Annotated in this window: 221 protein-coding genes, 1 tRNA gene, 1 other RNA gene and 1 pseudogene (2 of these 224 cut by a window edge); 143 read left to right on the top strand and 81 right to left on the bottom strand. The window is 36.4% G+C overall.

The window, feature by feature from the left end:
• The 4 genes from PQ459_10435 to PQ459_10450 all read left to right on the top strand — a co-directional run.
• Window positions 1-1,887, top strand: the 3' portion of a protein-coding gene (locus PQ459_10435; protein WDF45313.1) for a YfhO family protein. The gene continues 387 nt to the left of window position 1, outside the view; 1,887 of the gene's 2,274 nt are visible here — the last part of the coding sequence; its start codon lies off the left edge, out of view; it ends in the stop codon at window positions 1,885-1,887.
• The gene (locus PQ459_10440) at window positions 1,884-4,154 is read left to right on the top strand and encodes a hypothetical protein (protein ID WDF45314.1); all 2,271 of its coding nucleotides are present in this window, start codon (window positions 1,884-1,886) and stop codon (window positions 4,152-4,154) included. Before PQ459_10435 ends, PQ459_10440 begins: the two co-directional genes overlap by 4 nt.
• 47 nt (window positions 4,155-4,201) lie before the next feature.
• A complete protein-coding gene (locus PQ459_10445) occupies window positions 4,202-4,885 on the top strand; it encodes a glycosyltransferase family 2 protein (protein ID WDF45315.1) in 684 nt (227 codons plus the stop codon).
• Window positions 4,886-5,812: 927 nt separating this feature from the next.
• On the top strand, window positions 5,813-7,618 hold the full coding sequence (locus PQ459_10450; GenBank protein WDF45316.1) for a tail fiber domain-containing protein: 1,806 nt from the start codon (window positions 5,813-5,815) through the stop codon (window positions 7,616-7,618).
• Window positions 7,619-8,152: 534 nt separating this feature from the next.
• On the opposite strand, the gene PQ459_10455 is transcribed toward PQ459_10450, so the two are convergent.
• The 3 genes from PQ459_10455 to PQ459_10465 form a co-directional block, all read right to left on the bottom strand.
• A complete protein-coding gene (locus tag PQ459_10455; GenBank protein WDF45317.1) occupies window positions 8,153-8,518 on the bottom strand; it encodes a response regulator in 366 nt (121 codons plus the stop codon).
• Between the two features lie 82 nt (window positions 8,519-8,600).
• Window positions 8,601-11,327, bottom strand: a complete 2,727-nt coding sequence (locus tag PQ459_10460; GenBank protein WDF45318.1) for a PAS domain-containing protein — start codon at window positions 11,325-11,327, stop codon at window positions 8,601-8,603.
• Window positions 11,328-11,474: 147 nt separating this feature from the next.
• Window positions 11,475-11,837: a response regulator gene (locus tag PQ459_10465; GenBank protein ID WDF45319.1), complete on the bottom strand. Its 363-nt coding sequence runs from the start codon at window positions 11,835-11,837 to the stop codon at window positions 11,475-11,477.
• A 1,128-nt stretch (window positions 11,838-12,965) separates the two neighbouring features.
• Here PQ459_10465 and PQ459_10470 point away from each other — a divergent pair.
• Entirely contained in the window at window positions 12,966-13,175 is a 210-nt protein-coding gene (locus PQ459_10470; GenBank protein ID WDF45320.1) for a hypothetical protein, read from the top strand.
• Window positions 13,176-13,582: 407 nt separating this feature from the next.
• Here the strand turns inward: PQ459_10470 and PQ459_10475 are convergent, their stop codons facing one another.
• The 4 genes from PQ459_10475 to nhaA all read right to left on the bottom strand — a co-directional run bounded on the left by PQ459_10475 (window position 13,583) and on the right by nhaA (window position 18,502).
• Window positions 13,583-13,717, bottom strand: coding sequence for a hypothetical protein (locus PQ459_10475; protein WDF45321.1), 135 nt, complete (start codon window positions 13,715-13,717; stop codon window positions 13,583-13,585).
• A gap of 75 nt (window positions 13,718-13,792) precedes the next feature.
• Window positions 13,793-15,682, bottom strand: coding sequence for a chloride channel protein (locus tag PQ459_10480; protein WDF45322.1), 1,890 nt, complete (start codon window positions 15,680-15,682; stop codon window positions 13,793-13,795).
• Between the two features lie 191 nt (window positions 15,683-15,873).
• Window positions 15,874-17,166, bottom strand: coding sequence for a DUF389 domain-containing protein (locus PQ459_10485; GenBank protein WDF45323.1), 1,293 nt, complete (start codon window positions 17,164-17,166; stop codon window positions 15,874-15,876).
• Window positions 17,159-18,502 (bottom strand): Na+/H+ antiporter NhaA, encoded by a 1,344-nt coding sequence (nhaA, locus tag PQ459_10490; GenBank protein ID WDF45324.1) that lies wholly within the window; start codon window positions 18,500-18,502, stop codon window positions 17,159-17,161. Before nhaA ends, PQ459_10485 begins: the two co-directional genes overlap by 8 nt.
• A 243-nt stretch (window positions 18,503-18,745) precedes the next feature.
• Here nhaA and PQ459_10495 point away from each other — a divergent pair, with 243 nt between their 5' ends.
• From PQ459_10495 to PQ459_10505, 3 genes are all read left to right on the top strand, one after another.
• On the top strand, window positions 18,746-20,482 hold the full coding sequence (locus PQ459_10495; protein WDF45325.1) for an APC family permease: 1,737 nt from the start codon (window positions 18,746-18,748) through the stop codon (window positions 20,480-20,482).
• 85 nt (window positions 20,483-20,567) lie between these two features.
• Complete coding sequence (locus tag PQ459_10500) at window positions 20,568-21,026, top strand: DUF305 domain-containing protein (protein WDF45326.1); 459 nt, start codon at window positions 20,568-20,570, stop codon at window positions 21,024-21,026.
• Between the two features lie 537 nt (window positions 21,027-21,563).
• Window positions 21,564-21,866: a sigma factor gene (locus PQ459_10505; protein WDF45327.1), complete on the top strand. Its 303-nt coding sequence runs from the start codon at window positions 21,564-21,566 to the stop codon at window positions 21,864-21,866.
• 287 nt (window positions 21,867-22,153) lie between these two features.
• Here PQ459_10505 and PQ459_10510 read toward each other — a convergent pair whose 3' ends face one another.
• The 4 genes from PQ459_10510 to PQ459_10525 all read right to left on the bottom strand — a co-directional run bounded on the left by PQ459_10510 (window position 22,154) and on the right by PQ459_10525 (window position 25,519).
• The gene (locus tag PQ459_10510; GenBank protein ID WDF45328.1) at window positions 22,154-22,645 is read right to left on the bottom strand and encodes a photosystem reaction center subunit H; all 492 of its coding nucleotides are present in this window, start codon (window positions 22,643-22,645) and stop codon (window positions 22,154-22,156) included.
• Window positions 22,646-23,046: 401 nt separating this feature from the next.
• The gene (locus PQ459_10515; protein ID WDF45329.1) at window positions 23,047-23,943 is read right to left on the bottom strand and encodes an NmrA family NAD(P)-binding protein; all 897 of its coding nucleotides are present in this window, start codon (window positions 23,941-23,943) and stop codon (window positions 23,047-23,049) included.
• 12 nt (window positions 23,944-23,955) lie between these two features.
• Entirely contained in the window at window positions 23,956-24,885 is a 930-nt protein-coding gene (locus tag PQ459_10520; GenBank protein WDF45330.1) for an alpha/beta hydrolase, read from the bottom strand.
• Window positions 24,886-24,955: 70 nt separating this feature from the next.
• Entirely contained in the window at window positions 24,956-25,519 is a 564-nt protein-coding gene (locus PQ459_10525) for a Crp/Fnr family transcriptional regulator (protein ID WDF45331.1), read from the bottom strand.
• 520 nt (window positions 25,520-26,039) lie between these two features.
• Here PQ459_10525 and PQ459_10530 point away from each other — a divergent pair.
• The 8 genes from PQ459_10530 to PQ459_10565 all read left to right on the top strand — a co-directional run bounded on the left by PQ459_10530 (window position 26,040) and on the right by PQ459_10565 (window position 33,078).
• Window positions 26,040-26,501 (top strand): PA2169 family four-helix-bundle protein, encoded by a 462-nt coding sequence (locus PQ459_10530; protein WDF45332.1) that lies wholly within the window; start codon window positions 26,040-26,042, stop codon window positions 26,499-26,501.
• A gap of 315 nt (window positions 26,502-26,816) precedes the next feature.
• Window positions 26,817-27,722, top strand: a complete 906-nt coding sequence (locus tag PQ459_10535; protein ID WDF45333.1) for an NAD(P)H-binding protein — start codon at window positions 26,817-26,819, stop codon at window positions 27,720-27,722.
• Between the two features lie 4 nt (window positions 27,723-27,726).
• Window positions 27,727-28,464, top strand: a complete 738-nt coding sequence (locus PQ459_10540; GenBank protein WDF45334.1) for an SDR family oxidoreductase — start codon at window positions 27,727-27,729, stop codon at window positions 28,462-28,464.
• 68 nt (window positions 28,465-28,532) lie between these two features.
• Window positions 28,533-29,444, top strand: coding sequence for a helix-turn-helix transcriptional regulator (locus tag PQ459_10545; GenBank protein WDF45335.1), 912 nt, complete (start codon window positions 28,533-28,535; stop codon window positions 29,442-29,444).
• 20 nt (window positions 29,445-29,464) lie between these two features.
• Entirely contained in the window at window positions 29,465-30,187 is a 723-nt protein-coding gene (locus tag PQ459_10550; GenBank protein ID WDF45336.1) for an AraC family transcriptional regulator, read from the top strand.
• Between the two features lie 171 nt (window positions 30,188-30,358).
• Complete coding sequence (locus PQ459_10555) at window positions 30,359-31,312, top strand: NADP-dependent oxidoreductase (GenBank protein ID WDF45337.1); 954 nt, start codon at window positions 30,359-30,361, stop codon at window positions 31,310-31,312.
• A gap of 100 nt (window positions 31,313-31,412) precedes the next feature.
• The gene (locus PQ459_10560; GenBank protein ID WDF45338.1) at window positions 31,413-32,306 is read left to right on the top strand and encodes an NAD(P)H-binding protein; all 894 of its coding nucleotides are present in this window, start codon (window positions 31,413-31,415) and stop codon (window positions 32,304-32,306) included.
• 355 nt (window positions 32,307-32,661) lie between these two features.
• Window positions 32,662-33,078, top strand: a complete 417-nt coding sequence (locus PQ459_10565) for a pyridoxamine 5'-phosphate oxidase family protein (protein ID WDF45339.1) — start codon at window positions 32,662-32,664, stop codon at window positions 33,076-33,078.
• 362 nt (window positions 33,079-33,440) lie between these two features.
• Here PQ459_10565 and PQ459_10570 read toward each other — a convergent pair whose 3' ends face one another.
• A complete protein-coding gene (locus PQ459_10570; protein WDF45340.1) occupies window positions 33,441-33,626 on the bottom strand; it encodes a hypothetical protein in 186 nt (61 codons plus the stop codon).
• Between the two features lie 845 nt (window positions 33,627-34,471).
• Here PQ459_10570 and PQ459_10575 point away from each other — a divergent pair.
• From PQ459_10575 to PQ459_10585, 3 genes are read left to right on the top strand one after another with little or no spacing between them, the layout of a single operon-like run.
• Complete coding sequence (locus PQ459_10575; GenBank protein WDF45341.1) at window positions 34,472-35,215, top strand: SDR family oxidoreductase; 744 nt, start codon at window positions 34,472-34,474, stop codon at window positions 35,213-35,215.
• A 25-nt stretch (window positions 35,216-35,240) separates the two neighbouring features.
• Window positions 35,241-35,510 carry an Atu4866 domain-containing protein gene (locus PQ459_10580; GenBank protein WDF45342.1) on the top strand — a complete coding sequence of 90 codons (270 nt, stop codon included), beginning with the start codon at window positions 35,241-35,243 and terminating at the stop codon, window positions 35,508-35,510.
• Complete coding sequence (locus tag PQ459_10585) at window positions 35,510-36,424, top strand: helix-turn-helix transcriptional regulator (protein WDF45343.1); 915 nt, start codon at window positions 35,510-35,512, stop codon at window positions 36,422-36,424. Before PQ459_10580 ends, PQ459_10585 begins: the two co-directional genes overlap by 1 nt.
• A gap of 72 nt (window positions 36,425-36,496) precedes the next feature.
• Here the strand turns inward: PQ459_10585 and PQ459_10590 are convergent.
• Window positions 36,497-36,664 (bottom strand): annotated as a pseudogene (locus tag PQ459_10590) (Crp/Fnr family transcriptional regulator).
• A gap of 219 nt (window positions 36,665-36,883) precedes the next feature.
• Here PQ459_10590 and PQ459_10595 point away from each other — a divergent pair.
• Window positions 36,884-37,780 carry a helix-turn-helix domain-containing protein gene (locus PQ459_10595; protein WDF45344.1) on the top strand — a complete coding sequence of 299 codons (897 nt, stop codon included), beginning with the start codon at window positions 36,884-36,886 and terminating at the stop codon, window positions 37,778-37,780.
• A gap of 80 nt (window positions 37,781-37,860) precedes the next feature.
• Window positions 37,861-38,673, top strand: coding sequence for an SDR family oxidoreductase (locus PQ459_10600; GenBank protein WDF45345.1), 813 nt, complete (start codon window positions 37,861-37,863; stop codon window positions 38,671-38,673).
• A 138-nt stretch (window positions 38,674-38,811) separates the two neighbouring features.
• Here PQ459_10600 and dnaE read toward each other — a convergent pair whose 3' ends face one another.
• Both dnaE and dinB read right to left on the bottom strand, forming a co-directional pair.
• Complete coding sequence (dnaE, locus tag PQ459_10605; GenBank protein ID WDF45346.1) at window positions 38,812-41,868, bottom strand: DNA polymerase III subunit alpha; 3,057 nt, start codon at window positions 41,866-41,868, stop codon at window positions 38,812-38,814.
• A gap of 16 nt (window positions 41,869-41,884) precedes the next feature.
• Window positions 41,885-43,027 carry a DNA polymerase IV gene (gene dinB, locus PQ459_10610; GenBank protein WDF45347.1) on the bottom strand — a complete coding sequence of 381 codons (1,143 nt, stop codon included), beginning with the start codon at window positions 43,025-43,027 and terminating at the stop codon, window positions 41,885-41,887.
• Between the two features lie 61 nt (window positions 43,028-43,088).
• Here dinB and PQ459_10615 point away from each other — a divergent pair, with 61 nt between their 5' ends.
• The 5 genes from PQ459_10615 (at window position 43,089) to PQ459_10635 (ending at window position 47,403) form a co-directional block, all read left to right on the top strand.
• Entirely contained in the window at window positions 43,089-43,868 is a 780-nt protein-coding gene (locus PQ459_10615) for a LexA family transcriptional regulator (GenBank protein ID WDF45348.1), read from the top strand.
• 40 nt (window positions 43,869-43,908) lie between these two features.
• Window positions 43,909-44,586 carry an alpha-ketoglutarate-dependent dioxygenase AlkB gene (locus PQ459_10620; protein ID WDF45349.1) on the top strand — a complete coding sequence of 226 codons (678 nt, stop codon included), beginning with the start codon at window positions 43,909-43,911 and terminating at the stop codon, window positions 44,584-44,586.
• A 32-nt stretch (window positions 44,587-44,618) separates the two neighbouring features.
• Window positions 44,619-44,831, top strand: a complete 213-nt coding sequence (locus tag PQ459_10625) for a hypothetical protein (protein ID WDF45350.1) — start codon at window positions 44,619-44,621, stop codon at window positions 44,829-44,831.
• Between the two features lie 129 nt (window positions 44,832-44,960).
• Complete coding sequence (locus PQ459_10630) at window positions 44,961-45,638, top strand: type 1 glutamine amidotransferase domain-containing protein (protein WDF45351.1); 678 nt, start codon at window positions 44,961-44,963, stop codon at window positions 45,636-45,638.
• 421 nt (window positions 45,639-46,059) lie between these two features.
• Window positions 46,060-47,403 carry an exodeoxyribonuclease VII large subunit gene (locus tag PQ459_10635; GenBank protein ID WDF45352.1) on the top strand — a complete coding sequence of 448 codons (1,344 nt, stop codon included), beginning with the start codon at window positions 46,060-46,062 and terminating at the stop codon, window positions 47,401-47,403.
• A gap of 48 nt (window positions 47,404-47,451) precedes the next feature.
• On the opposite strand, the gene PQ459_10640 is transcribed toward PQ459_10635, so the two are convergent.
• The 8 genes from PQ459_10640 to PQ459_10675 all read right to left on the bottom strand — a co-directional run bounded on the left by PQ459_10640 (window position 47,452) and on the right by PQ459_10675 (window position 53,804).
• Window positions 47,452-47,928: a DUF6265 family protein gene (locus tag PQ459_10640; protein ID WDF45353.1), complete on the bottom strand. Its 477-nt coding sequence runs from the start codon at window positions 47,926-47,928 to the stop codon at window positions 47,452-47,454.
• Between the two features lie 110 nt (window positions 47,929-48,038).
• Window positions 48,039-48,812, bottom strand: coding sequence for a helix-turn-helix domain-containing protein (locus PQ459_10645; protein WDF45354.1), 774 nt, complete (start codon window positions 48,810-48,812; stop codon window positions 48,039-48,041).
• Window positions 48,813-49,229: 417 nt separating this feature from the next.
• A complete protein-coding gene (locus PQ459_10650; protein ID WDF45355.1) occupies window positions 49,230-49,571 on the bottom strand; it encodes a DUF2511 domain-containing protein in 342 nt (113 codons plus the stop codon).
• Window positions 49,572-49,666: 95 nt separating this feature from the next.
• A complete protein-coding gene (locus tag PQ459_10655; protein ID WDF45356.1) occupies window positions 49,667-50,044 on the bottom strand; it encodes a hypothetical protein in 378 nt (125 codons plus the stop codon).
• Window positions 50,045-51,364: 1,320 nt separating this feature from the next.
• The gene (locus PQ459_10660) at window positions 51,365-51,493 is read right to left on the bottom strand and encodes a hypothetical protein (GenBank protein WDF45357.1); all 129 of its coding nucleotides are present in this window, start codon (window positions 51,491-51,493) and stop codon (window positions 51,365-51,367) included.
• A 704-nt stretch (window positions 51,494-52,197) separates the two neighbouring features.
• Window positions 52,198-52,356 carry a hypothetical protein gene (locus PQ459_10665; GenBank protein ID WDF45358.1) on the bottom strand — a complete coding sequence of 53 codons (159 nt, stop codon included), beginning with the start codon at window positions 52,354-52,356 and terminating at the stop codon, window positions 52,198-52,200.
• A 48-nt stretch (window positions 52,357-52,404) separates the two neighbouring features.
• On the bottom strand, window positions 52,405-52,692 hold the full coding sequence (locus PQ459_10670) for a hypothetical protein (protein WDF45359.1): 288 nt from the start codon (window positions 52,690-52,692) through the stop codon (window positions 52,405-52,407).
• Window positions 52,693-52,697: 5 nt separating this feature from the next.
• On the bottom strand, window positions 52,698-53,804 hold the full coding sequence (locus PQ459_10675; protein ID WDF45360.1) for an acyltransferase: 1,107 nt from the start codon (window positions 53,802-53,804) through the stop codon (window positions 52,698-52,700).
• Between the two features lie 187 nt (window positions 53,805-53,991).
• Here PQ459_10675 and PQ459_10680 point away from each other — a divergent pair, with 187 nt between their 5' ends.
• A complete protein-coding gene (locus PQ459_10680) occupies window positions 53,992-55,044 on the top strand; it encodes a sensor histidine kinase (protein ID WDF45361.1) in 1,053 nt (350 codons plus the stop codon).
• Window positions 55,041-55,739, top strand: a complete 699-nt coding sequence (locus PQ459_10685) for a LytTR family DNA-binding domain-containing protein (protein ID WDF45362.1) — start codon at window positions 55,041-55,043, stop codon at window positions 55,737-55,739. Before PQ459_10680 ends, PQ459_10685 begins: the two co-directional genes overlap by 4 nt.
• Before the next feature lie 480 nt (window positions 55,740-56,219).
• On the opposite strand, the gene PQ459_10690 is transcribed toward PQ459_10685, so the two are convergent.
• The 3 genes from PQ459_10690 to ccoN are packed head-to-tail and all read right to left on the bottom strand — an operon-like array spanning window position 56,220 to window position 61,229.
• Window positions 56,220-58,004, bottom strand: a complete 1,785-nt coding sequence (locus PQ459_10690; protein WDF45363.1) for a hypothetical protein — start codon at window positions 58,002-58,004, stop codon at window positions 56,220-56,222.
• 46 nt (window positions 58,005-58,050) lie between these two features.
• A complete protein-coding gene (locus PQ459_10695; GenBank protein ID WDF45364.1) occupies window positions 58,051-58,926 on the bottom strand; it encodes a cbb3-type cytochrome c oxidase N-terminal domain-containing protein in 876 nt (291 codons plus the stop codon).
• Between the two features lie 23 nt (window positions 58,927-58,949).
• Window positions 58,950-61,229: a cytochrome-c oxidase, cbb3-type subunit I gene (ccoN, locus tag PQ459_10700; protein WDF45365.1), complete on the bottom strand. Its 2,280-nt coding sequence runs from the start codon at window positions 61,227-61,229 to the stop codon at window positions 58,950-58,952.
• Window positions 61,230-61,409: 180 nt separating this feature from the next.
• Here ccoN and PQ459_10705 point away from each other — a divergent pair, with 180 nt between their 5' ends.
• The 10 genes from PQ459_10705 to PQ459_10750 all read left to right on the top strand — a co-directional run bounded on the left by PQ459_10705 (window position 61,410) and on the right by PQ459_10750 (window position 68,923).
• Entirely contained in the window at window positions 61,410-61,703 is a 294-nt protein-coding gene (locus PQ459_10705) for a helix-turn-helix transcriptional regulator (protein WDF45366.1), read from the top strand.
• 725 nt (window positions 61,704-62,428) lie between these two features.
• Window positions 62,429-62,872: a JAB domain-containing protein gene (locus tag PQ459_10710; GenBank protein WDF45367.1), complete on the top strand. Its 444-nt coding sequence runs from the start codon at window positions 62,429-62,431 to the stop codon at window positions 62,870-62,872.
• A 60-nt stretch (window positions 62,873-62,932) separates the two neighbouring features.
• Window positions 62,933-63,307: a hypothetical protein gene (locus PQ459_10715; GenBank protein WDF45368.1), complete on the top strand. Its 375-nt coding sequence runs from the start codon at window positions 62,933-62,935 to the stop codon at window positions 63,305-63,307.
• Entirely contained in the window at window positions 63,294-64,211 is a 918-nt protein-coding gene (locus PQ459_10720; protein ID WDF45369.1) for a DUF3945 domain-containing protein, read from the top strand. Before PQ459_10715 ends, PQ459_10720 begins: the two co-directional genes overlap by 14 nt.
• Before the next feature lie 446 nt (window positions 64,212-64,657).
• Window positions 64,658-65,278 carry a hypothetical protein gene (locus tag PQ459_10725; GenBank protein WDF45370.1) on the top strand — a complete coding sequence of 207 codons (621 nt, stop codon included), beginning with the start codon at window positions 64,658-64,660 and terminating at the stop codon, window positions 65,276-65,278.
• Window positions 65,279-65,300: 22 nt separating this feature from the next.
• Complete coding sequence (locus PQ459_10730) at window positions 65,301-65,726, top strand: hypothetical protein (GenBank protein WDF45371.1); 426 nt, start codon at window positions 65,301-65,303, stop codon at window positions 65,724-65,726.
• On the top strand, window positions 65,723-66,127 hold the full coding sequence (locus PQ459_10735) for a hypothetical protein (protein ID WDF45372.1): 405 nt from the start codon (window positions 65,723-65,725) through the stop codon (window positions 66,125-66,127). Before PQ459_10730 ends, PQ459_10735 begins: the two co-directional genes overlap by 4 nt.
• Window positions 66,128-66,151: 24 nt before the next feature.
• Window positions 66,152-66,871: a nucleotide-binding protein gene (locus tag PQ459_10740; GenBank protein WDF45373.1), complete on the top strand. Its 720-nt coding sequence runs from the start codon at window positions 66,152-66,154 to the stop codon at window positions 66,869-66,871.
• On the top strand, window positions 66,868-67,497 hold the full coding sequence (locus PQ459_10745; GenBank protein WDF45374.1) for a ribonuclease H family protein: 630 nt from the start codon (window positions 66,868-66,870) through the stop codon (window positions 67,495-67,497). Before PQ459_10740 ends, PQ459_10745 begins: the two co-directional genes overlap by 4 nt.
• Before the next feature lie 118 nt (window positions 67,498-67,615).
• The gene (locus PQ459_10750; protein ID WDF45375.1) at window positions 67,616-68,923 is read left to right on the top strand and encodes a PIN domain-containing protein; all 1,308 of its coding nucleotides are present in this window, start codon (window positions 67,616-67,618) and stop codon (window positions 68,921-68,923) included.
• Window positions 68,924-69,146: 223 nt separating this feature from the next.
• Here PQ459_10750 and PQ459_10755 read toward each other — a convergent pair whose 3' ends face one another.
• Complete coding sequence (locus tag PQ459_10755; protein ID WDF45376.1) at window positions 69,147-70,289, bottom strand: DUF3800 domain-containing protein; 1,143 nt, start codon at window positions 70,287-70,289, stop codon at window positions 69,147-69,149.
• 191 nt (window positions 70,290-70,480) lie between these two features.
• Between PQ459_10755 and PQ459_10760 the strand changes: the two genes are divergently transcribed.
• Genes PQ459_10760 through PQ459_10775 form a run of 4 tightly spaced genes read left to right on the top strand, consistent with a single transcriptional unit; the run spans window position 70,481 to window position 75,877 of the window.
• A complete protein-coding gene (locus PQ459_10760; GenBank protein WDF45377.1) occupies window positions 70,481-71,902 on the top strand; it encodes an N-6 DNA methylase in 1,422 nt (473 codons plus the stop codon).
• On the top strand, window positions 71,899-73,443 hold the full coding sequence (locus PQ459_10765) for a restriction endonuclease subunit S (GenBank protein WDF45378.1): 1,545 nt from the start codon (window positions 71,899-71,901) through the stop codon (window positions 73,441-73,443). Before PQ459_10760 ends, PQ459_10765 begins: the two co-directional genes overlap by 4 nt.
• A complete protein-coding gene (locus PQ459_10770) occupies window positions 73,440-75,038 on the top strand; it encodes an AAA family ATPase (protein WDF45379.1) in 1,599 nt (532 codons plus the stop codon). The genes PQ459_10765 and PQ459_10770 overlap by 4 nt, the downstream gene beginning before the upstream one ends.
• Window positions 75,035-75,877, top strand: coding sequence for a hypothetical protein (locus tag PQ459_10775; GenBank protein WDF45380.1), 843 nt, complete (start codon window positions 75,035-75,037; stop codon window positions 75,875-75,877). The genes PQ459_10770 and PQ459_10775 overlap by 4 nt, the downstream gene beginning before the upstream one ends.
• A 156-nt stretch (window positions 75,878-76,033) precedes the next feature.
• Here the strand turns inward: PQ459_10775 and PQ459_10780 are convergent, their stop codons facing one another.
• Window positions 76,034-76,363 carry a hypothetical protein gene (locus tag PQ459_10780; protein WDF45381.1) on the bottom strand — a complete coding sequence of 110 codons (330 nt, stop codon included), beginning with the start codon at window positions 76,361-76,363 and terminating at the stop codon, window positions 76,034-76,036.
• A gap of 658 nt (window positions 76,364-77,021) precedes the next feature.
• Between PQ459_10780 and PQ459_10785 the strand changes: the two genes are divergently transcribed.
• The 3 genes from PQ459_10785 to PQ459_10795 are packed head-to-tail and all read left to right on the top strand — an operon-like array spanning window position 77,022 to window position 83,987.
• A complete protein-coding gene (locus PQ459_10785) occupies window positions 77,022-80,042 on the top strand; it encodes a SusC/RagA family TonB-linked outer membrane protein (GenBank protein ID WDF45382.1) in 3,021 nt (1,006 codons plus the stop codon).
• A gap of 43 nt (window positions 80,043-80,085) precedes the next feature.
• Window positions 80,086-81,471, top strand: a complete 1,386-nt coding sequence (locus PQ459_10790; protein WDF45383.1) for a RagB/SusD family nutrient uptake outer membrane protein — start codon at window positions 80,086-80,088, stop codon at window positions 81,469-81,471.
• 11 nt (window positions 81,472-81,482) lie between these two features.
• Window positions 81,483-83,987, top strand: coding sequence for a prolyl oligopeptidase family serine peptidase (locus PQ459_10795; GenBank protein ID WDF45384.1), 2,505 nt, complete (start codon window positions 81,483-81,485; stop codon window positions 83,985-83,987).
• Between the two features lie 20 nt (window positions 83,988-84,007).
• Here PQ459_10795 and PQ459_10800 read toward each other — a convergent pair whose 3' ends face one another.
• From PQ459_10800 to PQ459_10815, 4 genes are read right to left on the bottom strand one after another with little or no spacing between them, the layout of a single operon-like run.
• Complete coding sequence (locus tag PQ459_10800; GenBank protein ID WDF45385.1) at window positions 84,008-84,289, bottom strand: DUF6520 family protein; 282 nt, start codon at window positions 84,287-84,289, stop codon at window positions 84,008-84,010.
• Between the two features lie 35 nt (window positions 84,290-84,324).
• Window positions 84,325-85,830 (bottom strand): tellurium resistance protein TerC, encoded by a 1,506-nt coding sequence (locus PQ459_10805; protein WDF45386.1) that lies wholly within the window; start codon window positions 85,828-85,830, stop codon window positions 84,325-84,327.
• An 11-nt stretch (window positions 85,831-85,841) separates the two neighbouring features.
• Window positions 85,842-86,006, bottom strand: a complete 165-nt coding sequence (locus tag PQ459_10810) for a hypothetical protein (GenBank protein ID WDF45387.1) — start codon at window positions 86,004-86,006, stop codon at window positions 85,842-85,844.
• A gap of 40 nt (window positions 86,007-86,046) precedes the next feature.
• Window positions 86,047-86,295: a hypothetical protein gene (locus PQ459_10815; protein WDF45388.1), complete on the bottom strand. Its 249-nt coding sequence runs from the start codon at window positions 86,293-86,295 to the stop codon at window positions 86,047-86,049.
• Window positions 86,296-86,565: 270 nt separating this feature from the next.
• Between PQ459_10815 and PQ459_10820 the strand changes: the two genes are divergently transcribed.
• The 6 genes from PQ459_10820 to PQ459_10845 all read left to right on the top strand — a co-directional run bounded on the left by PQ459_10820 (window position 86,566) and on the right by PQ459_10845 (window position 93,041).
• Entirely contained in the window at window positions 86,566-88,266 is a 1,701-nt protein-coding gene (locus PQ459_10820) for a helix-turn-helix domain-containing protein (GenBank protein WDF45389.1), read from the top strand.
• 39 nt (window positions 88,267-88,305) lie between these two features.
• Window positions 88,306-89,160, top strand: a complete 855-nt coding sequence (locus tag PQ459_10825) for an RteC domain-containing protein (GenBank protein ID WDF45390.1) — start codon at window positions 88,306-88,308, stop codon at window positions 89,158-89,160.
• Between the two features lie 480 nt (window positions 89,161-89,640).
• Window positions 89,641-89,892: a DUF3853 family protein gene (locus PQ459_10830; GenBank protein ID WDF45391.1), complete on the top strand. Its 252-nt coding sequence runs from the start codon at window positions 89,641-89,643 to the stop codon at window positions 89,890-89,892.
• 3 nt (window positions 89,893-89,895) lie between these two features.
• Complete coding sequence (locus PQ459_10835) at window positions 89,896-90,609, top strand: hypothetical protein (GenBank protein ID WDF45392.1); 714 nt, start codon at window positions 89,896-89,898, stop codon at window positions 90,607-90,609.
• A 45-nt stretch (window positions 90,610-90,654) separates the two neighbouring features.
• Window positions 90,655-91,758 carry a hypothetical protein gene (locus PQ459_10840; protein WDF45393.1) on the top strand — a complete coding sequence of 368 codons (1,104 nt, stop codon included), beginning with the start codon at window positions 90,655-90,657 and terminating at the stop codon, window positions 91,756-91,758.
• Window positions 91,759-92,189: 431 nt separating this feature from the next.
• On the top strand, window positions 92,190-93,041 hold the full coding sequence (locus PQ459_10845) for a toprim domain-containing protein (GenBank protein WDF45394.1): 852 nt from the start codon (window positions 92,190-92,192) through the stop codon (window positions 93,039-93,041).
• Here the strand turns inward: PQ459_10845 and PQ459_10850 are convergent.
• The 4 genes from PQ459_10850 to PQ459_10865 form a co-directional block, all read right to left on the bottom strand.
• A complete protein-coding gene (locus PQ459_10850) occupies window positions 93,036-93,560 on the bottom strand; it encodes a nucleotidyl transferase AbiEii/AbiGii toxin family protein (protein ID WDF45395.1) in 525 nt (174 codons plus the stop codon). The two genes, PQ459_10845 and PQ459_10850, sit on opposite strands and share 6 nt — an antisense overlap.
• Before the next feature lie 9 nt (window positions 93,561-93,569).
• Window positions 93,570-93,692 carry a hypothetical protein gene (locus tag PQ459_10855; GenBank protein WDF45396.1) on the bottom strand — a complete coding sequence of 41 codons (123 nt, stop codon included), beginning with the start codon at window positions 93,690-93,692 and terminating at the stop codon, window positions 93,570-93,572.
• Window positions 93,692-94,174 carry a helix-turn-helix domain-containing protein gene (locus PQ459_10860; protein WDF45397.1) on the bottom strand — a complete coding sequence of 161 codons (483 nt, stop codon included), beginning with the start codon at window positions 94,172-94,174 and terminating at the stop codon, window positions 93,692-93,694. Before PQ459_10860 ends, PQ459_10855 begins: the two co-directional genes overlap by 1 nt.
• A 143-nt stretch (window positions 94,175-94,317) precedes the next feature.
• On the bottom strand, window positions 94,318-94,548 hold the full coding sequence (locus PQ459_10865; GenBank protein ID WDF45398.1) for a hypothetical protein: 231 nt from the start codon (window positions 94,546-94,548) through the stop codon (window positions 94,318-94,320).
• A gap of 176 nt (window positions 94,549-94,724) precedes the next feature.
• Between PQ459_10865 and PQ459_10870 the strand changes: the two genes are divergently transcribed.
• The 9 genes from PQ459_10870 (at window position 94,725) to PQ459_10910 (ending at window position 100,329) form a co-directional block, all read left to right on the top strand.
• Window positions 94,725-95,120 (top strand): single-stranded DNA-binding protein, encoded by a 396-nt coding sequence (locus PQ459_10870; GenBank protein ID WDF45399.1) that lies wholly within the window; start codon window positions 94,725-94,727, stop codon window positions 95,118-95,120.
• A gap of 25 nt (window positions 95,121-95,145) precedes the next feature.
• Window positions 95,146-95,577, top strand: coding sequence for a hypothetical protein (locus tag PQ459_10875; GenBank protein WDF45400.1), 432 nt, complete (start codon window positions 95,146-95,148; stop codon window positions 95,575-95,577).
• Window positions 95,578-95,586: 9 nt separating this feature from the next.
• Complete coding sequence (locus tag PQ459_10880; GenBank protein ID WDF45401.1) at window positions 95,587-96,117, top strand: PRTRC system protein E; 531 nt, start codon at window positions 95,587-95,589, stop codon at window positions 96,115-96,117.
• A 17-nt stretch (window positions 96,118-96,134) separates the two neighbouring features.
• Window positions 96,135-96,353, top strand: coding sequence for a PRTRC system protein C (locus tag PQ459_10885; GenBank protein WDF45402.1), 219 nt, complete (start codon window positions 96,135-96,137; stop codon window positions 96,351-96,353).
• 89 nt (window positions 96,354-96,442) lie between these two features.
• Window positions 96,443-97,006: a hypothetical protein gene (locus PQ459_10890; protein ID WDF45403.1), complete on the top strand. Its 564-nt coding sequence runs from the start codon at window positions 96,443-96,445 to the stop codon at window positions 97,004-97,006.
• Window positions 97,007-97,084: 78 nt separating this feature from the next.
• Complete coding sequence (locus PQ459_10895) at window positions 97,085-97,639, top strand: hypothetical protein (protein ID WDF45404.1); 555 nt, start codon at window positions 97,085-97,087, stop codon at window positions 97,637-97,639.
• Between the two features lie 17 nt (window positions 97,640-97,656).
• Window positions 97,657-98,400: a PRTRC system protein B gene (locus PQ459_10900; protein WDF45405.1), complete on the top strand. Its 744-nt coding sequence runs from the start codon at window positions 97,657-97,659 to the stop codon at window positions 98,398-98,400.
• Window positions 98,397-99,203: a PRTRC system ThiF family protein gene (locus tag PQ459_10905; protein WDF45406.1), complete on the top strand. Its 807-nt coding sequence runs from the start codon at window positions 98,397-98,399 to the stop codon at window positions 99,201-99,203. The genes PQ459_10900 and PQ459_10905 overlap by 4 nt, the downstream gene beginning before the upstream one ends.
• 388 nt (window positions 99,204-99,591) lie before the next feature.
• Window positions 99,592-100,329, top strand: coding sequence for a YoaK family protein (locus PQ459_10910; protein WDF45407.1), 738 nt, complete (start codon window positions 99,592-99,594; stop codon window positions 100,327-100,329).
• A gap of 545 nt (window positions 100,330-100,874) precedes the next feature.
• Here the strand turns inward: PQ459_10910 and arsB are convergent.
• From arsB to PQ459_10935, 5 genes are read right to left on the bottom strand one after another with little or no spacing between them, the layout of a single operon-like run.
• Window positions 100,875-101,906: an ACR3 family arsenite efflux transporter gene (gene arsB, locus PQ459_10915; protein ID WDF45408.1), complete on the bottom strand. Its 1,032-nt coding sequence runs from the start codon at window positions 101,904-101,906 to the stop codon at window positions 100,875-100,877.
• Between the two features lie 3 nt (window positions 101,907-101,909).
• Window positions 101,910-102,287 (bottom strand): glycine cleavage system protein GcvH, encoded by a 378-nt coding sequence (gcvH, locus tag PQ459_10920; GenBank protein WDF45409.1) that lies wholly within the window; start codon window positions 102,285-102,287, stop codon window positions 101,910-101,912.
• Between the two features lie 17 nt (window positions 102,288-102,304).
• Window positions 102,305-103,078: a metallophosphoesterase family protein gene (locus PQ459_10925; protein ID WDF45410.1), complete on the bottom strand. Its 774-nt coding sequence runs from the start codon at window positions 103,076-103,078 to the stop codon at window positions 102,305-102,307.
• A 29-nt stretch (window positions 103,079-103,107) separates the two neighbouring features.
• Entirely contained in the window at window positions 103,108-103,581 is a 474-nt protein-coding gene (locus PQ459_10930; protein WDF45411.1) for a DUF6428 family protein, read from the bottom strand.
• Window positions 103,582-103,639: 58 nt separating this feature from the next.
• Window positions 103,640-103,966 (bottom strand): metalloregulator ArsR/SmtB family transcription factor, encoded by a 327-nt coding sequence (locus PQ459_10935; protein ID WDF45412.1) that lies wholly within the window; start codon window positions 103,964-103,966, stop codon window positions 103,640-103,642.
• Window positions 103,967-104,162: 196 nt separating this feature from the next.
• Here PQ459_10935 and PQ459_10940 point away from each other — a divergent pair, with 196 nt between their 5' ends.
• The 27 genes from PQ459_10940 (at window position 104,163) to PQ459_11070 (ending at window position 135,203) form a co-directional block, all read left to right on the top strand.
• Window positions 104,163-104,639, top strand: a complete 477-nt coding sequence (locus tag PQ459_10940) for a hypothetical protein (GenBank protein ID WDF45413.1) — start codon at window positions 104,163-104,165, stop codon at window positions 104,637-104,639.
• Window positions 104,640-105,039: 400 nt separating this feature from the next.
• Complete coding sequence (locus PQ459_10945) at window positions 105,040-106,131, top strand: hypothetical protein (protein WDF45414.1); 1,092 nt, start codon at window positions 105,040-105,042, stop codon at window positions 106,129-106,131.
• A gap of 71 nt (window positions 106,132-106,202) precedes the next feature.
• Window positions 106,203-106,526 carry a bacteriophage spanin2 family protein gene (locus PQ459_10950; protein ID WDF45415.1) on the top strand — a complete coding sequence of 108 codons (324 nt, stop codon included), beginning with the start codon at window positions 106,203-106,205 and terminating at the stop codon, window positions 106,524-106,526.
• Window positions 106,527-106,587: 61 nt separating this feature from the next.
• Window positions 106,588-106,947, top strand: a complete 360-nt coding sequence (gene mobC, locus PQ459_10955) for a plasmid mobilization relaxosome protein MobC (protein WDF45416.1) — start codon at window positions 106,588-106,590, stop codon at window positions 106,945-106,947.
• Window positions 106,944-108,437, top strand: a complete 1,494-nt coding sequence (locus PQ459_10960; GenBank protein WDF45417.1) for a relaxase/mobilization nuclease domain-containing protein — start codon at window positions 106,944-106,946, stop codon at window positions 108,435-108,437. The genes mobC and PQ459_10960 overlap by 4 nt, the downstream gene beginning before the upstream one ends.
• Before the next feature lie 69 nt (window positions 108,438-108,506).
• The gene (locus tag PQ459_10965; protein WDF45418.1) at window positions 108,507-109,190 is read left to right on the top strand and encodes a ParA family protein; all 684 of its coding nucleotides are present in this window, start codon (window positions 108,507-108,509) and stop codon (window positions 109,188-109,190) included.
• Window positions 109,191-109,225: 35 nt separating this feature from the next.
• Complete coding sequence (locus PQ459_10970; protein WDF45419.1) at window positions 109,226-109,819, top strand: hypothetical protein; 594 nt, start codon at window positions 109,226-109,228, stop codon at window positions 109,817-109,819.
• Between the two features lie 147 nt (window positions 109,820-109,966).
• Window positions 109,967-110,260 carry a DUF4134 domain-containing protein gene (locus PQ459_10975; GenBank protein ID WDF45420.1) on the top strand — a complete coding sequence of 98 codons (294 nt, stop codon included), beginning with the start codon at window positions 109,967-109,969 and terminating at the stop codon, window positions 110,258-110,260.
• Window position 110,261: 1 nt separating this feature from the next.
• Window positions 110,262-110,588: a DUF4133 domain-containing protein gene (locus tag PQ459_10980; GenBank protein WDF45421.1), complete on the top strand. Its 327-nt coding sequence runs from the start codon at window positions 110,262-110,264 to the stop codon at window positions 110,586-110,588.
• Between the two features lie 11 nt (window positions 110,589-110,599).
• Complete coding sequence (locus PQ459_10985) at window positions 110,600-113,665, top strand: TraG family conjugative transposon ATPase (protein ID WDF45422.1); 3,066 nt, start codon at window positions 110,600-110,602, stop codon at window positions 113,663-113,665.
• The gene (locus PQ459_10990) at window positions 113,652-114,305 is read left to right on the top strand and encodes a hypothetical protein (protein WDF45423.1); all 654 of its coding nucleotides are present in this window, start codon (window positions 113,652-113,654) and stop codon (window positions 114,303-114,305) included. Before PQ459_10985 ends, PQ459_10990 begins: the two co-directional genes overlap by 14 nt.
• A 10-nt stretch (window positions 114,306-114,315) precedes the next feature.
• Entirely contained in the window at window positions 114,316-115,038 is a 723-nt protein-coding gene (locus PQ459_10995; GenBank protein ID WDF45424.1) for a hypothetical protein, read from the top strand.
• Between the two features lie 68 nt (window positions 115,039-115,106).
• Window positions 115,107-115,775: a hypothetical protein gene (locus tag PQ459_11000; protein WDF45425.1), complete on the top strand. Its 669-nt coding sequence runs from the start codon at window positions 115,107-115,109 to the stop codon at window positions 115,773-115,775.
• Window positions 115,776-115,779: 4 nt separating this feature from the next.
• A complete protein-coding gene (locus PQ459_11005; GenBank protein ID WDF45426.1) occupies window positions 115,780-116,610 on the top strand; it encodes a hypothetical protein in 831 nt (276 codons plus the stop codon).
• 2 nt (window positions 116,611-116,612) lie between these two features.
• Window positions 116,613-117,848: a hypothetical protein gene (locus tag PQ459_11010; protein WDF45427.1), complete on the top strand. Its 1,236-nt coding sequence runs from the start codon at window positions 116,613-116,615 to the stop codon at window positions 117,846-117,848.
• A gap of 18 nt (window positions 117,849-117,866) precedes the next feature.
• A complete protein-coding gene (traK, locus tag PQ459_11015) occupies window positions 117,867-118,481 on the top strand; it encodes a conjugative transposon protein TraK (GenBank protein WDF45428.1) in 615 nt (204 codons plus the stop codon).
• Between the two features lies 1 nt (window position 118,482).
• Window positions 118,483-118,836, top strand: coding sequence for a hypothetical protein (locus PQ459_11020; protein WDF45429.1), 354 nt, complete (start codon window positions 118,483-118,485; stop codon window positions 118,834-118,836).
• Window positions 118,832-120,040, top strand: coding sequence for a conjugative transposon protein TraM (gene traM, locus PQ459_11025; GenBank protein WDF48717.1), 1,209 nt, complete (start codon window positions 118,832-118,834; stop codon window positions 120,038-120,040). The genes PQ459_11020 and traM overlap by 5 nt, the downstream gene beginning before the upstream one ends.
• 4 nt (window positions 120,041-120,044) lie before the next feature.
• Window positions 120,045-120,914, top strand: a complete 870-nt coding sequence (locus PQ459_11030; GenBank protein WDF45430.1) for a DUF4138 domain-containing protein — start codon at window positions 120,045-120,047, stop codon at window positions 120,912-120,914.
• Between the two features lie 357 nt (window positions 120,915-121,271).
• Complete coding sequence (locus PQ459_11035; protein ID WDF45431.1) at window positions 121,272-123,263, top strand: type IV secretion system DNA-binding domain-containing protein; 1,992 nt, start codon at window positions 121,272-121,274, stop codon at window positions 123,261-123,263.
• A gap of 1 nt (window position 123,264) precedes the next feature.
• Entirely contained in the window at window positions 123,265-124,107 is an 843-nt protein-coding gene (locus tag PQ459_11040; GenBank protein WDF45432.1) for a M23 family metallopeptidase, read from the top strand.
• A complete protein-coding gene (locus tag PQ459_11045; GenBank protein WDF45433.1) occupies window positions 124,097-124,801 on the top strand; it encodes a hypothetical protein in 705 nt (234 codons plus the stop codon). Before PQ459_11040 ends, PQ459_11045 begins: the two co-directional genes overlap by 11 nt.
• Window positions 124,802-124,816: 15 nt before the next feature.
• Window positions 124,817-126,841, top strand: a complete 2,025-nt coding sequence (locus tag PQ459_11050) for a hypothetical protein (GenBank protein WDF45434.1) — start codon at window positions 124,817-124,819, stop codon at window positions 126,839-126,841.
• A gap of 79 nt (window positions 126,842-126,920) precedes the next feature.
• Window positions 126,921-127,601: a hypothetical protein gene (locus PQ459_11055; GenBank protein ID WDF45435.1), complete on the top strand. Its 681-nt coding sequence runs from the start codon at window positions 126,921-126,923 to the stop codon at window positions 127,599-127,601.
• Window positions 127,598-132,799, top strand: coding sequence for an SNF2-related protein (locus tag PQ459_11060; protein ID WDF45436.1), 5,202 nt, complete (start codon window positions 127,598-127,600; stop codon window positions 132,797-132,799). Before PQ459_11055 ends, PQ459_11060 begins: the two co-directional genes overlap by 4 nt.
• A gap of 519 nt (window positions 132,800-133,318) precedes the next feature.
• Window positions 133,319-133,540 carry a hypothetical protein gene (locus tag PQ459_11065; GenBank protein WDF45437.1) on the top strand — a complete coding sequence of 74 codons (222 nt, stop codon included), beginning with the start codon at window positions 133,319-133,321 and terminating at the stop codon, window positions 133,538-133,540.
• A gap of 88 nt (window positions 133,541-133,628) precedes the next feature.
• Window positions 133,629-135,203: a recombinase family protein gene (locus PQ459_11070; protein WDF45438.1), complete on the top strand. Its 1,575-nt coding sequence runs from the start codon at window positions 133,629-133,631 to the stop codon at window positions 135,201-135,203.
• Here the strand turns inward: PQ459_11070 and PQ459_11075 are convergent.
• Window positions 135,169-135,242 (bottom strand) — tRNA-Arg (locus tag PQ459_11075). The two genes, PQ459_11070 and PQ459_11075, sit on opposite strands and share 35 nt — an antisense overlap.
• 47 nt (window positions 135,243-135,289) lie before the next feature.
• Here PQ459_11075 and PQ459_11080 point away from each other — a divergent pair.
• The 4 genes from PQ459_11080 to PQ459_11095 all read left to right on the top strand — a co-directional run bounded on the left by PQ459_11080 (window position 135,290) and on the right by PQ459_11095 (window position 138,984).
• Window positions 135,290-136,342: an ABC transporter substrate-binding protein gene (locus PQ459_11080; protein WDF45439.1), complete on the top strand. Its 1,053-nt coding sequence runs from the start codon at window positions 135,290-135,292 to the stop codon at window positions 136,340-136,342.
• On the top strand, window positions 136,343-137,158 hold the full coding sequence (locus tag PQ459_11085) for a type II CAAX endopeptidase family protein (GenBank protein ID WDF45440.1): 816 nt from the start codon (window positions 136,343-136,345) through the stop codon (window positions 137,156-137,158).
• A 268-nt stretch (window positions 137,159-137,426) separates the two neighbouring features.
• Window positions 137,427-138,011 carry an RdgB/HAM1 family non-canonical purine NTP pyrophosphatase gene (gene rdgB / locus PQ459_11090; GenBank protein ID WDF45441.1) on the top strand — a complete coding sequence of 195 codons (585 nt, stop codon included), beginning with the start codon at window positions 137,427-137,429 and terminating at the stop codon, window positions 138,009-138,011.
• Window positions 138,012-138,066: 55 nt separating this feature from the next.
• The gene (locus PQ459_11095; GenBank protein WDF45442.1) at window positions 138,067-138,984 is read left to right on the top strand and encodes a ribonuclease Z; all 918 of its coding nucleotides are present in this window, start codon (window positions 138,067-138,069) and stop codon (window positions 138,982-138,984) included.
• 4 nt (window positions 138,985-138,988) lie between these two features.
• Here PQ459_11095 and PQ459_11100 read toward each other — a convergent pair whose 3' ends face one another.
• Window positions 138,989-139,612: a hypothetical protein gene (locus PQ459_11100; GenBank protein WDF45443.1), complete on the bottom strand. Its 624-nt coding sequence runs from the start codon at window positions 139,610-139,612 to the stop codon at window positions 138,989-138,991.
• A gap of 39 nt (window positions 139,613-139,651) precedes the next feature.
• Window positions 139,652-139,945 (bottom strand): hypothetical protein, encoded by a 294-nt coding sequence (locus PQ459_11105; GenBank protein WDF45444.1) that lies wholly within the window; start codon window positions 139,943-139,945, stop codon window positions 139,652-139,654.
• Window positions 139,946-140,099: 154 nt separating this feature from the next.
• Here PQ459_11105 and PQ459_11110 point away from each other — a divergent pair, with 154 nt between their 5' ends.
• Entirely contained in the window at window positions 140,100-142,532 is a 2,433-nt protein-coding gene (locus PQ459_11110; GenBank protein ID WDF45445.1) for a thiamine pyrophosphate-dependent enzyme, read from the top strand.
• 10 nt (window positions 142,533-142,542) lie between these two features.
• On the opposite strand, the gene PQ459_11115 is transcribed toward PQ459_11110, so the two are convergent.
• Window positions 142,543-142,797 carry a hypothetical protein gene (locus tag PQ459_11115; protein WDF45446.1) on the bottom strand — a complete coding sequence of 85 codons (255 nt, stop codon included), beginning with the start codon at window positions 142,795-142,797 and terminating at the stop codon, window positions 142,543-142,545.
• A gap of 126 nt (window positions 142,798-142,923) precedes the next feature.
• On the opposite strand from PQ459_11115, the gene PQ459_11120 reads away from it, so the two are divergent.
• The 7 genes from PQ459_11120 to PQ459_11150 all read left to right on the top strand — a co-directional run bounded on the left by PQ459_11120 (window position 142,924) and on the right by PQ459_11150 (window position 151,235).
• A complete protein-coding gene (locus tag PQ459_11120; protein WDF45447.1) occupies window positions 142,924-143,424 on the top strand; it encodes a transcriptional regulator in 501 nt (166 codons plus the stop codon).
• A 528-nt stretch (window positions 143,425-143,952) separates the two neighbouring features.
• The gene (locus tag PQ459_11125) at window positions 143,953-144,768 is read left to right on the top strand and encodes a DCC1-like thiol-disulfide oxidoreductase family protein (GenBank protein ID WDF45448.1); all 816 of its coding nucleotides are present in this window, start codon (window positions 143,953-143,955) and stop codon (window positions 144,766-144,768) included.
• Between the two features lie 22 nt (window positions 144,769-144,790).
• Window positions 144,791-145,681: a TIGR01777 family oxidoreductase gene (locus PQ459_11130; protein WDF45449.1), complete on the top strand. Its 891-nt coding sequence runs from the start codon at window positions 144,791-144,793 to the stop codon at window positions 145,679-145,681.
• Window positions 145,682-145,889: 208 nt separating this feature from the next.
• Window positions 145,890-146,414, top strand: a complete 525-nt coding sequence (locus PQ459_11135; protein WDF45450.1) for a sigma-70 family RNA polymerase sigma factor — start codon at window positions 145,890-145,892, stop codon at window positions 146,412-146,414.
• A gap of 11 nt (window positions 146,415-146,425) precedes the next feature.
• The gene (locus PQ459_11140) at window positions 146,426-148,870 is read left to right on the top strand and encodes a von Willebrand factor type A domain-containing protein (protein ID WDF45451.1); all 2,445 of its coding nucleotides are present in this window, start codon (window positions 146,426-146,428) and stop codon (window positions 148,868-148,870) included.
• 103 nt (window positions 148,871-148,973) lie between these two features.
• Window positions 148,974-150,365 carry a dihydrolipoyl dehydrogenase gene (lpdA, locus tag PQ459_11145; GenBank protein ID WDF45452.1) on the top strand — a complete coding sequence of 464 codons (1,392 nt, stop codon included), beginning with the start codon at window positions 148,974-148,976 and terminating at the stop codon, window positions 150,363-150,365.
• 66 nt (window positions 150,366-150,431) lie between these two features.
• Window positions 150,432-151,235 carry a patatin-like phospholipase family protein gene (locus PQ459_11150; GenBank protein ID WDF45453.1) on the top strand — a complete coding sequence of 268 codons (804 nt, stop codon included), beginning with the start codon at window positions 150,432-150,434 and terminating at the stop codon, window positions 151,233-151,235.
• On the opposite strand, the gene PQ459_11155 is transcribed toward PQ459_11150, so the two are convergent.
• Both PQ459_11155 and PQ459_11160 read right to left on the bottom strand, forming a co-directional pair.
• On the bottom strand, window positions 151,207-152,001 hold the full coding sequence (locus PQ459_11155; GenBank protein WDF45454.1) for a dienelactone hydrolase family protein: 795 nt from the start codon (window positions 151,999-152,001) through the stop codon (window positions 151,207-151,209). The two genes, PQ459_11150 and PQ459_11155, sit on opposite strands and share 29 nt — an antisense overlap.
• A 137-nt stretch (window positions 152,002-152,138) precedes the next feature.
• Window positions 152,139-152,966, bottom strand: coding sequence for an ion transporter (locus PQ459_11160; protein ID WDF45455.1), 828 nt, complete (start codon window positions 152,964-152,966; stop codon window positions 152,139-152,141).
• A 121-nt stretch (window positions 152,967-153,087) separates the two neighbouring features.
• Between PQ459_11160 and PQ459_11165 the strand changes: the two genes are divergently transcribed.
• Genes PQ459_11165 through PQ459_11180 form a run of 4 tightly spaced genes read left to right on the top strand, consistent with a single transcriptional unit; the run spans window position 153,088 to window position 155,899 of the window.
• The gene (locus tag PQ459_11165; GenBank protein WDF45456.1) at window positions 153,088-153,543 is read left to right on the top strand and encodes a DUF2384 domain-containing protein; all 456 of its coding nucleotides are present in this window, start codon (window positions 153,088-153,090) and stop codon (window positions 153,541-153,543) included.
• A gap of 6 nt (window positions 153,544-153,549) precedes the next feature.
• Window positions 153,550-154,002 carry an RES family NAD+ phosphorylase gene (locus tag PQ459_11170; protein WDF45457.1) on the top strand — a complete coding sequence of 151 codons (453 nt, stop codon included), beginning with the start codon at window positions 153,550-153,552 and terminating at the stop codon, window positions 154,000-154,002.
• Window positions 154,003-154,013: 11 nt separating this feature from the next.
• Window positions 154,014-155,111, top strand: coding sequence for a Nif3-like dinuclear metal center hexameric protein (locus PQ459_11175; GenBank protein WDF45458.1), 1,098 nt, complete (start codon window positions 154,014-154,016; stop codon window positions 155,109-155,111).
• Between the two features lie 2 nt (window positions 155,112-155,113).
• Window positions 155,114-155,899 carry a hypothetical protein gene (locus PQ459_11180; protein ID WDF45459.1) on the top strand — a complete coding sequence of 262 codons (786 nt, stop codon included), beginning with the start codon at window positions 155,114-155,116 and terminating at the stop codon, window positions 155,897-155,899.
• A 72-nt stretch (window positions 155,900-155,971) separates the two neighbouring features.
• On the opposite strand, the gene PQ459_11185 is transcribed toward PQ459_11180, so the two are convergent.
• Window positions 155,972-156,796, bottom strand: a complete 825-nt coding sequence (locus PQ459_11185; GenBank protein WDF45460.1) for a DUF2807 domain-containing protein — start codon at window positions 156,794-156,796, stop codon at window positions 155,972-155,974.
• 137 nt (window positions 156,797-156,933) lie between these two features.
• Here PQ459_11185 and PQ459_11190 point away from each other — a divergent pair, with 137 nt between their 5' ends.
• The 4 genes from PQ459_11190 to PQ459_11205 all read left to right on the top strand — a co-directional run bounded on the left by PQ459_11190 (window position 156,934) and on the right by PQ459_11205 (window position 160,349).
• On the top strand, window positions 156,934-157,425 hold the full coding sequence (locus tag PQ459_11190) for a DUF4920 domain-containing protein (protein WDF45461.1): 492 nt from the start codon (window positions 156,934-156,936) through the stop codon (window positions 157,423-157,425).
• A 362-nt stretch (window positions 157,426-157,787) separates the two neighbouring features.
• On the top strand, window positions 157,788-158,624 hold the full coding sequence (locus PQ459_11195) for a 1,4-dihydroxy-2-naphthoyl-CoA synthase (protein ID WDF45462.1): 837 nt from the start codon (window positions 157,788-157,790) through the stop codon (window positions 158,622-158,624).
• Between the two features lie 97 nt (window positions 158,625-158,721).
• Complete coding sequence (gene menA, locus PQ459_11200) at window positions 158,722-159,651, top strand: 1,4-dihydroxy-2-naphthoate octaprenyltransferase (protein WDF45463.1); 930 nt, start codon at window positions 158,722-158,724, stop codon at window positions 159,649-159,651.
• 14 nt (window positions 159,652-159,665) lie between these two features.
• Window positions 159,666-160,349 carry a metal-dependent hydrolase gene (locus PQ459_11205; GenBank protein ID WDF45464.1) on the top strand — a complete coding sequence of 228 codons (684 nt, stop codon included), beginning with the start codon at window positions 159,666-159,668 and terminating at the stop codon, window positions 160,347-160,349.
• A gap of 70 nt (window positions 160,350-160,419) precedes the next feature.
• Here PQ459_11205 and ffs read toward each other — a convergent pair.
• Window positions 160,420-160,517: signal recognition particle sRNA small type (ffs, locus tag PQ459_11210), an RNA gene on the bottom strand.
• Window positions 160,518-160,639: 122 nt separating this feature from the next.
• Between ffs and PQ459_11215 the strand changes: the two genes are divergently transcribed.
• From PQ459_11215 to PQ459_11280, 14 genes are all read left to right on the top strand, one after another.
• Window positions 160,640-161,227 (top strand): DUF4199 family protein, encoded by a 588-nt coding sequence (locus tag PQ459_11215; GenBank protein WDF45465.1) that lies wholly within the window; start codon window positions 160,640-160,642, stop codon window positions 161,225-161,227.
• Window positions 161,228-161,312: 85 nt separating this feature from the next.
• Window positions 161,313-161,561, top strand: a complete 249-nt coding sequence (locus tag PQ459_11220) for a DUF6364 family protein (GenBank protein ID WDF45466.1) — start codon at window positions 161,313-161,315, stop codon at window positions 161,559-161,561.
• A complete protein-coding gene (locus PQ459_11225; protein ID WDF45467.1) occupies window positions 161,561-161,986 on the top strand; it encodes a PIN domain-containing protein in 426 nt (141 codons plus the stop codon). The genes PQ459_11220 and PQ459_11225 overlap by 1 nt, the downstream gene beginning before the upstream one ends.
• 26 nt (window positions 161,987-162,012) lie before the next feature.
• The gene (locus tag PQ459_11230; protein WDF45468.1) at window positions 162,013-162,966 is read left to right on the top strand and encodes a glycosyltransferase family 2 protein; all 954 of its coding nucleotides are present in this window, start codon (window positions 162,013-162,015) and stop codon (window positions 162,964-162,966) included.
• A gap of 37 nt (window positions 162,967-163,003) precedes the next feature.
• Window positions 163,004-164,488, top strand: coding sequence for a restriction endonuclease subunit R (locus tag PQ459_11235; GenBank protein WDF45469.1), 1,485 nt, complete (start codon window positions 163,004-163,006; stop codon window positions 164,486-164,488).
• The gene (locus PQ459_11240; protein ID WDF45470.1) at window positions 164,485-165,186 is read left to right on the top strand and encodes a DUF2807 domain-containing protein; all 702 of its coding nucleotides are present in this window, start codon (window positions 164,485-164,487) and stop codon (window positions 165,184-165,186) included. The genes PQ459_11235 and PQ459_11240 overlap by 4 nt, the downstream gene beginning before the upstream one ends.
• A gap of 23 nt (window positions 165,187-165,209) precedes the next feature.
• The gene (locus PQ459_11245) at window positions 165,210-166,934 is read left to right on the top strand and encodes a phospho-sugar mutase (protein ID WDF45471.1); all 1,725 of its coding nucleotides are present in this window, start codon (window positions 165,210-165,212) and stop codon (window positions 166,932-166,934) included.
• 196 nt (window positions 166,935-167,130) lie between these two features.
• Window positions 167,131-168,384, top strand: coding sequence for an aminotransferase class I/II-fold pyridoxal phosphate-dependent enzyme (locus tag PQ459_11250; GenBank protein WDF45472.1), 1,254 nt, complete (start codon window positions 167,131-167,133; stop codon window positions 168,382-168,384).
• Window positions 168,385-168,443: 59 nt separating this feature from the next.
• Window positions 168,444-168,917, top strand: a complete 474-nt coding sequence (locus tag PQ459_11255) for a DUF2384 domain-containing protein (GenBank protein ID WDF45473.1) — start codon at window positions 168,444-168,446, stop codon at window positions 168,915-168,917.
• Window positions 168,917-169,384, top strand: a complete 468-nt coding sequence (locus PQ459_11260; protein WDF45474.1) for an RES family NAD+ phosphorylase — start codon at window positions 168,917-168,919, stop codon at window positions 169,382-169,384. The genes PQ459_11255 and PQ459_11260 overlap by 1 nt, the downstream gene beginning before the upstream one ends.
• Complete coding sequence (gene kdsB, locus PQ459_11265; GenBank protein ID WDF45475.1) at window positions 169,384-170,106, top strand: 3-deoxy-manno-octulosonate cytidylyltransferase; 723 nt, start codon at window positions 169,384-169,386, stop codon at window positions 170,104-170,106. Before PQ459_11260 ends, kdsB begins: the two co-directional genes overlap by 1 nt.
• Before the next feature lie 90 nt (window positions 170,107-170,196).
• Window positions 170,197-170,859: a histidine kinase gene (locus PQ459_11270; protein WDF45476.1), complete on the top strand. Its 663-nt coding sequence runs from the start codon at window positions 170,197-170,199 to the stop codon at window positions 170,857-170,859.
• A gap of 6 nt (window positions 170,860-170,865) precedes the next feature.
• Complete coding sequence (locus PQ459_11275) at window positions 170,866-171,225, top strand: MmcQ/YjbR family DNA-binding protein (protein ID WDF45477.1); 360 nt, start codon at window positions 170,866-170,868, stop codon at window positions 171,223-171,225.
• Window positions 171,226-171,259: 34 nt separating this feature from the next.
• A complete protein-coding gene (locus PQ459_11280; GenBank protein WDF45478.1) occupies window positions 171,260-172,459 on the top strand; it encodes a hypothetical protein in 1,200 nt (399 codons plus the stop codon).
• 7 nt (window positions 172,460-172,466) lie between these two features.
• On the opposite strand, the gene PQ459_11285 is transcribed toward PQ459_11280, so the two are convergent.
• Window positions 172,467-173,393: a bifunctional riboflavin kinase/FAD synthetase gene (locus tag PQ459_11285; protein WDF48718.1), complete on the bottom strand. Its 927-nt coding sequence runs from the start codon at window positions 173,391-173,393 to the stop codon at window positions 172,467-172,469.
• Between the two features lie 161 nt (window positions 173,394-173,554).
• On the opposite strand from PQ459_11285, the gene atpD reads away from it, so the two are divergent.
• Together atpD and PQ459_11295 are read left to right on the top strand one after the other, a co-directional pair.
• On the top strand, window positions 173,555-175,063 hold the full coding sequence (atpD, locus tag PQ459_11290; protein WDF45479.1) for a F0F1 ATP synthase subunit beta: 1,509 nt from the start codon (window positions 173,555-173,557) through the stop codon (window positions 175,061-175,063).
• A 90-nt stretch (window positions 175,064-175,153) separates the two neighbouring features.
• Complete coding sequence (locus PQ459_11295; protein WDF45480.1) at window positions 175,154-175,435, top strand: F0F1 ATP synthase subunit epsilon; 282 nt, start codon at window positions 175,154-175,156, stop codon at window positions 175,433-175,435.
• 351 nt (window positions 175,436-175,786) lie between these two features.
• On the opposite strand, the gene PQ459_11300 is transcribed toward PQ459_11295, so the two are convergent.
• From PQ459_11300 to PQ459_11310, 3 genes are all read right to left on the bottom strand, one after another.
• Window positions 175,787-177,979, bottom strand: coding sequence for a B12-binding domain-containing radical SAM protein (locus PQ459_11300; GenBank protein ID WDF45481.1), 2,193 nt, complete (start codon window positions 177,977-177,979; stop codon window positions 175,787-175,789).
• Between the two features lie 192 nt (window positions 177,980-178,171).
• Window positions 178,172-178,693, bottom strand: coding sequence for a helix-turn-helix transcriptional regulator (locus PQ459_11305; GenBank protein ID WDF45482.1), 522 nt, complete (start codon window positions 178,691-178,693; stop codon window positions 178,172-178,174).
• Window positions 178,694-179,499: 806 nt separating this feature from the next.
• Window positions 179,500-180,561, bottom strand: a complete 1,062-nt coding sequence (locus PQ459_11310) for a TerC/Alx family metal homeostasis membrane protein (protein ID WDF45483.1) — start codon at window positions 180,559-180,561, stop codon at window positions 179,500-179,502.
• A gap of 341 nt (window positions 180,562-180,902) precedes the next feature.
• Here PQ459_11310 and PQ459_11315 point away from each other — a divergent pair, with 341 nt between their 5' ends.
• Together PQ459_11315 and PQ459_11320 are read left to right on the top strand one after the other, a co-directional pair.
• Window positions 180,903-182,006: a M14 family zinc carboxypeptidase gene (locus tag PQ459_11315; protein WDF45484.1), complete on the top strand. Its 1,104-nt coding sequence runs from the start codon at window positions 180,903-180,905 to the stop codon at window positions 182,004-182,006.
• A 195-nt stretch (window positions 182,007-182,201) separates the two neighbouring features.
• Entirely contained in the window at window positions 182,202-182,720 is a 519-nt protein-coding gene (locus PQ459_11320; GenBank protein ID WDF45485.1) for a hypothetical protein, read from the top strand.
• A 79-nt stretch (window positions 182,721-182,799) separates the two neighbouring features.
• On the opposite strand, the gene PQ459_11325 is transcribed toward PQ459_11320, so the two are convergent.
• From PQ459_11325 to PQ459_11350, 6 genes are all read right to left on the bottom strand, one after another.
• Window positions 182,800-184,239 (bottom strand): glycoside hydrolase family 30 protein, encoded by a 1,440-nt coding sequence (locus tag PQ459_11325; protein WDF45486.1) that lies wholly within the window; start codon window positions 184,237-184,239, stop codon window positions 182,800-182,802.
• Window positions 184,240-184,284: 45 nt separating this feature from the next.
• Window positions 184,285-185,085 carry a glycoside hydrolase family 16 protein gene (locus PQ459_11330; GenBank protein WDF45487.1) on the bottom strand — a complete coding sequence of 267 codons (801 nt, stop codon included), beginning with the start codon at window positions 185,083-185,085 and terminating at the stop codon, window positions 184,285-184,287.
• A gap of 25 nt (window positions 185,086-185,110) precedes the next feature.
• Entirely contained in the window at window positions 185,111-186,577 is a 1,467-nt protein-coding gene (locus PQ459_11335) for a glycoside hydrolase family 30 beta sandwich domain-containing protein (protein ID WDF45488.1), read from the bottom strand.
• Between the two features lie 170 nt (window positions 186,578-186,747).
• Window positions 186,748-187,629, bottom strand: a complete 882-nt coding sequence (locus PQ459_11340; protein ID WDF45489.1) for a hypothetical protein — start codon at window positions 187,627-187,629, stop codon at window positions 186,748-186,750.
• An 18-nt stretch (window positions 187,630-187,647) separates the two neighbouring features.
• Window positions 187,648-189,174 carry a RagB/SusD family nutrient uptake outer membrane protein gene (locus PQ459_11345; GenBank protein WDF45490.1) on the bottom strand — a complete coding sequence of 509 codons (1,527 nt, stop codon included), beginning with the start codon at window positions 189,172-189,174 and terminating at the stop codon, window positions 187,648-187,650.
• Window positions 189,175-189,185: 11 nt separating this feature from the next.
• Window positions 189,186-192,083: a TonB-dependent receptor gene (locus tag PQ459_11350; protein WDF45491.1), complete on the bottom strand. Its 2,898-nt coding sequence runs from the start codon at window positions 192,081-192,083 to the stop codon at window positions 189,186-189,188.
• Between the two features lie 206 nt (window positions 192,084-192,289).
• Here PQ459_11350 and PQ459_11355 point away from each other — a divergent pair, with 206 nt between their 5' ends.
• Window positions 192,290-193,489 (top strand): MFS transporter, encoded by a 1,200-nt coding sequence (locus PQ459_11355; GenBank protein ID WDF45492.1) that lies wholly within the window; start codon window positions 192,290-192,292, stop codon window positions 193,487-193,489.
• Window positions 193,467-194,234 (top strand): NUDIX domain-containing protein, encoded by a 768-nt coding sequence (locus tag PQ459_11360; GenBank protein WDF45493.1) that lies wholly within the window; start codon window positions 193,467-193,469, stop codon window positions 194,232-194,234. Before PQ459_11355 ends, PQ459_11360 begins: the two co-directional genes overlap by 23 nt.
• 101 nt (window positions 194,235-194,335) lie before the next feature.
• Here PQ459_11360 and PQ459_11365 read toward each other — a convergent pair whose 3' ends face one another.
• From PQ459_11365 to polA, 6 genes are all read right to left on the bottom strand, one after another.
• Window positions 194,336-195,361, bottom strand: coding sequence for a M28 family metallopeptidase (locus PQ459_11365; protein WDF45494.1), 1,026 nt, complete (start codon window positions 195,359-195,361; stop codon window positions 194,336-194,338).
• 40 nt (window positions 195,362-195,401) lie between these two features.
• Complete coding sequence (locus PQ459_11370) at window positions 195,402-195,752, bottom strand: SdpI family protein (GenBank protein ID WDF45495.1); 351 nt, start codon at window positions 195,750-195,752, stop codon at window positions 195,402-195,404.
• A gap of 16 nt (window positions 195,753-195,768) precedes the next feature.
• Window positions 195,769-196,119: a VOC family protein gene (locus PQ459_11375; GenBank protein WDF45496.1), complete on the bottom strand. Its 351-nt coding sequence runs from the start codon at window positions 196,117-196,119 to the stop codon at window positions 195,769-195,771.
• A gap of 12 nt (window positions 196,120-196,131) precedes the next feature.
• A complete protein-coding gene (locus PQ459_11380) occupies window positions 196,132-196,401 on the bottom strand; it encodes a YciI family protein (GenBank protein WDF45497.1) in 270 nt (89 codons plus the stop codon).
• Window positions 196,402-196,430: 29 nt separating this feature from the next.
• Entirely contained in the window at window positions 196,431-196,916 is a 486-nt protein-coding gene (locus tag PQ459_11385) for a hypothetical protein (protein WDF45498.1), read from the bottom strand.
• A 79-nt stretch (window positions 196,917-196,995) separates the two neighbouring features.
• The gene (polA, locus tag PQ459_11390; protein ID WDF45499.1) at window positions 196,996-199,830 is read right to left on the bottom strand and encodes a DNA polymerase I; all 2,835 of its coding nucleotides are present in this window, start codon (window positions 199,828-199,830) and stop codon (window positions 196,996-196,998) included.
• Window positions 199,831-199,962: 132 nt separating this feature from the next.
• Between polA and PQ459_11395 the strand changes: the two genes are divergently transcribed.
• Both PQ459_11395 and mgtE read left to right on the top strand, forming a co-directional pair.
• Window positions 199,963-200,517 carry a pyruvate decarboxylase gene (locus PQ459_11395; protein ID WDF45500.1) on the top strand — a complete coding sequence of 185 codons (555 nt, stop codon included), beginning with the start codon at window positions 199,963-199,965 and terminating at the stop codon, window positions 200,515-200,517.
• Window positions 200,518-200,638: 121 nt separating this feature from the next.
• The gene (gene mgtE / locus PQ459_11400; protein WDF45501.1) at window positions 200,639-201,937 is read left to right on the top strand and encodes a magnesium transporter; all 1,299 of its coding nucleotides are present in this window, start codon (window positions 200,639-200,641) and stop codon (window positions 201,935-201,937) included.
• 239 nt (window positions 201,938-202,176) lie between these two features.
• Here the strand turns inward: mgtE and PQ459_11405 are convergent, their stop codons facing one another.
• The 8 genes from PQ459_11405 to PQ459_11440 all read right to left on the bottom strand — a co-directional run bounded on the left by PQ459_11405 (window position 202,177) and on the right by PQ459_11440 (window position 209,477).
• The gene (locus tag PQ459_11405) at window positions 202,177-202,797 is read right to left on the bottom strand and encodes an inorganic pyrophosphatase (GenBank protein WDF45502.1); all 621 of its coding nucleotides are present in this window, start codon (window positions 202,795-202,797) and stop codon (window positions 202,177-202,179) included.
• Window positions 202,798-202,811: 14 nt separating this feature from the next.
• Window positions 202,812-203,321, bottom strand: coding sequence for a hypothetical protein (locus PQ459_11410; protein ID WDF45503.1), 510 nt, complete (start codon window positions 203,319-203,321; stop codon window positions 202,812-202,814).
• Between the two features lie 86 nt (window positions 203,322-203,407).
• Entirely contained in the window at window positions 203,408-204,313 is a 906-nt protein-coding gene (locus PQ459_11415; GenBank protein WDF45504.1) for a hypothetical protein, read from the bottom strand.
• The gene (gene radC / locus PQ459_11420) at window positions 204,313-204,990 is read right to left on the bottom strand and encodes a DNA repair protein RadC (protein WDF45505.1); all 678 of its coding nucleotides are present in this window, start codon (window positions 204,988-204,990) and stop codon (window positions 204,313-204,315) included. Before radC ends, PQ459_11415 begins: the two co-directional genes overlap by 1 nt.
• Before the next feature lie 24 nt (window positions 204,991-205,014).
• A complete protein-coding gene (locus PQ459_11425) occupies window positions 205,015-205,614 on the bottom strand; it encodes a murein L,D-transpeptidase catalytic domain family protein (GenBank protein WDF45506.1) in 600 nt (199 codons plus the stop codon).
• A gap of 51 nt (window positions 205,615-205,665) precedes the next feature.
• Window positions 205,666-206,226 (bottom strand): hypothetical protein, encoded by a 561-nt coding sequence (locus PQ459_11430; protein ID WDF45507.1) that lies wholly within the window; start codon window positions 206,224-206,226, stop codon window positions 205,666-205,668.
• A gap of 18 nt (window positions 206,227-206,244) precedes the next feature.
• Window positions 206,245-206,913, bottom strand: a complete 669-nt coding sequence (locus tag PQ459_11435; protein WDF45508.1) for an ABC transporter ATP-binding protein — start codon at window positions 206,911-206,913, stop codon at window positions 206,245-206,247.
• A 236-nt stretch (window positions 206,914-207,149) separates the two neighbouring features.
• Entirely contained in the window at window positions 207,150-209,477 is a 2,328-nt protein-coding gene (locus PQ459_11440) for a 3'-5' exonuclease (GenBank protein WDF45509.1), read from the bottom strand.
• Window positions 209,478-209,611: 134 nt separating this feature from the next.
• Between PQ459_11440 and PQ459_11445 the strand changes: the two genes are divergently transcribed.
• Complete coding sequence (locus PQ459_11445; GenBank protein WDF45510.1) at window positions 209,612-210,427, top strand: hypothetical protein; 816 nt, start codon at window positions 209,612-209,614, stop codon at window positions 210,425-210,427.
• 9 nt (window positions 210,428-210,436) lie between these two features.
• Entirely contained in the window at window positions 210,437-211,522 is a 1,086-nt protein-coding gene (locus tag PQ459_11450) for an FUSC family protein (GenBank protein ID WDF45511.1), read from the top strand.
• Between the two features lie 3 nt (window positions 211,523-211,525).
• Here PQ459_11450 and PQ459_11455 read toward each other — a convergent pair whose 3' ends face one another.
• From PQ459_11455 to PQ459_11475, 5 genes are all read right to left on the bottom strand, one after another.
• Window positions 211,526-211,879: a hypothetical protein gene (locus PQ459_11455; protein ID WDF45512.1), complete on the bottom strand. Its 354-nt coding sequence runs from the start codon at window positions 211,877-211,879 to the stop codon at window positions 211,526-211,528.
• A 1-nt stretch (window position 211,880) separates the two neighbouring features.
• Window positions 211,881-212,063, bottom strand: a complete 183-nt coding sequence (locus PQ459_11460) for a hypothetical protein (protein ID WDF45513.1) — start codon at window positions 212,061-212,063, stop codon at window positions 211,881-211,883.
• A 14-nt stretch (window positions 212,064-212,077) separates the two neighbouring features.
• On the bottom strand, window positions 212,078-213,121 hold the full coding sequence (locus PQ459_11465; GenBank protein WDF45514.1) for a hypothetical protein: 1,044 nt from the start codon (window positions 213,119-213,121) through the stop codon (window positions 212,078-212,080).
• Window positions 213,118-214,029, bottom strand: coding sequence for a glycosyltransferase family 2 protein (locus PQ459_11470; GenBank protein ID WDF45515.1), 912 nt, complete (start codon window positions 214,027-214,029; stop codon window positions 213,118-213,120). The genes PQ459_11465 and PQ459_11470 overlap by 4 nt, the downstream gene beginning before the upstream one ends.
• Before the next feature lie 75 nt (window positions 214,030-214,104).
• Window positions 214,105-214,905, bottom strand: a complete 801-nt coding sequence (locus tag PQ459_11475) for a class I SAM-dependent methyltransferase (GenBank protein WDF45516.1) — start codon at window positions 214,903-214,905, stop codon at window positions 214,105-214,107.
• 98 nt (window positions 214,906-215,003) lie between these two features.
• On the opposite strand from PQ459_11475, the gene PQ459_11480 reads away from it, so the two are divergent.
• The 5 genes from PQ459_11480 (at window position 215,004) to PQ459_11500 (ending at window position 222,254) form a co-directional block, all read left to right on the top strand.
• Window positions 215,004-216,269 carry an MFS transporter gene (locus PQ459_11480; protein ID WDF45517.1) on the top strand — a complete coding sequence of 422 codons (1,266 nt, stop codon included), beginning with the start codon at window positions 215,004-215,006 and terminating at the stop codon, window positions 216,267-216,269.
• Between the two features lie 148 nt (window positions 216,270-216,417).
• Window positions 216,418-217,944, top strand: coding sequence for a SulP family inorganic anion transporter (locus PQ459_11485; protein WDF45518.1), 1,527 nt, complete (start codon window positions 216,418-216,420; stop codon window positions 217,942-217,944).
• Window positions 217,945-218,747: 803 nt separating this feature from the next.
• Window positions 218,748-220,343: a peptide chain release factor 3 gene (locus tag PQ459_11490; protein WDF45519.1), complete on the top strand. Its 1,596-nt coding sequence runs from the start codon at window positions 218,748-218,750 to the stop codon at window positions 220,341-220,343.
• Window positions 220,344-220,464: 121 nt separating this feature from the next.
• Window positions 220,465-221,127, top strand: a complete 663-nt coding sequence (locus PQ459_11495) for a hypothetical protein (GenBank protein WDF45520.1) — start codon at window positions 220,465-220,467, stop codon at window positions 221,125-221,127.
• 188 nt (window positions 221,128-221,315) lie between these two features.
• Window positions 221,316-222,254 carry a DUF4349 domain-containing protein gene (locus PQ459_11500; protein ID WDF45521.1) on the top strand — a complete coding sequence of 313 codons (939 nt, stop codon included), beginning with the start codon at window positions 221,316-221,318 and terminating at the stop codon, window positions 222,252-222,254.
• A gap of 53 nt (window positions 222,255-222,307) precedes the next feature.
• On the opposite strand, the gene PQ459_11505 is transcribed toward PQ459_11500, so the two are convergent.
• Complete coding sequence (locus tag PQ459_11505; protein WDF45522.1) at window positions 222,308-222,865, bottom strand: hypothetical protein; 558 nt, start codon at window positions 222,863-222,865, stop codon at window positions 222,308-222,310.
• A 222-nt stretch (window positions 222,866-223,087) separates the two neighbouring features.
• Here PQ459_11505 and PQ459_11510 point away from each other — a divergent pair, with 222 nt between their 5' ends.
• The 7 genes from PQ459_11510 (at window position 223,088) to PQ459_11540 (ending at window position 228,182) form a co-directional block, all read left to right on the top strand.
• Window positions 223,088-223,762: a helix-turn-helix domain-containing protein gene (locus PQ459_11510; protein ID WDF45523.1), complete on the top strand. Its 675-nt coding sequence runs from the start codon at window positions 223,088-223,090 to the stop codon at window positions 223,760-223,762.
• A 3-nt stretch (window positions 223,763-223,765) separates the two neighbouring features.
• Window positions 223,766-225,262: a phytoene desaturase family protein gene (gene crtI / locus PQ459_11515; protein WDF45524.1), complete on the top strand. Its 1,497-nt coding sequence runs from the start codon at window positions 223,766-223,768 to the stop codon at window positions 225,260-225,262.
• Window positions 225,246-226,082 (top strand): phytoene/squalene synthase family protein, encoded by an 837-nt coding sequence (locus PQ459_11520; protein WDF45525.1) that lies wholly within the window; start codon window positions 225,246-225,248, stop codon window positions 226,080-226,082. Before crtI ends, PQ459_11520 begins: the two co-directional genes overlap by 17 nt.
• A 49-nt stretch (window positions 226,083-226,131) precedes the next feature.
• Window positions 226,132-226,602, top strand: a complete 471-nt coding sequence (locus PQ459_11525) for an SRPBCC family protein (GenBank protein WDF45526.1) — start codon at window positions 226,132-226,134, stop codon at window positions 226,600-226,602.
• Complete coding sequence (locus PQ459_11530) at window positions 226,602-227,060, top strand: sterol desaturase family protein (GenBank protein ID WDF45527.1); 459 nt, start codon at window positions 226,602-226,604, stop codon at window positions 227,058-227,060. Before PQ459_11525 ends, PQ459_11530 begins: the two co-directional genes overlap by 1 nt.
• Window positions 227,060-227,779, top strand: a complete 720-nt coding sequence (locus tag PQ459_11535) for a lycopene cyclase domain-containing protein (protein ID WDF45528.1) — start codon at window positions 227,060-227,062, stop codon at window positions 227,777-227,779. Before PQ459_11530 ends, PQ459_11535 begins: the two co-directional genes overlap by 1 nt.
• Window positions 227,780-227,891: 112 nt before the next feature.
• Entirely contained in the window at window positions 227,892-228,182 is a 291-nt protein-coding gene (locus tag PQ459_11540) for a DUF3817 domain-containing protein (protein ID WDF45529.1), read from the top strand.
• Between the two features lie 88 nt (window positions 228,183-228,270).
• On the opposite strand, the gene PQ459_11545 is transcribed toward PQ459_11540, so the two are convergent.
• Together PQ459_11545 and PQ459_11550 are read right to left on the bottom strand one after the other, a co-directional pair.
• The gene (locus tag PQ459_11545; protein WDF45530.1) at window positions 228,271-230,508 is read right to left on the bottom strand and encodes a xanthine dehydrogenase family protein molybdopterin-binding subunit; all 2,238 of its coding nucleotides are present in this window, start codon (window positions 230,506-230,508) and stop codon (window positions 228,271-228,273) included.
• A gap of 29 nt (window positions 230,509-230,537) precedes the next feature.
• Window positions 230,538-230,686: the final stretch of a xanthine dehydrogenase family protein subunit M gene (locus PQ459_11550; GenBank protein ID WDF45531.1), read on the bottom strand. 871 nt of this gene lie beyond the right edge of the window; only the last 149 of its 1,020 coding nucleotides appear in the window; its start codon lies beyond the right edge, outside the window — the gene reads right to left on this strand; it ends in the stop codon at window positions 230,538-230,540.

A 230,686-nucleotide genomic window follows, 5' to 3' on the forward strand; every position in this document is an offset into this window, starting at 1 on the left:
GCTTCTTCGCTATGGGCATTTTCTGGCTACTATATATTATCCTGCAGCTGGTCTGTTACTTTATTCAGTCCTGTTGCTTTTCATTTTTCTTTTTTATTGTTTGCATTGCAGCGAGCATTCTTCTGTGATCAGTATTACTGGATTGCGATTGTTTTTGCATTGATTGGCATCAGTTATCCTGTTAATCTTTTTTTTGCCCTGATTTTTAGTATTGCTTATTTTTCTATTTTATTTTACATCACTCTGCATAAAAAAAGCCGTTTTGCTAAGCCTGTTTTATTTTCTGCTATCAGTACTCTAATTGGGATCGGTATGAGTTGCTGGATGTCACTAAGCAGTTTATATCTAATGAAAAACAGTCCGCGCGGATCTGGCGAGGTTGCAGGACTGGAAAAAGAACCGCTGATTTTTGCCGGTAGGAATGAATTAATCGCCATAATTTACCGTCTGTTTTCACCCAATATTTTAGGTGACGTTAACCATTTTTCGTTATACCGCAATTATTTTGAAGCCCCTTTATTGTATTGTGGCATTTTCAACTTGTTGTTGCTTTCGCAGATTTCTGTTCTTGGAAAAAAAGGAAAACGGGTTGCTGCCATTGCCATTATTCTAATGCTTTCGATTTATCTTTCTCCTCTCATACGAAGTATTTTCTGGTTTCGTTCGGGAGATTATTACCGTATTCTGAATATTTTCTTTGCAATGGTGCTCTGTATTATTTCCGGTTTCATTCTTTCCGGAATTATCCAAAAAAAAATAGTCTTTGTTAAGCCGCTTCTATTGGTTTCAATATTTTTTATCTCGATTTTGATAATTGGCAAAATTTATTTTAACGCTAATGTTACTGTACCAATATTATTTGTCACTAGCTATTCAATAATCCTGCTGATCAGTAAAAAATTAATTTTCAAAGGAGTATGGGCTATTATACCGGTTGTTCTGGTTGAAATCACGATGTCAGCTTCACAGATCATTTCGGAGCGTAACATTTGCAATAATGCGGATATAGAAAAGAAAGGCTACATGGACGCCTCGTCACGCTCCATACAACAAATCAATCAGTCGGATAAAACTTTTTTCCGTCTGGAAAAGGATTTTTATTCCGGCGTTTCCTGGCTGGCATCCTATAACGAGGCAAAAATTCAGGGTTATAATTCTTCTGCCGTTTATAATTCATTTAATAATAAGAATTACATTGATTTTCTCAGACTTTTCGACATCGTTAAACCTAATGATGAGCCTCAAACCCGTTTTGTACCAGGAATCAAAGACTTTCCTTTTTTGATGAAACTCTGCTCGGTCAAATATTTTTTAGCCTCTAAACCGGAAAGTGAAAAACTACTTAATCACGGATTCAGAGAAACCGACGATAAAGGAAATTTTAAAATCCTGACCGCTCAAAATCCACTTCCTTTGGGATTTTGTTATGACAAAATACTGTCCGTAACGGATTTCCAAAAACTTTCAGATAAGGATGAACTGAGTCTCCAATATTTAGTGGCAGAAGACGCCGACATAAAAAACTTTAAAATAGATCAAACACCGGCCTCAGATATTTCAAAAGATATCTCAGCGGAAATTAGAGATACTTTAAAAATCAATTCATTTTCAGATCATAAAATTAGCGGAACGATTCATACAAAGGGTAAACGTTTTCTCTTTTTTTCTATCCCTTTTGATGAAGGCTGGAATATAACGGATAACGGCAAAAGAAGTCCAATGTATAAAGGTTTTGGCGGACTTATTTTTCTTCCGTTGGAAAGCGGCTCTCATCGGATCGTTCTGGATTATACGCCGCCTTGCAAAATAATTGGCGTTTGGATTTCCTTTGTATCGCTTATATTATTGTTGATATCAATATTTTTCACAAAAACAGATAACCTATGAACAGGATATTTAATTTTATCCGTAATACCCAATATGCCGGATTGTTCATTGGCATTATGGGAATGATCATTTATCTCAATACGGTTCCGAATAAATGGGCGGTTGACGATAGCGTGGTGATCTATAAAAACCAGTTGGTACAGAGAGGAATCAAAGGTATTCCTGATATCTTCACCCATGATTTTATGTACGGAAGTACCGGACAGAATACAGATGCGGTTTCCGGCGGAAGATGGCGACCGTTTACTCCGGCGATGTATGCCGTTTTTTCTGAATTGCTTGCAAAGCCTGCGGTTGATCCGCTAACAGGAAAGATTCGAAAAGATAAACAGGGCAATATACTGAACGATCTTTCAGAGAGGACCACTTTCTCCAATCTGATGCATCTTCTTAATGTTTTGTTTTATGGCTTGTTATGCTATGTGCTGTATCAATTCCTTGCACGTATCTTTGAAAAACGAAAAGAAGGCTTTATTCTCTCTTTTTTTGCCGCTGCGATATTCTCTGTCCATCCGATTCACACCGAAGTTGTTGCGAATGTGAAGGGTAGTGATGAGATTTTATCGTTACTTTTTTCAATGCTTTCAGCGACCTTGCTTTTTAAAGCTTTTACTCAAAAAGAATCGCAAAAATGGATAATGATATCCGTTGGAGCTATCTGTTTTTTCTTAGGAGCATTGGCAAAAGAAAATACACTGATGTTTGTTATTATAATCCCAATGACTTTATGGTTTTTTGGAAACATCAGGTTACCGAAAGTTCTTTTATCATTAGCGATTCTTGTCTTGCCTATAATAATCTACTTTGGATTAAGGAACAATGCTGCCGGAAAAATTGATCTTAGCGCTAAAAGCACGACCCAAATGATGAACGATCCATTTCTGGTTCTTGATAAAAACGCAAAATTCGAACCGCTGCTGGAAGGTTCTGATGTAATGATGCTGCAAAATCCATCTTTACAGAGTATCCGGGAAATGCCTTATGATAATAAGCTGGCGACCACTATCTATACCTTCGGAAGATATCTGAAATTACTGATCATCCCGACGCCGCTCACTTATGATTATTACCCAAGGCATATTGCTGTCAAATCATTTTCAGATGTCACAGTATGGGTTTCCTTAATCATAAATCTGGGTCTCTTAAGCGTAGCAGTGTTCGGACTGAAAAAGAAAAGTGTGTACAGCTATAGCATTTTATTTTATTTCATTACATTTTCTGTTGTTTCCAATCTCTTTTTTCCTATAGGAACCAATATGGGTGAGCGATTTATGTTTATGCCTTCGGTCGGATTTCTGATTTTTGTTTCCGCTTTGATAATTTTTATGATGAATAAATTGGGGCAAAAAGCCACTTTTGGATTTGTAGGATTAGTTTCTGTCATTTACATTGTGATTACTGTCAAAAGAAATCCTAACTGGAGAGATAATCTCACGTTATTTTCGCACGACATTAATGTATCTACTAACAGTGCAAAAGTACGTTCGGATTATGGCGAGGCCGTTCTGGATAAAATTTATAATCAAACCTTTCAGATCAAAGAAGAACAACGTCTTTTAACGGAAGAGGAAACTGCCGAAAACATCAACTTGATGAAACAATCCCTGCCGTACTATAAAGAAGCTTTGGATATCTATCCAATGTACGGTCTGGTCTGGTTCAACCTGGCAAGGACGAACAAAATGCTTGGTGATGAAGGATCCATTGATGTGAAAGAGCGTTTGCGTTACCTCAAAACATCAGAGGCGGCTTACAAGATGACGTATACATATAAACCTATTCAATATATCAGGGAACTAAACGTCTTCAAAAGTCTCTGCTATACTTCTCTTGGTAAACTGTATGGTCAGGATCTCGGCGATATCGATAAGGCATTAACCTATCTTCATCTTGCGGAAAAAACAGATCCCAAGAATTCTTATGCGGATTTTCTTCTTGGAACCGCTTACTCCGTAAAAGGTGATGGGGACAAAAGTTTTTTTTACACACAAAAAGCTTACAACAAGCAACCGGGAAATAGGGATTATCAGGAAAACTATGCGCTGAGCCTGCAGAAGAATATTTTTGCAGGAAAAATTCCGAAAACTGGGCTGAAAAATGCAGAAAAATTATTCCTCGAAGTCATTAGGGCTGCCAGAACATTATCGGACGAAAGTGTAGAAAAAAAACAGATTCTCAATAGAAACCTGGGATTTTTGTATGAGAATTACCTGTCTCAAAAAAGGAAAGGAGAAGCTGAAAAAATCCTTTTGCAGCTAAAGAAGTAAACTCTTAAGATTTTGATAATATGATTCAAGGTAAAAAGGTGGTGGTTGTGTTGCCGGCGTATAATGCAGAAAAAACACTAAGAAGAACTTATATGGAAATTCCTTTTGATGTAGTGGATGAGGTTATTCTCGTCGATGATTTTAGCTCGGATAATACGATGGGGGAAGCGGAAGTTTTAGGTATTCGGCATATAATAAGACACGATAAAAATAAAGGCTATGGTGCCAATCAGAAATCATGCTATAATAAAGCGCTGGAATTAAATGCAGACATCATTGTAATGCTTCATCCTGATTATCAGTATACCCCAAAGCTCATTACTGCCATGTGTAGTATGATTGCCTACGGTATTTATCCGGTGGTTCTGGGAAGTAGGATTTTAAGCAATGGCGCTTTGAAAGGCGGAATGCCATTATATAAATATTTGGCCAACCGTTTTCTGACTTTGATACAGAACATCCTGATTAATCAAAAATTGAGTGAGTATCATTCTGGTTATCGTGCTTATGAACGAAAAGTGCTTGAAAATATTGATTACAACAGCAATAGTGATGACTTTATTTTTGACAATCAGGTTTTGGTTCAGATCTTTAAAATTGGTTATCAAGTTGGCGAGATCAGCTGTCCTACAAACTATTTCCCCGAAGCATCCAGCATTAACTTTACTAGAAGTCTCAGATATGGGATCGATGTACTTGGTGAAAGTTTAAAGTATAGCATATGCAGATGATCTGACTTTGCTCTTGCTTGTTCTCTCCAAAACTGTCGTACAGGAGAAGGACACCACTTTTCCCATTGATGAAAATATGTGTATATAATTGACTGATAATTTTAGAAGCATGCCCTGGAGGGATAACACAAAGGCAGTGTTAGACTGACGTGAGCCATCAAATGGTCCGCTACATCTACAATACTAGGATTGCTAAAATGGATATAAAGTCACAGAGGCAGATGGGAAAGATAGTCCTGAGACCGGGAACAATAATGTAATTTTATTCAGGACCAGCAGGAACTTGATAAAGAGACCATGCTTCTTTACAGCAAAGTAGTCACTCAAAAAAGAAGCGATATAGATAAAATTTATAGTCTCCACAAACCATCTACCAGGTCCTAAATATACAATATGAATTTGACAATCAGGGATGCCTTATAAGCACTTCGTGCAAAGGCAAAAAAAATCATTGTCGGAAAAATAATTTTTGAAGACCCAGTATGAAGCCATACTATTTTATAGTGAACGATAAATGCTAAAAAAAAGTAGCTTGTAAATAAATGGTCGTCTTAGGGGACTATAATATTCTATTCAAAATAAACTTTAAAAGATGACTGGCTTTCGTACTTTAAAACTGTCTTCTTTTATCATATAAAGTATTGCTATTTTACCTAGATTATATCTATTTATGATTTTTCTAACCTTTATTTAGAAGACTTAGCACACTGTAATGAGTAACTGCATTTTATAAACATTGAAATATTATAAAATGAATTGAAAATTTAATAACCATATTTGTTTATGAATTATTATTTTGTAGAAAATGCTTGGTATTGCATTTGTATAGTATATGAAATTATAATAATTGTAAGTTCTTTAGCATATCATTTTTTTTAAAATAAGAGCTTTTCGTTGGAATATTATAGCACCAAAATAAATTTTAATATGAAGAATATTCTATGTTCAGCACTGTTTTTCTCTGTATTCTCAGCAACTTTTGCACAAGTGGGTATTAATACAAATACTCCAAATGCCATTCTTGACATTACAGGTAAGAACATATCAGAACCCTCTAATATCGATGGGTTATTGATTCCCAGAATCGAAAATTTTCCCTTGGAAAATCCTACAGCTGCCCAAAATAGCATGTTGGTGTATCTTACTAAGGCGACTGCTTCGAATTCTCCCTTTGGTACCAATCAGGTCGGCTTCTACTACTGGAACTTTCCCCAGTCGACCTGGGTGGCTTTGCAAAGTACACAATCAGGTTGGGCAATCGGTGGAAACAATGGAACCATCGATGGTACTCATTTTCTAGGTACTTTAGATAATATTCCTCTCACTTTCAGGATCAACAATGAAAGATCAGGAAGATTGGATGTAAGCAACACATTCTACGGATACTTGTCTGGCAATGTCAACACGGGCAACTCGAACGTCAGTGTCGGAGACAATTCTCTAAGTGCTAATACTACAGGATCACAAAATACAGCCGTAGGCTCCAATGCGTTGCGGTCGAATACGACATCAGTGGCAAATACAGCGATTGGATTTGAATCCCTCTTTTCAAACATTGCTGCAGGCGAGAACGTAGCCGTAGGCTATCAGGCGTTACGCAACAACACCACAGATTCCAATACCGCAGTCGGCTATCAGTCGCTATACGGAAATACTACCGGCAGCTCTAATACCGCTGTTGGACGCGGCGCTTTGAGAAGTACGGTTGTAGGGAGTTCCAATACCTCTATAGGCAGAGAATCTTTGGAATACAATACGTCGGGAGGCAACAATAGCGCAGTGGGAACTCAGGCTCTACGCAACAACTTGACAGGAAACGATAACGCGGCAAGTGGTGCGTTTTCACTTTATAATAATACTGTCGGTTCCGGTAATTCGGCATTTGGGATCAATGCCCTAAATCAAAACCAGTCAGGAGAATCCAACACTGGAATCGGTAAAGAATCAATGTACAACAACAGGGTCGGAAGTTCAAATGTGGCATTGGGCTTTGCATCCCTTTACGATAATATCGATGGAAATGAAAATGTTGCCATTGGCCCTGAAGCGTCCAGGGACAATAGCTCTGGTTCCCGAAATGTGGCCATTGGGCACGATGCTTCCAGAACCAATACAACAGGAAGCAGTAATGTGGCGGTGGGAAATATGGCTTTGAACACCAATGCAACTGGTAGTAACAATACAGCAATTGGAAATACAGCTGATGTTACAGAACCTAACATCACAAATGCCACCGCTCTTGGAAATGGTGCTAAAGTTGGATCTTCAAATAAGGTAAGAATTGGAAACCAGGACATCACATCGATCGAGGCCCAGGTAGGACTTTCTGTCGCATCTGACAGACGTTTCAAGGACGATATCAAGCCAATATCACTAGGGCTGGATTTTATAAATCAGCTTCAACCTGTCGAGTATGTGAAAAAAAATGATACTGAAATGAGAAAGGAATGGGGGTTGATCGCCCAGGATCTAAAACAGATATTGGAAGACAATCATTACTCGAATGCTGCGGTTATAAACAGCGACAATTCGGAACAAGATTATCTTTCAATTAGATACGTCGATCTGATTGCACCTCTTATTAAGAGCATCCAGGAATTATCTAAGTCTAGGCAACAGACGGAGTTCTTTCAAAAAAAGGTCTTGGAACAGGGTCAGCAAATAAATGATCTAAGTTCCAAACTACAGGAACTAAACAAGAAACTAGAAGGACTTGTATCGGAGAGTAAATAAGTTGAAATAGTCATGATTTATCGTAAGATGAATCTTATTTTGGAAAAAATATGATATATTATTACGTTTAAAATTATGAGATGGATGCTATATTGTAAGATAATTTTATAGTATTAACTCGCTTGAATATTACCTCATCTGTTTCAATTTTCTTTTTTGTGCTGGCGTCAAAATGAGAATTATTGCGTCATCAACATCAAGATTTTTGGTTTATCCATTTTACTTGTTTGAAAAAATAAGAAAAGGTGATGTATACAAAATACATTAAGAAATTTTCGTAGAAATGTAATTCAAAAATAGGAGTTTTCTAATGACCTTCGATATACGTAGGATCGCTATTGCGGTATTATTTATATTTAATTAGTTCAGACTTCTTGAATTTGGATATATACATGTAATTGATCATTCATGCATCGAAATCAGAAAATCCAGACTTTAATGGATTTAGTTTGCGAATGATTTGAGTCATCATCAATCGTCTTTTGTCATTAGATATTGGTAAAAAACCTATGAAAAATATCAACTCTGTATATATTATACACTTTTGTCCATGGTACTTTGAATACGACTCAGAAGATTATCAATATCAAATGGTTTTGATATCATATCGTCCGGCTCGCAAAGATCCTTTAAATGTTGAAGATTGGCGTGGGCACTCATGATCATAACAGGAACATCCTGGTTCTTACGGTCACTTTTGATTTGATGGCACAGGTCAATTCCAGATCCATCAGGAAGGTTGACATCGAACAGATAAAGGTCAGGAATTACATCTGTATCTCTTTCTCTAAATTCTGTGACAGAGATAAAAGAATGTACCTCAAAGTCCTCAAGGCCTAAAAATACTTCCAAAACCTCTCTTATGGCTTGATCGTCCTCAACTAAATAAATCTTTCTCATAATATGTGTAAGCAATAATGAAACCAAGCTTTTGTAATTTTTGCGAACTTTAATTTAAACTTTAACTAAAAACCAATTGTCATTATAGTGGCAGAGTGAACCAGAATTTACTGCCTACTCCCAAAGTACTCTCGACACCGATCCTCCCACCATGGTTTTTAATGATGTCTGAACTAATATATAATCCCAGTCCAAGACCCGAAAATTTCTGTCCCTTATAATCCGTTCTGTAGTAACGGTCAAACAAATGTGCAAGTTTTTGTTCAGGGATGCCCGGTCCGTTATCTTCAACGCTGATCATTATTTCCTCATTATTTCCTCTAAGCGCACGGACCACAATATCTGAATCAGGGGCGTACTTAATGGCGTTTGTGATAAAATTGACCATAACCTGACCAACCTGCTGGTTATCGGCTTCAACGATCTGACCGGTATCCCCTTCAAAGATGATCTTCTGAGTAGTGGTCTGTGCCAGATTGGAGCAGCAGTCATCAAAGAGCTCAGAAATTGAAAAGGAGCTTTTCTCCATTTTAAGCTGACCTTGTTCTATCCTGCTTGTATCCAATAGGTCATTGATAAGACGGGAGAGTTTATCCAGACTTTTTATCGCTTGTTCCAAAAGCCTATTTCTTGTTTCAGCAGATAATCTATCATTGGACCTCTGTAGCAGTTGCAGAGAAGCTTTCAATGATGTTACCGGTGTTTTAAGTTCGTGGCTGGCAATGCTTATAAAATCATCTTTCCCCTGAGCGATCATCCTTCGTGTCGTGACATCCATAAAGGTACCGATACCTCCGGAGAGGTTTCCTTCACTGTCAAACAGTGGTGCGGCATTGATGGAGATATAAAAGCGTTCCCTGTCAGGTGGCTGGACACCGATCTCATGGTCAAACACAGGCTTGCCCGTCTTCATCATAATGGACATGGGGTGCTCTTCGGAAGGTAGCGGGGTGCCGTCCAATCTCAGGTTCTGCCACTTCGGATCATCAAATGTCCTGTCCTTTATCTTGCTTTCGGTAAGACCCAATATCTGCTGTGCCATAGGATTCGCATATACCAGTTGTCCGCTGGCATCGGTCACACCAACACCTTCCGCCATTGTTTCCAGGATGCTATGGAGACGCTGTTCGTTGCTTCTGATCTTTTCCTCAAGTTCGCTCTTTTCAAGAATGATCCTGTCTCTGTCCTTTATTGCAGCTACCTGAGGTGTCACCTCCATGGCCATATCAATAACGCCAGTTATTTTACCATTTTCCATATAGGGCGTGTATGTAAAATTGAAAAATCCTTTTTCTATTTTACCACTGCGATTAAGCAGAACAGGATTGGAGTAGTCGGCATGAGGAAGTCCTTTTTCGTAGGTCTCGATAAGCATATCTGCAGCCTTTTGTCCCTTAAGTTCAGGAAGTTCCTCAAACAGACGCTTACCTATAATGGATTCATCTTTTCCAAGAAGTTCAAGCATTGAAATATTGATCATTGACACGACAAAGTCATCTCCGGTAACCAGCATCATCGCCACAGGAGCCTGTGATATCAGATTGGAAAAGCTCAAGTCGCTTTCCGAAAGTTTGCTGTTGAGTTCAAGGATCGTGTCGTTCAGATCTTTCAGCTCCTTATTTCTTACTTCAAGATACTTGTTTGAATTATCAAGGTCTTTTATGCTGTCCTGAAAATCTCTATTGTCAAAAAGCAGGTCATGGTTTTCTTTTTTAAGCTGGTCATTGAGCAGATGTATTTTTTGATTGGCCTGGTCAAGCTGTTCATTGGTTGCCGTATATTCCTCATTAAGCGCCTCCAGCTGCTCGTTGTTACTTTGGATCTCTTCATTAAGGGCAATAAGCTCCTCATTGTACTCCTGTAATTTTAGTTCGCTGGCCTCCAATGCTTTTCTGGCGGTCACCTCTTCTGTAACATTCAGAACAGTCACCATAATGGCATCCATCTTCCCATAGGGATCAAGGAGCGGATGAAAATTGATATCAATGTATTTTTGTTCAATATGTTCGCCATCACTTGAGTTGAATTCGATCCTCTGCATAGACACAGGTTTTGCAGAATCGTAAACCAGTTGAAGCTGGTCAGAGAAGACCTGACCGCTCAAAATCGGAAAAACTTCGAGTAAGGGGCTTCCGATAACTGTATCTTCAGATTTCCCCCAAATGGAGATCATCTCCGGATTGGCGGTCTCAATGATCATATTGCTCCCTTTGAGCAAAGCCAATCCGATCGGGGTTGTCCTTACCACTTCCTGCATTCTGATCTCAGCAGCGGCAAGCTTCTCATAGGTTTTGGTCAGCTGCTCGTTGGTGTCGCTCAACTCTTCATTGGTGGCCATGTATTCTTCGTTGGCGGCAGCCAGTTCCTCATTGATCTGCTGTTCACGCTCTTCTTTTTCACGGACAAGGTTCCAGGCTTTAACCCTCTCGGTAACATCGGCCGCAGTGTGAAGGATACAATAGACTTCGCCCTTATTATTCCTGATGGGCTTATAGGTAAAATCAAAGTATGAGGTCAATAATTTGCCTTCGATGAGCAATGTAGCAGGCGTGTCAAGTCCTTGGTAGATCTCTCCGGTCTCCCAAACATTTTTTAGAAGGTTCGTAAAAGGCTGACCTTTCATTTCAGGGAGGGCATCTTCAAATCTTTTGCCCCTCACGGTCTCATCCTTTCCCCAGATCTGGAGCATCGCATCATTGGCAAATTGGATGATAAGATCATTCCCGGTATAAATGGCCGTAGCATCATTGGATTGTTTGAGGATCTCAAATAATGCCTCGGTGCCCAGGGCAGAAAAATAATTGATCATAATGAGGAAATGGTTAGTAGATTGTGATGCATTTTAAATAACAGCGTAGTGTTGGCAGTGAACAAAAGTATTAAAAAAGATGAATAGTTTCCTTTTATTGTAGGCTCTAATTTCGTATTAAATACAAATGACGTCGTCTCGGATATTTTAACCGAGGTATTTCATGATCAATGTTTCCAAATCGCCAAGATCAAATGGTTTTCTTATATAATCGTCAGCACCTGAAACGTTTTTAAGAGAAACGATCTGATTGCTTGCACTCACAAGAAGCACAGGAATTTTAGCGAATTCTCTATAAGTTCTTAGTAATTTTATGGCGGCAACTCCTCCAATGTCGGGTATCTGGTGGTCCATTAAGACTAGATCGGGAACAAAATCTGATACCCTCTCAATGATATTGTGTGATGTAGGCGAGATGTCGATCTCATAACCTACATCAACAAGAACGATCTGCAAAACTTCCAATGTGGCCAGGTCATCGTCGAAAATCAATATTCTTTTTTTTGCCATATGGAGTCACTCTTAACACTTTAAAATTATGAATAACAAGTGAATTACAGATCAAAAATTTTTCTATCAGTTACATTTTTGAAAATGATAAACAAATATATGTGTTTTTTTAATTAATTAAAAATGATCTGAACATTATTGCAGTGATCCCACTGCCATATTTCTCTGGTTTTTTCATCAACCATGTCTATTTTTTGTCTTGGCATACAGATCTCAATTTCACGAAAATATTGCAGACGAGATGTCGAGTGTAATCTTCCCAAAAAAGCGGAAGATTTAAAAATATCGATGTTAAACCGCATTCTCTACCCACTGAAATCAATTTGAAAAACTTATTTGAAGAAGTGAAACGCATTATCAGTAATTTATAAAACAGCATCCTTAGGTTCAATACATAAAAAAAACTTCCCTGAAGGGAAGTTAAAAACACAAATGATGAAAAAAAAATATCCCATTGGATTGGAATGTGATAAAGATAAATATTTTATATAAAAAAACAAAATGGATCAGTTGAGTTTATTTGATGCAGAAGAATTTTATGAGTTTCCAAAAGACCTTTTTGGAATACAAAGAGAATTTCCTAAGCAGGGAGGAGGCTGATCACCTGAAAGACCATCTTCTTAAATTTGCGCCTTGAGAAAAGCGCACACAGAAAATGTATGATAAAACGGTCAGGCTAACAGCGTCTTATCACGAATCAAAATACAATGAAGCAGCTGATGATATTACCTCTAATACTAACCCCTGGACTTAGGAATTATTATCTTTGAAAAAAAATAGAAAAGAAATTTGGTTATCAGCTCAACGGTCTACCGTGACAATAATGATTCAGTATCTGGCACAGGGATAAAGAAAGCAGGTATGGAAAGCGCCCTGTTATTGCATCGATTAGTCTTGGACAGACCAGGAACTTTGATTTAAGAAAAAAGAATCATCATTAGAACAAATACAGTCTGCCACTCACACACGGTTCTTTAATGATCATGAAAGGCAACTGCAGGAAAATTGGGAACATAGAGTCGCTAAATCAACTTTTTCCAATGAAACAACGTATTAATTTAACATTTCGTCTAATCAGAGAATTGTGAACAACTCCACTAAATAATACAATTTCAAAAACTAAGTGCTATGTCAATTTCGTATTACGATTTTAAAAATTTATCAGGAGATTTACAATATGAGGTCGTTATGGCTGAAGGAAAAGTGATCGATGAAAATTTTAGAGATCAATTAAAATTTGTGTTGTACGAGGTGTCTACTTTTTTTGTTGAGATCGTTTACAATACAGTCACTGACAGGATCGAAAGTTTAGGTGCCTTTCAGAATATAGGAACGTAGGGTCGATAGAATCTTGATATAAATTGCTCAGTACCATTAGCTACTTGATAACACATGGTCTGCGACTAAATTTCTTTAAAACAAAATAATAGATCCCCGCACCTGTAAAGTAGCATATCACATCTATTGGATCTGCTGTGTAACGAGGTGAGAGAAGAGGACATATCACTTCAAATACGATAGTTAGATTTAGCGCAGCGCCAACCAGAAACTTGAGATCTGGTTTCCAGTTCGGGCTGTAGGTGAGGTGCATGATCTTCATGATCGTGTAACTGTACATCGGGACGCTGTAGAGATCCGTAAGATAATCGTTGACAACAGGTATGAAGATCTTTTGATCTCTCAAGTAAGCAATTACAGCCCAAATGAGCAAACCGAAGACAAACCAGTATGATACCTTTAGTTTCTTAAACATGCATCGCACCTAATATGATACTTAATATGATCTGTATCACCTTTAGAAATACGTTGACATTAGGCTTTTCCTCTTGATGTTCTTTATTCTCACTACTCTCGTAGTCGAAAAGTTTTTTCCCCTCCATAATTTCTGGTTTTTATGCAAAGTTAATAAAAGCTGAATGATACATTGTTCCTCAAGGAAATTTTGTTAGGGAAATCTAATCTGAATAGCCTTGAAGGATCTGTCTGTAACTCATCAGGATTGACGATTTTGATATGAAACCGATAAAGTGATTATTCTGATCAACCACAGGCAGATTCCAAGATCCGGTATCATCAAAAATCTGAAGGATTTCCAAAGGTTTATCTTCCGGTTTTATCAACGCGGGCGGTGCTTTCATAATTTTAGTGACGGGTAATGAAGCGTTATTTTCCTGATTGAAAAGATAAGGCCTGATATCATCCAAAGTCAGAATTCCTTTTAATTTATTGTCATCGTTCAATACCGCAAACAAATTTTTAGTTCCATTTTTCACCAGTTCAAACAAGTCATTAATAGAGGCGTTTACATTTATCGTCTGAGCATTTTTATCAATAAAGTCTTCTGTATGAAGAAAAAACAGAAGATTTTTATCGTGTTGGTTAGTAAATATTTTTCCCTGGTCAGCTAATAATTTAAGTTCAGGCGATATTGGCGAAAACCATCTTGCCATAAGATATGAAATCACAGAAACGATCATCAGGGGTATAAAAAGATCATAGCCAAAACTTGATTCGGCAATCAGGAATATTGCGGTCAATGGTGCATACAAAACACCGCTCATTGCACCAGCCATTCCCACCAAAACGAGATTCGTGACAGGAACATCTTTGAATCCGATCTGCTGACAGATCACTGCAAATAAAAACCCGACAGAGCCTCCGGCGAAAAGGGATGGCGCAAAGTTACCCCCATTCCCGCCGCTGAAAATGGTAAATGATGTGGCAAATGCCTTCAGGAGACAAACAAGGATCAGAAAAACGATGATCGTATATTGCTGAAGATCAAAATATCGGAAAAAACTATTTTCTATGATCAAATTGGCTTGCCCATTGGTAAAGGCCTTTACTGTATCATAACCTTCTCCGAACAAAGGCGGGAGAAGAACGCACAGAAATGATAATACTGCACCGCCCAGCATTGCTTTTCGTAGTCGAGATATCTGAAGGCCTTTAAAAAAATGTTCCACTTTTTGAGAAATGACCAAGAAGTAGCGAGCATAAAGCCCTGTAACGATACCAAGGATTAGGTAATATGGGAGGTTCCTATAATTAAATGCCTCTCTTGTATAAAACCTAAAAAGCACATCTTCCTGAAGAAGTATTCTGGACAAGAGACTTCCACAGACCGCAGCCACAACCAAAGGAATAAAGTCTGTGAACACAACACCCGTCAGCAGGATCTCAAACGCAAACATGATTCCGGCGATCGGGGCATTGAAAGCGGATGCTATACCTGCGGTAGCACCTGCCGCCAAAAGAAGCGTTCGCTCTTTGTAATTCAAGCGGTAAGTCTGGGCATAATTAGAACCGATAGCTGCACCTGTAACAGCAATAGGACTTTCCAACCCAGCAGATCCTCCAAGACCTACGGTGATCGCACTTTGCACGATCTGGGAATAAGTTTTGACCGAAGAAACAATGCTCGAGTTCTGTGCGATCTCATACAGGATCGCACCAATTCCTTTTCTGTCCTGACCTTTGAAAATCGTCAATACGATACTCGTCGTCAATATAATTCCTAGGAACGGAAATATAATGTAGAACAACACCTGATATTCAAAATGGACCTTGTGGGTAATGAAAAAGTGGATATTATGAACAATGGTTTTAAGTACAACGCCTGCCAATCCAGCTGTACATCCGACCAGAATACCTGAAAGGAGAAGAAACTGATTCCGGCTGAGCTTATTATTTAGCCAATGCAGTATCAATTCATAACTGCGTGCTTTCTCCAGGCCATACTGCTGAAAATCCCTTTTAAATTTGAGAAAACTGAGAAATCGTTTTTTATTATGAATTTTCACGTCTGATATTTCTATGTCAATAAAATGGAAATCATCTTCCATTTCACAAAATTAAATGTTCCACAAATATATCAAAAGCATATTTGAACAACTGGGTTCTTTCTAAGAAATACTTTTACGGAGAAAACAATCCAATATTACTGTAAAATTGCTAGAAGATAAACATCATTTACGACATTTAGCACAACGGGGAAAAGGAAAAATGCCATTCGCTGAAGAAATGACGTTTTTATTTATTTTGTGCTTTCAGTATTCTGTAGAATTTCTACATCTTTCTCATTAAGCCGTTTTTGTAACCAGTTTTTCATTTGTACTTGATCCACATTTTTACCTGAATAGATTACCACGAACTGCAGTTTTGCACTGTCCGTAAGAGGATATTTTTCCAATTTACCGTAAGACAAATTGGAAATTGTGGGATATAGGATTTGAAGTTCATTCTTTAGTGTGGAGTCGGATATTTTATAGGTATCAAGTTCCTCACGTAATTTTGATATGGCGATGTCTTTTTCCGAAAGGTTTGTATTGTTCTTAGTGATCTCACTTAATATTTCCGCCTTGAGATCTGAGTTGTTTTGTCTAATGTTGAACTTGGTATCAGGAAGTCCATTGTCAACCAACATTCTATTATATGAATCAATTTCCGCCTGCGTAAATTTTTTATTCAGAAAAGCAATGTCGATCGTTTTAGGAGACGAATTGTAATTGATCTTTTTGTAGATCAGCGTATATCCATTATTATCAAATTCTTTCTGGATGAACTGTTCAGCAGTTTTTGTAAATTTCTTTTCATTGAATAAATTGTAAGCCAGCCAGGAACTTGGAACGATCATCACAAGGATCAGAAATGATATTCCGTATTTTATCCTTTTCTCATATTTACTGTCAACTATTGACGAAGGATAACTCAGGTACTTGACAACTAAAAAGGTTGCAATACATATAAAAAAACAGTTGATGGTGTAAAGATAGAAAGCACCTAAAAAGTAGGAAAAATTAAAAGTGGCCAATCCAAATCCTGCGGTACACAAAGGTGGCATCAAAGCTGTAGCAATGGCCACACCGGGGATCGGATTGCCTTTTTCTACCCTTGTTATGGCAATGACGCCGACCAGTCCACCAAAAAAAGCGATCAAAACATCATAGATATTAGGCGCTGTCCTGGCCAAAAGTTCAGACTGGACATCTTTGAAAGGACTGATGTAAAAGTAAAATGCTGAAACCATCAAACTAACCACCGTAGCGATCAGAAGATTTTTAAAAGATTTTTTCAGCAACGGAAAGTTATAAGTTCCCAACGCAAATCCTGCTCCTACGATGGGACCCATCAACGGAGAAATGAGCATCGCTCCGATAATGACAGCAGTGGAATTGACATTCAGCCCAATTGAAGCAATGATAATAGCACAAGCCAGGATCCAGAGATTAGATCCGCGGAACGAAATATTTGCCGTGACATTTTCCAGAACTTTTTCTTTCTTTTCTTCGCCATTGTGAAGATTGATGAAATTGAAAATGTTATTCATGGTTTTGTGTTGATTCAGTATTTTTACTAAGAATGATATATCCCGTCATCCCTCCAATAATAGAAGCTGCAAATATTCCTATTTTTGCTTGGGTCTGATATTCTTCGTTAACAAAGGCCAGCGAGGTCACGAATAGTGACATGGTGAAACCGATGGATGCAAGAAACCCCAGCCCCAAAAGATTCCAGATCGTCATCCCTTCAGGTACTTTAGCAATCTTCAATTTGATAAATACCGCAGTAAATCCAACTACGCCAACAACCTTTCCAACCAACAGACCCAATGCTACACCAATTGCAATATTTGTATCAAAAAGACTTTCAAAATCAATGTTTAGAGAGACGCCGGCGTTGGCGATGGCAAAAATTGGGATGATCACAAATGTGACGATAGGATGCATTGAGTGCTCTAATCTTTGAAGTGGCGGCGTCGCAGCATTCGTAGCCTCATTTATCTTTTCCAGAACGTGAAGTTGGTCATTGGTTAATGTCGGGTTGTCTTCGGTAGGATCGATATTCTTAAATGTTTCCAGATAGTTGGTGATCTTTGCAATGAAAACTGTTTCTTTGATCTTCACATCTGCCGGTATCGTAAACGCGGCCAAAACAGCGGCGATTGTTGCATGGACACCTGAAATTACAAAGCATGTCCAAACACCGATAATGCCTAGAAATGCATAAAAGAATACGGACCGTATTCCCAGTCTGTTTCCAAGGTACATCACGGCAAGAATGGCCAAACCTGCCAGCAGATAGGTCATTTCTATATTGGACGTGTAGAAAAACGCGATCACGAGGACCGCTCCCAGATCATCTACTATGGCCAAAGCCGTTAAAAAAACTTTGAGTGAGAGTGGTATCTTTTTTCCTAACAAAAAGAGAACGCCCAGTGCAAAGGCAATATCTGTTGCCATAGGAATTCCCCAGCCTTTATGCACCGTACCGCTTGGATTCAGCAGCAGAAATATGACTGCCGGCATTACCATGCCTCCTAAAGCCGCAACAATGGGCAGCATTGCCTTTCTGGGATTGGATAGCTCGCCGCCGATGATCTCCCGCTTTAACTCCAGACCGACCACGAAAAAGAAAACAGACATCAGTCCGTCATTGATCCAGTGATGAATGCTGAAATTGAAAAAAGTATGGTTGTTCAATGTTAAGCCAAAAGTCTGTTCAAGGAGATGGTGATATCCCTCGGACAGCGGTGAATTGGCAAGGATCAATGCTATAACGACACTGATAGCCAAAAGCAATCCCCCTGATTTTTCCTGCTGGATAAATCTTTGAACAGGGTAAACAATTTTATCAATAGGCTTTGGAGGATAGTTTTTTATCATGTTATCTTTAAAAATAAGTATGTGCAAATTTACGAATACTAAAGGAAAAGTGGATCGTCATTAAAAAAAGTTATAGTAGAAAGTAGGATTTTTAAATTTAATGATCTAAAAGAATTTTCTGTAGAAATCGATACTGCCTATATAAGACCCGACCGGTTCAAAAGTTAAATACAGTACAAGCTTACTTTTTTTAAGATTAATTTGTTTAATATTATAGCTGAAAACTTTAATAAATATTATACAATGTCTACGAAAAAGCTTAGTGAATGGTATGCGACTGCGATCTGCGGAAATGACATCACTTCTTCTTGTCTCTATGTTTCAGCCCTGGCTATCGTTGCAGCCGGTCAATACGCATGGGTCGCTCTTTTGATCGTGGCCGTTGTACTGTTCTTATTCCGGAAGATCTACGGAGAGGTTGTCGGTGCACTTCCTTTGAATGGCGGTGCCTACAATGTTCTTCTCAATACCACTTCGAAAAGCAATGCTTCTGTGGCAGCATGTCTTACCATTTTATCATATATGGCAACTGCAGTCATCTCTTCGAGCGAAGCAATGCACTACCTTCATCATATCGCACCTTATTTTAATGTCAATATCGCCACATTTGTATTGCTGCTGATATTTTTAGGACTTACTATTTTGGGGATTTCAGAAAGTGCTGTTGTGGCACTTGTCATTTTCTTGTTCCACCTCGCAACAATGACATTGTTGATAGGGTCTTGTCTGTTCTTTGTCTGGCAGAATGGCTTCTCGGTGTTGATAGACAACTTCCATCTTCCTGCCAGGAACGGCAGCATCGTTATGGCGATCTTTTTTGGTTTTTCTGCGGCAATGCTTGGGATCTCCGGTTTCGAAAGTTCTTCTAATTTTGTTGAAGAGCAGGAAAGAGGAGTATTTGCGAAGACATTACGAAACATGTGGATCGCAGTATCTGTTCTCAATCCCCTGATCGCATTTCTTGTGATCTGTATAATCCCAATCTCCTCAGTTGAGTCACATCAAAATTCATTTCTAAGTTATATAGGGACTTTGACTGGAGGTAAATGGTTGGCTACGATCATATCCATCAATGCGGTCTCCGTTTTGAGCGGTGCCGTTCTGACCTCTTTTGTGGGGGTTAATGGTCTTATCAAAAGAATGACATTGGACAGGATCTTACCTAATTATTTTCTTAAAGAGAATAAACGAGGAAGCACCTATAGAATTCTGATTCTTTTCTTTCTTTTGTGTTTCTCCGTATTAATTGTCACAAGAGGTCAGTTGGCACCTTTGGCTGCAGTATATGCTTTATCTTTTTTAACGGTAATGGCGTCATTTGCTTTAGGTAACATTCTCCTCAAACTCAGAAGGTCGCGACTTCCGAGGCCGGAATATGCCAGACCCGGTGTCGTGGTGATCGCTTTGGCCGCGATTCTGGTCGCTCTATATGGGAATGTGATCACAAAGCCTCAATATCTTATAACATTCCTTCAGTATTTTATCCCTTCGGTGCTTATTATTCTGGCAATGCTATTACGAAAGGATATCCTTCATTTTATTGTGAATCTCTTGGAATCACTTTCCAAGAATTATAAAAAATATACCTTGACAAGGCAAAGGTCTTTGCATCGTAGCCTTAAAAAGCTTTATGAGCAGGATTTCGTTTTCTTTTCCAAAGGTGATGACATTGCTACACTCAATAAGGTTATGATGTATCTTCACGAAAATGAAGTGACCAATAAGATGAAGATTGTAACCGTTCTGAATCAGGAACAAAGACCTGATGCGAAATTTCTTGCCGATTTCGATACCCTTGACAGAGCCTATCCAGAAGTTGATATGGAATATATTACAATAGTTGGCGACTTTACGCCGGCATTGGTCGAAGATCTTAGCTTCAAATGGGGAATTCCCAAGAATTTTATGTTCATCAGCAGCCCCGGTGAAAAGTTCAGCTACAGGGTTGATGAGCTAGGAGGTGTCAGATTAATATTATGATAATGTTTTCTCTGGACGAAATTTAGAAAAATCGGCTCTTTTCAGTGAAAAAATCGTAAATTACTTTAAATTTAAAAATGAGCTTATGGAAAATACAAATGGATCGTCATATAAAAAAATGGCTTTAATGCTTATCGTATCTTTTTTTATTATGTACGTGGTCATGTTTTTTAATGTTGACCAATTTGATCACATCTATCTGAGTTACACACGCACCTATATGACATTGCTAATGGTCAGTCCGATGGCGTTATTAATGCTGGTGATCATGCGAAAAATGTATACCAATAGAAAACTGAATCTCGTTATAATTTTAGTATCCATCTCAATTTTCACCTTCGCAATTACATCCTTGCGAAGCCAGGCTTTTATAAGCGATGTTCAATATATGAAGGCAATGATACCCCATCATTCTTCTGCGATAATGACCAGTAAAAATGCCAACATAAAAGATCCCGAGCTTCGCAAACTTTCAGATAGTATCATAAAATCACAGGAAAGAGAAATCAATCAAATGAAATCGATTTTAAAGAGATTAAAGTAAAACTTTAAAAACTCATTTTAATTATTTGTCAGATGTTTTTGAGTGCACGTCATCTTTTTAACCCGCAAATCTGATGATCACAACAATTTTATTGATAGCAATGATGGGAAAATCGTGTTTATTTATTTAAAAATATAACTCTCAAGTCAAGCCTAATAATTACAGGATAACAATTTGAAATCTTGCATCAAGATATTCTGATTCTCTAAATTTTTTGATCTTCAGTTTTAATTATTCAATTGCTTTGCTTCTATTTAATAATTATAAAAAAGAAATAGACGGCAATAAAAGTGTAGTACTTTTTTACTCTTAGCATACAATTTGTATAAAACAAATATCTAATAGATACTTGAGAAAAAAATTAAGAAAACGGATTATAATATACTTTATAAATTTTTTCAGGACTTTTATATCCTTTTAATCTTATTTTATTAAAAGTTCATTAGCTGAATATTTATTGAACCATAAAAATAAGTACAAAGGATGCGTAAAAATCAAAAAATACATAAAGATTATTGTTGCAAAAGATTGTGTGAAATGATAAGTAATAATGATTTTAATGCGTTCGAATATTTATATTCTCAATATTCCCCAATTTTATATGGTCTTGCACTGCGGACAACCGGATCCAAAGAATATGCACAGGAGTTAGTGCAAAATACATTTGTAAATGCTTGGAGATCTATCGATCTGAAAGATAAAAATGTTTCAATGAATACCTGGATGATAAAAAATCTGATGTCAGAGGTGAGAGAATTTTCTAATTCGCAAAATATTCTTTTCAATTCACAAGACAATAATTTTGATGATTTAAATTTAAATTTTGTATTTAAAACCTAATTTCTATTGTGCTCATATCTATGATGAAATAAAGTGTTATTTGTTTATTCAAATGGGTCATAATCATAAGAACAGAGATGTTTAGTTTAAAGGAGGTAGAATTGCTTTTACACAAGTAGGATTATCCGGTAATTTTTTGACACGTTTAGAAGGAAATCAATGTCAAGGGGTTTATAAATGAAATCATCAGCCTTGCATCTATTTACCAACTGATGGGTTTGGCGTAGATAAAAATTTAAAATCTTTATCTATCACTGAACAAATTATAAGTTAAATAAATGAAAATTTTAATATTCGAATCGTTTGAACTCACCACGTTCGTAAAGTTCATCACCTTCGGGATAGTTCTCGTGAGATTTTTTAAAATTTTCCAATATCTTTAACTCGTGGCTACGTTCGATAACCTCATTTTTCCCATTTAAAATGCTCGTCGCAAAAGTAGAGTGATCAATATCTTTGGTATATACCTTATTAGAATCTTTGTCTAATCTTACCAATCCTATGGGTATGATCAGGTTCCTATCACTATCTTTATTAATTATTTCACTATCGTCGCTATTGGAAAGTAATTTTGCTAAATCAAGTATTGACGAATCAGCTTCAACATTAAGATAGGCCACCTGTTGCATATTCTTATTAAAAATTAATTTGTCAACCTTTCCAATACATAACTCTTCATTGTCATACACTTTCCAATTCCTTATATCTGGATAGCCATCTGCAATTTTGTAATCAGGTAATTCGTGGAGATAATAAATATTATTTTTTTTATTTTCCATAAACATTTTCAGGAATTTATTGCAGCGATCTTTACGATTCCTACACCATTTAATTGTATCTGGATGTCAATCTGAGGGAAAAGTGAGATGTGGATTGATACCAATTTAGCATATTTTTAAACTCATCTCCATTGAGATCATTTTAACTTGAGTGCTTATTAAGATAGATATGGAGATCGCTCATGATGTGATCAATAATTATTCTGTTCATATGTCAGAGAAGAGAACCGTGTCAGAAGAAGTAGTTGAGAACGATTACCTGCCTCAGTGTTTTTTAGAATTTGATTTCGTTATTGTCTGGCGAAATTGTTAAGTAGCGAGTAAAATAAGAATGATGTTTTACCAGCAGTAAAAAAGGTTAAGATTCTCATAGCTGGCAAACCAATATCTTTAGGGGATTCCTATTTTAAAAACGTCTTTAAATAATCAATGCCTGAAGTCCATAAGATTCCATTATAACGTTCAGTTGCTAAATCATTGTGCTGCGTCTTAAACATCGAGTACATATACTGTCCCTGTTGAAACTTTGCGTAGAGTTCGTTTTCACCGGTCGGATCTTCTGCTCTCTGCTTCCTGATGTATTCTGCGAAATCTTCTAATGAAGCGACCTGGTGTAATTTGAATTCTTGTCCGGTAATTTCTTTAACATCATCAAAGATCATATTAGGAGTGATCTGAAAACTGGAGATCTGAAGATCTCTTGGGGCAGAATCATCTAAAGCAACTTCCGCTGTAAATGCTGCTGTGTCATCCATTGTGGTAAAATCCAATTTCCAATCAGCTTTATCACCCCAATATCCGATACTTTTTTCCTTCAGATTGAGGATCGGTGTATTGTACTTCAAAATATCCGCAAAACAACCGTTGAATACAGATGAAGCCTGGACAGGAGACTGGTCGATATATTTTTTAAAGGTTTTTCTCAGATCGAAATTTCTGTTATCGCCCTCCGGAAGGTCATTGTAGTCAGTACAAAAATCTGATGGGATAAATCTGGTTACACCGGCTTTGACCGCGCCGTCCAAGATCTTTTTTTGAGCGTCAATAATGACATCTCCTAAACCTGCAAGTGCAGAAACGACACAGTCAACATTGACAGATTCCGCAGCTATCGCATCAACGTTATTTAAGTCAATGATCTTAACCTCGACTCCCATTTCTTCAAGAATTTCTATTTTATCCATATCAGTGGATTCGCGGACAATTGCTTTAACTGTGGCTCCTCGCTGAAGTAGTTCTCTGCAGATCCTGTTTCCTAAATTACCTGTTGCACCGGCAACTAAAATTGTTTTTTTCATGTTTCTTTTTTTTTATGATGCTAAAAAGGGTAGTACAAGATTGAGCACTTCCTGTGGTTTTTCTTCAAATAAATAATGCCCGCTGTCCATAATTCCAACGACTTTAAGATCAGTTGCAACAAACGGCAATCCATAATTCATATAATTGTAGCTAATGTAACTTCCAATTCCTAAAACCGGCATCTGCAATGGCTGATAATACTTGGAATCCTCAATGTCCTGATTGAAGCTTTGATACCAGGCATTGGACGCCCTTATGCTTTCCTTGTCATTGTATGCTGCAGCATAGACCGCTCTTTCAAGCTCTGTCATTTTGGTTTCATCGATCATTACGTAATTGAAAAGCCACTCCTGCAGTAAATGAGACCTGCCTTCCAACAGTTGTTCCGGCAGACCTTTCACCTGATTGAATCCCATCCACCAGGCATAGGGCATTTCGTTATCCATTTTTTCATTGAAAGTTCCCGGAGAGGGAATCAGTGGCATTTGATACATTCCTTCACTCGGGTGTGATCCGTCAAGAACAATCAGTTTTTCAGTGTGTTCAGGGAAGTTAAAGGCGAAACTCATAGCCACCATCCCTCCAATGTCGTGGCCCATCAAGCTGACTTTTTCAAGACCTAATTGTAAAACCAGCTGTTGAATGTCGGTCGCCATCATTTTTTTATCATAACCTGACTGCGGTTTTTCTGATGTTCCCATGCCTCTCAGGTCAACTATAATAACACGGTATTCTTTTGCAAGCTGCATCGCAACGGGTTGTAGTGAATACCACGTTTGTGGCCATCCGGGCAGGCATATGAGTGGTTTGCCACTGCCACCTTCAACATAATGTAGTCCAATACCATTTACAGTGGTGTATTTGTTTTCGAAGCCGGGGAGATGCTTGATCAGTTCGTCATCAGCATACTTTTCTGCCGTACTATTTGAATCTTCGTTCATGTCGATTTTTATTTAACACAAAGATAAATCGTCTTTTTGTACATAAATCTACCATCTGGTAGTAAATACTTTATCTGATGTTTTTTCGTATTCTGCTCAGAGCATTAGGGGTGATCCCTAAAACACTTGCCAGCTGTTTGACCGGTATCTTTTTTAGCATCTCTGTGCTGGTCATGAATTCCAGATATCGCTCTTCCGCAGTAAGGGTCTGAAACTTCAGGATCTGATCGATCATACGAACTGATGTTTCTTCCCATATCTTCCTGCTGAACTCATGCCATACAGGTACGTGTGCATAAAGAAATTCCATATCTTTTCTATCGATCACGACGAGTTCCGTATCTTCCACTGCGCTGATGTTAAACCTTGTTGGTTTCTGGGGGTTAAGGCTCGAAATTTCAGTAAAAAATTCATCTTCAAAAACAACCCACGTTGTATTTTCCCCGTTCTCGCCTTCATAATAGAAACGCAGTCCTCCTGAAATAATAAAAAAATACTGTTGGGCGACCTGTCCTTTTTTTAGGACAAGTGTTCCTTTGCTAACATTTTTTCTCCTGCATTTAGAGAGCACGATCTGAAGTTCAGTTTCATCAATACCGACCATTTTTTTTATAAATTTTACAAATTTCTCCATTAAGTTTTTTTTAATATATCAATTACTAAAGACATTGAAAGGTTAAGTTTTTTTTAAAATATGATACCATTTTTTCTGAAATCTTACAAACCCTTGAATACTCCATAGATCAGAGACGGCTTAACAAAGATAATCTACAAAATCTAAATAAAATTTGCAGTTTTAACATCTTTTCTTTCTACTTTGTCATTGATACCATTTGTATCATTATGTCATTGTATCATTATTGCTCTACCAAGATAATATAAAGATTTTGTGGACGGAAGTGACATTGTTATTAGGAAAATCGTTAGAATGTCCTTTCTTTTGATTGTGAGATGAAATCTTTCCGGACTTATGGTAATTTACGGTCGTTGATGGTAATTATACTCAGATTTCTATAAAGTGGAAGGTAGCGTAATGATTAGTATTAATGTTCAAAGAGTCTAACTATACCATTATAATTAGATTTTGATAATTAGATCTTATTCTGGAACAGTCTTTGTAAAATAACTATAATCAAATCAATAAATATAAAATTATGAGTCACAATGCGTGTATCGAGGCTATGAACGACCTCATTAAGATCAACAACGACAGAATCGAAGGCTATGAAAAAGCAATTGAAGAATTGCAAGATGGCGAAAATAGTGATCTGAAATCACTTTTCTCCGAAATGATCAGTGAAAGCAGGACATACAGATCTGAGCTTGAAAGTAAAGTGGTCTCCTATGGAGGATCTACTGATGGTGGAACAACTACTTCCGGGAAATTGTACCGTGCTTGGATGGATGTAAGAGCTGCTTTTTCCGGCGGCGACCGAGCTTCTGTTCTCAGTAATTGCGAGGCAGGGGAAGATGCTGCTCAAAAAGCTTATAATTCTGCCATTGAAGATGCAGATGTGATGGAAGAAACTAAAGTGCTTCTTCGAAACCAACAGCAGTCACTTCGTTCCTCCCACGATAAGATCAAAGCTCTTCGTGATAGTGCGAAACAGCAGTAAAAATTTTAAAAGGCTGTCCATATCAATATGAGACGGCTTTTTTTTGTCTTTCAGATCCCATGCATCGGTATTCGATGGTTTTTATTCAATTTCGTATAGTGATGGTATTTCAATCACCTATCGATCAACATTACACGAGTCTTCATTTTTCTTATAAGCACTTCAGAAGTAGGATAACAGATTTGATAGTTATGGATTTTGGAGATAGAATTATATTCGCATAAGAAGGTTTCGCAATTTAGTTAAGTATTACCACGATTCGGTTAAATATATGTGTAATGGTTAGCCCAACTTTGTATTTATAAAATTAACGAAATGAAATTAATATTAACTGGTTCTTTAGGGAACATCGGAAAACCACTTACAAAATTATTGGTTAATGAGGGCCATCAAGTTACCGTGATCAGCAGTAAAAAGGAAAGAATACCTGAAATAGAAAGTCTGGGCGCTGTAGCAGCCATAGGAAGCATTCAGGATGCAGAGTTTTTAACGGGAACATTCAAAGGCGCTGATGCTGTTTATTTGATGGAAGCGTGGGAAGGCATTGGAAGCCTTTTCAATAAGGAAATTGATTTTCTGGCTGAATTCAAAAAAATAGCCGGAAATTATGTCACAGCTGTTCAGCGGTCCGGTGTCAAAAAGATCATTCACTTGAGCAGTATCGGTGCACACTCTGATAAGGGCAACGGAAGTCTTTTAGTTCACTATTATGTTGAGCAAATCTTACGGACGCTTCCTGAAGAGTTTTCTATAAAGTTTATGCGCCCGGTGGGATTCTTCAGTAATATCTATCGCTGGATTCCAACACTACAATCTCAGGGTAAAATTATTCAGAGCTATGGGGGAGAACAGAAAGAACCCTGGGTTTCACCGTATGATATTGCAGCGACCATTGCAAATGAAATGGAAAAACCCTTCATCGGAAGAACGGTTCATTATATCGCCAGCGATGAGGTTTCTCCCAATGAAATTGCAGCGGCATTAGGACAGTCTATCGACGATCCTGATTTGGAATGGAAAGTGATCACGGGCGAAGAATTATTGCATCAAATGCTTTCTGCAGGAATCAACGAATGGATTGCCAAAGGACTGGTGGCTATGCAAAAAGCGCAGGGTGACGGAAGCCTTTATGAAGATTTTTATACTCACAAGCCGGAATTGGGCCATATAAAATTAAAGGATTTTGCGAAAGAATTTGCCCAAGTCTATAACAACAGATAATATGATGAAAACAGCATTAATAACAGGAGCTAATAAAGGAATAGGATTTGAAACTGCCAAACAGCTTTTAGAAAACGGGTATTTTGTATTTATAGGAAGCCGGAATATAGAGAATGGTGAATCTGCCGTAAAGCAACTTAAAGACGCAGGTTTTCAAAATACCAAAGCCATCCGGTTGGACGTGACGGACATCATTTCCATAGAAAATGCTAGAAAAGAGATCGGCGAACAGGTAAATATATTGGATGTGCTCATCAACAATGCAGGAATTAACGGTGGAATGCCGCAGGCTGCACTTGAAGCGCCGGTAGAGGCTTTTCAAAATGTAATGGATACCAATCTTTATGGTGTCATCAGAGTGACCCAGACATTCATGGATATGTTGGGAAGATCTGAGGAGCCGAGAATCGTTAATGTATCCTCCAGCGGTTGTTCTCTGACATTGCATTCTGATCCTGGCTGGATCTACTACAGTCATAAAGGCGCTGTCTATACTGCTTCAAAAGCCGCTATGAATATGTATACCATTAATCTGGCCTATGAACTCCGGGATACTCCGTTTAAAGTCAATGCAGTATGTCCGGGATTCGTCGCTACAGATTTTAATGGTCACAGAGGTACCGGAACGGCGGAAGAAGGCGGAAAAAGGCTTGCCAAATATGCAATGATCACTCAGGAAGGACCGACCGGAAAATTCATCAGTGAGGAATATAATCCTGAGACCGGAGAAACACCTTGGTAATTTATTCCTTAATTTTACATTGTCAACATTTGAAAATTTTATTTCATAATTATCATTAAGTCATAAAAATGAAAAGCAAACAACATCATCCCCATAAATTTCTGTCGTTGTCTGAATTCCATAGGATGTTCGGATTACCGAAACCCGAGCACCCGCTGGTCAGCTTCATCAGTCTGGAAGATATGACGTTGCCGATAGAAGAACTGTCGGAAAATCTGGTCCTGGATTTTTACAAGATTGCTTATAAAGATACAATCGGCAGTGCTAAATATGGCCAACATCATTATGATTTTGGTGAAGGCGGCCTGGTATTTACGGCTCCGGGGCAGGTTTTTGAAAAACCCAGAAATAACAAAAGCAAAGGTTTCCTTATCCTGCTCCATCCTGACTTTCTGCTATCCTATCCATTGGCAAAGAAGATTAAGCAATACGGATTTTTTTCCTATTCAACGGATGAAGCGCTGCAGTTATCGGAAAAAGAAAAGGAGACCTTATTTTCAGTGTTTAAGATCATTGATGAGGAACTCAAAAGCAGAACAGATGACTTCAGCCAGGATGTAGTCATCTCGCAGATCGAACTTCTCCTGAATTACAGCAGCCGCTATTATAAACGGCAGTTTATCACATATAAAGCGGTGAATGACCATCTTGTCGAGAAATTTGAGAAAGTTTTGGAATTTTATTTTAACGATGATGAGGAATTGCAGAAGGGTTTGCCCACAGTACAGAACCTGGCCGATCAGTTACATATCTCGGCAAGCTACCTAAGTGATATGCTTCGTTCGTTAACAGGGCTTAACACACAACAGCATATTCATAACAGGTTTATTGAGACCGCAAAGGGAATTTTGTCCACCACTGATCTGTCGGTCTCTGAGATCGCCTATCACATGGGGTTTGATTATCCGCAGTCTTTTACCCGTTTATTCAAGAGCAAAACCAATCAGACTCCCCTGGAATTCAGACATTCATTCAATTAGATCATTTATAAAAAGTAATAATGAACCAATTTATCCTAGGTCTTCAGGCACGAAATCTAACGGTTGAGATCCATCATCATTCTGCTTACCAGATCGTGCTGTCCAATGATTCTCGTTTTAACTCTACGATCAACGGCGTTTTGTATGAAGGGATTCACGGGTTTCTGATCAAACCGCATGTCAAACATTTTTGTGCGGCAGATAATGGGACCTTGAACGTTTTGAATATTGAGCCTTACTCTACAGTCGGTCTTGAATTATCAGGCAGTTTCAAAGGCAATGAAGACTACATCGTTTTCCATACGCCCGTAGAGACCAATCTGTTATTTAATATTCCTGAAAACAATCTTGATGTCAACATCATCATTGACGCACTGGTCTCTAAATTACCGGCTACCGGCTTTGATGAAAGGGTCACCAAGATTGTGGAGTATATCAAAAACCATTATTTCAGATCGGATATCACGCCGAAGACCTTTGCGGATATCGTTTTTCTGTCTCCGTCACGTCTGGCCTCTCTTTTTAAGCAGCAGACCGGCAGCAGCCTTTCAAAATACCTTTTATGGACGAGACTGCGACAGGCGATCTACCTCACGCTAACCGATAAAGAGAGAAGTCTCACCGATATTGCTTATGATACCGGTTTCTATGACCTTCCCCAGCTCAACAAATACATGTATGAGATGTTCGGAATGCCGCCCAAAGCTTTGAAATTCAGCAGCGATCTCATACAGATTTACTGAAGAAAATTATAAAGACATCCTCGTATAAGGGTATTGACATTAGTGTTGATACCCTTTTTTATTGCTGGAGTTTATACAGCTCATTTGTTAAAACAGTGATTTGATACAAGTTTATGCATCTCATTCTCCGCAACTTTGTCTTATCAAAATGAACAAATAAAAATTCAAATCATGAAAGCAATAGCCTATCAAAAATTCGGGACCAAGGAAGTACTACAAATGCTGGAACAACCAAAACCTGCCATAACATCAGATCAGGTACTGGTTAAAATAAAAGCATTCTCCATCAACCCTATGGACTGGAAGATCAGAAAAGGGGAGATGAAGCTGATGTCAGGTTCCAGATTCCCCAAGAATACGGGAGCTGATTTTGCAGGGATCATTGAAGAGACAGGATCGTCCGTTAATAGTCATAGCGTCGGAGACGAAGTGTTTGGTGTGGTGAAAAACCTGATGAAAGAGGGAGCATCAGCAGAATATGTTGCCGTTCCGGCATCTTTGATCTGGAAAAAGCCTGAAGCATTGAGCTTTGCACAGGCAGCTTCTCTTCCTGTTGTCGGGACGGCCGCCGTAACCGCTGTTGAAAAAATGGGAAAAGTAAATCCTGAGAGCAGGATTCTTATTAATGGTGCTACTGGTGGATTCGGAATGATCCTGCTTCAGTTGCTTAAGCAGCGGGGAGCTCATATCACTGCGGTAACCAGTACTAAAGGAGCAGAATATGCGAAAAAATGGGGAGCCGCTGAAGTGATCGATTATACCAAAGGCCATATGCTTTCACAAAAAAATACCTACGATATTGTCGTTGACCTGTCTGGCAAAATGGGATATACCACTGCGAAAAAAATGATGAAGCCCAAATCCATATTTATTAACCCTACGCCGCAACCTGTGGAAATTCCTCTGGCGCTTTTAGCAAATCTTTTTACCTCAAAAAAGCATATAGTGCTTCTTTCAAATCCGGAATCCCGGTACACGGAAGTTTTGCTGGATGCAGTAAGCAAAGGCCTTGATATCGTGATCAATACAGTATTTCCTTTTACGCAGTTTCGTGAAGCCTATCAATATGCAGAACAAGGCGGATATGTGGGGAAAGTCGTTATAGAGATCAATGATAATGCATAATCGACGTAATTAAATACACCAAAACAGTAATCTGATACAAGTTGTAAGATACTGATTATCGCAACTTTGTCATATCAATAATCAATTAAATTTTAAAACAATGAAAAAAAGAATCGTAATTCTGGGCGCAACAGGAACAGTTGGAAGCAAAGTAGCAGAGATCCTTTTAAACCAAGGTCATCAAGTAGCCATTTTTGCAAGAAGCATAGAAAAGCTTGGACAATTGCGCAGTTTGGGCGCAGAGATCGTTAAAGGCGATGTGAATGATGTTGATATGCTCACCGCTGCGTTCAAAAATGCAGACACAGCCTTCCTGATCTTACCTGATAATGTGAAAGCTGAAAATGCAAGAGCATATCAAAGAAAGGTAACAGGGAATTTCATAGAGGCCATTGAAAGGTCAGGAATCAAATATATTGTCAATATGAGCAGCCTGGGTTCTCATATGCATGAAGGAAACGGGATGATGGGCGGCACCGGAGAGCAGGAGGTCAGACTGAATCAATTGGAAGATGTCAATGTGCTGCATATCCGCTCCGCTTATTTTATGGAAAACTTTTTGAGAACTATACAGCTTGTCAAAACTAAAGGGATCAACGGGACCGCTGCGGATGGGGATCATTCTATTCCGATGGTCGCTACAAAAGATGTAGCAAAGATTGCAGCACACCATCTCGCCAACCTTGACTTTACAGGCAAGAGCATCCACCCGGTAATGGGGCCCCGGAATTATACCATGAGAGAATTTACCTCGATCATCGGGAATGCCATCGGTAATCCGGAGCTGCCATATGTTCAGATTCCCTTGGAGCAGGCAAAAGAGATATTTTTGGGCAATGGCTTTACAGAAGATTTTGTAGACAATTTGCTGGAAATGGCAACAGGCATCAAGGAAGGGATCTTCAACTATGAGAAAAGGGATAAAAATTCAACGACTTCCACCACCGCTGAAGAATTTGCCAAAGAAGTATATACTACGGCTTATCATCAATAATCCATAACCATTCAATACGAATTGAAAAAAATCTGATGGTTGTGGATCGGTTGGGCTTATCATTTTGACAGATGATTTATATTTAAAAACAGCTAACTTAAATATACTGATTAAAACGCTCTTACAATTTAGGAAATTGAATTGCCAAACAATATTACAGAAAAGATGCGACAATAATTTTGAACCCGGTCGTAATGGATAGTATTAATTGAAGCATATTATTTTGATAACGAATGCTGACGCACCAGACATCATGTATCGGTATGGATTTTGGTCTGTGCTGGTAAAGTAGATCAGTTTCCTTGATATTTTTGAACTCAGGATTTGATCACCACTAAACCAAAATATTAGTATTATGAAAAAAGCATCATTGAAAACCATTGCAGAAAGAATGAAGAACCTCGATTTCTGTATGATGGTCACGCAGGACGGAAAACAGGTCTCCCATTCAAGGCCTATGAGCAATAATGGTAAAGTTGAGTATGACGGTGACTCCTGGTTCTTTTCCTATGAGGACAGCCATAAGGTCGACCAGATCTTGAACAATCATCATGTCAATCTTATTTACCAGACTGATGACATGTTATTTATCGAATGTACCGGTACCGGTGAAATTATAAAGGATAAGGACACACTTAAAGAAAAATGGGTCGACGGCCTTGACCAATGGTTTCCGGAAGGCATCGATACTCCCGGCATCTGTCTGATCAAAGTGCGCGCCAGCAAGGTGCGATTCTGGCACAAAGAGGATGAAGGCGAGTACACTGCATAGTCGTAGGTTACTAGTCATGAACTGAAATGGAGTAGAGAATCAACCTATTGAATAACACAAATCCCGACATTCGTCGGGATTTGTTATGAAATTAAAATTTTAATATGCTTTATCTAATCACCTTTTTTATGGTGATGAGGTTTCAAAGCGGTTTTGTTTTTTGGAGTCTCCTTATTATCTCTCTGGCGTTGGTCTAATTTACCTGTTGACTCCGCTGTCTTTTTTGGACCTGGCTTAATTCCCATTGTAAATAAATTTATAGATTAAGGTTCTAGATCATTCATATTTAATGCCAATCCTGTTTAGATTTCCATAGACTTTTATTGCAGTATTAGAATAAAAACTTCCATCACCTGTGCTTTTTACTTTGAAGTTCTAAAATTCAGCAAAATTAATGACAGTAGTAAAAGACCAATTCCGATTCCGATGAACAAACCTTGGGCTAAGTCCGGTAATTTTACAAAATGGGTGATTATTTGTGACGTTGCGATTGTAAACGTTCCAACTATCATTAAAATGAGCCCATTTCTTCTTGTTGTTCTTTTCATTTTTTCATTTTTAAAACTATGGATATAAGTTGTGAGTTATACTTTTTTGTTACAATTTTAAAAGGCTTTTTTCTTTGCATCTGTATGCATTTATTTTCAATTATGAGGTTAAAAATCTTAATTAATTGAGAGAGTCTAGATCATATTTTATATACCTGAATTTAAATAAATACATTTCAACGTACGATAATCCCTTTGTGACTTCCTGATTTCCTATATCAAATATAATCCTTTGTCATTGCATAGAAGAAATCTTCTTGGGTATCCCTAATCAGAGATAACAGAACGTCCGCAATTTCTGCGCTTAAAGTGTCTTCTGGAAGTACAGTATCTGTTTCTACAATTGTTTAATACCAAATATATTTTGGTTGTCATCTGGAAATTTGATTGCCATTCTGAAAACTGAAGACACAGATGTTACAATACCACCTTCTTCAATTAAAAGGTGCGTCAGTATAGTTTTAAAATCTGGTTTTCTTCCATTTTTTCGTTTTTAGGTTGAAAAAATAACAGATGTTAAGCTGCTGCTATGATCTCAGTTTGTCAGGATAAAGAGGTAAACCACCTTGGTAAAAGACTTTTTATCCACAAATCGCTCTTTATGCGATCTGACTTGTATAACGAATAAGACTTAAAAAGTCAACCACGATACAATTAATATTTCGACGCTTTTTTAATTTAAGATTTATTCCAAAATATAACGATTGAAGACTGCAGCTAGAGATCAATCTTCCAATGTTCCTATATCCACGATTTGAACACGTAATAAACCAATTGAGATACGTCTATAGGTTTGATGTTGACCATCTTTGTAACAGAATTTTTTAATATTATAAATTATCAAAATGGAAAATGTAAAAGGGAAAGTAGTGGCTGTTACTGGCGCTAGCAGTGGTATTGGTGAGGCAATTGCCAGACATCTCGCTTCACTAGGTGCCAAAGTAATTTTAGGAGCAAGGAGAATTGATAATCTGGAAAAGATCACCAAATCCCTTGCACAAAATGGTTATCAGGTGGACTATAGAGCGCTGGACGTTACTGAACCTGACGATGTTTCTTCTTTTGTGAAGTTTGCTGTCGAGAGGTTTGGCACGCTGGACGTTTTTGTTAACAATGCAGGGCTGATGCCTTTGTCTATGATCAACAAGTACAAAATTGATGAGTGGCATAGAATGATCGACGTCAATGTCAAAGGTGTCCTGCATGGAATTGCAGCCGCATTACCTATCTTTGAGTCGAAGGATAGCGGACAGTTCATTAATATCACCTCAGTTGGTGACAGATGGGTTGGCCCGACTTCTACTGTCTATAGTGCAACCAAGTTTGCCGTAAGGGCCATATCGGATGGATTACGTCAGGAAGTGAGCAGAAACATACGTGTAGCGCTGGTTGCACCTGGTGCTACGGAATCAGAATTACCAAATACTATTTCGGACCCGGAATTGAAAAAGATGGCAGTAGAAATGTTTAGGAAAGACCTGATCTCTGGTGAGGCTATTGCCAAAGCTGTAGCATTCGCTATTTCTCAACCTTCTGACGTGGATGTGAATGAAATAGTGGTGAGACCTACAGCTCAAAAAGCTCTGTAAATGTTAATTAAAAAAAGAAACACTTATGAGCGGCAACATTGAAGAGAATAAAGAATATATTGGGATGTGGGTAACCGATGATGGCCACATCTGCCACGAGCTCTTGGCAAAAAACAGGTATGACGAAGCCAGGGGAAAACAGAAAAGTGCCTATCAAGGTCATTATCATATTTGCCGCAATCATATCGTCTATAAAGATGATACTGGTTTTACTGCAGACGGTGAATTCATAGATGGCATCCTTTATCACGGAGGAATGGTCTTTTACAAAGAAAATAATAATAATTTAGCATGATGGAAAAGACATTCCGCTTTAATTCAATAGACGAATTTCACAAATTTTGTAATCTCTCGGGTCCAGAACACCCTTTGGTCAGCCTTATTGATTACAGCAAGGTATGTTACCCTGCCAATAAAATAGAGTTACAGTGGGTGCAAAATTTTTATTCCATTGGTTTAAAGCGGAATGTTAATGCCAAATTCAACTATGGTCAGCAGGCCTATGATTTTAATTCCGGGATCCTCACTTTTGTGGCCCCGATGCAGTTTTTGAAAATTGAGATAAACCCGGACGCAAAGGTCGAGCCAACAGGTTGGTTATTGCTCATTCACCCTGATTTTCTTGATAATACAAATTTGTCTAATAAGGTCAAAAGCTATGACTTCTTCCAATATGCCGCCAATGAGGCTCTTTTTCTATCAGATAAAGAGGAAAGCGTAATTGTTGATATCCTACGCAAAATTGAGAATGAATACCGGTCAAACATGGACAAATTCAGCCATGAGCTGATCATTGCCCAATTGGAAATGCTTCTCATCTACGCCGAGCGTTTTTATGAAAGACAGTTTATAACACGAAAGAAAACCAACGTAGAATTATTAAATAAATTTGAACAAGTGCTTTCCAATTATTTTTATGATGGTGAATCTCTACAAAATGGAATTCCATCAGTGACGACCATTGCAGCAGAGCTCAATGTTTCCGCCAATTACCTGGGGAGCATTCTAAGGATGTATACGAAGCAAAATACCCAACAACATATACAAAACAAACTGATTGAACTGGCCAAAGAACGATTGAGTACGACACAGCTTCCAGTTAGTGCGATCGCTTATGACCTAGGTTTTGAACATCCACAATCATTCAGCAAGCTTTTCAAGGCCAAGACCAGTCAATCGCCTTCGGAATTCAGGAGTCATTTCAATTAAAGGATTAATAAGAATGAACTTTTCGTTCATTTAATCTTCCGTGTCTGAAGATAAAAAAGAGGCAAGGGTGAACTAACGAATATTTTTCCTGATTCTGCTCAACGAAGATTGTGTAATTCCCAAATAGGATGCTAAATAAGAAAGTGGAATGCGGTTAGCAAGTTGAGGGAATTTTTCAAGAAAGGAAAGATAGGATTCTTTCACATCCTGTGTCATCATTACACTGATTTTATTGACTTTATCAGCTAATCCTTGGCTTTTATCTTAATCAGAGGGTATTCTGTTCATAAACTCCCTTGAGATAGAGTTGCTTTTTTTAAGAGCATATTTTTGTTCAGATGAAAGAAGAAAAACAATCCGATATTGAATACAAAGAAGATGTTATGAAACATCTGTTTTTTTAGTTTATTAATTATGTCTGTACAAAATTCAATTATTTGAATTTTGTACCTTTGAAATATGAATAATGTAGAATCATTAGAAGATTTTTATACAGAACGTTTCAAGTCCATTCCAATAAGTTTGCAAAATGAAATCGGGCATTTTAATGTGTTTGCTTTTAATGATCTGTTAGGATGCAGTATTAAACCTATTCCTTACAGCCGCAGAGGTTATTTTAAAATAAGCTTGATACAAGGGGAAAATAAAGTGCACTTTTCTGATAAGACCATTGAGATCAAAAAACAGGCGTTGCTTTTTGCAAATCCCCAAATCCCCTATAATTGGGAGCAAATAGGAAACGAGCAAAATGGATTTTCGTGTGTTTTTACAGAGCGTTTTTTTCATCATTTCGGCAATCCGAAAGACTATTCTGTTTTTCAGCCCGAAAGTTATCCAATAATTGAATTGACGGATATACAGGCTGCATGGGCAAATAAATTATTTGATGAAATGCTAACGGAGTGGACATCTGAACACCTGCATAAATATGACAAAATGCGGATCATGGTTTTTGAGCTTTTGTATAATGCAGAAAAACTGCAACCTATTAAGCCAAATTCTCAACTTTATAATAATGCTTCTCAAAAAATTACCACGCAATTTTTAGAATTATTGGAACGTCAGTTTCTTGTTGAAGATGTCGGAGCATTGCCTTTACGTTCCCCGGCAGATTATGCGGGAAAATTATCTATTCACGTCAATCATTTGAACAAAGCTTTACAGGAAGTTTTGAATAAATCAACTTCTGCCATTGTCCATGAACGAATTTTAGTTGAAGCAAAAATCCTTTTGAAGCATACTAAAAAAGATATCTCTGAAATTGCTTTTGCATTAGGCTTTAAAGAAAATACACATTTCAATAATTTCTTCAAAAAACATACGGGTATAACACCAAGACGTTTTCGTCTTGATTGATTTTTGTAACAATGTGATTGATTTTTGTTAAAAAATAAGGTAGTTCTAACCCTAAGTTTGCAACATCAAAATATAGTACAATGGCAAAAACAATTTTTATTACAGGTGCTTCATCGGGCATAGGAAAATCAACAGCAATTTATTTTGCAAATAAGGGTTGGAAAGTAATTGCAACAATGCGAAACCCACAAACAGTAACGGATTTAGGGGAATACGACAATATTACATTGCTTTCGTTGGATGTTACAAATGTTGAACAAATAAAATCAACAGTTGAAAAGGCTATTGCTTTGGGAAATATTGACGTGGTTTTGAATAATGCAGGTTACGGGACTGTGGGTGCGCTGGAAGGCACGACAGACAAAGAAATAGAACAGGTTGTAAATACCAATCTTGTGGGCGTTATCCGTTTGACAAAGGAATTTATTCCGCATTTCAGAGAAAACAAAGGGGGTGTGTTTATTTCAATTTCATCGATTGGTGGTTTGGTCGCTTATCCATTCTTTTCGTTATATCATGCTACAAAATGGGCTATTGAAGGCTGGACAGAAAGTATGGCGTTTGAATTAAACCGTTTGGGTATTCAAATAAAGACAGTGCAGCCTGGACCTACCAAAACAGATTTTGTAGGACGTTCATTGGTTATTCCCGAGCATCCGGCGTATGATGATTTCTTCGATGGCTTCAAAAAAGCATTTTTCAGCGACGAGGTCATCAATGGTCTTGCTCCTGCGGAAACTGTTTCAGAAGTGATATATGAAGCTGCCACAGACGGAAAAAACCAGTTGCGTTACTTGGTTGGTGCTGTTGCAAATGGTGATTATGACAAGCGTTTAGAATTGGGGGCAGAAGCATTTCATCAAGACCTGGATAAAGCATTTTTCGGATCATAATTATTCATAACAAAACAATCGAACAAAAAGGCTGGAAAAGCCTTTTTTCATTATGAGTATGCTGTGGTCACAAAAGAAAAGACCGACCAGAATAACAGCTAATATTTAAAGTTTTATAAAATCAGATATTTGTTGAATTTACAATTCCATTTTATGCCTTGGTAAATTGATTTCCTGCTCTTGCGGATAGGGTTGCCTTTGTGTCATACTTATATCTTCTTTTAATGTTCCCGCTGTCTCTAATGATTTGTTTTGATCCATGGAATATCTTGGATCCGGAATGAATGGCATTTTAGCCATTTTGTGAATAGTGATCGTGGGAAAATGGAAATCGACTTCTACCGTTCCCAACAATAGATAACAGCCACCACCTTGAAAAGGATATTGTTCCAAACAGTTTGGAAAATGGGCAGTATCAAAATAGTCGCCTTCCGCATCGATCCATGTTCCGAAAAACATGGCTCCTCTTTTTGTAGGAACGTGTTTTCTGGAAATCAGATAGGCCAGCATTTTCACCTGCTGCTTATGATATTTGGTAAGATCTTTAGACATGACCGTTCCACGATATCTGGTCTGTAAGAGATCGAAAGGACTGAAGGATACAGGAAATCCCAAGATCTCAATCTCGTCAAAAGCATCTTCAAATGGATTTCTTTCTATTTTAGGCAGCTGATATTCTTTTTTAGGCTCGTCAAGTAAAGTCAGCTGCATATTGTCCGGTCTGTTTCCTGCCATCAGAAACCTGGTCTCTATGAGCAATTCATGCTTTTGTTTTCCGGTAAAACGGAAAGCACCGATAAATATCAGGACCTGCAGGTTTTCAATACCGATGGGGATCCTTTTTACAAAATTTTCCAATGAAGTATAATCACCGTTATTTTTTCTTTCTTCCGGGATCATCTGTGCGATCCTTCCTTCCAGTTTTTCAATATGCATCAATCCCAGATAAACGTCGGTCCCATAGACCGTGGTCTGCAATTCACTCAGGTTGACACAAGGGTTGTTGATAGTGGCACCTGACATCCTGGCCTCATGGACATACACCTCTGTCCGGTAGAAGCCACCACCATTATTGATGGCACAGACCATAAACTCGATGGGATAGTATACTTTCAGGTACAAGCTCTGATAGCTTTCCACAGCGTAGGAGGCTGAATGCGCCTTGCAAAATGAATAGCCTGCGAACGATTCGATCTGCCTGTAGACTTCTTTGGACAATTGTTCCGGATGCCCCAATTCCTTACACGATTCAAAGAAATGGTCCTTTACTTTTTGAAGAGCTGACAGAGAACGACCTTTACCGCTCATTGCTCTTCTGAGAACATCCCCATCAGGGGCGGACAGGCCGCCGAAGTGCAATGCGATCTTGATCACATCTTCTTGATAGACCATAATACCATAAGTTTCCCCCAGTTCTTTTTCAAAGACCTCGTGGAAATACTCGAACTTGTCAGGATTATTGTGCCTGAAGATATATTCCCTCATCATGCCGCTCTGCGCTACACCCGGGCGTATAATAGAGGAGGCTGCGACAAGAACCTTATAGTTCTCGCATTTCAGTCTTCTCAATAATCCGCGCATGGCCGGGCTCTCGATGTAAAAGCATCCTATTGTTTTGCCTATGCTCAGGAATTCATTGCACCTGGGCTCATTTTTCGACAGGGTAGTGTCCTTGATATCTACTGTGATGCCTCTCTTTTCCCGGATGAGGTCGACCGTATCTTTGATCGTTCCCAGACCTCTCTGGGAAAGAATATCGAACTTTTCAAGACCAATAGCTTCCGCAGTATGCATATCAAACTGTACAATAGCGAATCCCTTGGGTGGCATCTCCAATGCAGAATAATGGGTGATAGGTTCCTCTGAGATCAGTATCCCGCAGGAATGCATGCTTCTCTGATTGGGATATTTCTCCAGCATTTTCCCGTAATGATGGACTGCCCTGAACACCGAGTTATCATCATGCTGGTCCATCGGTTTGCCAGCCAGGATATCAAGCTCCTCTTTAGGAAGCCCAAATGCTTTTCCAACCTCCCTGAATATAGATTTGTATTTGAATTCGACATTCGTTCCGCAAAAGGCAACGTGGTCTTTGCCGTATCTTTCGAAGATATACTCAAGGATGGTATCCCGGGTCTGCCAGCTCCAGTCAATGTCAAAGTCGGGCGGAGTCTTCCGGTTAAGATTTAAAAAACGCTCAAAATAGAGATCCAGTTCCAAAGGGCATATGTCTGTAATTCCAATACAGTAACTGACAATGGAATTGGCACCACTTCCACGCCCGACGTGCATGAATCCCATCCGGTTGCTGTATTGGATGATGTCCCAGGTGATCAGAAAATACCCGCAGAAATTCAATTGATCAATAACGCCCAATTCTTTTTCAACCCTTGCCTTGGCATCAGGATCACCGTCAGGATATCTTCTTTCAAGACCTTCGTAAGCTAATTCTTTTAACAGTTTAAAATCATTTTCCCTGCTATCTGTAAAATGCTTCTTGTTCTTGGGCGTGGAAAAGTCAAAATCAAAACTACAGCTGTTGACCAGGTATTTTGTGTTTTCAATGATCTGGGGATAAAGTTTATAAGCACTTAAAAGCTTTTTCTTATCAACAAACGTCTCTGTACTATGACAATGGTCATTTTCTGTGAGCTTGCTGATCAAAGTGTTTCCATCGATCGCCCTTAAGATCTTGTGCAGCTCATATTCTTCAGTTCCATCAAAGGTTACCGGATGCAGAATGACCATCTTATCGATCAATTTTTTCAGCTCAGGCCTTACCAGAAGATTCAATTCATCCTGTCTTATACCGATGAACTCATGTTCTGATAAACACTCAGGAATATTCTCCAAAGGATAGATGATAAAAGTATTTTCAAGGGAAGGATTCGTTTTAGGGATCTCAGTTCCTTCACAGTTATGATCTGTCAAAAGCCGGTTCGTCTCCGCAATACCTTTAGCATTTCTAGCAAGACAAATGTAATATTGTTCATTTTCGACACGGACATCAACGCCTACAATTGGCTTGATATGATTCTCCTCACAGAGCTTATAAAAATCATAGATCCCGGTCACCGTATTGATGTCTGTCAAGGCCAGTGTTCTGATATTCAGATCCACAGCCTTGCGTACCAGATCCTCAATGGAAATGGTGCCGTAACGAAGGCTGTGATAAGAATGGCAATTGAGAAACATAATGCTATATTTTGATTTATTTTAAAAAACCGGATGCCCTTCCGACGCTGGAAGTCCCGAATCTGTTCTTGATCCTGTCCATGGTCTGATAAAGGGAGATCAGTTCTTCGGTATCTTCGAAAAGGTCCATCTGATGACTCCCGTGCACAAGACCGGTGAAGCGGATGCCTATCAGACGGATCCTCATTCTACGGGTATACACCTTATGAAACAATTCAAGGACAGCCCTGTGCAGAGTATGGTCGGCAGAAGTGTACGGAACCTTGCACTGTTTGGTCTCTGTGTCAAAATTGGAATACCTGATCTTAACGGTAACGGTAGAGGTCAGCCATTTTTCCTGCCTTAGCTGATAGGCCAGCTTTTCTACCATTCCCGACAAAATGCTTCTGATCTGATGAACATCGATCGTATCCTCAGAAAATGTATCTTCGGTGGATATTGATTTCCTTTCAGAATAGGGCACTACGGGTGTATCATCGATGCCATGGGCTTTTTTCCAAAGTATCGTTCCATTTTTTCCGATCAGTTGATGAAGGACCTCTACAGGCATTTCAGATAGGGTTTGTATCGTCTTAACGCCTAGCCTGGAGAACAGATTGAAGGTCTCTGTGCCGACCATCGGGATCTTTTTGATGGATAGGGGATTTAAAAAATTCTGGATATGGGGAGCCCTGACCTCTAGTCTGCCTGTCGGTTTTGATTCTCCGGTCCCGATCTTGGATACCGTCTTATTGGTGGAAAGGGCAAAGCTGATCGGCAGGCCTGTATTTTTCTGAACAGCATCCGCGATCTCATTGGTCCATTGAAAGCATCCGAAGAATTGATCCATTCCTGAGAGGTCAAGATAAAATTCATCGATACTGGCTTTCTCCAGCACCGGTACTTTTCCCTGAATGACCTCGGTCACCAGATGCGACATATTGGAGTAGTATTCCATATCTCCTTTGATGACCTTTGCATCAGGGCATAGCCTCAATGCCATTTTTATCGGCATCGCTGAACGCACCCCAAACTTCCGGACCTCATAGGAGCATGATGCCACCACACCACGGTCCCCACCTCCAATGATCACAGGCTGTTTCTCCAAGACTGAGTTTTTCAGCCGCTCACAGGAGACAAAGAATGTGTCAAGGTCCATATGTGCAATTGCTCTTTCCATTCTGCAAACTTAGTCACGTTTTTAAACAAAATTTGTATATTTGTTGTCATAAATTATGACAATGTCAATTTTTGCAGATAACATCGTGTTTTTGAGAGGTCAAAAAAATCTAACCCAACATAAGCTGGCGGAAGAACTCATTCTTACAAGATCAAGATATGTTTCATACGAATATGGAAATGCAGAACCTCCCATTGAGGTATTGGTCCGGATCTCCAAATATTATAATATCAGCATCGATCTTTTGGTCACGGTCGATATCAGAAAATATCCGTTGGACAGGATGATCGATCTGCCGGGGAATAAGATATTACTTCCGGTAGCAGTAGATGCGGAGGGAAATAATTTCATTGAGATCGTACCTCAAAAAGCTTCTATGGGTTACTTGAAAGGATTCAGCGACCCTGAATTCATTGAAGGTCTTCAGAAAATGCAGCTGCCTTTCTTAAAAAACGGAAAATACCGTGCATTTTTAGCGGATGGTGATTCTATGCCACCCTTTGCTGACCAATCCATCATTATAGGAGAGTATGTAGAAAAATTGGAAGACCTTAAATCAAATAAGGAATATATCTTTGTTACCACTGAAGGCATTACCTACAAGACATTTTTGAAAAGGAACAAAAAGTTCATTACCGTATCAGCCGATAACTCATTTTACGAACCATACGATATTCCACTGGAGGATATCGCAGAAGTATGGCGTTATGTAAGAGGGATACTTCCCCAGGATTACAAACCGCATTCGCTTCCTGATGAGGCCAATCTCAAAAATCTCGTAGCAGAAGCCAAACGCAGTATCAGTAATTTGGAGAACGGTATTATTAAACTCAATCCTTAAGAATAAAAGCTTCCCCGGAGGGAAGCTAAAAACACAAATGATGAAAAAAAATTATCCCATTGAATTGGGATATGATAAAGATAAATATTTTACACAAAAAATCAAAATGGGTCAGCTGAGTTTATTTGATGCCGAAGAATTTTATGAGTTTCCAAAAGACCTTTTGGAATACCGGGACAATTTTCTGAGTGCGGAAGAGGCAGATCGTTTAAAAGACCATCTGCTTAAAACTGCTCCCTGGGAACAGCGCACTCAGAAAATGTATGACAAGATGGTGATAACACCACGCTTGACCGCTTGGTATGGCGATTCAAAATACAATGAATCCGCTGATAATAATGCATCAGCTACCAACCCTTGGACTCCGGAGTTATTATCCTTGAAAGAGAGAATAGAAAACGAATTCAGTTATCGGTTCAATGGCGTATTGCTTAACCTCTATCGTGACAACAATGATTCAGTGGCGTGGCACAGGGATAAAGAAAGCCGATACGGAAAGAGGCCTGTCATAGCATCCATAAGTCTTGGACAGACCAGAAACTTTGATTTCAGAAAAAAAGATCATCATCAGAGCAAATACAGCCTGCCGCTCCCGCACGGTTCACTCCTTATTATGAAAGGTGATCTTCAGGAGAATTGGGAACATCGGATCGCCAAATCTACAATACCTATGAAGGAACGTATTAATTTGACCTTCCGAAGGATCAGTGAACTATAATATCATAAAAAATAAAATTAAATAATAGTTATATGTCTATTTCGTACTACGATTTTAAAAATCTACCCACGCAATCTCAATACGAATTGGCCTTGGCCGAAGGAAAGGTCATCAGTGAAACCTCTAAGGATGGACTAAAGTTTGTATTATATGAGCTGTCAAGTTTTTCAGTTGAGATTGTATATAAGACCATCAATAACAAGATAGAAGGTCTTAGCGTATTCCAGAATAAAGGAACTCTGTGACAACTAAAATAATTCTCATTTGTCTTCGTCCTAAAAAAGTGTGATTTGAATCACATCAAAATAGTGACTTGGGTCATGCTTTTAAAAGACAGATACTTCCAACTTTGTAGTAATTAAATAAATATAAAAATGAGCAAAAAAGTTTTATTCGTGCTTACGAGTCACGATGAATTAGGAAATACAGGACAGAAGACCGGATTCTGGACAGAAGAATTAGCGGCTCCTTATTATGCATTGTCTGATAAAGGAGTTGAAGTTACATTGGCATCTCCAAAGGGAGGTCAACCGCCAATCGATCCGAAAAGTGAAGATCCTTCATCTCAGACTGATGCTACGCGCAGAATGGACAGTGATGAGGTTTTAAAGGAAAAATTAAAAAACACTCACAAATTATCCGAAGTCAAAAGTGAAGACTTTGATGCAGTATTTTATCCTGGTGGTCACGGTCCTTTATGGGATCTGGCTGAAGATAAGGTTTCTCAGGACTTAATTATTGATTTTTACAACAGTGATAAGCCTGTAGCATTCGTTTGCCATGCACCCGGAGTTTTGAAGGATGTAAAAATTGACGGTGAATATTTGGTAAAAGGTAAAAACGTCACTGGATTTACCAACACGGAAGAAGAGGCTGTACAGTTAACTGATGTAGTTCCGTTTCTCGTTGAAGATGTGTTAAAAAAGAATGGTGGATCATATAGTAAAGTGGAAGATTGGGCTCCTTATGCAATTGTTGACGGCAGATTGATTACAGGACAAAATCCTGCTTCTTCTGAGAAGGTGGCTGAAGAGTTATTGAAACTTATTTAGTTTTTTCATTTCAGAGAATCAGACCTTGGTGTTCGGCTGTAAAATAATTCCATTTTTTTTTAGGAAAAATTAGGATAATCAGGTCTTTTTTAAAATACAATTAACACCATTGATGATCTTTAAATGTATTGAGTTTCCGTAATTTTGTAGAGGAAATACTTTTATAAAGATTTTCATGGTTATTAGTTTTTATCCCCATATTATTTGGGGATTTTTTGTTTCTACAGCAATAAAAATGTTTTGATGTTGAAGCCAAAAATTAGAAAGCGGCAGGCGTTCCATATTCTTTTTAAGGTATAGGAATAGTTGCATTCAGTTTTAAAACTTACCTTTTCAAGATATGTAAACACGGCTATTTTATTTAAGTGCAATTAGCAATACCTTTGCTTATCAAGCTTTTTTAAAACGACAGTCAAATCATATGGACGATCAAGAAGTCACATATCCGATCTATTCACCAGCTTCAGTTATTGGGATCTTTAGCAATGCCCTGAAGCTCAATGCTACAGTCAATCTGATCTATCTGAAAGGCAGGTATGCTTTTGGTGGTGGTAAATCCTACGGGAACTACTATTATGACCTTCTGTTCTCAGAAGGTGATCACACATCGATAGGGATTCGTATTTCTTCATTGCTCAGGAGCAAGATCACCAATAATGAGGTTTACACACTCAGAGGCTTTATTGAGAAGAGCATTAAGAATTCTTCAATAGAGCTTCGTTTTGTTGTGGATGAGATTGTTCAGCAGGAAGAGAGATCCATCTCCGAAGAAGAACTGGAAAGGTATGGGCTGATCCAGAAAAAACTGGAGACAGGATCAAAAGACCTTGAGACACTGATCAGGGATAAGATACTCAAAGATGAAAAGGTCAAGGTCGCTAACATTTATGGAAATAATGCGATTGTGCAGAAGGATTTTTTCGAAGGATTGGATGTTTCAAGAAAATATTTTGACATTTCAGATCACAGTTGCAATATCACTTCCTCCACGGCGATCATATCCAAACTGAAGGAAATTTCAGCTTTGGATTATGACATTGTTGCCTTGGTCAGGGGAGGAGGTGACCGGCAGAGTATGGAAACCTTCAATGACCTGAGCTTATCCGAATTATTCATAACAATGAAACCGGTAACTGTTACGGCTATCGGTCATACGGTTGATGAGACCTTATTGGATAAGCTTGCCGACAAGCGTTTTCATTTACCCCACGATTATGGTGCAGGATTGCACGCCATTGCTGAAAAGCTTTCTCACGAAAGATCGAACTCAAGGGCTCTTCTCATTGATGAAGTGAAAAAAGATATAACGAAGCAGTTTTCAGAACAGGTCGAAACTTTGGAAAAACAGCTAAAAAAGAAGAATGAAGAATTTACTGAAGCCCAAAAAACTTATAAAGAGCAGGTGGAGAATCATAACAAAACCTTTACAGAACAATTGAAAGTCAGGAACGAGGAATTTCAGAAGCTTCAGTTGACATCTGGCAAGCAGCTTGATGATCTTCAGAAGAATTTCCAGGAGCAGCAGAAACAACGCCAGGCAGAAATGGAAAGCTATAAAAAGGAGATCGCTGTTCTGCATGAGAAGAATGTACAGTCTGCCATCAATGAAAAGACATCGTCTTTACAGATCAGTTTGGAAACATTGAAACAGGAAAATGTCAGACTGAATCAGGAGGTCCAAGACAGCAAAACCAATTATGTGAAGATCATTATCGCATTTTTAGTGGCGTTGGTAATAGGATTTATTCTTGCAAAATTTATCTAGCATAAAAGATCAGGTTTTAGCCTGCTCTAAGGATTAGTATATAAACCTCTATTTGATACGTCTCATTGGAAAGTGACGCCGTTCTTCCTTACCATTCCTAAGTCCTGAAATCTCAGCTTTCAAAGAGTCTTCACTAATCTTTTTGTAAGAGATGACCTGTGGGAAATCGTGCATTTTATTTTCAAAGACCAATTGAGTTTCAGAAATTTTCTTTCCCTCAAAACGGATCGGAGCGCCGCTGTTCTGATCTTTAACAGCAGGAATATAAAAAAGTTTCCCGTGTTCGTTAATGAGTCGTATGGTCTCAAAGATTAAGGTGTCCTTATTCTTGATCGTATAACTATTACCGCTTAATTCATTTCGATTGGCTTTTTGCCAGGTCTCATAGACACTTCCTTTCGAAGTTGTATGCTCCCAGGTTCCGACCAGCCACTCCATTTTTCTGATATGAGCGGCATTTTTTACGGTACAGCTGCAAATCATTAACAAGGCAGCAACCAGAGCGAAATTTGTTTTTGTCATCATCATTTTAATTTTATCGATGACGCTTATACAATTCTTTATTGTCCGGTCATCAGGTCACAATGCGAAGTTGCGATATGTCCAGCAAACAAAATTGTAAAAATGCGACACGATCAATCTCCGATAAAAAAAGAAGTCATTTTCAAATGCTTTCCATAGAATTCTTTTGGAGTGATGCCAACGAGTTCTCTGAAATCTTTTATGAAGTGAGACTGATCATAATAATCGTTCTCATGCGCCAAAGAAGTAAGGTTAGCGGTTTCCTTAGTCAACAGCATCTTGAGCGCAGCCTGAAGGCGGATGATCTTTGATAATTGTTTGGGACGTAAGCCAATCGCCAGATAAAACTTACGTTCCATTTGCCTGCGGTTGATATCGATCTTACTGGAAAGTTCATCAATGGAAAGCTGACCGTTACCTGTTAAGATGGTCTCTACGGTCGATCTCACAATATGATCGATCGTTTCTAAACTTGCTAGCCTGTCCAGTAAGAATATTTCGACCAAATTGATCCTTTCCTGCACCGAATGCGCATTGAATATTTTCTCTTCAATATCTTTCCCATCCCGTCCGAACAGTTTTTCCAATGGAATGGCCGTATTTTCCATTTCCTTTATCGGAATGGAAGCGAAAGGCAAAAAGCCATGGGGATGGAAACGGACGGAGAAGATACTTGTCTTTCCTGTGGGCTCTATTTCAAGCGGCCGTGTCAGCTGCCCAATGACAAAACATCTTGGTTGGATCATACTGTTTCCATCACCAGTGTATTGCTTATAAAGATCTCCATGATGGAAGATCATTTCCATACATCCATCTGGAATGATTGATTGCTTTTCAAGTCGATCACATTCCGAATCTTCCATTGTCCAATAACATTTGACAACCATCTTCAATTCTTGTTGCGGTTCAAATGTCTGGTAATTCATCGGGTTTTAATTTTCCATAAAAATAAAAAAAATAGACTAAACTTGATTTGAATCTGAGAAAACAGATAATTGGTTGCAATACTATTATATTCGACCTCCAATTTAATTTTATAAGCTATAGTCGTTATCTTAAGGCACTTTAGCGATTTGAAAACCTATACCTGTATTGGCATCTGAAACTAGTGCTATTTTTTGTCCATTTGTCTGCATAATTTGATTGATTCAAATTGAAATACAGTAAGGTGGATATAAAAAAGACAGCCTTTTCAGTCAAATCGGCACTACTTGAAGCGAAATAAAGGATCGATTTTCTATGATCTTAAATAACCATTCAAAGCTATACATAGAAAATACCTTTCCTGTTTATCACGAATTCAATTATTTATTCTCACAGATAGTCAGCCCCTGCGTGATAAAATCTCCATAGGATATCTTCAGACCTGCCCATTTCGGGTCATCCAGCCAGATCTCCTCAACCTTGCTGATGGATGGGTCGTTATGTGAAGCTCCTTTCGCTGATCCGTTAAGAGCATAGATTTTACCATCGTTTGTTCTTCCGTAAATTTCTTTATATCCGGAACAATAAACCTCGATTTCATTGACAGAGAACGGCCATTCACCGATATATTCCTGTTTGGTGAACTTGAGTGTATTTTTTGTAGCAGGTGCACTGCAGGATAAAATTAAAAGTAAGACTGAAAGAAGGGTGATGTTTTTCATGGTTAAAAATGTATATCAGCAAAAGTAACAAATCTGACAACTTATTTTTTACGGGTTTCCGTAAAGTTACAAATTCCAAAGTTTGATGTTATAAATTATTCTGGCTGAATAATGACAAAATGAACCAATGGAAATTCTCTTTTTATATTTTCGCGAATACGATGTATGGCCTCTGTGATCTCTTCGGTATCAAGATGCTCTTCAAAATCAATGATGAGCATCAGTACAACTTCCTCCGGTGACTGATAGGTAGATAGGATACTTTTTGTTTTGACCACAGCGGTATCTTTTTCAGCCAGTTTTGCAATCTTTTCTTTCGTTTCTGGGGCTATCCCTTCTCCCATCAGAAGGCTTCTGCTTTCCCTTGCCAGGATAAAAGAGACAAATACAAGGATTAATCCTACAATGACAGAGGCAACGCCGTCCAATTCAGGGATCTGAAAAGAATGGCTGATCCCCATTAATACCATCACAACGATCAGTCCGGATACTAAAACATTAATTAATTAAATATATTACTTGAAAGTGTTGAGAAAATCGGGTCAACGCGTTACTCGTAGCAAAAAAGAATGAATTCAAAATTTTCAACGAAATTAAATTGAGCTACTCAAGAAAGGAAATTGTGAAAGGTCTATCACATCTTCAAGGGATGCAGTTGATATTTTCAGAGAACATTTTGATGCGGATAAAATGAGTTAGAAGAAATCTTTTTTCACATTGTATCTGAAATCAGGCGAATAAGGTTTTGGGAATTGAGAAAATATTGGAATGTTCGAAAGAATCTATAGAACCACTCATGATATTGCAAATTGAGAATACATGCCAATTTTATGAATTTGAGGAAAAACTCTTCGAGGACAAAAGTATCTGATTATTTATCGCCTTAATATGGCATTAAGCTATGATAATAAGTAAATAATTCTGACCACTCTTTTTTATCATATAGAAAAATCACAATAATTACGAATGCTTTATAGTAGTACAATGATAAATGAAATTAAAACTATGTGGTTGGATTTATACGAAGAATATAGTACGTGGTCTAACTTTTACCAATGACTCACAGCGAGGCCTTTACTATACAATAATCATTTTCAATTAACATTAATTTAACACGGAGTGAATATTATTTAACATTTGGCAAAGTGTTTGATCTATTTTAAACTCATACAATTCTATGTATTCCGTTGCATAAAGTTTGAGGAAACCATTATTGGTTTCCTTTTTTTAACGCAATTCTGTATGTTCATTAGTTTAATAATAGCTTTGAATTAAATCCACTTGCCGAGTAAAGCATCAACTTTATATCTATTTTATTCGGTTTTTTAATATGAGATGATACATCATTTTAAATCATCTCAATTTGGGTATTGTTTCCATATGTTATATGGGAATCATTTTCAAAACCTCGAGTTGGCACCGTCAAGACACATAAGATGTCAGAGTTATCATACCATTGTCCCTGCAATGAAAGATGGCAGAGTTTTATGAGGATTGACAACTCAAATGCTTTTGATAGAAAATCCTAAATTAAACTCCTCTTTATTGCCGGCGTTCGTATTATGACAGCCCTTCTTGCACTGACAACATCTGTTCCTTCCACTTATAAATAAGTATGCTATTCTGTTAGATATTTTAAACTTAGAGTTATACAGTGATTTTATTTGCATCATTATTTTGTTCAAATTTGATTATCAGACTATTACTTTATTCCCAGGTTTTTCATCTATAAAATGTAAATGTATTAACTTCGAATAAAAATCATGAAAGTGTACTTATGTCACAATACTTCGTCAGTCAAAATCAAATGGAATCTTCCCTTCCTTCCTCGAATCGGAGAAACTCTGTCTGTGTCCGGACTTCTTTCGGAGAATCAAAATAATGAGCTGTGCAGGAACAGAGATTATTTTACCGTTACTCATATCGCATGGTTTCCATCACGGCGGGAAAACCAGTCATTCGTTGAAATAATTTTGGAGTAGGATGTTCTAACAACTTTGTCACAATAGGTTTCACGATGTGTCTTATTCATCTGTTAGCCGGAAGTCCAACAAAGTGATATATGGATTTTCAGATCAGGACGAAATAACTCAACTCATTTCAGAAAGTGACCGTAAAGTTCAAATATAATCTTTATTGGATAGTATTCAATTGAGAGCTCATGATATGTTTGACACAACTTTTATGTTTACCAATTCTATAAACGAATAATCCTGGATTATTCCTTGCATTCATGCGCAAAGTAATGTCACTATTGGCTTTATAGAGTTTTCCCTCCACTGCGATCATGTTACATTAATAGGGAAGAAACATTTATCATTATTCTTCGTTTGTGGTTTATTGATTTTCTTTCAATCCTTTGGGTAAGATCAGAAAAGGGAAATTGCCTAGATCTGCTGTAGAATAAGGAATCTTTGCAATATCTTATTTATTCCTAAATGAAGTATTATCGGTTTGCTTTTCCTTTTTATGTAGATTATCTTCCTACGTTTTATTACAAGAAACTACTATAGAAGATATGATGAGTAAAAAAGCAGTCTTTTCATATATTGATTCTTTTGTTATTTGGAGATTTATCTAAATTTAAATTGTAAATTCGGCTCGATTAAAAATTTCGAAAAAAAATCTAAGGTTTCTGGAAAAAATCAGCATTCTCATAGGAATAGATCATACTTGCGATCTTCCATTTACCTTCAGCTTTTATAAGATGCCAATATTCGTTTCCCCAATTGGTCATTGTACTATCTTGGTAGAATGAATAACCAAAAGTGACACTCGCAATCACATCATCGTTTCTAATTCTGATATGCTCAAATTTTTCTTCTTTAACACCTTACTTCATAATGTACTTGAAGAAGTTTTCATACGTGTCTTTAAAGTAATTTTTTTTGTTCTGCGGATTCTTTTCCAGCTTTTTTTGCTGTGTTTTATTTTTTACAACGCCAATCCAAGTAACGGGATTTTCGTGAAACAGACTGTAAAAGGTAGTTGAATCTTTATTGATAATACTTTCTTTGCATTGTTGAACGATATTTTCAATTTCAGTTTTTTCTTTTGTAAATTTTTGGGCAATCGCTACATTGGATAGTAGAGTAAGAATGAAAAGATTAATTGTTTTCATTGAATTTATTTTTTAGAATTTAAAATTTGAGTTTTGATTTTAGCAGACGGATTTTCGATAAAGTACCGGTATAATATTCCAACAAAAAGACAGGTTATTAAACAAATAAATAACATCAGATTATCAGAAATCGAAATATTGATTTTACGTAAAAATAACTGTACCAAATGAATAATTCCCTTATGGGATAAATAGATGGAATAGGATAAAATAGCCAATTGTGAAGTGAAAAAATTGCTTTTCCTACTGATAAGAGATGATTCTGAAATGGCGCCCATCAATAAAATCCCATAACTTATTGCCACCAATGTGAATCCCAGAATCGAAGCTTGTTCAGAATATTGATTTCTGCAAAACCATAAGGCTAAACCGGTTGAAATGATTCCAAGAAGGAGCAGACGATTCCCGTTTTTGTTGATCATTTTTTTGACTTGTGATGAAAACTGAAAGAAGTAACCAATTAAAACGCCAATAGCCAAGCCATCAAATCTTGTGTAAGTAGGGTAGTAGATCTTCATATACCATTCTTTCCAAAAATCAGAAGTTTTAACAAAAGGAACAATGAATTGATTCCAAACAAGAATGCGGAGCAGAATTGAAATAACAATCAGGGATATGATACTGAATTTAAGGTAGTCAATCGATTTTGTTTTAATGAAGATCAACAAGAAAATTGGAAGTATCAGATAATACTGTTCTTCGATGCACAATGACCAGGCGTGTGAAAAAGTACCTTGGTTAATGACATCCAAACCGTAGTTTTGAGTAAAAGAAAGAAACTTCCATACAGAGGGCAAAGCTTCCCTTTCCCTAAAAATTGGGAAACCGAAGTATAGAAACAACGTAAAAATATAGGACGGGATGATTCTAAAAAACCGTTTGATGAAAAAACTTTTTAATCTGATTGTTTGCCTTTCTTTGATTTCTTTGAATAATTGATTTGAAATTAAAAAACCACTCAAGACGAAAAACAAATCGACGCCGGTCCAGCCAATCCACCCAACCGTATCCACCCAGGAAGGATGGTCAAACATCCTGTAATGATATAAGAGTACAAGCAGAATGGCAACCGCTCTCAGATGATCCAACCCGTTAAATTTTTCTTTTTCCATTTTTTTTAATGACAAAATTCCGCCTATTTTTCATTGTTTGAGATGCGTATATTTAAATAACATTATTTTGAATCTATATGACGGAGCTTAACTTTCAAACGCCAAATATTGTTGTTCGTAATTAAAAGGTGTTTTTTCAGATAGGATTTGATGATGGAATATTTTTAATGTTTATTTTTGAATAATCATGAAAGAGATTTTAGATCAAAAATTAAGAAAAGAGATTGGTTACCAAATCGTATTTTGGATCGCATTGCTTCTTTTTGGTATGGTCACAAATTATGGAGAACACGATAATCCTGATTTTAAAGAAATCTTCTTTTATGACCTGTGCCATTGGATATTTCAGATTATTGGAGCCAATTTTATTTATTTCATTCTCATTAGAAAGTATTTTGAATCTAAAAAGTATTTACTTTTCGCTATTTATTTTATTATCTCAATGTATGTTCTCGGTGTATTGAACCGTATGTTTATTGTTCATATTGCAGAGCCATTTTTTCTGATCGAACCTAAGAATTCGATGGTCGAAATTCTAACAGATGTAAAATATCTCTTATTTCATTACAACTTACCTATCATTTCAGGATCGTTTATTTTTATTTCAGTGATGTTTATACTTCGGTATAAAAATGAGAAACAGAATACCCTTCAGCTTCAGAAAGAGAAATCCGAGCTGGAACTCAAAGCCTTGAAATCTCAGCTGAATCCTCATTTTTTATTCAATACACTCAACAATATTTATTCTTTGTCAATTGCAAATTCCAATGAAACTTCTCAATCAATAAGCAGGCTTTCGGATATTCTGGATTATATTCTCTACAAAGGACAAAAGGAAGTGGTCTCTATTTCCGAAGAACTTAAAATTATCGATGACTACATCGAGCTTGAAAAACTGCGCTACGATGAACGTTTAAAGCTTATTAAAAATAAAGAGATTAAATTTCCTGCTTTTATACCACCATTGTTGTATTTGTCTTTTGTCGAAAATGCTTTTAAGCACGGCGCAGAAAAAACGATAGGAACTGCCGAGATTAAAATTTCTTTAGAAACCAAAGCTGAATTTTCTATCTTTAAGGTAGAGAATCAATACTTTGAAAAAAAGACTGATGAAAAGGTTGGCATTGGGCTACAAAATATAAAAAAGCAACTCGATTTATATTACCGCAATCAATATTCATTGGAAATAAAGAAAGATAATAATTGGTTTATGATCAAATTAATGACACCAAGACAATGATTAATTGCATCATTATAGATGATGAGCCACTGGCAGTCCAACTTTTAGAAAATCATATTTCTAAAATAGATAATTTGAAGCTCATTACTACGGGGAAAAATGCACTAGAGGCTTACAGAATTCTGCAGACACAAAATGTCGATTTGATGTTTTTGGATATCCAGATGCCTGATTTAAATGGTATTGAATTTTTAAAGTCCCTCCATAAGAAACCTAAAACGATTTTCACGACTGCGTATCGCGAATTTGCTCTGGATGGATTTGAGCTTGAAGCTGTTGATTATTTGTTAAAACCTATTACGTTCGAACGTTTTTTCAAGTCCGTAGATAGAGTGTTAAGGAATGTCGTTAAAGAAAAAGATGATGATTTTTTGATCTTGAAGTCAGAAGGATTTAATAGAAAAATATTTCTTAGAAATATTATTTATATTGAAAGCGTTGGAAACGACATTAGGGTTGTACTAAATGATGAGGTTTTGAAAGTTCTTAAAATGTCCATTTCAGACCTTGCTTCAAAACTTGATCAAAAAAAATTTATAAGGATTCACCGATCTTTTATTATCAATCAGGATCAGGTAACCGCCACCAGTAATAATGAAGCTTTAGTTGGGAAAATACTCATTCCGGTGGGAAGAAGTTTTCGGAAAGAGTTTGCTGAATTTGTTAAACAATTTTCAGCTAAGGGGCTGCTTTGACCCGTCACTCATATTTGTTTATAGAGCGATATGATGCTAAATTATAAATAATCGTCATGTTTTTAATCGTATTTCTAATATGATATTCAGTATTTCGGTGTTAAAATTTTATCTGCTACTGCGATGAGTTCATTCTGAGTATTCTGGTCTGCCTCATTAGAAAGCAGAACAATACCTGAATTTGATTCAGGATGAAAAGACCGTCAAATCTAGAATCGTACAGCCAGATCTCCCCCCACACAGCTGATTGAAGAATCATTTGCGAAGCCCCTTTTTAGAACCATAAAGTGTATAGTACCTCCACGAGTAGATTATGAAATGACTGGAGACAATAAATTCCCGACTTATGTCGGGAATTTATTGTCAGAAAAGTAATGTTGAATCACTTAGCTTATGTTTTGCTATCACAAATACAATAAACTTTCTTTGGTTTTTAGTTCTAAGAATAATATTAGAATTAACTTTTGTTCTAAATTGATATTACAATCTTAAGAGCAACTTACATTTTTGAAGATCTTGAAGATTCCTAAGTATGTCTCCCTGTGGAAAAGAGGGATTTGTAAACAGATCTTCGTAATAAGAGATTCCATTTAAAAGATTTTGTCTGAAGTTATCCCATTTCTTCTCACTGGAAGCGTTCATTTCAATCAAAGATTCTGAAAGACCATTCTTCAGATAATCTACATACATTTTAAGTTCATTGATAAACATATTGGGACGATAAATCGCTGCTAGTACATCAGCAGTGCCATAGATATGCTTTATCATTTGTGACAAAGAAACCGACTTATCAAAATACGCAAGATTTGGTCCCGGGCAAATGACAACACCCTGATCTTCGCCTTTGATTTCGATCTTGTTCTCAATATAGGATGAGTTTGCCAGTCCTACGCATAAGCATGCTTTTTCGGTTATTTCTTTTTCTTTCTTTTTGAATTGATTTAATGGTAATGTTCTTTTTTCTTTTTCTAACTGTTCAAACTTCAAAGTCTGGTACTTCGTAGAAGCCATACACAGACCCTCAGGAGAAAATTCCTTATTCAATGCCAAAAATTTCTTTGGGCAGGAACTCCCAAAACGATCATTGGCCTGTTTAGCTCTCCTGTTTATTTCGTTTGATGTACCTTTAACAGTATTAAATAAAGTACCCAAAGGAGAAAGATTGCTCAGGTAAAAATCATCTTCCCCGGAATTTTCAAGTAATTCTCTTGTTTCGGAATCGACCGATGTCGCTTCAGGAACAAGCAGAAAAGGAGATCCCCATCCAACGCTGTCCATATGGTAATGTGACAGGAGAAACTCATGTTCCTCAGAAGTTCCTACACCACCCTGAACGGTGATCTTCAGCTCAAATGGTCCTGATGGGAAAGGTTTCGATTTTTGTTGCAAGGCAGGAATCAGCAAATGATGGGCGCTTTCTGCCAATTCATTTCGTCGTTGTTTGAATTCTTCTAAAATAGGCCCCAACAGAAGTCCATCCGTAGCAAAGGCGTGACCGCCACAATTCAGACCTGATTCTATTCTGTACTCCGATACCCACAAGCCTTTTTTTGCTAAAAACTGACCTTGTATCATAGCAGAGCGGAAGTCACTGACCTTTAAGATAATTTTCTTCTTGAGTTGATGGTTGACATCCGGATAGAAATCCTCAAACTGTTCTATGTAACTGTACAATCTTGGATTCATACCAGCTGAAAGTACAAGTGAAGAGGAGAGTTTGCTTTGCGCAAAACCACGCAGGGATGCATGGGCATCATTATATATTATCGGTAATTGTTCCTTATTTTTATAATTATCCTTATCAACTTTTGTCATAATATTGACATCAATGCTACCGGGCGATAGGTGATCGTTAAGATAATTTTTCAACATTGAATTTCCATCACCATGGGATTGCAATAATTTCTGTAACTCAAACCTGATCTTCGAAGTGTTGGGAAGTATATCTATGAAATTGATCAATGACTGCTTTTTATTGATCAGTTCTTCTTTGAAAGCTTTAAATTTTTGATTGACTATATCGTCCACCAAGTCAAGATACGCAGTGATCCTACCTGCGCGGTGGTCATCGGCCTTTACTGTTATTGCTAAAAAATCGAAATTGAATTTATGGCTGTAGAATTTTCGCATTTTTTCGATGATTTCATCATCAATGATGGAAATGACGGAGGATATTCCAAATTGTGCCACACGGATAGGCGTATCGATCGTAAAGGCGATACCCATCACAGGAATATGGAAATTGTGTAAAGATTTGTTGCTCATTTTTATTAGTAGAACTTTCGTAAATTAAAATTTTGACACGTGTAGATTATTCCTGCCAATGGGCTTCCTCTCCCTGAGGTGCAGCAGCGCCTTGCGCTTCTGTAATTGATGCTTTTTCCTTATTGATATGATAGATATAAGCTGCCACTTTCTCCGCTTCTCTTCCGCTGATTGTACCTTCTTTAATGAAAGGGCGCATGGCTGGGTTGTTGGGAGACCCATTTTCAAGCATCCAGAATACATTTTTAAACAGTGTTTTTTGCTTGATATTGATCCATTGATTATCGGTTAGATTAGGACCTATCCCACCTTTTCCTGATTCAGAATGACAGGAAATACAATTCGTCTTAAAGATCTGCTCACCTTCTGCGATATTCTCCGAATCATATACGGCAGTTTCTATATCTACAGGTGGTGCCATTTTCTCATATTCCTTAATAGAGGCAAGCTGCATTCGGCTTTCTTCCTGATATTCAGCATCAGGATGTGCATAATCTGTAAATGTGAAAGCAATAAGGTAGACGACACAGGAAATTATCGTAAAATAAAACAGACCAAGCCACCATTTCGGCAATGCATTGTCTAATTCGGTGATGCCATCGAAACCGTGATCGATGAGAAGTTGCTTTTCTTCAAACGGCGATTGTTTCCTGAAGGCTGAATTCCACAATTTCTGGAAGTAGGGGACTGCTTTATCACTTAAATATATTTTCTTCTCCTCATCAGACAGAAGTTTGAAATTGGCATTTTCTACAAGATCTCCAATCGAATTCAGGATCAGAAGAAGAAGACAGACGATCACCAGCAGGCCCCAGAAAAATGGTGTTTTTAAGTAACCGGGATTAGCAAACATTTGAAAAGTAACAAATATAGATACTGCTGTGACAGCAATATAAATTGAAATTGGAGTTCTTGTTTTCATTTCAGTGGAGATTTCGGATTACATTATTTGATGCCGGCTGTTTTTATTTCCGTGGTTCTGATATCTGTTCCCAGTCTTTGCAGATAGGCGATCAATGCAATGATCTCCCTCTGTTCGATTGGAACAAATGAATTTCCCTTCGATATCTTTTCTTTTTCCATCTGATCTTTCAGGTCTGCAGCTTCTGAGTAAATCCTTCTGACAATGGCTTTGGACTGATTGTCCGCCCATTGATCAGCGGAATCTACCTCTGCTTTTGTGTAGGGTACATCAAAGGTATTTTTCATCAGCTTTATTTTAGCGACCATTTGACTACGATCCAGCCTATTTGTGATCAGCCATGGAAAACGCGGCATAATTGAGCCTGCTGATGTAATTCGTGGATTGTACATATGCTTGAAATGCCATGAGTCTGGATTTTTCTGACCTTCACGCTGAAGATCCGGTCCTGTTCTTTTGGAACCCCATAGAAATGGTCGGTCGTAGACGAATTCTCCGGCTTTTGAGTATTGACCGTTTTTACCGTCAAATCTCATCACTTCGTCTCGGAAAGGTCTTATCATCTGCGAATGGCAGGAATTACAGCCCTCACGTATATAGAGGTCTCTGCCCTCTAACTCAAGCGGTGAGTAAGGTTTTACGGATGATAATTGCGTCACATTGCTTTTTATGGTCAGGGTAGGAACAATTTCCACCAATCCACCGATAGAGATCGCAATAAAAGCAAAAACAGATAAAAGATGGGGCGTTCTTTCCAGCCATATATGCCAACCTTCGCCTTGCCTTCTTGATGTACCAACATTCGCTAAAGCATTGGCTTCCGCAGGAACATCTTTTTGAAATAATCCCGCCTTAATTGTTTTAAAGATATTGATCACCATTAATATGGCACCACCTAGGTAGAAAAGTCCACCTAAGAATCTCATTTTAAAATAGGGGAGTATAGCAGTAACAGTATCCAGCCAGTTTTTGTAGACCAATGTACCGTCAGGATTAAACTGTTTCCACATCAAACCTTGAGTAAAACCTGCAATATACATAGGGACGGCATAGAAGATGATCCCTAAAGTTCCCAACCAGAAATGCCAGTTCGATAATTTTTTGGACCATATTTTTGTTCTCCACATTACGGGGACCAAGTAATAGATTACCCCAAATGCCATAAAACCATTCCACCCTAACGCTCCTAAATGCACGTGACCAATGACCCAGTCTGTATAATGGCCGATCTTATTCAAAGATTTTGTGGCAAGCAAAGGTCCTTCAAATGTTGCCATTCCGTAACAGGTCACCGCAACAACAAAGAATTTAAGAATTGGGTCTTCACGTACTTTATCCCAGGCACCTCTCAATGTCAGGAGCCCATTCAGCATTCCGCCCCAGGAAGGTGCAATAAGCATAATGGAGAATCCCGTTCCTACCGCCTGTGCCCATGCCGGCAATGCAGTATATTGAAGATGATGAGGGCCTGCCCAGAGATACACAAAGATCAAAGACCAAAAATGAATAATCGATAATTTATAAGAGAACACAGGGCGATTTGCTGCTTTTGGAAGGAAGTAATACATCAATCCTAAAACAGGAGTCGTCAGTACGAATGCTACTGCATTATGACCGTACCACCACTGAACCAAAGCATCTTTAACACCTGAATAAGCAGAATATGATTTCCAACTGGTAAAAGATAACGGAATTTCCAGATTATTGAAAATATGAAGCATCGCAACAGCGATCCAGGTGGCAATGTAAAACCAAATGGCAACATAAAGGTGTCGGACACGTCTCTTGATGATCGTTCCGAACATATTGATTCCAAAGATCACCCAAGATATAGTGATCAGAATATCGATCGGCCATTCGTGCTCTGCGTATTCCTTTGATGTATTGATTCCCATCAGGAAAGTTATAACTACGGCAATGATCATTAGTTGCCAGCTCCAGAAATGGATCCAAGACAAGGTGTCGCTATACATTCTGGTTTTCAAAAGCCGTTGCATACTGTAATAGGCGCCACAGAAAAATGAGTTGCAGACAAAGGCAAAGATCACTGCACTGGTATGTAGCATTCTGATCCTTCCAAATCCCATGGCACCCTGCGAATTGATCAGTCCCTGAATATTACCGCTCCTTAAACTCTGAATGGTCGTATCATCCGTCCCAAATAAAAATTCAGGCAATTCAGGATAGAACAGCATCAAAGCAGCGGTTAGACCTAAGATAAATCCAATAATACCAAATGTGACCGTTGCATAGAGAAATGCTCTGACAATCTGATTGTCATAATGAAATTTTTGTGTTTCCATAATTCCTTTGTTAACTGGAAAAAAAAATATTTTTCAAAAGGGTATCCACATCGTAGCTTCCTTTATCAATATAAATATCATAGTCCGGTTTTTATGTTTTGACAAAGGTATTTGGTAACTTTGTTTGGTACTATTAGATAAACTTCTAAAGTATACTGAAAACTACTAAAAACAGGAGCAATGAATTTGTGTGGCAAAAGCATCAGAAAAATCAGAAGGGAAAAGGATTTTACCCAGGAGTATATGGCTTTTGAGATGGGAATCTCCCAGAAAGCCTACTCGGATATTGAAAATGCAAAGGTTAAGATCAACCTTGATATTTTAAATAAAATATCGGGGATATTGGGAATCAAACCTTCAGATGTTTGCAGCATCAGTGACCAATGTGGTGGGGGGCATTACGAGACCAAATATAATGAACTCCTTGATTTTATGAAGAAAAACAATATTTCTTTACCTGAAGAACTTTCATAGCTAAAATTGATCACTGTTTATTAACTTACACCATTACAGACTCTTTTTGAGTCATAAATACTAGATTTGCTCTTCATTTTAATTTTTAAAGTAGTAATCAAGTTATGAAAGAACTTATCGAGAAGATCAACAACAGCATTCGCTGATCATAATCTGATTGCCGCACTTGCATCTGAGGTCACCTGATTTTCTATAGCAAAAATATTCCGTGAACACTGCGGGAAAAAATCTTTTTGGGTATCCGGGATCGGAGATCCCAAACCCTCCACAAAAAAATTTCAAGCTTTCATCAATGTTCTTTCTTATTGTTTTCAAGGTATTGATTACAGTTTTCCTTGTGCCTGCCTGAATGGTAATCCGCATAGAAAAAGTCAGAAACCTCACAAGATGCAATTGCAGTTCATTGAAATTTTGATCCTTATTATTCTATTGGTATAAATCATCTTATCAGATGTTGATATAAAATATCTCAAAAGACATTGGTATAAATCAACTGATCACATTCTTTAATAAATCGATTAATCAGATTTTTATACAAACCACTTCGTCAGAAGTTATTAAAATCAATTGGTCAAAGATGAGTATACTTTAATTCATCAGATGATACGCTAAAATAAAGGATAGAAAAAGGTCAAAATTTCCTTCAAGCTGCAATTACAGAATCTACAGGTTTTTAAATGTAAGTGCGGGAAAATCAGGTCTCCGCCGTACTCGGAGCAGGTAATATGAAATTCAATATTGTCAACGACATTAAATTGAGCTACTCAAGAAAGGGAAATTGTGAAAGGTCTATATCATCGTCAGCGGATGCGGTTGATGTTTTCAGGGAACATTTTGATGCGGATCAAATGGACTACAGGGAATCTTTCTATGCGCTGTACCTGAATCAGGCAAATAAGGTGCTGGGAATTAAGAAAATATCTGAATGCGGAATTTCTTCGACATTGGTAGATGTGAGAATTATTATGCAGGCGGCACTTCTCTGCAATGCTTCGGGGATCATTGTTTCCCACAATCATCCTTCAGGAAATTTAAAGCCGTCAAGTTGTGATATTAAGATGACGGCACAGATCAAAGAGGCGGCGAAGATTCTGAGTATGTCGTTGCTGGATCATGTGATCCTGACATCGGCTTCTCATTATTCGTTTGCGGATGATGGGATGATATGAGTAGTAAAATAATAAGCAATTAAAAAATAATAGGATCAAATAATATCTAAAATCAAGATCATGAACAAAATAGGAAATCACACGGCAGTTTCGGAAGTCAGTACTTTATTGGTACTTCGTCACAGTAACAATTCTATCGGAATTGTACAGGGCATTGAACACAACGGAAATCTGATAGACGTTCCGCCGAACCGTAACAACATTGATTCGGTCATGCGGATCAATTCGGCGGAGGATTCTTTTACGGACTTCTATTCGGATTTTTACCATCAGCTCAAAGATCCTTCTGAATATTCATTTTTTAAGGTGCGGGAATTCGAGGCGCATGATACAGCCATCGATTTACAGGAGTACATTGATTGTTTATCGGAGGTTGAGAGACAAGATCTGAAAGCGGTTGAAGTGTCTATTGAAGCGGTCAATGCGATCAAATAAGAGAACCATTGAAAATGAGCCGTCTGTTTTGAAGAAGGGTTTTAGTAAAGGGTCGGCTGTTAGTCATAGTAGTTCTCAATACCGCTATCAGATCGAAGATGTGCCGTGGGACACGATGGCTGAATTGGGTATAAACAGGGAAAAGTTGGAAGAGATAGGGGCATTGGATTCTCTGTTGAAAGGCTATAAAACACAGATGTTGATCCCGATACTTTTTAACGATGGGGAAACGTTAAGTACAGTTGATGCACGGTTGCAGTTGCGGATCGGTGATGATGGAGAATTGATCGTTAAGGTGCATCGGGTTCTTAAGAAAGTGGATTTCAGAAAGAAGTTTAAAGGTCACAAGTTTACAAAAGAGGATAGGGTCAATCTTTTAAATTCCGGGAATATGGGCAGAGTGGTGGATCTTATCGATACGGTGACGGGCGAGATAGTTTCTTCACTGATTAGTTTGGACAGGCTGACCAATGAACTGATCTCTTTGAGGATGGAATTTGTGAGAATTCCTCATGTGCTTTGCGGGGTGAGACTGGATTTTGATCAGAAGCAGGTGCTTCGTGATGGGAAAGCTTTGTTTATCGAAAATATGGTGTCGAAGAAAGGAAAACTTTTTTCTGCAACGGTTCAGTTCAATGCTGACAGGCAATGGGTGGAGTTTCTGTTTGAGAATAAGTTTAGAAATTCTGGTTTTAGCGAAGTGAATCATTCTGAAAGGGAAGTTCCTTCATATTTCAGAGGTGTAAAGCTTCGTCAATGGCAGATGGATAAGTTGAAGGCAGGGGTGACGGCTTATATCAAGGGATTGGAGAGCAGAAAAGGTAAAACCTATCAAGGATATATGAGTTTTGATAAGACAATAGGGAAGATTGTGTTTTCTTTTAAGAATCCGAATAAAAAATAGGAGAGTCCCGATGATGTTTTTGGACTCTGGAAGAAGGGACTAAATAAATTGGTGTAATTTTTAGCAACCTGCAAGGTCGATTGACTTTGCAGGTTGCTTTGTTTGGGTTTGAAAAAGTGAATGATTGGTGAAAATCGGGCGGCAAAAATGCAATTCCTCCCTGCGGTCGGAAATGCATTTTTGCGGAATTTGGAGCAACCATATTTCTAAAACATGGCCTGGTAGGGCTTTCTATGTTTTTGAAAAAAGATTGCGGAGATTTTGTTAATATAAGTCATAAATAAAATTTGTACAAAAGTTAACATAATAATTTATTTCAATAAAAATTTGCTAAAAATATAAGATTGTATTAAACCCGTAATGCACAAACAATTTTTTTTTATATATTTGAAATCTAATGTTTTGGAATCTTTTCAGAACTAGAAAACTAATAACCTTAAACATCAATGAACTATCTTGAGATTAGCTCGTTTATCGAAGCTAAGAAAAAGCGTAAAACTTTTATTGAGGAAGAGCTGCGTTTCGTCAATACCCTTACTTCTCACATAAAAGCAGAAAAGCCCGTTAAGTGGTATAACAATTTTTACTACATTGCTAAAAGATCACTGTTTATTATTTTAGCAATACTTTCTCTATTTATATTTGTAAGTAGTATTACACATCAAAATTTCTATTATAAGTATTTCTATCAAAATTTTGATGATATTATTTCCTCAGGTCTTAATGATACTTTCGGCACCCATCACTCAATTAGTGTTTTAGAATCCAGTGCAGTAGATTCGCAAAAGATTGAAGCAGTCATAAATAAACCTGTCAGAGCCGATATTCAAAAAAACATCAGTTCAAAAATCTATCATTATTCACTTCTTGCGACAAGAATAATCCTTCTGTCTGCTGCCTTTCTATTCTGGTATATTGCGAGGTTGACCAGAAAACTTCATTTAAAGAATAAATTGATTTCTGATTATTATGATTCTAATTTAACGGTTATGAATGTTTATAAAGAAGTTATTCAAGAGCAGAATTTTGAAATTGATTTTTTGACGAAAGCTGCAAAAAAATTATAGTAATCAAAATATAAAAATAAATATGGCAACAGCAGAATTTGTTAAAGGTGAAGACAATTACAGAATATATCGCAACAGTGATGGATTGCCTTTTAAAATGATCTTAGAAACTGAAGATGAATTATTAATTCAAGATATGAACGGAGTGCAAATTGGAGAATTTGAATTTCAGGAATTAGATTATGGAAATGGATACAAGATTATGAGGATGTATACCAATGAATATAAAAATACAGGCTTGGGTTCAGCTGCGCTTTTATATTTTCTTGAAATATATGGTGGTCCACTGTATACATCCCCACACGATGGGTTAACTCGTGACGATGGTAGTCATCTCACGGAAGACGCACCATCATTTGTCATGCATATGCAGGCAAAAGGAATAATTTACGGAAATAGTGATCGTTTTGATGATGATAATTCAGAGCATGGCTTTTTAGATATATGAAGATCATAGTTTTAGAAGGTAGAGGTAATGTAGGTAAAACCTCAACATTAAATATTTTGTATTATGATATCATTGCAGAAGGTGCAATTATGTCTAATAGATTGCCATTAGGTGGTGACGCAAACGACTTCGAGAGTGTTGGAGATTTTAATGGAGAAAAAATAGCAATTTATACAATGGGCGATTTTTCATCAACACTTAGAACAGCAATCTATAAATATAGTGCATTAGGAGTTGATATTTTAATATGTGCGATCAACACCAATTCCACAATGGCATGGGCAAATAGTGCAATTAATCATTTTAGCCATGTTAGGCATCCGAAAACCACAACTGCCATAATAAGTACTCGAAGTGCTGTCAATCGTGCAGATGCAAGCATTTTATTTTCTTTAATATAATATAAACTCATAAAAAAATAATACATGAAATTCCACGGTAAAATAGAGGATTTAACAAGTAAATTAAGTGAAAATGGAATTGAAGGAGAATGGCAAGAAGGAGCAGGTCAAAATAAATTTAGGACAAAAGAAGGAGGAGTTTTAGTTTGGTATGATACCGGAACTCTTCTTTGTCAAGGCAAAGAGCCTTCCAAGAATAAAATTTTCAATGTTGTTAAAGATGCAGAAAATTGGAATTTTATTTCAGAACAAAAATTGGAAGAGAAAAAGTCAAACATCTTTGTTGTATATGGTCATGATTTGCACAGTCGCGATCAATTAGAATTATTACTTTCAAAAATCAACATTAATGATCCATTTATATTAGGTAAAACTAGCGGTAAGGGACTTACTATCATCGAAGCTCTAGAAAAACATCTTAGTAGAGATGGAGAAGCTAATGTCGGAATAGTTTTATTAACTCCAGATGATATGGGTTATTCTGTAAAAGATGGTGAGGGAAGTATTCGTGGTCGAGCAAGGCAAAATGTAATATTAGAAATGGGTATGCTTTTATCAAAGCTAGGGAGAGAACATACAATTATTCTTGTAAAAGGAAACATTGAACGACCAAGTGACCTAGATGGCATTATATATTTGCAGTACGATAACCATATTAAAGAAGTATTCGGCAAACTCTGTGATCGTTTAGAAGGTTTAGGAGTGGACATTGACCACAAAAAACTTACTAAAATACTATCATGAAAACCAAGAATAAATTTTATACTGTTTGGATTGGTAGAAGTCCCGGAATTTATTCTTCTTGGGATGAATGTAAGCTACAGATATCTGGATTTGAAAATGCGGAATATAAATCATTTTCCACATATGATGCAGCTGTAGAAGCCTTTAATTCAGATAGCAAAAAATATATTGGTCTAAAGAATTACAAAGTGTCTTTTAACGATTTGGAAGAGGATGAAAAACCAATAAAAGATACCATTTGTGTAGATGGTTCTTGTAGTGGTAAAACTGGTATAATGGAATATCAGGGTGTTTCTTTTCCTGATCTACAGAAAGTTTTTAAAGCGGGGCCATTCACAAGTGGAACCAATAATATTGCTGAATTTTTAGCGATAGTACATGCATTAACAATATGTAAAAATAACCAAGTGATAAAAGGCATATATTCAGATAGCAATACTGCAATTGAGTGGATCAAAAATAAAAAAGCAAAGACAAAGATTGAAGTTAACGAGGGTAATTTGCAAATACTACAAATTATTAGCCGAGCAGAAACTTGGTTATTAAATAATGAAGTCGCTACACCTATATTGAAATGGGAAACAGCTATTTGGGGTGAAAATCCCGCTGATTTTGGAAGGAAATGATTCTATGAAGAAATCAATTATAATTTCATTTCTTATTTTTTTACCAGAAATATTATGGAGTTAACGAAAAGGTATTTCATAATTTAATAAATGAATATTTTTAAAATTTTAATATCATATGGAAATCCAAACAAGAAATATTATCATTGATACCTCGTACTTTGTACAGAATATATTTGATTTTAATAAAATTGAATTGAGGAAACTTCGTGATTTAATTGATAACGGTTCTGCAGCTCTATTTCTAACAGACATTACAATAGCTGAAGTGTCAAAAAAAATTAGAGAATTACTGCCTTTAGCTTGGAAAAAACTTGAAACGGGAGATGGAAAATATTTGAAGCCAATACCAGTTTTCAAAAAAATACTTGATAAGTATAACGAAGAGAAAGTATTAGAAGAAGTTTTATCGTCTTTTCAAAACTTTTTACAATCGTGGAATGTACAAATTATTAGCAGTCGTGAAGTAAATGCTTTACACGTTTATAGCATGTATGCAGAAGTTTTGCCTCCCTTTAGCGATAAAAAAAAGAAGGAATTTCCTGATGCATTTGTTCTCGAGGCAATCCGGATATGGCGAGATAAAACAGATAAGTCAGCATATTTGCTTTCCAACGATGAAGATTGGAAGAATTATGTCGAAGTGCATAAAAAGAAGTTATTAGGGGAGTTTCCAACTTTGTTCCATTTAAAAGAACTTAGTCCATTTATTGATAGTATAATAAGAAAAGATGAAGAACTTAAAGACCAGGTAAAATTTGCAGATACAGTTTTAGATACTAATTGGTTAAAAATTAAAGAACGGATCTTGACAGAATTCAAGAATTTGGGATTTGATTCTGATGGTACCGAAGATGAAGAAATCATAAATGTTTATACTTTAGATTGTAGTCTTGTTGAAAGTGATATTTTGGGCACGAAGGATTTTGTTGCCACATACGATTTATCGTTAGAAATTGATGTCATTGTTAAATATTCAATTCCAGATTACAGCAATGCTTTTTATGATAAGGAAGACGACAGATATTACAATTTAAAATACGTCAGTGCATATGCAAGACAAACCCTTTTAGAAGATTGCACGATAGAATTTTCATATGAAGATGGACTTGATAGCAATTTTACAATTTCTAGTTTAGAATTTAAAGATGATAATATTCGAGTCCCTTATGATGAAGATGATTTCATAGATATCGAAGATTGGACTAAAACATTAGAAGTCTTAGTTTGTGGAGTTCAAAATGGAAACTTTACTGATAATGGTTTAGGTTCTATGAAATTTGAAAATATAAAGCGAGCAAAAGAAGTATTTCCCGAACTGGATATTTATAAACAATCTGAATTTTTTACCGCAGCATTAGGAAATAAAATCACTGAATCTTTAAGGTTTGAAACTTGGAAAGCAAATGAATTTTATTCATCCTAATTAGTAATAACTTATTTAAGTTTTAGTCTTTATCAAAGGAGCATGAATATTAAGAAACATCCGTAATAACTAACTTTAAGACTAATGTTATTGAAATTATAAATTGATATAAGGGATTATTGTTAATCTTTGATTGCTTGGTATTTAATCTCTCAACAACTGCAGTTCGAGCCTTTTGCACAATTCCATTGCATTTTGAAAAATGATTATGATACAGCAAGAACTATTTTGACAATCCTGTGATAATATCTTTCAAGGTTTCAAACTCAGGCTCATCTAAGATATCTAGAGACTTATTAGTGGCAAGAAGTATTGCCTCTCGGCAGACATTAATTCTTCTTAAAAGAGGTATAACGATTGAGTTCCCGTGTTGAACATATTTTTTTATTTCCTGATTACTGGTTGGTATTTTGTATCCTTCACGACTGCTGGCAATCAGAATACCCTTATCTCTTAAACTACCCACCATATTTACAAACTGTTCTTTGCTCAACTTTGATTCTCTATTAACATTTAGATGTTCGATGAATTCTTGAGCGGTAGTGTAGTTTTTGTAGTGATTGGATTCATGATATCTTACCAGAACCTTTAAGAAATTGATGGAATCTTGTATAAGTTGTGTATCAGATGACGTTGTATCAAGATAATCGAAAATACTTCTTAAACTAAGATCACTAATAGCCTGATTATAGAACTCATCGGTAGAAAACTCAGTGTATTCATTAGTTTTATATAATTTGGGGAAATGGTTGATGCTGATGATCTTATCAGAAATAATTTCCATGAAGCTATCAGAAAATGAACTTTTTTTGTGTTCATCATAAATATATCCTAAAGTTCCCGCCATCAAATCTGCCACTTGTACACCAAGTTCTTCCTTACTTTCACTGACAAAAAAGTCAGATCCTTCGAATAGGGTTCGAATGTGATTTTGCTTTACATATTCTTTAAATTCCAGCATAAATTCATTACCACCGTGTTCGTCAACTTTAAGTTCAAGTTGCGGGAAAGATTTGTAAAGCTCTTTATAGAGAATGCCATTCAAATATTTGTAAAATGATTTTTTAAATTTAAAACCTTCACCATACAATTTGGTTTTGTCCACTACAACGGAATAGATATTAAATTTTAGCTTAACAATTTCAGTGAGTATAATTTTTCTTCTCGTATGATTGTCTTTAATCTTAGATGATTTTATTTCTCCTGTTTGAAAATATTTTGCCCTTATTTTTTCAACACCACTATAGAATTCATCTAAATCCTCAATATTTACAATAATTGCTGCTGCAATAAAATGTGTACTTTCCGATGAGAATTTGAATGAATTGTTTCCAAATTCATCAGCAAATGCTATAACTTGTTTCATTTTTTTTCTTGAATTTTAAATATACGAATATTATAAAAAAGTCAAAGTTTTAATTTATTAAGTATAAGTTCAATAGAGCTAATAGTTAAAATAAGTACTAATTTTTAATTGACAGTAGATTAATAGACGTCTTAAAGGTTGTATATTTGTAGTTATCGCTTATGCGAAAATTAAGATAAAATATTGTGAAAATGAGTATTGGTAATGTAATAAGATCCATTAGAAATATAATGCGAAAAGATGAAGGATTAGATGGTGATGCGCAACGTATTTCTCAAATGGTATGGATGCTTTTTATGAAAATTTTTGCGGATAAGGAAGAAGAATGGAAAATTTCAAGAAAGGATTATAAAAGTCCTATTCCGGAAAAACTTAAGTGGCAAAAATGGGCCGCAAATGAAGATGGTCTTACAGGTGAGGCATTGATAGAGTTTATAAATAGCGAACTATTCCCTATACTTAAAGAAATACATCCAACAGACACGGATCAATCTGTAATAATAAAATCAGTTTTTAATGATACATATAATTATATGAAAAGTGGAAATCTTTTCAGACAAGTTATAAATGAAATCAATAAAATTGACTTTTCAGAAAAAAGCAAAGAAAGACATATATTCAATGAAATATATGAATCCATCTTGAAGGAATTACAAAGTGCAGGATCATCAGGAGAGTTTTACACACCAAGAGCAGTGACTCAATTTATGGTAGAAATGGTAGATCCTAAAGTAGGAGAAAGTATTTTGGATCCTGCCTGCGGTACTGGAGGATTCTTAACTTGTAGCTTAGATTATCTGTCTTTAAGAAATAATTTTGATAGAGAATCATTAAAAATTCAAGAATCTATCCGGGGAGTTGAAAAAAAACCTTTGCCACATTTGCTTTGTACAACTAATTTAATCCTTCATAGTATTGAGAAGCCTGCAATTATAAGAGGTAATCTATTGTCGATTCCGTATAATAATTGGGGGCCTAAAAATCAAGTTGATATTGTTTTGTCTAATCCACCATTCGGTGGTCAGGAAGAGGATGGAACCGAAAAAAATTTCCCAGAAGATTTTCGAACCAAAGAGACTGCAGATTTATTCTTAGCATTAATTATAAAAATTTTGCAAAAAGATGGTAGGGCAGCCGTTGTTTTACCTGATAGTTCTTTATCTGGAGAAGGAGTAAAAAAACGTATAAAAGAAGAACTGCTGTCACAATGTAATCTACATACAATTATACGACTTCCTAATGGAGTGTTTAACCCCTATACATCCATAAAAACAAACTTATTATTTTTTCAAAAAGGTAAAACTACGAAGGATATATGGTACTATGAAATGCAATATCCCGACGGAGTTAAAAATTTTAATAAAAGTAGACCAATATCTATTACCGATTTCGATTCAATTAAAATATGGTGGAATAAACGTGAAGAGAATCAATTTGCATGGAAGATTACCCTTGCCGAAATAAAAGAAAATAATTTTAATCTGGACATTAAAAGAACGTCCATTGCAGATGATAAGAAATCTCTCTCTTCAAGTCAAATAATAGAAAAAATTATTTATAATCTTAATCATTCAAACAAGTTGATAAAAAAAATTCAGAAAGAACTTTTATGAAAAAGAAGAGAATTAAAATAAATTCATTTCTTACTGAAAGAAAGGATCGTTTTAAACCTGGAGAAGCAAATAGCTTAGGATTAAGACGTGTAAACAAGATTGATTTCTTCGGGAAAATTCATTTAACTGATCATAGGCATACCCGAACAAACATGATTCTGGTTAAAAAAGGCGATTTACTAATGTCAGGGATTAATGCGGAGAAAGGATCTATTACCGTTTACGAACTTGAAGAAGATGCAATTGCGACCATACACTATTCTTCTTATATTTACAATAAAGAATTAATAAACATAGAATACCTTAAATGGTTTTTAAAAAGCAATATATTTAAGAATATTTTAATATCACAATCAGGGAGTGGTATAAAAAGTGAATTAAAGGCAAATCAATTTTTAAATTTAGAAATTGACTTACCATCTATGGAAGACCAATTGCTTATTATTAATCAGATATTTAAAACTAATCAAGAGATACAAAAATTAAATAGTTTAATTAATGAGAATAAAAATTTATTATTTAAGCTTCAAGAATCAATTCTTCAAGAATCAATTCGAGGTAAATTGACTGAAGACTGGCGTCAACAAAATCTCTCTTCCAATTCAGCAAATCAACTGCTAGTGGATATTCAAGCTGAGAAGAAAAAACTAATTGAGGATGGGAAAATTAAAAAAGAAAAACCGCTACCCTTAATAAAAAAAGAAGAAATAACTTTTGATATTCCAAAAAGCTGGGTATACACCAGATTAGGTGAAATTATAAATTTAAAGTCTGGGCAGGACTTGAAGGCCAACCAATACTCCGATTTTGAAAGTTCAGGGATACCTTATATCACAGGTGCAAGTAATTTAGAAAAGGAAAAGTTAATAATCAATAGATGGACTAATACTCCAAAATCTTTTGCTTATCAAGGTGACTTACTAATTACGTGTAAAGGTTCAGGAGTAGGTAAGATGGGATGGATGAACGTAGAAAAAGCTCATATTGCACGGCAATTAATGGCAATAAGAGGGGTGATTTGTTCTCAAGAATTTGTGAAACATATTCTTGATGCAAATATTTATATTATAAAGCATAAAGCAAATGGAGTAATTCCAGGTATTGATAGAAAGACTATTTTAGAAATTATTATTGGTGTTCCTCCAATAGAAGAGCAAAAAATTATAGTTAAGAAAGTTACTAAATTAAATATGCTCTGTTTAGAATTAGAAAATGCAATACGTGAATGTGAAATAGGTTCGAAACATTTATTAGAAGTAGTTTTATCAGAATTACTAGAAGAAGAAACTGATTATTTAAAAACAGAAAAGGCTGTTACTACAAATAATTTAATAAGAAAAATAAAATACGACAGCAATACAACACTTATGGAACTAGTAGATTTATTGAAGAAGCACGGAAGATTACACGCTGAAGATCTTTGGAAAATGTCAAAATTTCCAGATGACATCGATAAGTTCTATGCTGAACTTAAACATCAAATTGAAAACCAGAAAGCAATTAAGGAAAGTACTGAAAAAGGGTATTTGGAACTACAATGAAAATAGATAAAGTTTACATAGACAATTTTAAAAATCTGCACGATTTTTTTATTGATATTAATGAAACAAAATTGCATACGGTTTTGTTAGGGCAAAATGCTGCAGGTAAATCTAATTTTATTGAAGCAATTGTTTTAATTTTCAGAGATTTAGATCATGAGAATGAAACTTCTTTTAATTACGAAATCCAATATAAATGTAGTGGTAATTTTATAAAAGCAATTGGAGGACCAAAAGTAAAGGGAAAGTATCAGTTATTTTTGGGTATCAATGATAGTAATTCTATAAAATATTCAAATAAGCCCCTATCAAAAACTTTGCTTAAAAAGAATAAGGATAATTATCTACCAAAACATGTCTTTTCATATTACTCTGGTGTTAGTAATAGATTACTTGAACATTTTGATAGGCATCAAGTTAGGTTTAGAGATGATTTACTAAATGGTATTGATCATCCAATTAGAAAATTATTTTATGCAAGGCATATTCATAGTCATTTTGTCTTAATGGCCTTTTTCTCCTTCAGTGATTTAAAAATTCAAAATTTTTTAAATGAATATTTAGATATAATTGGGTTGGAATCTGTTCTTTTTGTATTCAAAGAACCCAATTGGAAAAGAAATAAAGATCCTAAAGATTTTTGGGGTGCAAAGGGGCTGGTGAGAAATTTTTTAAAAGAACTTTGGGAAATTTCTATGGCTCCTATTATTACAACAGAGTCAATTAGAGTTGATTTTGTTAAAAAATCTAGTCAGCAACAAATGCATCTATTTGTTTCTAATGAAGATAAATTACAAAAGCTTGCTGACAAGTATAGTAACCACTCCTTATTTTTTAAAATTTTAGAAAGTACATACGTTTCTGACCTTATAGAGGAAGTGCGTATAAAAGTTAAAAAGAAAAACATAGATGGTACAATTACTTTTAAGGAGCTATCTGAAGGTGAACAACAATTATTGACAGTTCTTGGATTAATTAGGTTCACTAAAGAAAATGAGTCTCTTTTTTTGCTTGATGAGCCAGATACACACTTAAATCCCTTATGGAAGTGGAAGTATATGAATTTATTAGAGGACGTTGTGGATGAAAATGATCAATCACAAATTCTTTTAACTACACATGATCCATTAGTCATAGGAGGATTAACTAAAGAAGAAATAAGAGTGTTTCAATCTGTTAAAAAAAATGATGAGGAGGGAAAAGAATATCAAAAAGTTGAAACCTTTGAGCCTGATTTTGATCCTAAAGGATTAGGAGTTGCCGGAATTCTAACTAGTGAGCTTTTTAATTTACCAGCGGCAATGGACGAGGACACTTATCTAGATTTGCACCGTAAAAGGGAATTGGAACTATTAAGAAGGGAGGGTAAGTTAAACGAGGCTGAGAGTACAGAACTTCAAAATTTGAGTACTAACTTATCCAGATTAGGTTTTGATAAAGTTCAAAGAGATCCTTTATATGATAAATTCATCAAAGCTGTCTATAAAAATCCTGATTTAAAAAAAGCGCCTTCAAATTTTGAGGAGAGAACACTTCAAAATGAAACAATGGCAGAGTTAATTAAACAGATTATGGATGAAGAAAAAAGACTATGAGGTATATTGACCTGAAGAAAATCGAGCTTCCAACAGGTTGGTTGGATAAGGCCAAAAATCTACACGAACAATTAATTGCAGTTGAGTCCGAAGAAGCTCGTGAAGATATTATAGATAAAAATCAAATTTGGAGAGATCTATTTGTACCCTTGCACAATTTGTCCAATGGAAAATGTTGGTATTCAGAAGCTCTAGATGTAATGTCCGATAGGGATATTGATCATTTCCGGCCAAAAGGAAAAGCAAAGAATGTTGATGGCATCTTTAGAGCAAATGAGGAGGGTTATTGGTGGCTTTGCTATGATTATGAAAATTATAGATTTAGTAGCCAGTATAGTAATGAATTGAGAAAGGACAAATTTAATCCTGAAAAGAACACCGGAGGCAAATGGCATTATTTTCCGCTATTTGAAAATAGTGCAGTAGCAAAGATTAAAGGAAGGTGCAAAGATGAAGAAATAATGCTTTTGGATCCTTGCGACGAGGATGACCCTTATTTATTAACATTTGACTCAAGAGGCAAAGCCATACCGAATTCCGCAGCTATAATGGGTGAAAATGATAAAATTCGTGTCCTGACTTCAATAAGATTGTATCATCTCGATCATACACCTTTAGAAGAACTAAGAGAAAGAACTTGGGATTTTTGTCAAAGAATGATTGACGAAATTAGAAAGATTTCAACTATTAAAGGTAGTCCCTCAGTTACTGATATTGGGAGGGTGAAATTTTTAAAAAATGAAATAAGACGAATTATGCATAGAACTGAACCTTTATCTGCTGTAGCGATTGCATGTTGTGAAGAAAATGGATTATCAATTTTAACTGAAAGAAGATGACGGTTTATTAAGAAGTATAACGATCTCGCAAAATGAATAAGTAAAGTCTAAAGATATAATTAATTGTCACAGCAATAATTAGGATTAACTATAATATTACAAGTTATTTTAAGTCAGAATAATATATCATAATTTTAAAATCCCCTCAGTTACATACTAACTAATTTTAAGTATTTCTTCTCTGAATTTAGTAACATGCTTTTCTGAAAGTTTATCATAAATTTCAGCAAAATCAGTCATTGTATAACCCATTGATTCAACAATAAGAACGATAGTTGCCATCGTTGACCTTTTCTTTCCGCTAAAAGCACTATTTACTGTGGCTTTGGTCAATTCTGAGTTAGAGTTAGCAGATATTTTATCATAACTATTGACAATATCTACACTACTATCAGCCTTCGCTGACGAAATCTTATTGATACTAAGAATTTTACGCAAAGTAATTGCGGTTTTTATAATTACAATTTTTTCACTTTCCTTAATCATAAATGCAATTAAGCACATAATGAAAAATAATTTGGTATAGTTTTGTATACCGAATAAGTTTTTCTTATCTTTGTATTACAAGTTACTTAAGTGTAATTTTGCGAAACTTCAAAAAATATTAGAAGCTATTCGCTTAGAATCTCGTATCAGAAAACTGCCAATTTTCAAATAGCAACGAGAGGATAAGTAGAAGGCTCACGACTTAGGCGTGGGCTCTCTTATCTGTTGCTATGGGTATGGCAGTACCTCTGATGCGGATAATGTAGAGTTCTACGCCGTTTTATTTCCAATGTTGTCCGACACTCTCTAAACCCTAAGCTGCTTTCTAAAATATAGTATCAGACTGTACGATACAATGGGGTGTACAACTCATTGCGGCTTTAAAGCTTACGCGGGACACAAATTTCATTAATATTAATTTTTTAAAATGTGCTGGGGTAGTAGGCTTTGATATCCTTACTGAGTCCTCCTTCCAAGCATCATCGCAGTAAACTATGTCTATGCTAAAAATAAAACTGAATTTTTAAGAAACAGATAGTATAAGATAGAAGAAACTAGCCATAGAAACAAGAAAGCCCTCTTAGCACTATGAGTATTGTGGAATTTACGCAGTGCAGAAGAGAGCCTAAAATTTAACGAATTAAATCTATTCAAAAGTATGAAAAAAAACTTTTGCAGCCTAAGTCATATCCAATTGGCTTTTGGCTTCACCTTGCTCGCCTCCGGCGTAGCAATAGGGCAGATGCGTGTTATTACAGGCACTGTTACAGATAATACTAATAATAAACCTATTTCAGGGGTAAGTGTACTTCAGGAGGGTAGTGATACGGTTGCTACTACTAATAGTTCAGGTATTTATAGGGTTCAGGTATCGGGTAATAATCCTGTCCTTGTCTTTAAGCATCCTGATTATCCTGACCGAAAAGTTTCTTTAGGAGACAGAGTATCTTTTGATGTATCATTGGGTAATGAGAATGGGAATGGGAAAAAGAATGAAAATGAGAAAGCAATAGAGGAGGTGGTTCTTAATGCAGGGTATTATAAGGTTCGGGATAAGGAGAGAACAGGAAGTATTTCTCGGGTTTCAGCAAAGGATATTGAGAATCAGCCTGTCACCAACGTTCTTGCTTCAGCACAGGGTAGAATGAGCGGGGTTTCGATCACTCAGAATTCAGGAACGCCGGGAGGTGGTTTTGATATTCAGATCAGAGGGAAGAACAGCATCCGTCGTGAAGGGAATGAACCTTTGTACATTATTGATGGTGTGCCTATCCTTTCTGAATCGCCTTCTGCTTATAGTGCGACGATCCTTCCGTATGGATCGATAAGCCCGCTGAATGCGATCAATCCCAATGATGTTGAGAGTTTTGAGGTATTGAAAGATGCTGATGCGACCGCAATTTATGGGAGTCGTGGAGCTAATGGGGTCATTATCGTGACCACGAAGAAGGGTAGGAAAGGAAGGTCTGAGCTGAAGCTCAATACTTCCTATTCCATTAGTACTGTTGCCAATCGTCTAAAGATGATGAATACACCGGAGTATTTGGGAATGCGGAGACAGGCTTTTCAGAATGATGGGATCACTGCTATTCCTGCAATTGCATATGATCTGAATACCTGGAGTCAGGAACGGTATACAGACTGGCAGAGGGACCTGATCGGTAATAATGCTGATGCTTCTGTGGTTCGATTATCATTAAGCGGTGGTTCTGATAATACTTCTTATCTCATCAGTTACGGACATCAGGAACAATCTACGGTCTATCCGGCAGGATTTCAGTATAAGACCAATAATTTGACAGGGAATTTTAGTTATCGGAGTCCTGACCGAAAACTGGAGGTCAATCTGACCAATACCGTTTCTTTTCAGGATAATAATGTGGTGAATGATGATCTGACCAAGAGAAGTTTGACTTTGAGCCCTAATGCTCCGGAACTGTATAATGCTGATGGGTCTCTGAACTGGGAGAACAATACGTTTACCAATCCTGTTGCATCATTTGTAAGTGAATATTTGAATACATCAAGTTTTATCAATACAGGGACGCAGTTGTCTTATCAGCTGTTTCCGTTTGTTTCTTTGAAATTTAGCGGAGGAATGACCTTTAACAATTTTGAGGAATATTCCCTGAAACCGCATACGATGTACAATCCTTCATTCGGGCTTGATAGTTCGAGCTCTAATTCTTCGAAAAACAACAGTTCAAGTTTTTCCTACATCCTTGAACCGCAGATTGTCGGGGATTACAGTTGGAATGACCACAGTGTTGAAATGCTGATCGGTGCGACCTTGCAGCAGTCGGAAACTAAATCCGGAACAATACAGGGCTATGGTTTTGAAAGCAATGCGCTCATAAGAAATATTGCGGCTGCTAAGACAAAAGTGATCGGCGATCAGGTCAACAACCAGTATAACTATACGGCTGTTTTTGCAAGATTGAACTATAAATATCTGAAAAGATATATTGTGAATGTGACAGGGAGAAGAGATGGTTCCAGCCGTTTCGGACCGAGTAACCGTTTTGGGAATTTTGGAGCGGTGGGTGCTGCGTGGCTGGTCTCGGAAGAACCGTGGATTAAAAATATATCCTGGCTGAGCCTTGCCAAGATCAGGGGAAGCATCGGGACTTCAGGAAACGACAGGATAGGGGATTACCAGTATCTGGATACTTACACCGTCTCAACCAATATTTATAATAATACCACAGGGCTAAATCCTTCAAGATTGTATAATCCGAACTTTAGTTGGGAGAAGACTTTGAAGAAAGAAGTGGCGGCGGAATTTTCATTGTTCAAAAACCGCTGGAATCTGTCGGCTGCCTATTATGAGAATACCTCATCGAATCAGTTGGTGGGAATCCCACTGCCTGCAACGACGGGTTTTCCGAGTATTCAGTCCAACCTGCCTGCAAAGGTTCAGAATACAGGCTGGGAGTTTGAAACGTCTGTTCAGGTGTTGAGAAACTCTAAGTTTAGGTATGATACCTCCTTTAACCTATCGATTCCCAACAGCAAACTTCTGGAATTTCCGAATCTTGAAGGCTCTACCTATGCCAATCAGTATGTGATCGGTTATCCCACATCTTTGGTAAAGGTCTATCAGTATGAAGGCATCAATCCACAGACCGGGCTTTACCAGTTCAAGGATTTTAATGGTGACGGAAAAATATCGTCACCTGATGACAATAAAGTGATCGAAAGAATTGGAATGCGGTTCTTTGGAGGGTGGTCAAATAATGTAAGTTATGGTCCCTGGTCAGCATCGTTCCTGTGGTATTTTGTAAAGCAGAGAAACTGGAACTATAACAAGCAGATGGTCATTCCGGGTTCTATGAACAACCAGCCTGTTGAGGTTTTAGATGTCTGGTCTGCTTCCAATCCTTCGGGAACTTATATGCCTTACAGTTCAGGGAGTGTTGCGGCAAAAACGTCTGCACATTCGTTCTTTCAGAATTCTACCGCAGCGATTGGGGATGCCTCGTTTATCCGGTTGAAAAATGTACAGATCAATTACAGGATTCCTGTGCGGGAGTTTGGGATAAAAGAGGCAATGATCTATGTGCAGGGACAGAATCTGTTGACGATCACCAAGTATTTTGGATTAGACCCTGAGTTCGTCCTCAATGGATTTTTGCCACCGCTGAAAACGTATTCGGTGGGTTTTCAGATAACATTTTAATGACAGTTTTTTGAGCGGTCAGATAACAACCTAAATTAAAATTATGACAACAAAAATAAAATATAAGATAGTAACAGCTCTTTTAACTGCTGTTTTATTATTCAATATGTCCTGTGAAAAATTCATAGAAACAGATTTTCCATCCAATCAGATTCCTACACAACTGGTGTTTGAGGATGAGCAGACTGCGGATGCTGCTTTGGCAGGTTTGTATTCCGGACTATGGACAAATTCTATGTTTTCAGGAGGCATCGACGGGATGGGTGCATTGCTGGGAACCTACGCCGATGACCTGAACTGTGTCTACACCAGTTCTTCCAATGGGGCACTCGATCTGTTCAACAACCAGCAGATCCCGACCAATACTGCCGTTACTTCATTCTGGACCTATGCCTATCAGCAGATCTATGCTGCCAACAGCATTATTGAAGGGGCGAAGAATTCAAAAACGCTTTCCGGTGCGGTGAAGGACAGAATCAGGGGGGAAGCGCTTTTTGTCAGATCATTGCTTTATATGCAGTTGTATCAGATCTTTGATGAAATACCTTATACCGATACAACAGATTATGTTGTGAACAGTACCCTTGGAAGAATGCCCAAAGATGAATTTCTTACCAAGATCGAGACTGACCTCTCTGAGACAGTCAATCTATTGCCTTCAGCTTACAAGAATACAGAAAGGATTTATCCTAATAAGTATGCAGGATATATGGCACTTGCAAAAATGAAGATGTTGCTGAAAAAATGGGAGGAAGCAGATGTTCTTTGTTTCACCATTATGCAGAACTCTGCTTATGTTTATCAGACGGATATGACAAAGGTCTTTCAGAAAAGTGGGTCTCATATTATCTGGCAGCTTAAGCCGAAGAATAACAATGATGCCACAAAAGAAGCTTCACTGTACACTTTTACAGGAGCTCCGACATCATTTGTACTAAGACCTGATCTGGTCAGTTCATTTTCTACAACCGACCTGCGCCGTCAGAACTATATGGCAGCAGTCCCTTTCGGACAGCAGACGAATTACCGTTCTGCAAAATATAAGAACCAAGCTGTTAATAATCCTACAGAATATTCAATCATTTACCGCCTGGATGAGGTCTATCTGATGCAGGCAGAAATCCTCACTGAACTGAACAGGGCTTCAGAAGCGATCCCGCTGATCAACAGATCAAGACAGCGTGCAGGGCTTACTGCATTGAGCATTACATTATCTCCAAATGACGTCAAGATCCAGATGCGTGAAGAAAAAAGGAGAGAGTTTTTTACAGAACACGGCATCCGTTTTTTTGATCTGAAGCGATGGGGACTGCTGGATCAGCTGGTTACTGTAAAACCAAATTGGAAAAGTTTTCATTTAAACTGGCCGCTGCCTCAAAAAGAACTGCTTCTGAATCCGAAGCTTAATCCACAGAATACAGGTTACTAATGAATACTCTTATGAATAGTTTTTTATGTAAAATCATTTACATCTTAATGATGTTGTTTGGGATGTTCGTGATAAGGTATCAGTTTGCATTGTATGCACAAACACCGAGACCTGAGCTTGAAAAATTAGCGAAGGATATTGTTGAGCCATTCTTCGCTCAAATGTCTCCGGATGGAAAATTCGTAGTCCTTTCTGAAATGAATGAAGATTCTAAAGTAATCTTAACTATTTCTGAAACAAAAAGGTCATTCAGAAAATTGCGTAGATTGAGCGGAGCCAAATATTTCTTTTTGAGCAATGATATTTTGGTTTTATTGGCTGGAAATGTGCTTCAAAAAATTAATCTCAAAACCCTGACGGAATCCGAGATTCCAAATGTCAGTGCCATTGATTTTATTGAAGATGAAAATCTTTTGCTGGTACATTATGACGATAGTCAAAATAACACGTTAGAAATTTTTGATAACAGATTCTTGATAAAGCAGAAGATTAAGTCGGTATCACGATGGCAGAAAACGGGAGGAGAATTGATTGTTTTTAAAAATGAGGAAAAGAAGAAAACGTTATTAAAGGTTAGCTCTGACGGTTTTTCAAACCAAATCATATGGTCATCAGAAGAAGATATTTATAAAGTAGTAAAATCAGATAAGGTTAAGGGGGGCTATATCGTTTCAGTTTCAGGAACATCAGGATTAAAAACTTTCTATGCTACATCAAATCTAAATATCTTAGAGCTGAACGACCCCTCAATTGGGAGTTATGACCAGATAGCAGTTAAGAAGTCTTCTGATGCCAATGCGGTATATTTGACGCTCGGCAAAACACTCCCAATTGATAACAAGACTGTAAGTATTTGGTATGGTAAAGAAAAAGACCTAAGCATTCACTTTTATGGAGAACGACCGAGCGTTGATCTTTTATGGTATCCTGAGGAGCACAAGGTCGTCAAATTGAATTCCGGTTACAAAGGATACACAGGCATTGGCAGATCAAATATGTTTCTCCGAAAGAAGGTGAATAAAGAATTGGTAGATGTAAATGAAGAGGATCATAAAGTTGATCACAGTGAGATGCATTTGTGGAATTCAGCAACGGGAACAGATACCGTTCTTGAGAAAGATGGAGACGTGATGTATTTTGATAAGAAAGGTAATTTTATTCTTAGATATGTAAAGGCTAACTGGAAACTTTTGGAGACCAGAACAATGACGGAAAAAATACTGAAAATGCCCGCCACAGCGGTTCCCTGCTTTAGTTTGTCTGGAACAATTTTATGGTGTTCAAAAGGTGAATTATGGGAGCAGAATACAAATGACCTTCAGAAGAAAAAGTTAATGTCGTTCAAAGCAGATAGCATTGAGATTCTGAACAAAGTTCGACAGTCTACGGAAGCAGGTATTAACAGAAGGTATCAATATATAGATGATCATCATCTGCTGATCGCTGCACATCAAAATAATGATCTGCGGTCAACGTATTATATGTTGAATCAAGGAAAGAAGTTTGTCATTATCCCGGAGACCACAGATCGTATCAAACATCTTCAGGTAGCTAAAGAAGGTGAAAATTTTATATGGACTGAAGAGAATTACAATAAGCCGACTGTGGTAATGGCAAAAAGTGGATCGTCAGCTTCCAGAGCTGTCTATGCTTTTAATGTTCAGGATCTTGGAACCAAAACAATTACTAAAAGGCAGCTGTATTATAAAGGTGTCAATAATGAGGATCTTCAGGCGAGTCTTTTTCTTCCTGCAGATTTTGACCCTCAAAAAAAATATCCTGTCGTATTGTGGATCTATGAAAAACAACAGGAGTTTACCGATAAATATTTAGTGCCGACGTTTAAGAACACACGAGGTTTTAATGCCCGGCTATTGTTAGAATCTGGATATATGGTTCTGATCCCAGATATTAATTATGACAATAAGGGAGCAGGACTTTCAGCTTTGGAGTGTATAAACAATGCTTTGGATGAACTTGCAAAATTGGAGCAGGTCAATATGAAAAAAATTGCACTGATGGGGCAGTCATTTGGTGGCTACGAGACCAATTTCATCGCCACACACAGCAATCGTTTTGCAGCATTTATTTCAGGAGCGTCAAGATCAGATATTATTCATTCATCTTACGCCTTCAATTATAACTTCAACGCTCCGGATTACTACCGAATTGAAGATGGACAAATCAGGATGCGGGATAGTTTTGAAAGTAACAACCAGAAATATTTTGATAACAATCCTTTATATCACGCATCGAAAGTAAATGCACCAGTGCTTTTATGGACAGGGACTGATGATAAAAATGTGGATCAGGAAGAAACGAGAACATTTTTTAGTGCATTAAGGAAATACAGGAAGACTGTTGTTGCGTTATTTTATACAGGTGAAGGCCATTCTTTAGGGTCGTACGTAGCAAAGAAAGATCTTACATTAAGAATGCTGGATTGGTACGAATACTTCCTAAAGGATAAAAGAAATATTCCGTGGATCGATAAACAAATGAAGGATGCTAATTAGCATCCTTCAAGTTTTAAAAATTACTGGATCTCAAACAACTGATTTCCACAAGAAGTACCGTCGATGTTCTGGGACAAATTATGTGTTCCGGTTGCATCGCTGTAGGTACAGACATCTCCTTCTGTAGTAGAACACATTTTTTCAGTGATCACACATCTTTCTCCGACAGGTGCCGAAGGATCAAAACGGTAACCTAGCTGGTCTACTGCGTTTGATGATTTGAATGCTGTTGTAGCATACGCACTTCCGGCTCCCATCAATAGGATTGCTACGGGCAATGCGATTTTTCTAAAATTTTTCATAATGGTTGAAATTTGTTATTGGTGCCTACTCTTGGTCAGGGTTTTCGGCTTTCCCCTTTAATGAAATGCCTGGTGAGGTTCTGCGCAAAACGATACCTGATGATTTCATTTCCGACTAATACAAAAAGATAATCTCCTACGATTTCCAATTGTATTTTTTTAATTTCTTTTGGTTTTGAAAGGTAAAAGCTGCCTATGTAATTTTGCTCAGCAATGGAATAGACATCGATTACCGCATTATTTTCCCAATTCTTGCTGTTTTCATATCTGCCCATTAAATTGGATTGGTTAAGTAACAAACCATATTTAACGGTAGATGTGACATTTACCTTAAGTGGAGGCTTATTCATCTTTCTTCTCCCATCGCTTAACTCAGCAACATCAATTTGTGGCTGGCTTATGGTATCAATGGTTTTAAAATCACCTTTTACATTCAGGTCTTTATCCAGAACCAAAAACTGATTTTTATAGTAATGTACATATACCAGACTTTGGTTTTCACTATCAAAATGCATCAGTCCGTCTGTATCAAAAACACCATCTTTAGATTTCTGTAATAGATCTGGTTTTAGTTTAAGATGATTATTTTCTTCAGGAGACAAAATGCCTAACGACTGTTTTTTTAAAGGCGCATAGTAGGTGCTGAAAACAAAGGAATCCTGATCCCAATTTATCAGCTGACTGAAGTAGGCTTGCGATTTACTGTAAGTACGTACCTTATCATTTCCCAGCAAACCTTTATATATTACAGGAACGGTTCCGTCATATAGATAATAATATGGTGCATTGATCTGTATCATAGCCCTTTTGAAGCTGAAATCAAAGCGATCCGGAATGATCTTTTTTTCATTCATTTCTTTTAGTCCATTATCTAAAGATATCAGTGAGAAAGGAGTGGTATAATTACCGAGATAGACAGAGTCTTTTGTTGAGCCCGCAAAATAATATGAATTGACCGCAAGATCGTACCGCTTCTCTTCCGTAATAGGATGTTGAAGGAATTTTCTGATAAAATGATTTTCTTTCTTTACCATATAATCGGAGCGATGGTATAGTATGATGATCATTGCGGTGCTAAGAACAGATAGGGCGAGTTGTAACAAAGCAGAAGTAATTATTTTTCTGCTTCTATGATCTGTATTCAATAGGATCGCGGACGATGAAAGGATGACGGTTGCAATGTTAAAAATAAGATGGGTCCTCCATCCCATTTTTTCCAATATTCCACCGCAGGAGCAAGGGACATTGTCACTGTAGTTGAGAATGACATAAATGTAGATTGTAAATGAGACCATAAGGAAAAAAGAAGAGTACAATCCGATGAACCTGGTTCTTTCGAAAATAAGCAGAATACAAACCAACAATTCTGTAATCAGCACACCATAAGAAATAAATCCTGCAACTGAACTGAAAATAGGGGACTGTGCGATCTGAACCTGAAAATTTTCAAAATCCATTATCTTGCTGATGCTGGCGTAACAGAACAGCAATATAAAGAAATAGCTTGTGAATTCTACGAATCTTGTTCTGATGGTTTTCATAACTTTAGTATTTATCCTTTTCTGACTAAAATCCATTTGACGCTCTTTCCACAATATCCGGGCATTGCTTCGCCTTTTGAGACATATACAACTGTACTGATCCGACCTTCAATTTCCCATTCTCCGCTTACAGTACACTTCTTCCCTGTGTTTAATACTACTTTTTGGTTTTCCATTTTGGAAATCTTATTTGTTGTACAGAAATTCTAATAATTACTAAACTGTATCTCTGACAATCCTCCAATGCTGCTTATCCCTCTTCGGTTCGTCATCGTCGCCCGTTTCCTTATTTTCATAACTTTCTTTTTCAGTCAGGGCGTTCTGGACCCTCGCAGATTCTTTGATGCTTTGAACTTCATTTCTTTCCTGGATCTGTTCCGAAACATTAGAGACAGATTCGTTTCTTTCGCAGGACTGTAAGCCGAATACAGCCGTAATACATATAAGTGAGATATACTTTTTCATAATGATTTGTAATAATTTGTAATGGTTTAAAAAAGTGATCCCGGCCGGTTTTGATTAGAATTCTGATGTCGAAATTAGAAGAGTTCGAGGTTTGAAAAAAGGAATAGATGGAAGAATGGATCCTTTTCTATGTAAAAATGTATCCATTTTACTTCTAAATTCAAATCTAAAACATTGTTAATCAGCCGTTAATTTAGGATTGCTGACACTGGAGTTAAAACACGTGTTTAACTATCAGTTTTTCACTAAATTTGGGTATATCTTATCATAATGCATTATCATAATAGGATTTTACTGCTCATCTTTAATTTGTTTTTCTCCGTCTTGTATGGGCGGGAACAGCAAAGATCTTATAAAGAAATCTCGGCGCTGTTTGAGGGATATACTGAAAATGATGAAAGGGCAATGGTATTTGTCAATCTTTACATCGAGAAAGCAAAAAAAGACCGTAATTATAAAAAACTGATACGCGGTTATGAAGAAGCCATCTATTACACCAAGAAATCCGCAAGGAAATTATCATACGCAGACAGTACAATTGTTACAGCTCTGAAATCCAATGATCCCGATCAGATTTCAAGAGCATATCTGGGAAAGGGGATCGTTTATTATTACAACCGCAGACAGTATAAGCCCGCCTTGGATGAATATCTGAAAGCATTCAAATATTCAAAAAATTCAGAGGATGATTACCTGAAGAATAAAGTTATCTATCATCTGGGAATGGTTAAAAGTTACCTGGGTTACTATAAAGAAGCAGCCGGCCATTTTGAGCAGGCAGCTGATTTTTTTGAAATAAATGCAAAAGAGAGCGATGACAGAAACATAAGGCTGAACAATGAATCAGGCTACTTCAATAGTATTTACCGCTTGAGTACCTGTTATAAAAATCTGAAATTCTATAATAAAGAAGACTCTCTCATTACTATAGGCCTGAACAGGCTTCACAATGTCAGCGAACTTTCTGCGGAACTTGGTTATTTTCAGAAAGGAAAGGGAATTCAGCTGCTTCGAAAAGGAAATCCGGACGGCGCATTAGAGCACTTAAAACTGTCACGCAATATATTGATCCGTAATCAGGATTATGCATCATTGACGACCGTGTATTTTTATCTGGGAAAACTCTACTGGGCAAAAGGCAATAAAACTGAATCATTAAACTATTTTAAAAAAGTCGATTCCCTTGTCAATAAATTTTGGTTTGTCACGCCTGAGATCAGATCAAATTATGAATACCTCATCAACGATTCGAAACAAAGAAAAAATTCAAAAGACCAGCTTTATTATACCAATCAGCTTTTAAAGGCGGACTCTATCATTAATGTGGACTTTGCAATGCTCTCCTCAAAGATTTACCAAGAGTATGATACTGAAACTTTATTGGATGAGAGAAGAAAGCTGGTGAGAGACCATCAGATCATTTGGTACATTTCCATTAGTGCCGGAGTTTCGATTGTGAGTTTTTTAATCTGGAGATTTAGGAAAAGAGAACAGAAACTGACCGCCAGGTATCAGGAACTGTTAGAAAAGTTCAATGCCCAAAAAGACATATCCAGCTTTGACGTGTTGTCATCTGTTGCCACAGGTGAAACCAGCTTGTATAGCCTAGAACTTATTAATCAGATCAAGGCAGACCTTAAGATTTTCGAGGACAGAAAAGATTTCTTAAAGCCTAATTTAACGCTTCCGATTGTAGCCAAGATGATAGGTAGCAACCGTACTCATTTATCGTACGTACTCAATGTACACTTTGATGTAACATTTCCAACCTATCTTAAAGCTTTAAGGATAAGATATATTACCAATTTACTGTTGGAGGATCACAAATATCTCAGTTATAAGATCGAGGCACTTGCAAAGAAATGCGGGATGGCAAACAGGCAGCTCTTTACAGCACATTTTTTGGAAATCAACGGAATCAAGCCGAACGATTTTATAAGGAAGCGACAGGAGGAACTAAAGAAGATCTAATTTTTTATTTTTTAACCCGATTTTTACGTGAATAAAAAAATGAAACGTATGAACGGACAAAATTTTCGAAAAAAAATTGATCTGCTTTGGAAAGATCTTACAACAGCAATAGATCAGATCAACAGAAGTAATAATGAAATCGTGATGCGGGCTGAAGAGATACTGATGGAAACTGACTCTTCTATAAGGCAACTGAAAGATATATTGCCACAGTATAATTTTCCAGACTGGAGTGAAGAGATCTATTTCTTTAAGAATACTAAACCAAAATTTGTATCTATTTATATCTATTACTCCAAAGTGTTATCCATAGAGGCTTCAAAACCCTATGCAGATCCGGAAGCTTTAAGATCATACTATGAAAATGAGAGGGCTCATCTTTTATATTTCTATAATGAGCAAAGAGACTTTATCAGCTACTACCGTCGTAAATCATCGTATCTCGACAAAAAATATTTCGTGCGTTTTAAATTTGACTTCAAGTTAAAACTGAGTCCGGAACTGTACAGCTATGATGAGGAATTTTCAACGTCCCACGACCATATTGTATCTCAAATTATGGCAAATGATCTTCTGGATCAGTATCTGACAGATAAAATTGATTCTAAAGAAAGTAGAGAAAATTCTTTTGAAAATAGTAAGAATCTTGAGTGGACTGCGCCAAAAGTCGCTCTTGTTGAATTGCTTTACGCCCTGCATCAAACAAAATGCTTTAACGGAGGTCATTCAGATCTAGCCGAAATTTTCCGATGGGCCGAGAGTTCACTCAACATCAATCTGGGGAATTACCACAAGACACTAAGTGAGATACGCTTAAGAAAAACAGAGAGGACTAAATTTTTATCATTGCTTCAGCATAATTTAGATCAATATCTGAATGATCTTGATATTTGAAAATTGCTGTAAGCTATTTACTGGTTTATTGCAGGCTTTATAGTTCTTCGGTAGTACCGTTAAACTACCGAAATGTTTACTGATTATTTGTTATTCACGCAGTTACTATGTCCAATAGATGCATTTAACCTGCAGTTGGATTATTTTAGATTCAATTGATATTTCAAAAAAGTAAGTTAAGCGGAATAGTACAATGATAAACAAGAAATTCCTTTAATTATGAGACCATAAGTAATATCTACGGTCGTTTATAGCAGTTTTACATTGTTTTTTATCAGGATTAAGAGGATAGAATGAAATTACTTTCTGACTTTGATTTAAAATCTCTTCATTCATTATGCTTACAACAAATTCTTTCGGTAGTACCGAAAAACTACCGAAAGATATTTTGGTCATTTTTGAAATTTTGTGGATCGAATTATAATTGGATGAATTAATAATTACCAATTTTTTTTATTCAGTTCATAAAAATAATGGCAAATGAAAAATATAGATCCTCAAACCCCGATATCTCAGTTGACCGTCGCGGAATTTTTAGAGATTTCAAAGAGAGTCAATTCAGAGAAAAAATATGAATATGGCTTAAAAGGTCTGGCAAAGATTCTTGGGTGTTCTGTTTCGAAAGCTTCAGAAGTGAAGTCCTCCGGAATATTGAATAAGGCCATCATCCAAAACGGAAATATCATCATCATTGATAAAGAAAAGGCGTTACAGCTTTTCGGTAAAAAATAGTGAATGTATTACCTTGAACTCATTGAAAGGTTTTGGATATTTAACGAAAAGGTAAAGCCAGGTTCGACCGCTATTGCAATGTACCTGTACTTACTAAAAACAGCAAAGGCTAGTGATGGCTATGATTTTAAAGTTTCTGATGTTGTTTTGAGCAAAGAACTTGGATTGACGAGACCAACTGTAAAGACAACAAAAGAAAAACTTCGTGATTTAGGATTGATCAGGTTTCAGACTAAAAATGGCGTTTCCTGTTCATACAGATTGATATTGAGTTATCCTTTAGAAGCTTCAGCACCCGAAAAAATCAAAAGTTGTGAAATCCAAATAACACCATCTTTTAAAGAACCTAAAGATGATCTGAATCTGGATGTACTAAATACAGGGGTTAAAATCCCTTCCAGCAATATAGATCAAAAAATCAATGCTCCGTCCATTCCATCTGCAAATGAAAACAGTAATATTCCTGAGTTAGAAGAGTTCTTGGCGTATGCTCGGACATTAGCAGCTTATCAATCTGATTTAGATGAACTGATCAAAGATAAATATCACAGTTGGAAAGATAGCGGGTGGAAAAACAATTCTGACAGGCTCATCACCAATTGGAAATCTTCATTGAAAAGTACCCTCCCTTTTTTAAAAAATGCTGCTCACGATGATCAACTATCAATACAAACCATTCCAGACATTAAAAGGCCAAAGTCCAACTTTGGTAAATAGCAATATGCTTATTACTTAGAGAGAAGCAGTTCAAAATTAAAATTTATGGCATTTCAGGAAAAGGATCTGCGGCTGATCCGCAAAGAGTTTGAAGATAAGACCGAAAACAATCCCGAAAGGATCAGGTTGGGGAATCATTTTGTAGACGATTTCATTTTTGAGGATCACGAAGCTGCTGATATCCCGATCAACGCTTTGAGGGTGATCTTCAATATCATCTCCATCATAGGCAGCGAACAGTTCCGTCCTGAAGACCGACCGAAACAGCTTTCATTGTTCGATGAAGAATTTGAGACTGAGAATAACATATTTGCTTCGATGAAGATAAGAAATAACAAGATCTCTCCCAGCGGTTCCAGTAAACAGGTTGTTGATGCCTATGAATTTCTTGCAAAGTTTAAGATGAGCTGGTACAAGTCCGTAAATTCAAAAGGAAAAGAAATTAAGACTTTCGGCGGACTTATCTCAACGCCCAGTTATGAGCACAGGGGTTATACCAGCTTTTTGATAAGCAGTTATTGGCTAAAGAAACTGATGGTCATTCCGGAGTACAATTATGTGCTGTATAATCTGGTTTATAATATCCGAAACAACAAACACATCATTTTCGCCATCTGGCTCTCAAAGCTGCCCGCTAATGGAACTGCTGTAAAGCTATCCACGCTGAATAAAAAATTCGGACTGAATTATAAGACCGCCAATGATTTCTGTTTCAAATTTCTGAAGCCGGCAAGGTTGAGCTTGCACCAATACAATAATTTGTCATTTAATTACAGGTACAAAGGAGATTCGATCTTCATCTTTCCTTATCATACCAAAATCAGCACAGACGTTGATCTTTCTGCTAAAAATACAGGTCAACCTGAGATCACCATCACCAGGAGATTAAGATATTTCAGGAAAAGATATGGCCTGCAGGAGATTGACATGGCTCAGTTTACCTATCAGTACAAAAATATTGCGCAGACGCGCGAAGTTATAGAAAAAGCTTTCAGGGAATTCATCAGATCCAACAGATCAAAGGGCATAAAGTCAACTTCATTTCAGGGGAAAGCATTTTTGATTGAGATCCAGGAGATCATTATCAGATTATACAGGAATACCAGAACGGGAACATTGCTGCCGAACGGATATCCTGTTATTATATGAATTCGGAATTGCGCTCATCCATATTTCGGAATGGCACTCATTCGAAAGTCGGAATTGCACTCGCTGAAGTTAAGATTATCTTAAAATTATGATTTGTTGAGTTTGGTTTTCGGAATTGCGCTCATTTCAAATTATTTAGAGAGTGAATAAGTATAGGACATTGTGGATAAACCGGATAAACAATTGAAACGCAAAAATTTAATTCGGAATTGCGCTCATTCTTATAAAGGTTGTTTTTCGGATTTGCACTCATTGATCTTTCGGAATTCCGCTGATCTGTAATTCGGAATTCCACTCGTTCCAAAATGACGTTAAACCATTTATGAGAAGCTGATAAAGCGACTGGTTAAAAGTACTCTGAAAAGAAATGAAAAGTCTTTTTTTATTAAAAAGGAATTGGGCTTAGAAATTTTGCTTTAAAAAGAAAAAAAATGAATTGCGAAAAAATAAAAGAGAGCGTTAGCATCAGAACGGTTCTGGAATCATTCAATCTTTTGCCTGCAAAAGAAAATCGGAGAACTGCTTTCTATTTTGCTTTGGACAGAGAAGAGAAAATTCCCAGCTTATCGGTTGATTTTGTAAAAAATAAAGCGTTTGATTTCGGGACAGGGAAGAGTTATGATGTGATCTCGATCGTCCAACAGATCAACAAATGTTCTGTTTCTGATGCATTGAAATATCTTCATAAATTTGATCTTTCCGTTTTAGAAAAGGAGAGTGTCGCAGAGATTGATTACAGTAAAAATTATGAAATTATCCAAGTTGGAAATGTCCGACATCCAGCATTGGTCGAATACTTAAAATCCCGTAAGGTCTTTGAGCAAAGACATTTGGTGAAAGAGATCGTTTATCGATTCGACGGTAGAAAGTTCTTCGGAATAGGATTTCTGAATGATTCCGGAGGATATGAAATCAGAAATAAATATACCAAGATCTGTTTGAGCCAAAAGGATGTGACCTGGATAAAAAATGGGTGTCATACAAATAATGAAGTTCTCATTTTTGAAGGTTTTTTTGATTATCTCACCTACAGAATGTTACAAAAAGAAGAAAATTCAATTCCCGATCATCTGATTCTGAATTCCACGGCGATGCTTTTCAAAGTGAAGCAAAAATTAAAGGATTATCATAAGATTTCTCTTTTCTTTGATAATGATCTTAATGGAAGAGCTACCCAAAAAATGATTCAAAATGATCACGATAATGTAGAAGACTGTTCTTTATTGTATATCGATTTCAAAGATCTGAACGAATGGTTCTGTAATTTCAACGAAAAATTATGACTTCTGGTACTTGTTGACTGCCTCTTCAATATCTTCTTTGATAAACTCCCAATACTTTCCCTGAAGACAGATAGGGTCGAAATCGTCATCAGCAGATGTGTAGTCAATAAAATTCTTTAAGATCAAATCCCTGTCGTGACCGTACGGATATCGCTCTTCGTGAAGCTCCAGCATCTTGCCGATACCATAATTCGGGAGGCACTCGTGCAGGTCCCAAAAATCTTTTTTACGACCGCCTCTCTGAACAACATCGATTTTCATTGCAATGATCTCCTCAATTGTTGCCAGTCTTATTGCTTCAACTGTTAGTACGGGCCGTATAAACGTATCTTTGTAATAAATATCAAGTTTCACGGTATTATCTTTATCAGTTCCTATGAGATAGGATTTTCCCATTGCCGGATCAAGATCGTTGGAAGAGTCTACATAAGTAAAAGCAGATCTGAGAAAAATGTCCAGTTCATTAAAATCAATACTTCCATAAATTGCATCACTGAACAGGTCTATGTCGATGGACATAAGATGACCCTACTGAAGGCTTAAAGAGGTTCCTCCCACAAGCCTGAAATCTTTAAAGACTTCTGAAGCCATCAGAATCTGCAGGCTATTTTTCAGTAATTCATTGACGGTATTGTAATACATATTGCTCATTATGACTTTTTATGCAGCTTCATTGGTTGCGTAGTGGTTGACTTTAATGCTGATTCAACTTTTCTTTTTCCGTAGAAACGGATGGTTTCATTTTTTTCATCATCATTACCGCGCTCAAAAACCCTCTTGATAACTGCCTTGTGCTGTCTGTTCCAATCAATCCCGTCGATATCGGTGTCCCAGAACAAAGACCTTCGAAGAACTGAAAGTTTTGGTGTTTCTTTCATTTTATCCTTTTCAAGTTTAATGTCATAATAACTTTGAAGGATAACGATGCTCCCTTCTTCGAGCTGAAGTTCTTTCTCGATCTTCAGTGCAAGGGCAACAGGAATCTTTCTTTTTCCATTGGTGATATTATTAATGGCCTGAGCGGATTCACCGATAGATAAAGCGAAAGGACGCTTTTTGAGCGAACGCTTCTCCAGCTCCCGTTCAAGAACGATTCCGGGGTGTATCCCTTTATATTTTAACAGTGATTTCATAATACAAATATAAACAAATTTGTTTACATATTTTGAAGGCTTATATTTTAAAAATTGAAATAAGCCAGTTTCTGATATTGAATTTTACATTCCGAAATATCATCGACCATCTATGTAATTAAGTACAACTGATGTCTTGCTTTTTACAAATGCAAATGTAGGACAGCATCATTCACACCAAAAAATATTTTTGGGTTTCTATAAAAATTCTTTCCACACGTTCCAATAATTTTTCCAGACACTCCTGAATCCTGCGGACAAAAATATTTCAAGCCTTCTCCTCCAAAGTGTTGGAGGCTTGCGGTTTTATGTGCCTGATGCTTTCCTATGATCATCGGCAAAGAAAAAGCCGGAACCTCAGTTATACGAATCAATTACATCACAGACGGTCTTTGACATCAGCGGAAAAGCAATAAATCAAAAAACGAAAAAAATGCTTTTCCAATTCAGTAAAAGAAAAGAAAAACCGAGTGTCCTCGGAACCAAATCAATCAGATCTGAAAATTTAAAATTAACAAAAATCAATTATTAACATTTAAAACCGAAAATTATGAACATCGTAGGCAGAATTACTAAAAACGCAGAAATCAACACTTTGAAAAATGACAAAAAAGTAGTGAATTTCTCAGTAGCCATCAATGATAGCTACAAGACTAAACAGGGTGAACGCAGAGAAGAGACAACGTATTACAATTGCTCGTACTGGATCAGTGAGAATGTGGCAAAGATCCTTACCAAAGGGACTTTGGTTGAGCTAACAGGCAGAGTGAGTTGCAATGCGTGGATCGGCAAAGACGGAGAGATCAGATCAGGTCTTAATTTCCATACATCAAACATCAAGTTGCACGGAGGTGGTCAAAAAACGGAAACTGTTGAAACAGTCAAATCAAAACCACAGAACGCCAAAGTGACAGAAGGAGAAAATGATGATGATCTGCCATTCTAATTATTAACAATCAAATATCAACAAAATGAAAATATCCAACATTCCAACCGATTACCTTTTGATAAAGGCTTTTAACGAATCCGAACTTTGTGACTTTGCTATTATCAATACAACAGTAGAGTGGAAAGAAATACAAAAGGAAAGGCTCAACAGTGTAAAGGCATTTGAAAATGACGATTCATTCAAATGGCTCAATTATAATGACGAGGCAGTCGATTTTTACCGCTATTCCAACGAAGGTTATCTTGAGATCCGAGAATGGCTTTGTGACGATTCTGTTCTTTTTATCGAAACCAATGAGGAAGAATTACGAGAGCTGAAGGGAATAGATTTTAAACTGTCGAGTTATCAGATGCAGGTATTCAGTAACGGCAACGCTGTTTACAGCTGCTTTGAAAAGAACTTAGGCAATGAATTTTGGACATCCGAATTTTCCTTGAAAGAGCTAACCAACTAAAACAAGATTATGCAGACCAATTTTTTCAGACAGATCGCCAAGCTTGATCTGACAGGAGATTTACAGATCTTACTTCGAAAGACCACAGATAATAGTTTCGTTCTTTCCGTATTGCTCAATAATGAGCAATGCGGAGACGAAGCAAGGAAAATGATTCCGCCCCTTAATTTAAGAGGTACAGCGGAAGAATTGGACAATGGATTTTTTGAAAGTATTTCTATACCATTACAAACTGCTTCAGGATTGATGGTCGATATGGAATCTTTTATGAAGCAACTCGAAGAAACCAAGAAGAAATCAGCGATGGAAAAGGAGAAAACTGATAAAGAGAACAAGGAAAGGGAAACAAAGATCAAAAAGTACAAAGAATGCTTGCAGAAAGCCGAAGAACTTGAAAAAGAGGGGAAATATAAGGATGCTTGGACTATACTTCCGAAAATTACAGATTATCCTGAATATACTGATACCATCCGTAAAAAGCAGGATGAGTATGAAAGACATTTTGCTCCAAGTCTTTTTTCTGAAACCAATCCTAAATAATTAAGAAAACAACGTTTATGTTAATTGCCACACAATTAGAAAGAGTTTTTATACTTAAAGAGAACGCACAGGAAATCAAACTGACAGACCCTGAGCCAAAATGGAGCGTGGAATCGGTAATGAATTTTTACGCTAATTCGTACCCGATTCTAACAACGGCAAAAGTTTCAGCTCCGAAGATAAAAGATGATGCAGTTCAGTACATATTTGAGAGTGTAATGGGAACAAAAGGATAACAGGTCAATGGCGAATGGCTTTTACAGTCAGGATATTTCTACAATGTAAAGGTCAATCGTCAAAAGCCAAAACTAATAGCAAAATTATAATGAATGCAACAAAAAATCAGATCGGGAAAAATTGTAACACCCGAAGAAAAAAAGCAGAAGCAACTCCATCTGCAGTTGGGAGAGTTTTCAAAGTGGATGAAACAGCAAAAAGACACTTCCGAAATCCAGAAAGACCAAAGGAAATCAGTTCCTGTGATAGTGCTTCAAATGATTTTCTAAGAATTAGTTTTCTGCCAAGATTAAAAGAAAGTAAAGATCAGCAGACAGTTATAGTGGATAAAAAAAGCATAGCCAACAAAGAGAGAGATTTCTATAGGTCTCTTAATCAACTTGCGGAGCATTATGGTATTGATCCAATGTCAACAAAGGAATTTGAATATCCTTACAATATTGCACTTTCAGTTTGGGATGCAGAAAAACAACTGCAGGAAAAAATTAAAAATTGGGAAAATATCCGATTGTTCAAAAACGGAAATCATACCTATTTGACAAGTGAAGAACGATGCAGTACGGGTATGAATCTTTTTTACATTCCTGTTATTCCGCTCTACAGGATGCTTAAAGAGAAGCATCGGAAAAAAACAGGTCGGCTTCTTTTATAAGTATGCAGTTACCTCTATCGAAACGCTTATATTCCCTATTACAGACAGGAAGATTCTTACCTCTATTGGAACTATGAAATGCTGACCGATTGGCTGGAACAGGATGAAGAAATAGGCGAAAACCATTGTTCTAAAACAGAACTGCGGCAAGCCGAGATGATAGGTGATATAATGGAGCAGAAAATTTCCAACGCTCAAAATTTATCTTTCTTTCAGAAGCGACTGAAATCATTCAAATGCAAAGATGATCTTGATCAGAAATGCCATCAGATTGCAGAAAAAGCTATTGAGCTTTACAGGGATTATCCCAATGAGAGTATTTTCAGAAATGCTCATTTTGGAAATGCTGTGAAAAGGAATCATCTGGATGAAGATAACCATTATGAAGATGATAAAACAATCTCAATGGATAAGTATATTTCTTTTTTTGCTGACGACAGGGGAGTGATTTATCAAAATCTCATTGACAGCGTAAACAATGAGTTTAATGAATATGGCGAAGTTCAGGAACCAATGATTGTCAAAACATTTGACGAAAACAATGAAACCCAAGGCGATCTTGATTTCGAAAATCGCCTTTTTGATGTTTTAACCCAATTAGCGGGAGTTTTAACCCAATATTCCCGTATGTAAAACCAAAATTATAGAAAATGAAAAACGAAGATACAGACAACCAAATAATAGATGTTACTGGTAGTTTCGGAACGCTTTATCATCCGAAATCTGCCCTTGTCTTTTATAAAACAAAAGACAAAAATGAAGATATGTATGTAGAATATTTTGATATGGATGCTTACGGAAATCCGATCAATGCTCATCCATTGACGGTACGAGAATCACAGAGATTAGCAAAAATGCTCAATATCCAAAATAAAAAGGACAAAGATTTTCTGAAACCTAAAGGAGTTATTTCCAATAATATACTGTATATAGACAGTTCAGAAAACGGGAAGGTCGTTTGGTTTACAGGAGCACAGGAAAGAGAATTGTTTTTTGTGGAAAATCTAACGATACCCAACGGAAAGGCGAATATTCCGCCATTGATATGGATCGCCAATAGACAGGGATTAAGAATATTTGCTTTAAAAAATGACAACCGCCCAGATGACAACACACCGCTTTTCTACGCTCCTTTTTTTAATGTATATGAAAATGGGAACGTGTGTATGGGAACGGTAGATGTCAAGATTAAAAATTCAGCTTCCTTAGAAGAATTTACAGAAAGCTGGGAACATTATTTTTTCAATTCTTATTTCAGCCATCTGATGAATCAGCATAATCCGATCAAAGGAAATTGCGTCAATCTTTGGAAAGACCTAATGGAAACTAACGAAGATTTTCCGACAGATGTTTTAATAAATGCACAAGTCACTTTAAAAAAAATAATTTTATGATAACAGAAAAATCGAAAGTTCATTTTACGGATAATGATTTGCTCAATCCCACTAATCCTATAACGCTGAATCTAATCGGTGCAGGTGGAACAGGGTCACAAGTCCTGACAGCGTTGGCAAGAATGAACCACGCTCTAACAGAATTGGATCACGCAGGATTATCCGTGCGGTTGTGGGATGATGATTTTGTTACCGAAGCCAATTTAGGAAGACAGCTTTTTGCTGAAAGCGAGCTTGGCTTATATAAGTCCGTTGCATTGGTCAACCGAATCAATCGATTTTTTGGTTTAAATTGGAAAGCTGAAACTCAAAAATTTGAGAGGAATGCTGTCGGAAGAATAAATGCAAATATGAAATCTGCCATTCATATATCCTGTGTAGATAATGTAAAATCAAGGTTTGATATTGCTGATATTTTAAATGAGATCGGAGAGCGTTGTGGCTACTACAGGAATCAAAGTAAATATTGGATGGATTTTGGAAACAGCCAATATTCCGGACAGGTTTTGCTGTCAACTGTAGGAAATATCCAACAGCCAAATTCTGAGAAATACGAGACAGTTGCTAAACTTCCTTTTGTGACAGAAGAATTTGGAGAAATTTTAAAACAGTCCGAAATGGAAGATGATACGCCAAGTTGCAGTTTAGCGGAAGCGTTAGAAAAGCAGGATTTATATATAAATTCAACTTTGGCGCAAATGGGATGCTCATTGTTATGGAGTCTTTTCAGAAATGGGATGACAGAAAACAGAGGCTTCTTTTTAAATCTTAATAATTTCCAATCGCAACCGATCAAGCTATAACAAGTTGCCTGAAGAAAGTCGGGCGGCAAAAATGCAATTCCTCCCTGTGGTCGGAAACGCATTTTTGCGGAAAGCGGAACAACCCCATTTCTAAAACATCCCAGCATTGGCTTTATTATGTTTTTGAAAAAAGGTTGTGTTTTTCTATGATTGCTAATCAATAATATCGGCTATTAAATTAGCCGTAATTGAATATGTCAAAGTACTAAAAAATGGTTGTGCTTTTATCTTAAATTGGCACTTTTATGTAATATTTTTTACTAATTTACTTCTGGATCTGTTTTCCATTTCAATAACAATTTTTACATTCATAATTAAATTTCATACAAATTATATAAACCTTTAGTTTGATGTCATTTTTCGTAAATTTATACTCAAGAATATTTATATGTTCAGACATAAGGGCAAGGGACGTACCAACGCCCACAATCTTAAGCTAGCTTCGATATTATCCATTGTTGCCGGAATTGTCAATATTGTTGGGGTTTTGTCGGTACACGTTTTGACGACCAACGTAACAGGACATTTTGCCTTTTTCTCAGAACAGTTGTTCTTGAAAAGCTACAGCGCTGCCTTTATTTATCTATATTATATTTTAGTTTTTCTCTTAGGAGCATTTGTATCTGGATTGATAGCCGAATCGTCAGCAAAACGAAGATCCCATATTTCATATAGCATTCCACTAATAATAGAAATATCTATTATGTTATCTTTAAGCTTTTCTTCTTTCTTACATTACAGCGGAAATCAATCATTATCTATAGTTATATCTTCAGCTTTGCTATTTTCAATGGGGTTACAGAATGCATTGGTAACAAGGGTGTCCCAATCAGTTGTAAGAACGACTCACCTGACCGGTTTATTTACAGATCTTGGGATAGATCTTTCCAAATTATTTTTCGATAAAGAAAAGTCTGAATCCTTAAAATTGAATAAAAGTATTTTTTTAAAATTAATCATTATTGGTTGTTTTTTTCTCGGAAGTATGCTGGGCGGATTCGGATATAGGTATTTTGAATTAAAAACACTCTTTATCCCGGTTTTATTTTTACTTCTCGCGTTATGGTACGACAGGATATTATTTCGTTTTTATACGTTGAAAAGAAAATTTCATCATATTGAATAATTTCTATCCATTTTATCTATCGAAGTAAGGTATTTATATTACCTGTATATAACAATACAATACTCATAGATGACCTGTAGAAAATGATACCAGGTTATTTATTGAACTTCAGTGAAATAAGTACAGGTGCAATTTTAAAGCTGTATAAAATAATATCAGTTCAACTTTACGTTAATTATTGTGATAGATTAAACTGTATCCTACGCAATATATAGCGAAAGGTTATCATTTTACCTGCTTAAAATATGCTTAGGTACCGTCTAATAGCTGCATAAAATGACAATAGGTTAAAATGTAATTTCCTTAAATTTTTTCATTTCGATTGCAAAATAATTGACGGATGTTAAAAACTATGATTATCAGTTATTTAAAAAGTATTTTTATTGTTTTTTAATTTCTGAAAAATTGTAGAACCTTCGTTGCAAGATGTGTCTTTGTATATACAAACTTTTCAAGTTTGATACCCAAAGACGATCTTGCCTTTTTTGCAAAAAGGGGAAAAAACTGCGGAACTTGTTTTTTTAGAGTTTCAGCAAATATTTTGTTTAAGAATAGTATTTTCTTTTTAACCATAAACTAACTCTAACCAATAAAATTAAAACAGGTACTTCCACAAGAGGGCCGATGACCCCAACAAATGCTTGTGAAGAATGGATTCCGAAAACCGCTATCGCTACAGCAATGGCTAATTCAAAATGGTTTCCTGTTGCCGTAAAAGCAATCGATGCATTTTTGTCGTAAGGTACTTTCAATGCTTTACTAATGAAAAAACTGATGAAGAATGTAAGAACAAAGTAAATTACTAATGGGATGGCAACTTTAACAACGTCCATTGGTAGCTCTAAAATTTTGTCTCCCTTTAAACTGAACATCAATACTATAGTAAACAGCAAAGCATACAAAGTAATAGGTGAAATAGCCGGAATGAATTTTCTATTGAACCACTCTTTTCCTTTTAATTTAATCAAGAAATAGCGGCTCAAAAATCCTGCAATAAATGGAATTCCTAAATAAATGAATACACTCTCGGCAACATCTTTCATTGGTACCGCAATGTTAAAATTTCCTAAGCCTAGTTTTTGTGGTAATACATTAATGAAAAGCCAAACATAAAAACTATAAAACACCAATTGGAAAATACTGTTTAATGCAATTAGCAGAGCGGCATACTCCCGATTACCTTTTGCCAGATCGTTCCATACAATTACCATTGCAATACATCTTGCAAGACCGATCAAAATTAGACCAATCATATAGTCCGGTTCATCTCGTAGAAAAATGATAGCTAAAACAAACATTAAAATAGGGCTGATAATCCAATTGAGAAGTAATGATACCGACATTACTTTCTTGTCTTTAAAAGCCATTGGTAAAAGAGTATAATCCACTTTTGCCAACGGTGGATACATCATTAGAATCAAGCCTATTGCTAAAGGAATATTAGTTGTTCCGACGGACAAAGAATTTGTGACAGTAGAGATATTAGGAAAGAAATATCCCAACCCAACGCCCAAAAGCATTGCTAAAAAAATCCATAGGGTAAGAAAGCGGTCGAGGAATTTTAATTTTGGTTGCATCGTCTAATTATTGAGTTGAGCGTATTGTTCCTCTGTTAATAAATTTTCAGTTTCTCTTAGGTCTTCAATTTCAATTTTCACCATCCAGCCATTATCAAATGGATTAGAATTTACAAGCGTTGGCTCTTTTAAAAGTTGCTCATTGGTTTCAATTATTTTTCCTGAAAGAGGCATAAATAGGTCGCTGACGGTTTTAATGGCTTCTACAGAACCAAATACTTCGTCTTGATTGAAGTTATGATTAACATTCGGTAGGTCAACATACACAATTTCTCCTAATTCCTTTTGTGCAAATGCAGTAATGCCGACAGTTGCAGTTTTGCTTTCAATACGAACCCAAGTATGTTCTTTAGAATAGTTTAGATCTTTCGGAACTTCCATTTTTTAGATTTTGAAGATTAATAGCCACGTCTTAGATTTTCTGCATACTCGTTTGGAAGAGGACTGTCTTCCACTGCCTTTGCCGCCTTTTCAAAGTCATAGTCGAAGCGGATAAATTCTACACTGATGCTTTCTTTGTTCAATATAGAACTGTTTTCATCAACTGTCAACATCACGTAACCACCTCTGATATCATTGTCTTTCGGCTTCCCAACAGAACCGATATTTACTGCGTGACGAAAATGATCCTGTCCATCAATACCCGAATTTAAAATCCTGTGATATGGCTTATGGGTATGTCCAAAACACATAATGTCAGCGTCAGCTTGTTCCATAATGCGGAGCATACTTTTTTCTTCACGGTCTTCAAAAAGATATTCATTTATTTTTCTGGGGCTCCCGTGTACCAAAAGCAGGTTTAGCTTGTCTTCATTCAATTGAAATTCTACTTTTATATGTGCTGGAAGTGTACGCAGGTAAGCACGTTCGTCATCTTTCATCAACGAATTGGTAAAAGAAATGGAAATATTTCCATTGTCCTTCTCAGCGTCTGTTTTGTACGCACAACCACATTCATTACTCATTCTCCCAATGCCAAAATCGTAGTTGCCGGCAATAGTTGGTATTTTTCTTTTACGGATTTCATTGACCACTTCATTTGGCCAGATATTGTAACCTACTAAATCTCCCAAGCAATAAATGCTGTCGGGATTTCTTTTTTCAACATCTGCAAAGAATGCTTCCAATGCAGGGAGATTAGCGTGAATGTCGCTGAATAATGCAATTTTCATTTTTTGTTGATTTTTTTATTGATATTATTTTAACAACATCCGCCACCTGGTGTGCAAGAATTGCCATTATTTACGCTAAGGTTAGATAAGTTTTTCTTTTCTTTTTCTGTCGGAATTCCACAAGCGTCTTGTGCTAAACAAGCTGTAGTCTTATTTTTTAGAATAAATATTTTCCCATTGAATTCTAAATCATATTTTCCAATAGTATTACTTTGATATTCAACTTCAATATCAAAATCCTCGATTCCTAATTTATCCTCGGAAAGTTTGATAATGTTGAGTAATTTATTAGGTTTCAAACGATGTTCAAAATCATCAGCATTCCAAAGCTGGAAATTCACAACCTTCTCTGAACGGATCACACCGCCACAATCAATAAAGTTTTTATTAATCATTCCTACTTCTGTAACGTGAAAATGTTCAGGAACAAAAGTTCCATTCTCTAATTGGAATTCAACATTTTCTAATGTTGGCAAAATTTGTTTTATTTCTGATAATTTCATAATTAAAATGTTTATAGGTTAAATGCAATATTGCGATATGTTAATTTAAAAAAAACGCTTAGCAGCATTTTGATTTAGTAACCGTTTGTACTATTGCGGAAAAATAAGTGTTTAGAATTTCGATAGTCTTTTCGTCTATACAATAGCAGATAGCGTTTCCGGAAATATTGCCTTTTATTATCCCTGCATTTTTCAGTTCTTTTAAATGTTGGGAAACGGTTGGTTGAGCTAAAGGCAATTCGTTCACGATATCTCCACAGATGCACTCATTGACTTTCATCAAATATTCAATAATCGCTATTCGCGCGGGATGTCCTAATGCTTTTGCAATTGTTGCAATTTGATTTTGCTTATCTGTGAAATGTTCAGTCTTAGTAGCTCCCATAGTTGCAATGTTTAATATTGCAATATTACGATAAATATTTTGAAGAATCCAAATTAATCCAGATTAATCTTTTTTAATCTTCGGAAGTTTCCAGACTAATCCAGATTATTCTTATTTAGCCCAAACCCCTTGAATACTATTGTTTTAGAAGGTTTTAACGCCCAATTTTGTCACAGAATTTTTAATCAAAATACTAATGAAAAAATTGAGTCATCTTCTACTATCATTAATAGTAATATCAATCCAAGGTCAGGTCGGCATCAATACCGAAACTCCAGAGGCGACTTTAGAAGTGGTAGGAAAACCAAATGATGTCAATCATTATGACGGAATTATTCCTCCACGAATTACAGGAAACCAACTCGCTGCAAAGACCTATTCATCTACAAAAAAAGGAACTATCGTCTTTGTAACATCTCCGGCTACCAATTTATCAGGACAAATCATTCAAATAACCGAACCCGGATTGTATTATTTTGATGGCAATTTGTGGCAAACATTTTCAAAAGAAAAGCAACCCACTGAATATAGAATTCTATTGACATTTGACAATACCAGCACTGCGGCTCTTAGTGCAACTTCTACATGGTCCGCTCCGGTTAATTATAATGGAAATACAAATAATTATTTAACCGCTTCTAAATACTATACCATTGGGACCAAAAATTATTGAGGCTTAAAAGGATCCGTATCATTCAGAAAAGTTAATGGTATCGTCAATGTAAAATTTCAAATATTCAGGTCGACTGATTCAGAACCAATTACCTCAGACGCACTTATAAATATTCCGGATATCTTTAGTGACATAGGGTATATTCCTAACCAGATTGTTTTTTTACATCCTGAGAATTCAACAATGCTTATTCCTGCCTTGCTTGAAAATTTTACCATAAAAATTCCTGAAGCTTCTTTAGGCGCAATATCAACATCATATTATACTTATGGAGAAGTTCAGGGCTACTCAAATTGGATCAGACCCTATCTACAATAGGATGCAAAAATTATAGCAATTAATACAAATTAATAACAGTTAATACGATTCTTAAGACCAAATGAATTTTAATAAAAATAAAATGAAAACATTGATTTATTTTTTTCTGCCTTTCATAGCAATAACAATACAGGGACAGATTGGAATTAACACCCAGACGCCCGAGGCTACGTTGGAAGTTGTAGGAAAACCAAATGACACCAATCATTATGACGGGATTATTCCTCCAAGGATTACAGGAAACCAACTCGCAGCAAAAACATATTCATCTGCAAAAAAAGGAGCTGTCGTCTTTGTAACATCTCCGGCCACTAATTTTTCCGGTCAGGTCATTCATATCACAAAGTCTGGATTGTATTATTTTGATGGTGATCTATGGAAGTCATTTATACAAGAAGACCCACTAAATACAGTCGCACTCAAGGGCAACACTTCGACGGTTGAACTTATTGTCAGGAACAATTTGCATCTAAATTTTGATGAGAAAGAAAATTACATACTAGGAAATAACCGAAGCCCAATCACAGGTGACTATAATTCTATTTTGGCGTCTGATTCCAATATAACGTCCGGAAAGGGAAATTCAGCCAGTGCGTACGCAATGTCTCAAGGCCAAATTACAGGTAAACTTAATTATGGAGCAGGAGTTTCGGCATTGAATGGAATTGCAAATGGGGTGATTTCCGGAAGCAGAAATATCGGAATTGGTCCGGGAGCTATGTCCTACATTACTTCAGGAAATGATAACATATCAATTGGCTATCTGTCAGGAACAGGAAACCGAACAGGGTCTAACAATATTTTCATTGGCATTGGCGCTGGTAGCCCGGCCACAGGAAACAGAAGCGTAAGTAATAAACTCGCTATACATTCAACCCCCGTTACAACAAGTTCAACCAGCTTTTGGGATAGTATCACGAACAATTATACGGATTACAAATTTGCTTTGATTTCGGGGGATTTTTCTGAGAGATGGTTAAATATAAATGGCAAGCTAAGCGTTACACCTTCCCAAATGCCCAATGCAGACGGAGATTCATCCTATACGAAAAAAGTAGTTGCCAAAGCGGATGGTACATTTGGCTTTGCATCAGAAACAATTCCACCGCCACCAGCTACCGGAACTTATATTTTAAAGAGCGTGAATGGTGTACCAAATTGGGAATTACCATAGAACGATAGTTTGCAGTTTTTTTCACCTCACGATGTATAGGTTAATCGTTTTAAAATCTAAAAATAAAAACAATGAAAAACTATTACGAATTTTTATTTCTGTTGATTGGAATTTCACTAACATCTTGCAAATCTATCATATCGAATCAAGGTAAGCCTTTAAAATACAATTCTTTAGAGCTAAATCATAAATATGAGATTCAGGATTTTAAAGCTAAAATCCATAAAATAAAGATTACTTCGATAGATGGCAAAAATGTTTACGGTATTTCTAAAAAAGGAGATTCTATCACAATTGATAAAAAACAGATCAGAGAAGTGAAAAAAGTAAAAATTGCAGGCTCTATCGTTGTTGGTATTGTTGCACTTGCAACAGTGATTTTTGTACCAATTTAAAAACAGTCAAAATTTTTCATTACAAAAATAAAGCAAAGCGGGATTATAAATTTGAAAAAAGATGGGAACCGATGAAAAAGACGGGATTATCGTTATCAGGATCAACAAGCAAAAAAAGAAATACTGGAGGAAGATATGTTCAGAAAAGAAAATCTCTATGACAAGTCTAATTATCAATTCTGCAGAAAACAGGATTTTGGATGATGAGAGGAGAATAGTATTAGCGTTCATTGAAAAACAAGATAATCTATTCGTGAAAATAGAAACCAACATCAATCAGATCGCAAAAATTGCAAATGCTCAAAAATTTATCAGCGCAGCAGACCTGCAAGATTTTTCTAACAAGTTATCTGAAATAGCTGATTTGAAGATAAAGCAGAATGATATTTTTATTAAAATATATTCTTTGCTCGGACAATGATCGTTAAAATAATGAAACCGGCGGGTTCCAGCTTTCCAGGGGTCAATTACAACGATAAAAAAGTGAATAAAGGAATTGGGGAATTGATGCTGATGAAAAATTTTCCTTCGTTCATTAATGAAGCCAGTAGTCAGAAGGAGGTTCGGGATTATTTAAAATCAATTTCAAAAAACGAAAAAGTAAAGAAACCCCAATTTCACTCAGTCATTTCAACCAAGTTTCAGTGGCACAGCAAAGAAGAACTGAAAAATGTTGCAGAAGGTTTTATGAGTGAAATGGGATACGGGACACAACCTTTCATTGTTGTATTTCATAAGGACACAGATAATAATCACGTCCACATTGTTTCCACAAGGGTTGATAAGCAATCCGGAAAGAAGATCGATGACAGTTACGAGAGGCTTAAAGCTCAAAAGGCATTATGTAATACAATGGGAAAATTGTACGGCCAGAGTCCAGAAGCAGAATTGCACAAACTCCTAAATTACAAAATAAGTTCGTTCAGTCAATTGGAAACTTTGCTTCATAGAAATGGTTATAAAATAAACAGAAACACAAATGATGAAAATTTTTATAGCATTTTAAAAAACGGAGTCATACAGCGAACACTTTCAGGGAATCAAATTGTTTTCGACAATAGTAAAAGTGACAGCAGAGCCAGACAGATTAAAGCCATTCTGAATAAATATAAGGAACTGTATTCCAACAAAGTTTTCAAAGTGGAAGACAATAGGCGAAGTCAATCAATGTTACCACAAGAAAAGATAGCTGACAGAGAAAATCTTTCAAAATCAAAAATTGAATTTGAAAGTGAGCTTCAGAAAAAGTTGAAAGATGTTTTCGGGATCGACATTGTATTTCATCAAAAAGAAGGTTTAAAACCTTTTGGTTACACGTTGATAGACCATAAAACAGGTAGCGTCTACAAAGGGAGTGAGATTTTGAAAATGAATGAATTATTTGAATTCACTTCCGAAACTTTGGATAAAAAGCTTTTCGAAATCTTAAAAGATTATAACATTCCAAATCAGGAATCAAGAGAAATACTGCTGGAGTTTTTGAAAAAGCAATATCGGGAAACAGAGATTAAGGATTTTATGCTATTTGAAAATAGGGGAAAGAAAGATTTGGAAACCTACCGAAAAGTCCAGTTTGAAGTAAAGGATTTTATCAGAAATAACAAAAACACAAATGATGAAAAAAAAGATATTTCTATAACGACTGCTGAAGACGGAAAGCTGTATGCTGTTCATACCAGATTCCATTACGTGGTTGAACTTCAACCATTAATCGGAGAAAAGGAGTATCAAAAATTTCTAAATCCCATAGGCATAAATGAAGTGCAGACAGAAAACCGGACTGAAAATAATAAAAAAACAGAATTAAACAAAGCCGTCAACGAAATGCTATTTGAATGGATGAAAAGTTCAGGAACGGCAAAAGACCCTGCTGAAAACGAACTCAAGAAACGAAAGAAGAAGAGGCGGTAAGGCCTAAATTCCGGCTTCCGATAAAAATTTACAGCTAATAATTATCAAACAAAAACCATTAACCAACCAATGATCATCACTTTTGCCACCCAAAAAGGAGGAACCGGAAAAACAACATTGGCGATTGCTTTAGCCAATTATATTTCCACTAATTCCGAAATAAAAATCAATGTGTTTGATTTCGATTATCAGAAATCCTTTTACTACAAATGGAAAGAAGATGAAGTGTTGGAAATTCCAAAATTGTACGATGTTGAGATTATTGGTGAAGATGATGGGCAGCCTTTTTCGGACTTTGATACTCTTATTGATCTGAAAGAAAGCGAGGAGATCAATCTCTTTGATCTGGCAGGAACACTTGATGCTAAATACAGCGACTTATTGATATACAGCGATTTTATCGTGATCCCATTTGAATATTCCGATGTATCTGTAAAATCAACGTTGGTTTTTATCAATATGCTGGGATTATTGGAAAGCGAGGCCGAAAGAATATTTATCCGTTCCAAATATGATAAAGGATACAAATACCTAAATCAGGAAGCAATGGACATTGAGCTGGCAAAATATGGAATGCTGCTGCCAAGTCCAGTATTCAAGAGAAACATCCTGCAAACTATTAATACCAGAAACCTGGCTGGCAAGCAAAAATATGCCGTAGAAAATACACTCGATGAACTTTTAAAGCATATCAATGAAAACTCAAAGATCAAAATAGAAATTCTGAAAAAGAAGGAAAAAGCCAAAGATTAGACACCGAAAAATATCCACTAAATAAAACATAAAAAATGATTAAAATTTCACTTAGCATACTGGCGGTTTACCTGATGTATTATGCAGGTAACATCTTGTACGATCTGTTTCTCAAGAAAGAAAAAGCAATTTACAAAGAAGAGACTGAGGAATTTTCTTTGTCCGCCATCTCCGAGCAGTACGAAGCCCTTACTGCAACTATTGGGATTGAAGATGTTGAAAATATCATAACTCCAAAATCATTCAACAGAAAAGAATTAACTCCTATTCCAAGCGAAGAAACGGAACAAAGACAGGATCTGGAGTATTTGAGGGAACGATTTGAATCTGAACAAGATTTAGATGAATTGGATAATGCACCAAAAAAGGATTCCATCGAAAAGGAAAACCTACAAAATTCTGAAAATTCTGAATCAAGTGAAACGTATCCTAACCAAAAAGAAAAAATATCAAAAGAACAGGAAATCCAAAAACCTTACGATGTGATTACCCAAAGCCCAATTATTATAGACAAAGCCACAGAAAATTCCAGAATAAAAGAATGGAAGAAGATGCTCAATCTTTCTGAAACCTTGGTTCAAATGGTTGCCAACTATGACGGACACAAAGTTTACCATTCCACAATGTAGCCTTTATTCCAAATAATATAACTCACTAATAAACAACGTGTTAAAAATACGATGCAGGGTATTCTATGCCCAAAAACCAAAAATAAACCAATTAATTAACCTTCTAAAAGAACACTTATTATGAATCAAAAATTCAAAAAACACCAAATGATGAAAAAAATTTTAACCCTCGCTTTTGTAGTGATGGCACTAACACCTGCATTTGCACAAGGCGGTGCAACAGCGATCTCGAACGCCGCCAACGACATTAAGGATTATTGGGATCCTATCAAACTAATCCTGAAAGCAGTTGGTGGATTGGTTGGTTTCATTGGAGGTTTGAGAGTGTATAACAAATGGACGAATGGCGACCAGGATGTCAACAAAGAGATCCTTGGTTATGGAGGAGCAATGATCTTCCTGCTGGTAGTTCCGGAATTCGTAACCGCATTTTTTGCCTAAGATGGGATTCTATTTATACAAGGGGCTCAAAAAACCCCTTGTGTTTTTCGGACTGAAAGGGAAATACATTTTTTACGCAGTGGGTGTCATTGGCACAGGAGTCATTTTGGCGCTGGTATTATCGAAGTTTGGATTACTAGGTTCTTTATTCGGACTCGCAATAACCGCAGGAGGTGTTTATCTGATCTTCAAAAGACAGGACAAATATGGGCTATATGATAAAACTAAAAATTTCGATCAGATCTTGATCTTTCCAAAAAAATTAACCAACAAAAGACTTTTAAAGAATGATGAAACCGAAAGGTTAAATATGACGAATAAAAAATAAATAAGTTCAATATGAAAAAGGAAAAACAAGCATTTAACATCCCTTTTATCGGGTATGATTATGCAAAAGATTTCAATTGGGATTTCGATGTTCTTTTCGGACAGTATGGAAATCCTATTATTGGTATTAGGATAAAAAATATTGTAGAGCAGTATTCAGCAGATCCGGATACGTACCTCCATTTTCATACGGTCTTAAATCAGGTAGTCTCGATTATTGGTGAAGGAAGAATTGTCCAGAAGCTCGACATTTTTTCTAAAAAAAGATACACCGCAGAACAGTCCAATCAGTTTCTACAGCAAAAATATTCAGAACATTTTGAGGGCAGGCTTTTTAAAACCATCGAAACCGTGCTATTCTTCACGGATATTATCGATGACAAACTGAAAAAGAAAACTAAGCATTATCATTTTTCGGATAAAAGTTATAAGGAACTACGGGATAAGTGCCAGAAAGTATTGATGCTTTTGAAACAGAATAATTGTGAACCTGAGTTTTTATTTGAGAAAGATTTTGATTACTACATTTCGGGAGTTCTGTCGATGCAGTTTACAGAAACTCCAACTTTTGATAATATAAAAAGCACCAACGAATTTTTGCAGATCGGAAATAGGATTGTGAAAAACATTGCCTATGTTGACGTAGAAAACATTGATCTGCCTTCAGAAATTGAGCCTTACTCAGTTTTAGGAGGTAACGGAGCTGCAGCTGAGACGGCGGTTGACAATTTTAGTTTCATCAATGAACTGGAAGACTACGAGACCATTGTCTACAATCAGATCATTACCATTCCCCTTCAGGCACAACAGCAAAGGGAGCTTGATAAAAAAAAGAAAAAACATGAAGGCGCGGCGAACAATTCTCCGTCCAACGCGATTATAGCAGATGAAATTCAGACCCTGCTTCATAACATTGCAACCGATGGACAGCTCGTCGTCAATGCTCATTTTTCCATCCTTTTTTCAGCACACACATTGGAGAAAATGGAAAATATTCAGTCGATGATTGAAAACAAGCTTTTCACGAAAGGAATTATTGTTTCTAAAAATGCCTACAACCAGTTAGAACTCTGGCGATCAGCCATTCCGGGCAATGGAACAGAACTTAGGGAATACGATCTATTTATGACGACAAGCGAAGCGGCCTTGTGTTTTTTTTTTAAAGAAAGTTACCCGGTCAATGAAGAATCCAATTTCTACCTGAGATTTACAGACAGACAGGGCGTTCCGCTAAAAGTAGATCCTTCGGATTTACCGATGAAAACAGGAAGAATAAACAACAGGAATAAGTTTGTTTTAGGACCCAGTGGGTCAGGCAAGAGTTTTTTAATGAATAATATCATCGAGCAATATCTGACCTACAATTATGATGTAGTCATTGTTGATACAGGAGATTCTTATTCAGGAACTTGTAAATACAAAGGAGGAAGATACATTCAGTACACCGAAGAAAAACCGATTACTATGAATCCTTTTCTAATGGATAAGAAAGAGTTCAATATCGAAAAAATCGAATTTTTAACCAACCTGATCTTCCTGATTTGGCAAGGTCCTGACTCTTCAATGTCATCAGCACAAAAGTCCATATTAGACAATGTATTGATGTCGTATTATCATCAGTATTTTAACTCAGGACAAGAATGGTATCAAAATAAAACTTCGGAAGAACTTATTTTATATCTCAATAAATATAACATTCAAGAAGAGGATCTATTCACAGAATATGAGAATGAAGCCAAAGGACATCAAAACTATTATGACATTTTGGGGATTACATTCGATGCCAGTTCTAATGAAATCAAGGAAGCCGGAAGAAAATTATTAAAATTTTATCATCCTGATAAAAACATCAACAATCCGGAATATGAAAGTGAGAATTTTTATAAAGTCTATGAAGCGTATGATACGCTGAACGATGAAGAAAGAAGGAAAATATACAATGAAACGCAGTTGATCTTAATTAAGTCGAATGACATCATCAAGCAGACCAGATCATCTGAGCAGTGGAATGAATCTTTTAGAAAAGCTATCATCAGAAAAATTAAAGAATTAGAAGAAAAGCTAGTTGTAACAGAACTTTCGTTCAATGGATTTTATGATTACTGCGATCAATTTCTCCCCATTTACCTGAATAATAAGAAACACAATATTATAGAAAAGGAATTTAATCTGCGCACCTTTTTATTTGTGCTGAAAGATTTTTACAAAGGCGGAAGGTATGGAACAACATTAAATGAAAGTGCAGACAATACGCTTTTTGACGAATCATTGATCGTTTTTGAAATTGATAATGTAAAGGACAATCCCAAACTCTTTCCGATTGTCACGCTCATTATTATGGACACTTTTATTCAGAAAATGAGACTCAGAAAAGACCGCAGAAAAGCACTCATCATCGAAGAAGCGTGGAAGGCAATCGCAAGTAAACTGATGGGAGGCTACATTCTTTACTTGTATAAAACCGTAAGGAAATTTTGGGGAGAAGCAGTAGTAGTCACTCAGGAACTCGATGACATTATTGGAAATGCGGTGGTAAAAGATTCCATCATCAATAATTCGGACACGTTTATACTGCTTGACCAGACAAAGTTCAAAGACAACTTTGATAAGATCGCTTCATTGCTTTCACTCAATAAAGTAGAGCAAAACAAGATTTTTACCATTAATAATCTCAATAATAAATTCGGAAGAAGTCGTTTTAAAGAATTTTATCTGAAAAGAGGTTCCAAAGGAGAGGTGTACGGAAACGAGGTTTCTTTGGAGCAGTATCTGACCTACACAACAGAAAAACCTGAAAAGTCTGCTGTTGAGTATTATGTACATCGATATGGCAATTATGATGAAGCATTGCGCAAAATAGTTGATGATTTGAAAATCTTCGGAGACAGTCTCGAAAATCTTGTATCGCTCGTGAATTTATATCAAAATCCACTGGATCAAAAAATCAATTCCTTTTACGGAATGATGAAAAAAGAACTTAAAGGGAAGAATGTCTTCAAGACCATCTCACAGGAATTAGAAGACCGAAATATCAGTTTTTCAGAATTAATAAATAAAAAACAATATGAAAAAGTTTAGCATTCTATTTTTAGGATTTGGAAGTTTATTGTGTGCTCAAAACACCTACATCGATCCTACGGTAACGGCAGCAATGATTCTATATTCTGAAAATCTAAAAGCCAAACAGAATGAGGTCATCGAAGAAACTTCAAAACTAAAAGATGCCCAGACGTGGGTCGGAACCCAGATGGTTGCAGCTAACGATATTCAGAATAAAATTCTGAAGGGCTTAAAAGAAGTTTCCGGGACACTGCAAAATGGTATTCAGGTGCAGGAGATCTACTCGGAACTCAATAAGTGTTACAATTACTCAGCACAAGTAGGACAATTAGCATCAGCACATCCGCAATACGCAATTTTTGGGGTGAAAGCTTCCCAAAAAACCTACGAGCAAAGCCTGAAAATAGTGACAGATGTTTCTGACATCCTCGCATCCGGAGAGTTGAATCTGGCTACTGCAGGAGACCGCTACAAAATCCTTCATAATATTTCCGGTAATGTCAAAAATCTGAAGTTGTGGCTTTTGGCCATCAAATTAAGATTGGAGAAAGCAAACCGATTGGGATTCTGGAATTCCATCAATCCATTTGCAGGCTACATCAATACAGACAAAGCGATTGTTGAGGATATTATGGATCGGTATAAAAGGAATTTTTAAAACCAAAAAGATGAAATCGAGGAACGAGATTCGCCGACTTTATGGAGGCAAAAATAAGTTGTTTTTAAGTTTGCTATTTACTGCAATCTACGTCGTTTTAACTTCTTCCGGTGGCGGTTCCACACCAGCTTGGCAACAGGAAAATGTATCATTTCCGATGATGGATTTGGAGATCAATGCCACAATGAAAGAACACGACAGGCAAAAAGAGATGCGGGAAAAGCAAACGCTGAATGCGACAGTGGAAACCGCCAATAGAACCCAATGGAACAACTTCAAAGACAAGATTACCAAAATTCAGGATCGATTGAGGATAGTTTCATTTGCCATCCAGGCAATACCGACAGGAATAGCAATGAGCAGGGAAATAACAAAAATAACAAACGATCAGACTGCTATTATCAATGAAATAAATGATGCTCCTTATTCCATTATAGCCGTTTTGCCTTCTCAGGTTCAGTTTGTGGATGATCTGCAAATGGTGACCAGACTCGTAACCGGAATTATTTTGTCTTATGGAGCCATCAATCAAATGGAGAAATCGGAACGCAAAGTACTATTGGGTTATGCTTTAGGCGAAGTGAAAACATTGAGCAGGAATTCTACGCATATGCTTTTGAAAATACGGGATATAAAAGCCAAAGTAAAACGAAATAAAAGAGCCTTTCAGTATTATGTCAACAGAGACAAGCAAGTGGTTGAAAGCATAATGAATAACATCAAGTCTTTTTAGAAATGAAATCGAAGATTCGGCGGAGCCAATGTATTTCACAAATTGCTTAATGATAAAATAATAAAGATATGAGCAAAAAAGCAATTCTTCTTGGAGTTTTATTCTTCACTGTTGCATCCGTAAAAAGCCAGCAGATAGTTATCAATGACAAACTTTTATCACAGATCACCGTAAACCACGGTGTTCGATTAGGAAGTGAGCAAACTTTTCTGGATTCCTATGAAAAGCAAAAAGAATTGTATGATGATATCAATAATAAAATCACGCAGATCATAGCGATTCAGGAATACATCTATCAACAACTGAAAAATGTGAATTCGGCGCTTACCCAGAGTAAAAAACTTATCTACCTCTATCAATATTTGGGTAAAATAGTGACGAACTCCAATAAAATGCTGGATCTATCCGCACAGCATCCTGAATATTCGGTACTCATTTCAAAATATTATGTTGAAATAGGCAAGCAGACGATGAAGCTTCAGCAGGAAGTTACCCAGGACATTCTCAATGAAGACAAAGACTTTCTGATGGATGCAATGGATAGGGAAATGCTTATTGAAAAGATCTTTACCCGTGTCAGAAATATCAATGGGAATATTTTATACATCAATCTGCGATTAGAGAATGCCAAGAAAATTCCTTACCTGTATCAAGTTCCTGTTCTCCGCAACTACATCAATATAGACAAAGCCATTGTTGGCGACATCATCACTAAATACAATCACATCTTTAATTAAAATTATGGAAAATCTACTAAAAAAAATCAGTCTATTTCAGTTGCTCTTTTTTACAGCCACTGTGTTTGGACAGGTCAGCGTCAAGAGATTAAATGACCCTTCCATTGTTGCCCAGCATAAAAGAATGGTCTTTCAAGATTGGGGAGATTGGAGACCTTACCCAAAATACTTTTTAGGAGTTCAAACCAATTTTGCTTACGCAACGGTTTGGGGGTTATGGTCTCCAAAAATAAACAGGGATTATAAAGACGGCGAAGACATTCGACCATTAAAATCTACAGGAGTACAAAATCAGAGATTCGCTCAATTAAAATTTCAGGAGGAAGAAGCAAAAAAAATAAAGGCAGCTTCAGATACCATTCATAAAAGAAGTGTTCAGGATTTTGCCCATTGGACTTCAGCAACAGTAGATGCCGATCCACTTTGGCTGCTTTATTACAAACGAATGCTAAAACCTATTACTGAATTCCCCGATACGCCTCAAAATTTTATGGAGTGGCGGCTGAAAGACCAGCAAACGTTTGAAACGCTCAATACCACAGGAATAATAAGAAGACTTCAGGAAGAACTGGATCTCATCAAAGAAAAATATTCAATGTCCAGAAGTATGGATATGCCAAGAGGAAAACGATTCATTATGTATCACGAAACCCTTATCAAGTGGAGAAAATTTGTACGGGAGTTAAGAGATTACAACAACAAGACAACACTCCTTACAGATTATAAAAACATTTTAAAGAACCATTCAAATTATACTTTGCCACCTGCGTGGACACCGGCATCAGACCAGCAAATTGTTCAAAATATGATGAATCATTATAAACACCGATTTTAAAAATGAATAAAACGATAACATTAACTTTTTGCTTATTAGCAATTCTTTTGCCTGTTATGGGATTTGCCCAAACAGATGCCGATTATAGCAATCTACTCCAATTTTTAAAAGGTGACGGTGCTTTTGAGAAATGGTTTATGGAGGTTTTTACAAAGCTGGATAACAGCGTACAGGACAGTGCGCAAGGTTCCGCTTTGGTAGGAAAAGCAATAGGCGGTTTAGGCGCTCTGATGTACCTCGGGTACATGGGTTGGCAAATGGCAGCCGGAGATAGAGAATGGGAAATTACCCCAATGCTGAAACCCATTCTCATAGGATTTACCCTTGTTTACTGGAGCGGATTTGTCAGTATGATTCAAGCACCATTTGAGGCCATTGCCGAACCAGGGATTTCAATTTTCAGCGAGATAGAATCAGAAGTTAACGACTTAAGGGTCGAAAGATTTAAGAAGCAGCAACAATTACTCGATGCCGTCATCAAACTGAAAGCGGAAGAAGATGCCAAACAGGAAGTTATTGAAAATACCACTGAAGATGCCGATGATTCGTGGTTTGATATCAGTGAGGGATTGGATAAATTGATTCAGCCTATCAAAGAATGGTCAATACGAATGGAATTCCAAATGCAAAAATTAGTAGCGGAACTCATTGAATTTGTCTGCTTGTCCATTCTTCGCATCTGCGTGTATCTTATTTTCTTCATTCAAAAAATATGGGCGTATATACTCATCATTTTAGGACCCATAGCCGTAGGGATGGCTTTGATTCCCGGATTTGAAAATTCTTTATACAGCTGGGTATCAAAGTTTATCAATATCAATCTCTACACTTTTGTTGCCTACACCATCATCAACATCGGTCAGCAACTGATCGCTTCGGGTTATACAATGGAGATTGAAAGATACAATACGCTTTTATCCAACGGAACCATTACCAACTTAGACGCTTTGATGGTATACGTTTCAAATTCCGGAATGATCTACAATCAGCTGTTTACGTGTGTTGCCTATGTGGTCACAGGAATTGGAGTTTTAATGACTCCAACTATTGCAGACAGTATTGTTTCTGCGGGAGGAGCAGGATCAATGACCAAAATGAAAAATGCAGCGGGAAAAATAGCAAGCAGTGCCAAAACAGCAATATTGGCGGCTAAAACAGGAGGTGCTTCTGTCGCAGCGAGTGCAGCAGCAGGCTCAGCTTCGGGAAGAGTTAAGGAAGCGATGAAAAACGGAAAATAATCTCAAAAATTACCATAAATGCTTATTAAAAACATAGAACAAAGAATTAAAATCAACAAGGTTTTTTCAATCTCAACCATTGTTTTTGCTGTTTTCATTGTCATTGCAGGGTTTTTCTTTGCGTACAGAATGATCGAGGATTCCAGAAGATCCATTTACATTTTAGATAATGGGGTTCCGGTTCTTGCCAAGCAAACGGACGTACTTCTCAACCGACCTGTTGAATACAAAGCGCAGATAGAACTTTTCCACAGACTGTTTTTCACACTCGCTCCAGATGATACCTATATTAAGGATAATATTCAAAAGTCATTATATCTCATTGATGACAGCGGGAAAAAAGAATATACCAATTTAAAGGAAAAAGGTTTTTACAATCAGATCATCGCCTCCAGTTCAATGGTCAGTATCCATACCGATTCAATTGCACTCAATATGGAACAAAAGAAATTCTCTTTTTTCGGGAAACAAATGATCACAAGAAAATCCTCTGTCATTACCAGAATGCTCATAACCGAAGGTTTCTTTGAAGACATCATCAGAAGTCCCAATAATCCTCACGGTGTGATTCTTAAAAACTGGCGAATCATCAATAACGAAGAACTATCCAATCAAAACAAAAATTCTTACTAAAATGAATACGACATTAAAACAAAAGGGTCAGAAATGGATACTATGGGCGGTTCAAAATCCGAAGAAATTCTTCACTTGTGCAATGATTTTACTGTCAGTTTCCTTTATAGGATCAATTATTCAAGGTGTTTTTTTTCCTTCCGAAACGGCATTTAAAATAAGACCTCCGGTTCTTTATTCAAACAATAAGACGAGTCAAAATTTGCCCATCAACAATGATAAAGAAATGGAAAAAATAGTGAATGAACTCAAGACTTTAAAAGTAAAAAGAGACCAAAATTCTTTACAAAAAGAAGACAGCTTACGAATCGACTACCTGTTTAACCAATACCAAAATTTAAAAAATGGACATTAAAAAGATCAATTTTAAAGATAAGAAATACGTTTTGCCACTTTTGGCTTTGCCGTTTCTTTTTCTTTTCGGCTACGTGGGAGCGCAGTTTATGAAGGAAGATGCTTCTGCAAAGGATAAGCCCAAAGAACTGTCTCTTTCATTAGGCGAAACGCAGGATTCTATTATGACCAAAAACGATGCTTACGATGAATTCTTTAAAAAAGAGGATAACCGAACAATGCTTGGAGGTTTGGATAAGGAATCAGACAGTTTACTAAGCTATGATGATCAATTATCATTAGACCAAAAAAGAAAAATAGATTCATTAAAAGCGGTCAGCGGAAGACAGAATAGATATCAGGCAAAAGGAGATCAATCTTCATATTACAATCCCAATCAACAGCAAGGAGATGATAAAGATTATAAAAGGTCTTCAGAGATCATCAAAATGCTAAATGAAAAATCTTATGGAAATGAAAATAACAAATACTCTGATACACAAAAAGAAAAACCTCAGTCCGCCCAACCAGATCCTGTAAAATATCTGAAAGAGCAGATGCTGGTAATGGATTCATTAGAAAAATCCCGTGATCCTGAATACCAAAATAAACTCGCAGCAGAACAGAGATTGAAATCAAATAAGGATAAGATGAACGATTTTCTCAATTCAACTTTCAATGTGAGCAAATCCGGAATCAACAGCGGTTTTAATGCTTTCTATAAGGAAAAGGAAAATAGTTTTATCAAAGCGGTCATTGACGAAAACAACAAAGGATTTTTAGGAAGCAGGATCAGGTTCCGCTTGTTGGAAGACATCTTTGTTGGAAACAAAAAGATTGGCAAAGGTTCTATACTATATGGTCAAATTTCGGGATTTTCAATGCAAAGAGTCAATCTCAATATTGTTTCGGTCTTTACAAAAGGAGAGATCTATCCGGTCAATCTATCCATTTACGATGTTGACGGGATGAAAGGATTGTACGTTCCACAAAGTGTTTTTAGAGATATGATGCGGGAAATGGGTAGCAACTCAGTTCAAGGAATACAGATGGATATGGGCGGAAAAGGATTTTTTTCAAGTATTGGAAGCAGCCTTTTTACTTCGACGTCTAAATCCATCGCCAATCTGATCAAAGAAAATAAAGCAAAACTGAAATACAACTCATATGTCTTTTTGATCGACGAAAAACAATTGAAAGATTCACAAAACCAACAAAAAAAATAAAACAATGAGAACTTTATTATACACCCTTTTAATATTCACAGCTCAATTTTTCACGGCTCAAACTGCAACCAAAGAACAGATTGTTTCCGATTTACCTGAGATTGAAATTACCGAAGGCATCAACCTGCACATCATTTCGCCGGAACCCATTCAGTACGTGGATTTGTCAACAGAAAAACTGACTGGAGATTTGCCTGCTACAAACATTGCCAGAATAAAGATCACAGACCATCCTGATTCTGACGAGAAAGGAAAAATCAATATACCTTCCGTTTTTTTTAATGGAAATACTATTGGGATCATTACCGTTGTCGCACAATCTTTCATTGCACAGTACAAAGTTGTTTATCGAAATCAGGATAACCTCAATACGATTACCAATATTCATATACAGCCCGAAGCGATGCAGCCTGTAGAATTTGATAAAATGGTGTTCTCTAATCTTGAGTTGAGAAAATTTGCAATGGATATTATTCGAAAAAAATCTGAAAAAAATCCGATTAGAGAAGAAAAAAATCTAAAACTCAGCTTCCAGCTCAATAATGTCTATGTGATGAGTGATTATATTTTTTTAGATATGACCATCAAGAATAATTCTAATCTGAGCTATGATATTGAGGATTTGAAATTCTCCTTGGAAGACAAAAAAATACACAAAGCCACCAATAACCAAAGTGTAGATCTAACACCCATTTTACAGCTCAATCCGCAGAAACACTTCAGAAAAAATTTCAGGAATATTTATGTTTTCAAAAAATTCACTTACCCAAACAGTAAAGTGATGATGATTCGCTTGATTGAAGAACAGCTCTCGGGGCGCACCATAGAAATGAAAGTCATCTATTCAGATATTCTGAAAGCAGATACCTTTTAATATTAAGACTATGGAAAATTTTACAGTTATGCTGTGTTTTGCACTGGTGATATTACTATTTACCTACCATTCTGTTGCTATAATTATTATTTATAAAAAACGAAAAGAATTTATTATTGCCTATAAAAGGGTGTTAAACCTTAAAGATTGGTGTGATAAAATATCTGAATAGCCAGGTCACTCATACATTATCGAGAGTGTCGAAAAAAGAGGAAATGAATTAATTGCTCAATTGAATCTGTTGAATGCTAATCTTACTGGAATACAGGAACAGCAAAAAACATTACAGGAAGCGCAACAAAAGCTGCATAGCAATCTATTAGAAGAACACGAATTACTTAATCAATATTATTCTTAATGCAAGAACAACAACATCAAATAAAGATCTATGGCTTTCTGCAAAAAGCAGTGTACGCTGTGGTTGCATTAGACTGTGCTTCGCTTTTTTATCTGAATGCTGATGTTCCGGTAGTGTCCAACTTGCTGAAAAATTTTTCAAAGCTGAGCTTTATCTACCCACCTATCAATGCCAAATTTGCGACATTGATTCTTATTGGATTGGTAGCTGTCGGAACAAAAGCCAAGAAAAAGAAAGACTTAAATATCGCAACAGAAATTGTCGTTCCTATGATTGCGGGATTGCTGATGATTTTTTCTTCATTAGTCTGGCAAAATGAGGCAGGAAATGCACAGCTTCCAAAAGTATTTCCCGGATTTAATCTCTATCAGGTAATCTATGCTATTCTTTCTTTTTTAGGGTCAGTTATTCTCCAAATGGGTGCAGACAGTATTTCTAAACTGATGCAGCAAAAAATGGGAAAAGACCGATGGAACGTGGAGGAAGAATCTTTTGACCAAAATCAAGAACTGGTAACGTCGGACGTCACAATCAACATTCCATATTTATTCCGTTACAAAAACAAGAGCAATAAAGGCTGGATGAACATCAATCCTTTTAGAGGAACAATGGTCATCGGAACACCAGGTTCTGGAAAGTCGTTTGGTGTCATCAATCCTGCCATAAGACAATTGATCGCCAAAGGTTTCTGTCTCTGCATCTACGATTTTAAATTTCCTGATTTAGCACAGATTGCATACTACCATTATTTGTTGAAAAAAAGTAAGGAGGCAGAATACGATTACAATTTCCACGTCATTAATCTCAACGAGGTTGAAAAATCAAAAAGAGTCAATCCGTTTCATAAAAAGTACATCCAAACTTTGGCAGAAGCTCAGGAAATGGCAGAATCGATGGTTTCATCTTTACAGAAAGGAGGTTCGAGTTCAGGAGGTGGTTCCGAAGCTTTCTTTACCCAATCTGCGATTAATTTCCTTTCATCCTGTATTTATTTTTTTGCAACATTCGAAAATGGAAAATATTCTGATTTGCCTCATATTCTTTCTTTTATGAACAGAAGCTATAAAGAAATTTTCGATACTCTTTTTACCAATGAAGAAATTTTCTCTTTGCTGTCACCTTTCAAGACGGCCTATGACAACAAAGCATTTGACCAATTGGAAGGACAAATCGGAACACTCAAAATTTTCCTTTCCCGATTGGCAACCAAAGAAAGTTTTTGGGTGTTTTCAGGAGATGAAGTGGAATTGAAGATAACCGACAGAGATAATCCTTCTATTATTATTCTGGCATCAGACCCGGGAACACAGGATATTAATTCTGCATTGTATTCTTCGGTATTAAACAGGACTTTAAGATTGATCAATTCCAAACACAATTTGCCGGGAGGAATTATTGCAGACGAATTTCCTACAATTTATATTCATAAAATTGACAACATTGTAGCCACTGCGAGAAGCAACAGAGTTGCTGTTTTATTAGGCCTTCAGGAGCTTCCACAACTTCGACAATTTTACAAAAAGGAAGTTGCTGATACGATTTCTGCCATTGTTGGAAATATTCTTTCCGGTTCTGCCAGAGACAAAAATACATTGGATTGGTTAGAGAAACTATTTGGGAAAATTAAACAGAAATCATACTCGCAATCTATTTCCCAACAAGGAACAACCACTAGCATTAATGAAAAAATGGACAATATGATTCCTGCAGGAAAAATCGCAGCCTTGAAAACAGGAGAGATGGTTGGGATGATAGCGCAAGGAGAAGAAAATGATGTGCAAGAATATAAAACGTCCGCAGTGAATGGTAAAATTAATTTAGATATGAAAGCGATTCAAGAAGAAGAAAAAAACTATGTGAAAATGCCGTCATATTACTCTTTTGTAGATAAAAAGGGGGTTAATCGCAAAGAAGAGGTGTTGATGACCAATTTTAGAAAAATCAATAAAGAAGTTGAACTCATTGTGAATGAAAATATAAAAGCTGCATAAAATGAAAAAACTAAAATACAAATTTACTTTGATGGCGCTGTTTTACAGTAGCTTATCATTTGCGCAATTTAATACGATTATACCAACATTACCAAAAAAATCTGAAAATATAAAAGTATCAGATAAAACTAACATTGACGAACCGGTAAACCAGAAAAAGAATAAAAAAACGTGGAAAGAGGTTTTAAACATCATCACAAAATCAGATCTGAAAAATCAAATTGATTCCCTGAAAATACTCATTAAAGAATATGGAAGTGTAAAGGATGAAGGGATAAATGACATTGAAAAACTCAAAACTTCTTTAACGCAGCTCACACAAAATCAGCTTGAAGATCATAGAGAAACATCAAAGAAGCAGGCTGCAGTTACGACTTATGATTTTGTAGATGAACCAAAAAAATATTTTTCAAAAATTGTAATGCCACTTAAAAATAAATTGACAGTAACATCATCTTATGGAACCAGAACGCATCCCATTTTCGGAAGCAAAAAAATGCACAACGGGATCGACCTTAAAGCCAACTATGAAAATGTCTATTCCGTAATAGATGGAATTGTTACGGCAACTGGTTGGGATTCTAAAGGCGGTGGAAATTTCATCAAAGTAAAACATTTCAACCGTTTTGAAACAACCTATATGCACTTATCAGAGATCTATTATCGGATTGGCGAAAAAGTAAAAGCTGGTTTTATCATTGGCAAAAGTGGCAATTCCGGAAACTCAACGGGACCACATTTGCATTTTTCGGTAAAAGAATTTGGACAAAGCATCAATCCTTCTCATTTTTTAAACGACCTCACAAAAGTAAACAATTTAATAACAAACCATTATGAACACTAACACTTTACCAACAGACGAACTAAAGAAATATGGCATCATCGAAACAGACAATTCGTTTTCTAAAAAGCTAAATTCGGATGATATTCAAAAATTTCTGCAAGGATATACCATCGTTGCGGACAACGACATAAACAGGGCGACTTTTCAGCTTACGGATAATAATACCAAACTGAAAGTTATCTTTTTGGAAAGAGATAAAAGTATTTCTGAAATTCTCAAAAACAGTAAAGACAAAATTGAATATTCTGATATTCAAGACCTTTCAAAATCAGAAAAAGAATTGATTTATGAAAAAAAGGCTTTCATTTTCGACAAAGAAACCAATAAGGTGGTTGAGTTTGATCTCATTAAAAACACAAGAGAATTAACTGCAATTATTGCAGATAAAAGAGATGTAGCAGAAACCAACCTCTACAAAAATGAACTTATGAAACTGAAATCTTTTCTACAGGATAAAATTGACCAGTTCCCAGAAATGGCAAAAGAAATCGCTAAGGATCTGAATATCGTTTCCAAAGAGATAGGAACAGTTGATGGAATTTCTAAAAAGCAGCATCAATCACAGGAGCAGAATAAATCTGACATTCAGCTAAATGTAAATGACCCCGATGTCTATCAAGACGCCAATAGAATGAGAGAGGAAAACTCAGAACAAGAAGAGGAAGTAGAAAAGTCACGAAGATTTAGAAGGTAAATTTAAAACTAAAAAATGGAAGATAAATTATCTTGGTTTGAGAAGCTTGTAATTCCGAGAACAACGGCTTATAAAGATTTTGTTCGTGAAATGAAAACTACTCCGCCTGAACAATTTTTCAGGGATGGAGAAAGGAAGTTTTCTGATCGGGAGAAAAAGTTTATGCAGATTTATAAATCCACGGCAAATCAAATAGTTAAAGGCTCTGCTTACACTGTAAATACAATCTTCAATGCGGATACTGATACTTCCGTGAAAATTAATTTTAAAAGTTTAGCTGAAGTAGTACGCTTTATGGATAAACAGAAAATCGATGGTAGAATCTTAATCATACAAGATAACCATGCTTTTACAGAAGTGACTATTGGTAATGAAGCAGCAAAGCAAATATATCTTTCAGATTCTTGGGCAAATGAATTGGAGTTAAGGACAGACTTAAGTTTAGGAATGACAACTTCAGAAATTGATGAACGGCAAGCCGATCATTTCCGAAAATATGAAATGGAAACAGATAGATCAACCATCGAAATAAATACCTCTATTGAAAAGACTAAAGATCAAATAGAAAGCACATTAAGCTTTGACTGGGAAGAAAATAGTCTTGGATTTGATGATCTATTTTCAGAAGAAGACTTTGAAGAAAATTTAACCCCTGCATCTGATCTTCCGGACGGCTGGACCTGGAACGATTATAATGATGGAAGTGGCTCGCTGAAGAGTCCAAGCGGTCATAGGTATTACAGCTATGATATGCAAACTCAGGAATATACATTACCGTACGGTCGCCGAGAATGGACAGGTATGAGAGAATTTTATGATGCTCCAAAAAGTTTGAACGAATTCAAAAGCTATGTCGAAAACGACTTAAAATCAAAAGCGGTGCAAAATAATCTTTATCCGAAACTTTCCGAAGAGGAAAAAAATGATATTCTCAATTACAGGATTTTTATGAAAGAAAACGAATTCATACTGGAGAACTTGCAGATCACAGCGAACCAAAGAAAAGCTTATTCAGAGAAAATGGAATTCGGAACAACAGATGGAGATTATTCTCTTACAAAGGCACAAATGGCCACAATCCCAAATGTTATTGATGGTCATACGTTGTCAAAAAATGACAAATACGCATTAGCTTTTGGCTTGTTGGAAAAACCGGAATATGGCGAATCCTATGAAATATTAATTAGCGGTGAAATTTTAAAAATCTATCTGGAAGAAGATAGTTTGCCAAAAACTCGAATATTAACAATGAATGATATAAAATTTAACAATCAAAACCCAAACATTATGGAAACACAGAACGAATATGAACCATCTCAGTATCCGAAATTTCAGTTAAAATATCTTGGTTTCGGAGAAGGAGAACAACTGCACAAAGATTTAGAAAATGGGATTAATGCTCCCGAAAAAGAGTTCGAAATTAAAACCACTTCCGACAAAACGATGCCTGGAAATGAAATGGAATTCACGTTAAAATTCAATAAGATAGAAAATGGAAGTGTCTTTATGAATTTTTATAATGCGAAACTCACTAAAGAAAATGGCGACGTTATCTCCCACAATTTTCCTGTTAACAGGGTAAATACATTTACTGCCAAAGAAGCAGTCAACCTTTTGGAAGGGCGTACGGTAAAAATAGAATTTCACAATCCGAAAACAGAAAAAATAGAACCTGCATTTGCCAAACTGAATTTTAACGAACCCAAAACTGAAAAAGGAAATTATAATTTCCAGAATTTTTACAAAAATTATGGTGTTGATACGGCTCAGATCGTAGAAAAATCCAAACTGATCTTCGATAAGCCGGAATGGAAGGAAAGTATCATAAAATCTTTGGAAAAAGGAAATATCGTCAAGGTAAAATTTGAATTGGATGATAAAGTGATAGAAGGTAAAGCAGTTCTGAATCCTCAGTATAAAAATCTAAGTCTGTACGATCAGGATATGAACAGAATCAATACCAACAAGCCTTTAGAAGGTTTGGAACAAGACAACAAGCACGAAAAAAATAACGTGAAAGAACAAAGTATTAAACGATAGATAACACGTACAACCAATCATTTATTTCCCAGCGGTAAGTCAAATTAGTTTGGCTGCCGCTTTTTTAAACCCTATATCTATGAAAAAACTTTTAATACTACCCAGCTTGTTTTTTCTTTTTATAAGCACTTCCTGCCACAAAGAAATCAAATCTGAAAAAGGAGGAATCGATGTTGTCTCCAATGTCTATTTTGATGTTTCCAAAAATCTAGACAAAATCCAAAGTTTTCATTTGTCAAGCCTTAATTATTCGGGAGATTCTATTATAGAAAGGATTCCGGATGCTGATGCTCCCGAAATAACCCAACAGATTTATTTCATTAAAGATTCATTGTGCTATACCATTGAAAATGAAAATCCCGGCAAAATTATTCTGTCAGACATCATAAAGAAACAAAAGCCGCTTTCGGTTGAAAAGAAAAAAGGAGGAACATTGTTTTCTCAGGAAAAAATCCCCAATTACAGAAACAGAAAAAATCTGAGTGATACGGTTTTGTTTAAGAAAAAATACAAACGATTTGAAATCAACTCACCTTGGATGTACACCCGGTTTTACATTTATCCAACGGATACTATTTTACCGTACTCTATTTACAAACACGCAGAAAAGGACTACCACGGAAGGCTCGAAAGGATTGATTCTTACAATAAAAAGACGGACATATTCGTGACGCTTCAATTAATATCAAGAAAAAACTGGGACAATGAAGCAAAAGAAATTTTTGAATTTAACCATTTCATAAAAAACAGAAAAAAGTGAAAGATGAAGATTTTTTTAATGAGATAAATGATGACATTTCTGTAGTTGAAGGAAATAAAAAGGAACTTATTGTTTTCACAAACAGTAAGGATACGCTTTCATTCTTGGAGCTTCTTCAATTGAACAAACAAGTCAATAATAGAACATTGATTACCCTTAATTCAGGTTCAAATAGCAAAAAGTTCCTCAATAGATACCAGAATTATGATGGTAAAATGTTTCTTTGTCTTACCGGGGATAGAACGGGAAATGCAATAACCAGGAAAATTCTTACAGAATTTACTGGCAAAAATATCAAAGACGTTCGTCCATTGTATGAAATTTCTGAAAATGGGAATCAAGACCTGACCGAATATCTACAGAATAAACTCAAGCTTCAAGATAAAAATACTAATTTAGTTGAACCAAAAATTTCTGAAAATGAAAGCAATGCAATTGAATCCGGAAGAACATCCGATTCTCAGCAAGTGGGAAAAGGAACACCTGAACAAAACCCTGCAGAACTTGGCTCAAAAATCCAATCCGAGCAAAACGGAAGTTACGGAAGAAGACAAGCAGTGGGCAGCAACAATGCTGGAAATGGACTTGCAGTCACAGAACGGAGCGATTTGGGAAACCGAAACCGAGACCGAGGAAGAGGATCCAATGGTGGAACACAACCGCAAAATGCTCAAGAAAATGAGGGAAGAGAACATTCCCTGGGCGGAATCTTATCCGGGAGACGTGTATCCGATAGAAGAAGACCCAACGGAGGACTTTCCGAGGTAAGTGAAAATATTACTCAAAATGATGAGTTAGAAACCCTTGTCGAAAAATATAAAGGTCAAAAACTGACCAATGAACAAGTTGCGGAAGTAGTTTCTGCAGCTTGTTTTGTTTCCAGTGATCACAAAATTAATCTGAAGGAAAACCTACATATTACTAATGATTTAAAAGAAATTTGCAGCCAATTCCGAAGCGGAGGAACGGCAAAAGAAGGAAGAGGGATTTTAGACGAATATTATACGCAGGATAAAATTGTTGATGCAGTTCATAATTTAATTAAAGACCATTTTAAAACTCAAAAAGAAATTTCCGTTTTAGAACCAAGTGTTGGAACTGGAAATTTCATCTATGCTACTCACGAGCTATCTGTAAATTCTAAAATTGCAGGATTTGAAATCAACGAGACCACCGCAAAAATTGCCAAGATTCTGCATCCCGAAGCTGACATCAATCTTCGTTCGTTTGAAACTGAATTCATTGACGAAAAAGGAAATAAAAAGGACTTTTCTCAGCAATACGATTTGGTAATTGGAAATCCGCCCTATGGCGAACATCGAGGATTTTACAAGGGATTGGGCGAAGAACCGCAAATTTCGAAGTATGAAGATTATTTTGTTAAACGGTCATTAGATTCTTTGAAACCCAACGGCGTTTTGGCGATGGTTCTTCCATCAGGTTGGCTCAACCGACAAAAGAATTTACAAAATGTTAGTGTTTTGGAAGGTTTCCGTTTACCCAATGGCGCTTTTGCAGGAACACAAATCGGAACCGACATCATTATTCTAAGAAAAAACACTCAAAATATCTCTACTGATATTTCTAACTATTTCGATAATAACCCAGCAAGAATTTTGGGAGAAACCCAAGAAAAAACCAACCGTTTCGGTCGATTAGAAAAATATATTCACGGAAATTTAGATGAAGCTTTATTTAAGATTGAACAGTATAAAAATAGGAAAGAAACCCAGTGGATCGGAAATCTGTTTGAAGATTTGTTTTTAGAGGAAGAACCTAAAGGTGAAAATAAAATTCCTGTACCCAAAAGAGGAAGTGCAGAAATCGAAGATTCTACGAGGATTGAAAACCAAAATGAAAATGAACTCAATGTAACAGAAACTCAAGAAAAAATTGAACTGGTACTTTCTAAACTCAATAACATCAAGTTTAAATCTCCGACAATCACTATTGAAATAAGCAAGTATGAAAAGCTGCGAGAAGATCTAATCACAAAACCAGCATCATTTTCGGAGGAAAAATTAACAGAACTTATTGAGAAAAGTGATAGGATTATTTCTATTCACAATACAAAAAATCAGAACGAGTATAAAATTCAGTCAAAACCCGAACTCAAAAAAGGTGTTTTAAAATATCAATTCTCCAAGCAAGATAAAATTGTCAATACTTCATTACAAAACAGTTCTGATATTAGCAAGGAACAAATTGAAGCGTTCAGAGATACCAATTATGACGGTACATTAAATAATCGCGAAAAGCATTATCAATTTGCCAACTTCATTGATGGAAACTGGGTTCACGATTCTTATTACACCGAAGGAAATGTTTACGCGAAACTGGAACAATTGGAGCGTGATTTTTCTGATAAAAATGCAGTTGGAGGGACAGAAAACCAATACGAAAAACAAAAAGCATTATTAGAAAATGTCCTACCAAAAGCGAAATCACTGGATGAAATTTATATCAGTCCGAACCACGAGTTCGTACACAAATTTGGGTTAGGTCAAATAGAAAAAGACCAATACAATCATATTACAAAACGTACCGAATCAGTCATCGTAGATTACAATCTTGCCGAAAGATTCAAAGATTTTGTCGACACTTTGTCAAGTGAAGCCTTTGCGGGTTCTTCAGCTTGGGAAGTGCGAAGCTTTGTAGATAATGAAACGGTTACAGGAAGCGATAAAGAGAGAAATGCTTTAGTCCGTGAAAGACGAAAAACTGCAGCGAATGATTTGTTTTACAAGTTTGTTCGGGAAGAACTTTCCGATGATATTAGAAATCGCTTTGTAAAAGACTTTAATCGAAACTACAATAACATTCACGTTCCGGATTATTCTAAATTCCCATTATTTTCCAGAATCTATCTGCATTTCAAAGGTCAGAAATTGCGTTTGACCGAAGTTCAGAAAGCAGGAATCGGAAGACAGACCACAAAAGGAGTAGGGCTCTTAGCGCACGAAGTGGGTTTTGGTAAAACATTATCAGGAATCCTTTCTATGCACGAAGCAATGGAAAGAGGAAATGCGAGAAGACCAATCATCGTTGTTCCAAATGACAGCATTTTGAAACAATGGGTGGAAACGATATTTGAAACCATTCCCAATGCGAAAATCAATGTTTTAGGGAATTTAGGGAAAGACTATGACCTTTCGAAATTTGATAATAAAGACGGAGAAATTACCATTATTACTTATGAGGGTTTCAATAATATCGGGTTTTCATCAGAAGTAACTGAAAAACTTTCTTCAAAATTCAGTTACATCTCTACAAGCGAGCTGAAAGGTGTTACCAATACAGAAAGAGACATCCAAATTGAAATTCAGAAAGAAAAGGAGATCGAGGGAAAAATGAAGCGTGGAAAGATCTATGATTGGGAAGATTTTGGATTCGATCATTTGACGTACGACGAAGTTCACAATGCCAATCATATTGTAGGAAAAGTAAAAATAGAAGACCGAAGATTTGCGTCCGATTTTAGAAGCCAAAACCAACAGACTTCCAAATTGGGAATCAATACCTGGATGGCAGCTCAGTATATTCAAGATAAAAATGATGGCAGAAATGTGACACTACTTTCAGCAACACCTTTTACGAACAAGCCTTTGGAATATTATTCCATTCTTTCTTTGATAGCAAATAAAAGATTAGAAGAATCGGGATATTTCAACGTCAATACATTCTTCGAGACCTTTATGGAAGCTGATAATGATATGGAGATTGATGCAAAAGGGGATGTGAAGTTTAAAGCCAATGTTCGGAGATTTAAAAATAATTCGCTGTTTCAGCAATTACTTTCGGAATTCATTGATATAAAAGGAGAGGAGGATAACCCTGAATTGATCCGTCCGAATAAAATTAACAAAGAGTATAGAATTGAGCAGAATGATCTGACAAAAGAACAATATGACATGCTCAATGAAAATTTCAGCGAAACTGAAAAGGGAGCAATTCTAACGCATATTCTTAATGCCCGATTAATTGCAATTTCACCATATCTATCACCGTATTATAATGAAGAAGAACCTTCCGTTAAAGAATTCATAGAAAATTCTCCCAAGTTTAAACAGACGATGGATTTAATTCATCAAAATAAAAAAGACATTCCAAAATCCGGACAAATTATTTATTCTGAATTGGCGGTTGCTCAATTTCCAAAATTAAAAGAATATCTCATTACAGAAATTGATTTCAAACCTGAAGAAATTGGTCTTATTACCGGAGCTACCAATAAAAATCAAAGAATTTCTATTCAAAATGATTTTAATGAAGGAAAAATAAAAGTAGTTATTGGAAGCGAAGCCATTCAGGAAGGAATGAATCTTCAGGAAAATACTACGGATGTGTACATGCTTACATTACCCTACAATTTCACGTCTTTGCGACAGGTGGAAGGGCGGGCGTGGCGTCAAGGAAATAGGAATGAAAATGTACGGATTAACTTTATGCTTACCAATGATAGTATAGATGTTTTTATGCTTCAAAAACTGCAATCCAAACAGGCAAGATACCTGGAAGCGATGAAAAATGGAGCCGATGTTTTGGATATTTCAGACATAAGTACCCAGGAATTAAAAACTTCAATCATCACCAATCCTGAAACAAGAGCTAATATTGAAATTGAACTTATCAAAAAGAAGATTGAAAGCGAGAAAAATAAACATCTGGCAGATAATGCTTTTGTTTTAAGGAAGTATGAAGATTTCGTAAAAGTGAAAGAATTGGTTACAAAAGCTGAACATTCGTACAATAGGATCGAAGGATACTCAAAAAATGAAGATGTAAATTCTGACTACTGGAGAACGCAGTTACCTTCTTATCAAAGGACAATTGATCAACATAAAGCTCAAGGTCAAGAAGTGATTGACAATCTCGCCGCAAAAGGGGTCAATGTTGCAGAAATTGAGAAGCAAACTAAAGCTACTGAAGAGAAGATTTCTGAATTGGATAAAAAGTTGGAAGAACTACCCGAAATGAAAGAGAATCTTATTGCAAAATATAAAATTGAAAAACAGAATAATTCCAACAATTTGAAGACTGACTTCAAATCAGAACGAGCAGCCGAAAACAAAATGATTTTCAAATTAGATAATGAAGCTTTAATTACATCTTCAAAACCTGATAATTTATTGAATTATTTAAATATAATGAGAGAAGGCGAAAATTATCAAAATTCATATTTAGGTAAAAGGCGATAAAAGTTAACTAAGTTTTTAGTAATTTTTGAGTTGTCCTGTGGTTAGTTAACATAGTTAGGGCTAACCAAAAATGATTACTTGCCGAGCAGATTTTACTTGCAAAGACTTCTATGATGAGGTTCATGCTGTCCACTACAAAAGATTAGAAAACACGTTGTTTTCTAATCTTTTTTTGGATAAAGATGATATATCAGCTTGTAGAACACTTCTCCTAACCTTAGATGCAGCTATTTTAAAAATATTTTAAAAGATTAAAATAAGTACATAGTTACAACACAATTCGTTCACTATTAGATCCAAAAATACATTTTAGACCAAAATCAGTGTTTATCTATTTTTAATAATCCAGATTGCTCTTGAATAGCCTCCCGCACCAAATCCATATAGTTTTATTCAAAAATATTATAGATTTTTATTGAATAAAACTACCGACAATTCTATTTCTTAAACTAATAAATCATCAGTGATAATAGTAAGTTGAAATTGAGTTTAAAAGATTTCATGTAGTAAAGATTAACAATGGCTAAAAGGGAAATAATAAAATATCCGATTACTGAAAGCTCAAATAAATTTGAGCTGGAGTCGATTATGAAATTTCAGGAATTGCCATTAAATGTCGCTATAAAAATGCTAAAGGATTCAGGAACTATAGTGTCAGATGACGAGGCTGCTGAAATTTTACTATTTTTTCATACAATGGTTAAAATTACCATCAAGGAGTTTTTATCACCTAAAGATTAATTCGTACTTTAGTGATTACAAAGTATTTAAATCGTACAATACTCTATTATTATAAAGATTCTCTTATTCCACTTTTAAATAAAAAATTATGAAAGTTGCTGATCTATATATTCGCGTGTCAACTGACGAACAAGCAGATAAAGGATATTCACAACGTGATCAGGAGGAGCGTTTACGCAAGCATTGTTCTTCTCTGAATATAACGATTGACAAAATTATTTATGAAGATCATTCTGCCAAAACTTTTGAGAGGCCTGAATGGAAAAAATACCTGTTTAATATTAGAAAAGGAAGAGGTTCTAAACAAAACAAGTTCTTATTTTTTACAAAATGGGATCGATTCAGCCGTAATACCAGTGAGGCTTATCAGATGATATCCAATCTTAATAAATTATGTATTACGCCTCAAGCTATTGAACAACCGTTAGATTTACGTGTACCCGAAAATAAACTGTTGTTAGCAATATATTTATCAACGCCTGAGGTAGAAAATGACAGGAGGGCATTGAATGTGACTTATGGAATGAGAAGAGCGATTAAAGAGGGTAGAATGATGGGTATCGCTCCATATGGCTATATTAACAGATGTACAGAAGACGGCCGTAAATATGTAGCAGTTAAAGAACCTGAGGCAACAAACATGATATGGGCCTTTAAGCAGGTGGCGAAAGGACATCTACCTACAGCAGTTATTTTAAAAGAAATGAACAGGAGAGAAGGCAGAAAGCTGACGAAAAATTCATTTATGGATGGTTTGAGAAATATAGCCTACTGCGGAAAATTATTTCTAAAGGCGTATAACGATGAGGAGGAAAAAATTGTTGAAGGAAAACATGAAGCACTGATCTCTGAAGAACTTTTCATGAAAGTTCAAAGGGTTCTTAATCGTAAAAGTAATAAGGATGCTTTCTTACCAGCAGGAAGGATAATAAATGAAGAACGCTATCCTTTGAGGGGATTACTATTATGCCCACAATGCAATAAAACTCTTACTGCCAGTAGTGCTAAGGGAAGAAGCAAGCATTACTACTATTACCATTGTACAACCTCATGTGGTTTCAGGCATAATTCTGAAATAGTTAATGATCTTTTTGTCGAAGAATTATCAAAATTTAGATTCAGCATCGGTGCTGAGAAAATATTAAAAACAATTTTAGAACAGAACTTTTCAATAGTTTCAAATGGTCTAAATGATGAAAGAAAGGTTTTGCAAAATAAACTTAATGCTATTGAAGGAAGAATTGACAAAGCAAGAGATATGTATCTTGAAGATAAATTGGATGAAGAAGATTTTAAGAGAATTAAAATGAAGTATAAAGTGGAAATAGAAGATATCAACTTTAAATTAAATTCATTAAAAAATTCTGGTCATACTGATGATATTGAGAAGAAGATGACTCAAGCATTAAATGCCATTGTCAACATCTCTGAAAGATATAATAACGCAAGTACAATTGACAAGCGTGCAATTGTTGGTTTGATATATCCTGAAAAGTTAACTTTCGATGGCGAGTATTTTCAAACCACAAAAATTAACAGTTTGGCTGGTAATATTGCTTTGATTAACAAGGAGTTAGGAAATAAAAAAAACCGACAAAGAAGTGAAAAAACTTCAAATGTCGGTCTTGTGACCTCGACAGGATTCAAACCTGTAACCTTCTGAGCCGTAATCAGATGCGCTATTCAGTTGCGCCACGAGGCCTTGTTTAAAGGTTTGCAAATATAGTACTTTTTTGCTTTCTTTGGAAGATGAAACGTATTTTTTTACTACTAATTTTATTTCTTTTTTCAATTTCCTGCAAAAAAGAAAATGTTCAAAAATCAAATGACAATATAACCATCTCATCACGAGTGAATTATATTGAGAATTCCGACAACCTGACTTTGACCTCCGGAAAATTCAAAAATGTAATTTCGAGCAAAAATCTGCCTTTCAAAAAAGCAATGTTGCTAAATTCTAGCTTGATTGGCTTCTTTTCTGAACTTAATTTAGAAAATAAAATCACCGGCGTCTCCAGTCCGGAATATATTTTCTCGGAAAAAATCCACCAGTTAATCAACGAAAACAAAATCCTCAACGTTGGAAACGAACAAAAATACGACATCGAAAAAATCCTTTCCAACAAACCGGATGTCATCTTCACCAACTATGTTCCCAACTTTGCCAACACCTACGAAGTCCTGAAAAACAACGGCATCGAACTCATTTTCCTCGATGACTTTATGGAACAAAATCCATTAGAAAAATCAAAATATCTTTTGCTCTTCGGAAAATTATTCGGAAAAGAAAAGGAAGCGGAAAAAGCCTATCGAAACATCGAAGGCAATTACAAGAAAATCCAGGCCTTAAGCAAAAATTCAAAGTCAAATTCGTTGGTTCTTTGCAACGAGATGTACGGAAGCCAATGGTTTCTACCAGGCGGAAACTCCTTCGTAGCCAAGCTTATCAACGATGCTGGCGGAAATTATATCCTCAAAGACAACAAAGAATCCACCTCGGTTCCACTAAGTTTCGAGGAAGTTTTCATCAAATCAAAACAAGCCAATTTTTGGATTAACATCAGTCCGCACAAAAACAAAAAAGAACTTCTAACGCTCAATCCGAATTATTCAAAAATGGACGTTTTCAATTCTGGCAAATTATATATGATAAACAACCGCGAAAAAGACCAGGCCAACGACTATTTCGAAAGTGGCATTGTCCGTTGCGACGTGGTTTTGAGAGATTATTTCAAGATTTTTCATCCAGAAGACGTAACTTTCCAGTCAGAACCGTTGGTTTATCTCAAAGAACTTAAATAAATGCAGGAACAAAATTATAAAGTCGACTTTTTCATCGGAATCATCCTCGTGGTCGGACTTTTCATCGGGCAATCATTCGCTTACGCCATCGGTTTGGGATTGTCGGCGTTATTCGACCAGGACATCAGCGAATTCGGCGGTTTCAACATCTTTATGTATTGCGCGACAATGCTCACGCCCGTTTTATTCTTCGACCTTTTAGTCGTTAGAAAAGAAAAAAAGAAACTCAATTTCGACTTTTCAACCAAGCCATTTCGGGTTTATCTATTGATATTCCCAATGATGTTCGGGATGATGCTCGTCGCCGATTACACCACGCAACTTATCCCAACAGAAGGCGGAATTCTCGGCCCGATTTACGAACTCTATACCAAAGAATTCGCAAAACTCCTCAAAGACCCGGTCGCACTGGTCATTATGACCGTCATCCTCGCACCAATTCTTGAAGAAATCCTTTTCCGAGGCGTCATTATGAAAGGAATGATAAACAACAAAGTCGCTCCAGCCACCGCGATTATCGTCTCCGCCTTGATTTTCGGCGCCGTCCATTTCAATCCGTGGCAATTTGCGGGCGCATTTTTGCTCGGTTTGGTATTAGGTTTGGTGTACTACAAAACGAAATCTCTGCTGATGCCGATATTGTTGCACGCCTTCAATAACTTACTGTCAGCATTGATGATGATGTACTCGGATTCAGAAACTTTTTCCGGATTATTCAGCGTAAACAAAGAACTTCTTCTTGTCGCTGGCGTGGTAATTTTCGCAATTCCATTTTATTTTTTCGCCATCCACAAGAATATTATTTATAAAGATTAAAATTATGGCAACTTATCCGTCTTCCGCTCCCAATCTTTTTGCCCTCGCTTTTCCAGCCACAAAAAAGGATTTCCGCTCAAGCCGGGTTGCGCTTCGCAAAGTCCAACATTTGTCATCCATACAAACTTTTGTCAACATTAGAAATTAATCTAAAAACTTTAAATTTGAAATGTTGAAAGCCTTGTCAAGGTTCCGAACCTTGACAAGGCTGATTAAAACCCACAAATAATATCATTTATCACTTATCAACTATCATTTATAACAACATATGGAAATCCTAATCGCCACACATAACTTACACAAAAAAGAAGAAATCCAACAAATCCTCGGACCAGACTTCATCGTGACATCGCTCACAGATTACAACCTGAACGACGAAATCATCGAGGACGGAAACACCTTCCAGGAAAACGCCCTCATCAAAGCAAAATACTGCTTCGAGAAAACCGGAAAGGGAAGTGTTGGCGACGACAGCGGATTGGTTGTGGAAGCCTTGGACGGACGACCTGGGATTTACTCCGCACGTTACGCCGGAAACCACAATTTCAAAAAGAACATCGAGAAAGTTTTGGAAGAACTGTCGGATGAACCAAATAGACGTGCTTATTTTATCACCGTTCTATGTTTCAAAGACAACGACGGCGAACATTACTTCGAAGGCCGAGTTTACGGAAACATCACGACAGAAGTTTTCGGCGAAGATGGATTTGGTTACGACCCGATTTTCATTCCAGACGACCACAATATGACTTTCGCTCAGATGTTGCCAGAGGAAAAAAACAAAATCAGCCACAGAAGTGAAGCTTTGAAAAAATTCTTAGAATTCCTCAATTCCAAAGGGGGTCTTTTGTGATTTTTATGATGTTTTCGTATATTTACCCTTTTATTTTTCAATACAAACAAGAAAATTGAGTACATATCTTACCATTTTGGGATTCAACTCCGCAATTCCAACCATCAATTCCTCTCCAACCTCTCAGTTTTTGGAAATGGAAGAACGTCATTTCCTCATCGATTGTGGCGAAGGAACTCAGGTTCAAATGCGAAAAGCAAAAGTGCGGTTTTCCAAAATCAATCATATTTTCATTTCCCATCTTCACGGTGACCATTGTTTCGGTTTGCCGGGATTGGTTGCTTCTTTCCGACTTCTGGGAAGAAAAACCCCATTGAATATCTACGGTCCAAAAGGCATCAAAAAAATGATGGACACAATTTTCGAAATCACGGAAACCTACAAAGGTTTTGAGGTCATCTATCACGAACTGGAAGGCAAAGAATCAGTAAAAATATACGAAGACAAAAGGGTAGAAGTCTTCACAATTCCGCTCAACCACAGGATTTATTGCAACGGTTATCTCTTCAAAGAAAAACCAAAAGAACGCCATTTGAATATGAAGGAAATCTCAAAACACAAAGAAATTGAGATTTGCGATTTTCAGAACCTGCGATTAGGGAAAGATTTCATCTCCGAAGATGGAAACATCATCGACAATGCTTCATTGACGACTGACCCGCAACCTTCCGTTTCATACGCATTTTGCAGTGACACCAAATACAAAGAAGACATCATCCCAATCATAGAAAACGTCGACGTCCTCTACCACGAATCCACTTTCTTGAATAACCTGAAAGAAATGGCAGATTACACCGGACATTCCACAGCTTTGGAGGCCGCGACGATTGCCAAAAAAGCACAAGTCGGAAAATTGATTTTAGGACATTTCTCAAACCGTTACAGCGATTTAAGCGTAATGACAGATGAAGCAAGACAGATTTTCCCGAATAGTTTTCTGCCTAAGGCTTTGGAGACAGTGAAGGTTGGGTAGAAATTTATTGAACCTCTTTATTAATGTAAAGCCAATCTTCTATCTCACTTTTTGGCGACATTTGAAAAATTTCCAGATATTCATTATACCATTTAGATTTCTGGAATTTAGAAATATTTATAGTTGAAGGAATTGAATTTGAATAATAGACTTGATTATTCAATCGAAGTTTAAATCGAATTTTTGTCGAAAAATCTCCTTTGTATTTTGGAGAATCTAATTCAATTATTTGATTTGGGTTAAATTTGATTTTTCTGTCATAACTATTTCCGCAAGTTGAAAAACCCCAGAACTCAATTGGTTTCCACTTTCCTTTTTTGTCAATTGCTTCTTGGATTAAATACAAACTATAATCTTGCGGAACTAAAACTAGATTTTCGCTTGAAGAATTTTTTACAAAAATTGAAAATTTATCTTTGTCTTTTTGTTCAATAAAAATGTTGACATTTTCCAGCTTACTTGATTTCACAAACTTACTATTTATGCTATCATTCAAAACCGATTCATTTATAATACGGTTTTGGTTAAAATACATTTCATTCTGCAAATCCTGTGAAAAGACTTTTGAACCTACTCCTACAACGCCAAAAATTAATAGAATTACAAGAGTTAGAGATTTGGTTTTCATAACATAGTTTATAATTCAAATATCCGAAAATTATTCTCATCAAACCACATCAATACTCACAATACAAACCGCCAAAGAAATACAAATCAAAGCCACAAAGAAAAGAACATCAGCAATGTTTTCTAATCTGTCCGACAGCTTTTCCTTATCTGTTCTGATGGCAAGGAAAGATAAAGTGCAACTCAACATCAAACAGAAAATCGCGCCAACGGTAAATTCATCCAAATAAGAATGATGACTGAACTTCGTAATCTTCAAAGAAGTAATGATGACCAAACAAAATCCCAAAAGGTTGGTAGAGGCATTCAGAATGTGTGGTGCGGTTTTTTTCATTGGTTCAAATTGATGATTCAAAAATATTCATTAATTCTGTGGAAAAAATATAATTGATGAATTTTTATACTTTATAAAATTATCTTATTTTTACGAAATATCAAATCAATAAAAATTTCAGTAAAAAATTTTATATTTGTCAAAATTCAAAGTTATGCAAACAACCTACATAGAAACTCAGCAAATCTCATTTCAGGATTTTAAAAACAGCATTTTGGAAGACTATCGTTTAGGTAGGATTTCTCGCGAGATGTCCTATTTGGGAAGGCGCGAAGTTTTGACCGGTAAAGCAAAATTTGGGATTTTCGGAGACGGGAAAGAATTGCCACAGTTGGCAATGGCTAAGGTTTTTAGAAACGGTGATTTCCGTTCGGGTTATTACCGCGACCAGACTTTTGCGTTGGCAATCGATGCGGTTTCTGTGGAAAGTTTTTTTGCACAATTATACGCTGACACAAGCGTGGAAAGAGAACCAGCATCTGCCGGAAGACAAATGAACGGCCACTACGCCACAAGAAGTTTGAACGCAGACGGAAGTTGGAAAAACTTAACTGAACAGAAAAATATTTCATCCGACATTTCGCCAACCGCTGGACAAATGCCGAGATTATTGGGATTGGCTCAGGCTTCCAAAGTTTATAAATCCGTAAAATTCGATGGTTCTGAGAAGTTTTCAAAAGACGGAAACGAAGTAGCCTTTGGAACGATTGGCGACGCTTCAACAGCTGAAGGTCATTTTTGGGAAACTTTGAACGCCGCTTGTGCTTTGCAAGTTCCGATGATTGTTTCGATTTGGGATGATGGTTACGGGATTTCGGTTCCGACTCAAAACCAAAGAGCGAAAGCGGATATTTCCGAAATGCTTTCCGGTTTCCAAAGAAAAGCGGACGAAAAACAAGGTTGCGAAATCATCCAGGTGAAAGCGTGGGATTATCCAGCGTTGATGGAAGCTTATGCGAAAGCTGAGCATTACGCAAGATATGAAAGCGTTCCAGTGGTGATTCACGTGACGGAAGTGACACAACCACAAGGACATTCGACTTCTGGTTCGCACGAGCGTTACAAAAACGAAGAGCGTCTGAAATGGGAATCTGAGTTTGACGGAATGTTGAAATTCCGTGAATGGATTTTGGATTACAGCATCGAGATTGAAGGAAATGAAGAATATTTGGCTTCGGTTGAAGAATTAGATTCAATCGATTCAGAATCTAAGAAATTGGTGAAAGACGGGCAGAAAAAAGCTTGGGAATCTTACCAAAATACAATCTCAGATTTAAAAAATCAAGTTTTACCATTTGTAGAATCCATTAAAAATCAAAATGTTGAAGTTGCTCAATTAATTGAAAGCTTTAATAAAATCATTTCTAAAAGCAAGAGAGATATTTTCCATTTGGTAAGACAGTCTTTATTAGTGACAAGAGCTCAAAACTCCGCTGAAAGAACTGCTTTGAAATCGAAATACGAAGAAATATTCAAAATTGAAAAAGATAATTATTCGTCGCATTTGTATTCTCAATCTGAATGGAAAGCAACGAATGTAAAAGAAATCAAACCAATCTATTCTGATGCTTCTGAAGAAGTGGATGGCAGAGTTGTGGTACGAAATAACTTCGATAAAATCTTTGCAAAATATCCGCAAGCTTTGGTTTTCGGTGAAGATGCGGGAAATATCGGCGATGTGAATCAAGGTCTGGAAGGACTTCAGGAAAAATATGGCGAGGTAAGAATTGCTGACACAGGAATCCGTGAAGCAACAATTCTCGGACAAGGTATAGGAATGGCGATGCGCGGTCTGAAACCGATTGCTGAAATCCAATATCTTGATTATATTTTGTACTGTTTGCAAGGAATGAGCGATGATTTGGCAACGGTTCAATACAGAACAAAAGGTGGTCAAAAAGCACCTGTCATCATTAGAACTCGCGGACACAGATTGGAAGGCGTTTGGCATTCCGGTTCGCCAATGGCGGGAATCCTTAACCTTTCAAAAGGAATTAATATTCTGGTTCCAAGAAGTCTAACGAAAGCGGCAGGTTTTTACAACACAATGCTTCAAAGTGATGAGCCAGCCGTGATTGTAGAATGCTTGAACGGTTACAGATTGAAAGAAAAACAACCAGATAACTTAGGAGAATTCACGATTCCTGTCGGAAAAATCGAAGTGACAAAAGAAGGTAAAGATGTTACTTTGGTAACTTACGGTTCAACTTGGAGAATCGTTACGGAAGCGGCGAATGAATTAGAAAAATTAGGAATTTTTGCAGAAGTGATTGATGTTCAGTCGTTGATTCCATTCGATTTGACTAATGAAATTGCAGAAAGCGTGAAGAAAACCAATCGATTGGTCGTAATCGATGAAGATGTGGAAGGTGGAACTTCGGCGTTTATTCTTCAGCAGATTTTAGAGAAACAAAAAGCGTTCAAATTTTTGGATTCGGAGCCATTGACGATTTCTGCGGAAAATCACAGACCAGCTTTTGCAAGTGATGGCGACTACTTCAGCAAACCATCTTCTGATGATATAATTGAGAAAATCTACGCGATGTTTACGGAAATCAATCCTCAGAAATATCCATCGATTTATTGATTTCTGAAATTTAAAATATCCCCAAAAAACCTTTTGAAGATTCTATTTTCAAAAGGTTATTTTTTTGTAGGTCTTCTACAAACTGGCTTTCATCATCGTGACGAATGTCGATTTTTTCAAAAGTTTTTTTTCTGTAAGAATATCCTTCCATAAAATCTTTATTATCAATCCATTTCTGCAAATCCATTTTTCTCATCCAATCTATAAAATGAGAATGCGATTCTGCACGAAAGCTTTTATTCCGTTTTACAAGGGTATATTTCACTACTTAAATTTTAACAAATCTATTACTAATAAACAGTTATCATTATTAAGTATTCATTAACAATTAATTTTCATTTATTTTTGAAAGTTCAATAATTTTAATTATATTTGTACTATAAATTACAATATGAAACTCGACGAAGCCAAAGAAAAATACATCCAAACTTGGGGAACATTTGCCACAAGCTGGGGAATCAACCGAACAATGGCGCAGGTTCACGCTTTGCTTTTGGCAGAAGGAAAACCATTGTCAACGGATGAAGTGATGGAGCTTTTGCAAATTTCACGAGGCAATGCGAATATGAATCTCCGGGCACTGATGGATTGGGGAATTGTAAAAAAAGAATTTGTGAAAGGGGATAGGAAGGAATATTTCATCGCTGAAAAAGATGTCTGGTTTCTCTTCAAACAAATTACAAAAGAACGCAGAAAACGAGAAATAGAACCAGTTGTAGCGTTTTTGGAGGAACTGAAAAATGTAGATTACGATTCCGATGAAGCCAAAGAATTCATCAAACTGATGGAAGATTTTGGAAACGTGACCAACAAAATCAACAATATAATGGACCTTGCCATAAAAAGCGACGACCATTGGTTGGTTGGGAAAATCACCAATTTATTGAAATAGAAAGGAATTCATTTTCCTTTTTTATTTCAGATGAAGTTTCAAAAATTACTGAAAATATAAAAATTACAATACTATGAAAAATCTTATCATTCACCTATTTCTTATTCTATACTTTGGAAAAACCAAAAGGAGTTTTTTAACATTTTAAAATTATAAAGCTATGAAAACCTTCTTCAAATATGATTTCTACTTTCAACTAGCTGCTTATCTTATCTCAATTTTGTGGTCAAGTTTAGGTTCAGAATTCCAAGGTAATTTTGCAATTTGCTTATTTTTTATAGGATGCTCGCAGACAATTAGTTTCATAATTAGGGTGGGCGGATTACAGGAGAGAAATGTAGTTTTTAAAATTTACAAAATAGGTTATTATATTTTTTTATTGTCAATTTTATTTATGTCTGTACTGCAACTAGATTTTTTGTTTGTATTTGTTGCAATTCTAATCAATGTGATGGCAATTCTATTTTTGATTTCAAGTTTCATTGATTACAGAAATCAAAAATCTATCAATCTTAAAAACCCTACAAAATGAAAACGCTACAAAACCACATCCTCATCTACGACAACGATTGTCCAATGTGTAACATCTATTCCAAAGGATTTATAAAGGCCGGAATGCTGGATGAGAAGGGAAGAGAGGCCTTCTCAGACATCTCTCCTGAAATCAAAAATATGATTGATTTTCAACGTTCAAAAAGCGAGATAGCGTTGATTGATACAAAGGAAAACAAAGTATTCTACGGATTGGAAAGTCTGCTCAAAATAATCGGAAACGCCTTTCCAGCTTTAGAAAAAGTCGCAAGAATACAACCATTTCATTGGTTTTTTCAAAGACTTTACAAGTTCGTTTCTTACAACAGAAAACAAAATATTCCTTCCGCAAAAGATTTGACAGAGTACAATTGTGTTCCGGATTTCAATCTCAAATACAGACTTTTATACCTTGCGTTTGTTTTAATTTTTTCCGCTTATGTTTTAGGATTTTATAATCAAAGATTGTTTCCTGATTTCAAAAATAATTTTGGTCTGGAATTTTTCATCTGTTGTATGCAAATCGTTTGGCAGAGCTTGTTTATGGGGATTTATCTCAAAGATAGAATTTGGGATTATCTCGGGAATATGATGACGGTCTCTCTTCTTGGAACTTTGCTTTTGGTTCCGGTTTTATTCTTTGATTTTAATCAAATATTTTATTTTATCTACTTTGGAATTGTAGTGTTTGTGATGTTTTTGGAACATTTGAGACGATGCAGAATGTTGAAATTCGGGATTATTCCAACCATTTCTTGGATGATTTTCAGAATCACTTTTGGAGCAATTATTTTGTATATTGTTTTAAACTAATTTCTAATTAAATTTTATTAAAATGAAAATAATCATCGCAGCCGGAACTGGTTTTCTTGGCAAAAATTTAGAACAATATTTCCTCAATAAAAACTATGAAATCAAAATCCTGACCCGAAATCCAAAACGTGAAAACGAAATCTTATGGGACGCAAAAACGTTAGGAAATTGGAAAACCGAATTAGAAAACGCAGACGTGCTTATCAATCTTACAGGAAAATCTGTGGATTGCAGATACAACGAGAAGAACAAAATGGAAATCTACGATTCCAGGATTTATTCCACAAAAGTCCTTCAGCAAGCCATTGACGAATGTCAAAATCCACCAAAAATCTGGCTGAATGCAAGTTCTGCAACAATCTACACCCATTCCGAAACCCATCTCAATACGGAGAAAAACGGAATCATCGGCGACGATTTTTCAATTAATATTTGTAAAAGCTGGGAAAAAAAATTCTTCAAAACCGAAAATCAAAATATCCGAAAAGTCGCTCTGAGGACTTCAATTGTCTTAGGGAAAAATGGTGGCGCTTTTCCTAAATTCAAACAAATCTCAAAACTCGCTTTAGGCGGAAAACAAGGTAGAGGAAATCAAATGATGAGCTGGATTCACATTGATGACTTTTGCGAAGCCGTCAACTTCATCATTGAAAATGAAAACTTAAAAGGTGCAATCAATATCACAGCTCCAAAACCTTTATCAAACATAGAAATGATGAAACAACTTCGTGAGAAAATAAAAATTCCATTCGGAATCCCAAGTCCGGTTTGGCTGTTGGAAATCGCAGCAATCTTCATCAAAACCGAAACTGAATTGATGCTGAAAAGCCGAAATGTTTATCCGGAAATTTTATTGGAAAATGGATTTCAGTTTCAATATTATAACTTTGAAAAAGCAATAAAAAGACTTTAAATAAAACATAATATTTGTCATTCCGTAGGAATCTAAACGTCGCTGTTGAGATTCCTGACAAACTTAGTGTAATTAACTATCAAACTGTTTTTATATTGATTAAAATTACAAAACTTTGGAAGCTGACTTTCAAAGTTTTTTCTTAAATTTTCAAAAATATTTCCAACCTTTTTTAAACAACTGCATCTTTCCTTATAAACGCCAGAATATGGAACACGAATTATACATAAGATGCAAAAATAAAGACCGCAATGCACAGCGGAAACTTTATGAAGAATATGCAGGCCGGTTCTTCGCGACCTGCAAACGTTACCTTAAAAACGACGAAGATGCGGAAGAAGTTTTGGCGGATTCTTTCTATCTGATTTTCACAAAGCTTGACCAATTGAAGGAATTGCAGGTTTTCGATGCTTGGGCAAAGAAAATTGTGGTGAATCAATGTCTACAGAAACTTCGCAAGAAACAACCGTTTTCGATTTCAATTGAAGAGAATTTTGTGGATTTGGCCGAAGCTGAACCGGAAAATGTTTCGGAGGAAAGAGGAATTTTATCACTTCTCAATTTTCTCCCCGAAGGTTGCCGTACGATTTTCAATCTGTTTGCGATGGAAGGTTATCCGCACAAAGAGATTGCGCAAATGCTTTCTATATCGGAAGGCACGTCCAAATCTCAGGTGAATTTTGCCCGCAAAAAATTGCAGGAACTGGTGAAACTTCAAACAATTAATTCTTAAAGTTTAAAAAAATGGAAAATCAAGATATCGATAAAATGTTCAACGAAGCCGGAAAATCTGCGGAAGAAAAACCAACTTTCCCAAATTTCGAAAAAGTGTGGCAAAACGTTGAAGAAAAATTAGATAAAAAACAAGAAAAGAAGAGAATTATTCCACTTTGGTTGCCTTACGGAATGGTTGCTGGATTGGCTTTGACGTTTGGTGTTTTATATTTTGTGAATGATAAAGACACGAAAATAGAACCTCAAATTGCTTCAAATGATTACGGAAAACCAATCAATCCGACTCAAATAGAAACGCCGAAAAAAGTTGAGGAAATCAATAAAACTTTTGAAGAGAATTGGGTGAAAAGTCCACTGAAAACTGTTGAGGCGAAAGATATTGTAGCTTATCAAGAAGCGCCAAAAGTTGCTGTTGCTCCGCCAATGATTTACCAAAATTCTTCTCCTGTGGCAGATGTAATTGCGCCAACTGCAATCTATGAAGTTCAGCAACAAGGAATTACAACCGTTCAGGCTCCTGAACTGAAACCAAATTACATCTACACTGAAAAATTAAATAGCGTTGATGATGTTGTGGTGACTGCAATGGGAATCAATCGAGAGCAAAAAAGTATTGGTTATGCATCAACAATGGTGAGTAAAAATTCGATGAATAAAAAAGAGAAATCTTATTCACCGCCACCTCCGCCACCAGCAACGGGAAAAGTGATGGCTCAAGCTTATGTTGACCAAGCTCTGAACGGACGCATTGCTGGACTTCAGATTGCTCCGACAAATCCTGGAAATTCACCACAATTGACGATTCGAGGTATGGCTTCTTTGACTTCAAACAATCAACCTTTATACGTGATTGATGGAATTCCGTATGAGAAAGCAAGCTTGGCTAATATCGACCAAAATAAAATAAAGGATGTTAAAGTTCTAAAAGACGTTTCGGCAACATCACTTTACGGAAGCAGAGGAAAAAATGGAGTAGTTGTGATTAAAACTAAAGGTTTGTCCAAAAAAGAAATTGATTTGCTTAATAATCCACAACCTGTTCAAAATCAAGAATCTTACGACGAGTGGAAGGAAAATCAATTCGAATCCGCAAAAGCCAACCCACTTTCTACATTTTCAATTGATGTGGATAATGCGTCATATTCCAATGTTCGAAGAATGATAAACAATGGACAGAAAGTGGATAAAAATGCTGTGAGAATCGAGGAAATGATTAATTATTTCAAATACGATTATCCTCAGCCAAAAAACAATCAGCCTTTTTCCATCAACACAGAATATAACGATTCGCCTTGGAATCCTAAACATAAGTTGTTGAAAATCGGTTTGCAAGGTAAAACATTGAACGAAAAAGAATTACCAGCTTCAAATTTGGTTTTCCTAATCGATGTTTCCGGTTCGATGAACGAGCAGAATAAATTGCCGTTGCTGAAAACTTCATTCAAAATATTGTTAGAGAAACTTCGTCCGCAAGATAAAGTCGCAATCGTCACTTATGCAGGAAGTGCAGGCGTAGTTTTGGAGCCGACTTCGGCTAAAAATAAGGAGAAAATCCTGACAGCTTTGGAAAATCTAAGCGCTGGCGGAAGTACTGCTGGCGGTCAAGGAATTGAATTGGCTTATAAATTAGCGCAGGAAAACTTAGTTAAAAAAGGAAACAACCGTGTGATTTTGGCGACAGATGGCGATTTCAATGTTGGTGTTTCCGATAATTCTGAACTTCAAAAATTGATTGAGGAGAAGAGAAAATCTGGAATTTATCTCACTTGTCTTGGTTTCGGAATGGGAAATTACAAAGACAATCGTCTGGAAATGCTTGCTGACAAAGGCAACGGAAATTACGCTTACATCGATAATATGCAGGAATCGAATAAGTTTCTTGGGAAGGAATTCGCCGGAAGTATGTATGCGATTGCGAAAGATGTGAAGATTCAAATCGAGTTTAATCCGAAGTTCGTAAAATCTTATCGATTAATTGGTTATGAAAATAGAAAATTAAAAAATGAAGATTTTAAAAATGACAAAATCGATGCGGGAGAATTGGGAATTGGTCACACGGTGACAGCGATTTATGAAGTTATTCCAGTTAATTCAGATTCCGAATTCAGTCCGCAAGATGTTGATTTGAAATATTCTAATACTGGTTCTAAAAACGAATTTGGAGACGAATTGGCAACGGTAAAATTCCGCTACAAAAATCCGGATGAAGATGTAAGTAAAGAATTAATTCAAACTATCAAAGATTCTAAAAATCAATTGAATAGTGCATCATCTGATTTCAAATTTGCATCGTCTGTGGCTTGGTTTGGTTTGGTTTTAAGACAATCGGAATTCATCAAAGATAAAGACCTTGATAAAATCATCAATCTTTCAAAACAAGGAAAATCGAATGATGAAGATGGTTACCGTTCAGAATTCATCCGACTGATTGAAAGCTACAAGCAGATAAAGTAAACTTCTCAATATTAAATTTTTGAAAAGCAACTCCAAGAGTTGCTTTTTGTCATACGATGCTTTCAATAATTTTCCGTAAATTCGCTAAAATTTTTTAATCACAATGAACTACGATATTATTGTTATTGGAAGTGGACCTGGCGGTTATGTGACTGCAATCAGAGCTTCTCAATTGGGTTTCAAAACAGCCATCATCGAAAAAGAAAATCTTGGCGGAATCTGCCTCAACTGGGGTTGTATCCCGACGAAAGCGTTGTTGAAATCTGCTCACGTTTTCAATTATCTGAAGCACGCAGAAGACTATGGTCTTAACAAAGTGGAAAATCCAGGCTTCGATTTTTCAAAAGTTATCCAAAGAAGTAGAGGCGTAGCTTCCAAAATGAGCGGTGGAATTTCTTTCTTGATGAAGAAAAACAAAATCGATGTCATTATGGGAACTGCCACTGTGAAAGCGGGTAAAAAAGTGACCGTTGTAGATTCTGAAGGAAAATCAACAGAATATTCCGGAACCAACATCATTATCGCAACTGGAGCGCGTTCCAGAGAATTGCCAAACCTTCCTCAAGATGGTAAAAAAGTAATCGGATACAGACAGGCATTGTCTCTTCCTGAGCAACCAAAATCTATGATTGTTGTAGGTTCTGGCGCTATCGGAATTGAGTTTGCTGATTTTTATAACGCAATGGGAACCAAAGTGACTGTTGTAGAATTCTTGCCAAACATCGTTCCTTTGGAGGATGAAGAAGTTTCAAAACACGTTGAGAAATCTCTAAAAAAATCAGGGATTGAAATTATGACCAACGCTTCTGTGGAATCTGTGGATACTTCAGGAAACGGCGTAAAAGCTAGCGTGAAAACAGCTACTGGAAATATTACTTTAGAGGCTGATATCTTACTTTCTGCAGTTGGAATTGCTTCAAACGTTGAAGGAATCGGACTTGAAGCAGTAGGAATCAAAACTGAAAAAGGAAAAGTTCTGGTAAACGAATGGTACGAAACTTCTGTTCCAGGATATTACGCCATTGGTGACATTATCCCAACTCAGGCTTTAGCTCACGTGGCTTCTGCAGAAGGAATCACTTGCGTTGAGAAAATCAAAGGTCTTCACGTAGAAGCTATCGATTATGGAAATATTCCGGGTTGTACTTATTGTCACCCAGAAATTGCTTCTGTTGGTTTGACTGAAAAACAAGCGAAAGAAAAAGGTTACGAAATCAAAGTTGGTAAATTCCCATTCTCTGCGTCAGGAAAAGCTACGGCTAACGGCGATGTTGATGGATTTATCAAAGTTATTTTTGATGCTAAATACGGTGAGTGGCTTGGTTGTCATATGGTTGGTGACGGTGTTACCGATATGATTGCTGAAGCTGTGGTTGCGAGAAAACTAGAAACGACAGGACACGAAGTTCTTAAATCTATCCACCCGCACCCAACTATCTCTGAAGCTGTGATGGAAGCTGTTGCTGCTGCTTACGGTGAGGTGATTCACATTTAATAAGAATAACATAATATTCATATATAAAAACCGCAGATTTTTCTGCGGTTTTTTTAATTTTACGTAATGGAAAATTCGAAGATAGGATTGGTTTTGTCCGGAGGTGGAACACGCGGATTGGCTCACGCAGGTGTTTTGAAATTTCTAAATGAGAAAAACATTAAACCAGACATTCTCTCTTGCTGTAGCGCAGGTTCCATCGTTGGCTCTTTGTACGCCGTTGGGAAATCACCGGAGGAAATTTTGGATTTTTTCCAGTCGATTTATTTTTTCAATTGGAAACATTTTACGTTCAATCAGCCGGGATTTGTTTCGTCAGCCATTTTCACAATGTATTTGACACCTATTTTCCAAGATATGACGATTGGAGATTTGAACAAGGATGTCAGAATCGTAGCGACGGAATTGATAACCGGGCAACAAAAAGTTTTTGAAAAACATTACAAAGTTGTTGATGCGATTATTGCTTCGTCCTGCATTCCCGGGATTTCCACACCTTATTTTATAGGAGAAGAGATGTACAGCGATGGAGGTGTGCTCAATAACTTTCCCGCAGATATAATTAATAATGAATGCGACAAAATGATTGGTGTTTATGTGACGCCACCTCAAGATGTCGAAGCACAAGACCTTAGAACAATCAAAGCGGTTACTACAAGAGCTTACGAACTAGCGTCGCATCGAACAGAGATTTTCAAATTTGCTTATTGTGATTGGTTCATCACTTCTAAAAAGTTATCGAAATATGGAATCTTCGAAAGAAAACCTCAGAATATGGAGGAAATTTTCAATATCGGTTACGAGGAAGCCAAACGAACTTTTCTTGATAATGAGGAAGAATTTACAGCAATGTTTTCAAAAAAGGAATGATTGCTTGCCAGTTTTCTTCGCTATCGTCATAGAAAGATGATAGAGCTAATGTTCCATGATGTCCTGTGGTTTTCGCAGGAAGATAAAATTGCTTTTTAGATTGAATGGAATTATAAATAGGCTTCCAAGTAGATTCTTCATTTCTAGCTGACGAAGTATAAACAGGAATCTTTATTTCCTTTGCGAATTCTGAAATATTTCTATTCTCGACTTTAAAATATTCCCCTGGAGAGTAAGCAATGAGTGCTTTATAATCTTTTGGATACTTAGCTGCCATATAAAATCCCAACGACGCTGAGTATGAACTTCCCCAATAAATTATTTTTCTAGATTTAATTTGATTTTTAGCATAATCGAAAGACGCTTCCAAGTCAGGAATTACGTCTTCAAAAGCGGTGGACATTCCTTGTTTTAAAGCTTCTTTTTTGGTCAGATTAGTGACTTGATTCAAGATATCTCCCGAGCGAAGATCAACTGCCAATACATTGAAACCTAAGTCGACCAATCTTGGTGCAATACTTCTGAATTCACCTCTGCTGAAACCAGCTTGGTGATAGAGTATGATAAGCGGACCGCGTTTGTTGTTACCTGAATATAAATCCGCATAAACTTTCAGTCCATCAGAAGTTGAGAAATTTACTGTTTTGTAGGTGTGGTGCTTTACATCCAGAGTACTTGGAATAGGGTCAGAAAGTGATGCGGTAGATGAACAATTGTACAAACAATTTAAAAGAATAACCCAAAGTATGAAATAAAATTTTTTCATAATGCCCTGTTTAAGCTATTTTGTTATTATAATTACGTATTATTTTTGATTCGTCAAATATAACAGATTATTTTTAATTATTTGTGTTATAATATTAATTTAACTTAAAGGAAAAGGAAATATATTTTTAATTTTATTTAAATAATTTTCTCACCGCAGATTTTGCAAAAACGGGCATTCTCATCATTATCTTCGTTGCCGCATCGGTTACACTGAAAATTGTTTTTCTTTTGTTTGCGAAATTCGGAAGTTACAATTCCTGTTGGAACCGCAATAATGCTGTAACCACAGAGCATCACTACGATTGAAAGCATTTTACCAACTGGTGTAGCAGGAGAGATGTCGCCGTAACCTACTGTAGTTATTGTAACAACCGCCCAATAAACACTCTGCGGAATGCTACTAAAGCCATTATTCCCACCTTCTATCAAATACATGAGCGACCCAATCATGATGATGAAAATCACCATAAACAAAAGGAAAATGTAAATCTTTCGAGAACTTTGCCTCAGTGCGGAAACTATAAATCGACCGTCGTGCATATAATCCGCAAGGTTGAAAATCCTAAAAATCCTTAGCATTCTCAACATTCTAATAATCGCAACAAAATGCCAAATCGGAAAAAATAAACTGATGTAGAAAGGCACGATGGAGAGAAAATCAATAATACCTAAAGGACTAAAAATATATTCTTCCCGGTCCTTTACGCAAATAATTCTCAAAATATATTCTATCGTGAATATTAAAGTGATAAAAAATTCTGCGTAATAAAACTCCCTGTAATATTCCAATCTGAAAATAGGAATAGTTTCCACCATCAACAAAGCCGTACTGATGAGAATTAGAACAAGTAAACAGATATCGAATATTTTCCCTGCTTTTGTATGGGACAGGTAAACTGTTTCGTATATCTTCTTTCGCCATCCATCCTCCGGAATAAGGTCAAACTCTGGTTTGATTTTCATTTTAGTAAATTAAAAATTGAAGGTAATAAAATAAATCAATTCAAAATAATTAAAAAATTAGACAAAAGTCTTTTTTATACAGACAAAAGTCTTATATTTGTGATGTAGAAAAATAAAAGCGATGAAAAAATATAAAACAACAAACACCACACATTCCGTATCAGAGCCAGTTGCAGTCTATGGATATCAGAATTTTGACGATGGCGGCATCTTCAGAATGATAGAAATTGCAGAACGCGGTATTTCTTTTAAACTTTTTGATAATCTTGTGAAAAAGTTCCCTTTCAGTTTTCAAGAGTGGGCTGGTTTTCTTCATATTTCTGGGAAAACATTGTCCCGTTACCAAAAAGAAGAGAAAACCTTTGACACATTGCAATCCGAGAAGATATTGCAAATAGAAATGCTCTACAAAAGAGGCGAGGAGGTTTTTGGTTCGTCAGATTACTTTTTGATTTGGTTGCAAGCAGAAAACTTGGCTTTAGGCAAAACAAAACCACAAGACCTGATTGGTAGTAACTTTGGAATCTCTCTTCTAATGGATGAGCTTACAAGATTGGAGCACGGTATTTTAGCGTAATTCTTGATGATAGTTTATAGACTTTCAAAAGAAATCTACGCCAATGATCTTTCAGGAAAAGGTGCTGAAATAGCTGGTGGACGATGGAATAGCAAAGGCAACGCGACGTTGTACACAGGACAATCTATAGCGCTTTGCGTTACTGAAATCGCCGTTCACATTCCGCTTGGCATTATTCCAAAAGATTTTCGTTTGGTTCATATTGAGATTCCTGATATTGAGGTTTTTGAACCGAAAAGATTTCCTAAGGATTGGAATACTTTTCCGCATCTGGACGCTACACAAAAAATGGGTGACAAATTTCTTAAGGAAAATAAATTCTTGGCTATGAAAGTTCCATCCGCGGCGGTTCAAGGGGAATTTAATTATATTATCAATCCTCGAAATGTCAATTTTAAAGATGTTAAAATCATAAAGGTGGAGAAATTCACTTTTGATGACCGATTGTTTATCAGATAAAAATTAAATTAATGAAAATCAATGAATTTATAAAGGAGTTTGAGAAATTGATCCCAATAAAACAAGCGGAAGATTTTGATAATGTGGGATTAATTTGCGGAAATCCAGATAGAGAAATCTCAGGAATTCTGATTGCTCACGACGCTTTGGAATTGGTTATCGATGAAGCTGTTGAAAAGAATTTCAATCTCGTGGTTTGTTTTCATCCGATTATTTTTTCTGGATTAAAATCAATTACTGGAAAGAATTATGTTGAGAAAGCCGTCCTGAAAGCTTTGGAAAACAAAATTGCAATCTATGCGATTCACACGGCTTTTGACAATGATTATTTTGGTGTTAATTATAAAATCTGCGAAGTTCTTGGATTGAAGAATCAAAAAATATTGATGCCGAAACAAAATCAATTAAAGAAATTGGAAGTTTATGTTCCGGTTGATTCGGCTGAGAATTTGAAAAATGCCTTGTTCCAAGCTGGTGCGGGAAATATCGGTTTTTATGATGAATGTAGTTTTTCTATTAATGGAAACGGAACATTCCGTCCGTTGCAAGGTTCAAATCCAGTAACTGGAATTCATAACGAAAGAGAAAACGCAGATGAAGTTTTGGTCTCAGTCATTTTTGAAGATTTTAAGAAAAACCAAATTCTTTCTGCGATGAAACAAAATCATCCTTACGAAGAAGTGGCTTATCAATTAATTTCGCTCGACAACGAAAATCATTATACTGGTTTGGGCAGATTCGGAGATTTGGAGACCGAAATGGATGAGAAGGATTTCTTACAATTTGTAAAGGAAAAATTTGACCTTAAAGTCATTAGACACAGTTCTTTAATTAATAAAAAAATTAGAAAAGTTGGCGTCTTGGGTGGAAGTGGAGCAAGTGGAATCAAGTCTGCATTGGCTTCAAAATGTGATGCTTACCTTACTGGCGATGTGAAATATCACGACCTTTTCTCAGCAGAAGATAAAATACTGATCTGCGATATCGGACATTTTGAATCGGAACAATTTGTAACTCAACAATTATTTGAAATATTGTCCGAAAAATTCACTATATTTGCCATCGCAAAAACGACTAAGAAAACAAATCCTGTTAATTATTTTATATAGATATGGCTGATAAAAAAGTAAACGAAATTTCTGTTGAAGAAAAACTAAGAGCACTTTACGATTTGCAGATCATTGATTCCCGTTTGGATGAGATCCGCAACACAAGAGGCGAATTGCCAATTGAAGTAGAAGATCTTGAGATAGAAATTGAAGGTCTTAACAAAAGAGCCCAAAAATTCGAATCTGAAATTGCTGAGCAAAATGCAGAGATCAATGAGAAAAAAGATCTTATGAAAAGCGCTCAAGTATTGATTGACAAATATAAAACGCAGCAAGATAACGTTAGAAATAACAAAGAATTCGAAACTTTAGCAAAAGAAGTAGAGTACCAGGAATTGGAAATTCAATTGGCTGAAAAAAGAATCAAAGAATTTGGAGGGAAGATCGATCACAAAAAGGAAACTTTGGCTGACCTTACTGCTAAGATCGATGAGCTAAACAACCACTTGGTTCACAAGAAAAACGAGTTGGAAAACTTGGTTTCTGAAACTCAAAAAGAAGAAGATTATCTATTGGAAAAATCTAAAGAATTTGCTGAGAAAATCGATCAAAGATTATTGGTTTCTTATCAAAGGATCCGTACTGGATCTTCAACAGGTCTTGCAGTTGTAGGTTTGGAAAGAGGAGCGCCAAAAGGTTCTTTCTTCACAATTCCACCACAGAAGCAAATGGAGATCGCTCAGAGAAAGAAGATCATCATTGATGAGCATTCTGGAAAGATCTTGGTAGATGATGAGTTGGTAAATGAAGAAACTGCAAAGATGGAAAGCATTATCAAATTCAACTAATCGAAATTTGATTTAAATATAAAAAGAGACCCGAATTTTCGGGTCTCTTTTTTTTGAGAAAATAATATAAAATTACTGGATAGAAATAGATCCAGAACTACTTTCGTTTTTAGTGATCTCATTCAAACTTCCTCTTTTGATCACACGGATATCTCCGCTGGAAGATGCGCTTGCAGTAACACTTTTACTCACGCCAATGGTGATGTCGGCAGACGATGACGTTGCTAAAACAGCACTTTCTGTCGTGAAGTTTTCCGCGTCCACATCACCAGAAGATGACGCTTGGATGTTCACACTTTCAGATTTTCCTTTGATGTCGATTCCGCCGGAAGATGAGCTTTGCATATTCAAACTTTTCGCATTGACCTCGCCTTCGTAATTTCCGCTGCTTGACGCTTGGATATTGATATTTCCGCCATTGATATTTCCTTTTATGGTTCCAGAGCTGGAAACTTTCACATCAAGATCAGAGAAACTGAAGTTGTCTTTCAAAGAGATGCTTCCGCTGGAATTGGCTGCCAAATGGTCAAAATCTTTAGCATAAACTTTAATTTTGATTCGATCTGTAGAAATACTTTTCATAGACTCCGATTGGATTTTCACTTGTACTTTTCCGCCGTTTTGTTTCACGACAACATATTTCATCAGGTCAGAAGGTGCATAAACAATGATTTTCTCATTGTTAGATTTGAAGACTTCCGCATTAAGAGAAGTCGAGATTTCCAATTCATCAAAATTAATGTCGTAAGTTTTCTCAATCACTTCACCTTTTCCGGAGTCAGATATCAAGTTAGAAAACATCGCATCGTTTCCGTTGGAATTGTCACTTTTGGATTGTACACAAGAAAAATTTGCAGCAGAAGCCAAAAGGACCAGAGTTAAAAGTTGTATTTTCATAAGTATAATTTTTTATAGTTTCTGATTTTATATAACTAAGACACTTGAAAACTCGATTTCATTACATCAAAAAATTATTTTTTCTCATTCTAAATAATTTTCTAAATTTACAACATTAAAAAAATAAATATTAAAGTATGAAAAATATATTGTTTGCATTCGTATTGATAGGATTATCCGTTTCAGCATTCGCACAATCCGGTCCGCCAGCAGGCGAAGCGAAAGTTGGCGAATATTACGGCCAGGATGTTTCCGCAAAAGCTGTTAAGAAAGCCATTTCTCCAGACGAACTCAATAAAGAATTAAAAGCAACACCCAAAATCGCCAAAACTTCTGTCAAAGGAAAAGTAACCGGCGTTTGCCCTAAGAAAGGCTGTTGGATAAGCTTGGCAACAGATTCCGGCGAAACATTCTTCGTGAAGATGAAAGATTATGCCTTCTTCGTTCCGACCGCTTTGGAGGGTAAAACCGTGATTTTGGAAGGCAGCGCAGAGAGCAAAACCACTTCAGTAAAAGAATTGCAACATTATGCCGAGGACGCTAAAAAATCTCAGGCCGAGATAGATGCGATCACAGAACCAAAAACCGAAACCAGATTTTTAGCTAGCGCTATCAAGGTCGTAGAGTGATAAAAAATTGCTCCCTTTAGGTTTGTGGCAACAATTTTAATACAAGCTTCAGATTTTTCTGAGGCTTTTTTCTTTGGGCGTATCTCTTTGTTTTGCTTTCACGTTTAGTTTATCGAAAGACATTTTCAGCAAAGCAAAACAAAGAGACCGGGCTATCCGCTACTATCTTTTTTCGCCAACGCTTTCCCCTCACCGAAAAAAGGATATCCGCTGCTATCCCTTACGCGCTGGCGCAAGATTCACGATTTGTCACAGTTAGAAAATGTTCCCAAAGAGGAAGCTTTGGCAATTGTCAAACTGCAAGATAATTCCTTTGAAACACCACCAATTCTGCTTATATTTACACTCTAAATTTTCAAAAAATGGCAGACTGGAAAATCGTCAAAGAATACGAAGATATTACCTATAAAAAATCAAATGGCGTTGCAAGAATCGCTATCAACAGACCAGAAGTCAGAAACGCTTTCCGACCAAAAACAACCTCAGAACTTTACGACGCATTCTACGATGCTTACGAGGATTCGTCCATCGGCGTTGTGCTGTTGACAGGCGAAGGTCCAAGTCCAAAAGACGGCGGTCACGCATTCTGCAGCGGCGGCGACCAAAAAGCCCGTGGCCATCAGGGTTACGTGGGAGAAGATGGAAGACATCGCCTTAATATTCTGGAAGTTCAACGTCTGATTCGTTTTATGCCAAAAGCGGTGATTGCTGTGGTAAACGGTTGGGCAGTTGGTGGTGGACATTCACTTCACGTGGTTTGCGATTTGACTTTGGCAAGTGAGGAACACGCGATTTTCAAACAGACCGATGCGGACGTTACGAGTTTCGACGGTGGTTATGGTTCTGCATATTTGGCAAAAATGGTAGGTCAGAAAAAAGCTAGAGAAATATTCTTTTTAGGAAGAAATTATTCAGCTAAAGAAGCAGAAGAGATGGGAATGGTAAACGCCGTAATTCCTCACGCAGAATTGGAAGACACCGCTTACGAATGGGCGCAAGAAATCCTTGCAAAATCGCCAACTTCCATCAGAATGCTGAAATTCGCAATGAATCTAACAGACGACGGAATGGTTGGACAGCAGATTTTCGCAGGAGAAGCAACCCGTTTAGCCTATATGACAGAGGAAGCGAAAGAGGGTAGAAATGCTTTCTTGGAAAAACGCAAACCAAACTTTGGTGACGACCAGTGGATATCTTAATACTGTAATATGTCAAAAGTACAAAGTAAAAAGTATTAATCTTATTAAAAAAAAATTACATTGTACATCATACATTTTACTTTTTACAAAAAAATAAATGAAATATTGGATACAAGCTGCGAGGCTTAGAACTTTACCACTTTCTATGAGTGGAATTATTATGGGAGCTTTCATTGCAAAATGGAGGATTTCCCAGGAAGGTGGATTTTGGGACTGGCGGATTTTTGCTTTGGCACTTCTCGTGACTTTATTATATCAGGTCCTTTCCAACTTTGCCAACGATTACGGCGATGGCGTGAAAGGAACAGACAAAAATAGGATAGGAGAAGCCGAGCAAAGAGCAGTGGCATCAGGAAAAATCACAGCAACTCAAATGAGAAATGCGGTGATTCTACTTTCGATTTTATCTTTTGTAGCAACAGTTGCCTTATTGTATGTCGCTTTCTATCCGGCTTACACCAGAGAGTTTTGGATTTTCATCGGATTGGGAATTGCCTCGATTTTGGCAGCAATTGGATATACGGTTGGGAAAAAACCTTACGGCTATTTAGGTTTGGGCGATATTTTCGTGTTCATATTTTTCGGATTGGTTTCGGTTTGTGGGAGTTATTTTCTGTTTACTAAATCTTTCAGTTGGGACGTCTTATTTCCTGCAATTGCAGTTGGAATGTTGAGTATGGCGGTTCTTAACCTGAATAATATGAGAGACATTGTCAATGATGAGTTATCAGGTAAAAAAACGTTTGCTTTGAAGCTAGGTTACAAAAATGCAATGATTTACGAAATCATCTTATTGCAATTACCTATTCTTTTGATGTTGGCTTTTTTGATGTACAACGGCTTTCAAGCACAAGGGAAATATTATCCATTTATCGTGATGATTTTGATTTTCCCATTCATCAAATTAAGGAGAAGCATAATGGCTGTCAACGAACCAAAATTATTGGATCCATTTCTGAAACAGGTCGGAATCCTAACTTTCCTGATGGCGGTTTTGACGGCTTTTGGCCTTAATTATTTTAATTAATAAATCTAAAAAAAATGAAAATAAAATTCCTCGGACAAAACTGTTTTTTGTTCACATACAACGGAAAAACTATTCTTGCGGACCCTTTCTACAATTATCAGAAAGAGAAATCAGGATTTGACATCACCGCTCAAAAAATTGATTATGTGTTAATTACGCACGCACACGGCGACCATATCGCGGACGTGAAAGAGGTGTTAGAAAATCATCCGGATGCAACCGTAATTGGTCAGCCGGAGATTTGTGGTTATTTCAAGCACACAAATAATATCGATATCAACTTCGGTGGTTCTGCCAAGATTGAAGATTTGAAGATTTCTATGGTTCCTGCCTTACACACGAGCTCTTTTCCGGACGGTTCTTACGGCGGATTGGCTTCTGGCTATATTTTCAGATTTGCTGACGGTAGAAACCTTTATTTGGCTGGAGACACGGGCGTGACGGCTGAGATGAGTTTGTTTCCGCAGGTTTTCGGGAAATTGGATTTGTCGATTCTACCAGTTGGAAAACATTACACGATGTGTCCTAGAAAAGCGGCTTTCGCAGCATCAGAACTATTGAAAACACCAAAAGTGATTGGCTGTCATTTCGATACTTTCCCACCAATCGAAATCAATCACGAAGAAGCTAAAAAGCATTTCTCTGATAAGAATATCGAATTTACATTACCAGAATTAGGACAGGAATTTGAGTTCTAAACAAAAAAAATTAAGAGATTAAGTAGTTCAAATTTGAAACTGTCTTAATCTCTTAACTTTAAAAAATAAAAAATGGCAAGCTACCTAAATCACACCGCTACGACCAATTACCTTTGCTGCGTTCCCACCCTGGAGGATTCTCAGGAGCTGGTTGTTTAGGACTTGCCGGTGCAAAGATAGAAAAATTAAGAAAAAAGAAAAAGGAAAAGAGAGAAAAGAAATGATGACGACTCTAGATTGTTGATAGTCAGTTTGAAATATTTATCTCTTTTATCAAAAATTAAAAAATTATGACAAAAACCCCTGTAACAATAGGTTTTATTTTATACGCGCTCACAATGTTGGCATTCTTCATTGTGTACTATTTCTTCGCAAACGCCAACTATTTTGAGACCACAATGCAGGTCAATGCCTTTGGGATGACGTTCTTGTATGTCTTGGCTGGTTTTGCTTCAACCTATTGGTTAAGAGTTGGTACGTTAATTACTTATCCTCAAGCTTTTAAACAAACGTTTTTAACACTTTTCACGGGCGGTGTTTTGTCGATGTTTTCCATTTTTGCATTCCTAAATTATGTAGATACAGACGCACGGGATTTGCTCAATCACCAGTATATTCAGACCGAACTTGACAATTTGGATGAATCTTACGCTAAATTGAAAGTGGAAGCGGCCAATCAAAAAGACCGCACTAAAGTAAAAGACCTGGAAGAAAATTACACCGGCGCAAAACTGGCTAGGGAAGCAGCGTTGAAGGAAAACAGGAATTATTTTTCTTTCAAATTTATGTCCGCAGTTTTTGGTGGCTTTTTACTATTTTATCTACTTTTGTCTATTATCATCGCAGGGTTTTTGAAGAACAAAAAACGCTACGAGTAGAAGATTTGTGTTTTTTGAAAAATCACTTATTAAATTATAATTAATCATTTGTAATTTATACGTATCTTTACTAAAACAATACGTAATGACGACCAAACTTACCTTGACTGTAGAAAAGTCAGTTATTGAAAAAGCAAAAAAATACGCCAAAGGTACTCAGAGAAGTCTTTCTGAGATGGTGCAAAAGTATTTGGAAACTTTGGTAGAGAGTCCAAAAGAAGATCGTGAACTCTCTCCAAAAATAAAAAAATTGGCAGGAAGTTTGAAAATGCCAGAGGATGTTGATTATGATAAAGCTCTTGATGACTATTACAGAGAAAAATACAAACTGTAATGAAGTACTTTATTGACACAAATTTGATTCTCGATTTTTTATCTGGCAGAGAACCTTTTGCCGAAAATGCTAATGCTATTTTTAATTTGGCCTACAATAATCAAATAACACTTTTTGCATCTTCTCAATCTATTTTAACTTCTCATTATATTTTGAAAAAAGCGTTTGCAGAAGATAAAGTAAGGAAAAGTTTATCTGAAATTCTTGACCTAATAGAAGTTGTTTCTGTCACGAAATCTATTTTGCAGAAAGCTCTAAAATCTAAGCACAAAGATTATGAAGATGCTGTACAAATATTTTGTGCTCATCACATCGAAAACTTGGAGGGCATTATAACAAGAGATTTGAAAGATTTTTCCACATCCGAAATTCCTGTTTTTGCACCAGACGAAGCTTTAAATCTCATTCAAAAGAAATATCTTTGACCTTTTAAAATCTACCCTTTTTATCAATGAATCTCTCAATAATCATCCCATTACTCAACGAGCAAGACTCTCTGGAAGAGCTGTTCACCAGGATTGACACCGTTTGTCAGGCCAACAAGCTGTCTTACGAAGTTTGGTTCATAGATGACGGAAGCACCGACCTCTCTTGGTCCATCATCGAAAATCTGAAAATCCAGCATCCGCAAATCCACGGGATTAAATTCTCCAAAAACTACGGAAAATCACAAGCACTTCACGCTGCTTTCGAAAAGGTAAATGGTGATGTTATTATCACGATGGACGCTGATTTACAGGACTTTCCGGAAGAAATTCCTGAACTTTACGAAATGGTAAAAGTAGGAAATTACGACATCGTTTCCGGTTGGAAAAAGAAACGTTTTGATAATGTGATGACCAAAAATATTCCGTCAAAATTATTCAATTCTGCAGCTAGAAAAGTGTCCGGCGTTTCGCTTCACGATTTCAATTGCGGACTGAAAGCCTACAAAAAACAAGTAGTGAAATCCATCGATGTTTACGGCGATATGCACAGATATATTCCAGTTTTGGCGGCCAATGCAGGTTTCAGAAATATTACGGAAAAACCGGTTCAGCACCAGGCAAGACCTTATGGAACTTCGAAATTTGGGACGGAAAGATTTGTTCGCGGATTTTTGGATTTGGTGACACTTTGGTTCGTTAGCAGATTTGGCGGAAGACCGATGCATTTCTTTGGCGCAGCGGGAACTTTGATGTTTATCATTGGATTTTTGTCAGCCATTTGGTTGGGAATTTCAAAGCTTATTGATGTTTATATCTTCAAAGTTTACGGAAATCTAATTGCGGATAATCCTTGGTTTTTCATTGCTTTGACGATGATGATAATGGGAAGTTTGCTTTTCGTTGCTGGATTCTTAGGTGAATTGATTATCAGAACAAATCGGGAACATAAGAATTATCATATTGAGGAATTAATTTAAACGAGATAATTACACGGATCAATCTCAATTAAATTTTATGGAATTAAACAAATTCATTTGGAATAATTATAAAGAAAGTAAGGAGGGGCAAGAGTTAATATCTTTTTTCAAAGATGGAGATTTTAATGAAATCCTATCAAGATTTATTGATAAAAAGAACAAAGATTTAGAATATTATAATCATACTTTAAATGTCTTCTCGCAATGTGAATTTGAATTTGATGAGAAAAATGGCATCACTGAAAATGCTAAAAACTTATTCAATTATTTCATAGAAAATGGTTTGATTCTGGAAGATGAGGAAGGCGAATTTTCTTATTTTGAAAAAGAAGATTATGATTTCCTTTTAGATGTAATTGAACCTTATTCTTTATATCTATTTGATGTTTTTCCGGATTATTTTTTTCCTTATTTTTTCAAATTAGAGTTTGCAAAATTTCAAAAAATATGTGATACATTCAATATTAATATTCCTAAAGTTCCACTAAAAAATAATAAAAAAGAAAGGCTCAATTATTACTTAAAATTATGTAATGTTTTCTTTGAATTCAGACAAAATAATGATATAGATGGATTTGAGTTTTCCTCATTTCTGTATGATTTCGCTCCAAAATATATTGGTTTTAAAGAAGTCGAAAATTTACCAGAGCCTACTAATATTTGGCTTTGTGGAGGAGCAAAGGAAGATTATCCATATTTATTAAAAGCGACTTCATATACGACTTATTTTTGGCAAGGAAATGAGGATACAAAAAGAGGAGATATAATCGTAATGTATTGCCTTTCTCCAAAAAGTAATATTGAATTTGTTTGCAGGGCGCTTAATGATGGTGTCAGAGACCCATTTTTTCATTATTATGGAAGTATAACTTTAGGCCATATAAAAAAAGTTGAAGCAATTCATATTTCTCAGATTAAAGCTGACGAACATTTAAAAAATCTTCCAATCGTTAAAAAAAATCTTCAAGGTGTAAATGGAACTCAAATTAATAATGAAGATTATAAAAGGATTTTATATTTATTAGAAGAAAAAGGTGAAGATATATCTAGATTACCTAAGTTTTCTATTGTTGATTTTAAATTAAACTTTGATTGCATAAATGAAAGGGATGTAGAGATTAAAATTGTTGAACCATTCCTTGAACAACTCAATTTTTCAGAAAACGACTGGCTTCGCCAATTCTCTGTAAGAATGGGAAGAGGAGAACGGAATTATCCAGATTACGTTTTCTTTGCGGATAAAAACAAAGGCTATGAAAAAGCAAAAATGCTTTTGGAAACAAAATTCATTATTAAAAACAATAGAGAATTAGAAGATACTTTTCAACAAGCTCATTCTTATGCATTACGATTAGAAGCACAAAAAATCGTAATTTGCGATAAAGATTTTGTTTGGATTTATTCAAGAAAAAATGATAGTTTCGACAGAACAAAATATTTTAAATTTAATTGGCAAGAGATTAATAATCCTGACATTTATAACCAAATTAAAAAGTTAATTGGTAAAGATTTTATTAAATGAGAAAACTAATATATTTATTTTCGATAATAGCAATCGTTTCCTGCGGAAAAGTAACACCAAAAGGTGAGATTCAATCGAAAGATGTTGAATTGGCCGAGTTTTCAAAACTTGATTTGAAAGGGAAATTCCGAGTGTTTTATATTCAAAGTCCACACAATTTCGTGAATGTGGAAACTTATCCAAACGTTTTCGAAAATCTGAAAATCGAAGTTAAAGACAAAAACTTATCTATTACGGAGAAAAGTGCAACAGATAAAGTTGACTTTTATAATATTACTATCTACGGAAAAAATCCTTTTGATGATATTAAAATATCTGATTCAGTGGAACTTAATATCTCCAGCCAGATGAAAGTTGAAAATTTTTCACTTCATTTGAAAGATAATGCTAAATTTATAGGTTCAGTGATTTCAGAAAAGTCGACCATCGAAATGTTGAATAAAAGTAGAGCTAACTTGTTGGGAAAAACAACTTTAGCAAAAATTAACATCAGAGATACAGCGAGCATTATTTCACCGTATTGGTACATCAAAGATTTGGAAATCGAGTCCCAAAACGGAAATTATGCAGAACTGAATGTGGATGAGGAAATCAAAGGTAAAATCGGAAATACTTCAAAATTGATTTATTACGGAAATCCTTCGAAAAAATTGAAAGTCACTGAGAAAGCGACCATCGAGAATAAGAAAATTAATTAAATAAACTACAAACTAAAAAATAAATGTCAGATACAACACCAACTTTAGATAAAGCAAAACTTTGGCTTTCCGAAACATTTGACGAAGAAACCAGAAAAAAAGTTCAAACTTTGATCGATTCCGAATCTCCAGATCTGGAAGATTCTTTCTACAGAGAATTAGAATTCGGAACTGGCGGAATGCGCGGCATAATGGGCGTTGGGACCAATCGTCTTAATAAATATACATTAGGACAAGCGACTCAAGGTCTAGCCAACTATCTTCATCAGCAATTTTCCGGCGAGGAAATCAAAGTGGCGATTGCTTATGATGTGAGACATAATTCTAAGGAATTCGGGAAAGTGGTGGCTGATGTTTTGACGGCTAACGGAATCAAGGTTTTGTTGTTCAAAGATCACCGTCCAACGCCGGAATTGTCCTTCACCGTTCGTGATAAAAAATGTAACGCTGGAATCGTTTTGACGGCTTCTCATAATCCACCTGAATATAATGGTTATAAGGTTTATTGGAATGACGGTGCGCAAATCGTTCCGCCAGATGACGAAAATATCATCAGAGAAGTTTATGCAACCAAATTCGAAAATATCAAGTTTGATGGAAACGATGATTTGATAGAATGGATTGGCGATGATCAGGATGATGTTTACGTTGATGCTTGTATGGAAAACTCTCTTTATCAGAATGTTGGTAGGGATAATTTGAATATCGTTTTCACATCCATCCACGGAACAACCTACACAACTGTTCCAAAAGCACTTAAAAAAGCTGGATTTACAAAAGTGGATCTGGTGCAGGAACAAATGATTCCAAGCGGAAACTTTCCAACTGTTGCTTCCCCAAATCCAGAAGAGCCAGCAGCACTTTCTATGGCGATGGACCTTGCGGAAATTACCAATGCTGATATCGTGATCGGAACAGATCCAGATGGCGACAGATTGGGAATTGCAGTGAGAAATCTTGAAGGCGAAATCCAATTGTTGAATGGAAATCAATGTAATACAATTCTTACTTATTATATATTAGATCAATGGAAAAAAGCGGGGAAAATTACCGGAAAAGAATTCATTGGTTCTACGATTGTGACGTCTGATATTTTCTTTGATGTTGCAGAGAAATTCGGTGTTGACTGCAAAGTTGGATTGACCGGTTTCAAATGGATCGGGAAAATGATCCGTGATTTTGAAGGTCAGGAAAAGTTCATTTGCGGTGGCGAAGAGAGTTTCGGATTTATGACCGGAGATTTCGTGAGAGACAAGGATTCTTGCGGTTCTATCTTGACAGCTTGTGAGATCGCTGCTTGGTGTAAAGCCAATGGAACGACAGTTTATCAATATATGATTGATATCTACAAAGAAGTTGGATTCTACTATGAAGGCTTGATCAACGTAGTGAGAAAGGGAAGAAGTGGTGCAGAAGAGATCCAGGAAATGATGAAGAACTTCCGCGAAAATCCTCCAAAAGAAATCGCTGGTTCTCCTGTGGAAGAAGTAAAAGATTTCAAAGAGCAAACTTGTTTTGTGGTTTCCAAAAACGAGAAAAAGGTGATGGATGATATTCCAAAATCTAACGTTTTGATCTATTATACCCAAGATGGAACCAAGGTTTGCGTGCGTCCTTCCGGAACTGAGCCGAAGATCAAATTCTATGTTTCTGTGAAAGATTCTATAACTTCTGAGCAAGATTTCGTAGAAAAGCTTCCTAAGTTGGAAGAGAAGATCAATAAAGTAAAACAGGATCTCAACCTGTAATTGAAAATTTTATTTGAATTAAATATTATCTAAAATATTTTAATGGAAAAGTTCTCAATTGTTAAAGTCATTTAATTTTTGGGAACTTTTTTTTGATGTAAGTTGAATTACTCAGCTACATTTAAGACCTTTGTAAAACTATAAAAAGAATAAAATCAGATCCTAAGTCTGAATAATAACATCTAAAATCAATAAAGTGAAAGTATCAAAACTCGCATCTAACCTCATTGGTTCAGAGATTATCAAAATCGGAAATGAAGTGAATGACCTGAAAGCGAAAGGTGCACAAATCTCAAACCTAACTATTGGCGACCTTAATTCCAACATTTATCCAATTCCTCAGGAGTTGAAAGACGGAATCCAGAAAGCTTATAAGAATAATCTTACCAATTACCCACCAGCAAACGGTTTGCAATCTCTGAGAGCTTCCGTGAGTAATGATCTTAAAAAACGTTGGAATCTGGATTATTCTGCCAATGATATTTTGATTACAGCTGGTTCAAGACCTTTGATATACGCCGTTTTCAAAACAATTGTGGACGAAGGTGACAAAGTGATCTACCCGATTCCTTCTTGGAACAACAACCATTATGCTTATTTGACGAGTGCCAATGCAGTTGAAGTCCAAACGCAGGAATCCAATAATTTCTTGCCAACAGCCGACGATTTGAGACCACATTTGGAAGGTGCAGTTCTACTTTGTCTTTGTTCTCCACTGAATCCGACTGGAACAATGTTCACAAAAGAACAGTTGTCTGACATCTGTGAATTGGTTTTAGAAGAAAATAAAAAAAGAGGTGAGGACGAAAAACCGCTTTATTTGATGTACGATCAAATCTATGCGATGCTGACATTTGGTTCAGATCATCACGATCCGGTAAGTCTTTTCCCAGAAATGAAAGATTACACGATCTATGTGGACGGAACGTCTAAATGCTTTGCAGCGACTGGCGTTCGAGTTGGTTGGGGATTCGGACCAAGTTTGGTGATTGACAAAATGAAAGCTTTGCTAACTCACGTAGGTGCTTGGGCACCGAAACCAGAGCAGGAAGCTGTTGCTGAATTTTTAGCTGATGATTCTGCTGTTGACAATTTCTTAGAAGATTATAAAGGAAAACTTAACAACAGTTTGAAAGAACTTCACGCGGGAATTCAGGAATTGAAAAATAATGGTTTTGCAGTTGAAAGCATTTCACCAATGGGCGCACTTTATTTGACAATCAAATTGGATTACCTCGGGAAAACTGCGCCAGACGGTAAATTAATCGAAAATTCTACAGATCTTGTTTTCTATTTGATCAATAATGCAGGAATGGCTTTGGTTCCGTTCTCCGCATTTGGAAATGACAAATCTGTACCTTGGTTTAGAGCATCAATAGGCGGTTGTTCGCTAGATGATATCAAAGATTGCCTTCCTAAATTGAAAAAAGCGCTTGAAAATTTGAAATAATTGGAAAAAATTCGTTTTTGACTTGGAAAAATTTCTATCTTTGTGGAAAGGAAAAAGAAATGGCAACAAATAAAGAACAACGCGATTCCAACAAAAATAGAGTAGAAGAGCCAGTAGCCGCTTACGGAGCAGTCACTTCTGTGTTCAATAGATTTGCAATAAAAGATGACTACAAACTGTTGAAAAAAGCAAGAGAAGGCTTGAAAACAGACGTATTCTATTCACTTGCTGATGCCATCAAGATGCCAGAGAAAGCTTTGGCATCTGTCATCAATCTTTCTCCAAGGACCATCAGCAATTACAGAGATCAGGAAAAAGGACTAGACCCGATCTACAGCGAGCATCTATTAAAATTGATCAATCTTTATAGTTTTGGAAAGGAGATCTTTGGAAATTTGGATGAGTTTACCCTATGGATGAACCGTCCTTTTTGGAATTCCAGTGATAAGCCGATAGATTTTATTTCCACTTCTGGAGGTGTAGATCTGATCTACGAAGAGATAGAAAAACTAGCCCAAGGTTATCCTGTATAATGCTCGTTTACAGAATTGTCCACAAAAGATATGCGGACTCTCTCTTTGCGAGTGGCTTGGAAGGAAGATGGAACCACGAAGGTAAAAAAGTACTTTACACAGCCGAGAGTATTTCTCTTGCCTATCTGGAAACACTTGCGCATCGCAAAGGATTGGGATTCAATAAGGACTTTAGGATTATGGTCATCAAAATTCCTATCAATACAGAAATTCAAACGGTTGAATCCTCCGATTTGTCAAAAAGCTGGCGGGATTTTAGGAATTATTCGGATTGTCAAAAGATTGGAAATGCTTGGTTTGATGCTGATGAAAAGCTATGTTTAAAAGTGCCTTCCGCGGTCGTTCCTGAAAATTGGAATGTCGTCATCAATACCTTTCATAAAGATTTTAAAAAAGTAAAATTAATTGACGTTCTCGATTTTGAGCCTGATGATAGATTGGAACAAATTATAAAACAGTACAAATAATGAAAGTTATCGCAGTCATTCCTGCCCGTTACAATTCCACCAGATTTCCTGGCAAAATGATGGAAATTTTGGGTAATAGAACTATTATTACAACAACGTATCAGAATGTTGTAGAGACTGGTTTGTTTGATGAAGTCTTCGTGGCTACAGATTCCGAAATTATCTTTGATGAAATTTCCAAAAATGGCGGAAAAGCCGTAATGACAGGCGAACACGAAACAGGAAGTGATAGAATTGCCGAAGCTGTTCGAAACATCGATTGTGATATTGTCATCAATGTTCAGGGCGATGAACCTTTTCTTAAGAAAGAACCTTTAAAGCAATTGATTGATGTTTTTGCCAAGGACGAAAAGAAAGAGATTTCATTGGCTTCATTGAAAATTCAATTGAAAGAATCTGATGAAATTCAGAATCCTAATAATGTGAAAGTCATCACGGATATTAATGGGTTTGCCTTGTATTTCAGCCGTTCTGTGATTCCTTTTCATCGCGAATTGTCGTACAATGTCAAGTATTACAAACATATTGGCGTCTATGCTTTTAGGAAAGAAGCTTTGCTTAAGTTTTCGTCTTTGGAAATGACACCTATGGAAATTTCGGAAAAATTAGAGCAATTGCGCTATTTGGAAAATGGAATGAAAATTAGGCTGGTAGAAACTGATTTTGTAGGAATTGGAATCGATACGCCGGAGGATCTGGAAAAAGCAAAAATGCTACTCTAACTGATTAATATCTTTTTTAGCACTTTTTAATATTTCCACAGAATCGAGAACTTAATAAAAATCCTATCTTTGGATTCTTAAAAATTCTGAATGAAAAAAATAATTCTCATATTCTCCATTATATTTTCCATTTTCATTTCTGCCCAAACAGCTACAGAGATCATCGACAAAAACATCGAGAATTCTGGTGGCCTTACCAATTGGAAACTTCTGAACACGGTTCAAATCCAAGGAAGAGTTACACTTGGCGTGAATGACGAATATCCTATTAAAATCTATCAACAACGTCCCAATCTCAGCAAAACTGCAATGGTTGTTGGCGGAAAAGAAACGCCCGTTGAAGGTTATGATGGCAAGAATGGATATGCGATGAATTATGCGCAAAACAAGCTTCAGCAATACAATGATTACATTCCCGAAAACTTCGACAACGATTTTATCGATTGGGAAAACAAAGGTTTTGAAGCTAAATTTCTAGGGAAAGAAAAAATTAACGATCAACTTTATTTCAAGGTCGAATTGACGAAGAATGTCAACAAAACAATTTATTACTTCGATGTCAGAAATTATATGTTGTTTCGTGAGATCAAAAAGGATGAGATCCTGACCTATTCTGATTATAAAAAAGTAGGACAATTATTAATGCCTTACAGAATCGAATCGTCTTCACCTAAGAAAGATAGCGATTACGTGATGACAATCAATAAGATAGAGGTCAACAAGGAGCTGCCGAAAAATACTTTTAAGTTTTAAAGCATTATGGAAGCTGAGGAAATCCGCGAATATTGCTTAAGTAAAAAAGCAGTGACGGAAAGTTTTCCATTTGACCTGGAAACCTTGGTCTTCAAAGTTGGTGGGAAGATGTTTCTTTTGATTTCCTTGGAACAACAGCCGGCAACATTCTCTGCCAAAGCTGATCCTGAATGGAGCGAGGAGTTACGGGAAGAATTTTCTCAGATCAACGGTGCTTACCATATGAATAAAACACATTGGAATTCAGTGGTTTGTGAAGGATTAAAGCAGGATTTGATTTTTAAATTGATTGACCATTCTTACGATTTGGTCTTCAAATCTTTGACTAAGAAAATTAAAGATGAAATTAATATTGGTGAAAATTAATAAATGTAATATATTTATCGAAACTAATATATCTATGAAATTAATTTTATCTCTAAGTCTTCTATTGTTGAGTCAATTTTCTCTGGCTCAAATAAAATTCGAAAAAGCTTACTACATTGATAACGAAAATTCAAGACACGAGGTCTTAATTAAAAATGGTGACTGGCTGAATAATCCTTCAGAATTTACATTTAAAGATTCAGAGAATTCTCAAGAGGTTGTCGGGAATACTTCAAATGTGAAAGAATTTGGCGTGGACGGTTACAAAAAACTTGTGAGATACAAGGGTAATATTGATTATTCTACCGATGAATTATCAAAACTTTCTCTCAACAAAAACCCGGAATACAGGCAGAAAGAAGTATTTTTATATGAATTGGTTTCTGGAAAAATGAATCTATATTCTTACCGTGACAAAGATGTTGTGAGATACTTCTATTCGAAAGCGGGAAATGAAATAACTGAACTTGAGTACAAGAGATACTATGGAGAAAATGATCAAACTATGATGATCACTAATTCCCACTATAAGAAGCAATTAGAAATGGCGATGGCTGACAATCCAGAGGTCGCTAAAAAATTAAAGCATTCCAATTATTCATCCCAAGACTTAACCAAAATTTTTAATCAGTATAACGATATTATTTTAGAAAGCAGCAAGGGAAAACTGAATCTGAGAGTAAGACCAGGAGTTACCTTTTCTAATGTAAATGTGAGTGAAGACCAGTTTCTTATTTTTTCAAAATTAGATTATGGAACAAAAGTGGGCTTCAGAATCGGAATGGAGTTGGAGTGGATTCTTCCTTTCAATAAAAATAAATGGGGACTTATTTTCGAACCAACTTTTATGAATTATAAAGGTACTGCAAGCTATCAGTCTTACACATCTACTGTAAAATATTCCACCTTGGATTTAGCATTGGGGATGAGACATTATTTTTTCATTAATGATAACTCCAAATTATTTGTAAATGGTCAATTGCTAATGAGTAGTACATTCAAAAAGGATTCTGAAGTTGAAATCATTTACCAATTTCTTGAAAATTACAGTTCTGAAACGAAATTGGACGTGTCTTCTAGAGGTGCTTCTTTTGCTTTTGGAGTCGGTTATAACTATAAAAGACTTTCTGTGGAGGCGAGAATTAATACGAAAAGAAACATAACTAGTGACTACGCTAATTGGCTAACAAAATTCAATTATAACTCTATAGTGTTGGGATATAATATTTTTTGATACGATATTAAAACTGAAATTCCTCGGTCAATCTTTTATCCAGATCCAATTTTTCAATAAGTTTCTCCAAACCTTCGAATTCGATTTCGTCGTGAAGATAATCCCTGAATTTTACAGTGATCTCTTTATCATAGATATTTTGGTCGAAATCCAGAATATAAACTTCCGTATGCAAAGTTTGATTTTCATTATCAACTGTAGGATTCGTTCCGATGCTCAACATTCCTTTGTAGAAAGTCTTGTCAATCCAAACTTCTACGATGTAAGCGCCACTTTTCGGTAGCAGTTTGTTAATCGGAACATCTATATTCGCCGTTGGATAACCAATTGTTCTTCCCAGTTTTTTCCCGTGAATTACGTTTCCAGTTAAAGGATAATTATAACCCAACATTTCGTTCGCATCCTTGATTCTGCCTTCTGATAAAGCAATTCTGATCTTTGTAGAACTAATGTTCAAATCATTCTGTTGGACTGCTTCCAATTGATTGACTTTAAAGTCGAGTTCGCTGGATAGAGATTTCAATAACTCAAAATTTCCGCTTTTGTTCTTTCCAAAAGTATGGTCGTGACCGATGATGATGTGCTTTACATTCAGTTTGTCAACCAAAACCTGTTCACAGAATTCGATTCCCGTCAGATTTCTGAACTCTTCATCAAAAGTTTTAAGGAAAATATTCTGGATTCCACTTCTTTCAAGCAATCCCAGCTTTTCTTCCAGTGTATTGAGCATTTTTACATCATCATTCGGATTCAGGAATTTTCTTGGATGTGGCCAGAAACTTAGAATAGCTGATTCCAACTCTTCATTTTTGGCGATCTCATTCAACGTATTAATAATAGATAAATGCCCAAGATGAACGCCGTCAAACATTCCTAATGATAATGCCAGTAGGGTTTTGGAGTGATAATCGTTGAAATCCGTAATGATTTTCAAATGCTGAAATTTTTTGACAAAAAGTGATGCGTTTTGTCCGGCTAAAAATACACCTAAAAATGGTGTTGTCAATTGTTATGCAAATATGATAAAAATCTTTTTTTCTGACAATGCAGATATACAAAGTTTTATTATCTTTGCGCACAAGTAAAAATTTAGTAATGGCAAACCAAATTAAAGGAAAAATTTCACAAATTATTGGACCAGTTATCGATGTGGTCTTTAATGAAGTTGAACAATTACCAAACATATATGACGCTCTGGAAATCATCAAAAGCAACGGAGAAAAAGTTGTTTTGGAGGTTGAACAGCACATTGGCGAGGACGTTGTAAGATGTATCGCAATGGATGCTACAGACGGTCTTCAAAGAGGACAGGAAGTTCTTGGAACAGGTCAGCAGATCACAATGCCAGTAGGAGACGGCGTAAATGGACGTCTTTTCAATGTGGTAGGTGACGCGATCGACGGACTTCAAAACTTGTCCAAAGAAGGAGGTTTGCCAATCCACAGACCAGCACCAAAATTTGACCAGTTGACGACTTCAGCAGAAGTTCTTTTCACAGGTATCAAAGTAATCGACCTTATCGAGCCTTATGCAAAAGGAGGTAAAATTGGATTGTTTGGTGGAGCAGGTGTTGGAAAAACAGTATTGATCCAGGAATTAATTAATAATATCGCAAAAGGTCACGGTGGTCTTTCCGTATTCGCAGGAGTAGGAGAAAGAACAAGAGAAGGAAATGACCTTTTGAGAGAGATGCTAGAGTCTGGCATTATCAAGTACGGAGACGAGTTCATGCACTCTATGGAAAATGGAGGTTGGGACCTTTCTAAAGTTGATCTGGAAGAAATGAAAGATTCTAAAGCAGCTTTCGTTTTCGGACAGATGAACGAACCACCAGGAGCAAGAGCTAGAGTAGCACTTTCTGGTTTGACATTGGCAGAGTATTACAGAGATGGTGGCGAAACAGGACAAGGTAGAGATGTATTGTTCTTCGTAGATAACATCTTCCGTTTTACACAGGCTGGTTCTGAGGTGTCTGCACTTCTTGGACGTATGCCTTCAGCGGTAGGTTATCAGCCAACATTGGCATCTGAAATGGGTGCGATGCAGGAGAGAATTACTTCTACAAAAAATGGTTCCATTACTTCAGTACAAGCGGTTTACGTACCTGCGGATGATTTAACGGATCCAGCTCCAGCGACAACATTTGCTCACTTGGATGCAACGACTGTATTGGATAGAAAAATTGCTTCATTAGGTATTTACCCAGCGGTAGATCCATTGGCTTCTACGTCTAGAATCTTAGCGCCTGAGATCATTGGTGAAGAACATTATAACTGTGCTCAGAGAGTGAAAGAAATTCTTCAGAGATACAAAGCATTGCAAGACATCATCGCGATCCTTGGTATGGAAGAACTTTCTGAGGAAGATAAGTTGGTAGTTTACAGAGCTAGAAAAGTTCAGAGATTCTTGTCTCAGCCTTTCCACGTTGCTGAGCAGTTTACAGGTCTTAAAGGATCATTGGTAGACATCAAAGACACCATCAAAGGATTCAATATGATCATCGATGGAGAATTGGATCAGTATCCAGAGTCTGCTTTCAACTTGAAAGGAACTATCGAAGAAGCTATCGCAGCAGGACAAAAATTGTTAGCAGAGAACGCTTAACAAAGGACTAGAGACTTTTAGATGAGAGATGATAGACTTTTTTATTTGGTCTCATATCTCATATCTCTCAATCTTTTAATCTAATTTAAAATGAATATAAAAATTTTAACTCCGGAATTTGTGATCTTTGAAGGCGAAGTAGAATCAGTTCTTCTTCCTGGAAAAAGCGGGCAATTCCAAATCTTTAAAAATCATGCGGCGATCGTTTCTGCTTTGGTTGGTGGAAAAGTGAAGATCTATACAGACAAAGTCAATGGTTCTTTCGAAAAATATTTGACCAAAGAAACAGAAGCAAAAAGCGCTTACTCTTACGAGATCAAAAGTGGTGTTTTAGAATTCAACAATGATAAAGGAATTATTCTTTGCGAGTAATCATCCAATTCATATAAATCAAAATCCCGAAAAGCAATTTTCGGGATTTTTTTTGTTTTAAGTTTTAAAATTTGATTAATTTAGAAAGAGAAAAAGTTTTGTAATTATTTGGGCAGCTTTATCCGCCTTCCACTCCCGCTTTTTTTTGAAAAATTCCAACCTCAAAATCCACAGCTTATTTTTCAAAAAAAGAGCTCCGTTCAAGTCGGGCTGCAGCTTCGCAAAATCGAACATTTGTCTTTAGATTCACATTTTCTATAAAATCAAAGTTCCCAAAAACACAATTTTCAGATCACTGAAATTCCCAACGGGACGACCAATTTCCCAGCATAGGAATTTATTCCTATGATACTAAAGCGAAAGAATCACCCCATTTTCCTTCAATTGTTGCATCGGTTTCGAAAACCAGAACAATTCAAAATCTTCAAAGCTATTTTCAAAATCAGTTTTCAGTTGCAACAAACTCAATTTCTTTCCATTTTCAATTGCGTTTTCATTCAGGATTCTGATCAGCCAATGCGCTTGTTCCTTAGCCAATTCAATCTTCAAAATATTGGTTTTCAAATGAAAAGTCAATTGACTTAGTTCCCACGAATTTCCTTTTTTAGTTTTAATAAAATCTTCAGCAATGACATTTTTCTCAAGGAAAACAATTTTGGAATTCGGCTTAAAACTAAAATTATCTTCCTCCAAAAGCGAGTCGTGAATATAATCCGGATGAATCGTCGTCTTCGGAATTTTAAAATCAAACCAACTTTGCAACGGCATTTCAAAATTGATTCCGTGCATATAATTGAACAACGATTTCTTCAATCCAAAACTAAATTTGCTATGATCAATTCCCGTTTTATCCGTAAAATCAATGTCATTATTAGCAAATAAAATCTCCTGCTTCACTGGAATCACGCCATATTCCTCAGGATTGATTCCGACAGGTGAGTGTGCGGTCATCGCAAACTGATGCCAAAATCCACTCTGCAAAATTCCCATTTCGAAAAGCTGACGAACCATCTCCAAAGAGTCCACTGTTTCCTGAACTGTCTGAGTCGGGTAGCCATACATCAAATACGCGTGAACCATAATTCCAGATTCGGTGAAATTTCTTGTCACTCTAGCGACTTGGTCAACGGAAACGCCTTTGTCAATTAATTTTAACAATCGGTCACTTGCGACTTCCAATCCACCAGAAACCGCTACACAACCTGAAATCTTTAGTAGAAAACATAAATCCTGAGTGAAACTCTTTTCAAATCTAATATTGGTCCACCAAGTCACGACGAGATTTCTTCGTAGAATTTCCAAAGCCACTTCACGCATTAAAGCTGGAGGCGCGGCTTCATCCACAAAATGGAATCCTGTTTCGCCAGTTGTTGCGATCAGTTCTTCCATTCTATCAACCAAAATTTTGGCAGAAACTGGTTCATAAAGTCTGATGTAATCGAGTGAAATATCGCAAAAGGTACATTTTCCCCAATAGCAACCGTGCGCCATTGTGAGCTTGTTCCAACGGCCATCGCTCCACAAACTGTGCATTGGATTGGCAATCTCAATGACGGAAATATATTTGTCTAATTGCAGATCGGAATAATCAGGCGTTCCGACTTGTGCTTGTTTATAATCGTGTTTTGTGGAATTGTTTTTATAAATAACTTTTCCGTTTTCAATTAGGAAAGTACGTTTTAGAATGGACTCAAAATTCTCTGTCTGACAAACATTCTCATAAACGAGTTCAAGAGGTAATTCGCCGTCATCTAAAGTGATGAAATCCACAAATTCAAAAACCCTTTTATCCTTGACTTCTCGAAGTTCTGTATTTGGAAAACCGCCACCCATCGCCGTTTTGATATGCGGATAATGTTCTTTGATGAATTTGGCACATCGAAACGCAGAGTACAAATTCCCTGGAAAAGGGACAGAAAAACAAACCAATTTTGGCTGAACCAATTCCAACTTTTCTCGAAGAATATTCAACGAGAAATCATCTATAAAAGTCTGAACATCACTTAATTTAAAATATAATTCATCAAAAGAATTCGCGCTTTTTCCTAATCGTTCTGCATATCTGCTGAAACCAAAATCCGAATCCACATTTTCAACAATATAGTCGGAAAGATCTTCCAGATACAAAGTTGCCAAATGTTTCGCTTTGTCCTGCAGACCCATATTCCCGAAAGCAAATTCCATATCATCTAACTGATTGAAACGGGAAGCTTCGGGCAGAAAATTCATTGAACAAATTTGTCGCGCTAAAGTTGGATTTTTATTTTGCAGAAAAAGAATGACCTGATCGATCGTTTTGATGTATTCATCTCGTAAAGCAAAAATACGCTGAGAATTTTCTGAGATAGTTTTGATGTCAATTTCCTTAGAAAAAACTTTCTGAATGCCATCTTTTGAAAACAACTGCAAAATCACTTCTATCCCCAAATCGATTTGATAGCTTGATATATTTTTGGTATTCAAAAAACCTTTGATATAAGCCGTCGCTGGATAAGGCGTGTTGAGTTGCGTGAAAGGAGGCGTGATGAGAAGAATATCTTTCAAAAGAAATTTTTTGCAAAGATAAGTTTTCTAAAATTTGAAAATCGAAGATTATTTGAGAACAAAAATTTATTACAGAATATCTTAACACAAAAGTCAAAAAATATATGTGAGTCATTTGAGCTTTCAAGAAGTAATAAAAAGATGAATAATTTTAAATTTTCTATCGTGACTTTTGTGGTTCAACTTTTAAAACTAATTTTCAAAAGTTTCAAAAGTTCCGTCCTCATAAAAAAACACAATTCTTTTGACATTTTTCTTTTTTGAATCTTGTTTTTGAATGGAATTTTCTAATTGCTGAGAATCGGATAAAATATTTTTTTCAGCTACTTGTGTAGAAATATTGGAATCTCGCGATTTTGGTTTTTCTACTTTATCTTCACTTTCGGTAATGCCAAAATTTTCATCATTGATCAAAGAAAACAGATCTGGTAATGACGGTTTTTTCTTTTCTACAATTTCTGGCTTTTCTTCGACAACAGGTTCTTCAGGTTCCTTTTCTGAAATCAGCATTTCACCTTCACCTGTAATAAGCCAATCCCATTCGAATTTTGGAAACGCCGTTTTTATTTTGGTGATGAAATCGAGAGAAGGTTTGTTACGTCCAGAAATGATATGAGAAATGCTTGAACGTTGCACACCAATTTCTTCCGCAAATTCTGCTGGCGTCAACTCCGAGTACTCGATTACTTTTGTAAATCTATCAGTGAATTCCATTTCACAAATGTAATGAATCAAATTTTAAATCTCATCACATTTGTATAATTATCTTGTTTACATTTGTAACATACTTTAAGAACAATAAAACACCTTATAAATCAAGTGATTACATTTAATGAAATGTGTTTTTGTGGATAAGTCTAATTTATCAACCTTTTGAATTTCTCTTTCTCATCTTAACCAGACCATTGTGGATAAGATGATAATTACGACCGTTCCTAAATAATTATCCACAATTTATAAATGTAAGGTTTGATTTCAGGCCTTAATTTCCTGATTTAATCTTAGAATTTTCCGTTTCGCTTATTAAAAGCCTCATCAAGAACAACTTCAAAGTCATCAGTATTCGAAATTTTTGAGCTTTCGAACTTTAATTTTTGCTGGTAATCCTGACTTAAAAAATCTAATGTTTTGATTTCATCGGGAGAAATATCCGAAAGTTTTTTTGTGTAAAGAAAGTGCTCAGAAAATAGAAATCCAGTGTCGGGTTCATAGAAAGGAAGATTAAGTATTGATTCTTTTCATCAAATATCAAGTCACAAGAGCGAAGTTGTGATCCAAAAAGAGTAGCTTGATCGGTGTAAACCATCGTAATTATTCCCTTTGCAAATCTTCTCTATCTGAACTTTGCTGAGATGATTATCTAAAATTTTAAAACCCCAGAGGGCGTTTTATGAACTTCGAAAATACTTCCTACCTGCACTTTCAAATGAACTTTTTAGACTCATATTTTCACATTTGCAAGCAAAAATATTAATCGAAAATAAAAGTGCAAACAGCGTTTTCATTTAGCTCGTTCTAAACTAAGACTCGATATGAGGAGTAGCCTTCTTTTCCGGAAACATCAGAGAAATAGCAATACTTAAAAATAGGATAGATACAATCACAATCAATGAATGTGAAGTGGTAAATCCAATATCATCTAGATAATGGTGGAAGATCATTTTGAGACCGATAAACGTCAGCAATGCAGCCAAACCAATCTTTAGGAATCGGAACTTATTCACAATTCCGGCCAGTAGGAAGAACATCGATCTAAGTCCGATGATCGCAAAGATATTGGAGAAGAATACAATGTAAGGATCTTTGGTAATCGAGAATATCGCTGGAATACTATCTACAGCGAAGATTAGGTCTGTAAATTCTACAATAATTAACACTAAAAACAGTGGTGTCATTTTCTTGATCCCATCGATTACCACAAAAAATTTGTTACCCACAAACTGGTTATGAACTTTAAAATGTTTCTGAGCAAACTTCACCACTGGATGATGCTGCGGATCAATCTCATCATCTTTATTCCTTTCGATATACATTTTGATACCTGTATAAACTAGGAACGCTCCAAAGACGTACATGATCCATTCGAATTTCTGAATCAAAGCTGCTCCTATAAATATGAATAAAAATCTCATGACGATGGCTCCAAAAATTCCCCAAAACAACACGCGGTGATAATTCCTAGGTGCAACGCCAAATCCACTAAATACCAATAGGATCACAAAGATATTATCTATAGAAAGTGCGTACTCCACAAGATAACCCGTCAGGAACTCCAAACCTAGATTTTTATCGTACAACATAATGCTGTGTTCCAGATTCCCGGGAATGACCTTCACAGGATGTTTATGCTTAGCCACAATTTCCTGCAATCTTTCCATACTGTCGATCCCATGAATGTGGTGACCAAAATATGTGAGTAGAATATAAAAGCCTAAAGAAAGTAGAATGATAAAGACGCTCATCAATCCAGCCTGTTTCAGTGAAACTGCTGCATCTTTCTTGTTGAAAATTCCCAGGTCGAGTAGGAGTAGGGTGACGATAAATATTAAGAATCCTGAAAGGAATATGATCTCGTTGCTCATTTGTTAGTAATTGTAGCAAAAATAAGGAATTTATTACGATTTAGGTGTTTATACATTTGTAAAAACAAGAAAAATTTATATAGAAATAACGTTTAGTTATTTGACGAACAAATGAAGACGAAGAACAAAAATTGGTATTAAAGTAAATATAAAATTTATCTTTAAATAAATTAAATTAAATACTGATATTCAATCAGTTATAAAATTAAAATACGATTATATCAATCCACAAAATAATTAACAGACAAAGTGACATTTCAACTTGTTTAATAATATTACAAATGTAAATTCATTTTATTTGAGATTAAATCTTACTTTTGTGAAAATCTAAATCATTTGTAATGACAAACAGTTTTCCATACGCTCAAAATCTAAGTTTCCCAGATCGCTATATTTCGCCCGAAAAATTATTTTCTTACCTACAGGACAATTACAGCGATTATATAAAAGAGGTCGGAAAATCGAGTTTGGGCAAACCAATTTATATGTTGACTTTAGGAAATGGAAAACTGAAAGTTGCAGCATGGTCACAAATGCACGGAAATGAATCCACGGCAACTTTGGCTATGTTGGATCTGCTTTCAATATTTGAAAAGCATCCAGAGCTCAGTGAAAAGTTGTTGGGATTGATCCAATTGGATTTTATCTTTATGCTGAATCCAGATGGTTCGGAAGCCTGGACAAGACGGAATGCTTACGACATTGATATCAACAGAGATTTTATCAGAAACTCCAGCAATGAGGTCAGAGTTTTGAAATCTATTGTATTAAACGGAGACTACAGTTATCTACTGAATCTTCATGATCAACGGACAATTTTCACAACAGACGGCGTTCATCCGGCGACATTATCATTTCTATCACCTTCAGAAAATCTTGAAAGAGATCTGACGGAAAACCGGAAAAAAAGTATGGCCGTGATTGCAGCAATCTATATGCAGATGAAACAGATTTTGCCAAATAGAATTGCTAAATACACCGACGAATTTTATCCAACGTCCAGCGGTGACAATTTTATGAAAGCCGGAATTCCATCGATATTATTTGAAGGTGGATTTTATGAGAATGATCTGGACAGAAAAAAAACCAGAGAATATTATACACACGCTTTGTATTTTGCATTGAAGGCTATTTCGGTTCTAAAGGGCGATACTTTAAGCTATGAAACTTATTTTGAAATTCCTCAGAACAAAGAAACCCATTTTGATCTGATTTACCGAAATGTAAAACTGAATACAGAATTTGAATGCATAATGGACATTGCTGTGCAGTACAGGGAAATTCTGGATGAAAATAAAAATCTGACTTATCAACCATACGTGATCGAAGTCGGTGATCTTAATCATAAAAAAGGTTGGACAGAAATCGACTGTACGGATAAGAAATTCGTTTCTGTGAAGAAGTTTCCAAAATTAGACTCTTTTGTTGATTTCAGTATTGAATAATCAGAAGTAAAAAATAGAAAATTTACCGATTTAAAAGTGTTTGATAATAAGCACTTTAAATACCCTATTTAACATAATGTAAATTATAGGACTTTTTTAGAATTATGTTAATTGGTCATTTTTATGTATCATATCCGGTTATAAATCAATGTGGTATAATATTTTCTAAGCTAAAAGTATATCAATTAAATAATTATGAAAAACGCTTTTTTAATTCTGTCAGCATCCTTATTATTGGTTTGCTCTTGCGAAAAAAATATTGAGAAACAGATCAATGTTGAAAACAGAAAACCTGATACACTGGCCGTTTCAGAAGATCCTAATCAAATTTCGGAACAGGAAAATAAAGATTATTGTTATATGAATGTCATTGGAAAAGATTCTATGTTTTTGTCGTACAAGATCACCAATGGAAATGTTTCCGGAAAATTGAAATACAAAAACTTTGAGAAAGATTCCAATGCTGGCGATATCACAGGTAAAGTTGCTGGTGACACATTGAGAGTCAATTATAAATTTGCATCTGAAGGCTCAGTAAGCGAACGCGAGATTTATTTCCTACAAGACAGCGGCGTTTTATTGGAAGGCATTGGCGACTATGCAGATCCGAGCGCTTCGAAATTGGTTTATTCTTCTGCGCAAGCCATCAATTACTCCAAAGGTCAAAGATTGACACCGGCGGATTGCAAAATGATTGCAGAAAAATTAAAGTAGAAATTTCAGAATAATTTCTACCTATAAAATAAAACAGCAGCTAAAAATTAGCTGCTGTTTCTTTGAAAATAATATATAACTATAAAACTATAGTCTGAATAGAATGCGCTGGTGCAGCGAGTTTCGAAGATTTTCCCTCGATCCAAAGATTGAAATCTGTATCCGCATCACCTTCGTTCATCACGACCACTACTAGTTCCCCACTCTCGTTCAGGAAACTTGTGGAAAGCAGAAAATCCTTATTGGTAGAAGTTCCAACGCGCTGTGCATTTGGTTTCACATATTTGGAAATGTGTCCGATATAATAATATTCATAGGTGTAATGCAATTCCTTCGTTCTTGAATCGTAAATGATCGGTGCAAAACAGAAATTACCGACGTGATTTGGACCACCTTTTTCGTCCAAAAGAATGTTCCAGTCTGTCCACGCAGATGTTCCTTTGTTGAAATCGTTGATCATATTTCTGCCGTACAATTCTCCTAAACTCACATCATAGATTTTTGAAAAATCAAATTGTTCCTTGCAACCTTCTGTGAAAATCAAGAATTTATCAGGAAAAGCTCTGTGTGTTTCTGCCAGATTATCAAATAGTTGGGATTTGTTGTTCCACGTTTCATACCAGTGGTAACCAATTCCGGAGGCGTACTTTGAAGTTTCAGGATCTTGCAAGGTCGTCGTTGCACGTTGGTACATCAAGTCTCTGTTGTGATCCCAAATGATCACTTTTTTGTCCTTGTAATTATTTTTCCAAAGTGTTGGACCGAGGTTTTCCTTTAGGAATTTTGCTTCTTCATCTGCTGTGTACAAGCAAGATTCCCAAGTTTGGATAGCCATTGGTTCATTTTGGATGGTCAATCCCCAAACGGGAATATTTCGTTTTTCATATTCCTGAATGAATTTAACATAGTAATTGGCCCAAACTTGATAATATTTGTCCAATAATTTTCCGCCTTTCAGCATATTATTATTGGTTTTCATCCAGGCTGGCGGACTCCAAGGACTGAAGTAAAATCTAAAATCCTTCGGGTCAATAGCTTTTTGCGCTAATTTGATCAAGGGAATTTTGTACTGTTCATCGTGCTTTACATCAAATGAATTCAGAGATTCATCGTTGTCTTTGACATAAGTGTAGGAATCGCTGGAGAAATCACAGGAGTTCATATTTGTTCGGACAACATTGTAGCCTATCCCCGATTTTCCATAATAAGCCTCGATAAATTCCTTCTGCTTTTCCTTCGGAATCTTCGCAAAAACCTCAGCAGAAGCGTCTGTAATCGCACCACCGATTCCAATCAGCTTTTGATATTTGAAATCCGGATCTACGAAAACACAAACATCCGTTTCTTTAGGTTGAGGAAAATCTGTGAAAACCGCATTCGATTTCTTGGCAAATTTCTCATTGCTCTTTTGCGAAGTAAGAATCACTTTTCCTTGCTTCATTCCTTTTTTCCAGTAATTCTGGGCATTCATATTTGCCGAAAGTGATAAAGCAGCAAATAATACAATTGTCTTTTTCATTTTGTTTTATAGTTGGACATCAAAGACTTGATATCAATTGATTAATTATTTTTTATAAATTCTGACATAATCTATCAGAAATTTTTGTGGATATATCGATTCATCCACACCTTCTTTTCCGCCCCAGTTCCCTCCTACTGCCTGATTCAGGATCAAATAGAATGGTTGGTCAAATGGCCAGGCTTCGTAGTCATTTTCAGTTTTAATGTAGGTGAAATATTTTTTGTCATCCACGAACATCTCAATCTTTTCTGGCGTCCAATCGGCTCTGTAAACGTGGAAGTTTTCTGCAACATCTTTGATGATGATCGTATCCGTTTTCTGAGTGTTGATGATATGATTGTACTTCTTGGTGTGGACTGATGCGTGTACATAACCTTCGTTGTAACCAACGTGTTCCATAATGTCGATCTCGCCATCATCTGGCCATTCTATGATGTTTTTGCTCAGCATCCAGATGGCTGGCCAGGTTCCTTTACCTTTTGGCAATTTGGCTCGCACCTCCACAGTTCCGTACTGGAATGGAAAAGTATTTTTCGTGATCAATTTTGCTGAAGTGTAATCGTTCTTCTCCCACTTTTCTCTTTTGGCTTCGATGATTAGATTTCCGTTTTCTACTCTTGCATTTTCGGTTCTGTCTTTGGTGTAGAACTGAAGTTCATTATTCCCAAAACCATCACCGCCAACTTCAAATTCCCATTTGGAAGCGTCTGGCAAACCTTTGCTATTGAACTCGTCCTGAAAGACCAGTTTTCCTTTGTCCGCATTTTTTTGATTAATGCAAGATAAACTGGTCATTGAGATCAATGAAAGAATCGAAATTATTTTGATTGGATTTATGTTCATATTCAGAATTAATTATAATCAAGCCTTAAAAAACATAGGTCGCCACAGCTCGCGCTGGTAATGATGTTGCACCAGATTTACCATTCATTTTGATATTGAAATTTTCGATGGCATTTCCTTCATTAAGGACAATCAAAGTTGTTTTTCCGTCAGGCGTTGTGAAAGCTACTGAGCTCAGATTACCTGGTTGAGTAGAAGCAATTCTTTGAGAATTCTGAGGGACAAATTTGGATGCGTGTGCAATGATGTAATAAGCCACATTTTTTGTGAATGCTTCATTATGATTGACTGTGATGGCACCTTTGCATTGCGTACAACCACCGTCTGTATGCGGATTGAAATTGGGGTCGTTGGCCAAATTCCATTCCAAAGCGATCTTGCTCCAGTTTCTCATAGAACCGATGATCACATTTTTGGAATGCCACATCATATCATCAGAAAACGAAGATGTAGAGCCAGTCCATTGCTCCGTAAAATATAGATTCTTGGTTGGATAGGCCAAATGCACATTACTCAAAACAGCGATGTTGCCCGCATAAAGATGAAATGCCGAACCGTCCACATACTTTGAAGCTTCGGCATCTGCCAAGATCTCCATTGGATATTCCGGTTTGTCACAATTGTGGTCATACAGGACGATCTTTGTTGTGATATTTGCCGCTTGAAAAGCTGGTCCAAGACTGTTTTTGATGAATGTCGCCTGTTGTGGAGCGGTCATCAGCAAACTAGGATTGTTGCCAGGATGCAACGGTTCGTTTTGAGGTGTGATGGCGTCAATTGTAATTCCCTGCGCCTTCATTCCCTGAATATATTTCACAAAATATTGCGCATAGACATTGTAATATTCTGGCTGGAGACTTCCACCGATTGTACTTCCATTGTCCTTCATCCAAACTGGAGGCGACCAAGGTGTTGCCATAATTTTGATATTCGGATTGATGGTCAAGATCTTTTTTAGCATCTCGATCAAAGCCTGATCTTTTGCCAAAGAAAAATTCGCTAGAGAAAGATCTGTTTGTCCGGCTGGCATATCGTCATAAGAAAAAACGCTGCTGTTGAGATCGGATGCGCCAATACTTAGTCTGATGTAACTTACGGCAATCGAATTGTCTTTATTCGAAAAAAGGTCTTGTAACAACTCCTCTTTTTTCGCTGCAGAAAGTTGATTGATGACCTGAACACTTCCACCAGTCAATGTGTAGCCAAAACCGTCAATCGTCTGATATTTTTGCGATGCATCCACATCTAACGTTTGATAATTGTTTGCTGCATTATTGAACAGAATATCGGTCTGCTTTTGGAGTTTTGAGGATTCGTCTGCTTTGGTGAGCCAAAAACTAGCCGTTGCGTAGTTACCTGTATTGCCTCCACCAGTTGGCGGATCTGGAGTTGTCTGCTCGTCAACAGTACTGCTTTGGCAAAACATAAGAGAGAAAATTGCTATTCCGAAGAAGAACATTTTGTTTGGGTACGCTTTTGATTTTGTAAACATTTTCATAATTTTTATGATCATCAAAATGATTTTTATAAGAAAATTTGTCTTGAATTGCGAGTCCATTACAGGTTTTCCTTCGAAATTTTTTTGATGATTTGTTAAGATTAATAAAAATGAAAGAGGTTGTTGAGAACCTCTTTCACCTAAGAAAATATGATAAGAAAAAATTAGTTAATTCCTCTGAATTCTATATTGGTTATAGAAATTCCCTCCTTCATATCGTTACCTCCTGATCGGATGGCAAAATATGCAACACCGGTCTGAGTAGCTGTGAAAGTACCAGTCGGATTGTTAGAATTGGTAGAACCAACACTAGAGATTTTCCCGTTGAATGCAGAAGTCCCGCTTCCTGCCCAAGTGTTAATGCCTCTCAACCAAGTGGAATCATTTCCATCTCCTGTGTAATCGGTATTTGCGGTTGGTTTTGTGTATCCCACGTAGATTTCAAACCAAGAGTCTGCAACGCCTTTGGAACTTACAACTGCGTCTGCCTTGTACTTACGTCCTGCCACTACATTGACAGCTTGATACATTACATTTCTTTCCCAGCCTTTAGCTACAAAAGTTGCTTTTCCGTCTGCAAAAGTCCAAAGTGCTGTCCCTGAAGGATTGGGAAATGCTAGACTCCATTTTGCTACATCGGCTGCATCTGCAAACTTTCCGCCTTGTATCATATTACCTGCGGCAGGATCAGATTTATCGACTTTTACAGTTTGGCTTGCAGTGCCACCGACAATTCCGCCCTGACCTACAATCTGATGCTGAATGTTGTAAGTTCCTTCATCCGGTAGAAAAATATCATAGATGTTTGCTGCTCTTCCGAAACCTCCTCCATCACCAAGATCCCAATTTGAAAAAAGATAATTTTGATTGGATGCAGTTAAAGTATAATGATTTTCTGATGTTTTAGTAACGGTAAAAGAAGCATCAGAATTAGTTGGTGTAAGACCATTTCCATCGCCATCAACAGTATCAGGTACGCAAGACGATATCAATAAAGAGGCTGCTACAAAACTTAAAATCTTTATTTTAGATATTTTCGTTTTCATAAGATTAATTTAATAATGTTAATATTGAGGATTTTGTTTCAGTGCAGTATTCAACAACTCTGCATAAGGGATTGGTAGAATTTCATTTTTTCCTGCTACAAATCCTTTGGATGCTAATTTTGAAGGCGCATCTCCCCATCTTACAAGATCGAACCAACGATGTCCTTCTCCTGCTAGCTCTCTTCTTCTTTCATCTTTGATAGCCTGCATCGATACTGGTACAGATGCTAATCCAACTCTTGAACGAACTGCATCTAATAATGCCTGCGCTCTGCCTCCTGTACCATTTAAAGCTTCAGCCTCCATCAGGTAACTGTCTGCCAGACGGATCACAATGTAATTCTGACGGAAGTTGAGTTCCATAGCTCCCGGTAGCGGAGAAACTCCAGATTTGTATGGTGCATATTTTTTCAAGAAATAACCTGTGTCTGAATATGCTGGAGAATATGTAATCTTGCCTTCCTGCTGAAGTTTTTTTGCATTAAGAATAGTTGCATCTGCTCTAGGATCATTCCCCATAAAATTGAATAAATCGTCAGATACTGTATTGAAAGCCCAACCAGAAACCAAATCTGGTGCTTCACTGGTACCCACAAGATTGTATGATCTAATACCAGTCATAATGCAGATTGAATTACCTTCATCTCTACCTTGACCCCAGAAACCCCAGTCGGACATACCGGCATTTGTATAAACTGCTTCCAAGATTGACTCAGATGTGAATTTGTTATCAGTTATCCAAAGTGTTTTGTAATCATCAACCAGTTTGTATCCATATTGGCTTGTAGCTCCAGGAGTTCCATTGACATCAGCAAATTGTGCAGCCGCTTCTGCTTTTTTATTATCAAAAAGATAAATTTTTCCCAGAATTGCTTTTGCAGCTCCTTGTGTAAGACGGCCTCTCTCTGTTCCTGTTACAGTTGCAGGCAAATCTGCCCATACACTTGCAATATCTCCTTCTATCTGATCATAGATTGCTTGCTTAGGACTTTGAGGAATGTTCCAATAATCATCATTGGAATTGATCTGTTTAAGAATTAATGGGACATTTCCAAACAATCTGACCAATTCAAAATAATATAAAGATCTTAAAACCGTGACTTCAGCAATAATTTTCTTTTTAAAAGCATCGCTTACCGGAGCACTTGGCATTCTCTCTATCACCCAGTTCGCTCTTGCAATTCCTTGATAATAATCTTTCCAGTAGCTGGCAGGCATAGTATTGGGATTGATATTATAATTATTAAAACCCTGGATTCCCGCGCCATCTGTAGAACTTCCTCCACCAGCAAAGAAATCATCTGATCCGGCATTTACAAAAGTTACTTGATTTTCAAATCCACCAGCATACTTCTTCATAATATCATAGACTGATGCTGTTGCGCTCAAGCATTGTTCTTCACTTTTGAAATAATTTGCATCATCAAAAGTTCCAATATTATCTACATCACCAATGTAGTCTCCATTGCAGCTCACAGTACCAAAACTAAGTCCGGCTAACATTACAACTGCTATACTTTTATTTATAAAATTTAATTTTTTCATTTTTTTAATCATTAAAATTGAATGTTTGCTCCAAATAAAAACGTTCTTGCCTGCGGATAGTAAGCTCTATCGATACCATACTCATTACCACCTGCGATTTCTGGATCGTAGCCAGTATATTTTGTAAAAGTGAATAGGTTTTCTCCCGTTACGTACAATCTCACTTTGTTTGCTCCAAATTTTGAAGTTGTGTCTTTTGGAAGTGTGTATCCCAACTGAACAAGTTTGATTCTCATATAGTCACCTTTTTGAAGATAATAGCTAGACATCTTCGTGTAGTTACCATTTGGATCTAGTCTTGTCAATCTTGGATTATCATTTGTTGAGCCTTCACCAGTCCATCTGTTTAGGATTGAGGTTTGGTAATTGGCATCCAGCATATCCAGCCTTCTCAAACCTTGTAGGATTTTGTTACCGCCTTGTCCTTGAGTAAATACCATAAAATCAAAATTTTTGTAACTCATATTCACAGTAAAACCGTAAGTAAATTTTGGAATAGAACTTCCAATATCTACTCTGTCCTCCTCAGTAATTTTTCCGTCTCCGTTATTATCATTCCACATAAAATCTCCTGGTTTTGCATTTGGTAGAATCATCTCACCATTCGCGTTTACGTAAGAATTAATCTGTTGTTGATTTTGGAAAACGCCGCCATAGGTGTAGCCGTAAAATGTTCCTACAGATTTTCCAACCTGAAGTCTGGAAACCGTTCCCATAGAATGCAGGGATGAAAACTCTCTCCACTCCACATCATCTTCCAATCTTAGAACTTTGTTTTTGTTTGTAGAGAAGTTACCAGTCAATGAAACGTCGAAATCTTCCCAGCTTTTTTTGTATCCAAGCTCGAATTCCATCCCTCTGTTTTCCATATCTCCTACGTTCGCAAAAGGATCTGTTGGAACTCCAACGTAACCTGGGATTGCTACTCTACGTAAGATGTCGGTTGTTTTTTTATAATAATAATCAAAACCTAGAGTGAAATTTCTAAGAAACTTGATGTCTGCTCCTATATCGGTTTGTGCAGTTTCTTCCCATTTAAGATTTGGGTTCCCGAGTGTGTTGGGGCTATATCCGATAATAATACTTGGATTGATTTCTCCATTTGGATAATTACTTCCTGATACCAAGGAACTTCTGTACATAAAATCATCGATAGCATCATTTCCTAAAACACCATAGCCACCTCGAATTTTAAATGTGTTGATGATTTCATTATCTTTCCAGAATCCTTCCTTATGAACATTCCATCCTAAAGAGAATGATGGGAAGTTACCCCAATACTTCAGGAATTTGGAAGATCCGTCTCTTCTGAAAGTTCCGGTAAGCAAATATCTGTCTTGGTAGTCATAAATAAAACGTCCAAAGTAAGAGGCTCTTCTAGTTTGTGATGTATCCCAAGCTGATGCCGTAATATTTTTTGCATCTACAGAGTAGAAAGCAGCATCTTGCCAGCTCTCAACAGGTAAATTGGTGTAAGTAACACTTTGTCCTGAGCCTATATTATTTCTATAAACACCCTGTCCAATCATAATATTAAAGTTATGATCGCCTAGCTTTTTCTGGTATGTTAAGGTATTCTCGAAACTCCATTCAAATTTGGTTTGCGAAGTTCTGTTCAAACTGTTGAATGATTGATTGCTGAGTGTGGAACTTAAATAGAATTTAGGGTTGAAACCTTCACTTCCCCAGTATGATTTTTTACCGTTTAGGGTAGTTTTAAAATTCAATCCTGGCGCTAATCTCAAATCTGCGAAAACGTTCCCAACAAAATCATCCGACCAGCCGTTCCTTCCTTGCTGTGTATATCGGTACGCCAAAGGATTTGACATCTCTTGATTCACATACGGGGAAATACCATACGGATTACCATTTTGATCTCTGATGATATATTGATTGGTATAATTAGCAGGATTTACCATAGACCAATCTGTCACAACAGATGGCGTAGTTGGATCAAGGTTAATTGCTGAACTAAGAGGTCCACCAAACAATTCATTGGTTCCAATACCCTGGCTTTTTTGATGTGTGTACAAGAAAGTCTGTCCGATAGTTAAGAAATCAAGAACTTTGTGCGTCGAGTTCAAACGTGCATTCAATCTTTTGTATTTGGATATATCTCCCATCACTGTTCCCGTTTGATCAAAATATCCGAATGATGCATAGTAAGTAGATTTTTCACTACCTCCATTGATGCTTATTTCGTGTGACTGTCTATCTCCAGTATTGAAAATAGTGTCCTGCCAGTCCGTCCCTTGTCCAAAGATTGAGGGATTAGAAAATCTTGGTGCCTGATTATCATTTACTAGACCTTCATTAATAATTGTTGCATATTGAGTTGCATTCAAAAGATCAAGCTTTCGTGCCACTTGAGAAACTCCAAAACTGCCATTGTAAGCTAAGTTGAGAGCTCCTTTTTTACCTTTTTTAGTAGTGACAAGGATTACACCTCTAGCAGCTGATACACCATAGATTGCGGAAGAAGCTCCATCTTTTAAGACTTCTATACTTTCAATATCAGATTGGTTCAGCCATCCAATTCCGTCTACAATGATTCCATCTACAACCCACATCGGATCATTACCTCCAGCTCCAAAACTGGTAAGCCCTCTCACTCTCACCGTTGCAGAAGAACCTGGCTGTCCAGAATTGGTAACAACAGATACCCCTGCCGCTCTACCTTGTAGAACCTGTTCTGGTTTACCTGCTGGGATGTCTTCGATATCAGAAGCTTTGATGCTTGCAATCGCTCCAGTCACATTACTCTTCTTTTGAGTTCCGTAACCAATGACTACTACTTCCTCGATCGTTTTTTCCGAAGAAGCAGTGTCTTTTACCTGCTGCGCGGAGTAGTTTGCCGTAAAGTAAAGAACAGCTGCTAATCCGAGACATTTTGAATACTTTAAGTTCATATTTTAATTAATTTTTTGTTAATCTCAAACTGAGACAATAAAAGTAATTTTTTTTTCTACACAACAAAATAAATTTTCATTTTTTTTATTTTTCCTTTATTGATGGTAATTTAGCACACAACCTTATCATAATTTCCATTAATTTTTGTACTTTTGGAATCACTGAAAATCATCGTCAATGTTAAAAAAAGTTAAGGCATCATTAAATGAATGTTAATAAAAATAGGATTAAGCTTCCTCTGATGTTAAGCTTTTTGATCTTCTCTATGCTTCTCAACAGTATGGGAGTGATCATTCTGCAATTGTCTGAAAAAGTTTCTTACAAAGGTTTGGGAGTTTTAGAATCTTTCAAGGATATTCCAATGGCGATAATGTCCATCTTTTGTGTCAATTTGATTGCTAAAACCGGTAACAAGAATGCCCTGATATTTTCACTCCTTTTCATCGTCGTAAGCTGTATTGCTTTGCCACTTGTGGATACATTTTGGTTTTTCAAAATTTGGCTGAGTATTGTTGGGGTCAGTTTCGCTTTGGCTAAGATTTCGGTTTTTAGTATCATTAAGAATAACTTTAAGGACGAGCAATTGTCCAGCGCTATCAGTAGTGTGGATGCATCTTTTATGATCGGAATCTTTTTTGTGAATATTGGCTTTGGAACTTTATTGACGAGTTCTTATGCAGAATATTGGAAGTTTGGATTTTGGATTATTGCTCTACTGAGTATCATTACATTAGTGATGCTGAAAGCCGTAAAAATTGATAAAGAACAGAAAGCAGATGCCGAAAAGAAACCCGGAGATTGGAAATATTATCTGAATCCGAAGATTGTCTATTTCTTTATCATCGTATTTTTTATGGTTTTTGTGGAGCAGAGTTTTAATTCCTGGCTTCCGAGTTTCTTTAGAAACAATTTGAAAATTAATTCCTATTTCGCTTTACAGGCCTCAGCATTTCTAGCTTTGTTTTCATTTTTTGGAAGATTGGCTACCAGTCGATTGATATTACGGTTTCATTGGTTTCCGTTTGTTTTGATTTGCCTGGGAATTGTATTTTCAATTTTGATTATTTGTCAGGTATTAATCTCGTATTTTTATACTGATTATAAGTTTTTATTAATATTGATAATGCCAATAATCGGCTTATTTTTAGCACCTCTATTTCCACTTTACAATTCCGAAATACTAAACAAGGTTCCAAAAGAAAAAACACATTTTTTGGTCTCGATTGTTGTCATCTGTTCTTCATTAGGAAGTTCTGTAGGATCTCTCTATATGGCTGTTGTTTTTCATAAAGATTTCAGTAATTTTTATCCATTATTTATTTTATTCCCATTATTAATTATATTTGGTCTCACATTTTTTCTTAATAAAACGCCAATAACCTATGACCGAAAACCACAAGAATAAACAGAATCTAAAAGAATTAATTGATACCAATGATTTCGTAGAACACGTCTCTGTAGACTGTGTGATATTCGGCTTTCACAAGGATACATTGAAGGTTTTGCTGCTTAAGTATCACGATCTTGATCTCTGGTCTGTCCCAGGTGGATTCATCTTCAATGATGAAAATCTAAACGACGCAGCTGCCAGAACTTTGCACGAAAGAACACACCTTTCTGATGTTTTCTTGGAGCAATTTTACACTTTCGGGGACATCAAAAGAACAGAGAACAACACCCACCAAAAACTCCTCGAAAACAAAAATATTGAAGTTGATAAAAATCACTGGATCTATCAGCGTTTCATTTCTGTAGGTTACTGTGCATTAATTGATTATACTTTGACTTACACTTTTCCTGATTCCTTCAATGAAGTGTGCCAATGGTTCAATGTCAATGAGCTTCCCAATATGGCTTTTGACCATCAGGAAATGATAGAAAAAGGACTACTCTACCTCAGAAAAAATATAGATTATCAGGTAATGGGAAGCAATCTTTTGCCAGACAAATTCACGATGAAGGAACTACAAAATCTGTACGAATCAATACTTGGCGAACCGCTTAGACGCAACAATTTCCAAAGAAAAATACTGGGAATGAATATTCTGGAAAGATTGGAAAAACATTACAGTGGTTCTGCTAACAAAGCGCCTTATCTGTACAGATTTTTGGAAGGATCTGGAAGCATCTCAAAATCAGATTTTGATTAATATTCAAAAATTTAAAATAAAAAAGACGACAAAAATTTGCCGTCTTTTTTTTATCAGTAATAAACTGGATCATATTTAGATCCTAAAATCTAATTTCTATCTTATCTGTTATTCTTCCCGTCAACTTTGATTCTTTCTGGTCTATTCGCCAATTCCCACGCTGTCGCAAAAACCAATTGTGTTCTTTTGTGCAGCAGCGGATAATCTATTTTATCAGCATCATCTGTCGATTTGTGGTAATCTTCGTGGATACCGTCAAAGAAAAATGCTACAGGAATATTATGCTTTGCAAAATTGTAGTGGTCGGATCTGTAATACAATCTTTGAGGATCTTTTGGATCATCGTACTTGTAGTTAAGTTCCAGATTCACAGATTTTTGGTTTGCTGCTTCATTGATTTTTTTAAGATCAGTACTCAACATTTCGGATCCAATCACATACACATATTGTTTGCCTCTGTTTTCAGGATCATCACGACCAATCATATCGATATTTAGGTCTGCAACCGTATTTGCCAATGGGAAAACTGGGTTGTCAGAATAGTATTCAGAACCGAAAAGTCCGTGCTCCTCACCAGTGACGTGAAGAAAAAGAATGGAACGTTTTGGACCATAGCCTTTCTTTTTAGCTTCCTGAAAAGCTTTTGCAATTTCCATCACCGCTACAGTTCCACTTCCATCATCGTCTGCACCGTTGAAAACCACACCATTTTTAGTTCCAACATGGTCGTAATGTGCAGAAACCACGATTACTTCATTTGGCTTTTCACTACCTTCGATGTAGGCCATAATATTTTCGGAATCTGGCAAAGCTTCTCCATATTTTTTCATTGCTTCAGAAGGTACTTTTTGATAATAAGAACCTAAAGCTTCAGGAAAACCAATTCCATTTTTTTTGTATTGTTCAATCATGTAAACGCCCGCTTTCTTTTGACCGGCACTTCCCGTGTCACGTCCTTCCATATCGTCCGCAGCGATTACGTATAGATTAGTCTTTAATTCTTCCAGGCTGATGCTTTTGTAAGCTTCTTTGAAGCCTTTACCTTCGTAGGTAAAATTCTTGGCTGTCGAGCAACTTTGCAAAATTGCAAATCCAGCAAGAAAACCATATAGTTTTATATTTTTCATAAAGTAAATTTAATATTAAGTCGGCGTTATAAAAGGATTGTTACAAATTTTTTCCAAATTTCTTTTTCAGATCCAATTCTGTTTTAAGGAGTAAGATAATGGTTAATAAAATAGTCTCCACAATGCCAATCGTATTGATAATAACTTCCTCACTTTTAAAAAACAGCAATCCTAAAATTCCAGTGACAATGAGTATCACACCGCCAATCATCATTATTCTTGAAGATAGCTTTTGAGCAAAATTCCATCGGTCTATATTTTTCATAGAACTACTGGTTCTATATCCATATAAGTAGTTGATTTTCTTTGGCGGAAAAACAAACATCAGAATTCCAGCGAACAAAAATACAGCGCCTACAAGAATTGGAACAGATGTGGAATTGTCAACCATAAACTATTATTTAGAATTAATTATTCTCTCCAAAGGTCAACAATGTTCCACTTGGATCGATCAGCGAAAACTCCTTCATCTGCCAAGGTTTTGTTTCCAATTTTCCGTTGGGATGGATTTCAATGTCTTGATCCTGAGTTTTTTGATAAAATTTTTCAATCTCATTTCTAATCCTGAGATAGATCATAAAATCTGACTTTTCTGGAATCAACGTTTCAAAGCTAAAAAAGTGGATCTCCAAATCCTGATATTTCGTGATCAGATAATCGCCGTGGTCAGCAACAAGTTCAAAACCTAACTTCGAGTAGTAATCAATCGTATTTTCCTTGTTAATGAAAGGAAGTTTGGGTATTACAAGTGATATCATAATCTATTAATTTTAAGCTAGTTCATCATTCCATTCTCTGATGGTCACTTTCGCAATCAAACCTTCCTGTACAAAAGGGTCGTCATTCACAAACTCTTCTGCAGCCTCTTTGTTGATGAAAATTGCCATCGCACCTTCTCCAGGATTAGCAAAAGCACCTGTTCCTAAAACTTTCCCAGATTTAATGAACTCTTCTTCCAACACTTCGTGGCGTGGAAAAACGGCCATAAATTCATCCATCGATTTCTCTGTGTTGTGTTCGTAAAATACTACTGCTTTCATATTGTATGTTTTTTGATTTTAATTATTTTTTATTTCCAATTATTTGCTTGCTTAAAAATTTTATATTCTTCTTTACTTTGCATTATATAAATCATAAAATCATCTAATTCAAGTTTAGTATTTTTTTGACCCATATCTTTTCTGACAAGTTTCAATAATTTAAAATACTTTTTGAAATGATCAACACCATTATTTTCGGGTGTTTGCAATTCAAGTGTCCATTCAGTAAAAACTTGAAACATTTCATCAGAAGCATACAAGAACATATTTCTTTTTATGTCTAAGATTCTTTTTAAAAGTTCTTCATCTTTAAGCTTTTTCCCAATCTTCTCTCCATAAAATGCATCAAAAATAATATATACTAATTCAGAATAAATTTTATATTTCTTTTCTGAAAGTTGATTTTCTATTATTCTTATTCTGTCCTTTTGGAATTGAACTCTCCAAATCAAATATGTTGATAATGTTCCTAAAAGGAGAACTAAAATTTCTTTAAAAGGTATATTTTCAAGCATAATGATTTTTTGAATTCTTAAAATGAAAATAATTAAAAATTTATTTTACAATCTATTATATATAATTGTTTTACACAATTTAATGTGCTTGCAACCAATTATTCCCGACACCAACTTCCACTAGCAGTGGAACTGTCGTCTCAAAAGCAGATTCCATTTCTTTTTTGATCAATGACATCGCAACGTCAACTTCGTCAATCGGTGCTTCGAAGAGCAATTCATCGTGAACCTGCAAAAGCATTTTGGTCTGAAGGTTTTGAGTTTCTAATTCTTCATCGATTTTTATCATCGCTAATTTTATAATGTCAGCTGCACTTCCTTGTATCGGCGCATTCACAGCATTTCTTTCAGCGTGCGCTTTGACCACAAAATTGCTGGAATTGATATCTTTCAAATGGCGCTTTCTACCAAGAATCGTTTGGACGTAACCTTGATCCTGCGCTTTCTTGACCTGCTCTGCCATATATTCTTTCAAACGCGGATAAGATTCATAATAAGAATCGATCATCTTCTTTGCCTCGGTTCTGGAAAGTCCGGTCTGTTCGGCTAAGGCAAAAGCACCTTGACCATAAATGATCCCGAAATTCACCGTTTTCGCTTGACCTCTTTGGGTTTTGGTCACTTCTTCCAAAGGAATATCAAACAACTTCGCCGCAGTGGAAACGTGAATATCTTCGTTGTTTTGGAAAGCAGCGATCATATTTTGTTCGCCGGAAATTTCAGCAATTAGTCTTAATTCAATTTGAGAATAATCGGCGGAGATGATCTTTTTTCCTTCGTCAGCTACAAAAGCACCACGGATCTGTTGTCCCCTTAAAGTTCTGATTGGGATATTTTGAAGATTCGGATTCACACTTGCCAAACGTCCTGTTGCAGCGACTGTTTGCGCAAAAGTCGTATGAACACGTTCATCTTTTTTATCGATTTGACTTGGTAGCGCATCAACATAAGTTGATTTCAATTTCTGCAAAGTTCTGTATTCCAAAATCGAGGCAATGATCTCGTGTTTCGAAGACAATTTTTGAAGGACATCTTCCGAAGTTGCGTATTGTCCCGTTTTGGTTTTTTTCGCTTTCGGATCCAATTGCATTTTATCAAAAAGGATTTCGCCCAGCTGTTTCGGAGAATTCATATTGAAATTTTCTCCAGACAATTCGAAAATTTTGGATTCTAAAACGCGAAGATCATTTTCCAAATCAATACTTTCTTGCGCCAACCAATTGTTATCTAATTTTACACCTGTCGATTCAATCTTCGCAAGAACGCGCATCAACGGCATTTCGACATTGTAGAACAATTCTTCCAGATTTTCTTTGGCCAATTGTGGCGCAAACAATTCATATAATTGAAACGTCACATCCGCATCTTCCGCTGCATAAGCTGTTTGCGTTTCGATATCCACTTCCCGAAGTGTCAATTGGTTTTTTCCTTTTTTACCGATGAGTGATTCGATGGAAACCGGTTTGTAATCGAGGTACATTTCCGATAGATAATCCATTCCGTGACGGCCGTCGGGATTCAGAAGGTAATGCGCGATCATCGTGTCAAAGATCTTGCCTTTAATATCTATATTGTAATTCTGAAGAACTTTAGCATCGTACTTTAAATTGTGAGCAATTTTCAAAACATCTTCGGCTTCGAAAAACGGTCGGAAAAGTTCAATGGTTTCTTGGGCTTCTTCCCTATTTTCAGATATTGGAATATAATAAGCCAAGCCTTTTTTGTAAGAAAAACTCATCCCGATCAGTTCTGCTTCCAGTTCATTAAGCGAAGTAGTTTCCGTATCAAAACAAACCGCTTTTTGCTTGAGGAGATTGTTTAACAGAATTCTCTGCGCTTTCGGATCATTGATATATTGATAAAGATGGTCGTTGCCTTCGATGTTTGATTTTGTGGTGGTTGCCTGATCCAGCTGTTCGAAAGTGGCAAACATATCCATCATCCCATTTTTGTTTGGCGCGCTGGAAGTTTCAACTTTTCCGTCATTAGGATTTTCAACTTCCATCAATTCCTCCACATATTCTTTGTTTGAGAATGCGCGGTAGAGATTTTCATATAATCTTCGGAATTCCAATTCGTCAAAAATCTCTTTGACCTTATCGAAATCTGGCATATCGAGATCGTATTGTTCTTCGATAAATTCGATTGGCGCATCACAAATAATGGTTGCTAATTTCTTAGACAGAAGTCCACGTTCTGCGCTGGCTTCCACTTTCTCTTTCATTTTTCCTTTCAGCGCGTGTGTGTTGGCCAAAAGATTTTCCATCGACCCAAATTCCTGGATGAATTTTCTAGCTGTTTTGTCGCCCACACCATCCAAACCTGGGATATTATCTACCGCATCACCCATCATTCCAAGGTAATCGATGATCTGTTTCGGGTCGTTGATCTCGTATTTGGCTTTGATCTCTTCAACACCAAGAATCTCGATATCGCTGCCTTTCATACTTGGCTTGTAGATTTTTATTTTATCTGTCACCAATTGTGCAAAATCCTTGTCTGGCGTTACCATAAAGACATTATAGCCTTGTTTCTCCGCTTTGCAGGCAATTGTTCCGATGACATCATCCGCCTCATAACCTTCAACGCCCAAAATTGGAATGTGCATTGCATTCAAAATATCATTGATAAACGGTTTTGCCAAAAGAATTGGTTCCGGCGTTTCCAGACGGTTTGCCTTGTAATCTGCATAATCATCGTGGCGGACGTTTGTTCTCCCAACATCGAAGACCACAGCCAAATGTGTTGGGCGATCTCGCTTTATTAATTCGATCAAAGAATTCGTGAAACCAAAAATGGCAGAAGTATTGATACCTTTTGTCGTGATCCTAGGGTTTTTGATGAATGCAAAATAACCGCGAAAAATCATCGCGTACGCATCTATCAGATATAATCTTTTGTCTGTTGAAGTCATAAAAACAAAAGTAAGAATTTTGTGATGATTAATGATTGAAACACCGAAAAATACACTTGTCAAATTCTGTTAAAAAAATCTTAAAATTCGTATTGAATTATTGAAAATTCATTGTAATTTTGCAAAAAACAAATGAAAAAATATCTACGCTCTCTTTTTCTAACTTTCTATCTGTCAAGCCTCCTGATTTCCTGTGCAAATTATGGTGACGCCTTGGTTTACAAAAATAAAGACTTCAAAGTTTCGAAAGTAAAAACCGTTCTCTATTTCAATCCTGAAGTTTTTCCGGATATCAATGAGATCAAAGAACCAACCTACACAGCCTTCTATAGCGCCACGTCTGACAAGATGAAATCTCTTGGGAATATCAAATATCTACAGGTTGACACCCCAATTTCCTTCGATGATGTCGATAGCAAGACCGTGAAAGAGATTTGCGAAAACAACAACGCCGATGTTGCCATCATCCCAAAAGTTAAATATTTCAAGGTGGGATTTGGGAAGTATGTCTTTTCAAATCAGGTAATCGTGAGTATGAAACTTTACGATTCCAAAGGGCATTTTATTATGGAAACTTCGTACGATACGTACAAAGGCAACGGGAGATTGCTAGGTTCTGCATCCAATTCTGTGATCATAGGAACCAAAGGTGCGATCAGAAAAATACACAAAGAACTGACCAACTAGGATTTTCTTCAAAAAAAGCAGTTTTATTCACATTATATTAATCTATTTCTAAAGGTATTCTTTCAGATTTTAATACTTTTGCAATGCAAAATTCTAAACGATCGAGAATCCAGAAATCATATTGAATCCAGCCGACGTCGCAGAATCACTGAGTAAATTGCCAGTGAAAGAACGTCTGTTGCAATTTCTGAAATTACCGAAGTCCGAGAAAGCAGATGTTTTCTCGCACTTAGATCCTGATTTCCAGGAAGAAACGATTAGAAGCATTGCGAGCCACGAGGTTTCTGACATCTTGAACGAAATGTCACCCGATGACAGAACCCAATTGTTTGAGGATTTTCCGGATGAATTGATCAAATCATCAATCAATCTTTTAAATCCGCAGGAAAGACGTGTGGCTTTAAAACTTTTAGGGTACGAAGCTGATTCCATTGCGCGATTGATGACGCCTTACTACGTTCAGATCCGTAAAGAATGGACAGTAAAACGTTGTCTGCAGCAGATCAAAAAAGTGGGAAAAAAAGTGGAAACGCTTAACTTCCTGTATGTTGTTGATGAAAAAAATATTTTGATTGATGACATTACAATCGGTTCTCTCCTATTGGCAGATGAAGAGCAACTGATCTCTGAACTGACCGATGACCATTTTGTAGCCATAAAAACCACAACTTCCAAGGAAGATGCGGTTCCTTATTTTGAAAAATATGACCGAAGTGCTTTGCCGATCATCACAGAAAATGGTGTTTTGGTGGGAATTGTAACAATTGATGATATCCTAGATCAAATCGAATCTCAAAATACCGAAGATATTCAGAAGTTCGGAGGTTTGGACGCGTTGGATATGCCTTACACACAAACTTCCATCTTTGAAATGGTGAAAAAACGTGGATTCTGGCTGATCGTGCTTTTCTTTTCCGAAATGTTGACCGCTTCTGCGATGGGTTATTTTGAAGATGAGATCCAAAAAGCCGTAGTTCTGGCTTTGTTTGTTCCATTAATCATTTCGAGTGGTGGAAACACGGGTTCTCAGGCTGCAACACTTATCATTAGAGCAATGGCCTTACAGGAAATTGGTCTGAAAGATTGGTGGTACGTGATGAAAAAGGAAATCTTCACTGGGCTTTTTCTGGGAAGTATCTTAGGTATTATTGGATTTATGCGGATCGCTTTGTGGCAGAAAGTCGGACTTTTCGACTACGGCGAACATTGGGCTTTCGTAGGATTGAGTATCGGAATTTCTCTAATGCTCATCGTACTTTGGGGAACTATCTCTGGCTCTATGGTTCCATTTGTCCTCAAAAAACTGAAGCTGGATCCAGCAACTTCTTCTGCGCCTTTTGTGGCAACGCTTGTGGATGTTACCGGTTTGATCATCTATTTTTCTGTTGCCGGATTATTTCTGACAGGAAAACTTCTTTAATTACTTTGACAAACACCTCGACTTCTCTGAGTGTGACATTCTAATATAGCGCTACATCGAACCTATCGACAAATCTTCAATCTAGGCGAAGCGCGCCCCGGCTTGAGTGGAAATCCTTTTTTGTTGCGGGAAAAGCTAGGCAAAAAGATTGGGAACGGAAGACGGATAAAGGCGTCCAAAAATTAAAACAAAAATGCCACCTTAGAAAAGATGGCATTTGTAATTGATATGACTTATTCTTATTTCAATTTGTCAACGAAATTGTCTGTGTAATCTTTTTGAGATGCAAGGACCACTTTCTTAGCTTGGTCTGCGCCGTAGATTAGATCGATCTTCACCTTTGCAGGCTCAGTTGGTAAGTTTTTGTAGCTTAGGAAGTAGTGCAAAAGACGGTTTACCTCTGCAGTTGGCAACTCAGAAATGTCTCTGATGTGGCCATAAACCTGATCTTCTACCAATACCGCAATGATCTTGTCATCTGCCTCACCTTTGTCTATCATTTGGAAACCTCCAATCGGGATCGCTTGCAAAAGGATGTTACCAGAAGTGAAGTTGTGTGAGCTCAAAACGCAGATGTCCAAAGGATCGTGATCACCTTCTGTAACGTCTGTTGCGCCAGTTGCTACGGCAAGATTCTTCACTTCTTCTTCGCAATATGTTCTTGGCACGAAACCGTACATTGCCGGGATAATGTTGGAGAATTTTTGCGGACGATCTACTTTCAGGTAGCCACTTTCTTTGTCAACTTCATATTTGATGGTGTCTGTAGGAACGATCTCTACGAAAACGTTTACAATCTCCGGAGAATTGTCTCCAGCTGAAATCCCGTGCCACGGATGGGCTTTAAAGTTTGGAATCATGTATTTTTTAGTGTTTATATTATTTTGTTAAGTTCTTTTCTAAGATTCTCTATCGTATCGGAAATATAATCTTCGGAATTGAGGTAGCTCATCAAGAAAACGGTTTTGAAATCTTCCAGTTTCGAGTTCTCATTCATTTCCTCATAAGTTTTGCGGAGGCTTTGAAGAATATTATTTTTACTGGTAATGATGTCTTGCCAGGACGATTTGGATATATATAATTGCTGAGAAGCATTGTACTCAAATTCCTCGATGATGTTTTTTTCGGTAAGGAAGATAAATTCGTGTGGCTGAAGGTTTTTATCAAATTTCATTACGAGATTTGATGGTTTCAAACGTTCTAAAAAAAGCGTCATTCTTTCCAAAGCCTGCAGTTTAATTTCACTGTTTGTCTTGGTGGCCAGAAAATTGATCTCCTGTTTTTTGAGTTTCATAAAGCCATGAACGAACTGTCTTGTAAACACCAAAAATGGCAAGGCAATGATCATCGCAGCGGCGTAAGGAAAATATTCTGAATCAAACATATCTGAAATCGGACTGCAAAATTAATACTTTTTGATCAAAAAAATGGATTTTTAATTAATGTTAAAAAGAATTATTTATTAAGTTTTTATTTAAGCAGAAATAATGATTTAATAAGCTCTTTGATGACTTGACCTTTGCTATTTTGAATGCATTGATAAGGCCTGAGTTCAGGACGAAATCCACGGAAAAACTCTTCTACAGCGGGAACTTCGCTACCTTCAAAATCAAATATTTTATTTTCTATGTTTTCGGAAATTACTTTATCAATCAAATATGATGATCCGCTGAGCTTCACAAATTCCCTCTCATTGTAAGTTCCTAAAAGCGCCAAAGAATATGTTTCCCTATAGATTGCGATAAGGTTGATAAGTTTGCTATGATAAAAAAAGCCATAAAAATCCAATTGATTTTGCTGATGAAAATCTGCAAGAAGGCTGATGAAATCTTGTAAATCTTTATCTTCTGCACCTAAACCTGTTTTTTGGATAAAACTTTTAACAAGCTCCAAGTCAGGATTTTTCACGATGTCGGAATTGTCAATGACCTCTTGGTCTAGTCGGAGTTTTCTTTTTCTTTTTGGAGAATATTTTTGCCTTACCGTTTCATATTTGTCAGGAAAAATCAAAAAGTTATTCCTCTGTTTTAATGGTTTTGAAAATCTATTGGAATCGTTGAAAGCGTAATACCAAACAATATAATTTTTGTTCAGAAATTGATAGAAAAGATCATTAATTTCGATTGAGTCAACTTTAGAAAATATGCCTAACTGCTGACAAAGTTTTGGATTGATAGCAAGTTTAAAACCTAATTTTCTCACAAAAGGTACTGGCATTACAGCTTCGTAATCTTTGTAAACCAATATTTCCCAATTCTTTTTTGTGCTTATATCGAGAAATATTTTTTCTGCATAGAACTTTTTCTGGACAGAATTTTCTATGCACTTGCTGTATTTTTTGAAATCAATATCTTGATACTTAACTCTTTCTATCATTATAAAATCCCTTCGTCTTTAAAACTATAATAATTATTTTGCGTCAGAATCAAGTGGTCCAGCAAATCGATGTCCAATAATTTTCCAGCGTCTTTTATTTTTTGCGTGATGTTGATATCTTCCTTGCTCGGTTTCAAACTGCCAGCCGGATGATTGTGAGCTACGATAATTTGAGTGGAAAAATGTTCCAAAGCCGTTTTGAAAACCACACGAACATCAGCAACAGAACTCGCGATTCCACCTCGGAAAAGGCAAGATTTGTACAAGATTTTGTTTTGATGATTGAGGAAAATCGCCCAAAATTCTTCCGTCTGCAAATCCGACAGATGTGATTGTAAAATCTCGAAAGCATCTTTGCTACTGCTGATTTGCTGTCTTTCCAAAACTTCCTGCTGAGATTTCCTGTTACCTATTTCCAAGGCTGTGGCAATAGAAATGGCTTTTGCCTCACCAACTCCTTTGAACTTTGTCAAGTCTTTGATTGATAATTGACTGAGCCGATGCCAATTGTTTTCCACGGAATTTAAAATCCTTCTTGCCAGTTCCACTGCAGATTCTTCCCGATTTCCGCTTCCCATAATGATGGCCAACAGCTCCGAATCCGAAACTGCCGATTTCCCTTTCAACAGGAATTTTTCTCTTGGGCGGTCGTCTTCCGCAAGGGATTTTAGGTTCAAGGTTTTTGGTTCTGAGTTTGAAAATTAATTGTAGGCGTAAATTATCAATTTTTTATCAGATTTATCAATATGTTGCTCCAAAATTTTAAAGAAATTATCAGAAACCATCGGGCAACCGAAACTTAAACAAATCTCGTCTTTCTGCTCCACATCCGGAACGCAACTCAATCTGTGCAATACGATGGCTCTACTTCTCGCATTGCTGTTGGTTTCATCAAGTCCGGTCAATCGGTAAGACATCCCGAATTTTCCTTTGTATTTTTCCTCAACGATGTATTTTCCTAATGATGAACAATGCGAACCATCTTTGTTGCTGAACTTCAAAACGCCATTTACTTTTCCATCTTCCGAACCGTCGCCGTGCGCAACCAATGCTTTTTGGATAATATTCCCCGACTTCAAATCCACCACAAAAAATCTGAATTTGGAAGATGAGATTGAGAAATCAATTAAAAAAGCTTTATCCGAATTGTAATTTGATTCTTTGATAAAGGCTTTTAAATAAGCTATTTTCTGAGAGATTTTTGCTTCAGGACTTGCAAACAGAATGGATTGATTTTCCTGGGATTTGACTTCGCAGGAAATAAGGAGAAGTGAGAAAATTAAAAGTAAAAATGATTTCAAAAGAATGTGTTTAAAAAACTAAACGGGAATTTCTAAAAAATAATATTGATGTTATTCGATTAGACTTTTAAAATATCCTTTCGCATTATAAATAGAATCATTAGGCGTAAATTTGATTTCTAATTCAATTTTGCCATAGATACTATCTCCTTTTTTATAATTTGATTTGTTTAAAGTCAATCTCTGTTGTTTTATGATATATGGTTCGGATTCTAAAAAATCAGAAGTAGAAACAACATCTGTATATGATTCTGCTGTTGTGTAAAAATAGTTTTTATACTTCAAAACATTGATATTTACACCCGAAAAACCGTCTCCACTGTTGAATCTTAAAATTAGAAGATTTGGATATTTGGGGTTTAAGGTAGAATTAAAATTAGAACTTACAGTATCACTTTTATTTTCAAATAGCGCAAAATCAGTTTTTACTTTTGCTGATTCAGAATTTATAAAAAAATTCTGAAATATTTTTTTGTCAAGAATTTTAATACCTTTTGATTTATTTATATTCTCATCATAACTTATTTTGTTCCATTTTGAAACAAAGTAAAGTACTCCTAAAACAGAAATAATAAGAATAAATAACAGTATAAGTTTAAGAATTCTTTTCACAAACTATCAATTGAATATCTACAAAACAATCTGCCCATCCTTCATCACCAACTTCCTATCTGTACTTTCTGCCAATACGGAGTTGTGAGTCACAATCACAAAAGTCTGATGATATTTGTCCCGCAAATCGAAAAATAATTGATGAAGCGCATCAGCATTTTTGGAATCGAGATTTCCAGTTGGTTCATCTGCGTAGATGATTTTTGGGGAATTAATCAAAGCTCTCGCAACCGCAACTCTCTGAGATTCACCGCCAGAAAGTTGAGATGGTTTGTGGTGCAATCGGCTGGCGATATTCAAATCTTCGAATAATGAATGTGCTTTTTCCAAAACTTCTTTCTCAGAAATTCCGCCAATTCTGGATGGCAAAAGAACATTTTCCAAAGCGGTAAACTCCGGCAACAATTGGTGATTCTGAAACACAAAACCAATATTCTTGTTCCTGAATTTAGACAATTCACGGTCTTTCATCTTCAGAAAACTGTTGCCATCCAAAGCGATGTCGGTTCCGTATTTATCTGGGTCAGACGGATTGTCCAAAGTACCCAAAATCTGAAGAAGCGTAGATTTTCCCGCGCCCGATTCTCCAACAATGGAAACAACTTCTCCTGCCTTTATCGTGATGTCAACGCCTTTCAGAACTTCCAGAGTTCCGTAGAATTTATGTATGTTTTTTGCTCGAATCATAGTATTGCTTTTGGCTTGTAGCGAATTGCTTTTGGCTTTTTATAATATTAATTAAAAAATATCAACCACAAAAGTCACAAAAGTTTTTTTTTGTTTTCTAAGATTTCAAAAGTTCAAAAAAGCCTAATAACAATCTAATTCTTTTTTGTTCTTTTATAGAAATTAATTCCCCTAAATCCTTTGTGACTTTTGTGGTTACAAATCAAACTCTTTTTGAATGTTTGCCTTTTTTTGTCTTAAATCTTCGTCAATTTAGCAAATTTCAGGATAAGATTTTTCTCGCCTTCATTTTTGAAAATTACTTTTGCTTTGATGTTTTGAGGGTCGGTTCCATCTAAAAATTCAACTGTTCCAACACCAAAACGGTCGTGTCGTACATTGTCTCCCACTTCGATGTCTTGCGAAGATTGCCCTGTAGGATTGATTATTTTTGCCGTTGCAACCGGTTTCAATTGTTTTGGAACTGGCGCGTTGATATTGCGTTCCAGCGTTTTCTTCTCCTCTTTCTTTTTGAAAAATCGAGGTTCGGAAGGCGTGTCATCGAAGATATTGGAATCGATACCGGAACGGTTGATGAATTTCAACTCATTCAAAGGATTGATTAATTCAATATATTTTGAATCGATTTCGCTTAAAAATCTGGATGGTTCAGCATCGGTAATTTTTCCCCATTGAAATCTGGAAACGGCGTACGTGAAGAAAACTTCCTTCTCGGCTCTCGTCAAAGCTACGTAGAACAAACGTCTTTCTTCTTCCAATTCTTCCCTTGTGGACGAACTCATAAAACTTGGAAAGAGATTTTCTTCCAATCCAACCAAGTGAACCACAGGGAATTCCAAACCTTTTGACAAGTGAATGGTCATCAACGAAACTTTGTTCGTGTCGTCGTCCTTATCATTTTGAGTATCAGAAGACAACGCAATATTTTCCATAAAATTGGACAAACTTGGGTCGCCGTCTTCAATCTGAATTTGTTCCTCGATAAAACCTTGCATCGAATTCAGCAATTCCTGAATATTCTCGACTCGCGAAATCCCTTCCGGCGTTTGGTCTTCCTTCAATAGCTTGATGAGTCCGCTTCGTTTAGCGACTTCCATCGCAACATCGTAAACGTTATCGGTTTTCAACATCACCTGGAAGGCCTTTATCATTGCCCAGAAATCTCCGAGTTTTGTTAAAATTCCATTATTCAAGCCTAATTGTGGCGCATAAAATCCAAGATTGTCCAAAACCTGCGTTGTCGGAACATTCTGAGAATCTGCAAAAACAATCAGTTTATTTTGAGTCGTTTCACCAATTCCTCTTGCCGGAAAATTTATGATTCTCGCCAAAGCTTCAGAGTCATTTTCATTAACCAAAAGTCTTAAGTAAGCCAGCAAATCCTTAACCTCTTTCCTTTGGTAGAAAGACAAACCACCGTAAACACGATACGGAATATTCTTTTTTCTCAACGCATCTTCAAATGCTCTGGTTTGAGAATTGGTTCTGTAAAGAATTGCAAAGTCCGAGAAATGGCGTTGTTGCGTATTGTGTTTTTCGAAAATATTGGCAGAGACAAAGTTGGCCTCGTCCGCATCAGAAAGGCTTCGGTAAACTTTTATCTTTTCCCCGACTTCATTCTCACTGAAAACATTTTTCTTGAATTGCTGTAAATTTTTAGAAATCACGACATTTGCCGCGTCCACGATATTTTGCGTCGAACGGTAATTTTGTTCCAATGAAACCGTGACCGCATCGGGATAATCTTTTTTGAAATTCAAAATGTTGTAAATATTCGCGCCACGGAAAGAGTAAATGGATTGTGCATCGTCTCCAACCACGCAAATATTTTCAAATTTTGAAGCCAAAGCCTTGACAATCAAATACTGAGAGTGATTCGTATCTTGGTACTCATCCACCAAAATATATCGGAATCGGTCTTGATATTTTGCTAGAACTTCTGGAAATCTCGTCAATAATTCATTGGTTTTCAACAACAAATCATCAAAATCCATCGCACCGTTTCGGAAACAAGCTTCGACATATTTTTTATAAATCTCGCCAATCAATTTCATATTCGCCTTTTCATCGGATTCCATTAATTCCGGATTGTTGAAATAAGCGTTAACTGTGATGAGATTATTTTTATACTGAGAAATTCTCGAAAGCACTTTCTTAGCTTTGTAAATATCAGAATCGATGTTCAAATCTTTGATGACCTTCTTCATCACATTCAGTGCGTCCTGCATATCGTAAATCGTGAAGTTGGACGGATAACCGAGATGGTGACCTTCGCTTCTCAAAATCCTTGCAAAAACCGAGTGAAAAGTTCCCATCCAAAGCGACTTTGCATCACTTGGACCTACGACTTTTGCGATACGCTCCTTCATTTCCTTCGCCGCTTTGTTGGTAAACGTCAACGACAAAATATTGAAAGGGTCTACGCCATTTTTTATCAGATGGGCAATCCGCATCGTGAGAACTCGGGTCTTGCCAGAACCTGCGCCTGCCAACACCATCAACGGTCCTTGTAATGTGGTAACTGCCTCTAGCTGAGGCTCATTCAATCCTTTCAGATAATCCATTCTATTCTCGAAATTTTAAGATAACAAAAATAGCGTTTTTTATGGAATTTCTTATTCACTATTTTCCCAAAACAATTTAACAAAACAGTCATTTATGCAGAAAAAAATATACTTTTGTCAAAACTTCTAATAATATGAAAAAACTAATTATCCTATCATTTACTTTTTTATTTATTCTGGCTTGTAAATCAGATGATGACGTTGATAATACTAATGAAACACCGGTTCTTTTAACTAAATTCATCAAAAATGATTTTACTTATAATTTAAAATATGATGGGAATAAATTAGTGGAGGTTACAAGCAATCATAACTCTTATAAAAAAAGTTATACATATAATGGAAATCTGATTACTAAAATTACTGAATTTGAAGATTATAATTCTGATGGAACTGTTAATGAAACAGCTAATTTAGTTTATGAAAATGACAGATTAGTGTTGGTCACTGTAAACGGCATTACATCTACCAGCGATATACCTTACACGAGGACATTTAAATATTCGTACCCCAATCAAACTACAATTAATTGTACAAAAACATATAACTATACTTTCGCTGTTGCTAAAGATGAGTTAACTTACACTATTTCGAATGACAATGTTGTACAAGTAAAAGATAAATATTTTACTGATAATATTTTTTTAGGAGAGATTACGGTTAGTAATTCGTACGACGATAAAAAAGAACCTTACGCCAATATTCTTGGCTTCGATAAAATTAAATTATATAATTATGAAACAGATAAATATCTTCGTGGTAGTAAAAATAATCTGCTAAAAGTGATGCAAACAAATGTTTCAGAAATTAATGGTACATCAAAATACAGGGTAGAATACTTTAATAGCTATAATTCTAATAATTATCCTATCCATATTATTGAAAAATATTTTTATTCAGATAATGAACCAGCAATTAATGATGTTACAAGCTACAGTTATAATCAATAAAACCAAAACTTGAAATCCGACTATCTTAAAAACGAGCTTCTCTCCTTTTTCAAATTAAAACCTTCACCGAGAAGCTGGCACATTCCTTTTCTTGCGGGACTTGCGGTTGGAATCCCGTTGATGTTTGGCTACTTTTTGGGCGACATCAGGTCTGCGCTCACAGCGAGTCTTGCAGGATTGGTCATCATTTATATTCCCAGCAACAGTGGATTTATCGAAACGATGATGAAGATGTTTGTCTGCTCGTTTGGGATGATTATTTCGTACAGTTTGGGCTTGGCGTTTAGTTTTAATCTTTGGATTGCATCTTTGGTTTTTGGGATTTTATCGATGGTTGCTTACTTTGTTGCAAGATATTTTAATCTAAAACCACCTGGAAGTTTTTTCTTTATAATGATGGCCTCAATGGCGATTGGACTTCCACACGCGCCGGAATTGATTCCAAAACGAGTTGGGATTTTCACAATTGGAACTTTGAGTGCTTGTCTTATTTGTTTGATTTACAGTTTGTTGATTTCAAAAAAGGAATTAAATAAAAATGTTACCACTTTTAATATCAATCCTTATGTCAATCTCGTAGAATCCTTTATCATCGGGATTTGTATGTTGGTTTCGGTGTTTGTGGGTAAGTTTTTCAATCTAGATTATCCGTATTGGATTCCGATTTCCAGTTTGGCAGTTTTGCAAGGTGTAAATAGCTATCACATCTGGAAACGCGGTCTTCATAGGATTATCGGGACAACCATCGGACTTGGAATTGCGTGGTTGATTTTCTCTTACGTCACGTCTTCCCTATGGATTTGCATTTGCATCATCACGCTTCAAATTATCGTCGAAATATTAATCACAAGACATTACGCTTTGGCCGTGATGTTTCTCACACCAATGGGAATTCTACTCGCCGAAACCGGAAGCTCTACTTCACTTGAACCCGATTACTTATTGCAAATGAGGTTTTTAGAAATTTTAATTGGAAGCGCAATTGGTTGCATCGGCGGTTGGTTTTTGTTTAATGAAAGAATCAGATTCAATTCCATCAAACATTTGAGAAGGTCGAAAGTGGTTTTGAGAAAGAGTTTCCAGAGAGCGAAATAAGCTTTAATGCATCGTGGCAATGTAAGCGAAAAGACACAAAACCGTCACGACCGCGAGAACTATTATCATATTATTAGCATCGGCCAAGTCGTTTTTGTTTTGCTTTCTTAAGTTTTTTGCCTCCGCAATCATAATTCCAAACCACGCAACCACAATTGCAAGCGCTAGAATAGCAAGACCAATTTCTCCACCAAGCGCGGCGACAAACAAAATCCCAAGCGTCAGAACCGATGCAATGATTAGAATCACGACTCTTACAATACTGTGAACCAACACGTTTTGCTTTTGAACGGGAAGATTTGAAATCACTTTTTTATCTTCCTTGATATCGAACAATTCATTAAATTCCTCGTTCATATCACTTCTGTTTTTGATACAATTTGATGAAAAAAGAAGTAAGTCCTGCGTAGGCCAAAATCTGTAAAATATTGGTTACCAGATAGACATTCTCTGAAAAACCATAGCGCTGGAACATATACGCCAATTGAATTAAAGTCAAGGTGATAAGGGAAACAACTGCTATTAAAGTGTAATTTTTCATCAATGTAATTTTAATTAAAGATTTTCAACGAGTAAGTTAAGTTTTTTAGAAATTGTTTCTTTCGAATAATCGCTGAAATCAAATGTAAGGTTTTTTACTTCAGAAAACTGTGACTGCAAATCTTTTTTCTCTTCGATAATAAATTCTAAATCTGAAGGATAAGTTGAAGGAAAAATAGCCGGTTTTCCATATTTGATGGCATCGCCGATATTTCCGCTGATTTTAGTTTTTCCATAGATTTCCTTGACTGAAAAGGATTCAGTTTCGGTTTGAATGGGACAATATAAAACGTCCGATTTCATCATACATTTATTAAATTCTTCTTGTTTTAATTTTTCTTCAAAATATTGAATTTTAACAAATTGAGGGATTTCAGTAGAAATTTGATTTAATCTTTCCAATTCTTCTCCAGAAGCTTTTCCAAGAAAAATAATTTCGTAATTTAGATTGATATCTTCGAAGTTTTTCAACTTTTCAAAGAACGAATAATAATCTCTCCTACTCTGCGAAACTGCACCAGGAACGACAATTTTAATTAAATCTTGTTGCGAATTTCCAGAAGTAAATTGATTAAAATAAATTGGCAGAAATTTCAGATGATTTTGTTTCGACATCAATGCATCAATTCCCAAAAGATATTTTGCCCTTTGATAAACTTTGGATGATTCCAAAAGTCCTTCTTTCAGGAATAATTTGAGTCTATATTGTTGGTCTTTTTTGAAAATACTTTTGAATAATTCCCATCTCGAAGCTTTTGTAAAGTTCAGATTATGAACTACAATCGCAGTTTTATATTTCTTGCCAATCGCCTTATAAAAATTGAAATGCCGATGAACGGTCCCAATGATTATCAAATCATAGTTTTTCTTTTTCAAGACTTCCAATAGTTCAGAATAATCTGTGAGGAAAATGTTGTGACCTTCAAGTTTTAATAATTTGAAAACCTTCTCGGAGAAGTAGAAATCCACAGAAATCTCACTTGAATTTTTCGTTAATTCGAAAAAATTGTTAACCAATTCGGCGTGTGTATCGAGTTCTATGTAAGCGATTTTCTTCATAATCCGAAGTTTTTGAAGAACTCTTTCCAACGTAGGTTTCGGATAAAATTAATTTCCTCTTTGTTCAATTCCCGTTTTTCATTTTGTTTCAAAAAAGAATTAATCGTTGTGAAAAACTCTTTCGCAGAACGATTTTTAAAAGAAGATTTAGCTGAAGAAATCATCGCCAGAGGCAAACTCAAGCCAATATTGTAAAAATACTGTCCAAGTTTTTCCGCTTTCTGGTCTTTGTATTTATAAGCTGTCGGGCGCAAATGTTTGACCCAAATATCTTTGATAGTCACCACTTCCCAACCGTGTTTTTTCGCCAGCAAGACATCCAGATTGTCCCAGCCCAAAACGGGCCGAAGTCCATTCATCGCTTCAAAACATTCCTTCCTGTAAGCTTTTATCGGACCTCTAACGTGATTTTTGGAAGACAGATTTTCGAAAACCCAATCGTGATTTTTATTACTGAAATCGAAGAGATTTTCGCTCGGCAATTTCAGATTTTTAATTTGTGGATTTTGCTTGTAATTTCTGATGTAAACCAAGCCGGAAACCAATCCAGCTTTAGGATTTTCCTCAAAAACCTGATTGACTTTTTCAAGGTAATTTCTTGGAAAAACAATGTCTGCATCATACTTACAAATCACATCAAAACCTTTCCAATCCACAGATTCCAAACCCTTGTTAAAAGACCGCACCACTTTTGCACCAGGCTGATGTTCAGAAGTTTGGAGATTTAAAAGTTGGAAATTAGAAGTTTGAAGTTGGAAGTTTTCTACGATTTCTTTGGTCTTGTCGGTAGAACCATCATTCACAACCACACAGGTAAAGTCCTGAAAACTCTGCTTTTGCAAAGATTCCAAACACGAAGCAATGCTCTGTTCTTCGTTGTGCGCAGGAATGATGATGAGAAATTTCAAATTGGTTGATAGTTGTTAGTTGATGGTTGTCAGGCTGAGGCGAAGTTTATCCTGAGCTTGTCGAAGGGAAGCTTTTTAAAATTGATTTGACTTTAATTTCACTTCAAACAAAACTTCCGGCGTCTTCGGACTTTCAAACGTTGAAGTTTTATATTTTTTCTTGGTGAAAATTGCGCACATCGTATTTTGCGGATGATAAAGATTTTGATGCAATTCTTTCGGCAACGCATCCAAAATCGCCTTGAAAACTTCATATCGGATTTTCTCCGGATTGTAAGCGTAATCGTGCCATACAACCACCGTTTCATCGTTAACCAAATGCTGGAAAACCCTTTCTGTATCGTGTTTTACCATTTCGTAAGAATGGTCGCCATCGATGAAAATCAAATCATATTTTTTATGCAGTACAGCAAAATCATAGGTTTTGGTATTGCCTTCCAGATGGAGGATTTTTGGATTTTTCTTGGATAAAATGCCGTGAAGTTCCGCGTATCTCTTGTTCCAGCCCATCGCTTCCATTTCTTTTTTGGAAAGGTTGAGCGTGGTACAATCTTCAATTTCTTTCGCAACGTTCCAAACACTTTCGCCTCGCCAGGTTCCAATCTCAAAATACGAGTTTTTTCCTTTGGCTAAGGTCTTTAACAAAGCCAAATCCGTAGAAAGCGAACCACCGTCCAAAATGCATAAATCAACTTCCGCTTCAAAATTTCCACCCGAAATCTCGTCCAAAGAAACCTCCGGAAGACTTAAAAATTGAGGATAATCTTTTTGAAATTCCTTTTTTCTAATATCATTCAAATCGAGAATGATATTGAGCAAACTTGGTTCTTTGATGATGTATTGAATGGCGTTCTTTAACTTCTGAAGCTTCGTCATTGATGATGGAAATTAATTTTAAAATGGTCTAATTTGAGTTAGAAGCCGAAAGTTACTGATTTTTGGCAAATTATTAGAAAAAATCCCTTTCTGATTCGGTGAAAAATTATACATTTCTTAATATCAGAAAATTCTCTAAAATCAATTTCCGAGGTATCTTTGCAAATTATTTTAATGATATGGATGCAACGATTGACCACTCAGAGAACACCGCAACTTCCCTGATTTCTTATATATTTTTCACTTTTATTGGTTACTTTATCATCGGATTGTCGCTTTCCGTTTTACCGATTTTCATTCATCAAGGTTTGGGATTCAGTATGTTGGTGGCGGGAATTGTGATTAGTCTTCAGTATGTGATGACGTTTGTGATGCGCGCTTATTCCGGAAAAATCGTGGACAACAAAGGTCCAAAACCCGCAGTTCTTGGAAGTATGTTGGGATTTTCGGCGACCGGAATTATTTTGATATTGGCGTTTTACTTTAAGTTCTCTCCCATCACAAGTTTGGTTTTCCTGATTTTCACCCGTTTGCTGACAGGTTCTGCAGAAGGAATGATTGGCGCAAGTCCCATCAATTGGGCGATTATGAGTCTTGGTGAAAAATACACCGCCAAAATCATTTCTTACAATGGCGTTGCCTGCTACGGCGCTTTGGCTCTGGGCGCATCTTTGGGCGTTGTGATTGTGAAGAATTTCAGTTTTTATGGATTGGGAATTCTGATTGTCATTTTAGGATTGATAGGCTATTTCTTCGCCAGAACCAAAGAAAACCGAACCGGCAAAAAATCCGAAGAAGCTCAAAAATCTTTCTGGAACGTGCTTGGAAAAGTTGCACCATTCGGGATGTGTTTGGCTTTGGGCGGATTGGGATTTGCCACGATTTCAACGTTCATAACGCTTTATTACGACTTTCACCATTGGGAAAACGGCGCGCTGTGTCTGTCGGTTTTCGGGATTTTGTTCGTCGTTTCGAGATTGATTTTCAGTAATGCGATTAACAGATTTGGCGGAATCAATGTGGCGATTGCCAGTTTGACGGTTGAAACATTAGGTCTGACCATCATTTGTTTAGCGACTCACCCATATTTAGCTCTCGTGGGCGCAGGAATCACGGGATTAGGATTTTCATTGATATTCCCAGCTTTGGGCGTAATGGCGATGAAAACTGTTCCGTCTTCCAATCAAGGTTCGGCGTTGGCCGGCTACGGATTGTTCATCGATATTTCTTTGGGAATCACGGGTCCTTTGATTGGCGGTGTGGCTGATGCTTTTGGATTGGCTTACATTTTCCCATTCAGTATTGCGATTGTTTTGATTGGATTGGGATTGGCTTATTTTCTGAAAATGAAATTGTCTGAGTAATCAAAAATTCTAGCTGATTTAGCAGATTGAGCAGATTTTATTAATGAAAACGAATCTGCAAAATCAGCTTTATCTACAAGGAAATTAATTATCTACAACACAAACAACTTTCCCAAGTTTCTTCCTAATTTCGCATTTTCAAATTCTTATGCAGAAAGTTCTCAACCTTTTTGATTTCTCTCAAAAAGTAAACTACAGAAACGAAATTTTCGCTGGACTCACCGTTGCAATGACGATGATTCCGGAATCTTTATCGTTTGCCATTCTTGCTGGATTTTCGCCGTTGACAGGTTTGTACGCCGCTTTCATAATGGGATTGGTCACAGCAATTTTTGGCGGACGACCGGGATTGATTTCCGGTGGCGCTGGTGCAACCGTGATTGTTTTGATTCCATTGATGATTTCTCACGGCATCGAATATGTTTTTGCTACCGTGGTTTTGGCTGGCATCATTCAGATTTTCGTGGGGATTTTTAAGTTGGGGAAATTCATTCGGCTGGTTCCGCAACCTGTGATGTACGGCTTTGTAAATGGTTTGGCGATTGTCATTTTTATGTCACAAATCAATCAGTTTAAAATTCAAGGTTCGGAAAGTTGGTTGTTTGGAAGTTCTTTATATGTGATGCTCGGTCTGGTCGCGTTGACGATTTCTGTTATTTTACTATTTCCAAGATTGACAAAGAAGATTCCGGCTTCTTTGGTGGCAATTGCGGTCACTTTTGCTTTGGTAATGATTTTCGGAATTCACACTAAAACAGTGAGTGATATTGCTAATATTGCTGGTGGTTTTCCACCGTTTCACATTCCAAATGTGGAGATGTCTTTTGAAGTTTTGAAGGTCATTTTTCCGTTTGCTTTGATAATGTCAACGGTTGGATTGACGGAAGGTTTGTTGACTTTAAATTTGGTTGATGAAATGACAAATACCAAAGGAAACAGCAACAGAGAATGCGTTGCACAAGGAACAGCCAATATTCTCAACGGTTTCTTTTTCGGAATGGGCGGTTGTCCGATGATTGCACAGACTTTGGTGAATCTTTCGGCTGGCGCAAGAGCCAGATTGTCTGGAATAATCGCTGCTTTGGTTATTCTCTTCATAATCCTTTTTGGTGCACCCGTGATTGGAAAAATGCCAGTTGCTGCTTTGGTTGGCGTAATGATAATGGTTTCTGTTGGAACGTTTGAATGGGCAAGTTTCAAAGCGATAAAGCGATTTCCGAAGTCTGATATTTTTGTGATGGTGGTTGTAACTTTGATTACCGTTTTCCTTCACAATTTGGCTTTGGCAGTTTTGATTGGTGTAATCATTTCCGCTTTGGTGTTCGCTTGGGAAAGTGCAAAAAGAATCCGTGCTAAGAAATATATTGATGATAATGGCGTAAAACATTACGAGATTTTTGGTCCGCTATTTTTTGGTTCTACGACGACTTTTGCGGAGAAATTTGATGTGATGGATGACCCAAAAGATGTGATTATTGATTTCAAGGAAAGTCGTGTGGTGGATATGTCTGCGATTGATATTCTGAATAAAATCACGGAACGGTATCAAAGTCAAGGGAAAACTGTGCGCTTGACACATTTGAGTTCTGATTGTTTGCGGTTGATAAAAAATGCGGAAAATGTGGTGGCTATCAATATTATTGAAGACCGGGAGTATCAGGTTTTGAGGGATTGATCTTTTATAAGGATTTTTTTAGCTTATATGTCTTCGAGAGCCTCAGACTGACAGTTGTGAGATATCAAAGTCTCGAAATTTTAGGTTTTGAATGATTGATTTTTTATAAGAAATTTCTAGTCTTTATATGTCTTCGAGAGCCTCAGACTGACAATTATGATATAATTGAGATTACTAAATTGCTAATCGATTTTTTATAAGGATTTTTTTTTAAATTGTCTTCGAGAGCCTCAGACTGACAATTCTAATGAATTCCGTTATGATATCCTAAAAACTCCCACTGATTTAGCAGATTAGGCAGATTTTTTATGCTGTAAATCTGCGAGAGATTATTATTCATAATTATGTTATTAAATTTAAAAATACTTTTATAATTCTTGGTCTTCGAGTCTGTTCAGACTGACAATGCTAATGTCTTTCGAAATCTTTGAATAATGTTGATAAGTTCGACTCCGCTCGGACTGACAATGGATTGATGTTGGAAATCTGAGTTACTTTTGTCACACTGAGCGGAGTCGAAGTGTTTCGGAATAGGATGACAATCTTTTTTTTAGTAGAAAGCTACTTTTACAAACAAAACCCATAGCCCCGATTGCAGTGGAAATCCTTTTTTGCGTTTACTGAATGTTCTATTTATAGGGAAATCGTCTGCAAAAAAGATTGCAACGGAAAGCGGGAAATAGCTCCAAATCAAAAATAAAAATATCTTTTGGACTAGGCCAAATAACTCCTAATTAATATCTCGAAAACTCGATTTTCAGAATTCGATAAAAAACACGATTTTTGCAGTCTCAAATTTTATTATGTCTTTAGAACAAGAAATCAGCAGGAGAAAAACTTTCGGGATCATCTCTCACCCCGATGCGGGAAAAACGACGCTTACAGAGAAACTTCTTCTTTTTGGAGGAGCGATCCAGGAGGCGGGCGCGGTAAAATCCAACAAGATCAAAAAAGGAGCAACCTCCGATTTTATGGAAATCGAGCGCCAGAGAGGGATCTCCGTAGCGACCTCGGTTTTGGCTTTTGAATATAAAGGTCACAAGATCAATATTTTGGATACTCCTGGTCACAAGGATTTTGCTGAAGATACTTATAGAACTTTGACGGCCGTTGACTCCGTGATTGTCGTGATCGACGTTGCAAAAGGTGTGGAGGAACAGACGGAAAAGTTGGTTCAGGTTTGTAGAATGCGAAATATTCCGATGTTGGTTTTCATCAACAAGTTGGATCGTGAAGGTAAAGATGCCTTCGATCTGCTGGATGAAGTGGAACAGAAATTAGGACTTCGCGTGACGCCACTTTCTCTGCCAATTGGTATGGGAGCGGATTTCCAAGGGATTTATAATATTTGGGAAAAGAATATCCAATTGTTCTTAGAAGAGAAAAAACAGAAAGTTGGCGAGGCTATCAAATTTGATGATATCAATGATTCTCAAATCGATGAATTGGTTGGGACAAAAGCGGCGGCGACCCTTCGTGAGGAATTGGAATTGGTGGAATCCGTGTATCCGGAATTTGACCGAGATGACTATATGAAAGGCGATTTGCAACCGGTTTTCTTCGGTTCTGCTTTGAATAATTTTGGGGTTCGTGAGTTATTGGATGCTTTCATCGAGATTGCGCCGAAGCCTCAGCCAAAGGAAAGTTCGACAAGAGTTGTGAAGCCTGAAGAGAAAAATTTCACTGGATTTGTGTTCAAGATCCACGCGAATATGGATCCCAAGCACAGAGACCGTTTGGCGTTTGTGAAAATCGTTTCTGGAACATTTAAAAGAAATGAAAATTACCTGCTTGTAAGAGAAGGCAAAAAGATGAAGTTCTCCTCTCCCAACGCTTTCTTTGCGGACAAAAAAGAAGTTGTGGACGAGAGTTTCCCAGGCGACATCGTTGGACTTCACGACACAGGAAATTTCAGGATTGGCGATACTTTGACGGCTGGTGAAAAGATCAGTTTCAAAGGAATTCCGAATTTCTCTCCGGAACATTTCCGTTACATCAACAATGATGATCCGTTGAAAGCGAAACAGTTAGCAAAAGGAATCGACCAGTTGATGGACGAAGGTGTAGCCCAGCTTTTCACGCTGACAATGAACAACAGAAAAATCATCGGAACGGTTGGAGCGCTTCAATACGAAGTAATCCAATACCGTTTAGAACACGAATATGGCGCAAAATGTACTTATGAGCCTATCGGAATCCACAAAGCTTGTTGGGTGGAAGCGGACGAAAGGTCTGAGGAATTCCAAGAGTTTGCACGATTGAAACAGAGATTCCTGGCGCGAGATAAATACGACCAATTGGTTTTCCTGGCAGATTCATCCTTCACAATCGTGATGACGCAGGAGAAGTTTCCGAATGTGAAGTTACATTTTATCAGTGAGTTTGCTACGGCAGAGTAAAATATATCATCCGCAGAGTTTTTCTGCGGATTTTTTTTGCATCAAATTTTAATGATATTGAAATTCTATTTTTATAAATTTACAATCATAATCCAAAGATTAATTAAAACCTTTTGTGAAATTGAGCAAAAAATATCTTCTATTATTTTTACCATTTTTATTCAGCTTTTCATTTTTATGGACTAGATATATAGAAATCGAAAAAGAATTGAATGAATCATCATTTATTGGAGAAATAATTGTTCGAAGCTACACTTCACGAACTGATACCATCACTGCCTCAGAACCAATAAGTATAAATGAAGTAATCGATGAGATGAGTTATTCATTAGTTGAAAAACCTGACTCATTAATTTCATATAAAACAGAAAAAACAAGGTTTACAAACGGAACAGTTTTCTTTGATATCAGACCAGAAAATGGATTGCCTTTTAAAATGGTAAATGAAAAAAAGCGTTTGGCTCAAGGTTTCTGGCCAGCGATCAACGACACTGTATTACTGATTAAGTCAAAAAACAATTCCATAAATCTATTCGCTGATATCGACAAGGAAGATTATGTATTCTGGTCGCCTTATCACAATTCAAGTTGGAATACTATATTTTTTGCAAACAAGCCTTTCTTTCAAGATACAATTAAAGTTAAAGATTATTCAATTAATAGAAGCGAAAAATATAATCAATCATTGCAACAAAACGCAAGGAGGAAAGGATACGAATTTGCTAGCAATTATTTCGTTAGAATAAAGAAAACTGATTTTAATAAAACTTTTGAAAATAAATAAACTTGTTTTCAACCAATAATTTACAAAGCTTACTGATACTTTCCCTTTTCCACCTCTTGTAAATTCCTTGTAAATAAATCACAACCATTTCATTTCCAACCAATTAAAACCTTACAAAAACATTCCCTTTCATTTACAAATTAATTTTTCACAGCCTTGGTAGTTTTACATCAACAAAATTATCCAAAATGAAAAAATTAATATTGACCGTGTTCGTCCTGAGCACATTGACAATGTGTAAGAAGTCCGATTTAGAACAAGCTAACAACACCATCGCAAGTGCAGATTCTCTAGTCGATAACGTTTCGGAAAGTGTTGAGAAATTCGATTCTACTGCCAACAAGATTGTAGATTCAGTCAATTTGAAAGCTAAAGATCTCATCAAAAATAAAGAGGAAATCGAGAAAGCTTTTGAAAACAGCAAGAATAAAATAGACTCAATTGGTGAGAATGTTGAGAAATTCAAGAAGGAAATCGAGGAGAAAAAAATCAGTTCTAATCTGGATTCGATTAAAAATTCCATCAAAAAAGAAATTCCAAAACCTGTCACCAAATCGGTAAACAAAATCGTTTACAGAGACAAACCAACACAAAATCCAGAGCCGAAACCTGCTTCAATTCTGAAGAAAGGTTATGTAGAAATCAACGTGGATGATATTGCAACGGGAAAATATCTGGTGCAGGAACAAATCAGAAAATATGATGGAAACATCAAAACCGAAAATCTGATCAGTAATGACGAATTCCAAACTTACTACATCACAGCGAAAGTTCCGCTTCAGAAATTCGATTATCTGGTGGAGGAATTGGCAGACCTTGGAACTGTGAAAAATAAGAATGTCGAGATTGTCGGAAATGACTACAATCAAAACAAAATGTGCGACATCGAGATCACTTTGTACGGCAACAAACTCCATCCAACTGAAAATGAAAATGATAAAAGTTTCGGTGACAGATCTCTGGACGCAATTTCCTCTGGCTGGAATGTTATCGGGAGCATTCTGCTCTTTCTCCTACCCTTTTGGCCAGTTTTCCTGATCGCCGGAATTGGTTATTATTTCTACAAAAAGAAAAACAACAAAAACCAAAACCCTCCTGAAAATAAGGATTCGCAAGAGAATGTATAAAACAAAAGACGCTTGATTTAAGCGTCTTTTTTATATAAATAGTGTATTGAAAATTAGTTCATCAAGCTTTTGCTCAAGTTGAGCGCATCTTGGTTTGAACTGTCGTATTGCAAAGATTTTGCGATATATTGTTTTGCTTTTTCCTTATCGGTGTCTTTATCTTGGAATGCGATAAAGAAATATGCGTAACCCAGATTTTGTTTCGAAGCTTCCACTTCTTCTGGTTTTACTTTTGCAATATATTGCTCATAAGCCTGTTTCGCACCTTGGTTATTCTTTGCCGATTGGTTTGCATACCCAATACTGTAATATGCTGGCGCCCAATCTGGAATAATGGCTGTGATCTTGTTCCAGGTCGCAATGGCCGAGTTCCAATCTCCAGCATCTTGGTAGGCTGTTGCCAACGTTACCAGAGTTTGCGTATCATCCGGTTTTGTCGCAACTTGCTTTTGCAAGGCTTCTATGGCTGGGTTTGTCACTGCTATGTTTGTCGCATTTGCAGTTGTTTCCATTTTTACAGTATCATTCGTGGTCGGTGCTGTTTGGGCAGTTAAGTAGCTTCCTGCTACCAGTGATAATCCAAACATTAAACTTTTCATTTCCGTTTTCATAACTTTTTGTTTTAATGTTATTAGTTAAGTCACAATAACGATTCCATAAATGTTTATTCTTTTCAAATTTTAATTTTTTTTAGAAATCCTTAACATAAATCTGATCGTAATTAAGATTTTTTACGATTTATAAAATTCGTGACTCATTTTTTGTCTAATTTTAGAATATTAATGAACAATTGGCATAATAATTAGTACATAAAAACACAAAATAAAACACAAATGAAATTCACCTTTATCAAAGAAATCATCGGTTTGGCGGAAAAATTTGATTCTCAAAATCAGGATCATTTTTATGCTAATGACATCAATGGTTTCAAATCTTGGATCGCAGACAAAGAACTCGACAAAAGAAACTCCGAATCCACCGAACAAATTTGGCAAGGAAAAGAGGAAGGTCGATCGCCGGAAAGCGTTATCAGCACTTTGTTGGTACATCTAAATCGTTATGCAAAAACTTATTCCAAATCTGCCATCGCAGGTTCGGATTTCAAAACGCAGGACGAATTCAGTTATTTGATCAATCTCAAAGCTTTTGGTTTGATGACAAAAATGGAATTGATTAAAAAAAATATCCACGACAAATCTTCCGGGATATTAATTATCAACAGATTAATAAACCAAGGTTGGATCCAACAATCCGATTCCCAAGAAGACAAGCGATCCAAAGTCCTTAACATTACTGAAGCTGGAAAATTGGCCTTAGACAATCAAATGGAAAAGATTCGAAACGCCACACGAATTGTCAGCGGAAATATAAACCATTCCGAAAAAATGGAATTGATAAGAATTCTCGACAAATTGGAAAAATTCCATCAGCCTATATTTTTAAAGAATATTGATAGTCAGCAATTGCTGGATGAAGTTAATAGACAATATTTTTTAGGAAAATTATAAATTATGAAAAAGAAAATTGCCATCATCGGTTCCGGATTCTCAGGCTTGTCGGCCAGCGCCTATTCCGCAAAACTCGGTCACGAAGTTCACGTTTTCGAGAAGAATTCAACAGTTGGCGGACGTGCGCGAAGTTTCCAGACAGACAATGGCTACACTTTCGATATGGGACCAAGTTGGTATTGGATGCCAGATATTATCGAAAATTTCTTTAATGATTTTAATAAACAAGCGTCCGATTTCTATGAATTGGTTCCACTCGATCCACAATTCGAAATGGTCTTTTCTGATGGAATAATGGCGATTCCACAAGATTTTGAAGCGATGAAAACGCTCTTCGAAGAAACCGAGAAAGGCGCAGGAAAACGGTTGGAAGATTTTATGAAAGATGCGCAATTCAAGTACGAAGTTGGGATGAAAGATTACGTCACGAAACCCTGCAATTCTTGGTTTGAGTTTGTTTCGCTTAAGATTCTGAAAAGTGCGTTCAGTCTTGATCTATTGACAGATTTCAGCAAGTTTGTCCGCAAATATTTTTCGAATCCGAAGTTGATCACATTAATGGAATTCCCCGTGATTTTCCTTGGCGCTTCGCCGAAAGATATTCCGGCACTTTACAGTTTAATGAATTATGGCGGTTACAAATTAGGAACTTGGTATCCGATTGGAGGCTTCATCAAGATTATAGAATCGATGCAGGAAATCGCTGTGGAACAAGGTGTTAAATTTCATTTCAATGCGAATGTCGAGCAAATTATTATTAATGAAAAGATAGCAAACGCACTTATCGTCAACGGCGAAAAAATTGAGTTTGATTCGATTATTGCTTCCTCAGATTATGAACATACGGAAAGTAAAATGCTTCCAAAAGAATACAGAAATTACGACGATAATTATTGGAAGAAGAAAACTTTTGCACCGTCTTGTCTCATATTTTATTTGGGAATCAAGGAAAAAATTCCAAATCTGAAACATCACACGTTGTTCTTCGAAAACGATTTGGATCTTCACACGACAGAAATTTATGAAGATAAAAAATGGCCATCCAAACCATTATTCTATGTTTGTTGTCCATCCAAAACCGATCAAAACATTGCGCCGGAAAACTGCGAAAATGTATTTTTATTAATGCCAATCGCCACTGGAATTGCAGATTCTGACCAGATGCGGGAAAAATATTTCCTCGAAATGATGAGCAGATTGGAAAAGCATACGAACACAGAAAATTTAATTCTTAAAATAGAATATAAAAGAAGTTTCTGTCTGGAGGATTTCAAACAGGACTACAACGCCTTCGAGGGAAACGCTTACGGATTGGCAAACACATTGTCACAAACCGCCGTTCTGAAACCTTCGCTAAGAAACAAAAAAATAAAAAATCTCTTTTACACAGGACAATTGACGGTGCCAGGACCAGGTGTTCCGCCAAGCATTATCTCAGGGAAAATTGCCTCCATAGAAGCCAACAAACAAATAATATCTAGCTATGAAAAAACTATTTGACGACCTTTCGTTCAAGATCAGCAAACAGACGACAAAGCAATACAGCACAAGTTTTTCGCTAGGAATCTTGGCTTTATCTTCCAAAATTCGAAATCCGATTTACGCAATTTACGGTTATGTAAGATTAGCAGACGAGATTGTGGACAGTTTTCACGGCTTCGACAAAGAAAAACTTTTGTGCCGTTTCCGAGAAGACACTTTTTTGGCTTTGGAAGAGAAGATTTCGCTTAATCCAATTATGCAATCTTTCCAGGAAACTGTGAGCAAATACGAGATTGATCACGAACTCATCAAGCAATTTCTGAGAAGTATGGAAATGGATCTTCACAAGATTGATTACAACTCGGAGCTTTACAAAGAATATATTTTGGGTTCTGCGGAAGTGGTTGGTTTGATGTGCCTTCACATTTTCGTAAACGGTGATAAAGATGAATTTGAAAGGTTGAAACCTTCTGCAATGATCTTGGGATCGGCTTTCCAAAAAGTGAATTTCCTGCGTGATATGAAAGATGATTATGATGTTTTGGGCAGAACTTATTTCCCTAATGTTGATATCAAAGCATTTGACAATCAAGTAAAAACGGAAATCGAAAAAGAAATAGCAAACGAATTCCAATTGGCATTAGAGGGCATTAAAAAATTACCAACTTCTTCTAGATTCGGCGTTTATTTGGCGTACAGATATTATCTTTCGCTTTTCAAAAAAATCAAGCGAACGTCTGCCACCAAAATGATCAACCAGAGAATCCGAATCTCCAACAGCAAAAAAATATCCCTGATGATGGGAAGTTACGTAGAATACAAAATGTTATCGATCTAAAATTCTGTAGATCTGTAAAATGAAATTGAAATAAATCTAAAAATTGAAAATGGTACACAGACTTTATAGAGAACAACAACTCAACTGCGATATAGAAACGGCTTGGAAATTCTTTTCCTCCGCCAACAATTTAGCCGTCATCACGCCGAAAGATATGAATTTCACAGTGTTGACGAAATTGGAGAACGATGAAATTTACAAAGGAATGCTGATAGATTACACAGTTTCACCGATTCTGAAAATCCCAATGAAATGGCAAACACAGATCACGCAAGTGGATTTCCAGAAGAGTTTTACGGATTTTCAGCAAAAAGGACCCTACAAATTGTGGAATCATTACCACGAATTTATCCCAAACGAAAATGGTGTTTTGATAAAAGACACTGTAAGCTACGAACTCCCGATGGGATTTTTGGGCGAAATTGCACACAAACTCTTTGTGAAAAGTAAACTCAAAAATATCTTTGATTTCCGCCACGAAGTCTTGGAAGTGATGTTCAACAACAAAAGAAAAGAATAATGAATTTCTTAATAATTTTAATAACTTTTTTCCTGATGGAAGGCTTTACTTGGGTCGTTCATAAATATGTGATGCACGGATTTTTGTGGTCACTTCACCGCGATCACCACGATCACAGCAGTGATCCGCCTTTAGAAAAAAACGATTACTTTTTCGTTATTTTTGCGATTCCTGCAATTGCCTTAATGTACATTGGAACAATGAACGATTTTGACATTTGGTTCTACATCGGAATTGGAATTACCCTTTACGGAATGTCGTATTTTTTCGTTCACGACATTTTCATTCATCAACGCGTGAAGTTTTTGAAGGACACGAAAAACCCTTATCTATTGGCAATTAGACGCGCTCACAAGCAACATCACAAACACATCAACAAAGAAGATGGCGAATGTTTTGGATTTCTTTGGGTGCCAGTCAAATATTTTAAAATGTACTTTAACAAAGACAAAGCCTGATGATTCAATACACCTATTTGCTGATTAATTTCTTTACCGTCATCATCTGTTTTATTTTTTCTTTTCATCCTAAGATTAAATTCAACAGACACTTTGGCGCCTTTATTAAAGCTTCGGTCTTGGTTGGTTTGGTGTTTATTCTTTGGGATATTTGGTTTACGAAAAATGGGGTTTGGTGGTTTAACTATCGATATTTAATCGGCTTAAAAATTACGGAATTGCCAATTGAAGAAATATTATTTTTCATCTGCATTCCGTTTTCCTGTATTTTCACTTATTTCTGTCTGGACAAATTTTTCAAACTTGATTGGAAACCAAATTCTGAAAAGATATTCGTCGTGATCTCATCAATTTTATTTTTAGGAATTGCACTTTATTGTCACGATAGAATTTATACATTTATTACTTTCTTATCAACTTCAATTAGCCTGTTGATTTTATATTTTGTCTTGAAAATCAATTGGATTGGGAAAGCCTCAATGATCTATTTGATATTGACACCGGGATTTTTTTTGGTTAATGGAATTCTTACCGGAACAGGTTTGGACTCTCCCATCGTGAATTACAATCCACAAAATCACATCGGTTTTAGAATGCTGACGATTCCAATTGAGGATTTTTTCTACGGTTACGAGATGATTCTTTGGAATTTGTTTTTCTTTTATAAATTTAAAACAACATCAGAATCAGAATCCAATATCAATCAACAAAGTATCTAGAAACACCAGTTGATTCAATATGATTTTAGAGTTGACTAAGTTGTCTAATCCATTTAAATCAATTATCATTGTAGGTAGATTTTGAAAACACAGAATCGGTTAAATAATTACAATGCTTAATTTTTATAGAAAAACTGCCTTGATCGAAGGTGTTTCTTATCTCATATTGCTTTTCATAGCTATGCCTTTAAAATATTTTTTGAACATTCCTGAAGCTGTTAAATATTTTGGTTGGATTCACGGGATTCTGTTTTTATTATTTTTTGTTGCTCTTGTATTAGCCTCTATCAAATACCGTTGGAGCATAATTAGAATTGCAATTTACCTCATCGCTTCTGTTCTCCCATTTGTACCTTTTGTACTTGACAAAAGACTTAAAAAAGAATATTTACAAAAAGAATGAAGATTAAAAACATCTATTTTGCTACCTTGAAAACTTGATTTACAAAGAATTATTCTCAAAATATTTTAAGATAAATCACACTATTCAATCAAAGCAATTGATCAAAGTGGATTGGAAGATTATAGATTCTTTTTCCAGTGGCGTGGAAAATTGCGTTGGTTATTGCCGGCGGCATTCCTACTCCGCCAATTTCCCCTACGCCTTTCACGCCCAAATCATTCACAAACTGATCATTCTCTTCAACAAAAACAACCTGCAGATCGTGGATATCGGCGTGAACAGGAATATGATATTCGCCCAAATTGGCATTCATATATCGACCCAAATTGTGATCTAGAATGGTTTCTTCGTGCAACGCCTTGCTGACTCCCCAGATCATTCCGCCGAGGATTTGGCTTTCAGCAGTTTTTGGATTAATGATTTTACCTGCAGCAACTGCAGTTACCGCCCGCGTTAATTCGATAGTTCCAAGTTCTTCATCTACTTCTACCTCTACAAACACTGCGCTGTGAACCGCCCTGGCTTTCTTGCCGTAAGTCAGTGGATTGGGCATAGCGGAATTTGTAGTTTTGATTGCTTTTCCATCATTAGCTTTTATAATTTCTTTAAAATCAAGTTTTGTATCTGGCTTATCATTTAAAATAATAAAACCATTTTTAAAAGTAACTTCATTAAATTTAGCATCTTTCAAAAATGAACCCTGGATATCTTTTGCTTTTTTGAGTAGCTTCTTTTTCAAGGCCTGACAAGCGTTCTGAACAGCCGGTCCAACTGTCGCCGTCGTGAAAGAACCACCCTGAATTGGCGCAAACGGCATTTTGCTGTCGGCATAAGAAAATGTAATATCTTCAATCGGAAGACCCAACTCATCTGCTGCAATCTGCGTCATAATAGTCAGTGTTCCGGTTCCAATATCTGTAACCGCACTCTTGATTTCGACTTTTCCATCAGCTGTCATGATTGCTTCTGCTCTACCAAATATTCTGTTCGCATCCCAAATTCCGGTAGCCATTCCGTAGCCAACTAATTTGTTTCCCCGCTTCATACTCCGCGGTTCTGGATTTCGCTGATTCCAGCCAAATTTTTTAGCACCTTGCAGATAGCAGTTTCTTAATTCTTTACTGGAGTATTCCTTATCACTGCTTTTATCAATCTCAGAATAATTTATTAATCTTAATTCCAAAGGATCGATATTTAATTTGTACGCAATTTCATCCATTGTCACCTCAATGGCGTGCATTCCTGTGCTTCCGCCGGGCGCTCTCATATCCAGCGGACTGTAAACATCCAGTGGCACAATTTCGTGTTCCAACAAAGTATTTTCTGCAGGATAAAGCATATTTGCCCAGTTGACAACAATCTCTACATAATCTTCAAACCTCGAAGTTTCACCGGTTGCCTTGTGGTAGATAGCGTTTACTTTTCCGTTTTTATCAGCACCAAATTTAGTATGCTGTAAAGTCGGGGGACGATGTCCGATCATATACATCTGAGCACGATCCAAAGTCACACGGACATTTCGTTTTAATGCTAACGAAGCCATTACAGCCATAAAAAGCTGATGCTGTGGACGAAGACCTGAACCAAAACCACCACCTACAAAAGGTGAAATTACCTGAACATTTTTCATTTTCAAGCCAAAAACATTGGCCACATACATTTGGGAATTGATTGTCCCTTGCGTTTTGTCGTATATTTTTAATTTATCTTTTCCTTCATAGATCACGGTCGAAGCGTACATTTCCATAGGATTATGATGTTCCGTTCCGTGGGAAAACTGACTGTCGATTTTAACAAAAGAATTTTCATATTCCTTTTCAAAATCACCTGTTGGTTTTGGTGGCGGTGGTTTCAGCATAGAAGCCAAACCTTTTTTCGGATCACGAGATTGATCCAAATTCGATTTCAGATCTGTTTCGAACGTTTCTTCTTCATAAACTACATTAATTTTTGTCGCTGCATAACGAGCCATCTCAAAAGTCTCTGCAACTACCAAAGCGATCGGTTGACCATTGTATTTGATTTCATTATCTTTCATCGGTTTGAAAACAGTTCCAGGGGGCGCATCCATATCAGCATATTGGAAATCAAACCAAGCTGTAGAAGGTCTGTTTACGTGCGTAAAAACTTCAATGATACCTTCCATTTTTTTAACTTCTGATGTATCTATCGATTTTATTTTACCTTTCGTAATGGTACTGTTTACCACATAGCCATATAATAAATCATCTGCTTCATATTCTCCTGCATATTTTGCACTTCCTGTTACTTTTAGGTGACCTTCCAGACGACTTACAGGTTTTCCAATTGATGGTGTATTTTCCATGGATTTTGATTTTCTATTAATGATAAAATTTATAAAGAAGGTTTTGCGCCCGGACGTTGCGTTGTTGGGTCTAATGCCATTAAACAATTTCTTACAATTGCCTTTTTAGCAAGATCAATTTTGAAGCTGTTGTTTTCAAAGCCTTTCGCTCCGTTTAGAATGATATCAGCTGCTGCTG

This window comes from Chryseobacterium sp. KACC 21268, from assembly GCA_028736075.1.
Lineage (GTDB): Bacteria > Bacteroidota > Bacteroidia > Flavobacteriales > Weeksellaceae > Epilithonimonas.

Excerpts from the sequence above, each read along its gene's own strand:
- PQ459_11185 (WDF45460.1), bottom strand. The coding sequence starts at position 156,796 with ATGAAAATACAACTTTTAACTCTGGTCCTTTTGGCTTCTGCTGCAAAT.
- PQ459_11055 (WDF45435.1), top strand. The coding sequence starts at position 126,921 with ATGAAAAAACTTTTAATACTACCCAGCTTGTTTTTTCTTTTTATAAGC.
- PQ459_11030 (WDF45430.1), top strand. The coding sequence starts at position 120,045 with ATGAGAACTTTATTATACACCCTTTTAATATTCACAGCTCAATTTTTC.
- PQ459_11040 (WDF45432.1), top strand. The coding sequence starts at position 123,265 with ATGAAAAAACTAAAATACAAATTTACTTTGATGGCGCTGTTTTACAGT.
- PQ459_11315 (WDF45484.1), top strand. The coding sequence starts at position 180,903 with ATGACAAACAGTTTTCCATACGCTCAAAATCTAAGTTTCCCAGATCGC.
- PQ459_10900 (WDF45405.1), top strand. The coding sequence starts at position 97,657 with ATGAAAAACGAAGATACAGACAACCAAATAATAGATGTTACTGGTAGT.
- PQ459_10705 (WDF45366.1), top strand. The coding sequence starts at position 61,410 with ATGAATTTGTGTGGCAAAAGCATCAGAAAAATCAGAAGGGAAAAGGAT.
- PQ459_11545 (WDF45530.1), bottom strand. The coding sequence starts at position 230,508 with ATGGAAAATACACCATCAATTGGAAAACCTGTAAGTCGTCTGGAAGGT.
- PQ459_11070 (WDF45438.1), top strand. The coding sequence starts at position 133,629 with ATGAAAGTTGCTGATCTATATATTCGCGTGTCAACTGACGAACAAGCA.
- PQ459_10885 (WDF45402.1), top strand. The coding sequence starts at position 96,135 with ATGTTAATTGCCACACAATTAGAAAGAGTTTTTATACTTAAAGAGAAC.
- PQ459_11245 (WDF45471.1), top strand. The coding sequence starts at position 165,210 with ATGTCAGATACAACACCAACTTTAGATAAAGCAAAACTTTGGCTTTCC.
- PQ459_10770 (WDF45379.1), top strand. The coding sequence starts at position 73,440 with ATGAAAATAGATAAAGTTTACATAGACAATTTTAAAAATCTGCACGAT.
- PQ459_11350 (WDF45491.1), bottom strand. The coding sequence starts at position 192,083 with ATGAACTTAAAGTATTCAAAATGTCTCGGATTAGCAGCTGTTCTTTAC.
- PQ459_11375 (WDF45496.1), bottom strand. The coding sequence starts at position 196,119 with ATGATATCACTTGTAATACCCAAACTTCCTTTCATTAACAAGGAAAAT.
- PQ459_11270 (WDF45476.1), top strand. The coding sequence starts at position 170,197 with ATGAAAAAAATAATTCTCATATTCTCCATTATATTTTCCATTTTCATT.
- PQ459_10990 (WDF45423.1), top strand. The coding sequence starts at position 113,652 with ATGAAAAAGTTTAGCATTCTATTTTTAGGATTTGGAAGTTTATTGTGT.
- PQ459_10845 (WDF45394.1), top strand. The coding sequence starts at position 92,190 with ATGAATTGCGAAAAAATAAAAGAGAGCGTTAGCATCAGAACGGTTCTG.
- PQ459_11175 (WDF45458.1), top strand. The coding sequence starts at position 154,014 with ATGAAAATCAATGAATTTATAAAGGAGTTTGAGAAATTGATCCCAATA.
- PQ459_11230 (WDF45468.1), top strand. The coding sequence starts at position 162,013 with ATGAATCTCTCAATAATCATCCCATTACTCAACGAGCAAGACTCTCTG.
- PQ459_10940 (WDF45413.1), top strand. The coding sequence starts at position 104,163 with ATGAAAAAATTGAGTCATCTTCTACTATCATTAATAGTAATATCAATC.
- PQ459_11140 (WDF45451.1), top strand. The coding sequence starts at position 146,426 with ATGGAAAATCAAGATATCGATAAAATGTTCAACGAAGCCGGAAAATCT.
- PQ459_10830 (WDF45391.1), top strand. The coding sequence starts at position 89,641 with ATGAAAAATATAGATCCTCAAACCCCGATATCTCAGTTGACCGTCGCG.
- PQ459_11370 (WDF45495.1), bottom strand. The coding sequence starts at position 195,752 with ATGGTTGACAATTCCACATCTGTTCCAATTCTTGTAGGCGCTGTATTT.
- PQ459_10555 (WDF45337.1), top strand. The coding sequence starts at position 30,359 with ATGAAAGCAATAGCCTATCAAAAATTCGGGACCAAGGAAGTACTACAA.
- crtI (WDF45524.1), top strand. The coding sequence starts at position 223,766 with ATGAAAAAGAAAATTGCCATCATCGGTTCCGGATTCTCAGGCTTGTCG.
- PQ459_11045 (WDF45433.1), top strand. The coding sequence starts at position 124,097 with ATGAACACTAACACTTTACCAACAGACGAACTAAAGAAATATGGCATC.
- PQ459_10825 (WDF45390.1), top strand. The coding sequence starts at position 88,306 with ATGAAACGTATGAACGGACAAAATTTTCGAAAAAAAATTGATCTGCTT.
- PQ459_11085 (WDF45440.1), top strand. The coding sequence starts at position 136,343 with ATGCAGGAACAAAATTATAAAGTCGACTTTTTCATCGGAATCATCCTC.
- PQ459_11130 (WDF45449.1), top strand. The coding sequence starts at position 144,791 with ATGAAAATAATCATCGCAGCCGGAACTGGTTTTCTTGGCAAAAATTTA.
- PQ459_11165 (WDF45456.1), top strand. The coding sequence starts at position 153,088 with ATGAAAAAATATAAAACAACAAACACCACACATTCCGTATCAGAGCCA.
- PQ459_10710 (WDF45367.1), top strand. The coding sequence starts at position 62,429 with ATGAAATTCAATATTGTCAACGACATTAAATTGAGCTACTCAAGAAAG.
- PQ459_11310 (WDF45483.1), bottom strand. The coding sequence starts at position 180,561 with ATGAGCAACGAGATCATATTCCTTTCAGGATTCTTAATATTTATCGTC.
- traK (WDF45428.1), top strand. The coding sequence starts at position 117,867 with ATGCTTATTAAAAACATAGAACAAAGAATTAAAATCAACAAGGTTTTT.
- PQ459_10515 (WDF45329.1), bottom strand. The coding sequence starts at position 23,943 with ATGAAAAAAACAATTTTAGTTGCCGGTGCAACAGGTAATTTAGGAAAC.
- PQ459_10985 (WDF45422.1), top strand. The coding sequence starts at position 110,600 with ATGAAAAAGGAAAAACAAGCATTTAACATCCCTTTTATCGGGTATGAT.
- PQ459_11100 (WDF45443.1), bottom strand. The coding sequence starts at position 139,612 with ATGAAAACCAAATCTCTAACTCTTGTAATTCTATTAATTTTTGGCGTT.
- PQ459_11305 (WDF45482.1), bottom strand. The coding sequence starts at position 178,693 with ATGGAATTCACTGATAGATTTACAAAAGTAATCGAGTACTCGGAGTTG.
- PQ459_11410 (WDF45503.1), bottom strand. The coding sequence starts at position 203,321 with ATGTTTGATTCAGAATATTTTCCTTACGCCGCTGCGATGATCATTGCC.
- PQ459_10550 (WDF45336.1), top strand. The coding sequence starts at position 29,465 with ATGAACCAATTTATCCTAGGTCTTCAGGCACGAAATCTAACGGTTGAG.
- PQ459_11445 (WDF45510.1), top strand. The coding sequence starts at position 209,612 with ATGAAAAAACTAATTATCCTATCATTTACTTTTTTATTTATTCTGGCT.
- PQ459_11455 (WDF45512.1), bottom strand. The coding sequence starts at position 211,879 with ATGAACGAGGAATTTAATGAATTGTTCGATATCAAGGAAGATAAAAAA.
- gcvH (WDF45409.1), bottom strand. The coding sequence starts at position 102,287 with ATGGAAGTTCCGAAAGATCTAAACTATTCTAAAGAACATACTTGGGTT.
- PQ459_10650 (WDF45355.1), bottom strand. The coding sequence starts at position 49,571 with ATGAAAAACATCACCCTTCTTTCAGTCTTACTTTTAATTTTATCCTGC.
- menA (WDF45463.1), top strand. The coding sequence starts at position 158,722 with ATGAAATATTGGATACAAGCTGCGAGGCTTAGAACTTTACCACTTTCT.
- PQ459_10525 (WDF45331.1), bottom strand. The coding sequence starts at position 25,519 with ATGGAGAAATTTGTAAAATTTATAAAAAAAATGGTCGGTATTGATGAA.
- PQ459_11345 (WDF45490.1), bottom strand. The coding sequence starts at position 189,174 with ATGAAAAAATTAAATTTTATAAATAAAAGTATAGCAGTTGTAATGTTA.
- PQ459_10685 (WDF45362.1), top strand. The coding sequence starts at position 55,041 with ATGATTAATTGCATCATTATAGATGATGAGCCACTGGCAGTCCAACTT.
- PQ459_11485 (WDF45518.1), top strand. The coding sequence starts at position 216,418 with ATGCAGAAAGTTCTCAACCTTTTTGATTTCTCTCAAAAAGTAAACTAC.
- PQ459_10495 (WDF45325.1), top strand. The coding sequence starts at position 18,746 with ATGTCTACGAAAAAGCTTAGTGAATGGTATGCGACTGCGATCTGCGGA.
- PQ459_10570 (WDF45340.1), bottom strand. The coding sequence starts at position 33,626 with ATGAAAAGAACAACAAGAAGAAATGGGCTCATTTTAATGATAGTTGGA.
- PQ459_10640 (WDF45353.1), bottom strand. The coding sequence starts at position 47,928 with ATGATGACAAAAACAAATTTCGCTCTGGTTGCTGCCTTGTTAATGATT.
- PQ459_10475 (WDF45321.1), bottom strand. The coding sequence starts at position 13,717 with ATGGAGGGGAAAAAACTTTTCGACTACGAGAGTAGTGAGAATAAAGAA.
- PQ459_11385 (WDF45498.1), bottom strand. The coding sequence starts at position 196,916 with ATGCTTGAAAATATACCTTTTAAAGAAATTTTAGTTCTCCTTTTAGGA.
- PQ459_11155 (WDF45454.1), bottom strand. The coding sequence starts at position 152,001 with ATGAAAAAATTTTATTTCATACTTTGGGTTATTCTTTTAAATTGTTTG.
- PQ459_11530 (WDF45527.1), top strand. The coding sequence starts at position 226,602 with ATGAATTTCTTAATAATTTTAATAACTTTTTTCCTGATGGAAGGCTTT.
- PQ459_10720 (WDF45369.1), top strand. The coding sequence starts at position 63,294 with ATGCGATCAAATAAGAGAACCATTGAAAATGAGCCGTCTGTTTTGAAG.
- PQ459_10715 (WDF45368.1), top strand. The coding sequence starts at position 62,933 with ATGAACAAAATAGGAAATCACACGGCAGTTTCGGAAGTCAGTACTTTA.
- PQ459_10500 (WDF45326.1), top strand. The coding sequence starts at position 20,568 with ATGGAAAATACAAATGGATCGTCATATAAAAAAATGGCTTTAATGCTT.
- PQ459_11255 (WDF45473.1), top strand. The coding sequence starts at position 168,444 with ATGGCAACAAATAAAGAACAACGCGATTCCAACAAAAATAGAGTAGAA.
- PQ459_11415 (WDF45504.1), bottom strand. The coding sequence starts at position 204,313 with ATGATAGAAAGAGTTAAGTATCAAGATATTGATTTCAAAAAATACAGC.
- PQ459_11105 (WDF45444.1), bottom strand. The coding sequence starts at position 139,945 with ATGAAAAAAACCGCACCACACATTCTGAATGCCTCTACCAACCTTTTG.
- PQ459_10870 (WDF45399.1), top strand. The coding sequence starts at position 94,725 with ATGAACATCGTAGGCAGAATTACTAAAAACGCAGAAATCAACACTTTG.
- PQ459_11355 (WDF45492.1), top strand. The coding sequence starts at position 192,290 with ATGAATGTTAATAAAAATAGGATTAAGCTTCCTCTGATGTTAAGCTTT.
- PQ459_10450 (WDF45316.1), top strand. The coding sequence starts at position 5,813 with ATGAAGAATATTCTATGTTCAGCACTGTTTTTCTCTGTATTCTCAGCA.
- PQ459_10945 (WDF45414.1), top strand. The coding sequence starts at position 105,040 with ATGAAAACATTGATTTATTTTTTTCTGCCTTTCATAGCAATAACAATA.
- PQ459_11125 (WDF45448.1), top strand. The coding sequence starts at position 143,953 with ATGAAAACGCTACAAAACCACATCCTCATCTACGACAACGATTGTCCA.
- PQ459_11510 (WDF45523.1), top strand. The coding sequence starts at position 223,088 with ATGAAATTCACCTTTATCAAAGAAATCATCGGTTTGGCGGAAAAATTT.
- PQ459_10505 (WDF45327.1), top strand. The coding sequence starts at position 21,564 with ATGATAAGTAATAATGATTTTAATGCGTTCGAATATTTATATTCTCAA.
- PQ459_10660 (WDF45357.1), bottom strand. The coding sequence starts at position 51,493 with ATGAGTAACGGTAAAATAATCTCTGTTCCTGCACAGCTCATTATTTTG.
- PQ459_10980 (WDF45421.1), top strand. The coding sequence starts at position 110,262 with ATGGGATTCTATTTATACAAGGGGCTCAAAAAACCCCTTGTGTTTTTC.
- polA (WDF45499.1), bottom strand. The coding sequence starts at position 199,830 with ATGACTTCAACAGACAAAAGATTATATCTGATAGATGCGTACGCGATG.
- PQ459_10750 (WDF45375.1), top strand. The coding sequence starts at position 67,616 with ATGGAAATCCAAACAAGAAATATTATCATTGATACCTCGTACTTTGTA.
- PQ459_10775 (WDF45380.1), top strand. The coding sequence starts at position 75,035 with ATGAGGTATATTGACCTGAAGAAAATCGAGCTTCCAACAGGTTGGTTG.
- PQ459_10860 (WDF45397.1), bottom strand. The coding sequence starts at position 94,174 with ATGAAATCACTGTTAAAATATAAAGGGATACACCCCGGAATCGTTCTT.
- PQ459_11010 (WDF45427.1), top strand. The coding sequence starts at position 116,613 with ATGAATAAAACGATAACATTAACTTTTTGCTTATTAGCAATTCTTTTG.
- PQ459_10890 (WDF45403.1), top strand. The coding sequence starts at position 96,443 with ATGAATGCAACAAAAAATCAGATCGGGAAAAATTGTAACACCCGAAGA.
- PQ459_10965 (WDF45418.1), top strand. The coding sequence starts at position 108,507 with ATGATCATCACTTTTGCCACCCAAAAAGGAGGAACCGGAAAAACAACA.
- PQ459_10975 (WDF45420.1), top strand. The coding sequence starts at position 109,967 with ATGATGAAAAAAATTTTAACCCTCGCTTTTGTAGTGATGGCACTAACA.
- PQ459_10795 (WDF45384.1), top strand. The coding sequence starts at position 81,483 with ATGAATAGTTTTTTATGTAAAATCATTTACATCTTAATGATGTTGTTT.
- PQ459_11325 (WDF45486.1), bottom strand. The coding sequence starts at position 184,239 with ATGAAAAAGACAATTGTATTATTTGCTGCTTTATCACTTTCGGCAAAT.
- ccoN (WDF45365.1), bottom strand. The coding sequence starts at position 61,229 with ATGGAAACACAAAAATTTCATTATGACAATCAGATTGTCAGAGCATTT.
- PQ459_11190 (WDF45461.1), top strand. The coding sequence starts at position 156,934 with ATGAAAAATATATTGTTTGCATTCGTATTGATAGGATTATCCGTTTCA.
- PQ459_10725 (WDF45370.1), top strand. The coding sequence starts at position 64,658 with ATGAACTATCTTGAGATTAGCTCGTTTATCGAAGCTAAGAAAAAGCGT.
- PQ459_11295 (WDF45480.1), top strand. The coding sequence starts at position 175,154 with ATGAATATAAAAATTTTAACTCCGGAATTTGTGATCTTTGAAGGCGAA.
- PQ459_10995 (WDF45424.1), top strand. The coding sequence starts at position 114,316 with ATGAAATCGAGGAACGAGATTCGCCGACTTTATGGAGGCAAAAATAAG.
- PQ459_10540 (WDF45334.1), top strand. The coding sequence starts at position 27,727 with ATGAAAACAGCATTAATAACAGGAGCTAATAAAGGAATAGGATTTGAA.
- PQ459_11360 (WDF45493.1), top strand. The coding sequence starts at position 193,467 with ATGACCGAAAACCACAAGAATAAACAGAATCTAAAAGAATTAATTGAT.
- PQ459_11490 (WDF45519.1), top strand. The coding sequence starts at position 218,748 with ATGTCTTTAGAACAAGAAATCAGCAGGAGAAAAACTTTCGGGATCATC.
- PQ459_10745 (WDF45374.1), top strand. The coding sequence starts at position 66,868 with ATGAAAACCAAGAATAAATTTTATACTGTTTGGATTGGTAGAAGTCCC.
- PQ459_11170 (WDF45457.1), top strand. The coding sequence starts at position 153,550 with ATGATAGTTTATAGACTTTCAAAAGAAATCTACGCCAATGATCTTTCA.
- arsB (WDF45408.1), bottom strand. The coding sequence starts at position 101,906 with ATGCAACCAAAATTAAAATTCCTCGACCGCTTTCTTACCCTATGGATT.
- PQ459_11520 (WDF45525.1), top strand. The coding sequence starts at position 225,246 with ATGAAAAAACTATTTGACGACCTTTCGTTCAAGATCAGCAAACAGACG.
- PQ459_10545 (WDF45335.1), top strand. The coding sequence starts at position 28,533 with ATGAAAAGCAAACAACATCATCCCCATAAATTTCTGTCGTTGTCTGAA.
- PQ459_11540 (WDF45529.1), top strand. The coding sequence starts at position 227,892 with ATGCTTAATTTTTATAGAAAAACTGCCTTGATCGAAGGTGTTTCTTAT.
- PQ459_11005 (WDF45426.1), top strand. The coding sequence starts at position 115,780 with ATGGAAAATCTACTAAAAAAAATCAGTCTATTTCAGTTGCTCTTTTTT.
- PQ459_10850 (WDF45395.1), bottom strand. The coding sequence starts at position 93,560 with ATGTCCATCGACATAGACCTGTTCAGTGATGCAATTTATGGAAGTATT.
- PQ459_10615 (WDF45348.1), top strand. The coding sequence starts at position 43,089 with ATGTCAATTTTTGCAGATAACATCGTGTTTTTGAGAGGTCAAAAAAAT.
- PQ459_11320 (WDF45485.1), top strand. The coding sequence starts at position 182,202 with ATGAAAAACGCTTTTTTAATTCTGTCAGCATCCTTATTATTGGTTTGC.
- PQ459_10680 (WDF45361.1), top strand. The coding sequence starts at position 53,992 with ATGAAAGAGATTTTAGATCAAAAATTAAGAAAAGAGATTGGTTACCAA.
- PQ459_11205 (WDF45464.1), top strand. The coding sequence starts at position 159,666 with ATGAAAATAAAATTCCTCGGACAAAACTGTTTTTTGTTCACATACAAC.
- PQ459_11465 (WDF45514.1), bottom strand. The coding sequence starts at position 213,121 with ATGAAGAAAATCGCTTACATAGAACTCGATACACACGCCGAATTGGTT.
- PQ459_10620 (WDF45349.1), top strand. The coding sequence starts at position 43,909 with ATGAAAAAAAATTATCCCATTGAATTGGGATATGATAAAGATAAATAT.
- PQ459_11535 (WDF45528.1), top strand. The coding sequence starts at position 227,060 with ATGATTCAATACACCTATTTGCTGATTAATTTCTTTACCGTCATCATC.
- PQ459_11225 (WDF45467.1), top strand. The coding sequence starts at position 161,561 with ATGAAGTACTTTATTGACACAAATTTGATTCTCGATTTTTTATCTGGC.
- PQ459_11120 (WDF45447.1), top strand. The coding sequence starts at position 142,924 with ATGAAACTCGACGAAGCCAAAGAAAAATACATCCAAACTTGGGGAACA.
- PQ459_10630 (WDF45351.1), top strand. The coding sequence starts at position 44,961 with ATGAGCAAAAAAGTTTTATTCGTGCTTACGAGTCACGATGAATTAGGA.
- PQ459_11135 (WDF45450.1), top strand. The coding sequence starts at position 145,890 with ATGGAACACGAATTATACATAAGATGCAAAAATAAAGACCGCAATGCA.
- PQ459_10520 (WDF45330.1), bottom strand. The coding sequence starts at position 24,885 with ATGAACGAAGATTCAAATAGTACGGCAGAAAAGTATGCTGATGACGAA.
- PQ459_10790 (WDF45383.1), top strand. The coding sequence starts at position 80,086 with ATGACAACAAAAATAAAATATAAGATAGTAACAGCTCTTTTAACTGCT.
- PQ459_10840 (WDF45393.1), top strand. The coding sequence starts at position 90,655 with ATGGCATTTCAGGAAAAGGATCTGCGGCTGATCCGCAAAGAGTTTGAA.
- PQ459_10565 (WDF45339.1), top strand. The coding sequence starts at position 32,662 with ATGAAAAAAGCATCATTGAAAACCATTGCAGAAAGAATGAAGAACCTC.
- PQ459_11280 (WDF45478.1), top strand. The coding sequence starts at position 171,260 with ATGAAATTAATTTTATCTCTAAGTCTTCTATTGTTGAGTCAATTTTCT.
- PQ459_10730 (WDF45371.1), top strand. The coding sequence starts at position 65,301 with ATGGCAACAGCAGAATTTGTTAAAGGTGAAGACAATTACAGAATATAT.
- lpdA (WDF45452.1), top strand. The coding sequence starts at position 148,974 with ATGAACTACGATATTATTGTTATTGGAAGTGGACCTGGCGGTTATGTG.
- PQ459_10460 (WDF45318.1), bottom strand. The coding sequence starts at position 11,327 with ATGATCAATTATTTTTCTGCCCTGGGCACCGAGGCATTATTTGAGATC.
- PQ459_10765 (WDF45378.1), top strand. The coding sequence starts at position 71,899 with ATGAAAAAGAAGAGAATTAAAATAAATTCATTTCTTACTGAAAGAAAG.
- PQ459_11065 (WDF45437.1), top strand. The coding sequence starts at position 133,319 with ATGGCTAAAAGGGAAATAATAAAATATCCGATTACTGAAAGCTCAAAT.
- PQ459_11395 (WDF45500.1), top strand. The coding sequence starts at position 199,963 with ATGAAAAAATATCTACGCTCTCTTTTTCTAACTTTCTATCTGTCAAGC.
- PQ459_10835 (WDF45392.1), top strand. The coding sequence starts at position 89,896 with ATGTATTACCTTGAACTCATTGAAAGGTTTTGGATATTTAACGAAAAG.
- PQ459_10510 (WDF45328.1), bottom strand. The coding sequence starts at position 22,645 with ATGGAAAATAAAAAAAATAATATTTATTATCTCCACGAATTACCTGAT.
- kdsB (WDF45475.1), top strand. The coding sequence starts at position 169,384 with ATGAAAGTTATCGCAGTCATTCCTGCCCGTTACAATTCCACCAGATTT.
- PQ459_11050 (WDF45434.1), top strand. The coding sequence starts at position 124,817 with ATGGAAGATAAATTATCTTGGTTTGAGAAGCTTGTAATTCCGAGAACA.
- PQ459_10815 (WDF45388.1), bottom strand. The coding sequence starts at position 86,295 with ATGAAAAAGTATATCTCACTTATATGTATTACGGCTGTATTCGGCTTA.
- PQ459_10735 (WDF45372.1), top strand. The coding sequence starts at position 65,723 with ATGAAGATCATAGTTTTAGAAGGTAGAGGTAATGTAGGTAAAACCTCA.
- PQ459_10675 (WDF45360.1), bottom strand. The coding sequence starts at position 53,804 with ATGGAAAAAGAAAAATTTAACGGGTTGGATCATCTGAGAGCGGTTGCC.
- PQ459_10645 (WDF45354.1), bottom strand. The coding sequence starts at position 48,812 with ATGGTTGTCAAATGTTATTGGACAATGGAAGATTCGGAATGTGATCGA.
- PQ459_11380 (WDF45497.1), bottom strand. The coding sequence starts at position 196,401 with ATGAAAGCAGTAGTATTTTACGAACACAACACAGAGAAATCGATGGAT.
- PQ459_10880 (WDF45401.1), top strand. The coding sequence starts at position 95,587 with ATGCAGACCAATTTTTTCAGACAGATCGCCAAGCTTGATCTGACAGGA.
- PQ459_11440 (WDF45509.1), bottom strand. The coding sequence starts at position 209,477 with ATGGATTATCTGAAAGGATTGAATGAGCCTCAGCTAGAGGCAGTTACC.
- PQ459_10485 (WDF45323.1), bottom strand. The coding sequence starts at position 17,166 with ATGAATAACATTTTCAATTTCATCAATCTTCACAATGGCGAAGAAAAG.
- PQ459_11220 (WDF45466.1), top strand. The coding sequence starts at position 161,313 with ATGACGACCAAACTTACCTTGACTGTAGAAAAGTCAGTTATTGAAAAA.
- PQ459_10805 (WDF45386.1), bottom strand. The coding sequence starts at position 85,830 with ATGAAAACCATCAGAACAAGATTCGTAGAATTCACAAGCTATTTCTTT.
- PQ459_10455 (WDF45317.1), bottom strand. The coding sequence starts at position 8,518 with ATGAGAAAGATTTATTTAGTTGAGGACGATCAAGCCATAAGAGAGGTT.
- PQ459_10935 (WDF45412.1), bottom strand. The coding sequence starts at position 103,966 with ATGGGAGCTACTAAGACTGAACATTTCACAGATAAGCAAAATCAAATT.
- PQ459_10625 (WDF45350.1), top strand. The coding sequence starts at position 44,619 with ATGTCTATTTCGTACTACGATTTTAAAAATCTACCCACGCAATCTCAA.
- PQ459_10690 (WDF45363.1), bottom strand. The coding sequence starts at position 58,004 with ATGAGCAACAAATCTTTACACAATTTCCATATTCCTGTGATGGGTATC.
- PQ459_11020 (WDF45429.1), top strand. The coding sequence starts at position 118,483 with ATGAATACGACATTAAAACAAAAGGGTCAGAAATGGATACTATGGGCG.
- PQ459_10760 (WDF45377.1), top strand. The coding sequence starts at position 70,481 with ATGAGTATTGGTAATGTAATAAGATCCATTAGAAATATAATGCGAAAA.
- PQ459_10635 (WDF45352.1), top strand. The coding sequence starts at position 46,060 with ATGGACGATCAAGAAGTCACATATCCGATCTATTCACCAGCTTCAGTT.
- PQ459_11330 (WDF45487.1), bottom strand. The coding sequence starts at position 185,085 with ATGAACATAAATCCAATCAAAATAATTTCGATTCTTTCATTGATCTCA.
- PQ459_10780 (WDF45381.1), bottom strand. The coding sequence starts at position 76,363 with ATGATTAAGGAAAGTGAAAAAATTGTAATTATAAAAACCGCAATTACT.
- PQ459_10755 (WDF45376.1), bottom strand. The coding sequence starts at position 70,289 with ATGAAACAAGTTATAGCATTTGCTGATGAATTTGGAAACAATTCATTC.
- PQ459_11365 (WDF45494.1), bottom strand. The coding sequence starts at position 195,361 with ATGAAAAATATAAAACTATATGGTTTTCTTGCTGGATTTGCAATTTTG.
- PQ459_11335 (WDF45488.1), bottom strand. The coding sequence starts at position 186,577 with ATGTTTACAAAATCAAAAGCGTACCCAAACAAAATGTTCTTCTTCGGA.
- PQ459_10695 (WDF45364.1), bottom strand. The coding sequence starts at position 58,926 with ATGAAAACAAGAACTCCAATTTCAATTTATATTGCTGTCACAGCAGTA.
- PQ459_11460 (WDF45513.1), bottom strand. The coding sequence starts at position 212,063 with ATGAAAAATTACACTTTAATAGCAGTTGTTTCCCTTATCACCTTGACT.
- PQ459_11275 (WDF45477.1), top strand. The coding sequence starts at position 170,866 with ATGGAAGCTGAGGAAATCCGCGAATATTGCTTAAGTAAAAAAGCAGTG.
- PQ459_11160 (WDF45455.1), bottom strand. The coding sequence starts at position 152,966 with ATGAAAATCAAACCAGAGTTTGACCTTATTCCGGAGGATGGATGGCGA.
- PQ459_10925 (WDF45410.1), bottom strand. The coding sequence starts at position 103,078 with ATGAAAATTGCATTATTCAGCGACATTCACGCTAATCTCCCTGCATTG.
- PQ459_10800 (WDF45385.1), bottom strand. The coding sequence starts at position 84,289 with ATGAAAAATTTTAGAAAAATCGCATTGCCCGTAGCAATCCTATTGATG.
- PQ459_10895 (WDF45404.1), top strand. The coding sequence starts at position 97,085 with ATGCTGACCGATTGGCTGGAACAGGATGAAGAAATAGGCGAAAACCAT.
- PQ459_11215 (WDF45465.1), top strand. The coding sequence starts at position 160,640 with ATGACAAAAACCCCTGTAACAATAGGTTTTATTTTATACGCGCTCACA.
- PQ459_10910 (WDF45407.1), top strand. The coding sequence starts at position 99,592 with ATGTTCAGACATAAGGGCAAGGGACGTACCAACGCCCACAATCTTAAG.
- PQ459_10535 (WDF45333.1), top strand. The coding sequence starts at position 26,817 with ATGAAATTAATATTAACTGGTTCTTTAGGGAACATCGGAAAACCACTT.
- PQ459_10530 (WDF45332.1), top strand. The coding sequence starts at position 26,040 with ATGAGTCACAATGCGTGTATCGAGGCTATGAACGACCTCATTAAGATC.
- PQ459_11435 (WDF45508.1), bottom strand. The coding sequence starts at position 206,913 with ATGATTCGAGCAAAAAACATACATAAATTCTACGGAACTCTGGAAGTT.
- PQ459_11240 (WDF45470.1), top strand. The coding sequence starts at position 164,485 with ATGAGAAAACTAATATATTTATTTTCGATAATAGCAATCGTTTCCTGC.
- PQ459_11150 (WDF45453.1), top strand. The coding sequence starts at position 150,432 with ATGGAAAATTCGAAGATAGGATTGGTTTTGTCCGGAGGTGGAACACGC.
- dnaE (WDF45346.1), bottom strand. The coding sequence starts at position 41,868 with ATGTTTCTCAATTGCCATTCTTATCACAGCCTTCGTTACGGCACCATT.
- atpD (WDF45479.1), top strand. The coding sequence starts at position 173,555 with ATGGCAAACCAAATTAAAGGAAAAATTTCACAAATTATTGGACCAGTT.
- PQ459_11340 (WDF45489.1), bottom strand. The coding sequence starts at position 187,629 with ATGAAAACGAAAATATCTAAAATAAAGATTTTAAGTTTTGTAGCAGCC.
- PQ459_11525 (WDF45526.1), top strand. The coding sequence starts at position 226,132 with ATGGTACACAGACTTTATAGAGAACAACAACTCAACTGCGATATAGAA.
- PQ459_10875 (WDF45400.1), top strand. The coding sequence starts at position 95,146 with ATGAAAATATCCAACATTCCAACCGATTACCTTTTGATAAAGGCTTTT.
- PQ459_10740 (WDF45373.1), top strand. The coding sequence starts at position 66,152 with ATGAAATTCCACGGTAAAATAGAGGATTTAACAAGTAAATTAAGTGAA.
- PQ459_11260 (WDF45474.1), top strand. The coding sequence starts at position 168,917 with ATGCTCGTTTACAGAATTGTCCACAAAAGATATGCGGACTCTCTCTTT.
- PQ459_11505 (WDF45522.1), bottom strand. The coding sequence starts at position 222,865 with ATGAAAACGGAAATGAAAAGTTTAATGTTTGGATTATCACTGGTAGCA.
- PQ459_10785 (WDF45382.1), top strand. The coding sequence starts at position 77,022 with ATGAAAAAAAACTTTTGCAGCCTAAGTCATATCCAATTGGCTTTTGGC.
- PQ459_11110 (WDF45445.1), top strand. The coding sequence starts at position 140,100 with ATGCAAACAACCTACATAGAAACTCAGCAAATCTCATTTCAGGATTTT.
- PQ459_10580 (WDF45342.1), top strand. The coding sequence starts at position 35,241 with ATGAGCGGCAACATTGAAGAGAATAAAGAATATATTGGGATGTGGGTA.
- PQ459_10960 (WDF45417.1), top strand. The coding sequence starts at position 106,944 with ATGATCGTTAAAATAATGAAACCGGCGGGTTCCAGCTTTCCAGGGGTC.
- PQ459_10670 (WDF45359.1), bottom strand. The coding sequence starts at position 52,692 with ATGAAAACAATTAATCTTTTCATTCTTACTCTACTATCCAATGTAGCG.
- PQ459_10855 (WDF45396.1), bottom strand. The coding sequence starts at position 93,692 with ATGAGCAATATGTATTACAATACCGTCAATGAATTACTGAAAAATAGC.
- PQ459_10810 (WDF45387.1), bottom strand. The coding sequence starts at position 86,006 with ATGGAAAACCAAAAAGTAGTATTAAACACAGGGAAGAAGTGTACTGTA.
- PQ459_10905 (WDF45406.1), top strand. The coding sequence starts at position 98,397 with ATGATAACAGAAAAATCGAAAGTTCATTTTACGGATAATGATTTGCTC.
- PQ459_11080 (WDF45439.1), top strand. The coding sequence starts at position 135,290 with ATGAAACGTATTTTTTTACTACTAATTTTATTTCTTTTTTCAATTTCC.
- PQ459_10950 (WDF45415.1), top strand. The coding sequence starts at position 106,203 with ATGAAAAACTATTACGAATTTTTATTTCTGTTGATTGGAATTTCACTA.
- nhaA (WDF45324.1), bottom strand. The coding sequence starts at position 18,502 with ATGATAAAAAACTATCCTCCAAAGCCTATTGATAAAATTGTTTACCCT.
- PQ459_11235 (WDF45469.1), top strand. The coding sequence starts at position 163,004 with ATGGAATTAAACAAATTCATTTGGAATAATTATAAAGAAAGTAAGGAG.
- PQ459_10930 (WDF45411.1), bottom strand. The coding sequence starts at position 103,581 with ATGAAATTATCAGAAATAAAACAAATTTTGCCAACATTAGAAAATGTT.
- PQ459_10600 (WDF45345.1), top strand. The coding sequence starts at position 37,861 with ATGGCAAAAACAATTTTTATTACAGGTGCTTCATCGGGCATAGGAAAA.
- PQ459_10595 (WDF45344.1), top strand. The coding sequence starts at position 36,884 with ATGAATAATGTAGAATCATTAGAAGATTTTTATACAGAACGTTTCAAG.
- PQ459_11405 (WDF45502.1), bottom strand. The coding sequence starts at position 202,797 with ATGATTCCAAACTTTAAAGCCCATCCGTGGCACGGGATTTCAGCTGGA.
- PQ459_10465 (WDF45319.1), bottom strand. The coding sequence starts at position 11,837 with ATGGCAAAAAAAAGAATATTGATTTTCGACGATGACCTGGCCACATTG.
- PQ459_10480 (WDF45322.1), bottom strand. The coding sequence starts at position 15,682 with ATGGAAGATGATTTCCATTTTATTGACATAGAAATATCAGACGTGAAA.
- PQ459_11195 (WDF45462.1), top strand. The coding sequence starts at position 157,788 with ATGGCAGACTGGAAAATCGTCAAAGAATACGAAGATATTACCTATAAA.
- PQ459_11035 (WDF45431.1), top strand. The coding sequence starts at position 121,272 with ATGCAAGAACAACAACATCAAATAAAGATCTATGGCTTTCTGCAAAAA.
- PQ459_11000 (WDF45425.1), top strand. The coding sequence starts at position 115,107 with ATGAGCAAAAAAGCAATTCTTCTTGGAGTTTTATTCTTCACTGTTGCA.
- PQ459_10820 (WDF45389.1), top strand. The coding sequence starts at position 86,566 with ATGCATTATCATAATAGGATTTTACTGCTCATCTTTAATTTGTTTTTC.
- PQ459_10560 (WDF45338.1), top strand. The coding sequence starts at position 31,413 with ATGAAAAAAAGAATCGTAATTCTGGGCGCAACAGGAACAGTTGGAAGC.
- PQ459_11500 (WDF45521.1), top strand. The coding sequence starts at position 221,316 with ATGAAAAAATTAATATTGACCGTGTTCGTCCTGAGCACATTGACAATG.
- PQ459_11475 (WDF45516.1), bottom strand. The coding sequence starts at position 214,905 with ATGACGAAGCTTCAGAAGTTAAAGAACGCCATTCAATACATCATCAAA.
- PQ459_10440 (WDF45314.1), top strand. The coding sequence starts at position 1,884 with ATGAACAGGATATTTAATTTTATCCGTAATACCCAATATGCCGGATTG.
- rdgB (WDF45441.1), top strand. The coding sequence starts at position 137,427 with ATGGAAATCCTAATCGCCACACATAACTTACACAAAAAAGAAGAAATC.
- dinB (WDF45347.1), bottom strand. The coding sequence starts at position 43,027 with ATGGAAAGAGCAATTGCACATATGGACCTTGACACATTCTTTGTCTCC.
- PQ459_10470 (WDF45320.1), top strand. The coding sequence starts at position 12,966 with ATGTCAATTTCGTATTACGATTTTAAAAATTTATCAGGAGATTTACAA.
- PQ459_10970 (WDF45419.1), top strand. The coding sequence starts at position 109,226 with ATGATTAAAATTTCACTTAGCATACTGGCGGTTTACCTGATGTATTAT.
- PQ459_10575 (WDF45341.1), top strand. The coding sequence starts at position 34,472 with ATGGAAAATGTAAAAGGGAAAGTAGTGGCTGTTACTGGCGCTAGCAGT.
- PQ459_11180 (WDF45459.1), top strand. The coding sequence starts at position 155,114 with ATGGCTGATAAAAAAGTAAACGAAATTTCTGTTGAAGAAAAACTAAGA.
- PQ459_10585 (WDF45343.1), top strand. The coding sequence starts at position 35,510 with ATGGAAAAGACATTCCGCTTTAATTCAATAGACGAATTTCACAAATTT.
- mobC (WDF45416.1), top strand. The coding sequence starts at position 106,588 with ATGGGAACCGATGAAAAAGACGGGATTATCGTTATCAGGATCAACAAG.